Annotated in this window: 159 protein-coding genes, 1 other RNA gene, 1 pseudogene and 1 riboswitch (1 of these 162 cut by a window edge); of the genes and pseudogenes, 86 read left to right on the top strand and 75 right to left on the bottom strand. The window is 49.2% G+C overall.

What is annotated here, in order from left to right; all coding sequences use genetic code 11:
* The first annotated feature begins 632 nt into the window (after positions 1-632).
* Together MHN33_RS12705 and MHN33_RS12700 are read left to right on the top strand one after the other, a co-directional pair.
* Positions 633-1,247, top strand: coding sequence for a trimeric intracellular cation channel family protein (locus MHN33_RS12705; protein WP_054014247.1), 615 nt, complete (start codon positions 633-635; stop codon positions 1,245-1,247).
* A 14-nt stretch (positions 1,248-1,261) separates the two neighbouring features.
* Complete coding sequence (locus MHN33_RS12700; protein WP_275442795.1) at positions 1,262-2,212, top strand: YifB family Mg chelatase-like AAA ATPase; 951 nt, start codon at positions 1,262-1,264, stop codon at positions 2,210-2,212.
* 347 nt (positions 2,213-2,559) lie between these two features.
* Here MHN33_RS12700 and MHN33_RS12695 read toward each other — a convergent pair whose 3' ends face one another.
* The gene (locus MHN33_RS12695; RefSeq protein WP_239398344.1) at positions 2,560-3,405 is read right to left on the bottom strand and encodes an HAD family hydrolase; all 846 of its coding nucleotides are present in this window, start codon (positions 3,403-3,405) and stop codon (positions 2,560-2,562) included.
* Positions 3,398-5,008, bottom strand: coding sequence for a metallophosphoesterase (locus tag MHN33_RS12690; protein ID WP_239398343.1), 1,611 nt, complete (start codon positions 5,006-5,008; stop codon positions 3,398-3,400). The genes MHN33_RS12695 and MHN33_RS12690 overlap by 8 nt, the downstream gene beginning before the upstream one ends.
* 1,039 nt (positions 5,009-6,047) lie before the next feature.
* Between MHN33_RS12690 and MHN33_RS12685 the strand changes: the two genes are divergently transcribed.
* Entirely contained in the window at positions 6,048-6,425 is a 378-nt protein-coding gene (locus tag MHN33_RS12685; protein WP_239398342.1) for a hypothetical protein, read from the top strand.
* A gap of 113 nt (positions 6,426-6,538) precedes the next feature.
* Here the strand turns inward: MHN33_RS12685 and MHN33_RS12680 are convergent, their stop codons facing one another.
* From MHN33_RS12680 to MHN33_RS12650, 7 genes are read right to left on the bottom strand one after another with little or no spacing between them, the layout of a single operon-like run.
* Positions 6,539-7,780, bottom strand: coding sequence for a His-Xaa-Ser system-associated MauG-like protein (locus tag MHN33_RS12680; RefSeq protein ID WP_239398341.1), 1,242 nt, complete (start codon positions 7,778-7,780; stop codon positions 6,539-6,541).
* 1 nt (position 7,781) lies between these two features.
* Positions 7,782-8,147 carry a TIGR03982 family His-Xaa-Ser system protein gene (locus MHN33_RS12675; RefSeq protein ID WP_239398340.1) on the bottom strand — a complete coding sequence of 122 codons (366 nt, stop codon included), beginning with the start codon at positions 8,145-8,147 and terminating at the stop codon, positions 7,782-7,784.
* On the bottom strand, positions 8,144-8,722 hold the full coding sequence (gene hxsA, locus MHN33_RS12670; RefSeq protein ID WP_239398339.1) for a His-Xaa-Ser repeat protein HxsA: 579 nt from the start codon (positions 8,720-8,722) through the stop codon (positions 8,144-8,146). The genes MHN33_RS12675 and hxsA overlap by 4 nt, the downstream gene beginning before the upstream one ends.
* Complete coding sequence (gene hxsC / locus MHN33_RS12665) at positions 8,719-9,825, bottom strand: His-Xaa-Ser system radical SAM maturase HxsC (RefSeq protein WP_239398338.1); 1,107 nt, start codon at positions 9,823-9,825, stop codon at positions 8,719-8,721. Before hxsC ends, hxsA begins: the two co-directional genes overlap by 4 nt.
* Positions 9,818-11,224 carry a His-Xaa-Ser system radical SAM maturase HxsB gene (hxsB, locus tag MHN33_RS12660; RefSeq protein WP_239398337.1) on the bottom strand — a complete coding sequence of 469 codons (1,407 nt, stop codon included), beginning with the start codon at positions 11,222-11,224 and terminating at the stop codon, positions 9,818-9,820. The genes hxsC and hxsB overlap by 8 nt, the downstream gene beginning before the upstream one ends.
* A gap of 1 nt (position 11,225) precedes the next feature.
* Positions 11,226-11,501: a His-Xaa-Ser system protein HxsD gene (hxsD, locus tag MHN33_RS12655; protein WP_239398336.1), complete on the bottom strand. Its 276-nt coding sequence runs from the start codon at positions 11,499-11,501 to the stop codon at positions 11,226-11,228.
* Positions 11,489-12,364 (bottom strand): endonuclease, encoded by an 876-nt coding sequence (locus MHN33_RS12650; RefSeq protein WP_239398335.1) that lies wholly within the window; start codon positions 12,362-12,364, stop codon positions 11,489-11,491. Before MHN33_RS12650 ends, hxsD begins: the two co-directional genes overlap by 13 nt.
* 275 nt (positions 12,365-12,639) lie before the next feature.
* On the opposite strand from MHN33_RS12650, the gene MHN33_RS12645 reads away from it, so the two are divergent.
* Together MHN33_RS12645 and MHN33_RS12640 are read left to right on the top strand one after the other, a co-directional pair.
* Positions 12,640-13,251: a hypothetical protein gene (locus MHN33_RS12645; RefSeq protein ID WP_239398334.1), complete on the top strand. Its 612-nt coding sequence runs from the start codon at positions 12,640-12,642 to the stop codon at positions 13,249-13,251.
* Between the two features lie 52 nt (positions 13,252-13,303).
* Complete coding sequence (locus MHN33_RS12640) at positions 13,304-15,133, top strand: hypothetical protein (protein ID WP_239398333.1); 1,830 nt, start codon at positions 13,304-13,306, stop codon at positions 15,131-15,133.
* On the opposite strand, the gene MHN33_RS12635 is transcribed toward MHN33_RS12640, so the two are convergent.
* The 4 genes from MHN33_RS12635 to MHN33_RS12620 are packed head-to-tail and all read right to left on the bottom strand — an operon-like array spanning position 15,078 to position 19,636.
* Complete coding sequence (locus MHN33_RS12635; RefSeq protein WP_239398332.1) at positions 15,078-16,253, bottom strand: TniQ family protein; 1,176 nt, start codon at positions 16,251-16,253, stop codon at positions 15,078-15,080. The genes MHN33_RS12640 and MHN33_RS12635 overlap by 56 nt on opposite strands.
* A complete protein-coding gene (locus MHN33_RS12630; protein ID WP_239398331.1) occupies positions 16,237-17,124 on the bottom strand; it encodes a TniB family NTP-binding protein in 888 nt (295 codons plus the stop codon). The genes MHN33_RS12635 and MHN33_RS12630 overlap by 17 nt, the downstream gene beginning before the upstream one ends.
* Positions 17,121-18,992 carry a Mu transposase C-terminal domain-containing protein gene (locus MHN33_RS12625; RefSeq protein ID WP_239398330.1) on the bottom strand — a complete coding sequence of 624 codons (1,872 nt, stop codon included), beginning with the start codon at positions 18,990-18,992 and terminating at the stop codon, positions 17,121-17,123. The genes MHN33_RS12630 and MHN33_RS12625 overlap by 4 nt, the downstream gene beginning before the upstream one ends.
* Positions 18,989-19,636 carry a TnsA endonuclease N-terminal domain-containing protein gene (locus MHN33_RS12620; protein WP_239398329.1) on the bottom strand — a complete coding sequence of 216 codons (648 nt, stop codon included), beginning with the start codon at positions 19,634-19,636 and terminating at the stop codon, positions 18,989-18,991. Before MHN33_RS12620 ends, MHN33_RS12625 begins: the two co-directional genes overlap by 4 nt.
* A gap of 137 nt (positions 19,637-19,773) precedes the next feature.
* Here MHN33_RS12620 and MHN33_RS12615 point away from each other — a divergent pair.
* A pseudogene (locus MHN33_RS12615) lies at positions 19,774-20,367 on the top strand (ATP-binding protein); the annotation flags it as partial.
* A gap of 8 nt (positions 20,368-20,375) precedes the next feature.
* On the opposite strand, the gene MHN33_RS12610 reads toward MHN33_RS12615, so the two are convergent.
* The 3 genes from MHN33_RS12610 to MHN33_RS12600 all read right to left on the bottom strand — a co-directional run bounded on the left by MHN33_RS12610 (position 20,376) and on the right by MHN33_RS12600 (position 25,042).
* Positions 20,376-21,080, bottom strand: a complete 705-nt coding sequence (locus MHN33_RS12610; protein ID WP_239398328.1) for a response regulator transcription factor — start codon at positions 21,078-21,080, stop codon at positions 20,376-20,378.
* A 210-nt stretch (positions 21,081-21,290) separates the two neighbouring features.
* Positions 21,291-23,744, bottom strand: coding sequence for a prolyl oligopeptidase family serine peptidase (locus tag MHN33_RS12605; RefSeq protein ID WP_239398327.1), 2,454 nt, complete (start codon positions 23,742-23,744; stop codon positions 21,291-21,293).
* 89 nt (positions 23,745-23,833) lie between these two features.
* A complete protein-coding gene (locus MHN33_RS12600) occupies positions 23,834-25,042 on the bottom strand; it encodes an EAL domain-containing response regulator (protein ID WP_130243954.1) in 1,209 nt (402 codons plus the stop codon).
* 173 nt (positions 25,043-25,215) lie between these two features.
* Between MHN33_RS12600 and MHN33_RS12595 the strand changes: the two genes are divergently transcribed.
* On the top strand, positions 25,216-26,229 hold the full coding sequence (locus MHN33_RS12595; protein ID WP_239398326.1) for a site-2 protease family protein: 1,014 nt from the start codon (positions 25,216-25,218) through the stop codon (positions 26,227-26,229).
* Between the two features lie 39 nt (positions 26,230-26,268).
* Here the strand turns inward: MHN33_RS12595 and MHN33_RS12590 are convergent, their stop codons facing one another.
* The gene (locus MHN33_RS12590) at positions 26,269-27,582 is read right to left on the bottom strand and encodes a TIGR00366 family protein (RefSeq protein WP_239398325.1); all 1,314 of its coding nucleotides are present in this window, start codon (positions 27,580-27,582) and stop codon (positions 26,269-26,271) included.
* Between the two features lie 237 nt (positions 27,583-27,819).
* Between MHN33_RS12590 and MHN33_RS12585 the strand changes: the two genes are divergently transcribed.
* Positions 27,820-28,044, top strand: a complete 225-nt coding sequence (locus MHN33_RS12585; RefSeq protein ID WP_239398324.1) for a hypothetical protein — start codon at positions 27,820-27,822, stop codon at positions 28,042-28,044.
* On the opposite strand, the gene MHN33_RS12580 is transcribed toward MHN33_RS12585, so the two are convergent.
* Entirely contained in the window at positions 28,036-28,941 is a 906-nt protein-coding gene (locus MHN33_RS12580; protein WP_239398323.1) for an AEC family transporter, read from the bottom strand. The two genes, MHN33_RS12585 and MHN33_RS12580, sit on opposite strands and share 9 nt — an antisense overlap.
* A 134-nt stretch (positions 28,942-29,075) precedes the next feature.
* Here MHN33_RS12580 and MHN33_RS12575 point away from each other — a divergent pair, with 134 nt between their 5' ends.
* Positions 29,076-29,450, top strand: a complete 375-nt coding sequence (locus MHN33_RS12575) for a YacL family protein (RefSeq protein WP_239398322.1) — start codon at positions 29,076-29,078, stop codon at positions 29,448-29,450.
* Here MHN33_RS12575 and MHN33_RS12570 read toward each other — a convergent pair.
* Positions 29,447-30,163: a 2OG-Fe(II) oxygenase gene (locus MHN33_RS12570; RefSeq protein ID WP_239398321.1), complete on the bottom strand. Its 717-nt coding sequence runs from the start codon at positions 30,161-30,163 to the stop codon at positions 29,447-29,449. The genes MHN33_RS12575 and MHN33_RS12570 overlap by 4 nt on opposite strands.
* 29 nt (positions 30,164-30,192) lie before the next feature.
* Here MHN33_RS12570 and MHN33_RS12565 point away from each other — a divergent pair, with 29 nt between their 5' ends.
* Complete coding sequence (locus MHN33_RS12565) at positions 30,193-30,588, top strand: thioesterase family protein (RefSeq protein WP_239398320.1); 396 nt, start codon at positions 30,193-30,195, stop codon at positions 30,586-30,588.
* A gap of 11 nt (positions 30,589-30,599) precedes the next feature.
* Here the strand turns inward: MHN33_RS12565 and MHN33_RS12560 are convergent, their stop codons facing one another.
* Positions 30,600-31,685 carry a hypothetical protein gene (locus MHN33_RS12560; protein WP_239398319.1) on the bottom strand — a complete coding sequence of 362 codons (1,086 nt, stop codon included), beginning with the start codon at positions 31,683-31,685 and terminating at the stop codon, positions 30,600-30,602.
* Between the two features lie 68 nt (positions 31,686-31,753).
* Complete coding sequence (gene uvrA, locus MHN33_RS12555; protein WP_239398318.1) at positions 31,754-34,573, bottom strand: excinuclease ABC subunit UvrA; 2,820 nt, start codon at positions 34,571-34,573, stop codon at positions 31,754-31,756.
* Between the two features lie 124 nt (positions 34,574-34,697).
* On the opposite strand from uvrA, the gene MHN33_RS12550 reads away from it, so the two are divergent.
* From MHN33_RS12550 to ssb, 3 genes are all read left to right on the top strand, one after another.
* Positions 34,698-35,450: a transporter substrate-binding domain-containing protein gene (locus MHN33_RS12550; protein WP_275442794.1), complete on the top strand. Its 753-nt coding sequence runs from the start codon at positions 34,698-34,700 to the stop codon at positions 35,448-35,450.
* Positions 35,451-35,547: 97 nt separating this feature from the next.
* The gene (locus MHN33_RS12545; RefSeq protein WP_239398316.1) at positions 35,548-36,915 is read left to right on the top strand and encodes an MFS transporter; all 1,368 of its coding nucleotides are present in this window, start codon (positions 35,548-35,550) and stop codon (positions 36,913-36,915) included.
* Positions 36,916-36,942: 27 nt separating this feature from the next.
* Entirely contained in the window at positions 36,943-37,638 is a 696-nt protein-coding gene (gene ssb / locus MHN33_RS12540) for a single-stranded DNA-binding protein (protein ID WP_239398315.1), read from the top strand.
* 180 nt (positions 37,639-37,818) lie between these two features.
* On the opposite strand, the gene MHN33_RS12535 is transcribed toward ssb, so the two are convergent.
* The 3 genes from MHN33_RS12535 to MHN33_RS12525 are packed head-to-tail and all read right to left on the bottom strand — an operon-like array spanning position 37,819 to position 40,161.
* Positions 37,819-39,096, bottom strand: coding sequence for a serine hydrolase (locus tag MHN33_RS12535; protein ID WP_239398314.1), 1,278 nt, complete (start codon positions 39,094-39,096; stop codon positions 37,819-37,821).
* Positions 39,080-39,814, bottom strand: a complete 735-nt coding sequence (locus MHN33_RS12530; RefSeq protein ID WP_239398313.1) for a permease prefix domain 2-containing transporter — start codon at positions 39,812-39,814, stop codon at positions 39,080-39,082. The genes MHN33_RS12535 and MHN33_RS12530 overlap by 17 nt, the downstream gene beginning before the upstream one ends.
* Before the next feature lie 2 nt (positions 39,815-39,816).
* Positions 39,817-40,161, bottom strand: a complete 345-nt coding sequence (locus tag MHN33_RS12525; protein WP_239398312.1) for a helix-turn-helix transcriptional regulator — start codon at positions 40,159-40,161, stop codon at positions 39,817-39,819.
* Between the two features lie 319 nt (positions 40,162-40,480).
* On the opposite strand from MHN33_RS12525, the gene MHN33_RS12520 reads away from it, so the two are divergent.
* Positions 40,481-42,124 carry an EAL domain-containing protein gene (locus tag MHN33_RS12520; protein ID WP_239398311.1) on the top strand — a complete coding sequence of 548 codons (1,644 nt, stop codon included), beginning with the start codon at positions 40,481-40,483 and terminating at the stop codon, positions 42,122-42,124.
* A gap of 22 nt (positions 42,125-42,146) precedes the next feature.
* Here MHN33_RS12520 and MHN33_RS12515 read toward each other — a convergent pair whose 3' ends face one another.
* Positions 42,147-43,049 carry a pyridoxal-phosphate dependent enzyme gene (locus tag MHN33_RS12515; protein ID WP_239398310.1) on the bottom strand — a complete coding sequence of 301 codons (903 nt, stop codon included), beginning with the start codon at positions 43,047-43,049 and terminating at the stop codon, positions 42,147-42,149.
* A gap of 211 nt (positions 43,050-43,260) precedes the next feature.
* On the opposite strand from MHN33_RS12515, the gene MHN33_RS12510 reads away from it, so the two are divergent.
* The 9 genes from MHN33_RS12510 to tldD all read left to right on the top strand — a co-directional run bounded on the left by MHN33_RS12510 (position 43,261) and on the right by tldD (position 56,112).
* On the top strand, positions 43,261-45,285 hold the full coding sequence (locus tag MHN33_RS12510; RefSeq protein WP_239398309.1) for a formylglycine-generating enzyme family protein: 2,025 nt from the start codon (positions 43,261-43,263) through the stop codon (positions 45,283-45,285).
* A gap of 139 nt (positions 45,286-45,424) precedes the next feature.
* Complete coding sequence (locus MHN33_RS12505) at positions 45,425-46,468, top strand: rod shape-determining protein (protein ID WP_054014269.1); 1,044 nt, start codon at positions 45,425-45,427, stop codon at positions 46,466-46,468.
* Complete coding sequence (gene mreC, locus MHN33_RS12500; RefSeq protein WP_239398308.1) at positions 46,468-47,307, top strand: rod shape-determining protein MreC; 840 nt, start codon at positions 46,468-46,470, stop codon at positions 47,305-47,307. The genes MHN33_RS12505 and mreC overlap by 1 nt, the downstream gene beginning before the upstream one ends.
* On the top strand, positions 47,304-47,780 hold the full coding sequence (gene mreD / locus MHN33_RS12495) for a rod shape-determining protein MreD (protein WP_125558565.1): 477 nt from the start codon (positions 47,304-47,306) through the stop codon (positions 47,778-47,780). Before mreC ends, mreD begins: the two co-directional genes overlap by 4 nt.
* Positions 47,780-48,358, top strand: coding sequence for a Maf family protein (locus tag MHN33_RS12490; protein WP_239398307.1), 579 nt, complete (start codon positions 47,780-47,782; stop codon positions 48,356-48,358). Before mreD ends, MHN33_RS12490 begins: the two co-directional genes overlap by 1 nt.
* A complete protein-coding gene (gene rng, locus MHN33_RS12485; RefSeq protein WP_010386650.1) occupies positions 48,351-49,823 on the top strand; it encodes a ribonuclease G in 1,473 nt (490 codons plus the stop codon). Before MHN33_RS12490 ends, rng begins: the two co-directional genes overlap by 8 nt.
* A gap of 46 nt (positions 49,824-49,869) precedes the next feature.
* Entirely contained in the window at positions 49,870-53,844 is a 3,975-nt protein-coding gene (locus MHN33_RS12480; RefSeq protein WP_239398306.1) for a YhdP family protein, read from the top strand.
* Positions 53,841-54,665 (top strand): carbon-nitrogen hydrolase family protein, encoded by an 825-nt coding sequence (locus MHN33_RS12475; RefSeq protein WP_239398305.1) that lies wholly within the window; start codon positions 53,841-53,843, stop codon positions 54,663-54,665. The genes MHN33_RS12480 and MHN33_RS12475 overlap by 4 nt, the downstream gene beginning before the upstream one ends.
* A complete protein-coding gene (gene tldD / locus MHN33_RS12470) occupies positions 54,658-56,112 on the top strand; it encodes a metalloprotease TldD (RefSeq protein WP_239398304.1) in 1,455 nt (484 codons plus the stop codon). The genes MHN33_RS12475 and tldD overlap by 8 nt, the downstream gene beginning before the upstream one ends.
* A 76-nt stretch (positions 56,113-56,188) precedes the next feature.
* Here the strand turns inward: tldD and yjgA are convergent, their stop codons facing one another.
* Positions 56,189-56,710, bottom strand: a complete 522-nt coding sequence (yjgA, locus tag MHN33_RS12465) for a ribosome biogenesis factor YjgA (protein WP_239398303.1) — start codon at positions 56,708-56,710, stop codon at positions 56,189-56,191.
* Between the two features lie 191 nt (positions 56,711-56,901).
* Here yjgA and pmbA point away from each other — a divergent pair, with 191 nt between their 5' ends.
* Positions 56,902-58,248 (top strand): metalloprotease PmbA, encoded by a 1,347-nt coding sequence (gene pmbA, locus MHN33_RS12460; protein ID WP_239398302.1) that lies wholly within the window; start codon positions 56,902-56,904, stop codon positions 58,246-58,248.
* A 25-nt stretch (positions 58,249-58,273) separates the two neighbouring features.
* On the opposite strand, the gene mgtE is transcribed toward pmbA, so the two are convergent.
* From mgtE to MHN33_RS12400, 12 genes are all read right to left on the bottom strand, one after another.
* Positions 58,274-59,632, bottom strand: coding sequence for a magnesium transporter (mgtE, locus tag MHN33_RS12455; protein WP_239398301.1), 1,359 nt, complete (start codon positions 59,630-59,632; stop codon positions 58,274-58,276).
* Between the two features lie 178 nt (positions 59,633-59,810).
* A complete protein-coding gene (locus MHN33_RS12450; protein ID WP_239398300.1) occupies positions 59,811-60,089 on the bottom strand; it encodes an HPr family phosphocarrier protein in 279 nt (92 codons plus the stop codon).
* Positions 60,086-60,931, bottom strand: a complete 846-nt coding sequence (rapZ, locus tag MHN33_RS12445) for an RNase adapter RapZ (RefSeq protein ID WP_046005315.1) — start codon at positions 60,929-60,931, stop codon at positions 60,086-60,088. Before rapZ ends, MHN33_RS12450 begins: the two co-directional genes overlap by 4 nt.
* 12 nt (positions 60,932-60,943) lie before the next feature.
* Positions 60,944-61,399: a PTS sugar transporter subunit IIA gene (locus tag MHN33_RS12440; RefSeq protein WP_239398299.1), complete on the bottom strand. Its 456-nt coding sequence runs from the start codon at positions 61,397-61,399 to the stop codon at positions 60,944-60,946.
* Positions 61,400-61,401: 2 nt separating this feature from the next.
* On the bottom strand, positions 61,402-61,689 hold the full coding sequence (gene hpf / locus MHN33_RS12435) for a ribosome hibernation promoting factor (RefSeq protein ID WP_010386630.1): 288 nt from the start codon (positions 61,687-61,689) through the stop codon (positions 61,402-61,404).
* Between the two features lie 25 nt (positions 61,690-61,714).
* Positions 61,715-63,223 (bottom strand): RNA polymerase factor sigma-54, encoded by a 1,509-nt coding sequence (locus MHN33_RS12430; protein WP_239398298.1) that lies wholly within the window; start codon positions 63,221-63,223, stop codon positions 61,715-61,717.
* A 44-nt stretch (positions 63,224-63,267) separates the two neighbouring features.
* Entirely contained in the window at positions 63,268-63,993 is a 726-nt protein-coding gene (gene lptB, locus MHN33_RS12425) for an LPS export ABC transporter ATP-binding protein (RefSeq protein WP_239398297.1), read from the bottom strand.
* Positions 63,990-64,529: a lipopolysaccharide transport periplasmic protein LptA gene (gene lptA, locus MHN33_RS12420; protein WP_239398296.1), complete on the bottom strand. Its 540-nt coding sequence runs from the start codon at positions 64,527-64,529 to the stop codon at positions 63,990-63,992. Before lptA ends, lptB begins: the two co-directional genes overlap by 4 nt.
* Positions 64,519-65,073: an LPS export ABC transporter periplasmic protein LptC gene (gene lptC, locus MHN33_RS12415; protein ID WP_239398295.1), complete on the bottom strand. Its 555-nt coding sequence runs from the start codon at positions 65,071-65,073 to the stop codon at positions 64,519-64,521. The genes lptA and lptC overlap by 11 nt, the downstream gene beginning before the upstream one ends.
* Complete coding sequence (gene kdsC, locus MHN33_RS12410; RefSeq protein ID WP_239398294.1) at positions 65,070-65,621, bottom strand: 3-deoxy-manno-octulosonate-8-phosphatase KdsC; 552 nt, start codon at positions 65,619-65,621, stop codon at positions 65,070-65,072. Before kdsC ends, lptC begins: the two co-directional genes overlap by 4 nt.
* A complete protein-coding gene (locus tag MHN33_RS12405; RefSeq protein WP_239398293.1) occupies positions 65,622-66,593 on the bottom strand; it encodes a KpsF/GutQ family sugar-phosphate isomerase in 972 nt (323 codons plus the stop codon).
* A gap of 9 nt (positions 66,594-66,602) precedes the next feature.
* A complete protein-coding gene (locus MHN33_RS12400) occupies positions 66,603-67,562 on the bottom strand; it encodes a calcium/sodium antiporter (protein ID WP_239398292.1) in 960 nt (319 codons plus the stop codon).
* Between the two features lie 228 nt (positions 67,563-67,790).
* On the opposite strand from MHN33_RS12400, the gene MHN33_RS12395 reads away from it, so the two are divergent.
* Genes MHN33_RS12395 through murA form a run of 7 tightly spaced genes read left to right on the top strand, consistent with a single transcriptional unit; the run spans position 67,791 to position 72,451 of the window.
* On the top strand, positions 67,791-68,597 hold the full coding sequence (locus MHN33_RS12395; RefSeq protein WP_239398291.1) for an ATP-binding cassette domain-containing protein: 807 nt from the start codon (positions 67,791-67,793) through the stop codon (positions 68,595-68,597).
* Positions 68,594-69,373 (top strand): lipid asymmetry maintenance ABC transporter permease subunit MlaE, encoded by a 780-nt coding sequence (gene mlaE / locus MHN33_RS12390; RefSeq protein WP_239398290.1) that lies wholly within the window; start codon positions 68,594-68,596, stop codon positions 69,371-69,373. The genes MHN33_RS12395 and mlaE overlap by 4 nt, the downstream gene beginning before the upstream one ends.
* A gap of 14 nt (positions 69,374-69,387) precedes the next feature.
* Positions 69,388-69,933, top strand: coding sequence for an outer membrane lipid asymmetry maintenance protein MlaD (gene mlaD / locus MHN33_RS12385; RefSeq protein WP_239398289.1), 546 nt, complete (start codon positions 69,388-69,390; stop codon positions 69,931-69,933).
* 7 nt (positions 69,934-69,940) lie between these two features.
* Positions 69,941-70,624 carry an ABC transporter substrate-binding protein gene (locus MHN33_RS12380; protein WP_239398288.1) on the top strand — a complete coding sequence of 228 codons (684 nt, stop codon included), beginning with the start codon at positions 69,941-69,943 and terminating at the stop codon, positions 70,622-70,624.
* Positions 70,617-70,910 (top strand): STAS domain-containing protein, encoded by a 294-nt coding sequence (locus MHN33_RS12375; RefSeq protein WP_239398287.1) that lies wholly within the window; start codon positions 70,617-70,619, stop codon positions 70,908-70,910. The genes MHN33_RS12380 and MHN33_RS12375 overlap by 8 nt, the downstream gene beginning before the upstream one ends.
* A gap of 5 nt (positions 70,911-70,915) precedes the next feature.
* Entirely contained in the window at positions 70,916-71,173 is a 258-nt protein-coding gene (locus MHN33_RS12370) for a BolA family protein (RefSeq protein WP_239398286.1), read from the top strand.
* A gap of 12 nt (positions 71,174-71,185) precedes the next feature.
* Entirely contained in the window at positions 71,186-72,451 is a 1,266-nt protein-coding gene (gene murA, locus MHN33_RS12365) for a UDP-N-acetylglucosamine 1-carboxyvinyltransferase (RefSeq protein WP_239398285.1), read from the top strand.
* A gap of 67 nt (positions 72,452-72,518) precedes the next feature.
* On the opposite strand, the gene MHN33_RS12360 is transcribed toward murA, so the two are convergent.
* The 3 genes from MHN33_RS12360 to MHN33_RS12350 all read right to left on the bottom strand — a co-directional run bounded on the left by MHN33_RS12360 (position 72,519) and on the right by MHN33_RS12350 (position 75,678).
* Positions 72,519-73,601, bottom strand: a complete 1,083-nt coding sequence (locus MHN33_RS12360) for a trypsin-like peptidase domain-containing protein (protein ID WP_125716828.1) — start codon at positions 73,599-73,601, stop codon at positions 72,519-72,521.
* Positions 73,602-73,761: 160 nt separating this feature from the next.
* Complete coding sequence (locus MHN33_RS12355; RefSeq protein WP_239398284.1) at positions 73,762-75,114, bottom strand: DegQ family serine endoprotease; 1,353 nt, start codon at positions 75,112-75,114, stop codon at positions 73,762-73,764.
* Positions 75,115-75,225: 111 nt separating this feature from the next.
* Positions 75,226-75,678 (bottom strand): DUF1043 family protein, encoded by a 453-nt coding sequence (locus MHN33_RS12350; protein ID WP_239398283.1) that lies wholly within the window; start codon positions 75,676-75,678, stop codon positions 75,226-75,228.
* Positions 75,679-75,816: 138 nt separating this feature from the next.
* Between MHN33_RS12350 and zapE the strand changes: the two genes are divergently transcribed.
* The 8 genes from zapE (at position 75,817) to MHN33_RS12310 (ending at position 82,317) form a co-directional block, all read left to right on the top strand.
* The gene (gene zapE, locus MHN33_RS12345) at positions 75,817-76,911 is read left to right on the top strand and encodes a cell division protein ZapE (protein ID WP_239398346.1); all 1,095 of its coding nucleotides are present in this window, start codon (positions 75,817-75,819) and stop codon (positions 76,909-76,911) included.
* A gap of 259 nt (positions 76,912-77,170) precedes the next feature.
* Positions 77,171-77,599, top strand: a complete 429-nt coding sequence (gene rplM / locus MHN33_RS12340; protein ID WP_010386604.1) for a 50S ribosomal protein L13 — start codon at positions 77,171-77,173, stop codon at positions 77,597-77,599.
* 12 nt (positions 77,600-77,611) lie between these two features.
* Positions 77,612-78,001, top strand: coding sequence for a 30S ribosomal protein S9 (gene rpsI, locus MHN33_RS12335; RefSeq protein WP_239398282.1), 390 nt, complete (start codon positions 77,612-77,614; stop codon positions 77,999-78,001).
* A 502-nt stretch (positions 78,002-78,503) separates the two neighbouring features.
* Positions 78,504-79,094, top strand: a complete 591-nt coding sequence (gene petA, locus MHN33_RS12330) for a ubiquinol-cytochrome c reductase iron-sulfur subunit (RefSeq protein WP_239398281.1) — start codon at positions 78,504-78,506, stop codon at positions 79,092-79,094.
* Complete coding sequence (locus MHN33_RS12325; protein WP_239398280.1) at positions 79,094-80,386, top strand: cytochrome b N-terminal domain-containing protein; 1,293 nt, start codon at positions 79,094-79,096, stop codon at positions 80,384-80,386. The genes petA and MHN33_RS12325 overlap by 1 nt, the downstream gene beginning before the upstream one ends.
* Entirely contained in the window at positions 80,383-81,120 is a 738-nt protein-coding gene (locus tag MHN33_RS12320) for a cytochrome c1 (protein WP_239398279.1), read from the top strand. Before MHN33_RS12325 ends, MHN33_RS12320 begins: the two co-directional genes overlap by 4 nt.
* Positions 81,121-81,247: 127 nt before the next feature.
* Complete coding sequence (sspA, locus tag MHN33_RS12315; RefSeq protein ID WP_239398278.1) at positions 81,248-81,874, top strand: stringent starvation protein SspA; 627 nt, start codon at positions 81,248-81,250, stop codon at positions 81,872-81,874.
* The gene (locus tag MHN33_RS12310; protein WP_239398277.1) at positions 81,874-82,317 is read left to right on the top strand and encodes a ClpXP protease specificity-enhancing factor; all 444 of its coding nucleotides are present in this window, start codon (positions 81,874-81,876) and stop codon (positions 82,315-82,317) included. The genes sspA and MHN33_RS12310 overlap by 1 nt, the downstream gene beginning before the upstream one ends.
* A gap of 66 nt (positions 82,318-82,383) precedes the next feature.
* On the opposite strand, the gene dolP is transcribed toward MHN33_RS12310, so the two are convergent.
* From dolP to MHN33_RS12290, 4 genes are read right to left on the bottom strand one after another with little or no spacing between them, the layout of a single operon-like run.
* Positions 82,384-82,950, bottom strand: coding sequence for a division/outer membrane stress-associated lipid-binding lipoprotein (dolP, locus tag MHN33_RS12305; RefSeq protein ID WP_239398276.1), 567 nt, complete (start codon positions 82,948-82,950; stop codon positions 82,384-82,386).
* Positions 82,951-82,953: 3 nt separating this feature from the next.
* Positions 82,954-83,538, bottom strand: a complete 585-nt coding sequence (locus MHN33_RS12300; protein ID WP_046005342.1) for an SIS domain-containing protein — start codon at positions 83,536-83,538, stop codon at positions 82,954-82,956.
* A gap of 1 nt (position 83,539) precedes the next feature.
* Positions 83,540-83,905 carry a YraN family protein gene (locus tag MHN33_RS12295; RefSeq protein ID WP_239398275.1) on the bottom strand — a complete coding sequence of 122 codons (366 nt, stop codon included), beginning with the start codon at positions 83,903-83,905 and terminating at the stop codon, positions 83,540-83,542.
* A 3-nt stretch (positions 83,906-83,908) separates the two neighbouring features.
* Entirely contained in the window at positions 83,909-85,801 is a 1,893-nt protein-coding gene (locus MHN33_RS12290) for a penicillin-binding protein activator (RefSeq protein ID WP_239398274.1), read from the bottom strand.
* 63 nt (positions 85,802-85,864) lie between these two features.
* Between MHN33_RS12290 and rsmI the strand changes: the two genes are divergently transcribed.
* Complete coding sequence (gene rsmI / locus MHN33_RS12285) at positions 85,865-86,728, top strand: 16S rRNA (cytidine(1402)-2'-O)-methyltransferase (RefSeq protein WP_239398273.1); 864 nt, start codon at positions 85,865-85,867, stop codon at positions 86,726-86,728.
* 59 nt (positions 86,729-86,787) lie between these two features.
* Positions 86,788-87,158, top strand: an RNA gene (rnpB, locus tag MHN33_RS12280) — RNase P RNA component class A.
* A gap of 93 nt (positions 87,159-87,251) precedes the next feature.
* Here rnpB and MHN33_RS12275 read toward each other — a convergent pair.
* Positions 87,252-89,393 (bottom strand): winged helix-turn-helix domain-containing protein, encoded by a 2,142-nt coding sequence (locus tag MHN33_RS12275; protein WP_239398272.1) that lies wholly within the window; start codon positions 89,391-89,393, stop codon positions 87,252-87,254.
* 126 nt (positions 89,394-89,519) lie between these two features.
* Here MHN33_RS12275 and MHN33_RS12270 point away from each other — a divergent pair, with 126 nt between their 5' ends.
* Positions 89,520-91,061: a serine hydrolase domain-containing protein gene (locus MHN33_RS12270; protein ID WP_239398271.1), complete on the top strand. Its 1,542-nt coding sequence runs from the start codon at positions 89,520-89,522 to the stop codon at positions 91,059-91,061.
* Between the two features lie 333 nt (positions 91,062-91,394).
* Here the strand turns inward: MHN33_RS12270 and MHN33_RS12265 are convergent, their stop codons facing one another.
* Positions 91,395-93,509: a winged helix-turn-helix domain-containing protein gene (locus tag MHN33_RS12265; RefSeq protein ID WP_239398270.1), complete on the bottom strand. Its 2,115-nt coding sequence runs from the start codon at positions 93,507-93,509 to the stop codon at positions 91,395-91,397.
* Positions 93,510-93,701: 192 nt separating this feature from the next.
* On the opposite strand from MHN33_RS12265, the gene MHN33_RS12260 reads away from it, so the two are divergent.
* The 7 genes from MHN33_RS12260 to MHN33_RS12230 all read left to right on the top strand — a co-directional run bounded on the left by MHN33_RS12260 (position 93,702) and on the right by MHN33_RS12230 (position 100,521).
* Positions 93,702-94,595: a hypothetical protein gene (locus tag MHN33_RS12260; RefSeq protein ID WP_239398269.1), complete on the top strand. Its 894-nt coding sequence runs from the start codon at positions 93,702-93,704 to the stop codon at positions 94,593-94,595.
* A gap of 111 nt (positions 94,596-94,706) precedes the next feature.
* Positions 94,707-95,216: a hypothetical protein gene (locus MHN33_RS12255; RefSeq protein ID WP_239398268.1), complete on the top strand. Its 510-nt coding sequence runs from the start codon at positions 94,707-94,709 to the stop codon at positions 95,214-95,216.
* Complete coding sequence (locus MHN33_RS12250) at positions 95,209-95,436, top strand: helix-turn-helix transcriptional regulator (RefSeq protein WP_239398267.1); 228 nt, start codon at positions 95,209-95,211, stop codon at positions 95,434-95,436. Before MHN33_RS12255 ends, MHN33_RS12250 begins: the two co-directional genes overlap by 8 nt.
* Before the next feature lie 112 nt (positions 95,437-95,548).
* Positions 95,549-96,010, top strand: coding sequence for a hypothetical protein (locus MHN33_RS12245; protein ID WP_239398266.1), 462 nt, complete (start codon positions 95,549-95,551; stop codon positions 96,008-96,010).
* Between the two features lie 281 nt (positions 96,011-96,291).
* The gene (locus MHN33_RS12240; RefSeq protein ID WP_239398265.1) at positions 96,292-99,150 is read left to right on the top strand and encodes a sialidase family protein; all 2,859 of its coding nucleotides are present in this window, start codon (positions 96,292-96,294) and stop codon (positions 99,148-99,150) included.
* A 240-nt stretch (positions 99,151-99,390) separates the two neighbouring features.
* A complete protein-coding gene (locus MHN33_RS12235) occupies positions 99,391-100,257 on the top strand; it encodes a hypothetical protein (protein ID WP_239398264.1) in 867 nt (288 codons plus the stop codon).
* Positions 100,258-100,368: 111 nt separating this feature from the next.
* Positions 100,369-100,521: a hypothetical protein gene (locus MHN33_RS12230; RefSeq protein WP_171045418.1), complete on the top strand. Its 153-nt coding sequence runs from the start codon at positions 100,369-100,371 to the stop codon at positions 100,519-100,521.
* Between the two features lie 68 nt (positions 100,522-100,589).
* On the opposite strand, the gene MHN33_RS12225 is transcribed toward MHN33_RS12230, so the two are convergent.
* Both MHN33_RS12225 and MHN33_RS12220 read right to left on the bottom strand, forming a co-directional pair.
* Positions 100,590-100,922 carry an antibiotic biosynthesis monooxygenase gene (locus MHN33_RS12225; RefSeq protein WP_239398263.1) on the bottom strand — a complete coding sequence of 111 codons (333 nt, stop codon included), beginning with the start codon at positions 100,920-100,922 and terminating at the stop codon, positions 100,590-100,592.
* On the bottom strand, positions 100,912-101,133 hold the full coding sequence (locus MHN33_RS12220) for a DUF2798 domain-containing protein (RefSeq protein ID WP_239398262.1): 222 nt from the start codon (positions 101,131-101,133) through the stop codon (positions 100,912-100,914). Before MHN33_RS12220 ends, MHN33_RS12225 begins: the two co-directional genes overlap by 11 nt.
* 87 nt (positions 101,134-101,220) lie before the next feature.
* Between MHN33_RS12220 and MHN33_RS12215 the strand changes: the two genes are divergently transcribed.
* Complete coding sequence (locus MHN33_RS12215; RefSeq protein ID WP_239398261.1) at positions 101,221-102,075, top strand: LysR family transcriptional regulator; 855 nt, start codon at positions 101,221-101,223, stop codon at positions 102,073-102,075.
* 161 nt (positions 102,076-102,236) lie between these two features.
* On the opposite strand, the gene MHN33_RS12210 is transcribed toward MHN33_RS12215, so the two are convergent.
* On the bottom strand, positions 102,237-103,268 hold the full coding sequence (locus MHN33_RS12210; RefSeq protein WP_239398260.1) for a hypothetical protein: 1,032 nt from the start codon (positions 103,266-103,268) through the stop codon (positions 102,237-102,239).
* Between the two features lie 282 nt (positions 103,269-103,550).
* Here MHN33_RS12210 and MHN33_RS12205 point away from each other — a divergent pair, with 282 nt between their 5' ends.
* From MHN33_RS12205 to mutM, 3 genes are all read left to right on the top strand, one after another.
* Complete coding sequence (locus tag MHN33_RS12205) at positions 103,551-105,194, top strand: methyl-accepting chemotaxis protein (RefSeq protein WP_239398259.1); 1,644 nt, start codon at positions 103,551-103,553, stop codon at positions 105,192-105,194.
* Positions 105,195-105,275: 81 nt separating this feature from the next.
* Positions 105,276-105,764 carry a hypothetical protein gene (locus MHN33_RS12200; RefSeq protein ID WP_239398258.1) on the top strand — a complete coding sequence of 163 codons (489 nt, stop codon included), beginning with the start codon at positions 105,276-105,278 and terminating at the stop codon, positions 105,762-105,764.
* Complete coding sequence (mutM, locus tag MHN33_RS12195; protein WP_239398257.1) at positions 105,764-106,573, top strand: bifunctional DNA-formamidopyrimidine glycosylase/DNA-(apurinic or apyrimidinic site) lyase; 810 nt, start codon at positions 105,764-105,766, stop codon at positions 106,571-106,573. Before MHN33_RS12200 ends, mutM begins: the two co-directional genes overlap by 1 nt.
* Here mutM and MHN33_RS12190 read toward each other — a convergent pair.
* On the bottom strand, positions 106,570-107,700 hold the full coding sequence (locus MHN33_RS12190) for a M20 family metallopeptidase (protein ID WP_239398256.1): 1,131 nt from the start codon (positions 107,698-107,700) through the stop codon (positions 106,570-106,572). The two genes, mutM and MHN33_RS12190, sit on opposite strands and share 4 nt — an antisense overlap.
* A gap of 188 nt (positions 107,701-107,888) precedes the next feature.
* On the opposite strand from MHN33_RS12190, the gene MHN33_RS12185 reads away from it, so the two are divergent.
* The 5 genes from MHN33_RS12185 (at position 107,889) to MHN33_RS12165 (ending at position 115,766) form a co-directional block, all read left to right on the top strand.
* On the top strand, positions 107,889-108,836 hold the full coding sequence (locus MHN33_RS12185; protein WP_239398255.1) for an ATP-grasp domain-containing protein: 948 nt from the start codon (positions 107,889-107,891) through the stop codon (positions 108,834-108,836).
* Between the two features lie 58 nt (positions 108,837-108,894).
* A complete protein-coding gene (locus MHN33_RS12180) occupies positions 108,895-110,289 on the top strand; it encodes a hypothetical protein (RefSeq protein WP_239398254.1) in 1,395 nt (464 codons plus the stop codon).
* Positions 110,290-110,363: 74 nt separating this feature from the next.
* Positions 110,364-112,955: a M14 family zinc carboxypeptidase gene (locus MHN33_RS12175; protein ID WP_239398253.1), complete on the top strand. Its 2,592-nt coding sequence runs from the start codon at positions 110,364-110,366 to the stop codon at positions 112,953-112,955.
* An 82-nt stretch (positions 112,956-113,037) separates the two neighbouring features.
* A complete protein-coding gene (locus MHN33_RS12170; protein WP_239398252.1) occupies positions 113,038-115,512 on the top strand; it encodes a cation:proton antiporter in 2,475 nt (824 codons plus the stop codon).
* An 80-nt stretch (positions 115,513-115,592) separates the two neighbouring features.
* Complete coding sequence (locus MHN33_RS12165; RefSeq protein ID WP_239398251.1) at positions 115,593-115,766, top strand: hypothetical protein; 174 nt, start codon at positions 115,593-115,595, stop codon at positions 115,764-115,766.
* Between the two features lie 63 nt (positions 115,767-115,829).
* Here the strand turns inward: MHN33_RS12165 and MHN33_RS12160 are convergent, their stop codons facing one another.
* From MHN33_RS12160 to MHN33_RS12150, 3 genes are read right to left on the bottom strand one after another with little or no spacing between them, the layout of a single operon-like run.
* On the bottom strand, positions 115,830-116,327 hold the full coding sequence (locus MHN33_RS12160; protein WP_239398250.1) for a DUF3299 domain-containing protein: 498 nt from the start codon (positions 116,325-116,327) through the stop codon (positions 115,830-115,832).
* Between the two features lie 10 nt (positions 116,328-116,337).
* On the bottom strand, positions 116,338-117,756 hold the full coding sequence (locus MHN33_RS12155) for an ABC transporter permease (protein ID WP_239398249.1): 1,419 nt from the start codon (positions 117,754-117,756) through the stop codon (positions 116,338-116,340).
* Positions 117,747-118,439: an ABC transporter ATP-binding protein gene (locus tag MHN33_RS12150; RefSeq protein ID WP_239398248.1), complete on the bottom strand. Its 693-nt coding sequence runs from the start codon at positions 118,437-118,439 to the stop codon at positions 117,747-117,749. The genes MHN33_RS12155 and MHN33_RS12150 overlap by 10 nt, the downstream gene beginning before the upstream one ends.
* A 195-nt stretch (positions 118,440-118,634) precedes the next feature.
* Between MHN33_RS12150 and MHN33_RS12145 the strand changes: the two genes are divergently transcribed.
* The 6 genes from MHN33_RS12145 (at position 118,635) to MHN33_RS12120 (ending at position 125,296) form a co-directional block, all read left to right on the top strand.
* Positions 118,635-119,738: a phosphoribosylaminoimidazolesuccinocarboxamide synthase gene (locus MHN33_RS12145; protein ID WP_239398247.1), complete on the top strand. Its 1,104-nt coding sequence runs from the start codon at positions 118,635-118,637 to the stop codon at positions 119,736-119,738.
* A gap of 130 nt (positions 119,739-119,868) precedes the next feature.
* Positions 119,869-120,588, top strand: a complete 720-nt coding sequence (locus MHN33_RS12140) for a methylamine utilization protein (protein ID WP_239398246.1) — start codon at positions 119,869-119,871, stop codon at positions 120,586-120,588.
* The gene (locus tag MHN33_RS12135) at positions 120,578-122,893 is read left to right on the top strand and encodes an EAL domain-containing protein (protein WP_239398245.1); all 2,316 of its coding nucleotides are present in this window, start codon (positions 120,578-120,580) and stop codon (positions 122,891-122,893) included. Before MHN33_RS12140 ends, MHN33_RS12135 begins: the two co-directional genes overlap by 11 nt.
* A gap of 1 nt (position 122,894) precedes the next feature.
* A complete protein-coding gene (locus MHN33_RS12130) occupies positions 122,895-123,722 on the top strand; it encodes a DUF3034 family protein (protein WP_239398244.1) in 828 nt (275 codons plus the stop codon).
* 54 nt (positions 123,723-123,776) lie between these two features.
* A complete protein-coding gene (locus MHN33_RS12125) occupies positions 123,777-124,184 on the top strand; it encodes a group 1 truncated hemoglobin (RefSeq protein WP_239398345.1) in 408 nt (135 codons plus the stop codon).
* A gap of 467 nt (positions 124,185-124,651) precedes the next feature.
* Positions 124,652-125,296: a hypothetical protein gene (locus MHN33_RS12120; RefSeq protein WP_010383366.1), complete on the top strand. Its 645-nt coding sequence runs from the start codon at positions 124,652-124,654 to the stop codon at positions 125,294-125,296.
* A gap of 73 nt (positions 125,297-125,369) precedes the next feature.
* Here the strand turns inward: MHN33_RS12120 and MHN33_RS12115 are convergent, their stop codons facing one another.
* Positions 125,370-126,179, bottom strand: coding sequence for an FkbM family methyltransferase (locus MHN33_RS12115; protein ID WP_239398243.1), 810 nt, complete (start codon positions 126,177-126,179; stop codon positions 125,370-125,372).
* A gap of 143 nt (positions 126,180-126,322) precedes the next feature.
* Positions 126,323-127,327, bottom strand: coding sequence for a glycosyltransferase family 9 protein (locus MHN33_RS12110; protein WP_239398242.1), 1,005 nt, complete (start codon positions 127,325-127,327; stop codon positions 126,323-126,325).
* A gap of 95 nt (positions 127,328-127,422) precedes the next feature.
* Here MHN33_RS12110 and MHN33_RS12105 point away from each other — a divergent pair, with 95 nt between their 5' ends.
* A complete protein-coding gene (locus tag MHN33_RS12105) occupies positions 127,423-128,259 on the top strand; it encodes a sulfurtransferase (protein WP_239398241.1) in 837 nt (278 codons plus the stop codon).
* Here MHN33_RS12105 and MHN33_RS12100 read toward each other — a convergent pair.
* Positions 128,256-129,437 carry an ROK family transcriptional regulator gene (locus MHN33_RS12100; RefSeq protein ID WP_239398240.1) on the bottom strand — a complete coding sequence of 394 codons (1,182 nt, stop codon included), beginning with the start codon at positions 129,435-129,437 and terminating at the stop codon, positions 128,256-128,258. The genes MHN33_RS12105 and MHN33_RS12100 overlap by 4 nt on opposite strands.
* A gap of 295 nt (positions 129,438-129,732) precedes the next feature.
* Here MHN33_RS12100 and MHN33_RS12095 point away from each other — a divergent pair, with 295 nt between their 5' ends.
* The 6 genes from MHN33_RS12095 to MHN33_RS12070 all read left to right on the top strand — a co-directional run bounded on the left by MHN33_RS12095 (position 129,733) and on the right by MHN33_RS12070 (position 139,802).
* Complete coding sequence (locus MHN33_RS12095) at positions 129,733-130,818, top strand: substrate-binding domain-containing protein (protein ID WP_239398239.1); 1,086 nt, start codon at positions 129,733-129,735, stop codon at positions 130,816-130,818.
* A gap of 8 nt (positions 130,819-130,826) precedes the next feature.
* Positions 130,827-131,795 carry an ABC transporter permease gene (locus MHN33_RS12090; protein WP_239398238.1) on the top strand — a complete coding sequence of 323 codons (969 nt, stop codon included), beginning with the start codon at positions 130,827-130,829 and terminating at the stop codon, positions 131,793-131,795.
* Entirely contained in the window at positions 131,788-132,561 is a 774-nt protein-coding gene (locus MHN33_RS12085) for an ATP-binding cassette domain-containing protein (RefSeq protein WP_239398237.1), read from the top strand. Before MHN33_RS12090 ends, MHN33_RS12085 begins: the two co-directional genes overlap by 8 nt.
* Before the next feature lie 154 nt (positions 132,562-132,715).
* Positions 132,716-134,314, top strand: a complete 1,599-nt coding sequence (locus tag MHN33_RS12080; RefSeq protein ID WP_239398236.1) for a glycoside hydrolase family 3 protein — start codon at positions 132,716-132,718, stop codon at positions 134,312-134,314.
* Between the two features lie 166 nt (positions 134,315-134,480).
* Positions 134,481-137,084 carry a TonB-dependent receptor gene (locus MHN33_RS12075; RefSeq protein WP_239398235.1) on the top strand — a complete coding sequence of 868 codons (2,604 nt, stop codon included), beginning with the start codon at positions 134,481-134,483 and terminating at the stop codon, positions 137,082-137,084.
* Positions 137,085-137,627: 543 nt separating this feature from the next.
* The gene (locus MHN33_RS12070) at positions 137,628-139,802 is read left to right on the top strand and encodes a carbohydrate-binding protein (protein WP_239398234.1); all 2,175 of its coding nucleotides are present in this window, start codon (positions 137,628-137,630) and stop codon (positions 139,800-139,802) included.
* Between the two features lie 308 nt (positions 139,803-140,110).
* Here the strand turns inward: MHN33_RS12070 and MHN33_RS12065 are convergent, their stop codons facing one another.
* Positions 140,111-141,079, bottom strand: coding sequence for a class 1 fructose-bisphosphatase (locus tag MHN33_RS12065; RefSeq protein ID WP_239398233.1), 969 nt, complete (start codon positions 141,077-141,079; stop codon positions 140,111-140,113).
* Positions 141,080-141,238: 159 nt separating this feature from the next.
* Between MHN33_RS12065 and MHN33_RS12060 the strand changes: the two genes are divergently transcribed.
* Positions 141,239-143,665, top strand: coding sequence for a zinc-dependent metalloprotease (locus tag MHN33_RS12060; protein WP_239398232.1), 2,427 nt, complete (start codon positions 141,239-141,241; stop codon positions 143,663-143,665).
* 58 nt (positions 143,666-143,723) lie between these two features.
* On the opposite strand, the gene MHN33_RS12055 is transcribed toward MHN33_RS12060, so the two are convergent.
* The 7 genes from MHN33_RS12055 to argE form a co-directional block, all read right to left on the bottom strand.
* Positions 143,724-144,701: a heme-binding protein gene (locus MHN33_RS12055; RefSeq protein ID WP_239398231.1), complete on the bottom strand. Its 978-nt coding sequence runs from the start codon at positions 144,699-144,701 to the stop codon at positions 143,724-143,726.
* Between the two features lie 126 nt (positions 144,702-144,827).
* A complete protein-coding gene (locus MHN33_RS12050) occupies positions 144,828-146,381 on the bottom strand; it encodes an alkaline phosphatase family protein (RefSeq protein WP_239398230.1) in 1,554 nt (517 codons plus the stop codon).
* Between the two features lie 5 nt (positions 146,382-146,386).
* Positions 146,387-148,366, bottom strand: coding sequence for an alkaline phosphatase family protein (locus MHN33_RS12045; protein ID WP_239398229.1), 1,980 nt, complete (start codon positions 148,364-148,366; stop codon positions 146,387-146,389).
* 1 nt (position 148,367) lies between these two features.
* Positions 148,368-149,456 carry a ferritin-like protein gene (locus MHN33_RS12040; protein ID WP_239398228.1) on the bottom strand — a complete coding sequence of 363 codons (1,089 nt, stop codon included), beginning with the start codon at positions 149,454-149,456 and terminating at the stop codon, positions 148,368-148,370.
* A gap of 13 nt (positions 149,457-149,469) precedes the next feature.
* Positions 149,470-151,305 carry a GMC family oxidoreductase gene (locus tag MHN33_RS12035; protein WP_239398227.1) on the bottom strand — a complete coding sequence of 612 codons (1,836 nt, stop codon included), beginning with the start codon at positions 151,303-151,305 and terminating at the stop codon, positions 149,470-149,472.
* 9 nt (positions 151,306-151,314) lie between these two features.
* Positions 151,315-151,803, bottom strand: a complete 489-nt coding sequence (locus MHN33_RS12030; protein ID WP_239398226.1) for a hypothetical protein — start codon at positions 151,801-151,803, stop codon at positions 151,315-151,317.
* A 392-nt stretch (positions 151,804-152,195) separates the two neighbouring features.
* Positions 152,196-153,359: an acetylornithine deacetylase gene (gene argE / locus MHN33_RS12025; RefSeq protein WP_239398225.1), complete on the bottom strand. Its 1,164-nt coding sequence runs from the start codon at positions 153,357-153,359 to the stop codon at positions 152,196-152,198.
* Between the two features lie 174 nt (positions 153,360-153,533).
* On the opposite strand from argE, the gene argC reads away from it, so the two are divergent.
* Genes argC through argH form a run of 5 tightly spaced genes read left to right on the top strand, consistent with a single transcriptional unit; the run spans position 153,534 to position 159,395 of the window.
* The gene (gene argC, locus MHN33_RS12020; RefSeq protein WP_239398224.1) at positions 153,534-154,544 is read left to right on the top strand and encodes an N-acetyl-gamma-glutamyl-phosphate reductase; all 1,011 of its coding nucleotides are present in this window, start codon (positions 153,534-153,536) and stop codon (positions 154,542-154,544) included.
* A 3-nt stretch (positions 154,545-154,547) separates the two neighbouring features.
* A complete protein-coding gene (gene argB / locus MHN33_RS12015) occupies positions 154,548-155,330 on the top strand; it encodes an acetylglutamate kinase (protein ID WP_239398223.1) in 783 nt (260 codons plus the stop codon).
* 8 nt (positions 155,331-155,338) lie between these two features.
* Positions 155,339-156,259 carry an ornithine carbamoyltransferase gene (locus tag MHN33_RS12010; RefSeq protein WP_239398222.1) on the top strand — a complete coding sequence of 307 codons (921 nt, stop codon included), beginning with the start codon at positions 155,339-155,341 and terminating at the stop codon, positions 156,257-156,259.
* 31 nt (positions 156,260-156,290) lie between these two features.
* Positions 156,291-157,505 carry an argininosuccinate synthase gene (locus tag MHN33_RS12005; protein ID WP_125778660.1) on the top strand — a complete coding sequence of 405 codons (1,215 nt, stop codon included), beginning with the start codon at positions 156,291-156,293 and terminating at the stop codon, positions 157,503-157,505.
* Positions 157,506-157,529: 24 nt separating this feature from the next.
* Positions 157,530-159,395: an argininosuccinate lyase gene (gene argH / locus MHN33_RS12000; RefSeq protein ID WP_239398221.1), complete on the top strand. Its 1,866-nt coding sequence runs from the start codon at positions 157,530-157,532 to the stop codon at positions 159,393-159,395.
* Positions 159,396-159,441: 46 nt separating this feature from the next.
* Here argH and MHN33_RS11995 read toward each other — a convergent pair whose 3' ends face one another.
* Entirely contained in the window at positions 159,442-160,806 is a 1,365-nt protein-coding gene (locus MHN33_RS11995; RefSeq protein ID WP_239398220.1) for a capsule assembly Wzi family protein, read from the bottom strand.
* The gene (coaD, locus tag MHN33_RS11990; protein WP_239398219.1) at positions 160,803-161,285 is read right to left on the bottom strand and encodes a pantetheine-phosphate adenylyltransferase; all 483 of its coding nucleotides are present in this window, start codon (positions 161,283-161,285) and stop codon (positions 160,803-160,805) included. The genes MHN33_RS11995 and coaD overlap by 4 nt, the downstream gene beginning before the upstream one ends.
* Before the next feature lie 176 nt (positions 161,286-161,461).
* Between coaD and MHN33_RS11985 the strand changes: the two genes are divergently transcribed.
* Both MHN33_RS11985 and thiI read left to right on the top strand, forming a co-directional pair.
* The gene (locus tag MHN33_RS11985) at positions 161,462-162,118 is read left to right on the top strand and encodes a TetR/AcrR family transcriptional regulator (RefSeq protein WP_239398218.1); all 657 of its coding nucleotides are present in this window, start codon (positions 161,462-161,464) and stop codon (positions 162,116-162,118) included.
* Between the two features lie 126 nt (positions 162,119-162,244).
* Positions 162,245-163,702, top strand: a complete 1,458-nt coding sequence (gene thiI / locus MHN33_RS11980; protein WP_239398217.1) for a tRNA uracil 4-sulfurtransferase ThiI — start codon at positions 162,245-162,247, stop codon at positions 163,700-163,702.
* A gap of 43 nt (positions 163,703-163,745) precedes the next feature.
* Here the strand turns inward: thiI and MHN33_RS11975 are convergent, their stop codons facing one another.
* Positions 163,746-164,669 (bottom strand): 2-dehydropantoate 2-reductase, encoded by a 924-nt coding sequence (locus MHN33_RS11975; protein ID WP_239398216.1) that lies wholly within the window; start codon positions 164,667-164,669, stop codon positions 163,746-163,748.
* Complete coding sequence (locus tag MHN33_RS11970) at positions 164,662-165,015, bottom strand: VanZ family protein (RefSeq protein ID WP_239398215.1); 354 nt, start codon at positions 165,013-165,015, stop codon at positions 164,662-164,664. Before MHN33_RS11970 ends, MHN33_RS11975 begins: the two co-directional genes overlap by 8 nt.
* Before the next feature lie 169 nt (positions 165,016-165,184).
* Here MHN33_RS11970 and MHN33_RS11965 point away from each other — a divergent pair, with 169 nt between their 5' ends.
* Both MHN33_RS11965 and MHN33_RS11960 read left to right on the top strand, forming a co-directional pair.
* Positions 165,185-165,667, top strand: a complete 483-nt coding sequence (locus MHN33_RS11965; protein ID WP_239398214.1) for a YajQ family cyclic di-GMP-binding protein — start codon at positions 165,185-165,187, stop codon at positions 165,665-165,667.
* Positions 165,668-165,769: 102 nt separating this feature from the next.
* Positions 165,770-165,957: riboswitch (cobalamin riboswitch) on the top strand.
* A 37-nt stretch (positions 165,958-165,994) separates the two neighbouring features.
* A complete protein-coding gene (locus MHN33_RS11960; RefSeq protein WP_239398213.1) occupies positions 165,995-167,866 on the top strand; it encodes a TonB-dependent receptor in 1,872 nt (623 codons plus the stop codon).
* Between the two features lie 55 nt (positions 167,867-167,921).
* Here the strand turns inward: MHN33_RS11960 and msrA are convergent, their stop codons facing one another.
* From msrA to MHN33_RS11945, 3 genes are read right to left on the bottom strand one after another with little or no spacing between them, the layout of a single operon-like run.
* Positions 167,922-168,452 carry a peptide-methionine (S)-S-oxide reductase MsrA gene (msrA, locus tag MHN33_RS11955; RefSeq protein ID WP_239398212.1) on the bottom strand — a complete coding sequence of 177 codons (531 nt, stop codon included), beginning with the start codon at positions 168,450-168,452 and terminating at the stop codon, positions 167,922-167,924.
* A gap of 2 nt (positions 168,453-168,454) precedes the next feature.
* Positions 168,455-171,565 (bottom strand): efflux RND transporter permease subunit, encoded by a 3,111-nt coding sequence (locus tag MHN33_RS11950; RefSeq protein ID WP_239398211.1) that lies wholly within the window; start codon positions 171,563-171,565, stop codon positions 168,455-168,457.
* 3 nt (positions 171,566-171,568) lie between these two features.
* Positions 171,569-172,618 carry an efflux RND transporter periplasmic adaptor subunit gene (locus MHN33_RS11945; protein ID WP_239398210.1) on the bottom strand — a complete coding sequence of 350 codons (1,050 nt, stop codon included), beginning with the start codon at positions 172,616-172,618 and terminating at the stop codon, positions 171,569-171,571.
* A 245-nt stretch (positions 172,619-172,863) separates the two neighbouring features.
* Between MHN33_RS11945 and MHN33_RS11940 the strand changes: the two genes are divergently transcribed.
* From MHN33_RS11940 to MHN33_RS11920, 5 genes are all read left to right on the top strand, one after another.
* A complete protein-coding gene (locus MHN33_RS11940; protein WP_239398209.1) occupies positions 172,864-173,580 on the top strand; it encodes a DUF2982 domain-containing protein in 717 nt (238 codons plus the stop codon).
* Between the two features lie 12 nt (positions 173,581-173,592).
* Positions 173,593-173,925, top strand: coding sequence for a hypothetical protein (locus MHN33_RS11935; protein WP_239398208.1), 333 nt, complete (start codon positions 173,593-173,595; stop codon positions 173,923-173,925).
* Positions 173,926-174,067: 142 nt separating this feature from the next.
* Positions 174,068-175,753, top strand: a complete 1,686-nt coding sequence (locus MHN33_RS11930; protein WP_239398207.1) for a DUF1566 domain-containing protein — start codon at positions 174,068-174,070, stop codon at positions 175,751-175,753.
* Positions 175,753-176,292, top strand: coding sequence for a DUF1566 domain-containing protein (locus tag MHN33_RS11925; protein WP_239398206.1), 540 nt, complete (start codon positions 175,753-175,755; stop codon positions 176,290-176,292). The genes MHN33_RS11930 and MHN33_RS11925 overlap by 1 nt, the downstream gene beginning before the upstream one ends.
* 177 nt (positions 176,293-176,469) lie before the next feature.
* Positions 176,470-177,195, top strand: coding sequence for a YggN family protein (locus tag MHN33_RS11920; RefSeq protein ID WP_239398205.1), 726 nt, complete (start codon positions 176,470-176,472; stop codon positions 177,193-177,195).
* Here MHN33_RS11920 and MHN33_RS11915 read toward each other — a convergent pair.
* The 3 genes in view from MHN33_RS11915 to MHN33_RS11905 are tightly spaced (at most 9 nt apart) and all read right to left on the bottom strand, a layout consistent with a single transcriptional unit that may run on beyond the window.
* On the bottom strand, positions 177,158-178,024 hold the full coding sequence (locus MHN33_RS11915) for an amidohydrolase family protein (protein ID WP_239398204.1): 867 nt from the start codon (positions 178,022-178,024) through the stop codon (positions 177,158-177,160). The two genes, MHN33_RS11920 and MHN33_RS11915, sit on opposite strands and share 38 nt — an antisense overlap.
* On the bottom strand, positions 178,021-178,749 hold the full coding sequence (locus tag MHN33_RS11910; protein ID WP_239398203.1) for an SDR family oxidoreductase: 729 nt from the start codon (positions 178,747-178,749) through the stop codon (positions 178,021-178,023). Before MHN33_RS11910 ends, MHN33_RS11915 begins: the two co-directional genes overlap by 4 nt.
* A gap of 9 nt (positions 178,750-178,758) precedes the next feature.
* Positions 178,759-178,965: the final stretch of a peptidylprolyl isomerase gene (locus tag MHN33_RS11905; protein WP_239398202.1), read on the bottom strand. It continues 288 nt past the right edge of the window; only the last 207 of its 495 coding nucleotides appear in the window; the start codon falls outside the window, past its right edge — the gene reads right to left on this strand; its stop codon occupies positions 178,759-178,761.

The raw sequence follows: 178,965 nt of genomic DNA, 5'->3' as shown, positions 1-178,965 counted from the left end.
CCACCTGACTCCATGCCGAACTCAGTAGTGAAACGAAATAGCGCCGATGATAGTGTGGGGTTTCCCATGTGAAAGTAGGACATTGCCAAGCACCTATTTAAAGAAAGCCCGATTCGAGAGAGTCGGGCTTTTTTGCTTTTGGAGTAATTTACAAAAGTTGTAGACAGAGCGGTGTTGTCTATTCATCCATGAAGCCGGGTCCCATCGCGCATCCTTGCGCTCATCTCAATGAGCTGCGAAGCGTTGCTTCGGTCTCATTTCGTCCATGTGAAAGTAGGACATTGCCAAGCGCCTAATTAGAGGTCGACGAAAGACATTCATCCATGAATATCATCGACATTCGTACCTCCTGTACATCAAAGCCCGATTCGAAAGAGTCGGGCTTTTTTGCGTTTGGGTTAATCATATCATCGCTAACTGAACAACCTTTGGACACACTTCCCTGTGGAGGGCTCCCGGCTCGGCGTCCATGCCTCGCGTTCATTGCGCTGCGAAGCGGTGCTTCGGTCGCAATTCACCCTTACGCAAAGTAAATGTACTCGCGATGCTCGCTGTCATTGTATTTTGCACTACTATTTTATTAGCCGAAACTGAGCTAGTATCCAAACATCTAAAGAAATAACTCTAAAACAATGTCTGAGCTATATCACTGGTTTGATTTATTAGGCGTCATGGTATTTGCCATATCAGGTACTTTGATTGCGTATAGTAAACATATGGATGGGTTTGGTGTCGTGGTGCTCGCAACCGTCACTGGTATTGGAGGAGGAACCATACGCGATGTGATCCTCGATGTGCCCGTATTCTGGTTACACGATTCAAGCTACTTTATCGCCATTTTTTCTGCCGTTGCGGTGAGCATATGGACACTTAACAGGCAAAAGCAGATCCCTACTCAATACCTGCAAATAGCGGATGCATTCGGGCTGGCGTTCTTTGCTGTAATGGGGGTCCAGAAAGCTTTGAATATTGGTATGCCGGACACAACGGCTGTGATCATGGGCGTTTTGACTGGCTGTTTTGGTGGCGTGATCAGAGATGTACTGGCGAGAGAAATTCCGCTCTTGCTCAAGGGAGAGCTGTACGCCATCACCTGTATTTTAGGTGGGATCGTTTATACTCAGTTAATCGACTTTAATTTATCGACAGAAGTCGTCATGTTGCTGGCAATGGCCACGACTCTGTTTGCCCGACTGGCAGCTATGCGTTGGCATATTGTATTGCATGTTTTTAATTACAAAGACTAACCAAAGGACAAGGAATGTCACTAGCAAGAATACTCACACGTGCCCAGGTTGGCATTGAATCTCCCGTCGTCATGGTAGAAGTGCACCTGAGCAATGGACTGCCAAGCTTCAATATAGTGGGCCTGCCGGAAACATCAGTGAAAGAGTCTAAGGAGCGAGTGCGTTCTGCGCTGCACAATTCCAACTTTGTATTTCCCGAGCAGCGTATTACGGTGAACCTCGCTCCGGCAGATCTGCCAAAGCAGGGTGGGCGCTATGATCTGGCAATTGCCATTGGTATTCTGGTGGCCTCGGGCCAGCTTAATGAGCAGGCAACACAAGGGTGTGAATTTTATGGCGAACTTGCGCTCAATGGCGAGATAAGGGGGGTTACCGCGATTATCCCGGTGGTCATGGCCGCTAAAAATGAGCAGCATAAATGCTATATTCCCGAACAAAATGCAGGTATGGCCCAGCTGGTTGAATATCCGCAATGCATTGCAGCAAATACGCTGCATGCCCTGTGGTTGGATTTGAGCGGTCAGACATCGTTACCTTTGATTGACAACGTCTGCATGCAGCCGTCAGACACATCCAACCGTCTTTTCATGGATATGAGTGATGTAAAAGGTCAGCCAATGGCCAAGCGGGCACTCGAAATCGCGGCGGCCGGTGGTCACAATATTTTGTTTCTTGGTCCTCCAGGCACAGGTAAGTCGATGCTGGCGCAGCGAATGCCGGGAATTATGCCAAAGATGAGCATTGAGCAGGCGCTGCAGACAGCGGCAGTCTACTCGTTGACGGGAAAGCAGCTGGGTCTCGATACCTGGCGTAGCAGGCCATTCAGGGCGCCTCATCATACCTGCTCTGCCGTTGCGTTAGTAGGTGGTTCATCCAACCCCAGACCGGGTGAGATTTCCCTCGCACATAATGGCATACTGTTCCTGGACGAGTTACCAGAGTATGTAAGAAATCACTTTGAATGATAATGAGTCACTTAACTTGATAATCAATTTAACTTAGAGATTTTATAATTTTCTTCAGAAACCTATCACCTTTGACAAAACGGTTTGGTGGGCATATTTATCGTAGCTATGGAGAAGCAGTCTTGTCTTTATATCAGTTCGATTCACTACAACAAGTACGTGAAATCATAGGTGAGTGGCTAGAAACTTACAATTATGAAAGGCTCCCACTATGTGCTGGAAGATAATACTCCCACTGATTACCTTGGGGTGGCATAACTCTACCAATGGGCTGTACTAAGTTGGGTTGACATACTAATAAAGGGCTACGAGCGTGATAGCCCTTATAGTGTATGGGAAGTAAGTATTTAGAGGTTGAAAATTTTTTGTAGCCCACAGAAAGACGACACTTCAAACATGGGAGTTTCTTTTGAGTACATTGCTTTCAAATCTTCTTCAATTTTCACGTCTTCATCTGTCCAGTGAGTGATGCTAACCAATAATTTCCAGTTTGCGCTTTGGAAGTCCTTTCCGTATTTTGCCCAAACTGAGTTAACACCCGCTGCATTAGCCATAGACATGTCTTTTACTATTGAATCCCCAATGTAGTATGCGTTACTTGGAGGTACTCCTTCTCTCCCGCATATGTCTAGCACAAGTTGGGGGTTGGGCTTCCTTTCTTCTTCAGGTAACTTTACAACCCACTCTGCATCACGAGGGTCAATTATTGGTTTGCTTTGATCTGGATGAGAAGAAGAGTTTGAACCAATTGTGTAAAGGTGATTTAGATACTTATCTAGACCTAACTTTTTAGCTCTGTAGACAGCATTGACTTCATACGACTCAGTATGCCCAACAACTATTACCCCTTGTTCTCGGAGCTTTGCTAAAGTTTCAGTAACACCATTATACAGCTTCAGAGTTTCGTTCCTCTTTTCAGAAAAACAGCTGAAGGCTGGGGCTAGCTCCCTTTTTAGAACGTCTTTGTCAGTAGTACCAAAGTGGTCTGTGATTGATCTAACCTCCAACGCAGCAAAGGGTCTCTCTGAACTATTGTACTTTTGATGGGTTTCCTTGAAGTCTCGAAGCAACACGTTTTTTTCTATGCCTGTCAATTCAACAATAGAGTCAACCATGGCTTCAAATGATTGTGAAAAAAAGGATACCCAGTCATAAAGCGTATTGTCTAAATCAGTTATTAGTAATCTAGGCATTGTAGTCGAACTCCAGTTTATATTCTTCTGTTAAAGTAGCATCTTGTGGACTGATTTTACCGTAATAGAAGGTAATTTTTTCGTGCCCGAACTCTATTCTACATGTCCAATTACCTTTTGATTCACCAGTATGATCCTCGCAAACACCACTGCTGCCTAGTGAGAGTATATGAAGTTTGTTGGTTGGGTTACTTGCTTGTTCCGCGGGTTTGTGGGTGTGTAAAGCTCGCTCAATTGTGCAGAAAAAATTCTGGTGCATATGGCCATGAAGCAAAAAATCAAATTTGTGCTTAGTGAGCCAGCGTGAGAGTCTCTCAGCATCTAAGACCGTAGAGTATTTGGCGTTATGATAGGCTCTTTGCGATAGTGATACGGGCATTAAGTGGTGGTGCATCACGCAAATGCGAGTTACATTTCTTGATTTACCTTTGGCAAACTCCATTTCTTGTTCGACTGTTTCTAGTTGTTCTTGGCCTATGTAGCCATGTCCTTGAAAAGAATCTCTAGTTTGCTGGAGAGTAACACTATTTAGCAAAATGATTTCGACAGGAATGGAGTTGTTAAGTAGCAGTTTCCTACCAGAGCTCATGGATTCATTTGGCTTTATATCAAAGTACTTTGCGTAAAAATCACTGTATGCGGCACGAGACGCTTGATAGTTCTTCTTAATTGTATCTTCATCTTTCTTATTACCATTATTTTCTTCTTCATAAAATGATAAATCGTGGTTCCCTGGACAAATCGAGAACCAGGATTTATCTAAATTGTTTACACTGGTTAGATGATCGATAAAGTCACCTACAAGTTCGAACTCTTCTTGAGCTCCTGTCCAAGTTAGATCCCCTGAGATTAGCAACGAAGCAATGTTTTTTTTCCGTTCAAAATATGCAGATTGTATTGTTTGCGCAAGGGTCTTTTCTGCAGCATTGTTATCTTTCAGAGGATATGCGTGAAATTTACTATTTGTGAAATGTGGATCTGAAAGCCATAATAAACTGTCTCTACTAGTTACTTTGTATGACTTGTCAAAGTGTCTTGGTTGAAGTTCTGTCATACTTTTTAGGCGGATTTCGTTGGTCCTATCATCATGCTGCCTGTCTCTGATTCTCCATATGGTACGGTTTTGTTCTGCTAGTTCTTCTGAAGATGCAATGATTTTATTGTCATAGATTTCGTAATGGGATTCTTCTATGAACAGGTCACACATAGATTCGTAGGATTTGCTCTGAATTATCTCAGAAGACTCAACTTCTACAATATCATTAAATTTAAACCAAATAAGGTGCTGGTTTTCCACGTAGTAACTGGGGGTGTGATCTGCGTCTGGAGTTGATACTTCATTACCCACTTGAGCATGAATGTCTGCCAAGCTGGCTTTGTAGAATGTCTGTTGTGCGCTATCAAAAAGATAAACGTGCTTATTTTCACCATCATCTTTGAGGCCTAAGTCAGTTATAGTATCAAAGGGTAATTTCTCGTGGCCTTTGTTCCACCACCCCCACCATGCGTATCCTTTTTCTTTAATAAGTTCTGAGTGCCTGTTGATTGTTTCGCCTTTCGGGCAAGACAGATCACGAAAGCGTAATAGAAGAGTAGAGTTCATTCGTGTTCACTTTGGTTGTTGGATTTTTAATTAGGCTCGCGTGGAGCAGTATGTGTATGATTCTATATGAATTTAATCAAATATACATACGTACTCTTCACTATAGATAGGCTATATAGTCTTAATCTGTAGTGAAGGAAAAGCTTTTGCTAAGCAAACCAGAAATTTTTAATACCTGAGCAAATCCACGAAATGCTAATTGAGATAATTCCGTATGATACTCTGCTAAAGAGTGATTCAGACTAATTAGTTTGAATTACTATTTTGGTTGGTTAAAACAACTATGATTGCCAGGAGTCTGGTTAACAAAGTTGAACTATTGATGTGATTAGTGCAGTAATAACTTGGTTTGGCCCGTTTTACCTGGTAGCCAAAGGTGAGAAAAGCTTACTGTTGGTTGATTTCTTTGAGGGCCTTTAGAACATGGGGGTTCTTAGTGAGTCTATGTTAACTGTTAAGTGAAATCGCTAGTTTTCAAGATAGTCTATAAATTCACTTTAAAAATTGAAAAAATTTTAAAAAAAGTCAAAACGCCGCAAATCATCACAAATTGTAGTATTTTACCAAATCCTCGGTTGACCCTTAGGAAGGTCACAAAAGGGCCTTGTGAGTCCATATGAGTCACATTTGACATGTTTCTATGGTGTTTTGTTAGTGTCTTGCAAGAGAATATAGTGGTATACCTGAGTACATAGTGGAACTAAGTTCTACCCTTGACGCATAATACAAATTTGAATACTATCCCTATGAATCTCACTTGGCAGTCAGATTCAAAAGTGTTTCTTCGTTGCATATATGTCAACGGTCAGCGCAGAGGCTTGATAACCCTCTGCGCTTGAAATTATAAAAATTCAATATTTTCATTACCCTACTATTTTAAAATGGTGGGGTTTTTGTGTTTGACTTTTTTGTTTTGACGTTCTAACATGGGTTGTCTTCCTGAAAACCTCAGGTTAGATCTATGTTCGGGTCTTATCAGCTTTGAACATAGTGTTACTTTATCAGTTATGAATTTATTCATATAAGGAACATTGCATTTATGCAAGAACAAGAAAATCACTTTATCGTGACTGCCAATCTTACCTCTGACGTAAAACTATCTAGTGTCGCAAGACTTTCAGAAAGTGAATTGAACAAAGTTCTTATTGGTTTTGGAAAAACCAAGATGAGAAGAGCCATCGAATATGTGGCTATGCATCCAGGAGAGCTTACACATATCGTTCGAAGTCAATCAGGGTGTAGTAACATTTCTGAGGCTTTTCGCAATGCCAACAAGCGCTTGCTTAATGTCGGGCTAATGGTTGTATGTCAGCCTCAGAAGGGTAAAGGTAGAACTCAAGATGTGCACCACTGGTATTTAATCCATGCTCCTCTGGTTAAAGTCAAGGTACAGCACGCTAGTAACGACCCTCGTTAGTAGTTGAGAGCTATAAAGCGCTCGTTTGGGCGCTTTTTCATCCCCAGAATTATCCAAGTGCTTTTTTAAGGACTATGTGAATCGCTTTAAGGCCAGATGCTTTAAGCGCGCTGCTAGATTGCAGTTAAAAATTGGAGTAGTTTATCCACTTCGTCTTTAGTTAACATGCCTGTATGTGACAGCAAAGGACTACGGGTACTAAGCAGTCTGCCGTAGTTATACTTTTCGTTGTCAGCCCACTGATATCCACTGAGAAATATTATTGGGTTAAGGTGAAACTCTACTATTTCGGAGAGGGTTTGAAAAACCCCATTGTGACCATAAGGCGCAGTCTCAGAAACCTTAAGTAATGAAGGGGTCTTAAATTTGTATCGATCAGAGACATTTAACGATATTTCTGATCGCCCCAAGTCCTGGCCTAACATACTGACCCCAACTGTACCTTGAGGAACAGCCAGTGAGTGAAAAGAAAAATCAGAGAATAAGTCTCCTGAATGGCAGGTTGCGCAGCGCCCTTTTCCATAGAACAGAAACGCACCTTCCTTCTCTTGCGAAGTGAGAGTCGATTTGTCACCTTTGATGTAATTTGACCACCTGGTACTGACGCAGTTTTCGTTTCTTATGATAAATGCGGCAATAGCATTGCCTAAGTCAGATAATTGAAACGTACTTTCAGTTATTTTATTTTGTGCGAGAAGAGCTTTGAATTTTTGCCATTCTCCACTAGGTCTTGATACTAGCTTTTCTCGGATCGCATATGTTGCAGCGTGGAATCTCTCACCATGATACTTTGAGTCGATTTGAGAAACATACGATTTAGAGTCCTTATCGTGTTTTAAGCCAAGGAACTCATCCCGAGCCAGGAGTGGTAAAGTCGCAGATACCGCCAGAAGAGAATGGTAGCCTAGTTTTTTGCCATCGCCTACGGGCGTTACCCAATCTTGACCCTGGCTTTGAACTTTACCATCCCAAAAATATGCTTGATAATCTGCGAAACCTCTTCCCATTAAAGTAAACGAGTTTCTGGGGACTAAGATCCCGTGCCCATGCTTGAACCGTTCCATACCTTCGCCACTACCACCAACGCCAACAGACACTGACAGGCCATCAGTTCGAGCTTTTGACTCAATATGACATGTAGAACACGATGTATCGTTATTTCCGCTCAATAAGGTACTTTCAAAAACAAACTTACCTAACTCTGAGAGTGATGGCTCATGACTTTGCACGTTGGAGCAGTCCAAGCCTCGCAGATTGTATGCCTCAATAACCTTTGCAAGTTTAAAATCAATATCAGTAGCTGCTTTAGGTGCACTGCTCAACATGACAAGCAGAAAGTAGGGTAATAACTTCATACTATCTCTCCGTAAACTTGTGCTGCTCTGCAATTTCGGACGCTGGCCTCTGGTGTAATTCCAGAGCTTTTAAACCAAGCTCCGATAATGCATATTCTGACACACCGTACTTGAGCATGTGTTTCTGGAGCAGGTCATATTCGTGGCAGTCCAAAAGTTGAATGTTTGATGATGCTGACAAGCGAGTGTTACCCGTTTGCTCTATATACCAGTTACTGTCCATTGCCTGGGCGCAAGCTTTTGAGTAGGACATGAAGTCATTCTTGTTCATTTGAAGAACGACAGTTGGAACGAGTAACTCTTTGAAAATGTATGCGAGTACACCGACTACGACAGACAGTTTGAAAGTGATATCAAGCCACTTCATCGAATAAGTATCCCCAATGCGTTCAAGGTTGCCACGTCCAGGGTCTCACTCTGCTTCAGTCCATTTACACGTCTATAGGAGTTAAGAGCCTCACGGGTTTGAGGACCCATAATTCCGTCTAGTTCACCTTTATAATAGCCGAGTGCGTTCAATGTTAACTGGACTCTCAGAATGATATTTTGAAGCTTTTCTTTATCCTGTTTTACACGCTCCAAGCGAATAGCATCTTGCGATTTTGGAATTGTAGACTCAGGCCTGGTGGGTTGGCTTAGCGGCTCTGATTGTTGATTTGATCTGCTAGGAGGGGGTGATGATTTCTTTGGCACTGAATACCCCCCACCTGCTGAAGAGCGGTGTGAAGAGTGGCTCCTATGTGATGAGTGACTTCTGTGGCTTCTATGGCTTGCGATGAAGTCTGGCAGTTCGAAGTCGTTTAGTGGTGCCGTAACTATGTCATCCAGAAACTTAAAGTTCGCAGGTAAGCTGATATTTAGGCCTGCGTTGCCGCTATCAGCTTGAGTGGTTAGTGCGGTAAATCCAGCGAACATACTGACAATATTTTTTAGCTTTTTCATATTATCCTCATAGTTGGGTTAGTCCATTTGTGTTTCTGTGACACAAAGAAGCCTCCACAATCACTCTTTAGGCTGCAACTTAGACATTCCTCTTCATAGATGGCTTTCCAGTCACTTATAGACTTGCAAGCATATTGCCTGAGGTGTTGTGGTAGGTGACAAAGCGGGTAGTTGAACAGCCTTATAGGGATTTTATAGCGGTGTTGTAACTTGAGTGTTTGTTCCAACATTTTAACGTATTGATATGGTGGTATATAAAGTTCGTCCCAGTGCCTTTTTGCCCACCCCTCCTGCTCTAGGTTCATAATTGATATACTTGAAATACTGCTTATGCTTTCAAGGGCAAGCTTGACGATACTTGAGAGCTGCTCAACATTCCTCTTCGTTGGGATAACCCTTATTTCTATCGGCAGGCCATGGTTGCCTGCATTTATAAGCCCGTCGATTGTTTCTGACCAAGCACCAGGCTCCCCGACAAGATCATCATGAATTGCGCTATTGGTGCCGTACAATGGGATCCCACAAATCAAATCACGATTATGAAGTGCGTCCTTAAACTCTTTTACAAACGAAAGATCATGAAATGCTCTTCCATTAGTAAGTAGGTGTAACGGCGTATGACAATCTGCTCGTTTCAATGTATCTAAAAATTGAAGAAATAGCGCTCTATTTAACAGAGGCTCGCCACCAGTAATGCCGACAAAGTCTTGGCTGTTGAAAGCAATTAGTGCTTGGGCTGCAAAAGCAAACAGAATGCTGTCATCTCTGGTTTTCGGCGGCTGAGAGCAGAACTTACACAAATTGTCACATTGCTCTGTTACCAGGACTGTGTTTGAGTTAGCGGTTTGGCTTAGAATAACTCGACCGTTACCCTTACCATCAAGTAATAGTATGTCGCCATGAGCGGTATACCGGTCGGCTGTATTCGATTCAATGACAGGTGCTTTCTTTGGAATCTCGGTGGTACCATAGGGTACGACATGCACTCTAGGTAAAAAGCTCTTGCCTGCACTTGCTTCGTGGCTTTTTACAATCTGTGCTGGTCCGAAAAGTCCAACTAGTGATTCATTGAAAAATGAATCAGTCCGGAGTACTTCACTCATATTCAAGCCACTTCTCAAATACTGAATTGTTGATAGGGTTGTCCATCAGCTCAATCACCAGATCGAACACTCTTTTATGAAGGTCACAAAATGCCGATTCAGATTTATTGCCAATAGGCTCACCTTGTTCTTGCAAATGGTATATAGGATCCGAACCGCACGCTGTTTGGTAGACACATTCATTGCAGCCTGGTATGTCGAAATTGAAGGAGCTCGACAGTAAGTCATGTGAAAAGTGAGTATCAAGTGTCGCTGATGGCTGTTTTACGTTTCCTAAAATGAGTTGATTGCCGCCATGACGTCTAAATATCATACGAGCTTCATCACTACCGAATATATTGCCAGTGTAGTCGATAATTAGACTCTGTTTGGCATAGCCTGCTGGAGACATCAGATCTACATAACCGCCTTGAGCAGCATTGATAAGCCTCTTGTAGTGAATAAAAAAGAAATGCTCAATTATCACGCTTCCAGAGTGATATTCATCAACTAGGCGTAGAATGAGGCTCCTTAGAAAGTCTACAAACTCTTTATTTGATAGCACACTCGTAGCTCTGTTAGCAGCAAAGCCAAATGGACTTACTGGCCGAACAAATAAGTCTTGTAACCCCAAGTTAAGGTGAACATCAACTAAATCATTGTGATAGTCTTTCCCCTCCTTAGTAATAGTGGTTACACTCCCTACACGGCCACCCCCAAGTACTTGTGAGATTTTGTTTACACTATCTCTCATCAACTCGAAAGAATTTTTGGTGATCAGTTTTCGGTGTTTGTTATGTGCATAGTGACCTGCATCTATAGATGTTGAGAATCCGATTTTCCTATTTTTAGCAAAATCCAGGAAATCGTCATTGAGTAACGACAAGCTACTTGCAATGATTATACTGAAATTTTGACTACCTACAGCCTTCTCAAATTGTGTGTAAAACTCTTTGATGAAGTTCTCTGCTAGTAATGGTTCCCCTCCCTGAAATTCAATTTTGTACGGAGGTTTTTCTACCCGTTTAATAAATTCAATGATCTGCGGAATAGTGGTGGAAGGTAAGTCAAAGCCTGTTTCGTTTTGATTTGCACGACTTACTTGGCAATATGTACAGCTATGGTCACAGCGAAGCGTCGGTACAATCATTATTAGTCTTTGCCCTAAAAGGTCTTTTCTCAAAAGTTGGGCATATGCAGCAGTGGTTAATTTAACTTTCGACTCGAAATCGCGCTCACTTGCAATAAAAGACCCCTCTTCTAAGTGGTGCCGTAGTGCGGCTGGAGCATACCCGTCGACTACCTGATTTAATACTTCTTTTGATTCGAGTAGCATGTAGTTGTTTGTCAAATTGGATATAACAACTTGCTTATTGTCGAGCTCTCGAAAATTTAGGGGAAGTAAGCGGTATTCTTGCATACTAATCAACCAACCCAGAAAGAGCTTTTGCAATAATTGCTGACTTTAAACCGTGTAAATTTAGGTCAAGCTTTTCCCTTAAAATATAATCATTTAAGTGTCTCTCGAACAAAGGAACAAACTGGGAAGTGTCACTATTGCCGTTTGAATCAAAATGAATGTGCCAATTATTTTCATCTTGGGTGAGGTAACTCTTTGCTTCTTCAGGCATCCAGTAGAGTGCTTGTCTTAGCGGGAGTTCGTTAACTTCTGTTTTTAGGTAGCTTAATTTTGGCATTTATGACCCCAAATGCTTTGAGCCCATGAAGGATTATCAATAAAGGGATTTCTGTTTCCCTGCACGGCCATTACTTTGTCATTTCTAAGCTCTTCAAACCGACTGACAGGGAACTCATTGTTCCATGAAATTAATGTGCATAGATCACCTATCCAGGGAGACGACTCTTTAGCATTTTTATCTTTAAGAGTAAGGTCTGGCATATTTTCATCTTCGTTTGAATCGACAGATTCGTAACGGACTGCCATATAAAACAACATACGAGCTACCTGTCCTTTAGCTCTATCTGAAGGTTCAAACGATTGATTAGCACGGTCGATTTTTATTGATGTTTTGGAGGTACTCCCGTTCGCTAATTTATCTAAGACGTAGGTACCGCCAAGGTCATAGCCATAATTATTATGGGCTCCATTGATATTTCTATCTGCTGGTCTGAGGTGATGTAAATCTGTGTAACCGATTTGAGATTTCTTAGAAAAGCCTCTGGACTTTGGCCACACATGCTCTCTATCCCATGAATCATGCTTGCCTTTCCCTCTATTTGCTTGCAAATAGCTTCGAGTCTCATCCAGGTACAGTAGCTGCACTTCACCACACTTAGAGTCAGTAATTGGGCAAGCACTGTCTGTAATCAGCAGAGCTTCCCACACATCCATATTTTCACCATCAAACCAATTGTCATTTTGTCTGTGTGTGTAAGGTAAAACTCGGTGGTTATCAATGATGTCGTGTAGCGCTTTTTTCAGTGCTAATCCATCGAGCCCGTTTGCCTCGTCGTAGTACCCCTGTGGGACATGGGCGTGACTCATAAAACTAAGTATTAAAGCAAAGTGTATATAGCACTTAAGTGCAACGGTCCGCATCTTACTATCCTTAGAGTTTGGTATAACAAAGAGGTTATATTTTATTCCATTTCAATTCAACTTCTAGAATTTGTTTTACTCAATAAATGATAGTGATAGGTTCACTATCATATAACGTCATTTATTCTTGATCATTTCATGAGTTTCTGTCTAAATACTCATACAAATGGTTTTGCAAGCCGTGTTCCTCACAATAAAAATTGCTACTTTAATACTGCTTTCTATTTTGTTTGTTTGATTTCAGCGGTGAGGGCTGAGAAAGGAAAGGACAACGTATGAAGATAGAAGCCTTGAGACTTGCATCTAACATGGCGCTCACGCGCTTAGATAATCGATGGTCATTGAAAGATCGAATTAAGCTTGTAGCTAAGCAATTAAAGGAAGCTCATACCCGAGCACATAAGCCTGAAAGGGGACATCGGTTTTATCTACACTCTGCTGCAGAAGCCTTGGGTTTCAAGGACTGGAGAGAAGTAGACAGGATCGTTGCAAATAATCCTTCCAGTATCTCTGATCCACACAGCTTGACTAAAATCAGCCACCTATATCGAGATTCAAAATACTACTTTTTCAGTTTTAAGAGTGATTGTGAACTTTATTTCTTTTCCCATTGGCATGATTGGGATAAAGATGGCTTTGAGCTACGGAAGCCAGTACCGGTTAATGAAGCTCTTGTCATGAATATTATGAAAACTGAATTTAAAACAAAGGTTTATGTTATAAATAGCTTTCATGACTTGTTTCATTGGCGATATGAGTGGCGAGGAAGTGCTTTGATAAATGAGCACCTTCTAGCACATTTTTGTGATGAAGTGCTACACCCGCAAGTTGCGCAAAATTTTGGTCAAGTAAAAACAAATGCTAACTGGAGGTACCTTGGTCATTAGGTGCAATCGAACAAAATTATTTGAGTTCCAGCATGGAGAGGTGCCTGATTCATTGATCAAGCACTCAACTATACTAGGGTTCAGCCGCCTTGACATTACAGGGCTATCAAATGAAAGAATTGATGTAAGTGCCCTGATATGCCCAGTTATAGATAACCAACGGCGTATAGATCTAACGCACCGAGTTAATCTCAATATAAATAATTTAGGTTTTCTTTCTTCAAGAATGCAAATACGTAATGGCGTTTTGATCGGCAGAAGAATCATGAATCAGCATAAGCTACGGATCAACTTACCTGAGAACTATAGGCCTGATATTTTAAGTCTAAAGGAATTGCCTTTAGATACATCAGCCTACCCTGAACTGTTCGAAAAAAAGTTTCCTGATTTTTTTGATATGCCATTTGTTGTCACAAAGGGTATTAGTTTAGAAACAGGGCAGAGTGTCAAAATTGCAATATCATGTGCTGAGTTATTAAGGTTTTACTACCCTCATACAGCATTGGTTGAGGCTGCTTTTTCTGGCAATTCAGCTTCTAAAGTTTTGTACAACCCCGACGTTCTGTTGCATAAGAATTACCGCCCTTTTGTTCAGTTAAGAAAGAAAATCCCAGATATATGCGCACCTTTTGTTGCCCGAGTCCGACATTCTCGGCATGCAGAAGATGTGTTTGACCGAATATTCACCGACTCAATTTATAGTGTCCCACTGAATTCAAGCAAGGAAAGGCACTTAAAAGTTTACCCTCCAGTTGCTGGGACAATGGACTGGAATGCTGAGGTGGCTCAAGTCGCACCAAATTTCTATATAATTAATAGTCTTTTACAATGTGGGGGGGACTTCCCATTTACAGATTTGCTTTTTGGTCGGGATAATGATGGCCGGACGGTTAAGGGGAGGCCAACACCAAAGAAAATTAATTACATACCGAGATTTACTCCTAGATTAGAGCATAATGAAGGAAGTGATGAGCAGGTCAAGAAGTTGATTACTTCATTGACGCGCGGGTATGAGGCGCAAATTGAAACTTTGACAGTAGAGTTCGATTTTGAGGGCGATACTCCACAACATAATATGCTGAAAAATAAAAGCCTTAAGAAAATCGAAAAAGTTTCTCTACAAGACCCTGAAACGATGAATGTTCAGGTGTTCTCTGGGGAAGTCGCCATTAAGGGGATCGCTGGTGCTGGCTTTATAAATAATGAAAACCGTGAGAGGTTTGCAAAAGCTGAAATATCGACAGGTACTATTCGAAAAAGCAATGTTGATAATGAAAAGCGCAGTGTTAGCTTTCAAGATGGGTTCGACGTTTTTCAGGATGCTGCAAACGAATTATCGAGCATCTATAACCTTAACTGGAGAAAGGCATCGGAATGGAACCTTCCTACCAAAAGCAGTTTCTATCTAAATGCATTTCTTCCGGCTGAAGTTAGCGATAGAGAGTTTCTGATTCTAAGCAAAAAAGGTTTTTCTTCCAAAGATCATGATAAAAAATTCCTAAACTCCAGAAAGTTTGTCATTGCAGAGCTTTCCTTTGAGGGGAGGTATATTTATTTAGTTGATTTTGAAAAGAGGTTGATTAAGAAGAGAAATGAAGACTTATATCGATATGAAAACACTTCTGTTTTACTGTTTTTTAGCTCAGATGGAAAAGTACTAAGCGATGATCAGATTAAGTTAACGATTCTCGACTTTGCTGATTCCAGGTCCAGTTGGGCTGATAAAAGGACGAAATTTAGGCTTAATCATGAAAATGATGCTGTTCAGTTTGCAGATAAGCTTGAGCGAAAAGCTGGAAGTGCTTTTAGAAAACTAGAATATGAAACTACTTTGGCCAATGAAAAACAGAGTGCTCGTAGTCAGACGTGTATAGAGACATGATTATTCTATCTCTGTTTGAGGTGCGGTGACAGGACCGATCAAGCCCAAGAACCTCAGCAATATTTGAATAACTTACTAAATAGCTAAACTTTTTCAAAAAGCTGGCTGCTGAGAAAAACTCTTCGTCACTGGTCCAAGCTTTGAATCGTTTAACCTTCATATCAAGTGTATTGTACAACCAAAAAGGTACGTATGGTTCATTGATTTTAAAGGTAGATTGATTCAAATTTAGAGCGCTGCATATCTCTATAAATCGATCTGGCCAGTGTTTCAGCAGTTGCGATGTGGCTGAAAGTACTTCGATTCTCGTTGCTATTGGTAAGTGCACAAATGCTATTTTATTGTCATTTCCTATAGGCCCTTCAATCCCAAAATATTCTCTTGCTTTGTTGGCCGTTTTACTTCGAAAAAACAGCTTCATTATTAGCCGTACACCCGCTACAAATAAAGGCATCATCACCTTGTTATTTTTAGAAAGCTTGACCCAGCCATTTGAGATCCCTGATTCGACCAAGTGGGCCAGATATAGCGTGTCACCACATGGCTGGCAGAAGTTTTGGTACTGGCTAGAAAGAGAATGCAGGCAGTTGTGGCATATAGATAAACTTTGTTCATGATAGGGAAGTTGATGGAAGTTTATAGGAGAACTGCAATATGGACAGCGGTCCATCATATTGAGGTTATGCCTAGTACATACAGGCAGCAGGCTTACTCTCCAGTGATTTCTGAAATAGGCTACTCTATCTTCACTAAGACAAGCTGGGCAGAATTGGATCCAGTTGTGGCGGAATATTCTTGATACACAGATAGCCGGTAAGAAATAGCTTCTCGCGTATAGTGAGTTCAGCTCAAGATAATGGCGCCTGGCAAAGTTAACAGAATACAACCTGGAGATACTTGCAACAGAGATGTTTGTTTTTTCCGCAAGTATTACTTCGGGGCGTAATGTTGATGCTCCATTGACACATCCCCCCCAAATATCCATACCTCCTAAAACAACTTGAGTAAAGTGGGTCGCCTCGCACAAATTAGCAAATGCCAAGCGAGTTACCCAAGACAGGAAGTGCTCATCACCAAAAGGACGTGGCCGAGCGGGGAGTTGCCTATCTGTTGTTACCACCGGTAAGTCGCCTTCTTTCCGGGGTGACCCAATCGATACTGCGGAGTGTATCCAAAGTTATTTCTTCTTTGCCACTTGTTATGGCCGCTATGGCTGCACGGTTTAGAATTTCGTTTATTTCACCAATCCACCCTGAGCTCATAGAATATATTTCAGTGGCTAGCTGCTGGGACTGCAGATCGGAAGGTTTCTTAAGTGGGATAACTTGCTCGAATGTCGCAAGCAATCGTCTGAACTCAGTGTTTAATTTCCACTGTGGTAAAACGTAAGGTTCAAACCGATTTGCCAGCTGACCATCGGAAACAATTGCAGTGTGAGCTTCCATCGTGCCAGCTCCTACGATTACAACTTCTGTTTTGTTACCGATATACTTTAATGTATCTAGCAATTGAGCTTTCTTGAGTTTTGTTGTGTTCATCAGCACATGGAGTTCATCGATTATTAGCATTCTGACGCCAAAGCGTTCAAATGCATCAAATACTTTCCGGGCTTTAATTTCTTTTTTATAGCTCTCTCTGTAAGGAATATGGATTGCCTGTAGAATCAGGGAATAGATAACATCGGGGCTCGGGTCCGATGGTATTTCTATACAGACAACTGGTATTAGAAAGCGCTCTGATGTTCGTTGCTCATAAGGAGGGTGTGACTTCATGAAACGCTTGAGTAAAAATGATTTCCCGTTGTTTGTATCTGATTTAATCAGTAGGTTGGGCATCCTATGTGTTTTTGGGTGGTTCAAAAGATCTTCCATCTTATCCAAGATGTCATTTGCTGCTGTGTAGCCAATCCATTTTTTCTTTTGTAGTGCTGTAATACGGTCTTTATCTGATAATTTCAGATATTGTGCGGTGATATGTTCCAAATGATTCATAATTCTGTATCCAAGTCTATGTATTTAAAAGGGGTGACAGGTTCCCAACTTTCATGGTCTTCACCCTTGGTATGAATCGAGGTGTCATTTTGACTTGGGGGGAGGTGCTCGATTGCTTTTGGGGCTTGAACTTTCCTTTGTCTTAAGCGGCGAGCAGAAGTCGTTTCTTTGGAGGCTGATTCTTCAATAGCTTTCAATTCTCTTTGTGCCTCTATAAGTGCTTGCTCATCAATTGACTCTTTTCCTTTTTTCTTTAAGTGAGCAGTTAACTTTGCTAGTTCAAATCGAGTCATATTGGGAGCGTCACGGTGAATTCGTGGTATCTCTAAGTACTCATGTGTATCTGGATCCAAAAAGTATACATACTGAATTTGATGGAGCTCGTATTTAACAAAAAACTTATTGTCATCGGTAGGCGCGTCAACACCTATCCAGCGCGCAATAGATGGGTGGTAATAGTGAATATTATCAATAGCAATGCCATATCGTTGCACAGTACGCTTTTTGAATGGCAAAAAGTCCAGATATAGCCTTCGCTCATCTTCAATAACATCAGGTAGACCATGCATAGGCATTTCGTCACCAAAGAAAAGCCCTTCTTCCCATTTTGCCATGGGTGACATGTTCAAGTCTGAATGAAGTCGCATGTGGTAGTATTTCGTTATGTACACTGTCAGCCAGCGATGGAATTCATCAAAAGTGAAAACAGCACGCCCTTCGGAATCATATTCACCTCTGTCTTCTGGGTTAGTGAAGGTCGTGCCCTTGAGGTTCGAAAGATCTGTTTTTACAGTTCTCATTAGGCGCTCTACATGACCGCCAAAGTCAGGACGTCCCAGCGGCCTCCAGTTGAGAGCAATAGAATATTCTTTGCAGGCTCGATCAAGGGATTTACTCCTAAAGTCAGGGCCATTGTCGGCATGAACCGTTCGCATTAAACCCCAGCAGGGCCAGCTTGCTTCTACTCCAATGTTCATTAACCACTTTTCTTTGCGGCAAATGCTTTGGGTGAGGCAGAGCCCTACTGAGGTAGCACTGGGAGCCTCAAGTGAAAGGTAAAAGCCAGTAATCATTCGACTAAAAATATCGATTGCAAAAGTAACCCAGGGGCGTCCTATGGGTTGACGGTCTCTGTCATCAACAAGTATTACATTTGGCTTTGTGTGATCTATCTGTGTACAGTCTAAGGGAAATTTGCCCGCGGGGAATGTACCCGTAGCTGATGTGTGTTTCTCTCTATGTGTTTGCTTACCATATCTTTTTAACGCAATTGCAGGAGGCGCAATTTTGTTAATCCTTCTTGTAAATGAGGCTTTGGAGCATGGGGTGATACCTGCTTTCTTACAGTCATAAACAAAGTCGTCGTATGCTTGCCTAATATTTGGTCGTTCCGGCTGCAAAAAGTCTCGGTGGATACACATGTCAATGATGAGATCCAGTTCTTTGGATAGCTTGGAGCTGCCTTTATCCTGTCGACGTTTGTTTATTAAAGAGGAAAGCTGGCCAGACTCTCTATATTTTCTTAACCATCGATATAAGGTTGCCTGAGAAGTGTTTGATGTTTTTGCGACTTTCTGGACATCACTTTCGCTACATTCAGGTCCCAGATCTAGTAAAGGTTGAATTATATTTAGCCTGGCAGTTGCACAATCCCATTCTTTATCAGTTAGCTCCGACAGATCAATTTTGGGTTCAGGATTTGTATTTTCATTGGTAGCCAGTGATATTTCAGCGACAGGTATTTTGTCAAGCTCACCAGTGCTCGTATTCAGACCGAGAATGTATTCCAAGTTTATTAACCGGGTTATGCGATGTGATTGCCCGCGCCAAATAACATTGGAGCCTACTTTGATAGGAATGGTATTCAAAATATATCTCCTAAACTTGGGTCTACATTTAATTGAGAATACATGGACAATGGTAAATCTAGATTTGTTAGAATATTTTTGTTGAAGATCAGCCTCCATAACACAGGGGCTGCTTCAGCCTGTTGCATTTTGTTGCTAAAACAAGCTACCAAGAGCTCTCGGGGCGTTGATGTTCCAAGTAAGCCTAATGTAGAAAGAAGAGTTTCACTCATACTGCTTTCAACTGGAGACACTGTACGATTAAAGTGTGAGAGAAACTCAAGGTTTTTTAGATATGGCGTTCTAATTTCAACATCGGTCATTATCTTGAACTTGATGCCATTTTGTTTACCGTACTTAATTGCGGCTTTGAATTTGGGTTTGAGTTTTTCCCAATTTTTTTCTAGTTCATTTCGGTACTTTATTTCAAAGAGAACTCTAGAGCCATCGGAGTATTGGACCAAAACATCAGGAGTGTATTTGAGGGCGCCATACTTAATAGTAAGTGGCTGTTCTTCATAAGTAACTACGTCACCATTATGTTCAAGTAACAGTATGAAATCTCTTTCTAATGAGGATTCTGCATCAGCCATACGGCTGAGCTTCTCACTTGGAACCCTTGCTGTTAAGTTGCTGTATCCTGCTTTAACCTTTCTGACTGGCATAATCCATTCTCATCAAACGTGATTAAAAGTGAGTTGCTATCAATTATTTTGAGTGAAATTATCAATTTAACTGAATCAAGCTGGCTCGCACTAGTTGATAACTATAATCACACTATCAAATAAAATGATGCTTGTCAGAGTACGAACGTAAGGTATTAGACTCACTGAGAGAGCCGATGGAGACGGGACTGGTGACTATTTCTCGCGCCGCGCAGCAGGTTGACTTTCCAGCTTGCTTTCAGCTTATAGCTGCACTGAACCCGAGTCCTACAGGCTGTCATACTGATAAACGGGCTTCGCCAGATCAGGTACTGAGATATTTAAGTAAAATATCAGGGCCTTTTGTCGACAGGATAGATTTACAGATTGAGTTGCCCAGGTTAAGTACGCAGGAATTACAATCAACCAGACAGGAAGTGACCAGTGAGGAGATCCGCAACCGAGTTGAGGCTGCCTTTGAGGTCGCTCTAAAGCGTCAGAGAAAGGCGAATGCCAGATTGACCACCCGAGAAATAGAAACGTATTGTGTCCTTACCTCCGATGTGGCACAGCTACTTGCCAGAGCAACGGAGAAGCTCAACCTGTCTCCGCGCTCTTATCATCGCATTATTAAGGTCGCCAGAACCATTGCTGATTTAGCTCATCGTCCGGATATTACGGTACCTGATCTGAAAGAAGCGCTGAGTTATCGGGCCTTCGAGCGCTTGCTGGGGCAACTGACTTATAGCTAGGTCTTTGATTAGGTAGATAGCATATAGCCTTTGCCACGGACTGTGACGATGCGCTTTTGCTCCTTTTCGTCTCCAAGCTTTTTACGCAGCCTGCCGATAAGCACATCAACGGTTCTGTCGCTGGGACTCCAGTCGGGTTGACCGATCTCTTCCGAAATTTTGGCCCGAGAAGTCGCTTTACCTGCGTTTGCAATGAGACAGATAAGCACTTTGTGCTCGGCTTCAGTGAGCCTGGCTTCGTCGCCATGCGGATTAATCAGTGTGCGGTTATCCGGGTGCAGTTTAAAGTCTGCGTACTCGATAAACTCTTCGGATTCATCTTCGCCTTTAGTGCCTGCGATGCGCTTATACAGGGCTCGCATCCGTAGTTCCAGTTCAAGTAAATCTACAGGTTTGCAGACATAGTCGTCGGCGCCTTGTGCTAAACCGGCGATCCGATCTGCTTGTGTATCTCGGCTGGAGAGCATAATTACGCCGATGTCTGTGAGGGTATTGAGCTCTTTGGCTAAATTAAGACCATCTGTTGCGGGTAGCACTACATCTACGATGGCCATATCGAAGGGGATACCCTCATTCATTTTGTTATGAACGAGCTGCAATGCCTGTGCACCGGTGTTATCCAGCGTGAGCTGAAATTCAGTATCAGCAAAATGGTTTGCGATCCTTTTTGCCAGTAGGTCGTCATCTTCCACCAGAAGCACGTTAATGTTCATAGCACCGTAACTTTATCAATAAATCACTTATATATTAGCACTGAGAAAACTGGGCTGAGAAGGGTAAGTTGATTATTTTCAAATAAAAAACAATGCAAATAAACCTTTAGTATGAGGTCAGTAAGTGAATAAAAATGTGGTAATTCTGAAATATCATACAGTTGAATGGTTTTTTAAAAAAAAGGCAGCACCTAAGTGCTGCCAACGATATTACTTACCGTACAGGTGCTGCCACCACTGCGGTTGATCTTTCAAGTGCTTATCAAAGTAGGCAAGCATGGTATCCCACCACTGGAAGCGTCGGTCGCGGGCAAATATCTGATGATCCGCATCCTTAATTTCAATCAATTCAACATCCTGACCCAGCAGTTTCAGTGCCGTATACATAGTATGGCTTTCCCCTACCGGCACGTTGACATCGGCATCGCCGTGTAACAACAGGAGTGGAGTCGTGACCTTGTCGGCATGGAACACGGGGCTATGTTGTGAATATAGCTTGGGGTTATTCCAGGGGAAACTGTTTTTTGAGGCTTCACCTGAGTACAAGTAACCCCACCACCCCTGTCCCCAGTACGAGGTAATATTAGAGATACCAGCATGGGAAATAGAGGCACTGAAGATGTCTGTTTTTGTCGTCAGTAACATGGTCATAAAGCCTCCGTAGGATGCACCAAGATTACCGAGACGACCCTTATCGACAAACGGATATTCAGCCAAAAAAGCTTTGGTCCCTTTGATAATGTCATCGGCCGTTTGTTCGCCCCAGGCATTCACATGCTGAGCTGAGAATCGTTGACCAAAGCCAGTTGCGCCTGTGGGTTGCAACACATAAACAACATAGCCGTTTGCGGCCCACAGATTAAACGGATAACGCCCCGTAAAAGCTCTTGAAACCGGTGATGTACCGCCGTAATAATAGATCAATGCCGGGTACTGTTTGGATCTATCCAGGTTGTGAGGCAGGTATACGCGGCCCTTGATTTCTGTGCCCTGATTGTTGGTAAAGTTAAACTCCTCGAGCTTCGCAATCTCACTGTTGGCATATACAAGCGGCGCTGAATCCCACACCGTGCGAGCGTGGTTCTTACTTATACTGACCTGCTTGAGTTGCTGTGGTGCAGAGACTTGGGTGCCCGCCACTATCAGTTTAGGTCTACGGTTATCGGCAATGCTGAAGTGCTCAACCACATCCAAACCCACGCTCAAACGCGTGTAACGATCTTTGCTCAGATCATAGAGATACAGCGGCTGGCGGTCTTCCTCTTTCACTTTGGCAATCACATCTCCGTTACTGAGCACGTCGATACTGCCAATAGCAGGATCAAATTGCTTGCTCAGTGCTTTAGCGTTTGCGCCTTGGCTATCTAACCAATATAACTGACCGTCATAGTTGTTTGACAACTGATCTTTCTCAACCGCTCTGCCAAGGCCATTGTTAAAGTCCGGCCCTGCCAGTACATATACGCCCTGAGCGCCATATTTAGCTTCATTAAAAGTGCGGTATTGACCGATGACGTTATGAGAGCCATGTGTCAGGTTTAACTCAACCAACTCTGTGAGCATATGTGGTGGCGCAGCATAATCTTGCACTGTACGGCTGGTCAGAATGCGGTTGCTTTTAGCATCGTGGTCTTCGAGTGTGTGGCTTTGCTTACCTTCGGTAAGTGCCTGGATCAGGCCGGTTTTGATATCCAGCAGGTAGATCTGTGTGTTGGTCCGTGCGTATGACCAGCGATCTTCAAGGCCCTGGTAGTGTTTCACCAAAGATTTGTCTGCTGAGGGGGATTTAGACCAGCTAAATATCAGGCTGGTATCGTTAAAGTAGGCAAAGTCGCTTGCGCCTGCCAAATCTTCAGCGATAACCCGAGACCTGAGGTTATCAAGATCGAGTGTTTTGAGTTGGCCGTCTTGACTATAGACCAGCTGTGCCCCATCCTTGCGCCATGCCAGCGAGCCGGCGTTAACACCATCAAGGGTGAAAATAACCTTGTCATCCTCATTGTAAAGCGTGGTACTGGTCAGCGCCTGATTACCTCGGTTTGGCTGGTAGTGTTTTTGCGTGACAACATAGTGTTCAGCATCAGGAGAGTAAGAAATTGCGCTGATCACCGGCGCATCAAATAACTGCTTGGCAGATAAAGCGCGGGTAGACTTGCCAGTAAATAGCAGGCGGTCATGATCTGTTTTACCATTGAATGCCACCGAGACTTTTTTCCAGTTGGCAACTTGCTCAGCGACTATGATGACCTGATGATCGCCCGTGGGTAAATTCAGTGTTGAGGTCATTTTGTCAGAATGGCGTTCACCATTGACGAAAATATGCGCCTTTTCTATGCCATCCAGTACCAGCTCACCCTGAACGAAGCGGCTGACCGAGAACTCCATTTTCAGTGCCTGCAGTCCGCCCATGGTCAGTGCGTTTAGCTGCGACAGGGGCTGCCATTTGGCATCAACACCCAGCATAGACACGGTTTTCTCTGCACCGGATAAACTTGGGAGCAGATTGGCAATAATGGTTTGTTGATGTGCCGTATTATTGGGCTTAATTGTGCTGGCCTGGCCCAGTGGGCCAATAAACTGGATATCTTGCTTGTCTATTGGAGCGGCATTGAGTGAGGTGCTCAGGGCAGACAACAGCAGCAAAGCAGCCGATCTTAACTTCATAGTTTGCGCCTATTGTGGGTAAATTAGACGTATACTATAACATAGACTTTGTGCTTCTCACTTAAGCGTGAGACTAACACCGGAGCCCCTTATGGGTTTGAATTGATCATTCTCTGCCATGAATGGATCCAGCGAATAAACTCGGGCAGGGCTTTGGGCCGGCTGATCAGGTAACCCTGCATCAGCAAGCTGTACTTGTATTTCTCCAGGTATTGTAATTCTTCGATGCGCTCAATGCCTTCGGCGACAATATCCATTTGCTGGTTTTGCGCGATATCAATCAGGCTATCGACTAGCACCTGAGAAAAGCGATCAGACTCTATATAGGTGATCAGGGAGCGATCCAGTTTGATCTCGGTAAAGGGCAGGTTTTTAAGTTGCTGTAGGTTAGTAAATCCAGTGCCGAAGTCATCCAAAGACAAATCAAACCCCCGTAATCTCAGCCTGTTGATGGTTTCCAGTTGCAAACTGCTGACAATCGGCTGGTTTTCGGTGATCTCTATGATCACTTCTTTGGGTTCGAGGCGATTGAGTTCGAGGATCAGTGCCAGCTTATCGGGGCAGCCGCTGTCATTGAGCTGCACCGGTGACAGATTAAACGCGAGCTTAAATGGATAATTGAGTTCTGCTCTGAGTTTTTGAAACTCTTTGGTGGCTTTCTCAAACAACTGGAAGGTCACCAGATTGATTAAATCCAAGTCCTGAGCCACACCTATAAATCGGTGGGGTAGCAAGGTTTCGCCATGTTGATGAGAAACGATGCGCGCAAGCACCTCCACACTTTTGATCTTTTTACTGCCACGATGCACTTTAGGTTGATAAAAGGGCGTGATTTCACTGTTACTGATGGCATACAGCAATTGATCTTCCGTGACACAGGGCTCTTCCGTATCATCGTTACCAATAAAGCTGTCCAGTTTCTTCAGCAGCCTGTCTACATCATTGAGCTGCACTGGCTTAGCGATGTTGCCAATCAAGTGGGTATTATGTTGTCTTGCCAGGTTCGCAGCCAGGTCCATGACTCTGGCTTCCATCTCGGAAATAATAATGATTCCGCCAGGGTAGCGCAGCTCTCCCAGCTTGCGGATCAGCTCCATGCCATCCATGTCTGGCATGTTGAGGTCGGTAAAAACCGCGTCATATTGCAAGGGAGTTTGCCTGACCAGCTCCAGCGCCTGAGGCGCGCTGGCAACGGTGGTAACGTAGTCAACCTCCAGCTCTGCCAGTATGGCCTTCATCACCACCAGAATGGCTTGAGAGTCGTCAACCACGAGAATGTGTTTAGCCTGATGCTGCATAACGCTATCCTTAGTACGGAACCTATTTTCAAGTTTAGTACATAGGGTGTAGAACGCACATGACAGTGAGGTGGCTGGGCAAAATAATCACCACAGACATGAATAACAGGCTAGGTACTTGCCAATCAAAAGTGCGTATAATGGGCACACTGTATAGTTAACGACGAGTCAGTATGACCCGCATTGAATTTCCCTTAGCAGGCCATCAGGTGTCTGTGTTAGTGAACCGCCAGGAGATCCTTGAGGTTTATCAGGACCAGCAGCGGCTGGCACATGAGCCCATAGACGCACAGCAAGTTGCAGTGACGGTCGCCGGACAGCAGCTCCGGCTGGACCGCAGTCGGCTCGCGGAGGGGTTATTAGCCGTCGCGGTAAACGAAGAGCCGTGGCAATGGCTCGAAGTGCCGGTTGCACATAATGATAACAAGGGCAGCTGGTTCGGGCTTGCCGCTTTGGGCTTCAAGTTACTGAAAAGTGCGAATGTGGTTAAAGCGGCGCTGGCCGGCGCGTCACTGGCCGGTTATGCCTGGCTGTTTTCCTGGCAGTTTGCGGTCATGCTGCTGGCATGCCTGGTGATCCATGAATATGGCCATATCCGGGCAATGCGCTATTTTGGGTTAAAAACCAAAGGGATTTATCTTATTCCATTTGTCGGTGGCTTAGCGGTCAGTGAGGGCAAACTCACAACGCGTTGGCAAAATGTCATTATTTCTTTGATGGGACCGGCCTTTGGCTTGCTGGCCTCTGTGGCTGCGGTGGTCTTATATTATGCCTCCGGGCTGGAGATATTCGCAGGCGTGGCAGTGCTAAGCGCCTTGCTTAACCTGTTTAATATGTTGCCGATTTTACCCCTGGATGGGGGTCATGTACTCAAGAGTATCAGCTTTTCCATGCGCTCCTGGGTCGGTTTGCTGATCTGCCTGGCGGGGATCCTGCTGGGTGTACTGATCAGTTATATCTTCGGTCTGATGCTGCTGGTGTTTTTCCTGGTAATAGGCACGATAGACATTTTACTGGAATGGCGAGGTCGTCATCAGGCGCACCTGATCCCGCTGGATCGCTATGGACAAGTTGTCTCAACGGCACTTTATGTCGGTGTATGCGCGGGTTTGATTGGCGTTATGTGGCACTTCGCAGATGCTGATAGCGTATTGCTGAGTTTGCCCATTAAGGTGTTATCAAACTAGCCTTCGGCCGGTCAGCGTACTGACCGGCACGTTTGAGGTCTAAGCCAGAGTCAGCAACAGTGCAATCACAACGCCGCTGACGAGCAACTGAAGCAGGCAAAATCCCATGATGTCTTTTGCTTTTAAGCCGGCAATCGCCAGCACCGGCAGTGCCCAGAAAGGTTGAATAAGATTGGTCCAGGCGTCTCCCCAGGCCACAGCCATCGCAACACGTGCAATGTCGGCGCCCAGCTCCTGGGCCGCCGGGATCACAATCGGTGCTTGTACAGCCCATTGTCCGCCGCCAGAGGGGACAAAAATATTGACCAGGCCGGCGCTGAGAAAGCTCCATAATGGCAAGGTGGTGCTGCTACTTACCTCAACAAAACCGCTGGAGATCTGCTGCGCCAGTCCGGTTTTGACCATCACGGCCATGATCCCGGCATAAAAAGGAAACTGGATAGCAATACCTGCTCCTCCTTTTATCGCCTCCTGCAGGCTATGCAAAACGTTAGCAGGCGTGCGGTGTAACAGAATAGCCAAAAACAGAAACAGCGCGATGACGCTATTGAGATTAAGTGTGCCGTTGGCTGCCACAAAATAATAAAGCAGATAGCCACATCCGAGCAGGCCTACGGCGATACCAAGCAAAGCACTGTGCTCAAGTCGTTCTGCCGGGGTCAGTATCGCAGGACGACAGTGTGGCTCAGCGTGCGCCAGTTTGGCCGGATCAACCACGACCTGCGACTCGGTAGGTGGCAGCATAAAGCGGTTGAGCAGGGGCATGATCACCAGCAGCGCTCCCAAAATAAGCAGGTTAAAAGGGGCAAACAAGGTCTGGCTGGTGCTCAGAACGCCTATCTGAGCTTCAGCAAAATGTCCCGGGGTGGCAATGGTCAGGGGCACTGAACCGGCCAGTCCGCCATGCCAGACAATAAATCCCGAATAAGCACTGGCAACCAGCAGGCGATAATCCACCACAATCTGGCGAGCGAGTGCTTTGGCAAATAAAGCACCCACCACCAGGCCAAACCCCCAGTTCAACCAGCTGGCCAGCATTGCAACCAGGGTGACCAGTATGATCGCCTGAGCGGGTGTGCGCGCCAGGGTTGCCAGTTTATTCAGCGCCATTACACAGGGGCGTGTACTGGCTAACATATAGCCACAGACTAAGATTAATAGCATCTGCATGGCAAATTGCAGCAGGTTCCAGAACCCGTGTCCCCAGGCGGTGATGGCTTCAAGTGGCGATGCAGGTGTAAGCACGCTGGCCAGGGTAAGCACCAGCAGGGTCAGCAAACAGACAAAAACATAAGGGTCGGGTAAATAGCGTTCGACCAGTCGGCTGAGTGGCTGTGTGAGACGATTTAACATGACAAGTTCCCATTGAATGTGCGCGACAGTTCAGCCTCCAGCTTAGTGATTTAATTCGCTAAAAGTTAGTCAATTAAGCTATATTAACCGCTGAATGAACCGCGTGTATTTTATATTTTATTGATTTTAAAGTGTTTATAAATTTGGCACAAAACGTGTAATAGATAAATCATACGATTGAATTGACTGCGCGTCACTAGTCAAATGCGCAGTAGAAACTAAAAAAGAGAGGTCTTTATGGCAGGACAGGGTTCAGGAGGCAATGTAATTGCCGCGATATGTAATGTCTTTTTTCCGGGCTTAGGCCAATTAGTGCAGGGACGTTTACTTGCTGCACTTATCTTTGCGATCATCTGTGTTGGCGGATATGCACTATGGTGGCTGGTGGTACCAGCGATTCTGGCGGCGATCGTGCAATTGTGGTCGATCATTGATGCGGCCAAATACCGCTCATCAGACTGATAAAATAGCCAGCCACAAACTGAAAGAGATCACACTCAGCAGTGTGGATAATACCACACTGCCGGCGCTGATAGCCTGTTGTACCGCTAGCTGGCGTGCGACCAGGTAGGCATTGACCCCCAGCGGGGCTGCGCTCATCAGGGTCACGACCTGGCGTTGCAGCGGCTCAAGTGCCAACAGGGTTGCTGTCAGGTAAACGGACAAAGGTAATATCATCAGCTTCACTAAGCTTATCATCAATGCCGGAAACCACACCGGCCTAAATCCGTACTGCACGAGGCTGGCACCGAGCACAAACAGTGCGCCTGGAATAGCAGGCTGGGCAAACCAGTCCATACCTGACAGCAGTAACCTAGGTAGGCTCAGTGACATCAGGTTGGCGATCAGCCCCAGGCTGATGCTGAGCACGACCGGGTTCAGAAACAGCGGTTTGAGCCATTCAACTCCGCCATTTGCTTTTCGGGCCAACACAAAAGTCAGTGAAAACAATACTGCACTGTGCAGCGGGATGATCATAAACACCATAGCCGCAGCCTGCTCACCGAATGCGGCCAGAATGACCGGCAAACCCACCACCACGGTATTCGAGTAGGTGCTATTCAGTGCGCTAAGTGCTGCGTCGCCCATAGTAAGGTTAAAGCGAATTCGCATTAAGACGAGTACCATCAGGTACAGCACTACCACCGGCAGATAAAAGGCCAGCAGCAGAGAGGCTGATGCTACCTGCGACAGATCGGCACGCAACATACTTAAAAAAAGCAGTACGGGAATGGCGAGGTTAAAAATGTAAACCCGGATCCCATCCAGTTGTGCGGCGGAGATAAAACGGATCCGCGCAGCCACAAAGCCACAGGTGACGACGAAAATCAGTGGAAACAGGATATCAATGAATGTCACGGCTTACTCGTTGGTTGCGAAGGAAACGTTGTCAATGCCGGGCGTTATTATACGGGTTTATCTCGACTAAACAATGCAGTGCAGCGTGGTTAAGGTATACTTACAGGGTTGTATTAAATGAACTTGAAGTGACTATGGAGTATCAGTTTATTCGCGATCCTATCAGTGGATTTCGCGTCAAAATGTCAGCTGAACATGAGCTGGTGGGTCGTTGGTTGAATGATGAACTTGAGCATGCGGCATTGCCGGGATTACTGGCGCGGCTGAAGGAGATCAAAGCGAACCGGGATGAGTTTTGTCTGGAAGGGCGCGAGGTGCGCCTGATTGTGTCACACCAGGAAGCCCTGTTTGAAGCCCACGATTTATTTCATGAGCAAACGGAGGCGTTGTCTGCTTTTAGCGATGACGCGCTTGCCCTGGAAGAACATGGCCTGAGCGCTGGTTGTGGCTTCGAAGACTTCGAAGCCTTGTTGCTCGACTGGCAGGACTTTATCCGCCGTCGTCGTTAGCTGGTGGCCTGCTGAGGCGGGACACCATACAATTGCTCTGCCCGATTGAACAACACCCAGGATGTGAGGATATACTTGTCATTAGAACGAGGCATGTTGCCCCGGTGCGTGTGTGTAAAGTAGGCCGGCGCAATGACCATCGAGCCTTGTTTTGGCTTGATACGCTTGTCCTGATAATGAAACTCGGTTTCCCCGCCTTCCTCTACATCGTTGAGATAAAACATAAACAAGAGTACGCGGTGCAACGCTTCGTTGTGCTGTAGTTGCGGGTAAACCTCGCTGTGCCAGTACGGGTATCCGCCTTCGTTGGTTGGATAGCGCTGAGCCTGAATAGAGCCTAACCGGAATAATTGCTGGGTCAAAATAGGTAATTGTGGTTTACCCACTTCTTCAAAGTTATCAACGGTTAAATTAACTGGCTGGCCAGTTTTCGGGTGGAATACACTCAGCCCGAAGGCCCCAATCATCATGAAAAAGTGCTCTTCAATATAATCGAACAGGTATTTCGACGTGGTTTGTTGAATGTGTGTTAATTGCTGCGCATAATCCGGGTATTGATTTAAATAGAGATCCTGACTGACTTTCTTACTGAGGTCGACACCACCTGAGGTGGTTCCCTGAGCCAGGTGGGGGCTGTTATCAAAGGTCTGAATAAACTGCTGGCAAAACTCAGGACTCAGTGCATTTTCATAAATGCGAATAAAATCAGTCATGTTGATATCCAAAATTGGTTAGAATTATTATGTTGTCAGAAACTCTTATGCCGCGTTTCAGTGAAACGGATGTCCTCGGACACATCAACAATACCGCACTCCCGGTATGGTTTGAAGCGGCGCGCACGCCTATTTTCAAAATTTTTACACCGGATCTTAATCCACATCAATGGAAGCTGATTGTGGCCAAAGTGGAAGTGACTTTTAAAGGCGAGCTGTTTTACGGACAAGCGGTTGAGGTTAAAACAGCCATTGAAAAAATTGGCAACAGCTCTTTTGTGATCTTACAGCAAGCCTGGCAGCATGGGGAATGCTGCGCAGAAGGCCGCACTGTGATGGTGCGATATGACTTTGCAGCCAAAGCGCCACAGGTGCTGAGTGATGACGAAAAGCGTGCGCTCGCTGAGTACGCGCTAAACCAGTAAACATGCAATGATCACTGAGTTGCGGCAACGGGAGTGCGAAACTGATGTCCAATAGCCGCCGAAATACAGGGTTTAACAACAAATTCGTAGCGGGTCGGCTCGCCATCAATCTTAGTGATCTCTAACAGTTCGTAGTCGTTTAACTCGATGATCCGGGTACCCGGCGTTATTTCACAACGCGAGCGACTGTCCGATTCATACTCATAGATGAAATAAGTGAGTACATTTTGCAGGTGGCGCTCGTAGTTGTCGGCATTTTTTTCAAATGTGGATAGCTGCACCTTGATTTCATCAAGCTCAGCTTGTTTTTCTGCCAGTTTTGCTTGTGCCACATCATCAAGCCCTGAACCTGCAATGGCGTCAACATTCGCGCGCGCGATGACATTCTGAGATTCTTCTGGTACCGCAACATTGACCTTTATTGACTGACCGGTGAAGCCTTCGAAGATATGCTGTAAAAAGCTATTTACGCCTCGTGACATACCGGTTGAGGATATAAACACCGCCATTTGATAGAGCAAAAACAAGCCAAAGAAAAAGCGCACCAAGCCTGTGGTGACAGGATACTGGTAATCCGGGCTGTGCCACCATTTGTGCAAGCCAAAGGGCCTTAACAGCATCAGCACGAACAAATAAGCTGGCTGGATGAGCTGCAACAGGATCAGCAAAAGAATGCTGGTGGTGACAAACCAGGTCGGCACGGACAGCAGCATACTAAAGTTGTGGGAATAGGGCAGGTGATCGGCATTAACTCCGGTAATGTCATTGACCATGCCAGCCGCCTGGGCCAGTGCATAGTTGGCAATAAAGGCATAAAACAATAAGATCACGGCTTTGCCGGGCAAGCTTTCCCAGAGATGAATAAACCTGGGCCAGAACTCCCGGGTCATGGCTATCAGTGCCAGAAGTGATGCACCCAGGTAAAGAGGGCTGTCTTCAGGCGCCTCATTAAAAATGCCAAGCAGGCACAGTATGGTGGCCGAGCAATAACAGCGCTGTGCGACATTGAGTGCCTGCCAAAATGCCTGCCATTTTTTTTGCACCACGATCAGGGGGGTTAGTGCACTTTGCATACCCCCGGGTATTGCCAGTTTCATTATTATTATTCCGTTCTCTGACGTATTTAGAGAGAGTGGGGGAGTGGCTCCCCCTTTTGGTTGCTCCGTTATAGCATAGGCTTGAGGTATCGGCCAGTGTGAGACGCAGCGCAGTCTGCAACCTCTTCCGGTGTACCAGCGATCAGGATCTGGCCTCCGCCAGCGCCGCCTTCCGGACCCAGATCGACTATCCAGTCAGCGGTTTTGATGACATCCAGGTTGTGCTCTATCACCACCACCGTATTGCCATGGTCACGCAGGCGGTGCAGCACCACCAGAAGCTGTTGAATATCATGAAAGTGCAGGCCTGTGGTTGGCTCATCCAGAATGTACAGAGTTTTCCCCGTGTCTCGTTTGGACAGTTCGCGGGCAAGTTTGACCCGTTGCGCCTCACCCCCTGACAAGGTTGTGGCAGCCTGGCCCAGTCGAATGTACGACAGACCCACGTCCATCAGAGTTTGCAGTTTGCGTTTGATGGCCGGGATCTTATCAAAGAACTCGCGGGCATCTTCTACGGTCATTTCCAATACTTCGTGGATGTTTTTGCCTTTGTAAAGGACTTCAAGGGTTTCCCGGTTATAGCGCTTACCGGTACACACATCACAAGGTACATAGACATCGGGCAGGAAGTGCATTTCGACCTTGATCACCCCGTCGCCCTGACAGGCTTCACAGCGACCGCCTTTGACATTGAAACTAAAGCGACCAACTTTGTAACCCCGCGAGCGTGCTTCCTGAGTACCAGCGAACAATTCCCGGATCGCCGTGAAGATCCCGGTGTAGGTGGCTGGGTTAGAGCGCGGTGTGCGACCGATCGGGCTTTGGTCTATGTCGATCACTTTGTCGAAATGTTCCAGGCCCTCAATAGACTGATAAGGTGAGGGTTCAGCAACCGTTGCCCCATTGAGCTCTCTGTGCGCCAGCTTAAACAGCGTGTCGTTGATGAGTGTGGACTTGCCAGAGCCGGATACGCCGGTGACACAAGTCATCAGGCCAAATGGGATCCTGAGATTGACGTTTTTGAGATTGTTCCCGCTTGCACCATTCAGTGCCAGCCAATGTTCACCAGTCTGATGACGCTGTGCTGGGATGGCAATGGCTTGTTTACCACTGAGATACTGACCGGTCAGTGACTCCGGGTTGGCCATGATGTCTTCGCGACAGCCTTCGGCGACCACATGACCACCATGCACGCCGGCCCCGGGGCCGATATCGATAATGTGGTCCGCGGCGCGGATGGCATCTTCGTCATGCTCAACCACGATGACGGTATTACCGAGATCGCGCAGATGGGTGAGCGTACTGAGCAGGCGATCGTTATCCCTTTGATGCAGACCGATGGAGGGTTCGTCCAGCACGTACATCACCCCAACCAGGCCGGCACCAATCTGGCTGGCCAGCCGGATCCTTTGTGCTTCACCACCGGAAAGCGTATCGGCACTGCGCTCCAGTGACAGGTAATTTAGGCCAACATTGATCAAGAAGGACAGGCGATCGCGGATCTCTTTCAGTACTTTTTCTGCGATCTTGGCCTTCTGGCCACTGAGGGTCAGCGCACCGAAAAAGTCACAGGCTTCGCCGATACTCATGGTGGTGACAGATGGCAGGTTGGTAGTGCCGATAAAGACGTGACGCGCCTCTTCTCTCAGCCGGGAGCCTGCACATTTAGGACACGCCTGACTGGTCTGGTACTTGGCCAGCTCTTCACGCACGGAGGCCGACTCGGTTTCGCGATAACGGCGGTTCATGTTGTTCAGTACGCCTTCGAATTCATGATTACGGGTGATCAGATCGCCGCGATCATTGCGATAATTGAAGGCAATTTTGGTGCGCCCCGAGCCTTCCAGGACCACCTTTTGCGCATCCCTTGGCAGGTCTTTAAACGGTACTTCTAAATCAAAGCCATAATGTTCAGCCACCGAGCTGAGCATCTGATAATAATAAAAACTGCGTTTGTCCCAGCCCTTAATGGCACCACCGGACAGGCTTAGCTCTGGATTTTGCACAACCCGGCTGGGATCAAAGAACTGCCGTACGCCCAGGCCGTCACAACTCTGACAGGCACCGGCGGGGTTGTTGAAAGAGAACAGCCGAGGTTCCAGTTCAGTCATGGCATAGCCACAGGTCGGGCAGGCAAAGTTGGCGGAAAACACCAGCTCCTCATCCAGACTGTCGTCCATGGCGGCCACCACAGCGATACCATCGGCCAGTTCCAGCGCGGTCTCAAAAGACTCGGCCAGTCTTTGTTCCAGACCCTCTTTCACTTTAAACCGATCAACAACCACTTCTATCGTGTGCTTTTTGTGTAGTTCCAGCGTAGGAGGATCGGATAAATCGCATACCTCACCATCAATACGGGCGCGAATAAAACCCTGGCTGGCGAGCTGCTCCAGAAGCTTAACGTGCTCTCCTTTGCGGTTTTTCACCACCGGAGCCAGCAGCATCAGCTTACTGCCTTCGGGATGGGCCAGTACCGTATCGACCATCTGACTGATGGTTTGTGCTTTGAGGGGCAGATCATGCGTTGGGCAGCGCGGCTCACCAACACGGGCAAACAGTAAGCGCAGATAATCATAAATCTCGGTGATGGTCCCGACCGTTGAGCGCGGATTGTGAGAAGTCGACTTCTGCTCAATGGAAATCGCCGGCGAGAGCCCTTCGATGTGATCAACGTCAGGTTTTTCCATCAGCGACAGGAATTGTCTGGCATACGCCGAGAGCGATTCGACATAGCGGCGCTGTCCTTCGGCATATAAGGTATCGAATGCCAGCGATGATTTCCCCGACCCCGACAGACCGGTGATCACAATGAGCTTGTCGCGCGGTATTGTCAGAGAGATGTCTTTGAGGTTGTGCGTGCGTGCACCTCTAACTTCTATTTTATCCATGGTGGCCTTATTTGCTGTACAAACTTACAGTGTTTTTCTCAGACTCCAAGAGTACCCTATCCTGTCTGTAAAATTAAGTTATCTTAGCTAAACTTACGAGAAACCTTGAAACCGGGGATCACATTTGTACTGGTTTGCTTTTATTTGCGCGCTGTTTACGCCTCTCACCGCTGGGTGTGAGCTCGTAGTCCGGTTTGAAAATTACGCGGCGCAATCGCGTATGGACACTACATTAAAGTGGCATGGTCTGGATGTCGACTTTGCCAGAGCCCTGCTCGATGAAGCCGACTGTGGTTATCAGTTTATCAATGTGCCCTGGGGGCGTGCCTTGAAAATGCTGGCTGAAGGTGAACTTGATATGGTACTCAGTGTCACCCGTACACCCGAGCGGGAGCAGTTTGCCTACTTCATCGGGCCACAAAGAATGGAAACCATTGTATTTGCGATGAATCAGCTGCGCCCTTACCCGGTGCAAACCCTGGCTGATCTGTTTAAACTCCCGGTACCTGTTGCTATTCAGAAAGGGGCATTTTATGGCCAGGTATTTAATGAGTTATTGTTACGAGAGCAGACCAAAGCCGAGTCGCAACGTTTTATCTATGTGGCGGATAACCAACGTAAGTTGAGTTTGTTAAAGCATGGCAGGATCGCCGGTTTTCTGGAAGAAAAGTTTAATGTGCTGTATCAGTCGCAGCATAACCCTGACTTTGCTCAGATCACTATGAGTCCGTTGCTGGTGAATCGTGAGCCGGTTTATTATGCCGTGAGTAAACAGTCTGTGTCGGCAAAGGATATGCGGCAGCTGGTGGCGGCGTTTGAACGGTTACAGCATTCAGGCCGATTAAAGCTGATCCTGGCAAAGTATGGATTAGAGTAAACCCCGGTTTTTCTCACTAAAATCCGATCTGGTCGTCAACACCGGGTTACTTTTTTGCTAGACTAGCGCCTGTTTTTGTCTTAGCCAAATAAGTGTCATGTCGAAACAATCACTTAACTCTCTAGAAAAACGTGCAGCCATTTCACTGGCAAGTGTCTTTGCCTTTCGGATGCTGGGGCTGTTTATGCTGATGCCGGTGCTGGCAATCTACGGCCAGTCACTCCGGGATGTGTCGCCGCTGTGGATTGGTCTGGCAATCGGTGCTTACGGGCTGACACAGGCGCTGCTGCAAATACCCATGGGCTGGCTGTCTGATAAATTTGGTCGCAAACCCGTTATTGTTGCCGGATTAATTATGTTTGCAGTTGGCTCTGTGATAGCGGCACTGGCTGAATCGATTTATTGGGTCACGGCCGGACGTGCCCTGCAGGGGATGGGGGCGATTGCCAGCGCTTTGCTGGCGCTGGCTTCCGATCTGAGTCGGGATGAGCAAAGACCCAAAGTAATGGCGGTCATTGGCATGTGTATTGGTCTGAGCTTTGCTGTTGCTATGTTGTTGGGCCCTATGGTTGCCGCGGCGTTTGGCATTGCGGGTATCTTCTGGCTGACGGCAGCACTGGCGATAGTGGGGATTGGGATAGTGATGTTTATCGTCCCCAGTGCTGTAAACCGGGCGCCCAAAGGAGACACGGTGGCCAGCATGGCTGACATTCGTAAATTGGTGCGTCATCCGCAGCTGGTAAGACTGGATCTTGGGGTGTTGCTGCTACACTTAACATTGACGACGTTATTTGTTGCGCTACCGGGCCAGCTCATTGCTGACGGCCTGGCGGCACAGGACCACTGGCAATTGTATATTCCCGTTTTATTGCTCGCGTTTGTACTGATGGCGCCGCTGATGATAGTGGCTATTCGCAAACAAAAAGAGAAGCAGGTATTTCTGGCGTCTATTGCCCTGCTGGTGCTGAGCACCCTGGCCTTGATCCCTGCTGCAAATTCGCTGGTCGGCATCGCGGTGGCGATGACCGTATATTTTATTGCGTTTAATTTTTTGGAAGCCACGATGCCTGCTTTGGTATCGCGCATCGCACCTGCGACCCAAAAGGGGTCGGCGATGGGGGTCTTCTCTTCCTCTCAGTTTTTTGGGGCTTTTGCCGGTGGTGTGACGGGGGGTTATCTTGCCCAGCATTTTAATCCTCAAACTGTGTTTGCTGCGGCCGCGGCAATTGGGGTAATATGGCTATTTATTGCATGGCGTATGCAAATCCCGGTGCGAAGTAAAACCCTCAGTTTTGTGACTGAGGTTGATGAGCCTGAAAAAGCCGATGAATTGGCAGATCAGCTGGTCGCATTACCCGGGGTGATCGAAGCGACCGTTGTCAGTGAAGAAAATCGTACCTACTTGAAAGTAAACGATAAAGAATTTGATTTAAACCAAGCAAAGCAAGCCCTGGGCTTGCGCTAGCTTGCAATAGTGTGAGGAGAGGGTGCCATGGCACGCGGTGTAAACAAAGTTATTTTGGTTGGTAATTTAGGCCAAGATCCTGAAGTACGTTATATGCCTAACGGAAACGGCGTAGCGAACATCAGTATTGCAACGACCGACAGTTGGAAAGATAAAAACACAGGTCAGTTGCAGGAGCGCACTGAATGGCACCGTGTAGTGCTATTCGGTAAGCTGGCAGAAGTCGCAGGCGAGTACCTGCGTAAAGGATCACAAGTCTATATCGAAGGTCGCTTGCAGACACGTAAGTGGACAGATCAAGGTGGACAGGAGCGTTATACCACAGAGATCGTTGTAGACATGGGTGGCCAGATGCAAATGCTGGGCGGCCGTGGTGAACAAGGTGGCGGCCAGTACCAGGGTGGACAGCAGGGTGGTCAAAACTATGGCCAGTCTAACCAGTCTAATTATGGCAACCAGGGTGGTCAGTCTCAGTATGGACAACAGCAGCAGGGCGGTTTTGCACCTCAGCAAGCACAACAGCCTCAGCAAAACCAACAACAAGGCGGCGGTTTTGGTGGTGGTCAGTCTATGGGTCAGCAACCACAGCATAGCGCACCTTCGCAAGGTGGCTTCGCGCCTCAGCAAGGCAATGCTGGTGGCAATGCGAACAATAATGCAAGCGGCAGTGCCAGTAACCCGATGGAAGCCCCCATCGACTTTGATGATGATATTCCGTTCTAATCAAAGATAAAAATATAAGTGTTGAAAAACAGCCTAAAAAGCCGCTATTTAGCGGCTTTTTAGGCTAATAGAAAATGAACGGTAAGAATAGCGCGCATAAGTGTGCATTTTAATTTGAAGTTGTCTTCTGATCGCTAACAGTCCCAAATTTTCTTGAAAAATGGGCTGCCATTTGTGACGCTAGTTGACAAATGCAGGCAAAATCCGCTCAGCTACAATTTGCTGTGTTGCATGGTCAACGTGATGCGCTGTTATTGCAATAATTAAGTCTAATTCTTCAATCAAAATGATGTATATTCCACCCCCGCCTTGCGCAGAGACACTCGAATATTTTTGATCCTTGTATTGAAGGTCTGAACTCCACCAATAGTAACCATAACCCTGATTAGAGACGTCTTTGCCATCACCGAAAATTTCATCATCTCCTGTGGTGATAAGTTTACTTGTGGATCGGGTCATAAAATCACGGTTAATTATTTGCTTGTCTTTCCATTTGCCTTTGTTTGCCGCGAGTATGCCCATTTTGATCATATCCCTCGATGTTAAGCTCGACCTCCATATCGACTCGGGTAATCCACTCGGTGCCGTTTTCCAGTGAAAATTGGTAATGTCTAATTGTCCCAATAGCTCTTTCTCAATGAATTTTTCAATATTGCCGGGTATAACCGCCTCGATTACCTGCATAATCAGCTGAGGACCAATATCGTAATAAAAGCTTTTCGATTCGGGCGTTATGGCTGCACTGTTTTCAAAAAGAAATTGAATTTCTTTTTGCCCTTTGACTAATGGAGGATTCTCCATCATAGACTTGCGGGTTGCATCGCTGATACGAAGACCGGTTGTCATGGTTAAAGCCTGGTGTAAGGTAATCTGGCTTGCACCATCAACAAACTTTGAAGCGTCCAGCTTGTTCAGAAAGCCTGCCACGGGCTTATCTAAATCATCCATGCTGAGGTAACCCAACTGAATGGCACGACCAAGCAACATGCCTGTATAAGCTTTAGTAACGGATGATTGGGGGTGTGATAAATCTACGCGGCCTCTGAGGTAATATGACTCAAACAACAGCTTGCCCTTATGGTGAATTAGAAGGCTGTCAAAATTACCGTGCTGTTTTTTGGCAAGTTCGTCAGCCAGTGCAAGGATATTGGCTTTTTTACCGCCGTCAATGCCCAACTCACCAACCGCTAAGCCATCGCTTCTTGGAGCTGGCTTAACATCAATGAAAGCTTGTGGTAGTACCGAGATATCCCAAAACTCACGATTTATTTCAGGTTGCCTCCAGTGTCGTATTATTGCTTCCTCATCGCTGGCCGTTGGTGCCGTTTTATTTACTGGCTTTAAATGTACTTCATTACCCATGCTTGCAAAGCTACAGACAATAAAAGGCAGTAGCAGTTTGTATTTCACGCGCGGCATAACTTCTCCATATAGTTCTATTTTATTGATGAATTTCAAGATGAACTGCTTTTAACTGCATTAATTTGCGATGGATAATGTAACTTACTGGGGGCAGCTGATATAGCAGGCAAAGAATCCCGGTCGCAACAATGGGCCCTATTTGCCTTGCTTCAAAGCTATGATTTGCAATATGCATGATGCTCCATATGTAAGGAATGAAAGCAAGTGAATAACCACATACAGCGAGTTTTGTTATGGAAGCTTGCTGTTCTTTATATAAATAGAGGAGCATTGCGATACTGAAGAATGAGATGAGTAAAGACTCGAAATGGATAAACATCCCCCATTCAGCCAGCGCTAATATGTCCCAGAAGTTGTGCCAAAAATGTGTACTAAATAGTGCCGTATGAATTTTCCCTTGTAACAGTTCATCCCAAAACGTGTCAGAAATAGAGGTTGGGTCGCTCAATATGGACAGCAACACAATTAAACCTGCGGTCATAATGAACATGATAAGTGGTAAGTAAAAATTCAATCGCCCCAACATTTCAACAGAAACCAACTTCTTCTGCAGATAAATTCTGCTTGTTTCAAGAGCCTGTTGCCAATACCACAGATTTGCGCGTTTAATATTTTGCTTTGCCAGTAAATTAAACTCTTCTTCGAGGTCACCCAGAACGCTTTCTGCCAGTCGATTAGGGAGCAATATAGAGAGAACTTTATTCGCCAAAGCTGGCGGTTTGATATCGGGTTCCTTGTCAGAGTAGAGGCTCATAGCTACCCCTTCTGGCATAAAGAATGTCGAATAGAGAGCCCTTGCCACAACGTGTCCATGGCCTGTCTGGCACGATTAAGGGCACTGTGGCCTTTTGCAGTCACTTTGAAATAGCGTTTTGCTCGCCCGCCTCGCTGAGCCGTGGCTTCACCCAGCCGAGATTCCACCATTCCCTTACGTTCTAATCGCTCAAGTGTTGAATAAAGCGCGCCAATGGCAACATCGCGATTCACTTGTTCTGCCAATAGTTGCCTAATCGCTGCACCATAAGCTGCATTTTCAAGGTGAAGTAATGCAAGCATCGTCATTTGTTCGAATTCACCTAAGAATTTATCTTTTTCAGACATAGCATTAAGCCTTTAAAGTTTTTTTCTTTTTTACTACAAAATAGGAATTTAATGCAAGGTATTATTACTACAATGTAGTTTTATTTTGAGTTGCATGGTCTACTGAAGCGATAACTTAGGTTTGTGTGAAAGACAGAGAAATAGCACGAATAGGATATATGAGAGTTAGTAAGCGCTCAGATTGATGGATTAAAATGTCATCGTTATAACGCTGGTGGTGATGCGTCTATGAGCCTGCAGAGGAATCTGCGTCTACAACTTGAGTTTTAGCGGGACTTGAACAAAACTTGAAACAGGATTCCAAGGCTTGTGTAGTGGTATGCGTCGATTTTTTAGGTCAGGCAATGAAGTTTATTCCGGGTGGGGGGCGCGCGCGGTGGGCTTGATTGTCTGGCTATTAGTCAACGGTGCACTGTGGCAGTTTACGCATGCACAGATCGTACAACAAGCGGGTCAGTTACAAAATCATTTCAGCCAGTTAGGTACATCGGTGAGCGCCGAACGCTCAGGAGAATTTACGACGCTGATCCAGCACTATGGTTTTGCAGACGAAGTGCAGACAGCCAACGCCTGGCTCTGGTTGATAGACAGCGTCCCCTTTCAGTTTTCCAATGTTGAACTGTATTTGTCACCAGCTCCAATTCTACAAGATTGTTTACCTGTTGTGTTATTTATAAACTTATTGGTCCTCGCGGCAGGCTATTTACTTTTCAGATGGATGAGAAACCTATCTCGTACTGGGCTTTCTGTTGCTCAAGCTCAGGCTGTTACTTCGGCGCTGGCAACTGATACGCAAGCTAAAGCCCACGCTGTAGAAGCAAACCGTAAAGTGTCTGTGTTTGCGATGCTCAAGTGGCGCCAGGCACTGCCCGAGGAGCTGGATCCACAAAGTCACTTTAGTGTTACACTGGCGCGATGTTTTTCAAAGTATGAACGGTGTTCTTGCAAATATTTGTCGTCTGGTGCACTGGTGATGACGCTGGCACCGGTTGATAAAGTGGATGTTGATGCACTGGCACGTCGGATCCATGAGGTGGTTTATCAGGCTTTGTTGTCTTTTCGTCCGGATCTGTCACGCAGTGCGGTGAAGTGTGGTGTATGTTTTTATGCCAAGGGGGCGGATCAGGCCATGGTGTATCAGGTGGTGCGTTCGGCACTGAGTATAGCGCAAAGTAACGTCTGGCAACATGTACATATTATGCCGCTGAATCATACCTTGAGCACGAGCTTGCGGCGGGCTGAAAGTGAGATTATTGATGATATAAAGGCTGGGCGCTTTATGTTGTTCTTTCAGCCGCTCTTTGGTTTTGCGCAACAGGATGTTATCCAAAGTGAAGCGCTGTTACGGGTGCGTCATCGATCTTTGGGATTAATGTCTGCCGGACAGTTTATTCACAAAATTCATCAGGCTGAACATCTCATGCTGTTGGATAAAACCATGGTACGCCACGCGCTTAATGCCCTAGCGAAAGAACCGGCCGGTTTTTCTGTCAGTGTTAATTTACATGTGCTCAATTGGAGCAATGTGGACTTCATTGATTGGCTGCGTGAACAGGTCCGGGCATCGGGTCGTGCGGGCGATATTGCGTTTGAACTGACGTTAGGGGATTTCTATCAGCATGAAGTATATGCAGGTCAGGTACTGACGACTTTATCTGAGTTAGGTTGTCGGTTTGTCTTGGACCATGTTAATGCGTCTGTAAATCTAGAGGCGTTACGAGGCTTTGGTAAAGTAACTGCGCTTAAACTAGCATTTGAGCTTATCCATGAAGTGCATCATTCGGCCAAGCGGCGCAGTGTGGTACGTCAGGTTGTGGCGCAGGCCAAAGAGCTGGGCGTACCTGTTTACGCCGTGGGTGTAGAAACCAAAGAAGAATTTGAATGTATCACTAAATTGGGTGTTGATGGTGCACAGGGATACTATTTCAGCGCGCCTCTACTTCAGTTGGAACAGAGCCTGTAACACCGTGCGTATCTTATGTCGGTCAAATGAGCTGACGATAACGCAGTCCATCTAAGCCCTGTAATCCGCCACTGTGGATCGCAATGATCTGGCTTCCGCGTGGAAAATACCCCTGCACAATTAATTGCCAGATGGCGAACATCAGCTTACCTGTGTAAATGGGCTCTAAGGGCAAGGCATGCTCCTGGCGCATGCGTTGGCAAAATTGCCACAGTGGCGCGGAGAATTTGCCATATCCGCCATCGTGATAGTCATGTAAGAGCTGCCAGTTAGAGCGCGTTGCTGCGCGTGGGTTTAACCTTAATACCTCATCGTGCAGATATTGCGCGCCTTTTAGTACCGTAACCCCCAATAACTGGCACTCGTCGTCTAAGCCTTCAATCATACCGGCCAGCGTACCGCCGCTGCCCACAGCGCAGCAGACATAATCACTCGATGGCAGGCTCTGAGCCAATTCTTTGCATCCGCCAAGGGCGTGTTGATTGCTGCCGCCCTCGGGAATAATAAAAGTATCAGGAAAGCGCGTTTGTAACTGTTGCAGGTAATCCGTTTCATTGCGCTGCCGATACTCCAGGCGAGAGACTGGGTGCAATGTCATACCGCAGGCTTTAGCGAAGCGGATTGTGGGACTGTTTAAATCCAGTTGTGGCCCACGGATAATGGCGTTTCCCTGAATACCAAACTGTTTACAGGCCATCGCTGTGGCATAGAGGTGATTGGAAAAGGGTCCTGCAAATGTGAGTAAAGCCGATTTATTTTCTTGTGCCATTGCTGTGAGGTTGTATTTCAGCTTGCGCCACTTATTGCCCTGAATTGTCGGATGGAGCAGATCGTCGCGTTTAACGTGCAGTGAAACGCCCGCGGCGTCGAGTTCCGGCGCGCGGATCTTGTGTAACGGAGACTCAGGAAAATCAAGCTTGTCCATCTTAGGTTCAGTCTGTGTAGTTTAGTGTCTCATACCCGCTATTATTTCATGAAAATCTTGGTAGAACACTGGTAAGGAAGTGGCTAATAGTTGTAAACTCAGATATTAATTGTGCTAGGCTTGTGTTTTGCTTCTTAAGTACATAGCATTAAGCGCTAAATTATAAAAAATAACAAAGACCAAACAACTGCCGCTGTTGGGAATGGAATTTATGCAAATTGCTCCTTTATCTCTTTTTGTCTCTGCGACCCTTTTAACTTTAAGTGTGTCGGCGCAAGATACTGCAACTGTGACTGCCATTGAATCTGAGCGCACTGAAAAGCAAGCTGAATTAGATAACTACACTCAGGTACTCGACAAACACCTGAGTGAAGAAACACGCTTACAGGCGCAGCTAGATCTGCTGCGACAGCGTTCTGCGGAGCTGGATAAAGAAAAAAACCAGGCGCTTGATGCAATGAATGATATCTACCGGCGTTTGATTGATGATCCCTCTTTGGATATCTCAGCGGCACAAAGCAGATATCAGCAGGCAGTTGCGGAGCATAAGCAGAATAAAGAAGACATTGTGATGCAGTTGGCGGCGATCGCATCACACCGTAAAGACATTGAACAAATCCGCGTCACCAAACATACCTTAGTTAATACCATTGCCAGTCTGAATGACCAACTTGGCACCGCCCGGATAGAGCGTTTGCGTAATGAGTTCAGCCGTGAAGGTACGCTTGAGGTGGATCACACCATTAATTGTAAGCGCACAGAAACGCTGGCTGCATGTGAGCAGCGTGGTCAGCAGCTGGGTCTGCAAAAGGCCACCAAACATTTCATCGACCAAATTTTTGCCAATCTGACAGAGCAGCGTGTGGTGGAGCCAAAGCGCCATCTTGCGGGCGCGCAGGTGCAGGTTGTCAGCAGCCATGTGGTGGGGAGCGCGTTTAGCGGACAGGGTAACTATAGCGTCAACCTGAGTGTGACGATGCGCGGCGATGTGAATAACAGTCGTTTATGTAGTTTGCTTAATCTGGATAATCGTTACTGTAGTGAGTACGGATCACCGTTGGCACTGGGTTATCAGGCCAGCTACCCGACTACATTCAGTGATGAGCAACTAACATTTTCAAATGAATTGTCAAAAAGTGCTCCTGTGGTCAGTGTGGCAAGAATGTCTGCGGCCCCGGATATCTCGACAGAAGTTGCACCTCAGCCGCCAAAAAATCGTGAAATCGAACTGACATTGCGTTCTAACGTGTATGACGACGAAGTATTTATTAATGGTGTCAGTTATGGCTCGACTAAGCTGGTGGTGAACCTGCCGACTGGTATGCATGACATTGAGGTACGTAAACTCGGGTATGAGCCATATAAGGCCAGTCTAAATTTGCGACGAGCACGGACTCTAAACGCCCGGTTGGTAAAAAAGCCTGAGTCGATTGCTGCACCGACACCAAAAAGCGAGCAAACTCAACCTACACAACAAGCCAGCGCTTCGCAGCCCGTTAAAGTGGTGAGCCCTGATCGGTTCGTCAATGAAACGGTGATCATTCCTGCTGGTAGCTTTAAGATGGGCGATCTGACGGGAAATGGTCTGGCTAATGAGCGGCCTGTGGTAGAAAAAGTACTCAGTCATTCCTATGTGATGCAAAGTAAAGAAGTGACGGTTGCCGAGTTTCGTCGTTTTATCGATAGTTCTCAATACGTGACCGAAGCCGAGAAAGGTAAAGGCTGCGCGCATTACAAAAACGGTGAACCCGTCTGGGAGATGGATTATAACTGGCGCTCACCTGGCTATGAGCAGGGTGAAGATTTTCCGGTTGTCTGTGTGTCATATGAAGATGCCAAAGCCTATTCGAACTGGTTGTCTGGCGATCAGGGGATGCAGTATCGCCTGCCTAATGAAGTCGAGTGGGAGTATGCTGCTCGTGGTGATACTACCTCAGAATACCCCTGGGGCAACGAAATTGGTCGCAATCAGGCAAACTGTGGCTGGTGTGGCAGTGAGTGGTCAAATAAAAGCCCGGCTCCAGTCGGGCAATTCTCAGCCAATGCTTATGGACTATACGACACCGTTGGAAACGTCTGGGAATGGACGCAAAAGCGCGCTTCACAGGATGATGTAACCGTGCGTGGTGGCGCCTGGAACTTTGCCCCGAGCCTGGCGCGCGTTTCTACGCGGTTGGCTCTGGCACCAGATTTCCGGGCCAATTACATTGGTTTTAGATTAGTAAGAGAACGCTAAGGCTGTCTAAGCATGCCGGTGAGGCAGTGTTATTCATGCTTATGTAGCTGTGTCACAGACACAGAGTGAAAAATTTCAACGCAGTGGCTTGGTCCACTGTATGGTTTGCAAAAAGAATTCTTAAAGGTTACCCAGCCTCATGTTTAAAAAACTACGTGGACTATTTTCAAACGACCTGTCGATCGACTTAGGTACGGCCAACACCCTGATTTATGTAAAAGAAGAAGGGATCGTGTTGAACGAGCCTTCCGTTGTAGCGATCCGTCAGGAGCGCGCGGGTGGACCAAAGAGCGTTGCTTCTGTGGGCACAGCTGCAAAGCAAATGCTTGGCCGGACACCAGGCAATATTAAAGCCATCAGGCCAATGAAAGACGGTGTAATAGCTGACTTTTATGTGACCGAAAAAATGTTGCAGCATTTTATAAAGCAGGTTCACAATAATAACTTTATGCGCCCGAGCCCGCGTGTGCTGATCTGCGTGCCGTGTGGTGCAACTCAAGTAGAAAAGCGTGCTATTCGCGAATCTGCGATGGGGGCAGGTGCCCGGGAAGTGTACCTGATTGAAGAACCAATGGCGGCGGCTATTGGTGCTGGCTTGCCTGTGTCTGAAGCAACCGGTTCTATGGTGGTGGACATCGGTGGCGGGACCACAGAAGTGGCTATTATCTCACTGAACGGTGTGGTGTACTCGTCATCTGTACGGATTGGTGGTGACAAATTTGATGAAGCCATTATCAATTATGTGCGTCGTAACTTTGGCAGCCTGATTGGTGAAGCGACGGCTGAGCACATCAAACACGAAATTGGCTCTGCCTTTAAGAGCGAAACACCGGTTGAGATTGAAGTGCGTGGTCGTAACCTGGCTGAAGGGGTGCCGCGTTCATTTACCCTGAATTCCCACGAAATTCTCGAAGCCCTACAAGAGCCGCTGATGGGTATTGTCAGTGCAGTGATGGTCGCGCTGGAACAGTCTCCGCCTGAGCTGGCATCAGATATTTCAGCGCATGGTATGGTGCTGACTGGTGGTGGCGCATTACTTAAAGACCTTGACCGCCTGTTAATGGAAGAAACCGGGATCCCGGTGGTGGTTGCGGAAGATCCACTAACTTGTGTAGCCCGTGGTGGCGGTAAGGCCCTGGAAATGATAGATATGCACGGTGGTGACGTATTTAGTTACGACTGATGAACCTGCTATTCGGACGTACCATTTCTCTACAACTGCGACTTACGGTCGCAGTTGTGCTTAGCGTACTGCTGATCCTGGGTGATCGCTACACCTCTGGCGGTACGCTGGTGCGGACCAGCCTCAATACCTTAGTGAGTCCGCTGCTCTATGTGGCGAATGTGCCCTATGAAGTGTTTTCCTTGGGTGCCAAAAGCCTGGATACCCGCGACAGGCTGTTCCAGGAAAACGAAGCATTACGAAAAAAGCAACTGCTGCAAAGCGAACAGCTTCAGCAGTACCAATTCCTGCTGCGTGAAAACCAACAATTGCGCGCATTGCTTGGTGCCTCTTCTCGGCAGCAAAGAGCTCGCCTGATTGCCGAAGTCTTGTCGGTGCGTTCCAGCCGTTACAGTCACCAGGTGGTGGTTAACCGCGGTGCCATTGATGGGGTGCTGGAAGGGCAGCCGGTTATCGATGAAATGGGTATTGTCGGGCAGCTTACTCAGGTGGGCAGTACCACATCCCGGGTACTTTTAATGACCGACACCACGCATGCCACACCGGTACGTATTCTGAGAAATGATGTACGTACTGTGGTGGAAGGGACAGGCAAAATTAACCTGGTACAACTACAGCATGTGCCCCATAGTCTGGATATTCGTCTCGGTGATATTCTCGTCACCTCAGGTCTGGGTGGAACTTTTCCTGAAGGGTATCCGGTTGCCGTGGTGACAGAAATCGACCGTGATGAGGGGCTGCCTTTCTCTAAGGTGTATGCCGAGCCGGTCGCTCAATTGGATCGTATTCGATTACTCGTGATCCTGGGCAAGGTCGCCAGTAAGGAGCCTGATGCATGAACCGAAGTTATGCGCTGGTCGCCCTGAGTTTGTTTATTGCGTTAATTATGGCGCTGATGCCGCTGCCTTTTTCCATTGAACCATTTCGTCCTGACTGGGTCCTACTGGTATTAATGTACTGGTCCATTGCCTTGCCTCACAGGGTGAATATTGGTTGGGCATGGTGCACGGGACTAATTATGGATCTGGCAACGGGCTCTCCGTTGGGCGTGAATTCACTGACCTATTCTATCTGTTTATACATTACGACGAGTAATTTTCAGAAGATCAGAAATTTTTCAATCTGGCAGCAGGCGGTCCTCATTGGCTTGTTTTTAGCTTTGTACCATCTACTGCAGTTTTGGCTGAATCATTTCCTGCTAGACATTTATTTTAACCCCAGATATTTATGGCCAGCCTTGGTGGGTATGCTTTGCTGGCCCTGGGTTTTCCTGTTATTACGTAAGTATCGCAGGCATTTTAGGATCCGCTAATGACATCAACACTCTATTTAGCTTCAGCATCACCACGCAGGCGTGAGCTGCTGGCTCAACTCGGCTATACCTATTCGCAATTTTCGGTGGATGCAGATGAAAGCCAACTGCCCGACGAGGTACCACTGGCCTATGTAGAGCGTCTGGCGCGTCTGAAAGCGACCAGCGGCGTGGCGATGGGCTACCAGGATGCCCCGGTGCTGGGCAGTGATACAATCGTGGTTCTTGAGCAGCAGGCACTGGGTAAGCCCAAGGATAAACAAGATTTTGTCACTATGATGCAGGCCTTGTCAGGTAAAACACATCAGGTGATGACAGCGATTGCCGTGGCAGATACAAAGCGTGTACTGAGCCAGACTGTGATAACAGATGTTACATTTAAACCCTTGAGTGATCAGGAAATTGAGCAATACTGGCACAGTGGCGAGCCGCAAGACAAGGCGGGAGGCTATGGTATTCAGGGACTGGGAGGGCGGTTTGTTACTCAGTTAAAGGGTAGCTATTTTGCCGTCGTCGGCTTACCTTTATACGAGACGGATGAACTGATTAAAGCATTTATGGCGGGTGTAGATGAGTAGTGAGTTATTGATCAATGTGACCCCCAGCGAAAGCCGGGTTGCACTCATTGAAAACGGTGTTCTGCAAGAAGTGCAGGTAGAGCGGGTCGGCAATTTGGGGATTGTCGGCAATATATATCTGGGTAAGATAAGCCGGGTTCTGCCGGGCATGCAGGCTGCCTTCGTTGACATAGGACTTGAAAAAGCCGCATTTTTGCATGCTTCAGACATAGTCAATAGCGCGTCTATTGAAGAAGGTGTTGACGATCAGCCCATCAAGAAGGTGCAGGATATTCGCGAGCTGGTTAAACAGGGCCAGTTTATTATGGTGCAGGTGGTGAAAGATCCGATCGGTACCAAAGGGGCACGACTGACAACAGATATCACCATTCCGTCACGTTATCTGGTGTTTATGCCGGACGCCACCCATGTGGGTGTCAGTCAGCGAATTGAAACCGAAGAAGAGCGTAGTCGGTTGAAAAAAATTGTAGCTCAATACAACGATGAAAATGGCGGTTTTATTGTGCGCACAGCGGCTGAGGGGGCGGCAGAAGCAGAACTGCAGCACGATGCCGAGTTCCTCAAGAAGCTGTGGCAAAAAATCATCAAGCGCCGTCAGAAAACCAGCAAAGCCAGCATCCTCCACGAAGACTTGACCCTGGCATTTCGTACTCTCAGAGATTATGTCGGTGAAGACATGGAGCGTATCCGGGTTGATTCCAAATTGACTTATCAGCAACTCAAGGACTTTACTGAGGAGTTTGTGCCCCAGTTGTCGCAAACGCTTGAGTACTATCCCGGGGAACGGCCAATCTTCGATCTGTTTGATGTCGAAATCGAGATTCAAAAAGCACTACATCGTAAGGTAGAACTGAAATCTGGTGGCTATCTTATCTTTGATCAGACCGAAGCCATGACCACCGTGGATGTTAACACCGGTGCTTTTGTTGGCCATCGTAATCTGGAAGAGACGATTTTTAATACCAATGTGGAGGCCACATCGGCCATTGCACGACAGCTCAGGCTGCGGAATCTCGGCGGGATCATCATCATCGACTTTATCGATATGATCTCGGATGAACACAAGCGTCGGGTGCTACATTCACTTGAGACGGCACTGGCGAAAGATCGCGCTAAGGCCAATATCAATGGTTTGTCGGCGCTTGGCTTGGTTGAAATGACCCGCAAGCGGACCCGCGAGAGCCTCGAACATATTTTGTGTGATGTTTGTCCTGCCTGCTCTGGCCGTGGTTCACTCAAAACGGTTGAAACCGTATGCTACGAGATTTTACGCGAAATTGTGCGCGTAAATCGTGCTTATGATGCGGATAAATTCATGGTTTACGCGTCGCCGGCGGTCAGCGAAGCGCTGGTGAACGACGAGTATCATAACCTGGCAGAGCTGGAACTGTTTATTGGTAAACAGGTCAGTATTCAGACTGAGAGCCTGTACAGCCAGGAGCAGTTTGATGTTGTCATGATGTAGTGACATGATGCAGGTTAAGGCGGTTTGCTTTTTTTGTGTGCGAAAAATGTGGCAGGTTTTTGCTGTCACACTGGTGTTGCTTGCCGTGTTGGTATCCCTGGTCAAGTACAGCCTGCCTTATGCTAATGAGTATAAACAAGATATAGAAGCGCTGGTTTTACAGCAGCTGGGCGTAGAGCTAAACATTGGCAGCATTAGTGCCAGCTGGCAGGGAAATGGCCCGGCTTTGGTGCTACGTGATGTCAATTTTGAAGACAACGTGCGCTCACCGATTTCTCTGCACATCGCACAAACCAGTCTGCAGCTAAACCTTGTCGAATCTGTCCGACAATGGCGACTGGTGTCTAACTATTTTGTGTTAGATGGGTTCGATGCCACCATAGATGTCAAAGCCATGGCGCAAAGCATGGAAGGAGGCAGTGGCGAGTTTGAGCAACAAGCGCTGATCGAAGAGCTGTTTCTCGGCGATACCGGGCATTTTGCTGTGCAAAATAGTCAGGTTACTTTACTGATTGCAGATGATAAGTCACACACCTTGCTGGTGCCAGATTTGATTTGGCAAAACAGTGCCGATATGCATCATGGCGAGGGGCAGATTTCTTTCCCCGGGTTGTCAGAAGGGCAGCTGAATGCACGTTTTCGTTTTCATGGTCAGCAACTCAATGCCATGGCTGGCGACATCTTCATAGATGCGCAGCAGGTTGAGGTAATGAGCTGGCTACAGGCTTATCTTGACCCTCAATACACGGATGTCAGCGCCAGTGTTAATTTGCAGCTCTGGGCGCGGCTGGAACAGGGTAAGCTGGGAGATGTTGTGCTCGACTGGCTACCCAGTGATATCAGCTGGCAACAGGCACAAACGAGCAAAAAACTGGCTGTGCAGAGTGGCACTTTGCATTTGCAGCCAGCACAAAGCGGCTGGGCGCTGGGTAGCTCCGAGTTGCAGCTATCCCAAAATGGACAACCCCTTGCTCCTCTGAGCCTCCAGGGGCAATTTAGTGAGACTGAGCGTACTGTGTGGATGCAAGGCCTGGACCTTGCGTATGTGACTCAATTGCTCTCACTCACGCACTTCGACTGGGCAAAGCATGTTAAGGCCTTATCTCCAGGTGGTCAGGTAACGGCGGCCAGAGTGTCAATGGGAAGCGATACCCCGATGTCTCTGTGGCTTGCAATACAGGACGCCGACTGGCGTCAGCGTGGTGGCATTCCGGGCTTCTCCGGGCTCAATGCTGAATTAACACTGACATCAGAGCGTGGTGTGCTGAGTCTCAGTGCGCAAGACCAGATGCTGCAGGTAGAAGAGCAGTTTATCGCCCCGATTGCCGTCAATGAACTGAACGGAGACATTCACTTTTATCGTGATGAAGCGCATACGTGGCATATGTTGTCAGACAATCTGTGGCTCAGTAATGAGGATTTAAGTGTTGCACTGGAAATGCACTTACACTTACTTGAAGAGCCGGTGCTGGATTTATATGCCGATGTATTTGGTGGCGATGCCAATATCGCCGGGCGTTACTTTCCGCTGCAGTTGATGAATAAAAATCTGGTCAGTTACTTGAGTAATGGCATCCAGGGTGGCCGGCTCCGGCATACTCAGGTGCTGTTGTCCGGACCGTTGGCAGAATTCCCTTTCCGAGCGCAGCATGGCCGGTTTGAAGTGCTGGCCCGGATCGATCAGGCTCAGTTTGCTTTTGCGCCGGACTGGGCGGCCCTGCATAACGGCGATGTGACATTACATTTTGCCGATGAGCGTATGGACATCACAGTCAATGGCGGCGAGCTGCTCAATCAAACGTTAAGCCGCGGTGTTGTGGTGAGTCTGGCTGATCTTGAGCAAACCGATCTGTTGACCGTCAACATAGCGCACACCACAGAGGCCAGTACGCTAGCTCCTTTTTTCAGCGCCACCCCGATTGCCGATCCATTGGCGGATATTTTACAGGTGGCGCAAGTACAGGGGGATGTCACAGGCAATGTGGACTTGTTGATCGATTTGACTTCGCTGGATGTCAACGTCATGGGGGCGGTTGAGTTCAATGACAATGCGCTTTATCTGGAACAGCCGGGGATGGCACTCGATAAACTCAGCGGCACGCTTAAATTTATCGATGATAACATTGAGCTGGATAATACCCGGGCACTGTGGCGTGGGATGCCCTTGCTGTTTAGTTTATCTGGGCAGGGAGACAGTGCGCGCTATCAGCTTGAGATAGATACACGTCTCAGTGCAGCCAGTGACAAACTTATGCCACTGACCCTGGGGCTGATGGATGGCTTTATCGAGGGCAAAGCCCTGCTGGCAGGGCATTTAACGCTCGACTTTACGGCGCAAGGGTTCAGTTATGATGCGAACTTTACATCGGACTTGCTTGGCACCCGCGTTGACCTGCCAGCGCCAGTTGGCAAGCTTGCTGACGAGCGTGTGCAGTTAACAGCACAGGTACGTGGCGATGATATTTCCAATTTGATCAGTGTGGCACTCGGTGAGCAGCTTTATTTCGATGGCATTCTGGACAATAACAGTGGTTTGATTGAACGTGCACAGCTTATCTTTGCAGAGCATAACCGCGCATTAAGCCAGCCTGGGTTTAACATTGTTATCTCTCAGCCTCAACTTACTCTGGCCCCCTGGTTACCTTTTATTGACCGCATTATAGAGCAGGTAGCGCAGCCCTCAGAACAGCCAGCTATATTGCCTGCCTTTGGCGAATTGAGCGCTCAGGTCGCCCAATTCAATGCACTTGATATGGGGTTTAATGACTTTGAACTGAGCCTGCGACCTTATGCTGGCGGATTGTTGGCGCGTCTGAACGCGAAAGAGTTAAGAGCGCAAGTACAGTTCCCAGAAAGCAAAGCAGGGCAACCGATCCAGATCCAGGCTGACTACCTGAGACTCAATTTGCTTGAGCCGGCTGGCGATGACGCTGTGGACGAAGCCGCTGAAACTGCAAAAACGACAGCCGAGCCAGACGCCTCTGAGCAATGGCTGACGACGGTTCCGGCCATTGAATTTAACTGTGATGATTGCCGCATTGCCCAGTACCAGCTCGACAGGGTTAATCTGGCTTTGCAGGGGGATGGTGAAGCCTTACAAGTACCCAGACTACGAGTGGACAAAGGTGACCATGTGCTAAAAGGCAGTGGCCGCTGGCACGAAGGTCGCTCGCAGTTTAACGGCACGCTAGAGAGTCGCGACTTTGGTCAGCTCATGGAAGAATTTGATATTACCTCCAGTGTTCAGGATTCAAACGCAGATATTGAATTTGCGCTGAGCTGGGCCAAGGCGCCTTACGAGTTTGATGTTGCCAGCCTGGATGGCTCGGTGAAGTGGCAACTGGGTGAGGGGCACCTGGCGGAGATCAGCGATCAGGGGGCCAGGGTGTTTTCTCTGCTGAGTCTGGATTCGCTGGTTCGTAAGCTCAAACTGGATTTCCGCGATGTATTTGCCAAAGGTTTTTTCTACAACCGAATCGAAGGCACCTTTGTACTCAACAAAGGGGTTGTGTATACCCAGGACACGCAGCTGGATGGTGTACCAGCCGATTTATCGGTCAAAGGATATGCTGATCTCAACAGTAAAGCCATTGATTACGAGTTGTCGGTGGCGCCGCAGGTCACGTCGAGTCTGCCCGTGATTGTCGGCTGGATGGTCAACCCGGTGACCGGGTTGGCAGCTCTGGCGCTGGATAAGGTGATCCACTCCGCGCGGGTCATTTCTGAGATTAAATTCAAAGTGACCGGCACCATGGATGAGCCGGTGGTGACCGAGCTGGATCGTAAGAGCCGTGAAGTGGAGTTACCCAAACCGCCGCAAGCACAACCGACTGAGCCTGGACTGCCAGCAGATCCGCAGGGCAATGAGCACGTACAACCACAATCGGGTGTAGCATTACCAGATTCAGAGAATCAAGAGCAAGGTACAGCGTCGCCCCAAGCGGACAAGCAGCCTGAGTCTGAACAAGCTGAGGGGCCACTTGACCCGGCTTCCGAGTCAAAATCAGAGGAAAAGCCATGAAAAACGGCCATATCTACGCTGTGCAAATGTGTTCAGGAACACAGCCTGAGGAAAACTTTGCACGGTTAAGCGCGTTACTCCGTGCACAGACGTTTACGTTGCCTGCTCTGGTATGCCTGCCCGAGTCATGGCTGGCCTTTTGTGAAACCCCGCAACAGACGCTGGCATATGCTGAACACAGTCAGCACTGGGTAGCACAGCTTCAACAGCTTTGCCGGGAGCTTGATATTTGGCTGGCAGCGGGCACCATCGCCATCAAAGAAGGTGAAAGCCGCTATTATGCAGCCAGTCTGCTGTTTAACAATGAAGGGGTTGAAGTTGCACGCTATAATAAGATCCATCTGTTTGATGCGGATGTGGCAGATAATGCCGGGCAATATCGGGAATCAACCCTGACCTGCGCTGGTGAGGACGTGGTCACCGTAGCCAGCCCTTTTGGTCGTCTTGGCATGAGTGTGTGTTATGACATACGTTTTCCCGGGCTTTATCAGGCGATGCGTGAGCAGGGCGCTGAGGTTTTACTGGTACCCAGTGCCTTCACGACTGTGACCGGAGAAGCACACTGGCAGCCCTTGTTACAGGCGCGGGCGATAGAGACACAATGCTATGTTGTGGCTGCGGCGCAGGTGGGACATCATGAGAATGGCCGACAAACTTATGGCCACAGCCTGATAGTGTCTCCGTGGGGCGCTTGTTTAGCAGAAGCCCCTGAGGGGGTTGGCGTGATCCATGCGCAACCAGACCTGACTGAGCTGCACGCCATCCGGCAGAAAATGCCTGTAGCGGCACATAACCGATTTAAGAGCGATTTTTATGAGTAATTTTGGTAGCGAGCACGTTGAACAACATTTACTGACCGACAGTGAGTTATCCCGGGAGCAGTTACAACGGACGCTGGCGTACATTCATCAGCACAAAGTGGATTATGCCGATTTGTATTTTCAGTCCAGCTATCATGAGACCTGGGTACTGGAAGACGGCTCTGTGAAAGAGGGCAGTTATAACATTGAACGCGGTGTTGGAGTGCGTGCTGTCAGTGGTGAGAAAACCGGTTTTAGTTACTCAGATGCCATTAACATTGAAGCGCTGAACCAGGCTGCGATGGCGGCCAGAAGCATTGCGCAGCAAGGCGAAGACAAACAGGTACAGGTGTTCAGCGATGTTAAAGCAGCTACTCAGTTCGAGGCAACCCAGCCATTACTGAGTATGAGCGACACTGAAAAAGTGGCGTTGTTACGGGAAGTCGAGGCTGCGATCCGGGAGCTGGCACCGGAAGCGGAGCAAGTTGTTAGTTCGATGTCTGCGGTATACGAGGAAGTCTTAGTTGCCGCCAGTGATGGCACCTTTGCAACCGATATCCGCCCCTTAGTGCGCTTGAACTGCTCCGTGTTACTGGCGAAAAATGGTCGCCGTGAGCGAGGCAGTGCCGGTGGTGGCGCGCGACTGGATTACCACTATTTCCGTGAGCTGGTCGATGGCAAACCGCGCTGGCAGCATTATGTTAGCAAAGCAGTTCATCAGGCCAAAGTGAACCTGGAAGCCGTAGATGCGCCGGCGGGTACTATGCCCGTGGTACTAGGCGCAGGCTGGCCGGGTGTTTTACTGCACGAAGCAGTCGGTCATGGTCTGGAAGGCGACTTTAACCGCAAAGGCGCTTCGGCATTTAGCGGGCGGGTTGGCGAGCAAGTCGCCTCCAGTCTGTGTACTGTGGTAGATGATGGCACTATGAGCAACCGCCGTGGCTCGCTGAATATTGACGATGAAGGCACACCAGCAGGTTATAACGTGCTGATCGAAAACGGCGTGCTAAAGGGCTATATGCAGGACAAGCTCAATGCCCGATTGATGGGGGTTGCACCAACCGGTAATGCCAGGCGGGAGTCCTATGCACACCTGCCGATGCCGAGAATGACCAACACTTACATGCTGCCGGGTGAACATAGTCAAAGTGAGATTATTGCGTCGGTCAAAAAAGGGATCTTTGCGCCTAACTTTGGTGGTGGTCAGGTGGATATTACGTCGGGTAAATTTGTATTCTCTGCTTCTGAGGCCTATCTCATTGAGGATGGTAAAGTGACGCAGCCGATCAAAGGCGCCACGCTGATTGGCAATGGCCCGGATGTGATGCAGAAAATCTCTATGGTTGGTAAAGATCTGGAACTGGATACCGGCGTTGGAGTATGTGGCAAAAATGGCCAGAGTGTGCCCGTTGGAGTCGGTCAGCCAAGCCTGAAAATAGATGAACTCACTGTAGGTGGGACCGCCTAGGCGGGACAGCTTAACCCGGTAACCCGCAGTATTGCACGACAAGCGTGCCATACTGCGGTACGGCTTACCTTTATGGCTATGGCAGGATCAGTTCCTTAAGTAACTGAAACAGCTCTTTGTAGCCTTTTCCTGGCTTCTCTGCCTGATGCTCTTTCTTAGCCTGGCGCACCAGTTGCCTGAGCTTCTGACGCTCCAGTGTCGGGTGTGCTTCAAGTAGGGCATTGATCTTCTCATCACCCTTGGCGATGAGTTCATCCCTTAGTTTTTCAACCTGATTGAGCAGTACTTCCGCCTGGTTATTTCTGTTCAGTAACAGATCCAGGCCTTGTTGCAACTCTGCCACATTACTTGTGGTACGCAATTGTTTGGCGACAAAGTTCAGGTGACGGCGATACGCATCGTGCTTACCGCGTAGCTTGTCTGCCAGTTCCATAGCGGCAACCAGCTCAGGGCTGAGAGGCAGCTTTTCTCTTTGCTTTTTGCCCAATTGCGCGATATCAACGCCCAGTTGGTGATATTGCTGTGCATCGCGTTTTAATTCGCTTTTGGAGACGTAGATGATCTCTTCTTCTGGCTCTTGGGTAGGTTTTTTAGCCATATTTAGTGCACTTACTTCAGTTACTCGTGTACAGATTATACCAGAAGTCAGAAAAAGCAGTCACGTATACATTAATACATAAAGACATAAGGCAGGCAGCTGTTGCCCGGCAGAATCTTTGCCTGAGTCACAGCGCATCGGCGCAGGCTGTGTTAGGATTATAGCAGTACTATGATTTGTGGAATAAAAACATGAGCCAGCAACAAGATCCCATCTGGACGCAGATTGATGAAGTAAAACAGGCAGTGTCTGATGTTCTGGACTATGCAAAGCAACTGGGGGCAACGTCAGCGGAAGCGTCGATGAGTCGTACCTCTGGTTTGTCTGTCAGCACCCGCATGGGGGAAGTTGAAACGATTGAATTTAATCAGGACGGTGGACTGGGTCTGAGCGTCTATGTAGGCCAACACAAGGGCTCTGCGTCGACGGCGGACTTGGGTCCACAGGCCTTACGCTCTGTGGTAGAAAAGGCGGTTGAAATTGCCAAGTTCACATCAGATGACCCCTGTAATGGGGTGGCTGACGCAGACTTAATGCCAACCGACGTGCCGGATTTAGATCTTTTTCATCCCTGGGCACTGACCCCGGAAGAAGGTGTAAAGCGCTGTTTAGAGGCGGAGCAGGCGGCATTAAATTTCGATCCACGCATCGTGAACTCGGATGGCGCCAGTGTGGCCAGCCACCAGGGTCTGCGCGTTTATGGCAACAGCCATGGTTTTCTGGCCGGATTTCCACGCACCCGACATACTTTGAGTACTATGGTCATTGGCGAAGAAAATGGGGTGATGCAGCGCGACAATGCCTACTCAATTACGCGTGTGCATACGCAGCTGAGAGATGCCGCCTTGGTGGGGATCGAGGCCGCGGAGTCGACGCTTGCCAAGCTCAACAGCCGTAAGCTGAATACTATGCGGGTGCCTGTGGTGTTCCGTGCAGATATTGCCAATAGCCTGTTCGGTCATCTGGTGTCTGCGATTGGCGGTGGTGCCTTGTATCGCAAGTCGAGCTTTTTGCTCGATAGTCTGGGCACTGGTGTATTTGACCCTTGTGTGTCTATCAAGGAGCAACCGCACCTGAGCCAGGCGCTGGCTTCTAGCCCGTTTGATGCGGAAGGTGTACGTACGGTTGAGCGCGATATCATCAAAGACGGTACGCTGGAAACTTATTTGTTACCCAGCTATGCAGCGAGACGTCTTGGTATGCGCAGCACAGGACATGCCGGTGGGATCCATAACTGGCTGGTGCAGGCCACAGAGCCGGATCTGGCGGCGCTGTTACGTACTATGGACCGTGGCTTACTGGTTACTGAACTGATGGGGCAGGGGGTGAATACAGTAACCGGTGATTATTCTCGTGGTGCGGCTGGTTTCTGGGTTGAAAACGGCGAGATCCAATATCCGGTCAGTGAGATCACCATTGCCGGTAACCTCAAAGAGATGTTCAGGTCAATCAAAGCCATCGGTGGAGATATCGAAACCCGTGGTGCTGTGCAAACTGGCTCGGTACTGATAGACAGTATGCAAATTGCCGGTCAGTAATCTACAGCACTGAGTGTCTGGCTGCTTAAACAAGCAGCCAGGTTGCGGTGCCCAGGAAGGCAAAAATACCGACAATGTCGGTGACTGTTGTCAGGACAACACTGCCAGCCAGTGCCGGATCTATGTTCATTTTTTTCAACATTAGCGGAATACTGGCTCCGGCGATCCCCGCGGCGACCAGGTTCATAAACATAGCAAAGGCAATCACACCACCCAGTACAAAATCCCACTGCCATAAAGCAATCACACCGGCAATCAGCAAGGACCATAACAGGCCATTCAAAGCGCCAATGGCCAGCTCTTTACCCAATAAGAAGCGCTGGTTGGTGGCGTTAACATGACCCAGGGCAATACCACGGATCACCAGTGTCAGGGTCTGACTCCCCGCAACCCCCCCCATGCTGGGCACTATGCCATTTAAGACCGCCAGGATTGGCAGAATATCTAAGGTCCCTTCAAAAAAGCTGGCAACAAATGCGGCCATCAGTGCCGTGAGCAGGTTGATCCCCAGCCAGATTGAGCGACGCCGGCTACTTTTCCACACCGGTGCGAAAGTATCTTCTTCATCATCAAGACCAGCCATACTCATCAGGCTATGCTCGGCATCTTCACGAATAACATCAACGATGTCATCGATGGTGATACGGCCCAGCAAGTGTGCGTTATCGTCGACCACAGGGGCCGAGATCCAGTTGTGCCGCTCAAACAGCTGAGCAACATCGCTTTCGTCCATCGAGATAGGAATGGTCTCTCGCTCTTCATTCATCAGTTCATGAACCAGCTTATCTGGCTGGCTGGTAAGGAGCATGCTGATGGAGAGCGCTCCCAAAAAGCAGTTGTCTTTATCTACGACATAGAGATCATCGGTGCCATCCGGCAGATCGCCCTTCAGGCGTAAGTAACGTAACACGACATCCAGTGATACATCCGGGCGAATGGTCACTGTATCCGTGTTCATCAGTGCACCGGCGGAGTGCTCCACATAAGACAGGGCTTGTGTGGCCCGGGCTCGGTCTTGAGAGTCCATAGCACCGATTACGTCCTGATAAACGGGATCCGGCAGACTCCTCAGGACCTCACCGAGATCATCGTCGTCCATGTCCTCTGTTGCAGCCGCAATGAGCTCAGGTTCCATCTTGGCAATGATGCTGAGCCTGACATCTTCAGACAGCTCTTCCAGTACATCACCCTGTATATCCGGGTCTACCAATTGCCAAAGCTGTGTTCTGACCTTGTGCGGGGAGGATTCAAGCAGCAGTGCGGTGTCGCAGGGCGGAATTTCGGCTAATGTGCGCCTGACTTGAACAAACTGACCACTGTTGAGGGCATTAGTAACTTGCTGCAATAGTTCCAGTGTGTAGTCTTGTTCAAAAACTTCAGGCATAGGCGTCCCAGATTGGATAGTCGACAATTAGCTTTATCATGCATGTATAGCGCATTGATTATAGGCGTATGATAATTATAGCTGTTTGAATATCAATTGGTATAACTAAAAAAGGGGAGATAATCGCAAGAGCGTGACAGTCTAATATTGCCGGGTTATAGGCCTTGTGTGGTAACGACTATTCGGATTCGTTAAATTTATCGGCTATCAGGTTACCTATGGCGTTCAGGGCACGTCTGGCGTCTGGCCCTTCGCAAACCACTTTCACCTCTTTACCCTGACTACTTTCAAGCAGTAGTAACGCCAGCACACTGTCTCCTTCGGCTTCTTTACTACCCTGGAACAAGGTGATATTGGCGTCAAACTGGGCTGAAAGCTCAGCCAGTACACTGGCTGCGCGGGCATGCAGTCCCAGTTTATTTTGGATTAGAAAAGTATCTTCAAAGCGTTGGGTCATTTTTCTTGTTCGCGGTGATGGATCTTCACATTGCTATGAGTACGGGCAAAGCGCTCACCCAAAGTCTGAGCGAGATAGACAGAGCGGTGTTGTCCGCCAGTGCAGCCAATCGAAATCGTCAGGTAACTGCGGTTGTTTCGCTCAAGGTGCGGTAGCCACGTTTGTACAAAGGTTTGTATTTGCCAGGTGAACTTTTGCACCAGGCTGTGGCTGGCCAGATAATCGATAACGGGTTTATCTAAACCTGTTAACGGTTTAAGTTCAGGCTCCCAGTGTGGATTGGGTAAAAAGCGGGCGTCAAAGACATAGTCCGCTTCTTTTGGAATGCCATGTTTGAAGCCAAAAGATTCAAAGGTAATGATTAACTGCTTATCTTTTTTACCCAGGATTTTCTCCCGGATGCGCTCAGCCAGTTGGTGGATACTCATATCTGTGGTATCTATGGTGATATTGGCGCGACGGATAAGCGGATCAAGCAGCTCTTTTTCTTTCTTAATCGCTTTGTCCAGCGACAGATCGGCTAATGACAGCGGGTGCAGACGGCGGGTTTCAGAAAAACGACGGATCAGAATTTGGTCTTCGCTATCCAGGTAGAAAATATTGGGCTCGGCAAATCCCGGCAGGTATTCCAGAATATCGTCGAGCTCTTGTTGATCTTTTGGCAGGTTGCGTACGTCGACGCTCACAGCAATTTTATCATAACTGTCCGACACACTGCGCACCAAGGCGGGCAACAGGTTGACCGGGATATTATCGGCGCAGTAGTAACCCAGGTCTTCCAGTACGCGAAGGGCGACTGATTTTCCTGAACCGGAACGGCCACTGACAATAATTAGCTGCACTGAAACTCTCCGTTAGTTGTCAAACTCTTCAATTATCGAAAATAACTCCTGATCATTGTGAGCTTGTCTAATACGTTTACAAAACACCTTGTTTTTAAGTTTATCAGCGATTGTTGCCAAGGTCTGCAAATGTTGTTGATTTTCTCCCTCGGGTACGATGAGTGCCACAAAAATGTCGACGGGTTGATTGTCGATGGCGTCAAAGGCAATGCCCTGTTGGTTTACAAGAAGCATAGCGACTACTTTATCTATGCCGGGAAGACGACCGTGTGGCAGTGCAATTCCCTTACCTATGCCGGTGCTGCCGAGTTTTTCTCGGCTTAGCAAAGCATCAAGGATATCATGGGGATTGCTGTCAGGAAGTTGGCTCTGAGCCAACTCACTGATGTATTCTAAAATGCGTTTTTTGCTATTAAAAAGGACCGCAGCTTTGCTGCAGTCCTGTGAAATCAATGAGCTTAGTTTCATGATTAGTGTCGAGTTAGCTTCTCTTTGTGCTTGATCACCTGACGATCAAGCTTGTCGATAAGTCCGTCTATTGCGGCATACATATCCCGGTGTTCGGTTGAGGCAAAGATCTCTCCCCCGTTCACATGTAATGTGGCTTCTGCTTTTTGGATCAGCTTTTCGACATCTAGGATAACATGCACATTATTGATGTGATCAAAGTGCCTTTCTAGCTTCGCAAACTTGTTTGTTACATAGTCTCTTAACGAATCGGTGATTTCTACATGTCGACCAGTTAAATTTAGTTGCATAAGCATTTTCCTTCTGTAGTTACGTCTAAATCAAGCTTTTACGCTGATTCGACGGTGGGATGGCCAAAGACTCTCGGTATTTGGCAATTGTACGTCTAGCCACTTTGATCCCTTGATCTGCCAATACATCCGCTATCTTGCTGTCACTCAATGGTTTCGCTGTGTTCTCTGCGGCAATTAGCTTTTTGATCAATGCTCTGATTGCAGTCGAAGAGCATTCTCCTCCGTTTTCAGTGCTGACATGGCTTGAGAAGAAATACTTCAACTCATAGATACCGCGTGGCGTGTGCATATACTTTTGCGTTGTTACACGAGAAATCGTGGATTCATGCATGTCGACCATTTCGGCTACATCATTCAGTACCATCGGTTTCATCGCCTCGGGGCCATGTTCAAAGAATGCCTGTTGTTGCTGCACAATGCAATTAGTAACTTTTAATAAAGTTTCGTTACGGCTTTCCAGGCTCTTGATGAACCATTTTGCCTCTTGCAGGTGCGAACGAATAAACTGACTGTCTGTACTCGACTTGACTGAGCGAGACATTGCGGCGTAGTGATCGTTCACTCTGATCTTTGGCATTGAATCCGGGTTTAGTTCAACAACCCAGCGGCCTTTTACTTTTTTCACTGACACATCCGGGATCACATAGTCAGCTTCTTCTTGCACTATACTGGCGGCAGGCTTCGGATTAAGGCTGTGGATCAGGGTCATCACCTCTTTCAGATCCGCTTCCTTGAGCTTGGTCTTTTTCATCAAAGTGCGATAATCCCGGCTGGCCAGTAAATCAATATGTTCGGTCAGGATCTCTTTGGTTTGAGCGAGCCAGGGCGTGTTGGGTTCAAATTGGTTGAGCTGGATACACAAGCATTCTTGCAGGCTGCGTGCCGCAATACCAACCGGGTCAAATAATTGCACGCGTTTCAGTACGGCTTCTACTTCATCCAGTTCGATATGCTCGTCATCGTTGTCCAGGTTCATGCTCTCGACAATGTCTTCGCAGCTGATAGTCAGCAGGCCGGCATCGTCAACGGCTTCTACAATCGCTAAAGCGATGGCTCTGTCGGTTGGGCTGAAGGGAGTGAGTTCCAGCTGCCAGATCAGATACTCTTGCAGTGTCTCAGTGGTTTTGCCCTGATAAATGGTTTCATCTTCCGGCATAGGACCTGAGCTACTTGCCGGTGCGGCACTGATGTACTCGTCCCAGGTAACATCCATAGCCAGATCATCGCTGACGGTATCTTTATTTAGCGCAGCATCGCTGTCTTGCTCATAATCGCTGACAGCCGAGTCTTCATAGCTGTCATTGTCATTCGATGCATGTTGTTCTAACTCGGAATCCGATTTGGACTGTGTTTCATTATCATGTGATTCAGACTCACCTTCTTCCACTTCCAACAAAGGGTTGCTATCAAGCGCTTCCTGGATTTCTTGTTGGAGATCTAGCGTACTCAACTGTAACAGGCGAATGGCCTGTTGCAGCTGTGGTGTCATTGTCAGTTGCTGCCCCATGCGCAGCTGTAGCGATTGCCTCATGTATCTCTAACAATCCTTTTTGTTATTTACTTCTAATCTTATAACTATAGCCTGAATTGCTCACCTAGGTAGACATCCCGTACGGTTTGATCGGCCAGAACATGCTCCGGGGTGCCTGCTGCTATCAGTTCACCATGTGACACTATATAAGCTTTCTCACAGACGTCCAGCGTTTCACGTACATTGTGGTCGGTGATCAGCACGCCTATGCCGCGGTTTTTTAAGTGTTCGATAATTTTCTTTATATCTAACACCGAAATGGGATCAACGCCAGCGAAAGGCTCATCCAATAAGATAAATTTTGGATCTGCCGCAAGGGCGCGTGCAATTTCTACCCGACGTCGCTCACCACCCGACAAAGCCATGCCCTGGCTCTCCCGGATATGTTGGATATTAAATTCATCTAACAACTCGTTAAGAATAACTTCTCGCTGTGCTTTATTGAGCTCCTTACGGGTTTCTAAAATGGCCATTAGGTTCTGGTAGACGGTCAGCTTACGAAAGATCGAAGACTCCTGTGGCAGGTAACCAATCCCCAGTCTGGCCCGGCTATGCATTGGCAGTAAGGTAATGTCTTGTTCGTCAATATGAATACTGCCCTTGTCACTGGGCACCAGGCCAACAATCATGTAAAAGGTGGTGGTTTTTCCCGCGCCATTGGGGCCGAGCAATCCAACAATGCTGCCAGCTTCAACGCTCAGTTCAACGTTCTTAACAACTTGCCTGCCTTTGTAGCTTTTGGCCAGTGCAGTGGCGGTTAATTTACTCACGGGTTACCCTTCTCTTGTGGTTGCTTGGTATTGTCTTTTTCGGGTAAAAGAATGGTTCTTACACGATTTTGTTCCTGTTCACCACGTTGTGCGCTGATCAACTTTTTTTCCATGTCGTAGACAATGGTCTGGGCGCTTATTTTTTGTCCTGCCTGACTGATTTCGGCACCGCCTTTAATCGTCAACATGCGGTTTGCGACGTCATAACGGACTTCTTTCGCCGTCGCTTTCAGCAGTGAGCCATCGGCCTGACGCTCCTGAAACACCGCCGGGCTGCCGGTGGCGACCAACAGTTGTTTATTTTTACCTAACTCCTCGCGGCGGTGTACTTCAAGACGGTCTGCCAGAATTTTACGATCGCCGTGTATGATTTCGACATTCTCTTCGAACACCCCAATGTTGGTTTGCAACTGGGCCAGCTGTGTCCCCGAACTGATAATGACCTGATCGGCAGGCGAGTTATCTGCATAAGTTGCAGGGTGAAACGCACTTAAGGTGCATAGTAAGATCAGGGAACAGGTTAATTTATTGCTCATAATAAATTGTTTCAGTGTGGTTGATGAGTTCAATGATTTCGGTATTTAGATCAGCAATTAAGCCTTTACCTGAAATCGTTAAGTTGGGTCCGGTAATTTCCACCGGGTGTTCAGAGCGCATGTGCTTTTCGTTGATGTCGACCTGCACATGATCGGCGTTGATGTGCATTATCATGGCATCGGCAGTCAGATTTGTAGCCTGCACCTGGCCTTCCAGGATCAATGTGTTATTTCCATACAGGGTGGCTTCATTAGCCTTCAGCTGCCAGTTTTGCTGATCGTTATGCAGCGTAAAGATGGGGGCGGTAAAATGGCTGAAACCAAGCTCCTGGTAAAGCTCCATTCTGTCAGCGGTGATTTGGTAGCTGAGTTGCCCATTTTCTGCATAACTGGTTTGTTTCAGGTCGATGGCAACATAATCGGGTTTAGCCAGCACCTCTTCTGAGCGCGAAGTGGCCTGCCCCGATTGCGTTAAATAAGGGTACCACAGCCACAACATGGTGAGGCTGAATACAACCAGCAATAAGACGCGAAGCACGGTCATACGCTGCTACCTTCATAGCCCAGCGATTTGCCCTGGCACAGAAGTAGTAAATCAGTGAGCTCACGCACAGCACCATAGCCACCTGGTAACAGGGTTCTGTAATCTGCCTCACGGATCACCATTGGATGAGCGTCTTGTACGGCAACAGACAGGCCGACCTTGAGCATGACTGGCAGGTCAGGTGCATCATCACCAATATAAGCAATTTCGTGATCTTTCAGTTGCAATGTGTCCTTCAACTGTGCATAGCCTTGCAACTTATCTTCCATCCCCTGATAGATATGTTTGACGTTGAGGCTAGTCATACGCTGCTGAACAATTTGTGAATGGCGCCCTGTGATCACTGCGACTTCAACGCCGCCATTGATCAGTGCTTTGATGCCAAAGCCGTCTTTGGTATTAAATGCCTTTAGCTCTTCTCCCTGATTGCCCAAATAGATGCGGCCATCGGAAAAAACACCATCGATATCGCAGATCAGCAGTTTAATCGCCTGTGCTTTACGGACAATGGCGTCGTCGATGGGCTGATAAAGGTCACAAAACAGCATTTATAATACTCCTGCTCGCAGTAAATCCTGCATATTTAACGCGCCGACTGGACAACCTTGCTCATCAATCACAATGAGTCCGTTGATGCGTTTTTTCTCCATGATATGCAACGCTTCAGCGGCTAACATATCTTGTGTTACGGTTGTGCAGTGCTTTGTCATAACAGATTCAATCGGGGTGCTATGTAGATCAAGCCGTTGTTCAATAATACGGCGTAAATCCCCGTCTGTGAACAAACCCTTTAGCTGCCCCCGAGCATCGACAATCGTAGTCATCCCCAGACCTTTGCCTGACATCTCAAACAAAGCGTCTGTAATGGTACAGCCCTGTGTTACAACAGGAACGGCTGAGCCTGTATGCATGACGTCTGCCAGCGTTAGCAGCAAGCGTTTACCTAAGCTGCCGCCCGGATGTGACAGGGCAAAATCGTCTGCTGTAAAGCCGCGGGCTTCGAGTAGGGCGACTGCCAGCGCGTCACCCATGACCAGGGTCGCTGTGGTGCTCGCTGTGGGTGCAAGCCCTAAAGGGCAGGCTTCTTTGGACACTTTGATACACAAGTGAATATCTGCCAGTTTTGCCATATTCGACTCGGGGTTGCCCGTCATGCTGATGATCTGTGCACCAATACGCTTTATTACCGGCACAATAGCCAGTACTTCGTGAGTTTCACCTGAGTTTGAGATGAGCAGAACCACGTCATCGGCGGTGATCATACCCAAATCGCCATGGCTGGCCTCTCCCGGATGAACAAAAAATGCAGGCGTCCCGGTACTGGCCAGTGTGGCTGCTATTTTATTGCCAATATGGCCGGATTTGCCCATCCCGATCACTATAATACGACCACGACACTGCAACATGAGTTCACAGGCTGCGGCAAATTTTGCATCTACATACTGGGCAATTTCGACAATGGCCTGTTGTTCGATTTCTAATACCTGCCTGGCAGAGCCAATAAAATTGTGCGTGCTCATGCTGAATCCTTAAATAATGAAGTACATATAACCGCAAAATGTGCCAAGAAGCAGTCCGCCTTCAACACGGTTGATCTGGCGACGGCCTTTCAGGCTGACACTCATCAGTACCAGGGCGGCAGTTGCGCCCAACATGACATAGATGTCCCGGCTTGCGATATTAGTGTCCAGCGTTGCTGGATTGAGGATCCCGGCAATAGACAAAACTGCCAGAATATTAAAAATGTTTGAGCCGATGATATTACCCAGTACCAGGTCGTCTTCATTTTTAAGAACGCCAGCCACACACGCGGCGAGTTCGGGTAAACTTGTCCCGATAGCGATAATTGTCAGGCCGATGAGCAGATCACTCATGCCAAAATACTTTGCAATGTCTACCGCTGACTCGACCAGATAGTCAGCACTGACTGGCAGCAGGATCATCCCGACGATTAACCAGAATATGGCCTTGCTCATCGGGACATCACTCGGTACTTCGTCGCAGGCTTCCGAAATCAGTGGGTCGTCCTGGTCGGTTTTGCCGGTTTTAGATATATAGATAAGGCCGCCGATAAAAACCATAAAGCCAATCAGCAATAACCAGCCTTCGAGTGCACTAAAGTGATTGTCGCTGATGATCAACCAGGCAGCCAGTGACACAACAACCAGCAGAGGCATTTCGCGTTTTAAAATGCCAGAGCCAACGCTAAGTGGGCGCAATAGCGCTGTGATGCCAAGTACCATCAGGATATTGGCAATGTTTGAGCCCACGGCATTGCCAACGGCAGTGTCTGTTTTGTCAACCAGTGCAGCCTGCGCAGCGACCATCATTTCAGGTGCTGAGGAGCCCATTGCAACGATAGTCAAACCCACAATTAACGTTGGTACCCCAAGGTTTTTGGCCAGCGCTGCTGCGCCATAGACGAAGCGATCGGCACTCCAAACCAGGGCAATGAATCCAAGAATGAGTATGACAAACGATAAAACCATGAAGTCTAAGCCAAGTTACTAAATTCAATGGCGCAGATAGTAACAAATAGCTTATCAAAAGTATAAATAAAGTCATCGCTTTTGGGTGAGTAAGATGGGCAGGCGGGCGTGCATTTCGCACAACAAATAGGGCGAATGAATTACAAAATTTTACCATTAAGGGTTTTCCATCTCACAGCAAAACAACGTATTATTCCACAATTGAAAAAGTATGATGTGGAGAGCGACTTGACGCAGTCAATAGTTGAAGTCAGGGAATTGACCTTTTCTCGTGGTGAAAGGACAATCTACAAAAACATGAGTTTCTCCGTTCCCAAAGGGAAAATTACGGCCATCATGGGGCCCAGTGGCATTGGTAAAACCACCATGTTGCGGCTGATCGGCGGTCAGCTCAAGCCCGATAGTGGTGAGATTCTCTTCTCTGGTGACAGTATTCCTTCTATGTCCCGCCAGGCATTGTATCAGGCACGTAAGCGCATGAGCATGTTGTTCCAAAGTGGGGCCCTATTTACGGATATGTCGGTGTTTGACAACATTGCTTTCCCGTTGCGCGAGCACACTAAGCTCAGTGAAGAATTGATTCGTCTGGTGGTGTTGATGAAGCTGCAAGCCGTTGGCTTACGTGGCGCCCGGGATTTGATGCCGTCTGAATTGTCGGGCGGGATGGCACGCCGTGCAGCGCTGGCCAGAGCCATTGCGCTTGACCCGGAACTGATTATGTATGATGAGCCGTTTGCAGGACAAGACCCTATCTCTATGGGGGTACTGGTGCGTTTGATTAAATCACTCAATGAAGTACTGGGGTTATCTTCATTGATTGTGACGCACGATGTCACTGAAGTGCTCAGTATTGCCGATCATGTGGTGATCATCGCCGAACAAGGGGTTATTGGCAGTGGCACACCGGAGCAAATGCTGGCTCACGAATCGCCATTGGTACAGCAGTTTTTGCAAGGCCATTCAGATGGACCCGTGCCATTTCATTTTGATGCTGCACCCTATGAAGATGAGCTATTGGCAGGAGGGAACCATTGATGGATTTTTTACAGCAAATAGGTCATAAGACGCTAAGCCGTTTTGCGTCGCTGGGCCGGGCAACCCGGATGTTACTGGGGGCGCTGTGCAGCATGCCCAATTTCAGAAAAGGCGGCCCTTTATTAATCAGGCAACTGTATATGGTTGGCCATCAGTCCTTGCTCATAATTATGGTATCAGGCCTGTTTATCGGCATGGTATTAGCTTTGCAGGGCTACACCGTACTGGTCGATTATGGCGCAGAAGACAGTCTGGGGCCGCTGGTTGCGCTGAGTTTGTTACGCGAGCTTGGGCCTGTAGTAACCGCCTTGTTGTTTGCTGGTCGGGCTGGTAGTGCACTGACAGCGGAAATAGGTCTGATGAAAGCCACAGAACAACTATCCAGCCTTGAAATGATGGCGATAGACCCATTAAAGCGCGTAATTTCACCACGTTTCTGGGCTGGGTTTATCAGTATGCCGTTGCTGGCGCTGATTTTCTCTGCCATTGCGATTCTCGGTGCACATCTGGTCGGCGTTGACTGGCTGGGGGTCGATTCGGGTAGCTTCTGGTCCATTATGCAATCTCAGGTGTCCTTTGAGCAGGATATTGTTAATGGTCTGATTAAAAGTTTTGTATTTGCGCTCATCGTGACCTGGATTGCGCTATACAAAGGATATGATTGTATCCCTACCTCTGAGGGGATCAGTAAAGCCACCACAGAAACGGTGGTTCATTCTTCTCTTGCTGTGCTGGGCTTCGATTTTGTTCTGACAGCAGTGATGTTTTCAAGTTAAGGGTTTGTAGAAACATGAATACACGGAAAATAGAAATACTTGTCGGCCTGTTCGTAGCCTTAGGTGTGGCCGCCTTTGTAATGCTTGCACTTAAAGTGGCCAATGCAGGGATCAGCGGAAATGGCGAAACCTACACCTTAGAAGCAAAGTTTGACAATATCGGGTCACTGAAAACCCGAGCTCCGATCAAAGTGGGCGGTGTGGTGATCGGTCGTGTCGAGGGGATCCGCATTCATCCACAAGAGTTCGTGCCGGTCGTCAGTATGAGCATTGACAGACATTATGAGTGTCAGTTCTCGGATACCACCTCTGTTTCTATCCTGACGTCAGGCATTCTGGGCGAGCAATATCTGGGTATTTCCCCGGTGATAGCCTCGAAATCTGCGAAACAGACCTGTCTGGGTGAAGAAGTGGTGAGTAATGATGAACTCGATCTGGGCGAATTATTTGGCGTTGAAAGCGCCGCACTGAAAGATGGTGACATGATCACAGATACTAAATCGGCGCTGGTTCTGGAAGAACTGATAGGCCAATTCCTGTTTAACCAAAGTAGCGAGTAATAATCATATGATGGCGAAAGTTTTGGGTTTATTCGCAAGTGTTTTTCTGATTGCACTGGCCAGCACAGTGTCGGCCAGTGAAGTGGACATGACCAACCCTTACACTATGGTGCAACAAGTTGCAGACAATACCTTTAAACGTGTGACCAAAGATCAGAAAAAAATTGAGCAGGACAAAGAGCATCTGCGGGTGATCGTTGAAGAAGAGTTATTGCCATATATCGACTACAAATACGCAGCTTATCGTGTGTTGGGTAGTCATATCCAGAAAGTCCGTAACATTGAAGACAAAGAAGAAAAACGCCAGGCAATAGAGCACATCCGCACTTTTATTGACGTCTTTAAGTCTTACCTGGTTGCGACCTATGCCGGTGTGTTCACGCAGTACACCGATCAGAAAGTCGAGTTTGAACCGGCGCGTGATGCCGAAGATGATAAAATTGCGATAGTCAAAACCAAGATCGTCGAAGCGGGTAAACCGGATATTAAGATCGATTTTAAAGTACGTCGTGACAGTAATGGCGAGTGGCGGGCCTTTGATATGATGGCAGAAGGAATTAGCCTGCTTGATGCGAAACAATCTGAGTTGCACGGTATTTTGCGTCAGCAGGGCATTGAGCGCGTGATCGAATTACTGGACAAGAAAAGCAAACTGCCAGTACAGTTTCGAGGTGATGACGGCAATGCCTAATCTGCAATTTACTAAACCCCAGGCCGACACGATAGCGGTCAGCGGCGAGCTGACGCGAGATAGCCTGACAAATGAATCGCTTCTTAACCAGTTGCTAGAAAATGCGCAGTCAGTCCTGTATTTTGACCTTTCTGAGGTATCCAGGGTTGACACCGCGGGCTTAGCTTGGTTAATTCACTCTTTAGGCAAATTAAAGCAGCAAGACGTACGTCTTGAGTTAAAAAACGTGCCTGACCAGCTACAAAATTTGATGGCGCTGGGTCAGGTCAGCAACCTATTTGAGTGAGTCCAATGGAAACAAACCAAGTCGAAGCTTTACTACAAAAAGCGCTGGAACTTGACGAAGTCAAAGTTAAATCAGAAGGCAGTCATTACGAAGTAATCGCAGTAGGCAGCTGCTTTGAAGACTTGCGCCGGGTTAAGCGCGAGCAAATGGTCTATGCCCCGCTGATGGAAGTGATTAAAGATGGCACTATCCACGCCGTCAGCATTAAAGCCTTTACGCCAACCGAGTGGCAACGCGAGCGCAAATTTATCTTACCTCAATAATCTGGAGCCACAATGGATCAGTTTGTTATCCAAGGTGGCACCACTTTAAACGGTGAAGTCACTATTTCCGGGGCTAAAAACGCAGCCCTGCCAATTCTGTTTGCGGCGATTCTGGCCGATGGAAAAAGCACATTCAGTAATGTACCCAGACTCAGGGATATAGGGACTACAGAAGCCTTACTGCGCACTTTAGGCGCTGAGGTAAGCTGGCGTGGTCAGTTGTTAGAGATTGACGGGGCCAAGGTTGATAAAGTGCTGGCGCCCTATGAGCTGGTTAAGCAAATGCGTGCGTCAGTGCTTGCTTTAGGTCCGCTGGTTGCACGCTTTGGTAAAGCGCAGGTGTCTTTACCGGGTGGCTGTGCCATCGGTGCGCGGCCCGTTGACTTGCACATCGCCGGACTTGAGAAGATGGGCGCGACCATCCGCGTTGAAAACGGCTATATCAATGCCCATGTCGAACGAGGAAAGCGGCTTCACGGGGCCGAAATTTTTATGGAGACCGTGTCTGTTGGTGCGACCGAAAACTTGTTAATGGCTGCGACCCTGGCGGAAGGTAAAACGGTGCTGGAAAACGCAGCGCGTGAGCCAGAAATCGTCAATCTCGCAGAGTGCCTGATTGCGATGGGGGCGAAGATTTCTGGTGCAGGCAGCAGCCGTATCGAAGTAGAAGGGGTCGAAGCTCTACATGGGTGTGAACACAAGATCCTGCCGGACAGAATTGAGACGGGTACCTTTTTGGTGGCAGCGGCAATGAGCCAGGGGGAAGTACTGTGTAAAAACACCGACTACCATAGCCTTGAGCCGGTACTGGATAAGCTGCGCGATGCCAATGCTTTGGTCGAAGTTTCACAGGACAGCATTTTTGTCAGCATGCGTGGCCGCGAGCTGCAGGGCGTTAATATTAAAACGATGCCACATCCTGGTTTTCCAACGGATATGCAGGCGCAGTTTACAGCACTGAATGTGGTGGCGAATGGCAGTGCGACCATTACCGAAACGATTTTTGAGAATCGCTTTATGCACGTACCTGAGCTGCAGCGTATGGGAGCCAATATTCGTCTTGAGGGAAATACCGCTTATTGTGGCGAGACTGAGTTTCTGTCTGGAGCCCAGGTGATGGCAACTGACTTACGGGCATCGGCCAGTCTGATCTTAACCGGCATTGTTGCCAGTGGTGAGACGGTGGTGGACCGCATTTACCATGTTGACCGGGGTTATCAGCGTATTGAGGATAAGCTCAGTAAGCTGGGCGCGAAGATCAAGCGCCGCCACAACTAAAAAAATCGACAATGAATAAAAAAGCGAGCTGAGCTCGCTTTTTTATTGCTTTAATCTCCTTGCCGGATTAGTAAATCGGCGTTTCCAGCTCGGCCACTTCCACCATAAAGGTCAGATGGCGGTCTCCCCGATACACCTCGAATTCGAGTTGAGTACCTGGTGCTGTGTTGCCTATCTTACGCAGGGTCTGCTGCGGGTTTTTCACGGGTTCACCGGCTACTTTGGTGACAATGTCATTTTCCTTCATGCCAGCTTGCCAGGCCGGACCCAGTGGGTCGAGGTCGCTGATCCGTAAGCCGACTATGGTGGTGTAAACATTGGTGACTTCCTGCCCGGTATTGTCGACCGGTGTGCCTCTGAATCCCAGATAGCCGCGGATCACCCGGCCATCTTTGATCAGTTTAGCCATCACGTCTTTGGCCAGGGAGTAGGGCACAGCAAACGAAATACCCTGGATATCAATATTGTATCGGGCTCTGAATTGGGCCGATGTAATCCCCACCAGATCGCCATTGGAGTTCACCAGTGCGCCGCCTGAGTTACCCATGTTCACGGCAGCATCCATTTGCAGCAGGCTATTATACTGGCTGTCTGTCAGGGTTTGCTTGCCTGTGGCACTAATGATCCCCTGCGTGATGGTTTGCCCCAGGTTCAGCGGGTTACCGATGGCCAGCACCACATCGCCCACCTGTGGGTTAAAGGCATCGTCTACTGGGATCACGGGGAGGTGTTCTGCCTTGATTTTTAACAGTGCCAGATCGGTGATGGTGTCATATCCCACCAACTGCACTTCGTTAAATAACCGACCATCCGGTAGCAGCACAATGATCTGATCGGCATTATTGACGACATGATAGTTCGTCAGGATATAGCCTTCACGGCTCATGATCACACCTGAGCCCAGCTCCTGAACCGTATTTTGTCGTTTGAATCTCGGTTGATTGCTAAAGCTTTCTGAAAAAATCGACACTACAGCCGGGGCCGCGCGGTTAACACCAGACGCAAAGCTCATATGCTGAGCGGTGTAATGGCTTTTCAGTTCGAGACGCAGGGCATTTTGACGCAACTCGGGTGTGAACCAGATAATAATCAATGCCAGGCCTAAGCCAATAAAGACGGGCGGGATAATGAGCTTGAGTAATTTAAACACGGTTATTTTTGTCTAGTTATCGGTGTAGAGTGTAATGATGGCATAATTGATACCAATCTGCATTAATGTGTGACTCATTGGTGTGATTAGATATAAAAACACAGCGACCATGGCCGCTGTGTTTTCGCTTGCTCAAATTAAATAATGTACCTGTTGCGGGTTACTGGATGAGGTAGAACACTGAGTCACGTCCGCGTTTGATACCCAGTACAATGTTGCCCTGAATGTCGTCAATCAGGCGCTTCATATCCCGCACCGAGGCAACACGCTGACGGTTGACCTGCATAATGACATCCCCTTCTTGCAGGCCGACCCGGGCGGCAGGTGAGCGCTCTTCAACAGAGACAACCACAATACCCTGGTTGCCATTACGTTCGCCGCTTTCAAGTACCGCACCTTGCAGACTGGGGTGAATACGATCGGCTTCAGCGCGCTGTTCGCTTTGGCCTTTTAGCTCGACACTAAGCGTACGGGTGTCTCCATCTCGATAGATCTCGATTTTAACTTTTTTCCCTTCGCCCAGCGTTGCAATCTTACCGCGCAGTTCCTCAAAGCTCTCGATCTTGTCGCCATTGAGCGCAATGATCACGTCATTGGCTTTTATGCCTGCTTCATCCGCCGCTGAGTCTTTCACCACTTCCTGCACAAAGGCACCCTGCTTGACATCGAAGCCCTGTGCTTTGGCCAGGCCAGCGTCCAGGGTACGGCCCCGGATCCCCAGTGAACCGCGGCGCACCTGGCCATATTCAATGATCTGGTCGACCAGGTTTTTCATCATGTTGGAGGGAATGGCAAATCCAATCCCGACGTTACCGCCCGAGGCGCCGAGGATAGCGGTGTTGATCCCGATAAGCTCCCCACGGAGGTTCACCAGTGCGCCACCTGAGTTACCCTGGTTTATGGCGGCATCAGTCTGGATAAAGTCCTCATAACCTTCGATGTTCAGGCCACTGCGGCCCAATGCGCTGACGATACCTGAGGTGACAGTGTGACTCAGACCAAACGGATTACCGATGGCGACTGAAAAGTCACCCACTCTGAGCTTGTCAGAGTCTGCGAGTTTTACTTCGGTGAGCGCTTCACCCTCAATTTGTAGTAGTGCAATATCAGATTCTTTGTCTGCACCAACCAGATCAGCTTTAAACTCCCGGCCATCTTTGAGGGTGACCACGATATTGTCTGCTTCGTCGATGACATGGTTATTGGTAACCACATACCCTTCGTCCGCATTAATGATGACGCCGGAGCCTAAGCCACTGAAAGGCCGTTTCTGAGAGCGTGGGGCTGGGTTACCAAAGAAGAAATCAAATGGATCAACGCGTCGGCGTACTTCTTTAGCACCAGAGACCTGAATACTGACCACCCCGGGGGTGACTTTTTCTAACATCGGAGCCAGGGTAGGCAGCTGCTGACCATCGACGGCAACAGGCAGACGTGCATGACTGGTTTCAGGTAATAAAAATAAGCTCGAAGAAAGTAGCGCTGCGGTAAGTAATGATAATTTCAGTTTCATAGTCGTGGAATTCTCCTGGAAACAGCGTTAGTCCGTTGGGCAAAGCGCAACCGCGCATCGCCCATTATTCAATTGCTATTTCTACAGACTATGGGGTCAAAAAAAAGTTCATCAAGAGGCTTTTAATTGCTCACTTTGTGACCCTTCTCCTTTAAACAGGCCGCTTTCTCCCTCAACATAATCACTCGGTGGTGCGTCATGGGTATGTTCGCTGGCGCGGCGCTTTTCATCACGCATGTGCAGTGAAGCATGCAGCTGTTCTGTGGTTTCTTTAGAAAAGAAAGGTTCACTTGGCAAAGGTTTTTCCTGACTAAGGAGTTGCTTACCTTCTTCAAAGTGGCGATTTAGCAGGGTGTAATTTTCCTCCAGCTTGGCCATCAGTTTTTTGCTGTCGGCCAGATGATCGCTGACATCCTGGCGATACTGCTCTAATGCATGTTGTGCTTCCTGCGCTTGTTGTTCCAGTTCATCATGCTTAAAGCGTTTTTTTGTCAGTAACGTGCCCGCGAAAAAGGCAGCGATTGCGACTATTACAAGGATCCCGAACCAGGCGATTGTCGTCATAAAGTACTCCTGTTGATGGTGCACCGGCGCACCAAATGCAAAAAAATAATCGACTTAGATAGCTTAAATATACGCTGAGTTTCGATGCGTGTTAATATAGCGGGTAAATAAAACTGCTCTTCGACAATAAAAAAGATGATGACGCCCTGGGAAAAGTACCAACAAGACTTACAGCGTGATGATTTTCACTATGACAGCGCACAGGAAAATGCCGTCAGGCACCTGCAAAGATTGTATGACGACCTGGTCAATCAGGTACCGGTCAAAAAAAGCCTGCTGGGTAGCCTGTTTGGCCTGAAGAAAACGCCTCAGCCCAAAGTCAAAGGTCTTTATTTCTGGGGGGGGGTAGGGCGTGGCAAAACCTATCTGGTTGATACATTTTATGAGGCTTTGCCCACGGAGCGTAAAATGCGGGTGCATTTCCACCGTTTTATGCATCGTGTGCACGATGAGCTGAAAAAACTCAAAGAAGTGAAAAATCCGCTGGAAGTTGTTGCGGATATTTTTAAGGCGGAAACCGACATCATCTGTTTCGATGAGTTCTTTGTCCAGGACATTACCGACGCCATGTTGCTAGGTGGTTTGATGGAAGCCTTATTTGAGCGCGGCATTGTGCTGGTCGCGACATCCAATATCATCCCGGATGAGCTCTATCGTAATGGTTTGCAGCGCGCGCGATTTTTACCTGCCATTGCACTGGTAAATGAAAACACGGATGTGGTCAATGTCGATTCGGGGATCGACTATCGTCTGCGTACCTTAGAGCAGGCCGAGATATTTCACAGCCCACTGGGTAAAGAAGCTGACGACAACCTGTTTGAATACTTCGACAAGCTCTCACCCGAGCCGGGTAAACTGGACGAACCAATTGAGATTGAAGGGCGCCTGATCCAGACCCGTAAAGTCTCTGACTGCATTGTGATGTTTGACTTTAGCGCGCTGTGCGAAACCGCCCGCTCTCAGGTCGATTACATGGAGATCAGTCGCTTGTATAACACGGTGATCTTATCTGATGTCAAGCAAATGGGGCAGAACAATGACGATGCGGCAAGGCGTTTTATTGCCCTGGTAGATGAATTCTACGAGCGTAATGTGACGCTTATCATCTCCGCAGAGGCACCGATCACCGAGCTGTATACCAATGGTACATTGAACTTTGAGTTTAAACGCTGTATCAGTCGTTTGCAGGAAATGCAGTCGCTGGAATACCTCGCCCGGGAGCACCTGGCATAACGCCTTAAAACTGGCGTTTCACACACATTTCAGAGAATGGCATGTTTTTTGTGGAAAAAACAGCCATCCCCTAGCATCGTGGCAAAACCCTTGCTATAATCCGCGGCCTGCCACGTTGCGTTACTATTGCCCTCGTCGGCTTAGCCACTGACTTGAGCGGCAAAAAAGTCTTAAACTCGAAGGGGTTAAAGCACCAAAAAGTAGAGCGGTAGTCATTCGGACTACCTGTGGTTTTAACTGAAAACTTTGGATTTTTATAATGAAAACGTTTGTTGCTAAACCAGAAACTGTAAAACGTGACTGGTACGTAGTTGACGCTGAAGGTAAAACTTTAGGTCGCATTGCTACTGAAATCGCTTCTCGCCTACGCGGTAAGCATAAAGCTGAGTACACTCCACATGTTGACACTGGTGATTACATCATCGTTATCAACGCTGAGAAAGTTACTGTAACTGGTAACAAAGCTCAGGACAAAATGTACTATGCACACTCTGGTTACCCAGGTGGCCTTAAATCTGTAAACTTCGAGAAGCTTCAAGCTAAAAAGCCTGAAATGATCATCGAAAAAGCAGTTAAAGGCATGTTACCTCGCGGTCCTCTGGGTCGTGAAATGTTCCGTAAACTGAAAGTTTACGCTGGTAACGAGCATAACCACGCGGCTCAACAGCCTCAGGTTCTAGACATTTAAGGAGCACTACTCATGGCAAATCAATACTACGGTACAGGTCGTCGTAAAAGTTCAAGTGCTCGCGTATTCCTACGCCCAGGCACTGGCAACATCGTAATTAATCAGCGTTCTATCGAAGAGTACTTCGGTCGTGAAACTTCTCGCATGGTTGTTCGTCAGCCACTAGAGCTAGTTGAAATGACAGAAAAGTTTGACCTATACATCACTGTTGCAGGTGGTGGTATGACTGGTCAAGCTGGTGCTATCCGTCACGGTATCACTCGTGCGCTAATGGAGTTTGACGAATCACTACGTCCAACTCTGCGTAAAGCTGGCTTTGTTACTCGCGATGCTCGTCAAGTTGAGCGTAAGAAAGTTGGTCTTAAGAAAGCACGTAAGAAGACTCAGTTCTCAAAACGTTAATTTATTACGTTTCAGAATTGCAAAAACCCAGCCTTGTGCTGGGTTTTTTGTTTCTTGCTCATTCAAAGCCCCCTGATTCTACGTGTCTACTTTCCTTCTTATTGCAATAAACAATCATCTGAACAGATTTATGGTCAAAAAAGTTCAGTAATTATAATAATTAGTTGAGTTTGGACGATATCTCAGCGCATTTTTTTGCTACAATTGCCGAGCAAGTAATGAGTCGCGAAAACACTGATTGAATTTTGATAGCCAGCCTTATCGGTTTGTCTGAGTCAGTGAAAGGCATCCTGTGACGTTTTACCAAAATAAATCGGTTTCATGCTCGAAGTAACCAATTCCTACTTTTCGATGGTTTATTCGGGCATGGCACTGTAATAACCTTGTTTTAATCAAGGGATTTATTTATGATCGCGTTTATTTTGTAGTTTCTTAAAATTAACCTGCTGTAACTAATGTTCTCAATATAGCAAGTGTTGGGAATCATATTGGAGATAAGTGGATGAGCAATGCGCCTGTAGACAACAGCCGACGTCGCTTTTTAACTATCGCTACCTCTGTTGTAGGTGGCGTTGGTGCGGCTGGAGCTGCTGTTCCTTTTATTGCGTCTTGGAACCCAAGTGAGCGAGCTAAATCTGCAGGTGCGCCTGTAGAAGTAGATATCAGCAAACTTGAGCCTGGACAATTAGTTCGTGTTGAGTGGCGAGGCAAACCTGTATGGGTTGTATATCGTACTCCTGCGATGTTGGATGAAATGAAAAAGCACGAAGGTAACCTTCGTGACCCTAACTCAGACGAGCCACAACAGCTTGACTTTGCAAAAAATTATCACCGCTCTACGCGTCCTGAGATTTTTATTGCGGTCGGAATTTGTACTCACCTGGGTTGTTCACCGTCATTCTTCAATGGTGGCTTCGGTGAAAAGATTGAAGGTACCGAACATGGTTTCTTCTGTCCTTGTCATGGTTCTAAGTTCGATATGGCTGGCCGAGTATTCCAGGGTGTACCAGCTCCACTGAACCTTGAAGTCCCACCTTATACCTTTATTGACGACACTACTATCCTAATCGGTGAAGTAGGAGGAGTTGCATAATGACTGCGAAGGTTGATAAGCCGGGCGCATTTGGCGCTGTGCTGAACTGGATTGACGATCGTATTCCAATGACGCGTGTCTGGAATATGCACATCGCGCAATACCCAGCACCTAAAAACTTTAACTTCTGGTACCTGTTTGGCTCACTGGCTATTCTGGTATTGGTTAACCAGATCCTGACGGGTATCTGGTTGACAATGAACTATGTTCCTTCAGGAGAAGGCGCATTTGCTTCAATTGAATACATCATGCGTGATGTAGAGTACGGTTGGTTGCTTCGTTACTTGCATTCGACGGGTGCGTCGGCGTTCTTCATCGTGGTTTATTTACACATGTTCCGTGGCATGATCTATGGCTCCTATCAGAAGCCGCGTGAACTGCTGTGGGTCTTCGGTATGCTGATTTTCCTGGCTCTGATGGCTGAAGCATTCATGGGCTACCTACTGCCTTGGGGTCAAATGTCATTCTGGGGTGCACAGGTAATCATTTCACTGTTTGGTGCCATTCCGGTCATTGGTGATGATCTGACACTGTGGATCCGTGGTGACTACGTAATCTCAGGTGCAACCCTGAACCGTTTCTTTGCATTGCACGTAATTGCATTGCCACTGGTGCTGGTTATTTTGGTATTCCTGCACATTGTTGCGCTACACGAAGTGGGTTCAAACAACCCAGACGGTATCGATATCAAGCGTAAGAAAGGCAGTGTAGCTGAAGAAGATAAGTCTAAATTTAAGTTCCATGAGTACTATACAAGTAAGAAAGATATCGTAGATGCGATCCCTTTCCACCCGTACTACACTGTTAAAGATATTCTGGGTGTTGTTGGTTTCTTAATCCTGTTCTGCTGGGTAGTATTCTTTGTACCTGAGATGAATGGTTTCTTCTTGGAAGCGCCTAACTTCGAGGCGGCGAATCCGCTGAAAACACCAGAACATATTTTCCCGGTTTGGTACTTTACTCCTTATTACGCCATTTTGCGTGCAATTCCTGACAAGCTGTTAGGGGTTATCGCGATGGGTGTTTCTATCGCAGTATTAGCACTACTGCCTTGGTTAGACCGTTGTAAGGTTCGTTCAATCCGTTATCGTAGTGGTATCCACAAGCTGAACATTGCTCAGTTCGTCGTTACCTTCTTCATCCTAGGTTGGGCTGGTGCAACGCCACAAACTGTGACTTCAACGATTCTGTCACAGATTTGTACCGTAACGTACTTCATGTTCTTTGTACTGCTGTTTGTGTACTCGAAGAATGAAAATACTAAGCCACTGCCTACGAGGTTGACTAAATGATGAAAAAGCTACTAATTGGTTTATTCGCATTGCTGCCTACCTTTGCAATGGCAGCGGGTCCTTCGGTTCCTTTACTTGAAGCGAACCATGATCTGACTGACAATGCGTCCTTGCAGCGTGGTGCTAAGTTGTTCATGAACTACTGCTTGGGTTGTCACCAGATGCAGTATCAGCGTTATGAGACTACTTTCCGTGACATCGGTATTCCGGTTGAGATTGGTAAAGACACTCTGATTTTTGATGATTCAAAAGTGGGTGGTCACATTCGCAATGCGATGGACATTGATGACGCAGCAAAATGGTTTGGTGCTGCGCCGCCAGACCTGACTTTGGTTGCCCGTGTGCGTGGCGCTGACTGGGTATATACTTACCTAAAGTCGTTCTACGTTGACGAAAGCCGTCCGTTTGGTGTTAACAACTCAGTGTTTCCGCTGGTTGGTATGCCACACGCATTGCAGGAGTTACAAGGCGTGCCGACTGCTGAGTTTGAAGAAGTGGAAGAGCATGGCGTAAAAGTTCAGAAAGTGAAAAGCATCACAACAGACGGCTCAGGTGAGCTGAGCGCGGATGAATATGATCAGGCCGTTCGTGACCTGACTAACTTCCTGGCTTATGTTGGTGAACCTTCACGCCTTCAATCAGAAGCTATGGGTATTAAAGTACTGGGCTTCCTGATTATCTTCTTCATTCTGGCATTCTTGCTGAAGAAAGAATACTGGAGAGATGTCCATTAATCTGGACACTTTCCAGCAATTGATGCAATAGGGGCTTTGGCCCCTATTGCTGTTTTTATCGATTTTATTACATAAAATTGGTATGAAAGTGATGTTATTACTTTGTCATTAATTTATGGAGGTAGGCATGGCCGTTGCTGCCAATAAGCGCCCTGTTATGACTCTTTTCTCCGGTGCAAACTGTATGTACAGCCATCAGGTTCGTATCGTATTGGCCGAGAAAGGGGTAAGTGTCGATATTCATCTGGCCGAAAAGGACAACTTGCCAGAGGCACTGCATGAGATTAACCCTTATGGTACAGTTCCCACTCTGATAGACAGAGAGCTCGGTTTGTATCAGGCAAATATCATAATGGAATACCTAGATGAGCGTTTCCCTCATCCTCCATTAATGCCAGTCTACCCTGTTATGCGTGGTCGCAGCCGTCTGATGATGCACCGTATCGAAACTGACTGGTACAGCCTGGCAGAAAAAGTTGCGCAGGGCGGAGCAGATGCCGATCAGGCACGCAAAGAGCTGACAGAAGCGTTACTTGCGATTGCGCCAATTTTCAGTGAAGCGCCTTACTTCATGAGTGAAGAGTTTAGCCTGGTTGATTGTTATCTGGCACCACTGCTGTGGCGTTTACCACAACTTGGTATTGACTTATCAGGTGCGGGTGCAAAAGAGCTGAAAGAATACATGCTGCGTTTATTTGAGCGTGATTCATTCCAGGCTTCACTGACTGAAGCTGAGCGTGAGATCCGCAGCTAATGACTTCGAATCGCCCCTACCTATTACGTGCTTTCTACGACTGGATTGTCGATAATCAGTGCACACCACATATTGTGGTCGATGCTGAGTATCCGGCAGTTGAAGTACCACGTCAGTTTGTTCAGCAGGGGCAGATAGTGCTGAATGTTAGCCCCTCAGCAGCAGCTAACTTTTTAATGGACAATGACGCACTGAGCTTCAATGCGCGTTTTTCTGGTCAGCCAATGCAGGTGTATGTCCCCATTGGTGCAGTGCTGGCGATTTATGCGCGTGAAAATGGCGAAGGTACAATCTTCTCTGAGCCGGATCACCCACAGGACGATGAGCACTTAGAAGAGCCAGCTCAAACCGAGGTGATTGAGGAGCCTGCTGAAACCCCTTCAGCAGACAAAGAAACGCCTGAAAAAGCGAAGAAAGCCTCTCACCTGAGAGTGATAAAGTAGCACGTCAGACAACAAAAAAACCTGCCCACTGGCAGGTTTTTTATCTCTCTTTATTAACTTTAACTATTACAAGATTTCAAAAGCTTTAACGACTTTCAGCACACCGTGTACATTACGGGCGATATCAACCGCTCGTTCGGCTTCATCCTGATTGACCAGGCCCATCAGAAAGACTTCACTGTTCTCTGTTACCACTTTAATATTGCCACCATCAATGTGGTCATCGGCAATCAACTTAGTTTTAACTTTGGTGGTTAGCCAGCTGTCGTTGGTCTGTGTGGTAATGCCAATGTTGCTGCCGATCCGCAACTGGTTATAAATACGTTTAATGCCCTGAACGCCCTTGAGGGTGTTGTGAGCTTGCTGTTTCATTTCGACAGTACTGACCTGGCCGACCATCAGTAGGTGGCCGTTGACACTGACCAGACTGATATTGGCGTGATTAGCCAGCGCAGGAATACGCTTGAGTGCCAGTGTGCCTTTGATTTCGATATTGTTATCGTCAATTTGTGAGCCCAAAGTCCGTCTGTCATTGGCCGATGTGACGGCACCAGCGGTACCGGCCACCACCGCGGCAGCACAGCCCTGGATCAGTAATACGGAGCAAAGTATCAGTGCAGGTCGTTTTAACATCTTTTATGCGTCCTGTGGAAAGAGAATATTGTCAATGAGCTGGCTCAGGCAGTGGACAGTAAACAGGTGGGTTTCCAGAATGCGACTGGCCCGTTTGCTGGGCACGCGTATCTCTACGTCATTCGGGCCTAATAACCCTGTCAGTTCGCCACCATCATCACCAATCAATGCAATGACATTGAGATCACTGGTCAGCGCCGCTTCAACCGCACTGATCACACTCTTTTCGTGTCCGTCGATGGCCACAACAAAGAGCAAGTCATTTTGATTGGAAATCGCGCGTACCTGGCGGGCGAAGTAATCTGCACCCTGGCTCTCGTCGCCATTGCTGAGGTTGATTTGCGTCTGACTCAGGGTGAGTGCAGGCAGGCAAGGGCGCTCTGTTTCAAAGTAGTTCACCAGCAGGTTACTGAAATGCTCTGCAATCATGTGACAGCTAGGCACACCGCAGCAGATCAGTTTATTGCCGTTGATCAGACATTGCGCAATGGCATAAGCCGTCGATTCTAGGACTTCAGGCAGTGCTTCACCTGCGGCAATTTGTGCTTGAATACTTTCGGTAAAGATCTCTTTTATTGATTCTTGCATACTAAGTAATATTTCTAATCCATTGGATATCTGGGTTTTTATCGCCTTGAATTGCCACAAAGTCGATCCGTACAGGGACATTGTGCAATGCAGATTGTTGCAGATAATTATATATACTGCGACGCAATTTTTGTAACTTACTTTGACTCAATGCCTGTATTGCGCCACCGAAGCCTCCGCCACGACGAAATTTTACCTCGACAAACACCCAGGTTTCACCTTCTTTCATGATCAAGTCTATTTCACCATAGCGACAAAGATAGTTGCGAGTGATGGCTTTAAGACCTTGTTTCTTGAGATAAGTTTCAGCAAGCTCCTCATAGTGCTGACCTTTTTCCCTGCTGTGATTGAACAGTTTGCTGAACATCGTCTACTGCTGTGCCTGATAATCTTCATACAGCTGTTTCATAAACAGCGGCGTAGGCGGGCGCTGATCCAGACTGACCAGGCGGATCTGATTTTTGTGATACTGCGCCCAGCTCAGTTGGCGGTTAATACGATTGGCGTCTTTGATGGTGAGTGCGCCAGTCAGGCCATCAAACTCCTTACCCGGTATTTTACTTAGCTGTTTTATTTCCGGGATCAGATTCAGCGCATCATAAGCCATGGCAAACAGGCGCTGTTCAATGTCTGACTGCTCAGGCCAAAGCTGGCTGTGTTGCTCGCGCAAGCTTTGCGATTTGACTGCGCCCGGCAGCATCCAGGGTACCTCGGTGAAAAACAGCCCCTCAAGATCCCCTTTGTCTGTTTTATCTATCTGTTTGCTGTAACTGCGTGAGCTGGCATAGAGCGGTATACGATCGGCAAAGGTGCTGACATTGACATCTAAATACGGTTTGAGTAGGCGGGTTTCAATGGCATCACCTAAAATATAGATGGCATCTATATCGCGGCGTGAGCGCGTTTCACTTTCCAGTTCGCGTCTGAACATGCGTTTTATGGTCGCGATCCGTTGTTTTGAGCTGTCTACTTCAAGCAGCTGGCCAACCACTTCGGCCATGTTTTCACTGTCAGAGTAAAAGCCCACTTCAGGCCGGGTTTCGCTGTAACGCTGCCACTGGGTCTCAAAGTGGTTGATAAGGCGTTTACCGGAAGCCGTATCTGGGGCCAGCAGCATAGGTTTTTGATACCCCTTCGCCAGGAAATGCACCATTGCCTGCTCAACTTCATGCTCGGGGTCTAACGCAAAGTAATAGTGGTTTGGATTACCCAGTGCAGCGGGCGTATCCAGGGTATTTAAAAACAGCGTCGGCGCGGTCGTTAAATATGTACTGGCAGTGAGTTTTTCTACATTGCTTTTAAGTAGCGGGCCAATCACAAACTCGGCCTGGCTTTGCTGAAGTTCTCGGTCTATTTGTGCTACATCCAGGGTTTCGTCGATGAAAAAGATCTCTTCAACCCGATTGGCGTCCATTGCCGCCAGAAAGCCGTTTTTAAGGGCTCTGCCCAGGCGCTCACTGCTGCCAGAGGTGGGCAACAGCACAGCAATACGGGTCACATCATACGGCGCGAGATCCAGTGTGGTTTTCACTTCCGTCGGGATAATTTTACTGCCCGGGTGACTGGTATAGCGGCGCTGCCAGTTATTCAGCGCCTGATGAAGCTGCACCGTCGAGCCTAAGTAAATCTGATGGTATTTGGCCAGTTTAACCCAGCCTTGCTGGATCACTGTGCCGCGATCAAAGCGTTCCAGTGCATATGAAGACAATTGTTGTAGTGCCTGCCAGATATCCTGATTCAAACCGGCAATAAGTAATTGGTGTTTGTTGGCCAGATCCGCACTTTTAAAGTAATGTACCAGGGCTTTTTTTGGTAGCTGCTGGGCGGCATACACACTGCCCATCAGATACTGATGCCAGGCCTGATGTTCTGGCAGTTTTAATTTGCTTTCTAAGGTTTGCAGTAAGGCCAGTGCGCTACTAAATTTCTGCTGTTGTTGTCGGGCCAATGCGGTATACAGTTTGTTTTGTACGTGATCGACACTGGCCTTGCTTTCAAGTTCGCTACAGACCTGCTCCAGAATGGGCCAGTTTTGCTCGTCAATGGCGGCTTGTCTTGCCAGATACAGCAACTGAATTTTACTCGCGCCCTGTTTGCTACCAGCCTTATTGAACAGACCTTGCGCATCCAGTTGTTCAGCCGGTGCGGTTGAGGCTGTGGCCAATGTCTGTTTGTCTTGCGTTGAAGCGGTTTTAGGGGTTGTGCCACAGGCCGATAACCCTGACAATACCGCAATCACTAGACTTATATTTTTCAGTCGCACTCGCAAACCTTTACTCATACCTTATGTTTGTGGATATCTTACTGACTGACCCTGGAGAGCTCAATGACAAATGCCGAAATCTCAGACAAAATTGGCACCCTGTATATCGTTGCCACACCCATAGGCAATTTAGAAGACATCAGTGAACGTGCGCTGAAAGTACTGGCAGAGGTCGATTTAGTGGCTGCCGAGGACACCCGTCACACAGGTAAATTATTGAGCCACTTCAGCATAAAAGCAAAAACCTTTGCGTTGCACGACCACAACGAAAAACAAAAGGCGCAGCAGATCCTGGACTGGCTGAAGCAGGGCATGGACATCGCGCTGGTATCCGACGCTGGCACGCCGCTGATCAGCGACCCAGGCTACGCGGTGGTGAACTTATGTCGTGAAGCGGGCGCTCAGGTAACCCCTGTGCCAGGTGCGTGTGCCGCAATTGCGGCGGTAAGCTGCTCAGGTTTGCCAACCGACCGCTTTCAGTTTGTGGGTTTTACACCGGCTAAAAGTCAGGCTCGCCAGAGCTTCTTTAAAGAGGCACATGAGTCTGGCATCACCAGTATTATGTACGAAAGCACGCACCGTATCATGGCCAGTCTGGCTGACTTGCAAACGGCACTGGGCGAGCAACAGCGCGTAGTGTTCGCCAAAGAGCTGACCAAAACCTATGAAACCTTTTTCAGCGGACCTGTCTGTGAGCTGATCGCGTTTCTTGAAAACGAACCCGAACGCCAGCGGGGTGAGCTGGTGCTGATGCTGCCCGGTAAAACCCAGGTTAGCAGCGAAATGACGCCAGAGGCCAAACAGCTGATCGGTTTGCTGGAAGGTGAAATGCCGTTGAAAAAAGCCTGTGGCATTGCTGCCGAGTACTTCGGATTGAAGAAAAACGCCCTGTATAAAGCGATTATTGCTGAGCGTGAAGGGGAATAATCTTAAGTAACGCAAATTAATGCTGCGTTTTACACTAAAGGTGCGTATAATCCCCCGCCTGAGTCAGCCGGATAATCGCTGCCTGTGACGAAAATGATCAGGGGGAGGAAAGTCCGGGCTCCATTGGGCAGGGTGCCAGCTAACGGCTGGGGGGCGTGAGCCTACGACAAGTGCAGCAGAGAGAAGACCGCCTAAGTTCTTCGGAACCGGTAAGGGTGAAAGGGTGCGGTAAGAGCGCACCGGGCCACTGGTAACAGTTGGTTGCAAGGTAAACTCCACCCGGAGCAAGACCAAATAGGGTTCCTTATGGTGTGGCCCGCATCGGAACCGGGTAGGTTGCTCGAGCTTGGGAGCGATCCCAAGCCTAGACGAATGATTATCGATCTCCCTCGGGAGAGAACAGAACCCGGCTTACAGGCTGACTCACCCTCTTTAAGTAACCACTTGATTTACTTTGTAAATCAAGTGGTTTTCTATAACTCTTACCCATCACACCGTAAAACACGAGCCTTTGCTCAGTCGGTTATTTTACTGACAGTGTTACGATATCTTTTTCACTTTCGAATGTGTTAAATACCATCAGGCCTTGCCTGAAGTCAGAAATATCCATTTCTTTATCAGTTAACTCAGTGATCAAGTTTGCCGTTTGCGTATTGAAGGCAAAATACCATATGTCTCTGCCGTTGCTCTTCGTGTTGCCATTCACAACGAGATACAGGCCTGCATCGGTAGAAAAGTGTTGAGTTATGTGTCTGTCGTCAGGGGCCTGCCATAATACCTGCCCTTCACCATTGTATAATCGCCCCTGATAAATGGACATCGATTGGCCTAAACTAGTTAATACGCCAACGTGTTTATCAGGGAAATATTGAGGGGTCTGCGTTTTATTCTTCACATCATAGGTGAACCATTTGGGAGATTTACCATTGTTATCCCTGATAAATAGGGTATGGCGATCTTGATGCCAGGCTTCTGGTTGGCCGACTAACGTATCTAAATGGTTTATTTTATTTGTCTCTAAATTGACAATAAAGACCCGATCATTTCGAGCGCTTGCCAGCTTATCACCCTTTGGACTCCACACCGGTTTTGATAACGCCAGATATTGCTCCTGATTAGCATATATAAGATGGTCGCCCCCCGTATCTAAGTGCTTAACAAACATCTGGCTGTGGCCATTTTTATTGGAAATATAGGCAAGCTTGTTACCATCTGGCGATAAAACGCCTTGCCAGCTATGTGCACTAGTATCTGTCCAAAAAGCAGACTCTGCGTTTCGCAGGTCGCGCCAGCCAATGTTGCCTGTGAGTGTTGCCTGTGTGTAGATCAGTTTCTGTCCATCAGGACTAAAACCGGGAAAATGTAAAAATGCATAGTTTTCAAAGGTAATCGGCAACAGGTGTGCTGAAGCATCTAATTGAAATAAGGATTTTCCGTCACTTAATAGATGGGCACTGACGTTCGGGTTGGTATCAATGAAATACCAGTTTTGGTCTAATGAGGCGAATAAAGTGAAACTGCGATCAGGTAGTGAAAGGTTCCAGATTTGTGAGGTGTGTTGCGCATTAAAGCCTAAAACTGCGATGCCCTTTTTATCCAGTGAACGAGAAATGCGATAAGGGGTAAAGTTGTCATGGCTAGTCAGTAATTGCTCAACTGTACCGTTTTGTATGGTGCCTGAATAGAGGCTAGTTTTTCCCGCAACTTTTCCTAAAAAATATATATTTTTTGTATCTGAATAAAATGCTGAGATGCTGGTGACTTCAGGGACACTAAAAAGCGTTTCGCTTTGGTTTAGCTCATATTTTTTGTTAAAAATTAAATCTCTAAACTCAACTCCCTTGCTTGTTTTAATAGCAATAAGTATCTCGGTTTGGTTGTTTGGCTTGGCTTCTATCCCGGTTTTAGGCTTTACCTCAAAAAATAAAATACTGTCCTTGCTTGATAACAACAATTGTTCTGCATTTGTTTGCAACGATTTTAACCACAACTGACTAGGGCCATTGTCAGAATGACGAATAAACACGATTTGTTGATTACCATCTATGTATCTGGCGTAGGTTTCGTTGTCATTGCTGGCTGTTAGCGGCCGGAAATGGCTCACTTGCCATACTTTAGGTGAGTCAAAAGGTGTCTTTGTTGGGGTCTGAGAAAATAGACCCAGTGCAACTGCCGAAAGTAACAGTAACGATAGAGCGCTAACAAGCATGGTTCGGCCAGTTTTGCTTGTAGTCGAAATAAGCGGCAAAACATCAGGATGAGTCGGTGTTGCTTCAGCTGATGATGGGGTTGTAGTCATCTGGGCTTGCAAAATATAACCGCGCTTAGGATGGGTTTTTATCAGCGATTTAGAGTCATCTTGTAAGCACTTTCTCAGTATCGCGATACAACGCCGGATAGAGCTGGGGTTATAAATTGACCGTGGCCACACTTGTTCAAAGATCTGCTCAGGGGTTACCACGTTATTAATCTGACGGCACAAAACCAGTAATACTTCCATGACCTTAGGTTCAACTGAATAAAGCTGGCCTCCGAGATTGATTTCACCTTTTTGAGGGCAAATTTGCGCATCATTGATGAAGAATATCTCGTTGCTTGAATGTTGATGAGCTGAAATTTCCGTGATTCTACCCTCTGTGGTTTTTTCTAGTAATTTGATATTCATTAATAAATTCAACCCTTAAGCTTTTCTTAATGCAATCCGAACGGTTTTTCCATCGCCATTTAAGCACTGCCCGGTAATGCTGGGGCTCAGATAAATCAATTAACCCACTGTTAAAAGGATAAAAATGTGAACCTACATCCTACCAAAAAACAAATTTTGTTCGCAGAAACTGTTCGCTCTTTTTTGTGTCACTACATAAACAGTTCGAGTGTAATTAGGCATTTGTTAACATCATGCGTACTGCTTTCCACGGTCTTATTTTACAGCCAACCAAGTCTCGCCAAGCCGGCAGAAAATACAGAGGAATTGATCCATGAATTTATTCGAGTGATGAATGACAAGCAACAGACATCCGTTGTTAAATTTGTTGATCATCATCTGGCACAATCGAGTATTGAGGCATTTGGTGGAGAAGGCCGAACGCGTTACATAGGTTATATTACCGGTGAACGGCAATTTCATGGGTTTCTCGAGCTCGATACCATTAAACAGTTATCTCCGCGCAATGGTACTGAGCGATTTCGGATAAGAGTTAAGTCGAGAAACACCGAGTTGTGGTACAACTTAACCATGACAATGCCACAACAATCACCAAACAAACTGGCCAATTTTTATCTGCAACCCACGTCACACCCTAGTGAAGAAAATAGCAAAATATCGAAAACGGAACTGATTAGCCAGGTACGTCACTATATTAATCGTCTTACTGCTCAGGGGTTGTTTTCAGGGGCAATACTTATCGCTGATACTGATACCGTGCTCTACCAAGACGCAAAAGGCTTTACCAATCTCGAACGGACAGCCAAAAACAATGTAGACACTAAGTTTAACCTGGCATCAATGAATAAAATGTTTACCGCGGTGGGGATATTACAGCTGGTTGAGCAGCAGAAAATGAGCTTGGATGATAAGTTAATCAAGTTTATTGACCGGGCAATGTTCCCTGCTGGAGAGTTTGATCAAATAACCGTACGCCAACTGTTAAGCCATACCGCCGGATTAGGTTGGTCACAAGCACCAGATACAGAGCCAAGCTCAGGCAGTGCCGAAAGGAAAGTTACAAAAAACTTTAAACACCTGACCTTAGCTGCAACACCTGGCAGTCAATTCAGGTACAGTAACGATGGCATGGTTTTGTTGGGAGAAATCATGGAAAAGGTCAGTGGTAAAAGTTATTACCGCTATATTCGAGAGCACATCTATCAACCTGCTGGTATGAGTCACTCTGATAGTTACGATCCCAAGCAGGCAATAGAAAATAGGGCCATTGGTTATTATTACGATGCAGAGCAACAAAAAAACCTAAGCAATCTCGAATTTATGGGGACTCGTGGCGGCGCAGCTGGCGGCGGGTTTTCAACGGTTGTTGACTTACATAAATTTTCGCAAGCGCTGACGCAATATAAGCTTCTGTCTAAAGCCTTGACCCAGACGGCATACAGCGCGAAGCCTGAATTACATTCACCGGGCTATGGCTATGGTTTTTCAACTCAAGGTGAACAAGGGAATAGAATTATCGGCCACTCGGGAGATTCGATAGGCGTAAGCTCTCGATTGAGTATTTATTTAGACCAAGGTATTACACTGGCTATTTTGTGTAATAAAAACTTTGTTAGTGAGCCTGTGGTTTGGAAAGTGAATCAACTGGTAAAGCGTTTAAATAAGTGACGAATAACAGATTCTGTGCAACTGCTATTCAGTTCCAGCGTTTAGCAGGTCAAGCACTGGAACTTATTCCTTTATCCCATATCTATTCATATCGCTTTGCAGGTAAGCAAACTATTTAGCTTTGCTGCTATTGAAAAACCGTTTGCTGTTTGTATCTTCACGACATGAATTGTGAGGCGTACGCCAAAGTGCTGCGGTGCCACTTTACCGCAGTGGCTGGGACCGAGTCATCGTAATGATCAGCGTTCGCTGAGCGAACAGGAACAGCTGGCAGAGCCTTAAAAAGCGTGTTGTTTAAAGGGCAGATGGCGGACTGCCCTTTTGAATTGCTGCTCAGTCCCCCAGCAGCAATTCCACCACTTCTTTTCGGGATGTAAGCTGCTTGATCAACAAGATCTGCTCATCATTGACGGCCGAAATACGGACAATATCATTTGCCACTGTAGTTAATATCTCAAAATCACCACTGTGCAGATCGTAAGACCACAATTGTGCGCTTTCATTGATCCCGTACAGGATATTGCCAAAGGCCGTAAAGCGCCGCTCGCTGCCCTGATCCAGAAGTGGCTCAATCAGCTCGTCTTCAACTGGGCCGGAGCGCCAGAAGCGATCCATATGATCAGTATATATCAAAGTGCCATTGGAGGTTTTCAGGGCCCAGGTTACCTCATGGTCGTTCAGAACACGTATGGCTGAGTTTGTCAGGTCCAGCTCAGCAAACGTGAGCACACCATTTATTTTGAGCTGGGCAAGTGCCGTCTGAGCGCGGCTGTCCCAGTAAAACAATTGCTCTATCGGGTGCGCCAGAGTAATGGCGTGTGCAGTGCCATCCAGCGAGAACTTCACCAGCGCTTTGTCGGCATTGGTTAACAGCTCAGTGCCATCGGCTGACCAGTGGGTTTCGTATAAGAAGGTATCCATCGGGAAGTTGCTGAGCTGGCGGGGCACTTGCCCGTCACTGAGCCAGATCTGCATTTGTCCGGAACGTGCCGAGTTAAAGGCGAGCAGGTCACCGCCCGGCTGAAATATTGCATTACTTTCTTCTTTGGTGGAGCGTTCAAAGATCATCGCCTGCGACGTTTGCAGTGAGGCATCATGTCCAAAGGGGAGTGAGAGGATGTCACTGTCATATTGCCCCTTGATCACCAGCATACGGTTACCGTCGGGATGAAACACCGGAGAGCCCATGGGTTCGTCAACCGGCAGGGTCACCGGGCTGACTTGCCCCTGATAGGTGAGGGTATATAACTGGCGTCCGGTACTGAAGGCCAGCTGGTTTTCATAGGGTGAAAAGTTGGGATAGATGGGCCTGAACCGGGCTATGGTATTGGGGTAGTGAATGCGGTGACTGGATACCTGTGTGCCATCGGGCCTGAGCATATCAAGATAGTAGTGCTCACCCTCACCAAGGCGCACAACCGCCAGCAGGCCGTCTTTACGGGAATAATCATAGCTGATGATATCGCCGTCGCTGACCTCATACAGGGGGGCACTGGTGTTATCCGTCATTGAGTAGCGGATCAGTTTCCAGCGCTCGTTTGTTTTTTGTAGCAGTGCGATATGCTCGCTGTCCAGCCACTGTGGCTCTCTGATCTGTGAGTTCTTGCACTCCAGTACACGGGCAGGTGTTTGCGGAGTTTGCAGCGCTTTATTGAAATCCAGTGTCATCAGGTGATAACAGAGTTTCTGGGTGACGGGTTGCACACAAGTTGAGGTCTGTACGAATGCCAGCATTTTGCCATCGGGCGAAAACTGGTGTTGTCCGTTAATATCCAGATTGTTCGTCAGGCGAAACTCCTGCTGGGTGTCGATGCGTTTTGCCCAGATATTATTGCGGCACAGTTCAGTAGAATAACGGTGGAAAACGATATATTCGCCGTCGGGAGAGTAAACCCCGGCCACTTCGAGGTTATCGGTGGCCGTCAGAGGGCGAAATTCGCTGATTGTCAACTGTTCGCTTGAACTTGGCTCAAATAACACCGAAGCTGCAAGGCCAACAATAAAAAAGGCGGCCGCAAACAGGGCAAACCCAAATTGCGCGCGGGAGCGTATCTGAGTTGGTGCTGGTGCGTGGCCTGGTTCTGGCTGCGTGGCTGCTTTGTGCTGTGCAGGTGTCGCGCTTTGCGGCTGGGTCTGCCAGCGTACTTCACATTCCAGGCTGTAGCCCTGCTTGGCATGGGTCTTGATAATGTGCTGTTCTTTGCCATCATCACCCAGTGCTTTTCTTAGCTGAGCAATGCAGCGCTGCAAAGTATTAGGCGAGACGATGGTATCGGGCCAAACCTTGTCGAGCAAAGTGTCCTGACTAATGACATGCCCTTGTTGTTGTGCCAGCGCAGTCAGTACCGACAATGCTTTGGGCGCTAGAGTGATAACCTCATTTCCATCGGTGATTTGGTTACGTGATAAGTCTACGTAAAACTCACCTATCCAGTATTGCTGTGTCATAGTGTTCCTAATGCGCCATGCGCTCCCCGCACCTGTATCAAAATCACACGCTAATTTCAATTTAACTATTTGATAGTAATGCTTTTTGTAATTTTCAGAATAAAGTCAGCGAGAAGTCATCGTCAGGCCCGGATTTTTTACTCTACACCGGTATTTTGATGGCTCTGCTTACTCGCTTATTGGGAGAATAATATGATGAAGCCTGAATTACCAAAGTTACTTTTGTCTGTTGTGGGTCTGTTTGTATGTAGCAATGGCAACACTCAGCCTGTGTTGGCTGAGTTAAACGGCCCTTACCTGGGCCAGGAGCCGCCCGGATTAACTCCAAAAGTGTTTGCTCCGGGACTCGTGTCTACGCCCGACTGGGGAGATGCGATGCATTTCGCGCCAGATAAAGAAGTGCTCTATGTGTCCCGGTGGCGGGTGAACAACGGACAGCGCGAAACAGCGTCTGTGACATTTAAAAGAATCGCTGAGGGTTGGCAGAAAATCGTGACTGATCAAACTGGTCGTGCTGCTTATTACAGCCCGGATGGTCAAGCGGTGTTTTACGGTAAGCAATACAAAACGCGCACCCCGAGCGGGTGGTCTGACATGAAAAAGCTCGGCTCTGCATTTGATGATATTCCTATGATGGGCCTTAAAATGTCGCTCAGGGGCACCCTGGTGTTGGATGAATTTACCCGCGACGGTAGTGGCGTACTGAGGTACTCGAAATGGGCCAAAGGTGAATGGCAGGCGCCACAGGCATTCAGCAAGGCAATCAATACCGGCAAGTGGAATGCCCATCCCTTTATTGCACCTGATGAGTCTTATGTTATGTGGGATGGGGAGCGGGAGCAGGGGTTTGGCAGTTCAGATCTGTATATCAGCTTTCGTCAGCGTGATGGCTCCTGGGGCGAGGCGATCAATCTGGGTGAGCGGATCAACACGGCCGCCGAGGAAGGAGGACCCCAGGTGACGCCAGATGGGAAATATCTGTTTTTCAACAGAATGGTCAAGTCAGAAGGGGAAGCAAGCAAAGCTCAGTCAGACTTGTTCTGGGTCGATGCAAAAATAATCGACGATCTCAGACCCGTTTACTGAGTGTTAAGCTGTCATGTATTTACGACTTGAAGTAAAAGATGTTTGACATTGGTTAGAATTTCAACCAGTATAAAGTAAAATATTTTTTACTTTAAGTTAAGGAAGGTATTCATGACAGGTAATGAAAAACTGAAAGCGTTAAAGGCATTGCTCGACTCGCTGAGTTTTCGGGATCTGACTTTGACCTTAGATCTGTTGGTGACCGGTGCTGTGGTCTATTTCTACGCCTCCAGCCTGATGATGGCCGGTGCGCAGCAGCTCGCCAGTGGTGTCTGGATATCTCAATTGCTCATCAAAGTTGTGGGTGTCTCGATTGCTTTGTCAATTGTCAGTCAGCTACTGCTGGAGCTGGTCAGTGATGGTGATGTGGATAAGCCCATGGATGAAAGAGAAAAACAGGTATCGCTGGTGGGCAATAAATATGCGTTATGGACGCTTCAGGCGGGGATCTGTTTTGCGATCGGCCAGTATGCACTGGAGCAAAATGGTCTGGGTGTCGCTGAGCGTACGGCATTGCCGTTTTTCACGTTGCATATCATGGTTGGCGCCTTTTTATTAGCGGAATTGGTTAATTACGCAACTCAGCTGATCAGAAACCGCATGGTGACACGTTATGGCTGAGTGCACTATCAAAAATCAAATCAGAACACTGAGATTTATGGCGGGTGAGATGACCCAAAAGGAATTGGCAGAGCGCGTTGGCGTGACCCGGCAAACCATCATGGCAATTGAGGCGGCAAAATACTCACCGTCACTGGAGGTGGCATTTAAGATTGCCCGGGTATTTGGTGAGCCCCTGGAAGCGGTCTTTCAGTATACGGGAAATGATACTGGAATATGAGTCTGGCACTTTATTTGCTTTTAATTGTTGAAACATAAAGACCATTGGCGGGCCTGCTGGGTTTGTCGCAGAGTAACCCGTGCTGATCTTAGTGAATGGAAGGACATCATCAATGCACGCAATTAATGCAAATACAGGCGCCAGTGCTGCCAGCCAGGTCTACGCAACGCGTACTGGCTACAATCATGAAAAGCAAACCGCTAATACAGCAACAGCCAGCTCAGCAAGTGATAGCGTCACACTCAGTGACAAAGCCCGGCAAGCAGAAAACCAGTGGCAAGTACTTGCAGCCAAGTATGACGTACACAATATATCGGCAGGTGAAATGCGCAGCTTGTCCAGAGAGCTATTCGAGGGTGGGTTTATTGGCACAGGTGAAATGATGGTAATAGGGGCACCTACTTCAATGAATGAACAATCGCTCAAAAAACACGATTTGCTGAGTGATATGCGTCATACCTACCAGTTGTCGTCTGCCATGGGTGGTCATAGTAGAGAGTCTGGCGAGCTGTATCTGAAATCTATCGACGTGCTCGAAAGACTGAGTAAAACCAGAGTTGCGCCCGTTGCTTGACTCAATGTTTTTTTAACAGTGTACAGTCCACCTTTTCACGTGCCAGTTGATACGCCAACAATCAAACACAGAGTTTGAAAACTTATTTCTTCAGCCTTTTACGTTGCCTCTTCTGTGAAAGGGGGCGGGCCTCAGGTAGCTGCGATAGTTGCACTGGGGTACAAAAGTATAAACGCACAGTTTAACGCATATACAGCGCTATTTAGTATCTGATAAGGTGACTAATGACCTGCTGAGCAGGTCGTCACAACAGGATAGAAAATAACTTAAAAGGAGTGTATATGAGTGAAAAAACAACAGTGCGTTGGCTGGGCGGCGCCGCTTTATCGGTCATAGCTGTCGCCGTGGTATATAACGGTGATCAGCCATCTATCAACGATATAACCCCAAAGATACAAGTCCATGATAAAAACATGCGTGAACCCGATAAGTCGATGCAAAGCCTGATCCGCGTAAATCCTGTGCATCAGGTCGACATACAGGCGCAATATGACAAGGCGTTTCGACAAGTCCAGGCACATAGAGCACAGGAGCAGTCGGACACTCAATGGCAAAACCTGGGCCCTGACATGGTCGGTGGTCGCACCCGGACCCTGGTATTTCATCCGCAGAACCCCGATGTCTTATTTACAGCCGGGATTTCCGGGGGAATATGGAAATCTGTGGATGCGGGTGAAAACTGGCTGCCGGTTGCCAGTGACCTGCCCAGTATGGCGATAGGTACATTAGTCTTTGACCCCACCGACAGTAACCGCCTGTTTGCAGGCAGTGGTGAAGGAGTCTACGTTGGTCGCGGTTTTACAAACAGCATTGGGTTTGCCGGTGACGGGATCATGACATCTGAAGACGGGGGAGAGACCTGGTATCAGCTGGAAAGCACCAACAACAATGTCAATTTCCAGTATGTGAACAAGCTACATTTTGGGGCAAAAGGTCGTTTGTATGCGGTGACGAACACCGGAATTTGGCTGTCTGATGACAAAGGTGAGCGCTGGCAACTGGCACTGGATCAAAGCGAGGTAGTGGGTGGCTGTCTGGAGCTGGCGGTTAGTCCATTAAGTGACGAGCAGGATCACGTCCTGGTCAGCTGTGGCAACTTTGACGAGGGCGGTGCAGTCTATTTGAGTCAGGATTCAGGGCAGAGCTGGCAGGCGGTGATTGCTGAGCCTAATCAGGGACGGACGACGCTGGCCTTTGCACCATCAGATCCAAACACGGTCTATGCACTGGCTGCTTTCAATGCGCGAGGAGAGATACCCCATGCGCTGCAGGGCCTGTATAAATCAGTCGATGGGGGTAAAAACTGGGCGCTGGTTACTGGTCCGCAACACGAAGATATTCTGGGCCGGTATGTGCTTTCTAATCCGAATACACTGAATTGCGACGACCCACAACGGAGTTTCATTTATGGTCAGGGCTGGTTTGACAATACGCTGACCATAGATCCCACCGATGCAGACGTGATCTGGGTTGGTGCGGTTGAGTTGATGCGATCCGAAGATGGGGGTCAGAACTGGCAACAGGTGTCGTTTTATTATCGTGACGCGGATGTTCCTCATGTGGATCACCATGGGCTTTATTTTCACCCCAATTATGATGGTATCAATGAAACCCGGTTATATAACGTTAACGACGGTGGTATTGCTCAGACCAGCAACCCCTCTGCGCCGGGTCTGAGTGCTTGTGCTGAACAGGCCGCTGAGATCTCCTGGCGCTCTTTGAACTCAGGTTACAACGTAACCCAGTTTTATCACGGCGATGTGTCGGAGGATGGCAGTCGGTTAGTCGGTGGCGCTCAGGACAACGGTAGCTGGATATATACGCCAGATATGGGGTGGCAGGACGTTGGACCAGGTGATGGCGGTTATGCGTTTTTTATTGATGAAGCGCGCACGCTGATGTCCAGTCAGAATGGCACCGTATTCCTGCGTGAGAACGGTGAAAACCGGTATTTACAAAAAGCAGACTATGAAAGTGGACTGTTCATCGCGCCGTATGTGGTCGATCCGAATTATCCTCAGCGTGTCTGGCTGGGCGGGCAAAGTTTATGGCGTCTGAATGAGCTATCCGATGGCCTGTTTGAACGTGCATCAGAACGATTTACCGAGGAATATCGCAGGGGCATAACCGCGCTGGCGGTTAAACCGGGGGACAGCAATACGGTCGTTTATGCACAGACGGACGGAGCATTGAAGCGCCTGACGAATGCGTTGAGCGCAGACAGCACGACCATAGGGCAAGATATCAGTTTCTCTGACACCGCCTATGTGCGCGAATTGCACTATAGCATACACAATCAGACGCATATGTATGCAGTTGCCTCGACGTTCGGTGAAAAGCACATCTGGAAAAGTGAGGATGAAGGAAGCAGCTGGCGTGCACTCGATGGCGAAGGGGAGGGGGCGTTCCCGGATTTACCGGTACATACTCTGGTAGAGCTCAAGGAAGATCCGGATGCTTTGTTTATCGGCACCGATTATGGCGTGTATTACACGGGGAATGGCGGCGAACGCTGGCAGCCCTTCATTCATGGCCTGCCCAATGTGGCGGTATACCGCATGGTGTTAAGGCGTATTGAGCACATCAACTATCTCTATGCATTCACATATGGTCGCGGTGTATATCGTATCGCGCTGGACGTGCCAAACTTGGCGCCCCAATGGCGTCACCAGCCCGAAGCGCTCAGTGTCATGCAGGACGAGTCCATAACGATAGAGCTGACCGAGCTGGTGGTTGACTTGAATGGGGATGACTATCAATTTAGTGCCGCAGCGTTACCCCAAGGCTTCGAACTGACGCCATGGGGTACTCTGAGCGGGCAGTTTTCGCAACCGGGCGAGTTCAAGATGAATATTGAAGTCAGTGATGGTCAGCTAAATCAACTGCTTGAGTTGGAATTTGATGTTGAAGCATCCGACGATGGCTCAGGTGATGGCTCAGGTGATGGCTCAGGTGATGGCTCAGGTGATGGCTCAGGTGATGGCTCAGGTGATGGCTCAGGCGATGGCTCAGGCGATGGCTCAGGTGATGATGCGAATGCCGCCAAACCGGGTGGCAGTAGTGGTATGCTTAGCACGCTGCTGGCCATGATTGGAGGCGCACTCTGGTTGCGCAGAAGAAAAACGGTTCACGTATCCTAATCTGATAGTCCGCTGCTATTGGCACATTAAGTGTTTAGCATGAATTGAGATCAAGCCACCTCTGGCGGGTGGCTTTTATCTGAGTCTCCTCAATAAATAAGTTGGTATCAGTCTGATTTTTATGCTTTTTAATAATTCATAAAGATATCAGTCAAACATCATGTAATGTCCGGCCCGTTCGTTAAGCTTGTTGTATTCCAGTTCCAAAATAACATAACGGTTTAGTCCGGGAGTGTAACAATGAAACCTATATTAATGTGCTTTATGACGTGCTTTATCTTAATGGTGAGTCCAGTCAGTCAGGCCAGCCGGATCTCCGATACGTTAATCGGCCCTTATCTGGGGCAAAAAAAACCGGGTGTTGTTCCACAGGTATTTGCTCCGGGGGTCGTTTCTACCAGGCACAGAGATTACAATGCCTTCTTTTCGCCCGACATGACGGAGTTTTATTTTACTCGCAGAGATAACGATACGGGTCACTGGACCTTAATGTCATACATCCAGCAAAACAACCAATGGCATGAACAGGTGGTTGGCCCACGGGTAGGACGTCCGTTTCTGGCTCCGGACGGAAAAACCATGCATCTTGGAAAATATTATATGACACGCACAGCCTGTGGCTGGGGGTCATTGCAGGTGTTAGGCCCGATGTTTGATCGTGATGATTGGGGGATTATGCGTCTGACTTCATCCCGCAAAGGCACTTATATTCTGGACGATTACAAAAGTGGGGATGTCATCCGTGTCTCAGAAATGGTCAATGGCCAGCGGCAGCCTCCAGTCGCGCTGGGTCCCGAGGTGAATACCGGCAAGTACAATGCACATCCGTTTATAGCCTCTGATGATTCTTACATTATTTGGGACGGTCAGCGCGAAGAGGGGTATGGAGACAGTGATCTGTACATTAGTTTTCGACAAAAAGACGGCCGCTGGGGCGAGGCCATCAACCTGGGAGACACCGTGAATACGTCAGGCCGGGAAGCCTCTGCGAGTGTTACGCCTGATGGTAAGTATCTATTCTTTAACCGCGATGCCGAATCCGCAGAAGGGGATATCTATTGGGTAGACGCACAGGTGATTGAGCGACTGAGGCCAGTTCAAGAATAGGCTGTGCGCGTATGGCGTATCTTGTTGTACTTTTTTTGTACCAATCAGAGGTGTTCTGTGTTAAACCTAATTGGCCACTTTAGGCATTCATATTTCGATTAAGGAAAGATTATGAAACTGAAATTAAATAAAAAAGCAGTAAAAACACTTCAGGACCATGGTTTAAACAAAGATCAGACCAAAGCAATTGCAGGAGCAGGTAATCAGGCAAGTGTCGATATTTGCTGGACACACCCGGCCTATGCGGCCTGTAGAATGCATTAAGCGCTCATTGTGTGTTAATTCAATAAACTGAGATAGATGCCCACATTTTGCGGGCATTTTCGTGTATCTTAAACGTCGATCTGAGTCATGAAGTGGATTTCAACGGGCGTTGCCAGTGCCTGTTCATAAAGTTGATATACTTTTTGGGTATATGGCTGAACATGGTGGAAATCAAAGTCATCGCGTCGTGAAAACCTTTCTATGAGTATAAGCTGCGATTGCGCTTGGTTTTCGTAGAGCTCAAAACGCTGGCAGCCTGGTTCACGTCGGGTCACTTCGATAATCGCCTCAATTGCAGTTTTACAATCTTGGTAGTAATCGGTCTTTGGATTAATATAGGCGACCAGATTGACGGCGTCATTGTGTAAGGGCGAGTCGTTACATGTGTTGTCATTTGTCATTAAAGACCTCCATAATACAGCGTGTGAGTGTTTGAATAGGGCTGCTTAGCAAGTACGCCGTTATCAGTGCCACAGGCCAGGCGTGTATAAATGCGCTTAACCAGTTCGGCACAAACCCAGCGTCAATTCCCAGATTTAAGTACGTGACCCAGCCTGATACCAATGCAGACAGGCACAATGAAAAGAGGGTCGTAAATATTAATTTTTGCATCTTGGCTCCTTGGTTACCCACCCATCATATCTGCCGCCGCAAAAAGCGGAATATCAGAAACCGAAAGTTAAGATTAAGGAAATCCCTATGCTTGATGATCTCTTACTCTTTGTTGAAGTTGCTCGGCGAGGTAGTTTTGCCAAAGCGGCAGAGGCGTTAGCACTCAGTGCCCCTACGTTGTCGAAACGCCTCGCCGCCTTAGAGGCCAGGCTTGGTTACAGCCTGATGATCCGCTCTGCGCGGGGCGTGTTGCTGACATCTCACGGGCATGCGGTTTATGATAAGGTCGCGGCGCAACTGTTAGCACTGGACGCTGAATGCACTGAATTGCTCAACCCGCAGATTAGAGTGTTTCACTTATTATGTCCGCAGAATTTGATCAATGGCCCTCTGTATTCTGTGGTTGAGTCTTTTCAGCGGACTTACCCAGATCTGACCCTTCATATTGAGCCAGATAACAGCAATGTGTTGCTGAGCCAGAAGCGATTTGACGTGATCATCCGAGTCGGTACTCTGCAAGACTCCAGCTGTTTTCATTCCCGGGTTGGCCAGATTGGGGTCAAATGTGTGGTATCAGCTCAGGCCGGCGAGGTCAGCACTTTGTTTATGCCATTTAAAGCGGAGCAAATACCAGACTCAGCATCCTGGCAAGCACTGTTGGCGCATTTTGATCAGGCTTCATACGTGGGAGACATTACCCTGGCAAGGCAAATGGTCTCATCCGGGTTAGGAGCGGCGATATTACCTATGACTGAGGTAGCTGAGCTGAATACATCGTTTTGCTATGTGGGAGAGTGGCAGCATATGCGCCCGGTTTACGCTTTATGGGCAAATGACCAGAAACCACCAGCCATGGCACAGGCTTTCATCGATTTGCTGCGCCAGGCGTGTCAAAGTTCGAGTGTACTTCAGGGGAACCTGGCTGATGTGGTAAGCGAGTAGGTTTTATATTGCCCTGCAAAAAGAGAAAACGCGCACTTAGAGTGCGCGTTTATCAGTGCCGTCGCGAAGGGGATTGTTTGGTGCACTGTACTGCGACCCTTCATTCAGTAAAACGATTGGTCTGGTTATTCGGATCACTCGTTTTTCATTTTTTATCAAATTTACAGATAAAGTCCAAAGCGGGCATCCCCCTTTTCGCGGTAGGTAATTTGGCTATCTGTCTCACCTTGCACCGCCAGATAGCAGCGACCATAAGCCTCTGGTACCTGATAATTTAGCACTGGCAATTTGTTGAAGTGCTGATAACCATTTTGGCAGTATAAAGCCACGGTGTTCAGGTTGCCGTTTTCCGCGCTTAGTGAAAATATGTTACGGTTAAGAGTATGACGCCAGGTGCGTAACTCTGTTAACTTGGCGGTCACAGTGATGACCGGGTTTTCGTCGATCTGCGCAAGCAATTGCGTCTTAAATTCAGTGACGGTTTGTTTAGACAACTGCTTGTTTTTTATGTACCGCATCTGGAGCAGGGTATTCAATGCATTACCATATTGCTTTTGATAGACCTCCAGGTTCATCAGGCTTTGCATCGACATCAATGCCATATCTGGTGTCAGTAAATGGTGCAGCTGCACCGCTTCCCTGAGATGATATTCATAATGGTGCCAGTCCCCGACATTGTAATAGTACGCGCTCAGTAACCAGGCTGTGTATGCTTGCTCAGTGAGGTTTTTGGTGTGGTCCTCCACCAGACTATCCAGCGCGGGTTTGGCCTTGGCCATTTGATTACTGACCACCAGGCGTTTTGCTTCATCAAAGTACTTGCTATATACCGTGGAGACATTGTTGTTGGTATACTGCCTGAACAGCTTATTAAACCTCAGTGGAAGTTGTCTGGCTGAGGCAATTGCATTTTCACCCAGACGCGCCGGTTGGTAGGTATGCATTTTGAGGATTGATTTAGCTCTGTGGACGGGCCTGGGTGCTGAGGCTTCAACCAGCACATGTGTGGCTTTTCCGTTCGGGTCTACCATGTAGTCGGCAAAAGCCCAGTGTTCCCGTCGACTGCCCTCTATAGCCTCTGATGGGTGTATTGAATTGTCGTTCGCAATGAGTTTGGTTGGCACAAATTGCGCCTCAGCGAATACGGGCGAGGAGAGTAGGCCTGTGATCAGGCAAAGTAGTGCTTTTTTCATTGTGAGTATTCCCGTTTCTGGCTCCGACAACCATATCAGAGCATTGCGCCTAACTAAGTAGGTCAGGCGGAGTGCAAATTATACATTGCTCATCCGTATGAGATAAGGGTAGTTCACGCATGAATCCCTATTAGAGTTCCAGCGTGAGCGGGTTTTTGTGCGTATTTGCACACAGCAACCAACTGTTTTATCAATCATGGTGATTCGTTTTATCTACTTTACAGCTTGCTATCCTGCGACTAACTTTGAACTTTCAGTATGTTGCTATCATGGAGGCACGCTATGGTGCAGTGGTTAATGGGGTTAACGGTTAAAAGCCGATTGGTGGTCGGGTTTGGTATTGCGCTGGCATTATTGGTCGTGATGACCATTATTGGCAGTAATCGGGTGACCTTTATTGATCAGACATTAACCGAGATCACCGACGTTAACTCGGTCAAGCAACGTTATGCCATTAATTTTCGGGGTAGTGTACATGACAGAGCGATAGCTATTCGAGATGTCGCGATTGCCAGAAGCCCGTCCGAAATTGCTGAATATGAACGTGAAATAGAGCAACTTGCACGTTTCTATCAGGACTCCGATGCTAAAATGACGCAAATGATCAACTCAGGTGGTCATTTTAGCGCTCAGGAGCGTGAGATACTCACCCGGATTAAACGGATAGAAGCGAAAACACTGCCCCTGATCCGCACCATACTGAGTAATAAAAAATCAGCTCAGAGCGTTGATGCTCTGGTACTGGATGAAGCGCGTCCGGCCTTTATCAGCTGGCTTAACGTGATCAATGAATTTATTGACTATCAGGAACAGCAAAACCAAACACTGACCCCGGCTGCGCGCGATGCCGCAGGTGGGTTTTCTCAGCTGATGCTGTGGTTTACCTTTATTGCCGTGGCAATCAGTGTACTGGTGGGCTGGGCCATAGAGCGTAGTTTCCAGCGCTCACTGGGGGGCGAACCTCAGGATGCCGCGGCGGCTGTAACGCGGATTGCGGGGGGCGACCTCACCGTTCAGGTTGACACCAACTATCCGGATAGCATGCTGGATTCCGTATGCAGGATGTCTGGTGAATTAACCCGGATCGTCACCAGTATCAAAGAGGTGTCTGAGCAGCTATCTGTGCAGGCCAGTACCGTGACGGGAGCGTCCGGTGAGATATATGATGCTGCACAACATCAGGCTGAGGCCACCAGTAATACCGCCAGAATGCTCGACTCATTACGAGAAAATATGATGCGGGTGAGTGATATCGCCAGGCAAACGGAAGAAAACTCAACGCAAACTGTCAGCTTTGCTGATCAGGGACGCCAGGCAATTCGTAATACCGCAGAGGCGATGGATACCATAGCGCAAACGGTGGATGGCACGGTGTCGCAAATTCAAAAACTGGCGGAGCAGACTAAGCAGATCGGCGGCATCGCCAACGTGATCAGCGGGATCTCAGAACAGACCAACCTGCTGGCGCTGAATGCGGCTATTGAAGCCGCACGGGCCGGAGAGTCCGGGCGCGGCTTTGCAGTGGTGGCAGACGAAGTGCGGCAACTGGCACGCAGAACTTTTGAAGCCACAGATCAGATTGAAACCATGATCCGGGAAGTACAAAGTGAAACCTCTGCAACCGTGGCGGCCATGGAAAAAACCCAGCCCCAGGTTGAACATGGCCGGACGCTGACATTTGAAGCCACTGAGCTGCTGGAGCAAATAGATACCCAGGCACAAAACTCCCTGTCTCAGGTGGGAGAAGTCGTTAACGTAGCGCAGCAGCAGGCGTCGGCCATCAATGAGGTGGCCTCGAACATGGAAGAGATCACCGAAGCCGCTCAGGATGCCATGAGTGCGCTGAATGACAACAAGCAGGCCACCAGGAAACTGTCGGAAATGTCCGGCGTATTGAGTAAAAATATTGGCTTCTTTCGCATCTGAGTGTACTTAACACCCAGTGCGGGATATGATTTATGCCTCATTAACCCGCTGTATTACGGGTAAACAAGCACTGGAGCAGTTATGCGTTTGAGCCGTAAGGCCTGGAACAATGTAGTGATCTTCTCTATGTTGATCATGATCTTTTTTCTTAACGGTATTCATCAGAAAATCAATCCGCCGACAGAAGAGCTGGGCAGTATGCCGCTTTTTGAGCAACAAAGTTTTGTGCTGGCACTGGGGTTTCCCGGTTATAAGATTGAGCGCATTGGCACCTCCTGGCGGCTCAGTGCCGATAAGGATGCCGCCTGGCAGGCGCAACCCGCTGAATTGGAAGCGTTGATCACCCGGTGGCAGGAAAGTGAGCTGACCCTGACTGAAAACCCCGGCTTGCCGGGCAGTGCTGCGCTGAGTGTTGCCCAGTTCTGGCTGGCAGGCAGTGAACTGCCGGTGAGTTTTCAGCTGTATCAGCAACAGCAAAGCTATTATCTTTTTGCCAGACAATCACAGCGTTGGTTTAGTGTGGACAAAACACAGGCACAACAGTTATTTGCCCCTATTGAGTTGAAATAATGCCAGAATTACCCGAAGTAGAAGTGAGCCGTTTAGGCATCGAACCCCATATCAAGCATCAAAATGTCAGCAAAGTGATTGTGCATCAGCGTCAGTTACGCTGGCCGGTCCCAGAGCAGATCAGCCTGTTAGAAGGGCAGGTTATCAGTGCCGTGAAACGGCGGGCAAAATATTTGCTGCTGGAAAGTCCGCAGGGTACGGCCATCTTACACCTGGGCATGTCGGGCAACCTGCGCGTTGTGGCGCAGGATACGCCACTCAAAAAGCATGACCACATAGAATTTCATTTTGCCAACGGGCTGGCATTGCGTCTCAACGATCCCCGCCGTTTTGGTGCCTGCCTGTGGCAAGGGGTCACTGAGGAGCACAGCGTATTTGCAAAACTGGGGCCGGAGCCGCTCACGGAGGCGTTTACCGCCGAGCACTTATATGCAGCCAGTCGCGGTAAAAAGGTGGCAATCAAACAGTTTATTATGGACAATCAGGTGGTTGTCGGGGTCGGTAATATCTATGCTAATGAGTCCTTGTTTAAAGCCGGGATCCACCCCAAACGGGAAGCGGGGAAAGTCTCGTTACAGCGTTATCAGCGCCTGACGCCAATCATCAAAGAGACGCTGGCAAGTGCCATTAAACAGGGGGGGACTACCCTCAAAGACTTTGCACAAAGTGACGGTAAGCCGGGCTACTTTGCCCAGGAGCTGCTGGTCTATGGGCGTAAAGGCGAACCCTGTGTCAGCTGTGAGACCACGCTGAAAGAGATCCGCCTGGGTCAGCGCAGCACCGTCTACTGTCCTCAGTGTCAGCGTTAGTCGCTGCCGCTAAGTGCAGGCAGGGGCTCGGCCTGATAGCACAGACTAGCCAGGATCTGGGTGACCTGAGCAATGCGCAGTGCAAAACTGGACTTGAGTGCCCGCTCGTGAATGGTGTGGTCCCCGTCACCATAGGGGCCAAAGCCATCTAACGTTGGTGTACCGGTGGCAGCGGCCGTGTTGGCATCGGATACCCCACCGCGATGTTCCACTGGCAGCTCATAGCCCAGGATCTCATTGATCTCACTCAGTAAAGCCGATTGTTTGTCTGTCGGGGCCATAACGCCACGTTGCAGACCCCCTTCTAATTTGACCGACACCCCAGTCACTTCAATGGCCAGACAGATGTTCTCTATACCTTCGAGTAAACGCTGCTGCTCAGAGGCTTTGGTAAAGCGTGCTTCTACTACCATAGTGGCCGAAGGGGAAATGGTGTTGGCACCAATGCCGCCCTGGATTTTGCCCACATTGACGGTGCTGCCCCGTTTCAGGTCGGTCAGGGCCGACATTTCCATCAGCATGTTTGCCAGTGCAAAGTTCGCATCAATCCCATCCCGGTAATGGTTGCCGGCATGGGCCGCTTTACCTGTGATAGTAATGGTATAGGTAGCAATGCCTTTGCGGGCCACCACCAGTTCGTGATTTTTACCGGCGGCTTCAAACACCAGGCAGGCATCATACTGTTTGGCGATTTTAGTGGTCAGTGCTTTGCTGTCGTCGCTGCCAATTTCTTCATCGCTGACCAGCAGCCAGTCAATGTTATGGAGCTTGCCATAGGTGCGCTTGAGCTGACGCAATGCATTCAGTGCAACCCAGTTGCCGCCTTTCATATCGCACACGCCAGGACCATAAACGCACTCTTCATCCTGACTGAATTCGACAAAGGTGTCGGGGGGATAGACGGTATCCAGATGGCCCAGTAAAAGGATCTGTTTACCAGCCCCTCTGGGCGCACGCAGCAGCAAATGATCGCCAATATGTTCTCTTTGATAACGGGTGAGCGTATAGCCCAGCGGCGCTGCCAGTTCAATCATCTGTTCGCCGTGCTCATCCACACCAGCTTTATGTTTACTGTAAGAATTACAACGAATTAAAGACGCGAGTTCATTAAAGTCCAGACTATCCATAACAGGTCCCTGCGGTAATTTTGGCCCATCGTGGCGATTTTCGATGACAGTGGGGTGACGGAATTATGAACAGTTTTTGGATCCTGATAGGTACAGAAAAACGATCAAAAATCTGTCACACAGTGCCCTGTAAAATAGCCTTCCTGACCAAATCTTATGCACCTGTTCAAGGACCAAGGAGACACTTTATGACACGCTCAGTCACGGCACCGCACGTTGGCATCTGGATGTACGAAAATGGGGGAGGGCGCGAGATAGAGCAGCGCCTGGTTCATGCGCTGGCAGAGCGCGGGATCCAGACCAGTACCGGGCTCAACTTGCGCGATGCCCGGGCAAAGGACGGCCAGATCAGCTGTAACGGCGTGGTGATGGAGCAGCTGGATGCGTTTTTAAGTTACAACGCGGGTCAGCAAACTCAGTTTCAGGTGTATCTCTATCAGGCGCTGAGCCAGGCCATTCCAACGCTGAATAATTACGACGCGTTTGCACTGGCGGAAGATAAATTTCGCACGTCGCATTTGTTGAACAGCCAGGGGATCTGCACGGCGGATTATCGTTTGTGCCACAAAAACGACATGGACGGGTTAAAGCAGGCACTGCGGGATTTTGGTGGCAAGCTGATCTACAAACCCACCGATGGCTGGGGTGGTGTTGGCATTGTCAAAATCGACAGTGAACAGGCGCTGGACATGCTGCTGCCGTTTTTGAGCCGCACCGACTTGCGTTATTTCTACGTTGAGCGCTTTATTGACTACGACAACACCGATTACCGCATTGATGTGGTGGATGGCAAGTTTGTTGGTTGCTATGGCCGCAAGGCCCCGAAGGATGACTGGAAAACCAATATCACCAGTGGCGGTTCGGTGTTTGTTCGCGAGCCCGACAACGAAGTGGTTGAGCTGGCGCTGCGCGCTGCCAGTACCTTAGGTCTGGAAATTGCGGGTGTGGATCTGATCTATGACCGCGAGCGTGAGGAGTATGTGGTGCTGGAAGTCAACACCATTCCGGCCTTTGCCACGCCAGAACAAGAAGCGCTGGGGATCAATTTTAACCAGGCCAAGATCGATGCCATGGTGGAGCTGATCGAGCGCACTGCAACGCAACACAATGCGCTGCACACGCACAAAGTGGCCTGATGGCCAGAGCACAGAGTTATTTTACCAACCCATTAATTTTGCCAAGGTGGCCCGAGCAATGACTGCAAAACCCAAACTCCCAAAGATTGGACTTCTCTATCTGGATTACGTCTTACGCTTTTTTGACAAATCCAACTTCAAAGGTTGGCCAGACAAAATCGAAACTGTGGTATATCACTGGGGCAATGACAAAGCGCGTTTTATTGCCGAAGTGAAGCGCAAGCAAATCGATGTGCTGATCGGTAATATTCCCGCGACGGCCTACGAAACGTTTCGTGAAATCGCGCGTGCCTTGCCGCATGTGCGTTTTTTGCCCTCGCTGGACAGCCAGTTCTCTAACAAGTCAAAAGAGAACGTGACCCATTTTTGCCGCAAATACAAACTGCCGGCACCACATACCGAAATCTTCTATGTCCCGGAAAAAGCCAAACGCTACCTCAGTCAGGCCAGTTATCCGAAGATCATTAAGCGCTCTTATGGCCCGTCCAACTATGGCGGCTACTTTGTCCACAAAGTGGACAATTACGACGAAGCGATGGCGCTGCTGGCGGAGAAAAAATACTACCCGGCCTATGTACAAGATTTTGTGCCTATGGAAGCAGACATTCGTGTCATGCTGGTGGGTCATAAGCCAGTGTGTGCGTTCTGGCGTCGTCCCCCGGAAGGGGAGTGGCTGACCAACACCAGCCAGGGGGGCAGTATGGACTATCAGGCGGTACCTAAGTCGGTCCTGAAGCTGGCGACTGCCGCGTCGAAAGCGGCCAATGCAGAATACTGGGCCTGCGACATTGCACTGGGCAAAGATGGCAAGCTCAGGATCCTGGAATGTGCCACCGCCTTTGCGGCGTTTCCGTATATTCGTGACTGGATCGGTCAGTATCTGATGTGGTTACTGTCGGACGGCCATTTCCGTAAGCCGAGCATCCCGCTGTATAACTGGGAAGAGCTGGGCAAAATCGATTCACGCTTGCTGCGCACTATGCGCCACATTGGTTTTTCCAGTTACACACCGAGTCAGGACTGCGGCGAGACTTTCCACGGCATGGATGAACAACAGTTTCCAATTCTCGATACCCAGCATCAACGCATCGAAGAGTGGCCAAGCGAGATCTGGAACCTGCAGGATAACTTCGTGCTGCAGGCTAAATCGGCACAGGCCAAAGCCCTGCAACCCATTCCGGGCAGCGATGAGCAGGCGGGCATGGAGCTAAACAGCTATCCGGCTCCGATGTTTGATGAGGCGCAGATCCGGGAGATCCTGGCTCAGGTGAAAGGCATTGGCGACAAGATGATCGATGAGATCATGTCGACGTTTGGTGCACACGGCGTCGTTGAAGCCCTGAATACTGAGCCGCAGCAACTGTGTGTGGTGAAAAACCTGAAGGACAAGAAACTGGAAAAGATTGTGGCACACTGGCAACAAGTGATGCCGCCTGGAATGACTACACATTAGTGTTTCTTGCTGTACCGGATCAGGCCATCTGATCCGGGTTATAGCTTATCGTTTTCTGCAACTGAGCAACCGCTATGAAAATCCAATATGCGTCCTATCAGGACACCATAGAGTTCCTGCAAAGCGCCATGAGCGCGCATCCCCATTTGATCCGTTTACAAAGTATTGGTGAGACCTGGGAAGGCCGACCAATCATGCTGGTGACCATTTCCCTGGATGTGACCTACGCTGATGATAAACCAGCGCTACTGTATACCGGCTCGATTCATGCCAGAGAGTGGATAGGCAATGAACTGGCAGTGAAGTTTGTTCAGTATGTGATTGATAATTATCGCTTTAACCCTAAGCTGCAACATGCGTTGACCCGCAATACTCTGTATATGGTGCCGTGTCTGAACCCTGATGGCTTTGAGTACTCTCGTAACCACTTTTCATTTTGGCGCAAGAACCGACGCAACAACGGCGATGGTACTTTTGGGGTGGACCTGAACCGTAACTTTGATGCCAAGTTTATGCGCAATCAGAATACCGGCTCGAATACCTATGGCGGTCCTCATGCCTTTTCTGAACCGGAAACCTGTGCCATTCGCGATTTTGTGGAAAGTCACGAGAATATTCGCATTGCACTGGATTATCACTCCCAGGGTAACGTCTTTTTCCCTGCTCATAAGTTTAATCATGAAGTGGAGATCGAAGGCACCGATCTGAATGTGTTATGCGCTAACATGAACCACGAGATTAAAAAGGTCACGGGTCGTCAGTATGGGATCCACCGTGGCAAGCCGCCCGCTCAGCTGATCCACGGCAGTGGCCGCGAGTATTATTATCGTAAAGGGATCATCGCCACTGTGGTGGAGGTGGGCACGCGTAACATTCCGGATTATATGAAAAATATGTCCGAGAGTGTGGCCGAGAATATACCGGCCGTGCAATATGCGCTGAGTGAGGCGATCAATTACTCACCATTGGCACCTAAGCGGGTTGAAGGCTTCACCATTAAATCCGTGTCCCATGACAGTGTAGAGCTGGAGTGGCAGTATGAGGACAGGGACGACATTTATTTTGAAGTCTATCGCAGTCAGCACAACAAAAATCCGTGCGGTGAAGAAACCCTGGTGGCTATCACTAAAACTTTAGGGTTTACAGATAGTCAGCTACGTAGCGGGCACAGTTATTTTTACAACATTCGTGCTGTCGATAAGGTCACTAAAATTAAATCGTCATTCAGTCCCGAGCTGAGGCTAAAAACCCGCCTGGGCCGGACTGAAAGCGCCCGCACTTTGTTTCCTTCGCGCGAGTCTGTGGGCTATTTATCGCAGAACAATCAGGCTAAAAACAAAGAGCACTTTGGTTATAATTCCATGTTTATTGGCGTCGATAAAAAGCGTGGGATCAGCATGGGCGTGGTGCAGTTTGATCTCAGTAGTATCGTGGAGGGCTCGCAGATCTTAAGCGCCCAGTTTTTTATTTATCCGATGAACCGGGTAGCCGCCAAAATTGAAAAGTATGGCGAGTGGTCTGTGGCTATTCTCGATGCAGATCAGCTTGAGGACATCTATGACTACAATACCATTGCTGATGCTAAGCCTTTGCATACGTTGGGACAAACCATAGAGTCCGATAAACTGACTCAGGGGATCTGGCTGAAATGGCTGTTTAATGGCGTTGAGCGCAGCTTACTGGCCAAACTGTTAAAGCAAAAGCGTTTGCTGCTACGTTTACAGGGACCAAAGAAATTACCTTTGGGCAAAGACTCTCAGGTGATGCAATTCGATATAGGCTACGGTTCATTTGGCAGTGGTCTGCATTACCGGCCTAACCTGGAGCTGGTTTATCAGTTACCTGAACAGCAGCTCGCCCTGAGCCCGCTGTCCTGTAATACCATATACAAAGATAAGGTAGTGGCCGATAAGCTGGCGTCGGGATTCGATGCTGAAGGCGACATAGTATACGGCCAGATGTCGTTTGATCTGAATGTGGACTTGCCGGTGGATCGTACGGTCTTCACCAATGCCTGCCTCACCGTACGCTGTTGTAATTCCATAGCCTCGGCACGGGATGTGCGCTTTACTATTGAGCTGGTGGAACTCAGGGATGTGGATTATCAGCATGTTAAACAGCGTCAGAAGATAGAGTATATCGGCTATGAGGTGAGTAATGAGCAACTCAGGGAGCGCGCCGAGCATCACTTTATCTTTGACAGCTACAGCTTGCAGGAACTGGAGCGTTTGCATCAGGCACAGACCCCATTCTACTTTATCATCCGAGCCACGGCGGAGTCGCAGGCCACAGATGCACTGGTGAACTGGACCAACTGTCAGGATCAGCAGCCAGCACAGCTGAAGATTGATTATATCGAGCGCCGCAAACATCCGGTGGCGGCACCCCATAATCTGCAAACCCAGGTCGAAAACGGCGTGGTCAAGCTGACCTGGGAAAATGAAGAAGACGAAGATCTGGTAGGCTTTTTTGTGGTGCGCAACCGTTTCCATCCGCCGCGCTCGCCCTTTGATGGGGTGAAGCTTTACGGGGGACGGGATAACTATACGTTGGACAACTTCGGCACGCCGGATATTGCTAAGTATTACGCGGTGTTTAGCTATGATGATGTGCCGAATTACTCGCAGCCGGTAACCATATATTATCCGGGCAAAGCCGAGCGCTGAGTTTTTTATCCATAAACTAACAGGGCCAGCCTGGTTGAACTAAGCTTACTCCATTGTGAGCGCGGCGATTAAGGTGGCTGGTATGCAGTTTGAATCTGGCATTCTGGTCCTGGTATTTTTGATCCTGGCCCTGTTTATTGGTGCACTGACCCGTCATGCCCTGAAAAATACCCAGATCCCTTACACTGTGGCATTGCTGGTGATAGGGATCTGCATTGGCCTGGCGCAGCGGGGTGAGGTTTTTGGCGGCGACATACAGGTGGTGGGCGATACCCTGACGCTGGTGGCCGACATCGATCCACACCTGTTCCTCTTCCTGTTTTTACCGACCCTGATCTTTGAAAGTGCCTTTGCTATGGAAGTGCATTTATTCCGGCGCATGTTTACTCAAATCGCCATTCTGGCGGTGCCAGGTCTGATGCTGGCCATCTGGCTGACGGCCGAGTTACTGCATTTGAGCGTACCTGAACACTGGCAGTGGAGCTGGGCCATGTGCCTGATGTTTGGTGCCCTGATCAGTGCCACCGATCCGGTGGCCGTGGTGGCCTTGCTGAAGGAAGTCAGTTCGCGTAAGCGCCTCGAAACCCTGATTGAGGGCGAGTCTTTGCTTAACGATGGTACCGCCATTGTGTTTTTCAGTTTGTTTTATGTCTGGGTACTGGCCAGCAGTGCAGGGGAAGGAGCCATGATGGCCTCACCTGTACAGGCGGTTGGCCAGTTTGCCGGGGTCGTGCTGGTGGGGCTGGCGATAGGCCTGGTACTGGGTGGGTTGTGTATTATGTGGATCGATCGGGTATTTAACGATCCCATGATAGAGATCACCCTCACCATTGCGGCGGCGTATTCGGCTTTTTTCATTTCCGAGTCGTTTCATGTGTCCGGGGTGGTAGCTGTGGTGACCCTGGCGCTGGTGCTGGCGAGTGTCGGGCGCACTCGCATAAGCCCGGAGGTCGCCGGGTTTTTACACCACTTCTGGGAAATGATGGCGCATATTGCCAATACTTGTATTTTCCTGTTAGTGGGGATCCTGGTGGCCATTCGGGTGCCACTGGACGATCTTCAGGCGTGGCAGACGCTGGGCATTCTGTATGTGGGGATCATGCTGATCCGGGCCACTTCTATCACTGTATTTACCCCGCTGCTGAGCCGCATAGGCGTTGGCATTACATTTGAGAAAGCCAGCGTGTTGTGCTGGGGCGGCCTGCGCGGGGCGGTCTCGTTGGCGCTGGCATTGACGGTGGCTGCAAGCGAGGCGATCCCCAAGGAGATCAGCGATCGCATGCTGTTTTTGTGTGCCGGCATTGTGGTACTAACGATATTAATTAACGGGGGCACCATGGGCATGTTGCTGAAGTTTCTGCGTCTAGATAGCCTGCCCCCGGCCAAACAGGCTACCGTCGACAAAGCCAATCAGCAGGTGGCCAATACCCTGCAAACCCTGTTGCCAACCATGATGGACAGCCCGTTTTTACGCGGTGCTGACTGGCAGCAGGTGAAAGCCCAGGTCAAACTGGGAGCAATGGCACAGTCAGACACGGCAACACCGATAGACAAAGATGACCTCAATACCGCTTTTTTACGCCGCCTGCTTGAAACCGAGCGCAAACATTACTGGACGCAGTTTGAACAAGGCACGCTGGGTAAACGGGCAACCAACTTGCTGGTTGAAGCTGTGGAGCAGGCACTGGATGGCAGCCCCTGTATCGGGCAGCGTGATACCCTGTTTGCGACCTGGCAGGTGCCCGGCTGGCTGGAGCGACTGCGCGGTATCGCCTGGCTGGAGCGGGCACTGCTGAGGTTGTATTTTGAACGTCTGGTCGTGGGTTACGATGTGGCACGGGGGTTTATTCAGGCTCAGGAGGCACTGGAAAGTCATATCGATACGTTGTCGCCAAACGCGCAGATAGCAGGCCAGGTTCGTCAGCAGGTGCAGGACAACATCACTCAGACCATAGCGCGCATCAATGAACTTCAGGAGACGTTTCCGGATATCGTTCAGGCATTGCAATCACAGGCGGCTACCCGATTGCTGCTAAACCGTGAGCGTGCGGTGATCAACGAGCAACTGAAGCTGGCGGTGCTCGATAAACCCGAAGCCGGCCGCTTACTGGAAGATGTTGAAAAGCGCATGGCCGCATTACAAAAAGCCTCGATTTTTCGTCAGACGGAAGCGGCACAGCTGGACCAGCAGATACCCTGGTTACATGGCGCCACACAATCAACCCGAGAACAAATCAGTGCCTGTCAGGAGCGCGGTATATATGATGCGGGACAGGTGTTGATCCGCCAGGGTAAGTCGCTGAATAAATTGGGGGTGGTGTACCGGGGCAGTGTGCGGGAAGTGGCTGCAGGCGCGCATGGCCACAGCCAGGTTGTCGTCAGGGGGCCGGGCGAGGCACTGGGAATAACCGCCTTACTGACAGGCATTTCGGCGCTGGATTATCTGGCCGAAACCCCCTGCGAAGTCATGTGGATCCCGGCCGAAAAACTGAAAACACTGATGCAGGAAGACCCGGCCTTGATGCGCATTTTTTGCCAGCAGCTGGCCGATGTGTAGCTTTGCATTTGGTCGAAATGTATGCAACTGTAGTGAGGTGCTAAAGGCACATATTTCAAACAACAATAAGGAAATAAACCATGAAACTACAGTTAAATAAAAAATCGATAAAGCAGTTAGATTGCCAGTCTCGTGCTCTGGACGGGGCGCAGACGCCACAGGTTGCGGGTGGCGTGCGCTATACCGAACGGGATGCCTGTAATACAGCAGCCGTTTTCTGTGATACTTACCATTTCAGAAGCTGCCTGTGCTAAGGCCTGTCGTATAAGTGCCATGTGGCTCACCCCTGAGCCACATTCAGATAAATCACCCGGTGTTTATAATTCAAACGGTGCGACGCCAACCGCGTCCATTTGATAACCGGTTTGTGCGAGGTCACCTTTCCAGGTTGCAACTTTCATAGTCCCCGTGACAGTAATGGCATCATACAGGCTGTCGATGGGCACACCGTTCTTGATTTTAACATGGACAATTTGATTGGGTGGTGGGGGGGGCACGTGAATACAGGCACCAAAGTAAGGGACCAGCAGAAATTCCGTGATCACTTCGCTGTCGCCTTCCAGTGGTACCACAAATCCGGGTAAACTCACTTGCTTACCATCCAGGCTTTTGACCACCGGTGCATCCAAGTCCGGCTGCACCCAGTTTTGCTGGTCGCCATCATGACTGGCTGCGGCGTCCTGATTGCTGAGCTGAACATGGCCCTGAGGGATCAGATCTTCCCAGAAAATCTCTTTAGGGGGCTCAGCCTGCACTTGTACTGAAAAGAGCAATAGCGCAGTACATAGCCAGAAAAAAGTGCGTAATGGTGTCATTCAAAACCTCTTATAGCTTAATGCTCATGCCATCGCTGAGCGAATAGAAATAGGCCCGGGTTGCAGGCAATATGCCCATCAAAGTACCGGCCGCCATGATAACGCCGATCAACATCAGTTCATAGTGACTGAGCAGTGAAATGCTCAGGCTGATCCCAAACTGACTTTGCAGTGTGCCCTGCGCTAGAGCGATAAGCGCGTAAAACAGGGCAATACCCAGTGCGCAACCCGCAGCTGTAATTAAAATGGCTTCACTGCTCATCAGGGTAAAAATATGCCGTGGTCGCGCGCCCACAGAGCGCAGAATGGCCAACTCACGGCGGCGCTGATTGAGCGTGGCCAGTAAGGTTGTGAGCATACCCAAAAGACTGATCAGCACCACAACGCCTGAGAACAGCAACAGGATTTTTTCTACCAGGCCCAGCATGCGCCACAGCTCACGCAGCGTGACACCGGGCATAATCGCAAGTAGTGGCTCGGCTTTGTAATGGTTGATATTACGGCGGATCTGCAAGGTGTACAGTGGCGAGTCCAGCCCCATTAAAAATGCCGTGATCTGTTTTGGCTCGCCAATCAAGTCACCATGCAGGTCTGCGGGTGCCGGCACAGCAACTGCGATGGTGTCGGGCTTGTCATGACCGTGGTCATGCTCATCTGCATGGTCGTGGTCATGGCTGTCATTGTGCTTGTGCTCATCAGCATGGCCGTGGTCATGACTGTGATTGTGTTCATGCGCATCATCTTGCTCAGCTGACAGTTTTGGTTTACCTATCATGCGCGGCGCTGATTTAGGCTGGTTATGCATGGCCTCGATGGCTGCCAGTGGCACATGCACGGTTTTATCCACCGGCGTGCCGGTTGGCGCCAGGATCCCCACTATGGTCATCGGGTTTTCGTCATGATGGTGGAAGCTGGTATTGCCCATACCGTGTGAGATCACGATTTGCTGGCCAAGCTGGTAATGCATTGTTTGGGCGACCTCGCTGCCCAGTACGACTTCCTGTGCATTGACAAACGCGCGACCCGCGGCAAAGGCCAGTGGTTGCTTTTTGCCATAGCGAAAGTGTGCAAAGTAGGTGCTGTCGGTACCCAGCACCGCATGGCCCTTGTGGCTGTCGCCTAAGCTGATGGGGATGGCCCAGTTTACACCGCGTTGCGCCTTGATATCCTGATAGCTGTCCCAGCTGACGCTGTTGTTGGCATGACCGATGCGAAATACGCTGGAAAGCAAAAGCTGAATATCACCGCTGCGTGCGCCGACGATCAGATCGGTGCCCGACACGGTATTGCTGAAACTGCTTTTGGCTTCCTGGCGTACCCGCTCAATGGTCAGCAGTAGCATCACACTGATGGCTATGGTAAACAAGGTCAGCAGCACACTGGCCTTGCGATTGAACATACTTTTGGTTGCTAACGTGATCAACTGCATTGAGCTACCTCGTTAATGTCGGTCAGGCTCAGATGTTTATCAAACATAGCGGCCAGGCTACTGTCATGGCTGACGAATAAAATGGTTGCGCCATATTGGCTGGCTTCTTTGAACAACAGTTCGATAAAGGCGTTACGGTTATCAGCATCCAGTGCAGAGGTCGGCTCATCGGCAATGATCAACTCCGGCTGACCAATAAAGGCCCGGGCTGCGGCAACCCGCTGTTGCTGACCAATACTCAGCTGAGCTACAGAACGCGCCATAATGCTGGTATCCAGGCCAAGCTCCTGTAACAGCTGTTCGGCCTGCTGGATCAGTGTTTTACCTGATGCTTTAATGCGTTCACTGCGACTGCGGGAGAAGTGACAACCCAGCATGACGTTTTCTACCGGGCTTAGATAGGGCAGCAAGTTAAAGTTCTGGAATATAGTACCAATGTGATCGGCCCGGAATTTGTCTCTGGCGGCATCGCTAAGCTGTGCCAGATCGCTGTCAAGCAGGCGGATGCAGCCAGACTCGGGTTTGTTTACGCCGCTCAAAAGCCCCAACAGGGTTGATTTACCGCTGCCGCTTGGGCCATGTAAAAATACCCGCTCACCGGGAGCAACTTCCAGTTTGGGTATGTTGAGTGTGGCATCTGTCTGGCCGGGCCAGCGAAATATCAGGTCGTTAATTTCTAGCATAGTCTCACATCAATGGCGGATCACGCCCGCATCATAAAATACTTGTGCCCCAAGCTAAACCTGCCTGCGGCATATCGCCGATCAGTGCGGTAAAGCAATTGTGATTTAGCGGCTGCTCGACTATCATACACCGCTCTAACCCCCTCTGTATTTTGCGTCCTTTAGCAAGACGCAGCCGTTCTCTATGGAGATACAATGAGTAGCTACAAAGTTCTAGACGTCAATGACGATCTACCCATTCGCACCAAAGGTGCTGTGCACAGTGGTAAAGTACGTTCAGTTTATTGGTTAACCGACCAGGACAGCGCCCGCTTGATCGAAGAAAAAGGCTATGACGTCCCGGTCGGGACTGAGCTGGCGATCATGGTGATCTCGGATCGCATCTCCGCATTTGATTGCATCTGGCAGGGCGAAAATGGCCTCAATGGTGTGCCGGGTAAAGGTATCGCACTGAACAGTGTGGCCGCCCATTGGTTTAAATTGTTCGATGAAGCCGGCCTGGCCGGCAACCACATCGTGGATATTCCACATCCTTACGTGTGGATTGTACGTAAAGCCAGTACTGTGCGGGTGGAAGCCATTGCCCGTCAGTACATTACTGGCAGCATGTGGCGCGATTACAGCAAAGGCGTGCGCGAGTTCTGTGGGATCAATCTGCCCGAAGGCCTCAACGCGCATCAGAAGCTGGATGAAGTATTGATCACCCCGTCAACCAAAGGGATCATTCGTGGTTTAGCAGATGTGCCTGAAGTGGATGATGTGAACATCACCCGCCGCAATATCACGGATAATCTGGATGCATTTAACTTTAAATCCGAAGCCGATGTAGCACGTTATGAGCAGCTACTGAGCGAAGGCTTTGCTTTGATCTCTCAGGAGCTGGCTCAGCTGGACCAGATCTTTGTTGATACCAAATTTGAATTTGGTTATGTCGAAGACAAAGATGGCACAGAGCGCCTGATCTATATTGATGAAGTGGGCACGCCTGATTCATCGCGGATCTGGGATGGCCCGGCCTACCGGGACGGCAAAATCGTGGAGAACTCGAAAGAAGGTTTCCGCCAGCTGTTGATCAACAATGTGCCCGACAGCGACGTCTTGCTGAACAAAGATCGCATGAATGAGCGTGAGCAGCTGGCAACCAGCTACAAATTACCAGAGCAGGTGATGATGTCGGTGTCTGATACTTATGTGGGCATTGCCAGTAAAATCGTCGGTAAGCAGTTAGCCATTCCTCAAAATCCGCGTGACGAAGTGATTGCCGTGCTGGATAAAGAGTATGGCCTGATCAACGCCTGAGTGGCACTGGCTGAGTAATAAAAAAGCGGCGGACTGCCGCTTTTTTATGGTCTTGAGTTTTATCCCGACGCTGTCATTTTCGGTTAGTCCTTGCTTTTCTTTTCAGGGTCACTTTTACTTAAGGGTATGCATGAAACTCAGGCACACAACCATGGCGCTCTGCGGGCATAACCCGGTAAGGATCACACTTTGCCGTCTGACTCAGTTCAGACGTGCTGTCAGCTATTTCTGTGTGATATTGCTCTGGGGGTTTGTAAGTTCTTCGTACGGGTCCGGTAACGGTTACCCCCTTCAGTTTGTGGATCAACACGGCACCCCATTGGCTGATGTCGTTGTGGAAGTGACTGTGCCAGTGCATGTGCAGCCGACGTCCGGCATCGCCATTATGGATCAGGTTAATAAACAGTTTCAGCCCAGATTACTCGCCATTACGCAGGGCCAGGCGGTGAGCTTTCCTAACAGCGATGATATTCGTCATCATGTTTATTCCTTCTCCGATACAAAGCGTTTCGAGCTAAAATTGTATGCAGGTACACCCATTCAACCGATACGATTTGAACAACCCGGCGTCGTTGTTCTAGGATGTAATATTCATGATTCGATGGTGGGTTATATCTATGTTTCTCAATCAAAAGATGTGCTTATCAGTAATCAGCAGGGCATTGTAGAGATACCCGCTTACGCAAAGCAAGTGGCAATCTGGCATGCCCTACAAAGTCAGGAAATCGACACGCGCAGGATAGTGACGGTGACACAATTACAACAATCCGGGTCTGCTACTATAGAAATACAGGCACCGGCACCCAGAAACACATTCTCGGAGATGTTTAAGGAGCATCATGGGCACTAGTTTTAAAAATCGCATTATTGCATTGTGCGTCGGGTTAGTGCTGCTAACAGCCGTAGCCAGTTTGGCCAGCTTTTGGTGGTCTACCAGCCAGTTTAATGAGCGCAAGGTACAGCAGGATATTCAGACGGCACAAAATGTCTATCAGCAATATCTCAGTGCCAAAGAACGCTTGCTGGTCACTGCAGCCACGGTACTGACACAGGATTTTGGGTTTAAACAGGCCGTTGCAACCCGGGATGCCCCCACCATTGAAAGTGTGTTGTTTAATCACAGCCAACGCATCGATGCCGATCTGATGTTGTTGCTCGACGTGCGCGGTCAGCTGATCTCCGCCAATCAGGCCGAAATTGAGCTGGCCGAAGACTTACGCCCGCTGCTCAGAGAGCTATTAAACCACACCGAACAATCGGCTTTTGTCAGCCTCGACAAGCAACTCTATCAGGCCATTATTTTGCCCGTGAAGGCACCACGTACCATTGCCTTTGCAATTGTCGGTTTTGCCGTTGATAAAGAAGTTGCCGGCCAGCTACGTGAACTGACCGGCATGGAAATGAGCTTTATCGGTCATGGTGAACAGATTAAGGCCAGCTCTTTGCGTCTGCCCGAGTCTCATGACCTGTTTGCTTATCTGCACGAACAAAAAATAACGCGCTGGCTGAGTGAGTTCCCGGTATATATCAATGCAGAAGTTGCATTGCCTGCGCTCAGTTCTTCGCCAGTCAGCCTGGTGTTGAGTGCCGATATGACCAAAGACTATCAAGCATTTGATCAGCTGGTGCTGAGCATTATTTTGTCGTCGTGCCTGACCATGTTGTTTGGATTTGTTGCCAGTGGCTTTTTGGCCCGCAACCTGGCCACCCCTTTGCAACAGCTGACGGTGATGGCACGCCGTTTTGCACTGGGTGATTATGAGGCAACCGTACACGAGTCTCGACCTACCAAAGAGATCTGCCAGCTGGTAGATGCCTTTCATGAAATGGGTGACGATATCCAGGCACGGGAAAAGCAAATTCGCTATCAGGCCAGCCACGATGGTCTGACCCGCTTTTATAACCGGGCAGCGGCGATGGAGAAACTCACTCGCTTGTTGCAAGATGGCCGGGTGTATTACCTGCTGGTGGTCGATATTAAAGGCCTCAGACACATTAACGATAAACTGGGACCTCGCGTAGGAGACAGTTGTATTCAGGCCGTCGCACAGCGCATCGAACAGATAGGTGCCAGTTTTGAAGGGCTGAATGCCCGCCTGGGTGGCGATGAGTTTTTAACGGTGCTGGCAGCCAAAGAAGACAGCTCCATGGAGGGCTGTGTCTCTGGATTTCTGAGTGCGCTTAACCAGCCTTATCAGGTGCAAAAACTGGAGATCAATCTGCGTTTTAGCGTTGGGGTGGTGCACTACCCTGAGCAGGCCGACGATCCGGAAGATCTCGTGAGGCGGGCACTGATCGCGGCCGATAATGCTGCACAGCAGGGCAATAACTCAGTTTACTTCTATCAGACTGGTGAAGATGAAGCGTATCTGGAGCGTTTGCTGATCATTGATGAACTCAAGGCCGCGTTGCAAAGTGATGATGGCCAGCTGTTTATGACTTATCAGCCTAAACTGAACATGCACAGCCAACAGGTCGATAAGGTTGAGTCGCTGATCCGCTGGCAGCGGCGTAGCGGAGAATGGGTGTCGCCCGAATTTTTTATTGATCTGGCGGAGCAGTCTGGCCTGATTGTCGAACTGACTCAATGGGTACTCAAAACCGTGGTGGCACAGGTAGCCAACTGGGTAGAGCAGGGGATCACCATGAAAGCGGCTATCAATGTGTCGGCCCAGGATATTGCCGATCCCGACTTTGTGCCGCATCTGGAGGCTATGTTAGACCGCTACCAGATTTCCCCTTCGCTGATCACCATAGAGCTGACAGAGCGGGACATGATCGAAAATGAAGAAAAAGGCATCGCCGCGCTAAAAGTGCTCAAAGAAATTGGGGTACATATATCTCTGGACGATTACGGGGTAGGACAAACTTCACTGGGGCGGTTAAAAATGCTGCCCATAGATGAGCTTAAGCTGGATAAAGTGTTTATTCTCAAACTCGCTGAAACTCATCAGGATCAATGCATTGTACGCTCCACCATCAGTCTGGGCCATCAGCTCGGTTTCTCTGTAGTGGCCGAAGGCGTTGAAGATAAAGCCTCACTGGAACTGCTCAAAGAAATGGGTTGCGATTACGCCCAGGGTTATTACCTGAGTAAGCCGTTGAAGGCGGAATTACTGACTCAATGGCTTGGCCAGTACCATGAAGCGGGCTAACATGTGGCGACTCGCTTTAACCTGCTGTGCCTTGTGTATCAGTACATCAGGCATAGCCGGATCAGGTAAGTTACTCGCCACTCCCGGCGTGTCTCAGGTTGAAGGGAGTGCGGGTGGGGGCATCGTGCCCTGGGCGCAACTGGCGGGCTATGCCAGCGAAGCGCAGTGGAGTCTTGGTGGCTTTTGTAGTCGCGCCAGCGTCGATGATTATCGCCTCGATGTGTGTGGTATTCAGGCCAACCTGTTTGACCGTGTTGAGCTGAGTTATGCCGAACAAACCTTTGCCGTACCGGCACTCAATACCGATATTGAACAGTCGGTAAGCGGCGTTAAAGTGCGCCTTTATGGGGATATTGTTTACAGTGTCTGGCCACAGCTGAGTTTTGGCTTACAGCATAAGTCACTCAAGGACGATGCCGTTGCCAATTTACTGGGCGCTGAAGATGGCAGCGGCACCGATATCTACTTTGCTGCCAGCAAGTTGCATCTGGGGGCCCTTGGCGGCTTCAATGCATTTTGGAATATCACGGCGCGCCATACCGAGGCCAATCAGTTAGGTCTGCTGGGCTATGGGGGTCAGCAGGGTAGCGAACGCATTTATCTTGAAGCCAGTACGGCCATTTTTCTTAGTCAGAGCCTGGCTTTGGGCTACGAATATCGTGAAAAGCCCGACAATCTTGGATTGGGCGAACAACCGTGGCAGGATGTATTTGTGGCCTGGTTTATCAATAAGCAGGTCAATATCACTGCAGCCTGGCTGGATCTGGGCAGTATTGCCGGTCAGCCGGATCAAACAGGCTGGTATGTGTCTGTTACAGGTTATTTTTAAGGGAGCGCGGGGGTGAAGAGACTAACACGCAATGCCAGTCGCCCGTTATATGGCCTGATTTTATTGTTGGCCAGCATAGGATTCAGTGGCTGTCAGTCCGCCAGCCAGCCCACTTTGTATCAACAGATAGGCGGCCAGGCCGGACTGGAACGTCTGGTGGATTTGTTTATTAATCAGATAGGCCGTGATAAAGCCATTTTACCTTATTTTGCCAAAGCCAATGTGAGTCACTTCCGTCAGGGCTTTATCACCCACCTGTGCGATACCCTCGACGGACCCTGCGACTATCAGGGTGACTCTATGGTACAGATCCACACTGGCATGCAGATCACTGAAGCCGACTTTAACCGTGTGGTTGAGTTGTTGATCAACGCTATGACCGAAGCGGGCATTGCCCACACCACGCAAAACCAGATCCTGGCCAGGCTAGCGCCACTGCGTGGTGAGGTGATTAAGATCTGAGTGTACCTCTCTTTGTGCTTACCAGAATCTGGGGTATCCGTAAAATAGCGCTAAAAGTGCTATGCCAAACCCTGTCTTACTTCGTTGTTACAACGCGCACAGCGTAGATAAAAGGTGTTCATCATCCACTTAAGAACTGTATGCCATGAGTGTGTTGTGGATTTTAGTTTTTACACTGAATCTTTCTCCATCTTTGTTTCGACGTTTAAACTGACTTTTAAATTTTGTTTGAAGCAATGAATTAAGCCGAAAATGACGGTTTTTGGAATAATAGAGGGGAGCTTGTTTCTGATTTTTACTCTTTTATTTTTATTATTTTATTTTGGTTATTATTTCAATTTTCATTGTTTTTTTATTTGTTTTTATATGTTTTATTTTTGTTTTAAAATTGCCTTTACTTTGTAAATTTTGATTTGTAGAGTTGGCCTGCACTATTTAGTGCCTTAACGAAATAAAAGGATATTAATATGAATCTTAAAAAAGTAGCTGTGTCTTTGTTGATTGGATGTGGATTTGCAATGACTGCCACAGCACAACCTGCTGAAGAATTTGTGACTGTAAGCAACGGCTCAAAATATAATTTTAGAATTGGTTTACAGGCATTGGATGACGCTGGCAGAGATCCGGGCAGGGTTGAATATACTAAATACTTATCTGCTGGTTCAAATGTACAATCTGAGTGGGCAGTTGACAGAGACGCCTATGATCCTGATGCGTTAAAACTTCACCTTTCCATACTGAATCATCTTCCCTCGGATCGAGATTTCCGTATTGCTATTCAGGCTGCAGACCGCGGTGGCCGTGGAGATTTTGGTTACTGGCAATATACGCCCTGGGCGAGTGAAGGTGGCGGTTGGTCAGGCATGGCATTTGATACTGACCGGTTTGACCCGGATGCATTCCGTATTCGAATCGAAACGCGTACCTGGAGTGGTAGCCACTCATTCAGTGATTTTCGTATCGGTCTGAGAGTATCTGACCGTGGAGGTCGTGAAGTGGGTAATGCGACTTACACACCTTGGGCTTCGTATGGTGGTGGCTGGACTGGCCTGGCTACGGACAACGATGCATATGATTTTGATGGTTTTGAAGTAAATTTGGAAGTGCGCTAAACCTGAGTACTTCAAAGTAGATAATATTAGCTCAACAATAATATTATAAGTTATTGTTGAGCTTTTTGATTTTTTATTCAAAGGCAATATTATAATCCGGTTTTTTCGGGTTGTTTGGGAAGTCCAGCCCCTCTACCGGGTAGCTGTGTTGAGAAGGCGCTGGATCTGACATCAGACTTTTATTGATAAAGGTGATTTCCACCGTCTCAGGAAAATCAATCGCATCGATGTATTTGCCGTAGTTGTTACCATGAATATGTACGACATGGAAATACTCAGACATCGCTGTAATAAAATCATTGAACTGCGTCGTTTTTGTATCCAGATGATGAAACTCGGCAGCAACCACATTGATCCGGTCGGCATGCTTACACAGGTCATCAATCACCTGATACTCAGCCCCTTCAATATCCATCTTCAGGAAAACGGTGTCTTTTGTATCTCCACAGTGCTTCATGATTAACTCATCCAGGCTGATATCCAGCTGGCCTGAAGTCTTGCTGACACGGCGTTGTAAATGGCTGTTTTTGCCACGGAAGAAACTGTAAAAGAACACGCAGTTTAATAAACGTGTCCAGTATTTTTGGCGCTTATCATGGCGAAACAGCAGGGTATTGAGCAGAGATTTGATGCTATTTTGCAGGGTTTTTCGAACAATAAAGTTAAGCCCGACGGTATAATCCACGCCGACGACCCGACAGTCTGGGTTGAGTGCCTGGAACTCCTTGTCAAACCGCCAGTCATCATTGATTCCTAATGAGAGCAAGACGTCAGTGTCTCTAATATAGGTTTTAGGGACAATATAGCCCCCGTCGAATTGGTTTCCCATTCGGATAAGGTTCGGACAATGCTTTGGGAGCAGCGCGCGCTTATTAATTGACATGTGTCTATTCCAGTTATTTCCTTTTCTACAAACAGGATAGTAGCGGCTATCTATCTGGCAGACAAGCACAAAGACAGTAGTGAGAAAAGTACTGTCTGATTAAGTGCTACAAATTGAGTGAGGGATATCTGGTGTCATGGGGGTCACTTGAGTAACAGGTTGTATTGCTCCGCAAGATATTGTGGCTCAATGGCACAAATAATTTCAGATTCCCTCAGACTCTTTGACTGGCTTGTGATGTTGTGGCACAGCGGTGTTAAAGGCGCGACCAGTGAAAAGGGCGACGTGCCCAGACCAGACAATGCCAGCGTTGGCACCTGGCATGCAGCTGCGATATGCATCGGGCCGGAATCTATGGTGATCATGACATCCATGGCGGCAATGGTGTCGACTAATTCACCCAAAGATGTTTTGCCTGCCAGGTTGGTGGCCTGAACCCCCTCAGCATCCAACAGTTGTTTGAGTTCTTCCATATCTTGCTGCTCGGATGGATCCCCAAGCAAATAAAACAGGGTGCTGCTTTGCTGATGTATTTTTAATAGTGCCTGCGCCGCCAACTTGGCAGGGTAATGGCGGGAGCCTTTGTTTTTACCACCAATATAAACACCGGTCGTGCGTGACTTAGTCTGTGTGAGCGAACGTGTGTTTGCTTTGAGTCGGGGTAAGGCAAACTGAGCGAACGGCTTGCCATGAACGTCGTTCACCAGACGGCAATAGCGAAAAATATAGTGGTGGCATTGATTAACCTTGAGCGGATGTGACAACAGCGGGGTGCGGCCGTTCTGGGCATATCCGGCTACGTAGCGGATCCTGGCCAGTTTACAGAGGACGGCATCGGTGAGTGAGCCGCGAAACAGTACTGCCATGGAGCAGCGAAAAGCCCTGAGCGTTCTGGCAAAGCCAAACAGGCTGACTCGCTTATCTGCTTGGTGCCTTGTATCATCAAGCAATTCAAAGTCATATCCGTGCGCTCTTTCGAGTACTTCGCGCATATAAGGGCGCACCAGCAGATAGATCTTTTTTCCCGGATACAATTCATTGAGCAGCGCGATGGCTGGCAAGGTATTGATGGCATCGCCAATATAGCGGGGCAGAACCACTAAGATGGGGCCACTCACTTGGTGAGGATCTATGGCTGTTACGGACATGGATTTTCTTGTTTTGGGCACTAAAGCATCCTAGTATAACCAAAGCTTATGAACAAAATCATCTCTGTACCTCAATTTCAGCAAAAGTTAATATTATGAAAAACATTAAAAGTTGTCACTGGTTACTGAGCAACCTCAATCACGCAGTGGTGCTGGATTGCGGCATGCTTAAAGTCGGCACGCAGGGCGTCTATCATCCACCGGGGATCATTGCTGGCGCAAAACGATTTAATATTGGTCAGACGTTTAGTGATCCTGATGGCAGATTTCCCAGCACGATGTGCAGTGCCGAACAATTTCAGCAAGCGGCAAGACGACTGGGGATCAACCAGCGGGATACCGTGATTGTTTATGATAACTTTGGCTTGTTCAGCGCGGCCCGTGCCTGGTGGATGTTTAAGGCCATGGGGTTTGAGCAGGTTTACGTGTTGGATGGGGGGCTGGTCAAATGGCTGGAGCTGGGCTTGCCACTTGCACCTGAGTATACGCATACGAGTGAGTCCGGCGATTTTGTTGCCCAACCTCAGTATGGCTATTTTATCGATAAAGCGGCGGTGTTAGCAGCAATAGACGACCCCAGGGTTTTATTACTGGATGCCCGCAGCCCGGCAAGATTTAGCGGTCAGGAAAGTGAGCCCAGAGCGGGGATGCGTAGCGGGCATATTCCAGGCAGTGCCAATGTCCATTATGCCAGTGTACTGGATAGCAGTGGGTTGCTAAAGCCTAAGGCGCAGTTGCGGGCACTACTGAGCGAAGCGGGTGTCACCAGTCAGGCCTTGCAGTTTAGTTGTGGGTCCGGGATCACCGCCTGTATTCTGGCCATGATTGCCGATGAATGCGGGTATTCCCCTCTATCTGTTTATGATGCTTCCTGGAGCGAATGGGGGCAAGACCCGGACGTGCCGATTGCGACACTTGCCCCACAAAGTTAATAAACCAGTTCCTGAAGCTCACTGGGCTGGTTAAGGGCCGGTAAGTATAAGGTCTGCATGTTCTTTGCACTGAGTGCACTGTGCAGTGGCAAGGTTGCAATGCCCTTGAGGGCGATATTGGCAACGTCGGGGGTTTTGACCAGCCGCACGACCTGGCGCTCGCCAAACTGGGCTATTGATGGAATAAATGGACGTAGTTCAGAGGTCAGCTTATCCAGCAGCCAGTCATTAATATCTCCCCCTAAAATGATGGTCTGGGTATTCAGCAGGGACTCGATGCTATGAATGGCGATCCGCATCGGCTCGGCAGCCTGCTCAAGCCAGCGCGCGATCACCGGGTGCTCCTGCAACTGGTGATGCAGCTCTTCTGTGCTGCAACCCGGGCGCCCCAGACTGTGTTTAAGTACACTGAGCGATGCAAAGTCGTTGAGTCGTCCCAGCTCTGCGGTGTCATCGTCGGTTTCGGGGGTAACGAATAGCTCGCCCAGAGCTCCGGTCAGACCATTCTGACCGAGCAAGATCCGTCGGTCATATACCACCGCCGATTCCACCTGATTTCCCAGGTGCACATAGACAAAGCTGTCCAGCAGCCGCGCTTCACCAAACAGCATTTGATAACTGGCGCAGGCGGATGCCGTGGTTTCCAGTGCAACGGGCACGCCCAGAGTATCTGCCAGTTGTTGCTGCAGCTGACGGTTATGGGCAAAAATCTCGACCCCTTTGAGGTGGCTCAATTGGACTGACAAGCCGCAACCCAGCACCTGAGAGACACTCAGGTTAGCGACGGTTAGCAAGGTGTCTATCAGGTATTGGGTTTTATCGAGTAAAACATCACTGGTATCTAGCCGGGTATGCAAGCGGTTGAGCAGTTCGCCATTGAGGTAAAATAAGCCAACCTCCAGCTCATGGTCGACAATACGCACTGCCAGCGTATAGGCGGCCTTTTTATTTAGCACCAGCATTTTTGACGGTTTGCCCGCACCTTCGGATTTCTTGATACCCGTTTCTTCCACCAGCTGAACGCTCAGCAGTTCTTCGACCATATTGGTAATGGTCTGTTTGGTCAGCTGGGTATTGCGGGCAATCTCAACACGGGAGATTGGCCCCTGCGTGACAATCTGAGAGAGTACAAGACGCAAATTTATTGATTTATTCTGTTTTGCGTTGGAGCCTTTCAATGTGTTCGCCTTACTATTTGAATCTGAATTGGGGGCTTTATGATGATATCACCCCAGTCAATGTGCCGTATGTACCTGCTTACACAACACATTATCCCTGAACTAAGCCGATCATCTTACTCGATCATGAGACTAAACCGAATAAAAAATAATTAGTCAAACTAATTGACATAAATCCTTTGTTGGCTGAATATGACTATAAATACAACAAAACTGATCCTAAATGCCAGTATAAAAGTGGCGGCTAGGGTACTCGCAAGTGCGAATTTTAATAAATCAACAGCAGGATCTACCTATGTCTACAGGAACTCAGATGAAGGGTCATCGCCGTCGGGCGTGGCTGAGCGGGATATTTGCCGCTGCTGCGCTCTGTGCAACGTCGATGAGCTGGGCGGCACAAAGTATCGACTGGAGCAAAGCCGCAAAATCCAGTGATATCCACCTGACCAAGCAGCAAAGTGAGGCGATTAAATCAAAAGGTTTGACTGCTGCGCTGGTCTGGCACGGCGCCAGTCCCTGGGTTGCTGCGGTATCACGTGGGGCACGTGACGAATTTGAAAAGTTAGGCATTAAAGTGGTGGCAGCAACCGACGCTCAGTTCGATCCCGCTAAACAAGTGGCGGATCTGGAGAACATTGCGGCATTGAACCCCGATATCATTTTGTCGCTGAGTGTTGACGGTGTCAGCACCAGGCAAAGTTATGCCAAAGCAATAGAACGGGGCGCTAAACTGGTGTTGCTCAGTAACCCCATTCCCGGCTTTGAACAGGGTAAAGACTTTGTTGGTATTGTGACCGATGACATGTTTGGCATGGGTAAGGCGGCGGCCGATCTGACAGCGAAGGCGCTGGATAACACAGGTAAGGTTGGCATGATCTACCATGACGCCAGCTATTTTATCACCAATAATCGTGACAATGCTTACCGCAAAGGGCTAAAAGCCTATCCTGAACTCAACGTCATTATCGAAAAGGGTTTTATCAAAGAGCACGAGACCAGCAATGTGGCAGCAGCCATGGTATTACAGCACCCCGAGCTGGAGGCCATTTATGTTTCCTGGGATGCTGCGGCAGAAGGCGTGGTTGAAGCGCTACGCTCATTGGGTCGGCGTGATATTAAAGTGATCACCCATGATCTGGGTGTCAACAATCTACTGGATATGGCGATGGGTGGCAACGTCTATGGCACGATTTCAGACAGACCTTTTGATATTGGGCAAACCATGGCCCGGCTGGGCGCAGCCTCAACGCTGGGCTTGCCGGCACCACATTTTACCCTGGTGCCGTTTGATACTGTTAAACGAGACAATATTGCTGAGATCTGGCAGCGCGCGTTCCAGTCGCCCTTGCCCAGACTCCTGAATTTAGCGTTAAAACAATAAGGAATACCATGAGCGTTAATCAACTACCTTTGCAGCAACTCAAGTTGCTGGCAGTGAAACGAGAGTTTTTTATCTACTATATATTCCTTGCAGTGATGCTGATTTTTGCAGTCGCACTGCATGATACGGGCTTTTTTAGCCTGACCAATTTTATGAATATTGTGCGCCAGACTGCGCCCATTACCGTCATGGCGGTAGGACTGACTTTTGCGCTGGCAGTGGGCCACATCGATCTGTCGATTGGCTCTGTGGTGGCATTATCGGCGCTGGTCGGGGCATTATTGCTGCAACATGTGGGGATCCCGCTGGCGGTATTAGGTGCACTCAGTGTGGGTCTGATAGTTGGCCTGATCAATGGCCTGCTGATCGAACGGTTACAGGTGTCCTCATTATTGATCACATTAGGAACTATGGGTGTGATCACCGGCTTATCGCGCCAGCTGACTAATCTGGAGTCTGTGCCAATCATAGATCAAACCTTTACCGCGTTTTTTGGCGCTGGTGAGCTACTGGGCATTCCTTCTTTATTTATCTGGACTCTGGTGATTGCTGCGCTGGGCTACGTGGTCCTGACTAAGCTCGCATTTGGTAAGCACTTACTTGCAGTCGGCGGCAGTCCGAAAGCGGCTCTGGCTATGGGCATTAAAGTTACTCAGATCCGTATTTATGCGCTGGTTATCTCCTCCATGGCTGCGGCACTGGCGGGACTGTTGTATGCCGGCCGTCTGCACGGGGCGCGTTATACCCTGGGCGAGGCCGACCTGCTGACGGTTATCGCAGCCGTGGCGATTGGCGGCACCAGCCTGTTTGGTGGCCGCGCCTGTATCATCGGTGCCATTCTGGGTTCCTGGTTAATGGGCATGATCAACAACGGCCTGATTTTGTCTGGCTTTTCCACAAATGAACAAATGATAGCCCGCGGCGCGATCCTGATTGTGGCAGTGGCAATTGGTGTCAAGGAGTTGAAAAATGGTTAGAAGTGCATTAGATCAAATCGCCCTCGAAGTCAGGGATGTACATAAGCGTTTTGGTGGTGTTCATGCCCTTAAAGGGGTCAGTTTCACCATTAATAAAGGCGAAGTTGTGGGATTACTGGGCGACAATGGCGCCGGTAAATCAACACTGGTTCGTTGTATCTCAGGGATCCACCCGCCCGATGAAGGTGCAGTGCTGGTTAATGGTCAGCCGGTGCATATCGACTCCCCGCTGGCGGCGCGCGAGGCCGGCATAGAAACCGTGTTTCAGGACTTAGCCATGGTGCCCGAGTTCGATATCACAGAAAACCTCTTTCTTAACCGGGAGATCCTGCATAAGAACCCAGTCTTGCGCCGACTCGGCTGGCTGGATAAAAAAGCCATGGAGAAACGGGCGAAGAAAGCGCTGAACCGGCTGAACAGTCGTATCCCGAGCTATCAGGAACAGATCCATCGTTTGTCTGGTGGTCAGCGTCAGGCGGTGGCCATTGCCCGCGCAGTGAACTGGGGTGCCGATATTGTGATTATGGATGAGCCGACGGCGGCCCTGGGGGTCGAGCAAAGTGCCCAGGTCAATGAATTGATCAATGTGATCAGCTCGCAGGGCGTTGCGGTGCTGCTGATCAGCCACAATATGCAGCATGTGGTCGAAACCTGCGACCGTGCTGTGGTGTTATATCAGGGCCAATCAGTAGCAGATGTGTCGGTCAGCGATGTGACTAAAGAAGATCTGGTTGGATTGATCACCGGGGCGAAATCCGCTGCATAACGGATTTAGTCCTGCTCCTTAGATAGTCAGTAAGCTGGCTATCTCAGGCTCAGTTTCACCCGAGGGGGCCGAACAGGCACCTCATTACCTGAACGAATTATAAATCGGCGCCATGGCGCCGAGGGCTTAGTTTTGCCAAAAATCAGAGGGCAGTATGGATATTGAAAAGAAAGTAGCACAGCTTATCGACACACTCTCAGTCGAAGAAAAAGTCGGACAGCTGTTTGTCTTGGCATTTGCAGGAGAAGATCGTGACTACGCAAAGGCCTTGGTCAAGGAGCGCTATATTGGTGGGTTTTATATTACCGATGATAATGCCGCGAATCCAACCAGTGCGGCGCAATTAGCCCGCGAGTTACAACATGAAGCTTCGCTCAGAGCCTGTGATGCCCCATTATTGCTGGCCGTTGATCAGGAAGGTGCCTGGGGGATCCTGACCCGGTATACCGATCTGGGACCCGGCAACCTGGGTCTGGGCAAAGCCGACAACACGGCGCTCACCGCAGACATGTATCAGGTTTTTGCAGAGCAGATGCAGGAAGTCGGCTACAATACCTTGCTGTCGCCCTGTGCCGATGTTAATGCCAATCCGGATAATCCCATCATTGGCTTACGGGCCTTTGGTGAGCAGAGTCATCACGTTGCCCGGCATGTTGCAGCGGCGGTACGTGGTGTGCAGCGCAATGGCAGCCTGAGCTGCGCAAAACACTTCCCGGGCCATGGCGACACCCACAGCGATTCCCACCAGACTTTGCCGGTAGTCGACAAATCATTACAGCAATTAATGCGTGAAGATCTGCTGCCTTTCAGAGCCGCGATTGAATCAGGTGTTCCCTTGATCATGACCAGCCATATTTGCTACCCGCAGATCGACCCCGATTATCCGGCAACTTTATCTGCGACCATTTTGCAGGGCGTACTGCGTCAACAGCTGGGATTTGAGGGACTGATAATCACCGACAGCATGAATATGTGGTCAATGCGCAAGAACTACGCGCCCGCAGAGGCGGCCATTCTGGCACTACAGGCGGGGGCCAATCTGGTGATGCTCAGTGAAGAACACTACGAAAACAGTACGACACCCTATAAGGCCATTCAGGCACAAACCATAGAGGGGGTGATTGAAGCCGTCAGGCTTGGCAACCTGAGTGAATCCGTGATTGACGCCCGATTACAACAGGTACTGGCATTTAAATATCAACATTTTGCCGCATTGCCACAAACCGCGCCCAGTGTGTTGGAAAGCGCCAATGAACTGGCGCGTGAGGCGGCAGTGGCGGCCATTCGGGTAGTGCGTAACGAGCGCCAGCAATGGCCACTCGAAGGCCGTGCATTTACGCTGGCATTTGCCGCAGATCCCAAAGGGTACGACAGCATAGTCAACAGCCGGGGAATAGGTCCGAACGATCCCAACTCGGCGCGGGATGTGATCCTTGAGACACTGGCTGAGCGCGGACGGGAATATCGGCTGTGGCAGCATGAGCAGCTGATGGCAGCGTTACAGGCACCCACCGAACCGCTGGCTGAGCCTTTAGTGTTGATCACTGAAGATTATCCCTTACCTGGCGAAAGCTTCGATGTGGTGGCGCAGCAGCAACGTGTCCAGCAGGCACTCCAAAAGTGGCCTGACAAGGTCATTGTCATTGCTATGCGCTCCGACTACGAAATATCGCAATATACTGATTTATTGACTTATGTTTGTGCTTACTCAAGCAGAGCCGTGAGTGCCCGGGCGATTGCGGAACAACTTTAAAAAGATCAGATAAACGAAATAATAAGTGCTTGACAATTAGTCAAAATGATTTAATAAATACTTAGTACATCAATTTTACTAATAAAAAATGACAGTTTGATAATAACACAAGCCAGTCGACTCACTGGGAATGAACGGCTTGGGAAACGGCAAAGGGGAGAAGAGCATGAAAAATCAGGGCTCAAAGGTAAAAACCAGGTATCTGAACAGTTATCTGAAGTCCAGTTATATAGCGGCCTGCGTGGCAACGGCGTTGTCGGGTATGTCATTTGGTGCTGCGGCTGAAGAACAGGATGGTGCGAATCAGGCAATCGAAACCATTGAAGTCAGAGGGATCCGACGCAGCCTCACTGAGGCACTTAACACGAAACGCTTCGCGAATTCCGTTGTCGACTCTATCTCGGCGGAAGATATAGGTAAGTTCCCGGATAAAAACATCGGTGATGCGATGCAGCGTATTCCGGGGGTGACTGTGGTCAGAACCTTTGGTGAGGTAAGTGGTGTTACCGTACGTGGTACTGCCCCGGAGCATAGTATGGTGCTGCTAAATGGCCAGAACGTCGCCAGTGTTGGCTGGTTTGATCTGGGGGGTATGAACCGAAGCTTTAACTTTGAGATGCTCGCATCAGAGCAAATCTCCGGGATGGATGTTTATAAATCGGTTGAATCAGACATCAACGAAGGCGCCATGGGTGGCACGGTTAACCTCAAGACCCGTAAGCCGCTCGATATGGATTCAGGCACTGTGTTTGCGTCGGTGGAAAATGCCTATCACAGCAACGCCGAAGACTGGTCACCGGCATACTCAGGTTTGGCAAGCTGGAAAAATGACCAGGAAAACTTTGGTATCCTTGTCGCATACTCCAATGAAGAGTCGAAAGTATATCGTGAAACCTTATCCACCTTCGGGCCACCTGGCGCATCTGAGCTGGAAGACAGCGCAGGTATTTTAAGAAAGACCTCGTGCTGTGCTTCATCGATTATATTCGACGAAGACAGAGAGCGCAGCAGTAGTCAGATAAGTGTTCAGTATGCACCCAGCGATGCCCTAACCTTAAGCCTGGACTACAATCTGTTTGAACTGGAAAATGACCATGTTAACTCGGCGATGTTTGCCATCATGAGTTCAGGTACGCTCCAGAGCGACACGGTCACCGTTAATGAACAAGGCATAGTGACCGGTGCGACTGTGACGGCCTCAGGCCCGGGTGGTGCGCCATTGTTTAATAACAGCGTATTGCGCACGCCCAATATGCAGTCGGATGTGCTTAACTTTACGGCTAATTATCAGGCCGACACCTGGTCGGCAGACTTTGTCCTGGGTCAGTCGACCGCTGAGGGTCGCATTGGCCAGACGAGTACCTGGTGGGGTGACATTACCGAGCGTGCTAACTCAGGTTTTTCTTACAGTGTCGATGGTCCGCTGGAGCTACAACCGGTGAATTCTGATTACCTGAGCAGCCACGATAATTTAGAGTTATTCCACGAATTTACTTATATCAATTATGAACGCGACAATGAAATAGACTATATTCAGGCCGACTTTACTTTTGAACTGGACTCGCCGGTGATCACTTCTATCCAGACGGGTATCAAGTTCCAGGAGCAAGTCTTTTCTTACCACGAAAATAACCAGGATCTGAGTGTGGATGCTATCCGTGAAGGCGGTGAGCGATTGACGCTGGGCAATTTCAATGGCGGATTTGTGTCAGGTCTGCACAGTGCAGAAGGGCGCGCCGGTAGCCTCTCTACTTTCCCGATTGCGACACGTGGCTTGTGGGATTATGCGCGTAGTAATGCGCCAGGTACCATTACCGTCAAAGATGCATTTTCAATTGAAGAAGACATTGCGGCGGCCTATGTGAAAGCCAATTTCTCGGGTGAAGGATTCCGCGGTAATTTAGGTCTGCGGGTGGTGGAAACCGACATTCTCTCTAAAGGTGAAATCAATGGAGTGAAAGGAGAGGTGGATAAAACCTACACCAATTATCTGCCAAGCCTGAATTTAGCCATCGACCTGAGTGAGGACATGATCTTCCGTTTTGCCGCCGGTTCAACCGTATCACGTCCAGATTATGACGATATGAAAGTCGCGGATATCATTTCAGAGAGCTTTAAAACGGCGAACGTCGGCAGCCCGGATCTGGACCCTTATAAGTCAGATCAATACGACATGGGGGTTGAGTGGTACTTTAACCCGTCGTCCGTGCTAGGTGCGACCTTGTTTGTGAAAAACATCAGTGACTACATCGAGCAAACGACCGCTGCTGAGTTTTATCCAGGGTGTGGTGAAGGGTGTCTGGTAACGCGTTCACGTAACGTGGGCACGGCCGATGTACGCGGTATTGAATTGCAATATCAGCATGCATTCGAAAATGGGTTTGGGGTGCAGGCAAACTACACCTATACCGACAGCAGCCGCACTGACTCGACCGGTAAGGAAATGCCGATAGAGGAAGTATCGCAAAACTCCTACAACCTGTCGGGTTACTACGAAAATGACCTGTTCAGCGTGCGTCTGGCGTACAACTACCGTGACAACTGGGTCAGGCAGCTCAACGGCAGTGGCCTGGATAGCCTGAACGATGCCTATGATCAGGTAGATGCCTCTGTGGTTTGGCACGTGACAGACAACATTGATGTGTCACTGGAAGCGGTGAACCTGCTCAATGAAGCCCTGGTACTGAGACAACCAACAGCGGGCAATATTGTCCATGCTGTGGATGAGTTTGGTACCCGTTACTTTGTCGGTGCCAGCATTCGCTTCTAGTACTGACAGCCTGCACGGTCGCCCGTACCGTGTGATGACAGAATAAAGGAAGTACCCGCTTCCTTTAGGCCGGTTTGGTTTTAACTGGTCAATCCGCGCGTGACCTGGCAAGGAAGGTTGCCCAGGTGCGCGGATAAGGGTGCTAGCATGAGTTGCCCTGGCAAACATTGTTTGGGTCAGTGCTGTGCACTCACACTTCTACTCGATTAAGGCAGGTTTGCCCGGCTTGCCTTATTTCTATGCTTTCTTGTACTCACTTTATCGTGAAAACTTATTGCAATAAATTTTGTAAAAACATTTGACTTATTATTTTGTGAGCGCTAGCTTGTATGTTAGTTGAGCAAATAGAAATGCCTGTTTTGTGTGTGATGCAAGATAGGTTAGCTCACTACCTCAGTGATATGAACCCGGTATGGATAATTAATGCGGGTTTATTGGTAGGTGGCTTCGGGTTGGGCTGCGGTTGTTCATTAAAATTGTTGCTCTGATCGGGTTGGTATTGCTGGGTTTGTTTCGATTAAAAAAATAATGAGGAAACACCTAATGAAATTAAAAATGACAGGATGTGCAGTGGCCGTAATATTAAGTTGTTCTGCGTCGGCGGGAACCGGCGTACAGGACTTTCTGGACAGCTTAAGAAACTTCGAATCGGGGATTAACCCTGCGCTTGCAGATTTTTACCTGGAGAACCTCGATAACCCGGTTTATAAGTATGCCAAAGTGTCGGCACCGGGACGCATGATCCGGGATTGTTCAACAGGCAGCATGATCCCGGAACCTACCACCATTAATCAGTTCTTCACTAAGCTGGGCATTGATGGCTTTTACAATGCGCAGACTCCGAATGATCCCGAAATGTTTAAGAAGATGCAGTATAACTCCATGAACGCCTGGGGGTTTGTGGGATATCAGCTGGGTGAAGCCGTGCTGATCGATGCGGGCTACTATAGTCCGAAAGTGGTGACGGTTGATGGCACTGAGTACGACAGCTTTTATGTGTTTGTGGAAGACAGCACCTGGATCGGCTGTAAAACCGAGGCGCTGGTGGAAATTGTCGGCTCTGGTGGTAACAAAATTCAGGCCACCGACGTTAACCGCTGGGAAGGTACCTTTGTGGGCAAAAACGGCGTGAACTCATTTGCCGACCTGCTGATCCCGGATAATCAGGAACTGGTGATGCGTGATGCCATGCGCTTTAACTATGGCGTGATGACCCAGCTACTGACAGCGGCCAACATGACCTGGGAGCAGGCGCTGGCTAAGAGTTGGCCGGACAAAGATGATAACGGCAATCCAATCACGGTACAGGCAACCATGTCGGGCCTGCTGGCTGCGGCGCACCTGCGTGGTGCATGGGGAACAGCGCGCCTGCTGACCAAAGATGAGATCACCTGTGATGAACTGGGCACCTGTATCACTAAGTACGTTCATAAATTTGGTGGTTACAATACTATCTTCGACACCCCGGCGGACGATGTGATTGAGGGCTCAAAATACGATGAAAAACTCTCGGCAGGCTGGGGTAACGATTTAGTACTGCCAGGTGGCGGCGTGGATGTTATCGAGCTGCATGAGCAAAGTGGCTCTGTGACCACAGTACGCGACTTCACTGTAGGTGAAGATCGCATTATTCTGCGTGACTGGCAGGCGAGCGCTCCGCTGAGTAACCTGACTGTGTCGGATGTCCCAGCGGGTGCTGAACTGGCATTTGCCGGTCAGCGTGTGGTACTCGAAGGGGTATCGGCTGCGGCTGTGAACGTGAACACTGAAGCGGTGATTGCCCAGTCGGATATTTATGAAATTGCCTGGTCAGGTAAGCAAACAGTGAATGGCTTTAACCCTTCGCTTGATAAAATTCGTGGTACAGCCGGGATTGGTTTTAAACACCTCAAAGCCTACGAGACAGACACCGCTTTAGTCGTGGGTGTTCAGGCCAAAGATGGCGGCATCTACAGCTCGATTGAGCTGGTGGGCCTGACGATTGCCGATCTGACACCTGAGATGTTCGATAACGTAACTGGTGGCTACGATCGCCTGGGCTTTATCGTGCCGCTGAACAGCCAGAACTGGGGCTGGAATATGACACTGACAGTGAACAGTTTTGATCCGGCCAAAACCGTGATCAGCATGCCACTGTTCAACTACAGCTTCTCCATGCTGATCCTGACGCAGGAAGGGGCAGATACGGTGATCACACTGGATGAGACGGCATCAAAAGGCGATCAGAAGCGTCTGGTACTGAAGAACACCGATGTGAACAGCCTCAGTGCGGCCAACTTCGATTACGTATCGGGTAACTTTGTCGATGTGGTCATTGATGTACCGGTATTCTATGACATCACAGCCACGGTTGTGGGCACGGGCGGCAGCATTTCACCAGCCCCGGATGCAAGCGGTGTGATCAGCGCCAAAGGCAACACCGACTTCACACTGACGTTTGTGCCAGACAGCGGTTACCGTGTGGCGACATTGAAAGTCGATGGGGTGAGCGTGACAGCGCAGTCAAGTTACACCTTCACGGCACTGTCTGCTGCACACAGCGTGCAGGTCACCTTTGAACCAGGCAATTCTTGCCCGGCTCCCTGGAATGAAACTCAGGTGTACACCGGCGGGGATCAGGTTACCTTTGGTGGTAAAACCTATGAAGCGAAGTGGTGGACGCAGGGCAATAACCCCGCCTCACTGGGTCCGTGGAAAGAAATTGCCAATTGTCAGTAACAGCATGCTGATAAAATGACACTCACTAAAAAGCCATGGCCGTTTGCGCGTGCCATGGCTTTTTGTTGTACAAAAGGTTTGGCCTGAAAACGGGGAAGGGATTCGTGTGGTCAGATGCTACCCAATTGAGCGCAAGGAAATGATGAACTTTGAGGTTTGGATCGGTTTTTTAGCGGTCGTCTGCTAATGTCGGCGGCGGGCGTCATGGCGATGCTAAAGCGGGTGTAGTCGCCGCTATGAATGACAGGGAGATAAAAACGCCATGGTGAAATCACCATGGCGCTCAAAGTCTCAACTAAGTGAAAAGCTTACTTATGATACCCAAGACACGCTTCGACTTCGTTTTTCGAGCCTAAGATCACCGCCACGCGCTGGTGGATATGCTCAGGGTCGATATCCAGAATACGTTGCTCGCCGGTGTGGGCCAGACCGCCGGCTTGCTCTACCAGCATCGCCATTGGGTTGGCTTCGTACATCAGGCGCAGCTTGTATGGCTTTTCCGGGTTTTTGGTGTCGGCCGGGTAAGTAAACAGGCCACCGCGACATAGCACGCGGTGTACATCACCTACCATGGCAGCAATCCAGCGCATGTTGAAGTTTTTACCGCGCGGGCCGGTGTCACCTGCCAGCAGGTCGTTGATATAGTTTTGCATGGCCGGTTGCCAGTGACGCTGGTTTGAGGCGTTGATGGCAAACTCTTTGGTGTCGGCCGGGATTTTGGCAAATTCTTCAGTCAGCAGGAAACTGCCGTGGGTTTTATCCAGCGTGAAGATGCGGGTGCCTTTACCTGTGGTCAGCGCCAGCGTGGTGCACGGTCCGTACAGCACGTAGCCTGCGGCAATTTGCTTGTGACCGGGCTGCATAAAGATAGCTGGATCGGCCGGATCGGCGTCTTCTGGTGCTTCCATGATAGAGAAGATGGTGCCAACCAGCGAGTTGATATCGGTATTCGATGAGCCATCCAGCGGGTCGAATGCGACAATAAATTTGGCATCCGGGTTACCTGCTACCGTGCCTTCCTCTTCTTCCGAGGCAATGGCTTTCACATAGCCAGACTCCAGCAGAATGTCTTTAAGTAGTTGGTTAGACAGTACGTCGAGTTTCTTCTGAGTTTCGCCCTGAATGTTTTCATCCAGCGTTGAGCCCAGCACGCCTGACAGCGCGCCCTGACCGACGCGGAAAGAGATTTCTTTACAGGCAGCCAGAATGGTTCGGATCAGTGAAACCAGTTCACGGGAACAGCCGTCTTCAATTAACACCGGTGGAAGTCTACGCATAAATATTTGTCCTGATAACGGTTATGTTGCAGCCCTGATAAAGTGAGAGCGCAGGCCACAAACAGCGCTGAATTTTGTCCTAAATAACTGTATTTTGTATACGATTTAATATACAAAAGGGGGACCAGTCATCTAACCTCAAACAACAAAGATAAGAAAATGCGAAAAACACGCTTTGCTCCTCACATGTTCTCGGCTTTGCTATTGGCTATGATACCCCAAGCGCACGCCGCAATTAAGTCTATTGATGAATTTACTGACAAACTCAACCATTTTCCCGGGTTCTATGCGTTCTACAGCGACCCCTCCAGCGGTAAGATCTATCTGGATGTCGACAAGCTCTCACAGCCGTTTTTGTTGCAGCACAGCCTGCCGTATGGCGTCGGCTCTAACGACATTGGTCTGGACCGTGGTCAGCTGGGCAGCACGTATCTGGCGCAGTTCGAGCGCTTTGGTGACAAGGTGATGCTGCGCGCACTGAATACCTATTTTCGTGCCAGTGCCGATAACCCGGCGGAGCAGCAAAGCGTGAAAGAGGCCTTTGCCTCAAGCATTTTAAACGGCTTTAAGGTGGTGGCCGAAGATGACGACAGCGTACTGATTGACTACACACCTTACCTGTTATCGGATGTGCATGGCGTATCTCGCACGCTGGCGGCGCGCAAGCAGGGCAGTTACAGCCTGGACGCCAGCCGCAGCGCGACCTACATGCCGCGCTCTAAAGCCTTTATGAAAAATACCGAGCTGGAAGCGGTGCTGACTTTTAAGGGCAGCAAGCCCGGTGAGTATGTAAAACAGGCGACGGCGAACCCCTATGCAGTGACGGTCCACCAGCACCATTCGCTGATAGAGCTGCCGGATGATAACTATCAGCCCCGCGCATTTCATCCGCAGTCGGGCTACTGGAACATAGAGCATAAAGATTACTCGGCGCCGCTGAGCGAGTCTATGTACGTGCGCTATATCCCGCGTCATCGTTTAAATAAAAAGGACCCGACGGCAAAAGTGTCAGAGCCGGTTGAGCCGATTGTGTATTATCTGGATCCGGGTGTACCTGAGCCGGTGAAAACGGCTTTACTGGATGGCGCGCGCTGGTGGGATCAGGCCTTTGAGGCCGCCGGCTATAAAAATGCCTTCCAGGTCAAAGTGCTGCCGGAAAACGCCGATCCTATGGATATTCGCTACAATGTGATCCAGTGGGTACACCGTGCTACCCGCGGCTGGTCGTATGGTGCATCGGTGATTGATCCGCGCAGCGGCGAGATCATCAAAGGTCATGTGACGCTGGGCTCGTTGCGGGTGCGCCAGGATATTCTGATAGCCGAAGCCTTAGCCGCGCCATTTGTTAAAGGCGATGAAGTGACGGAGCGTCTGCATGCCATGGCGCTGGACCGTATTCGTCAGCTCAGTGCCCACGAAATTGGCCACACGCTGGGGATTGCCCATAACTTCTCGGCGTCGGTAAAAGACCGCGCCTCAGTGATGGATTATCCGCACCCGCTGGTGGGCATGAACGATCAGGGCGAACTGGATATCAGCAAAGGCTATGCTAGCGGCATGGGCGAATGGGATACCCAAGTGATCAAATACGGTTACAGCGATTTCACTGCGGTAGATGAGGCCCAGGCACTGGCCGAGATTCTTGCTGAGAACAAGCGCAAGGGGCTGGAGTTCATCTCGGATGCCGATGCCCGCCCGAAAGGTGGCGCCCACCCGACTGCCCACCTGTGGGATAACGGTGGCGATCCGGCTGCGGAGCTGATCCGGGTGCTGGATATTCGTCAAAAGGCGCTGGCCCGCTTTGGCCTGAATAACATCAAAACCGGAGAAGCTTTATCTCAGCTGGAAGAAAAGCTGGTGCCGCTGTATTTGTTCCACCGTTATCAGGTGGAATCGGCGGTGAAACTGATTGGCGGCGTAGACTATGACTACGAAGTGCGGGGCGAGCAGACACCAAAAGGGGCACAGGTAGTTGGTAAAGTTAAGCAGCAGGCGGCACTGTCGGCCCTGTTGGAGACCTTATCGCCTGAGCAACTGATGATCCCAGAGTCGGTCCTGGCACTGATCCCGCCCAAAGCGTATGGCGAGTATAAGACCCGGGAGAGCGTGAAAGGTCGCACGGGTCTGACGCTGGATGCCATGGCGCTGCCGGAAGTGGCGGCGCAGCATACTCTGAGCTTGTTGCTTAACCCTGAGCGATTAAATCGTCTGGCACAGCAGCAGGCCCGCAATCGCGCGCACCTGAGCAGTGACGAGATATTGAATACCCTCTATCAGCATGTGTTCCAGCCCAACGCACAGCCGGGCATGGCGACTAAGCTTGCGCAGCGGGTGCAGTTTTTAACGGCTTTCCGTCTGGCAACGCTTAGCAGCAGCGACAAGCTGGCACCGGAAGTGCAGGCGCAGTTGCGTTATTACCTCAACCAGCTGGTGGAGCAGTACAGCGACGATTCTTTGTTTGGTGGCAGCAGTAAAGCGGATGTGTTCGAAACCTACCTGGCAGCGCAGGTGGCACAGTATCTGAAAAGCGGGAAGTGGCCCGAGGGCTTTAAAGTTTTATCGATGCCGCCGGGCTCACCCATCTAATCTCGTGTATGCGAAAAACCGGACACATGATAGTCCGGTTTTTTTATGCCCGCTTAGTTTAGACTTTTTTGACTAAGGTGTTGGTGGTGATATGCGGGAAGGTGACGGACTGGCCCTGAATGGGGATCTCCATGGTGATATTTTGCGAGTACTGCAATTGGGTAAAGTTGTCACTGCCATCGAGTGATTCCAGCCAGTAACTGATGGCGTAACGGCTGACGTTGGCGTGTTGTTGCTCAAAACCAATGTTGGTGACCGGAATACCTGAGTGGGCGGTATCCACTTCCAGCAAAATAAATTTCTTGGGCGGCGATACTTCCAGCGCATTGGTCAGTGGCTGATTGGGGTTCAGGGTAAAGTCCGGATTCAGGTTACCGACACTTTGGGTGCTGTACTGATCGGTGCTGACATCATGAGGCAGACCCATGGGCAAGACATCGCTCTTGCTTAGCATCGGAATGGTTGGCACGCCCGTGCCCGGCTGGAAATGGCCACTGGCGAGGATCGAGTTACCATGTGGCACCGACATTTGCTTGATAAAGTTATAGGTTTGTGTAGGTGGTACACTGTTGGGCACGGTTTCGGTACCCAGGCCAGGTTCTTCTCCATTGCCATAGGGGCCAAGCAGCTGCTTCTGATCGCTCAGAAACAGTAATGAGCCATTTTCGGCATGCACCAGCTGATCTTTGGCCGGACCATCGGCAAAGTACACGCGCTGCTCATAAAACAGGGTATTGGCAACCTGAGTGCCTAAACCACCGCGGTTGGGTGCTGTGCCATGAATGGCTGAAAAGGTCAACTCCTCATAATAGGCAAAGTTTTTCAGAATATAGCTGGCTTCCTGGGGCAATGGCATCAGGCAGTACGAAAACGGTTTGTCTGTGCCACCCATACCAGAATTACCCAGTGGCTGATTAGTCCAGGTGCCTATCAGGTATTGCAGCGGACCAAGCTCAGTGGTCGGGGCGGGTGGATTATCCTGTGCCGGATCGATCAGCAGGGGCTGAGAAAGATCGGGGGGCGTTACATCAGTCATGGTGGTGTCCTCATTAATTGCTACTGGCACTTTGGGGCTTATCCCGCATGCCATAGGCTGATCCCTTCAGTGACTGCACGAAGGCAACGGGATCCCTGGCTGCCTTCGTCTGGGTGTTATGCCGGATTATTTATTGCGGTGATAGTCATCCCGATCGTAGTGTGTGGCGTTGTACTCGCTGTAATAGCGATGATAGCGCTCGCGCGCGTAGCGCTTGGCGTCCTCGCGGTTGTTGAAGTGCGGTGTCTCACGGTTGTGGTAATCGCCATCCAGCGGCAACATGGCCACCAGCTCTGCTTCGACTTTTTGCAGATGATCGGCCTGCGGTTGCCAGTCGCTGCCCTGCTGGTGTTGTGTCTGGCCCTCCAGCGGTGGCTGACTTTCACTGTGTGGTGCGCTGATCCCTTCGAGCGGATCGTCACTGCGTGGGGTGCTCAGGCTCAATACATTGCCAATATCCGGTGCGGCCGCATCCCGATCCGTTAACGGGGACAGACCAAAGCGCTGTTCCAGCGTTGCAAGGATCGAGGTGTGATCCAGCGCTGTGGGCGCTGGGCTATTGGCGTTTAAATCTGTGTCAGGTTCGCTGATCCTAAATACCGTGCCGGCGGGAATTCTCGGCGAGACCAGTACGGTAGGCACCCGGACGCCAAAGCGCTGGAAATTAAAGCCATCGTTGTCCGGGCAGTCCTTGGGCTGCGCGGCGTTTTCCGGTGGCGGCACATGATCATAGCAACCCCCATGTTCATCATATGTGATGATCAGCAGTGTCTTGTCCCAGCCGGGTGACTGGCGTAGTGCCTCATAAATGGCCTGTAAATATTGTTCGCCTTTTGCAACATCGTAATTGGGGTGCTGGCTGTTGCCATCCGAGCCCCACTCCGGCGCTAAAAAACTATAGTGTGGCAAAGTGCCACTGGTGGCGGCCTGGGTGAAATCCTGGAAATTGCCAAACTGACCATGCTCTGGCGACTTGGGGAGGGCTGCCAGAGACTGACGGGTCAGAATGGCATCATTCTCATAACCAAACAGCCCCCAACTGAGCCCGGCGTCTTCAAAGCGATTGTAAATACTGGTGGCATTGTAGACCTTATCGTGATCATTGAGTCGCCCCAGGCTGGTGGCCATTTGCACAAAGGCCCGGTTGGGCAGTGTCTCGGTGGGCACCGAGCAGTACCAGTGATCGCACACGGCATAGCCTTTGGCGAGGCCACTGAGCACGGGCAGCAGTTCGGGTGTGTACATGCCCATGATGTCGGCGGCTTTGGTGCCCTCGACAATCTGCCAGCTGCCTGGTTTCTGCGCATTGTCTTTGCGCTGCCAGCTCAGAGTATAGGCAAAGTCTTTCACGAAGCCCTGATTGCTGGCGACTGTTCCTGCAGGCGGCGTGTGGTGATCGCCAAATAACTGACTGTTGGTGTTGTAATAACCTTCGCCCGGATCGGTGCCGGGCCAGAAGTAAGGGTGTTGATCAGCGGGGATCTTAAATACGCTGATCAGATCGCCGTTTTCATCCGGGTTGGTTTCTGTGCCGGTCAGGCCCTCAAAAGCATGGCCCAGAGGTGAGCGGTTACCTTCGTCTGTGTATAAAAATCCCAGCATATGGTCGAAAGAGCGGTTTTCCAGCATCACCACCACAAAATGGTCGATTTTATTGAGTTGATTGTCGCTTGATTGCATAAGTGTCATTCCCAGGTTGTGTGACGGGCTGTTGATTTATAGGAGGCACAATGAGCACGTAATTGTTGCTCGTGGCTGTGCAGATAGAAGCACCAAAGCTGATCGCGGTACCGCGTGGCGCATAGCGGGCTGGTGGGATCCCGGTGGGCATTGTTAAGTGGCAGCTGTTCACTCCAGCCGGCCTCGGCCATGGTGCCATAGCCATTGCTGGTGGTATCAGCTTTACCCGGATCGTAAGACACGGCCAGCTGACTGGTGAGCACGCCGGGAATTGAGAAACAGGCACTCAGGAGTTGCTGACTGTTAGGGGCATTGTGGAACAAATGCAATACGCCATCGAATATGGCGGCGGCCAGCTGACCCTCACTTTGGTAACTGTGCTCTTGTGGCTCCGGCTCGTCGGGCGTGAGTTTACTCGGTGCCTGAGAAAAATGGCCAATGCCAAAGCCGTTAGCCGACCACTGATGGCTCACGGCATTGTCCTGAGGACCAGCATAGGCGCTGTTGCTGACATCGGTGACATTAAACTCGGCACTGTTGTAGCTCAGGCAGGCCAGTGCATTGGTGCTGCCTTCACGGTAAATCAACAAGGTATTGCTGCCCAGTGAGGCCAGCGTAAACGCCCCTTGTGGCTTGCACACCAATGTTTGTGGCTGACTTTGCCACTGTTGCCGGGCATAACGCTGAGCCTGCATAGTGCCTTGCTGGTCGCGATACACCAACAGCAGCTCGTGACTTTGCGGCAACACCGTCAGTGCAAGGGCCGATACACAGTCATCGCTGGGCGCCGCCAGGGATTGCCAGCCCTGATTAGCCGTCAGCGTTTGCAACGTGACTCGCAGGTCCAGGTCGCGATAGCCCAGCACCAGGGTAGTGTCCTGCGCGCTCAGTTGCAGCTGATCTTTACAGTCTTCGTGCATCAGTAAGGGCTCAGACCAGGCATGGCCATCAAAGCTGGTGCAATACAGGTGGCCGGGTCTGTCATCCCGGATATAAAACAGGTAGAGCAACTTACCGAGGCTGGCGGTTTGCAGCTCACTGGCATGCTCAATGTGGGGCACACAGGCTGCGGGTTGCCAGTGCAGTGTCTCATCCCACAAAAAGCGGAAATAGTTGGCATGCTCGTCGTTTTTACCCAGCGTGCCGAGCGAGAAATTTTCCTCTATGGTGCGCAGCAAGGAATAATGATTGTAACCTTCATGCTGCTGCGACGGCGTCAGGGTATCACCCAGTAATACCGTATAAATCTGATTGGGCCCGTCGTAGTAATACTTGTACTTCTGGCTGGTGTCGTAATCTGATTCAAAATCGGCTTCGTCATAGGTGACGACCACCAGCGTATTATCGGGCAGCTTGCTGTCTGGGCCGGGGAAGTTAATCGTTGCAAAAAACGCCTTCAGCCAGTCGGCCTGCTGATCCACCAATACCGGTGCGCGCTCACCCTTGAGGTCATTGTCTTTGCTGCCAAGCAAATAATGCCCGTCGTGCCACATATTGGGGGTAAACCAGGCAAACTCGGGCAGGGTATCGTTGAGCAGGTCCTGATAAAACTGTGTTTCGTTACCAATTTTTTGCCAGCGAGTTTCGCTGTCGAGAATGCGGGAAAAGGATGAAAAAGGGTCGTGCTTGAGCACATAGGGGTAGCTGTTTACGGGCGTGAAATTGGTTGCTTTCCAGGGCGTCCAGCCCGCTACATAGCTTTCCATGTAGGCGCGCCAGTCCAGGTTTTGAGCTGAGTCTTCAATCAGGTCAACCAGGGTGCGCTGGGGCAAACGCGGCGGTACTTCATCGTCGGTCACATTGCACAGCTCACCTGCCAGAGATGCAATATAGTTGGTCTGCGACGGGTGCATCACGCCAAAACTATTGGTCAGCTCAATGCCCCGTGCGGCCAGGTTGCGCATGTACGGATTATTCATCACGTAGCCGCGATACTGGTTTTCAAACATGATCACAATAATATGATCGAAGCGTCTTGTGGCCATATCAGCATCCTCCCGGGCGGTCTTTGGCGGCAATATAGCGCCAGGTGGGTGTGGCATGTCGCCCGCTGTGATCGGGCAGTGGCACCCGCATCATGCTTTGGGCTTTTTCCTTGAGCCCGAACATAGTACCAACGGCGGCAACCAGTAAGTCTGGCTGGCCATTAAAGGCCAGGTGAAGCTGGTCCAGCAGCAGGCTCAGGGTCAGATTAAACTCAGCGTCGAGCCGGGCAATGGCTGGGTAAGGCTGATAGTGTTCTGGTTGTGGGTTTTTCACCACGTTATAAACCTGATGATAATCAATCGGAATAGCCGGACCGGTCGGCCCTGAGTTGGGGGTGTCGCCCTGGACATAGCGATACCCCAGCAGCAGTTCATTAAAGCGGTAGTAATGGGACAACTCTCTGGGTTGCATAAATAACTGGTGGTCGCCGCTGCCTATGCCCGTGGTGTCACCCAGCGGAAAGGGCTGATCCGGATCCCAACATTCATCTGGTACCCCTTCGCCCTGCGCTATGATGGCATTGAGGGCAAAGTTGGCGGAGGCCAGGTCCGTCACTGGGGTGATCTCTCCGCCGCCGCCATAGTAATACTTATGCGCGATTTGCTTGTCGTGGCAGTCGGCGGGGAACAGCTCCGGACCGTAGCGTTCGTGCAGCGTCTGCAAGCCGTTTTCAATACCGGCATAGAATTCGCCTATGGTGATATCCCCCTCTTTTGCCAACGCGGCGGGCATTTCAATGTTGAGGAAATTTTGCAGTGCCTCAGGGCTGAACTTTTGCAGATCTGCCTCAAACCAGGTTTCTCCGTCAGGTAGCTTAGTCGGAAAGGTAGGTAGAAACTCCGGACTGTTAATGGCCGGACTGCCTCCGGTGGCGATCAGCAGGTTCGCAGCATTGGTCAGATGGAACATCTCCTCCATCACAACCGAGCGGATCACTGTATAGGCACACTGGTTGGTCCCTTCCTCAATGGAATACAAGGCGGTGAGGTAGACTGGCAAGGTGGAGAATTCCAGTTCAATGGCCAGTTGCAGGTCGTAGTGCAGCTGTTCGAGCGTTTCTATCGGACGTTTTTGCAGTTTATGATACATGGCAGATCCCTCATTAATACTGGTCGAGTGCGTTTAACACGTTGTCAGCGGCCCAGAAGGTCAGTGCTGCCATGGTTAAAGTCGGATTACTGGTCGCAATGGTGGGCATATTGCCGCAGCCAACCAGGTAGAGATTGGGGTGATCCCAGCTGCGTTGTTCGCGGTTTACCACTGAGGTGTTCGGATCGTCGCCCATCAGATGCGTGCCAACCAGGTGCCCGGCACCGTTGTAGACATACCCTTTGCCCTGATACTGCACATAGCCCGGATCGCTGGTTTTATATTTGGTAAAAGGTTCGACGCCAAGGCGCTGGAAAATGGCATCTGAGACTTCTTTGGCCTGTGCCATACCGGCACGGGTGTAGTCGGTGACCTTGTAATGGATCACCGGTCGGTAGTTGCCCAGCTGGTCCCGGTATTGATCGTCTATAGTGACGCGATTATCGGGGTCGGGGAGTTGCTCTACCAAAAAGCCAAAGCGGAACATGCGCGGGTACTCTTCGGCGATTTTGTGACGCAGGGCCGGGCCAAATAAGTTTTGCTCATCGATGAGCTCAGGCACAGTGGCAATCGGCGCGCCTTCTGGCCAGCTCCAGCCCCAGTTACCTATCTCAATACGAAAAGCGGCTTGTTCGGCACGAAATGCCCCGCCGCGTAGTGAGGGGATCCCGGACGTTGAGCCCGGGCCCCGGAATGCGCCGATTTTGCAGGGCATCAGGCCCCAGGTCAGCATAGTTGGGTGGTCCATCAGGTTGCGACCGACCTGATCGCTGGAATTCGCCACATCGGAGGCCAGCAATAGCTTGGCATTTTCGACGGCGTGGGCGGCCAGCACCACCACTTTGCCTTTGACCGCTTTATCGTCATAAGCCGCGGATTTAGTAGAGTGATAGCGTTTGTAATGGACCTTGGAGATGTGCTGTGTTTTGTGGTCCACCTCCAGGTTGTAGGCGACCGCCTGGGTTTCTATGGTTACATTGCCGGTGTTTTTGGCTTGCTCCAGCGTTTTCAGGGCTGAGTACTTGGCCTGAATAGGACAGATTGGCACACAGTTAGAGTTGCCCGCGCAGCGCTGACCCAGATCCGGGTTACCCACTGCCCCCACAGGGCGATAATCACCCCGCGGCATGCCGTTGCGCCCTTGTGGGGTTGCCACCACATCAATGGGGTAGGGCTGGTTGTCAATTTCAACTTGCATGCCCTGAAGTCCTTTGGCCAGATACTGATCTAAAAAGCTCTGCGGAATTTGCTCCATCGGGTAATCGTAAGTTGCTTCAAACGGCAGTTGTACGCTGGGGTTATCAATCTGCTGATAGGTCTGCACATCGGCATTGGCCGAGACCCCAATATGTTGTTCCGCTATTTCGTACCAGGGCTGTAATTCCTGATAGCTGATTGGCCAGTCACGGCCACGGCCAAAGCGCGTTTTCAGCTCAAAGTCTTCGGGCAGCATGCGCAGGCAGGTGCCCAGCCAGTGCAAAGTGGTGCCGCCTTCACTGCGGGTGTAGGTACTGGCAAACGGGTCCGGACCATACTGGACAAAATATCCATGATCACTGACGGGCTTATCAAGCGGTGGTTTTTGAATGTCTGTCACCAAAGGTTGCGGGGCGTTGGGGTTGTTGGGGTAGGGGGCGTTGGGGATCTTGGCCATGGCAGTGAAAAAACGCTGCATATAAGATTCATAGCCTTTTTCTTTGCCCTGATCGAAAAAACGCCCGTCAGTCCCCGTGCCAGCTTCCAGGATCAGCACTTTTTTGCCTTGCTCACCCAGCTGCTTGGCCATAATGGCGCCTGCAATGCCGGCCCCGACGATGACCACGTCGTACTCTTTATCATGATGTGTCATGTTGATTTCCTAATCCAGGTTGAGAGGTTTGGCTGACTGGCCGGGCAAGGCCCAGGTGCCATAGCCGGGTTGTTTGGCCCCCATAGGGTGACTGCCCAGGGCATTCCACACCAGGCCCTGAATATAGGCATTGCTGGAAATGACATAGTCTTCAACGGGCTTTTTGTCAGCGCTGAAATCGTCAACCCCATACAGGGCATTCCAGTCGGCAGGCAGTTGATACCAGATAGAGAGGTACCACATCTTGGTGATGTTTCTGGCAACCGGTCCAAGTTTGGCGCAGTTCCAGATACGGTCGTAAAATTGTGCCTGATTAGATTCACATTCGAGCGAACCAATCTCCTCAGCCCGGTGATAGAGCTCCTGTATCACGTCCTGACGAACCCATTGGCTGAGTGTCTTGCAGTAAGTAGGACCTACGCCCGTGCCCTGCAACTCGACCTCGTCGTAGCCGGTCAGTGTGGCACTGAGGCGATAAAAATCGGTCAGTCTGTACATAAGTTTGCCCCTGATAAAGTGATGAGAAAAATTTTCGAGCGGCACACATCAGCGGAAGGCGAGAAACAAGGTGGATAGTCGGTTGTTTTCCGGGCAAGTAACGGCGCATGGTACTGCGGATACCATGACAACAGATATGAGAAAGTGGTTCGCACATTTTTTGCCCCTTCCTTGTCAGTAGAGCGATACTGCGGCATCCATGCTGACAATCGATGGCCCGAACGGCCCTGATGTGCCTGTTGGGCACATCAATCACGATAAAAGCGAGCTAAAACGCGCTTGACGGGGCGCGCTCAGGCTGACTTTCACCGATCATGTATTACATCTGTTCAGGTATAGCGGCTGGTTGCGATTTGTGCAAATTACACGCAATTACATCAGGCGCGGGTAACTTATACAAAGCACTGTTGCTTGATCAGCTCCGTCAGGATCTGCTGACTGGGTTTGATCTTTTCCATCGCCAAATATTCATCGGGCTGGTGTGCCTGGGCAATTGAGCCGGGTCCCATTACGATGGTCTCGCAACCGAGCTGCTGTAAAAAGGGTGCCTCTGTACAATAATTTACGGCCACGGCTTTTTGACCTGAAATTTTTTCAGCCAGCGTCACCAGTGCGCAATCCCGGGTGCCATGAAAATCGGGAATGGGGTCATGCAAGTCAAGCACCGACACGCTGTCGGGATAACGCGCATTGATCGGGGCAACGGCCTGCAGCAACAAGGCTTGTAGCTCAGCAATGCTGAGCCCAGGCAGGGGGCGCAGATCAATATGCAACTCACAGCAGCCACAAATTCGGTTGGCGTTATCACCGCCGTGAATATGACCTAAATTCAAGGTCGGGTACGGAATTGCAAAATCCTCAAGTGAATATTTATTCTTTAAATCTTCTTTTAACTGTAACAGATTAGTAATCACCTGCTGCATGATCTCGATGGCATTTAGGCCGCGGTCCGGATCGGAGCTGTGCCCGGAGCGCCCTGTTATCCGAATCGCCGAAGACATATGCCCTTTGTGGGTGTAAACCGGCACCATATCGGTGGGCTCACCTATGATACAGCGCTCTGGCTTGAGGTTACTGTGGCGTGCAATTTCCTGTGCACCGGCCATGGTTATCTCTTCATCTGCGGTGGCCAGGATCATGATTGGGGCGCTCTGTTTAAGGTCTTCCAGCTCCTCCAGTGCTTTCAATACAAAGGCAAAAAAACCTTTCATATCAATACTTCCCAAGCCATATAAGCGGTTGTCTTGTTCGCTGAGGGTAAAGGGGTCAAAGTTCCAGCGGCTGTCATCAAAGGGCACGGTGTCTGTGTGTCCGGCCAGCATCAGGCCACCGCTGTGCTCTGCCATGCCCGGTGGGCACCGTCTGGCGAGTAAGTTGAACTTGCCCGGCGCGGCATGCAGTTCGGTGATTTCGGTACTAAAGCCCAGCTGCTCACACCACTGTGCAAGCAGTTCAATGACCGCCCGGTTGCTTTGATTGAGACTGGCATCGAGTGCGCTGACAGAAGGGCGCGCTATCAGTTCGCGGTACATGGTTTTAAAGTCGGGTAGAGTCATGACGTTTATCCTAAAAATATTTATTCAAACCTGTTGCATAAAAATCTATATGTATGTAAGGTGAATATCAATTCATTTTTTTAGCATAAATATAGAGGGTGCAACAATGCGACGATAAGCTCATCAATAGCAAATATAAGGTCTTTGTGTTCACTTTAGTTTAAAGAGTTATCGATGTTTAACGTAGCAATTGTTGGCGCCAGCGGATATAGCGGCGCAGAGCTGGCCAGCTTAGTGGCCCGTCACCCGGGTTTGAATCTCAGTGGCTGTTATGTGTCAGCGCACAGCCTGGATAAAGGGAAGTGTCTGAGCGAGTTATATCCTGAACATACAGGTTTACTTGATGTCTCCCTGCTTCCTTTGACGAATGAGGCGTTTGCAGACATAGCCGACAGCGATGTCGACTATGTCTGCCTTTGTACCGACCATAAGGTAAGCGTAGAGCTGGCCCAAACCTTTCTGAACATGGGCAAAAAAGTTTTCGACTTGTCCGGGGCCTACCGGCTTAAAAACAGCGCAGATTACGAACAATACTATGGCTTTAGCCACCCTTACTCGCAGTGGCTCGATAAGGCGCAGTATGGCTTGGTCGAGTGGTACGGCGATTCCCTGAGCGAAGCTCAGCTGGTGGCGGTGCCCGGGTGCTATCCAACCGCTGCGCTAAATGCGCTTAAGCCGCTAAAACAGGCCGACTTACTTAGTGACAGCACCATTATTATCAATGCCGTGTCGGGTGTCACCGGTGCGGGCCGCAAAGCCAGCCTGAACACCCACTTTTGCGAAGTGTCTCTGGCGCCTTATGGGCTGTTTAATCATCGTCATACCCCGGAAATTGAACGCTACCTCGCGCACCCTGTGCTGTTTACGCCACATCTGGGTAATTTCCCGCGGGGAATTCTGGAAACCATTTATGTCTCACTCAAACCGGATGTCTCTGAGCACCAGGTTGCAGAGGCCTATCAGGTGCTGGCAGACGAACCGCTGATCCGCCTCAAAGGGGCCAGCATGCCGTCAATAAAAGGAGTGGCAAACCGTGCCTTTGTCGATATTGGCTGGCAGCAACAGGGGCAGCAACTGATTGTCACAGTGGCGATAGACAATTTACTCAAAGGGGCGGCAGGGCAGGCGCTGCAGTGCATGAATCTGGCCAGTCGGTATCCCCATGAGCAAGGGTTAGTGGGGTAAACCATGACAGATAAAAAAATCTGGGTGATCAAACTTGGTGGTGCGGTGCTTAATTCAGAGCAGGCCGCCCATGACTTATTCAGTGCACTGAATGCGCGTGCACAACAAGGCCATACACAAGGTTTTGTGGTGGTACATGGCGGAGGCGCGCTCGTGGATAGCTGGCTTAATGACGCCGGGTTTGCCACTGCTAAACACCAGGGGTTGCGGATCAGCCCTAAAGCGCAAATGCCTTATATTGTGGGCGCACTGGCCGGGTGTGCCAACAAGCAATTAATGGCCCAGGCTATCACGGCGGGGTTAAGACCGGTTGGGCTCAGTTTGTATGAAGCGGGCCTGATGACCAGGCAAAAACTCAAGGCCCTGGGGCAGGTTGGCACCTGTGAGCCGCAGGGCGACAGTTTGCTACCCGGGCTGCTGGCAGACGGACGAACCCCATTGGTGAGCTCGATTGGCATAAGCGCAGATGGCGCACTGTTTAACGTCAATGCCGACGAAGCGGCCGCAGCGCTGGCACATCAGCTGGGCGCTGAACTGATTTTTATGACCGATGTAGAGGCGGTATTAGATGGCGCAGGTCAGCCGCTGGCGCAATTAGATAGCGCCCAGATAGAACAACTGATAGCACAAAAGGTGATTGTGGGCGGGATGGAGGTCAAAGTTAAGACCAGTCTTCACGCTGCCCGACATTTACGACGCGGGGTGTATATCTCGAGCTGGCAAAAGCCAGCTAACCTGCTTGCCCTGCTAGAGGGGCAACATGTCGGAACCCAAATTTTACCTTAGGAAGCTTTATGTCGAGTCATTTTATTACTGGTCTGGAATTTAATAAAAGCCAGGCACTTAAACTGCTTGCCCTTGCAAGCGATATGAAACAACAGCCGCAGGAATTTGCCCACGCACTGGCGGGAAAATCTGTGGTCACGCTATTCGAAAAACCCAGCCTCAGAACCCGTTTGTCGTTTGATATTGGCATTAACAAGCTGGGCGGTCATGCGGTCTATCTGGACCAGCAAAACGGTGCCATGGGCAGTCGTGAATCTGTACAGGACTTTGCGCTCAATATTGCCACCTGGGCCGATGCGTTGGTGGCGCGGGTTTCTTCTCACCACACCCTGGAGGTGCTGGCTGAGCACTCATCAATTCCGGTGGTGAACAGCTTGTGCGATCTCTATCACCCCTGTCAGGCATTGGCCGATTTTCTGACCCTGCAGGAGGTGTTTGGCGACGTCAGCCAGATCAAACTGGCTTATCTGGGTGAGGGCAACAATGTCTGTCAGTCTTTATTGCTGCTGGCGGCAACACTGGGGGCCGACTTTGTGGCTGTGTGCCCGAAAGGCCATTCGCCCGATGCACAGATCGTTAAGCAGGCGGAGCAAATCGCGGCGGTTAATGGGGCATCTGTGCTGATCAGCGACCGCATTGAAGCCGCGGCCGGTGCCAACGCCCTGTACACAGATACCTGGGTCTCAATGGGCAGCGACACGTCACTGGAGCAGGCAAAAACCACCTTTATGCCCTATCAGCTCAATCAGGCATTACTCGAACAAACCGGGGCCAGCACCGTGCTGCATTGCCAGCCTGCGCACCGGGGCTATGAGATCACCTCAGAGGTGATGGACGGCCCTAAAGCGCGGATCCTGCAACAGGCAGAAAACCGTATGCATGCGCAAAACGCCCTGTTACTGGCGCTTATGAATAAACAAATCGTCTGAGCCAATAGAATTAAGTATTAAGGTAAACATCATGAAAAAGATTAAAAAAGTTGTTCTGGCATACTCAGGTGGTCTGGATACGTCGGCCATTGTGCCCTGGTTAAAAGAAAATTACGGCTGTGAAGTGGTCGCCTTTGTTGCCGATGTCGGTCAGGGTGAAGAAGAGCTTCAGGGCGTCGAAGAAAAAGCCCTGGCGTCAGGTGCCAGCGAATGTCATATCGTCGATTTAAAGGCCGAGCTGGTGAGTGATTACATTTATCCAACCTTGCAAAGTGGCGCGATCTACGAAGGCACTTATCTGTTGGGGACTTCCATGGCGCGGCCAATTATCGCCAAAGCGCAGGTTGAGATAGCGCGCAAAGTAGGCGCGGATGCGCTATCCCATGGCTGTACCGGCAAAGGAAATGATCAGGTGCGTTTCGAATCTTGCTTTGCCGCGCTGGCGCCGGACCTTGAGGTCATCGCGCCATGGCGGGAGTGGTCGCTGTCGAGCCGGGAATCCTTGCTGGATTATCTGGCCGAGCGCAACATTCCTTGCGCCGCCTCTGCTACCAAAATCTACAGCCGTGATGCCAATGCGTGGCATATTTCTCACGAAGGCGGCGAGCTGGAAGATCCCTGGAATCAGCCCAGCGAGCAGGTCTGGACCTGGACGGTTTCACCTGAGCAGGCGCCCGATGAAGCCGAACTGGTCAGTGTACAGATTGAGGCCGGTCAGGTGGTGGCAGTGAATGGTCAAAACCTCAGTCCTTATCACTGCCTGCTGACGCTCAATGAAATTGCCGCTAAACATGGTGTGGGCCGCATTGATATCGTTGAAAACCGTTTGGTGGGTATGAAGTCGCGCGGCTGTTACGAAACCCCGGGGGGCACTGTGATGGTGGCAGCACTTCAGGCCATTGATGAGCTGGTACTGGACAAGGCCAGCCGTAAATGGAAAGAAACCGTGGCCAATGAGTTTGCGCACCTGGTGTACGACGGACGCTGGTTCACCCCGTTAAAAGATTCTTTGCTGGCGGCCGCCCAGTCACTGGCGCAGGTGGCCAGCGGTGAGGTGGTGCTGAAACTGTATAAAGGTCAGGTCAGTGCGGTACAAAAGCGCTCGGTGAACAGCTTATATAGCGAAGCGTTTGCGACGTTCGGTGAGGACGATGTGTACGATCAGTCTCATGCCGAAGGCTTTATCCGCCTGTTCTCTTTGTCCAGTCGTATTGCGGCATTGAACAAGCAAAAGTCGGTTAAATAACGGTGATCAGAGGAGTAAAGTAACATGGCACTGTGGGGTGGACGCTTTTCGTCTGGGCCGGATGCGGCCTTTAAACAATTTAATGATTCCTTGCCGTTTGACTATCAGCTGGCTGAGCAGGATATTGTTGGCTCGATAGCCTGGGCGGGTGCGCTCAAACAAGTGCAGGTCTTGAGCGCTGATGAACATGCCGAGCTGGTGGCAGCTTTGCAGGCGTTACTGGACGAGGCCAGTGCTGATCCGCATGCCATTGCGACGGCAGGGTATGAAGACATTCACTCCTATGTGGAAGCCCGTCTTATCGACAAAGTGGGCGATCTGGGCAAAAAGCTCCACACCGGACGCAGCCGTAACGATCAGGTGGCCACCGATTTTCGGTTATGGTGCCGTGACACGGCTGGCACCCTGCTCGAAGCGCTTGGGGCGCTTAAAGCGGCTTTTGTTGCGCTGGCAGAGCGTGAGCTGGGCACCATTTTGCCGGGCTATACCCACCTGCAACGGGCACAGCCTGTGTTGTTCAGCCACTGGTGCATGGCCTATGTGGAGATGCTGGAACGTGACACCTCGCGCCTGCAGGATGCCGTGACACGCTTGAATGAATGCCCGCTTGGCAGTGGCGCACTGGCGGGGACTGCCTACAATATCGACAGAGAGCAGCTGGCTGCGGAACTGAACTTTCGCTGCGCCACCCGCAATAGCCTGGATGCCGTGTCGGACCGGGATTTTGTGCTGGAATTACTGAGCTGTGCGTCTATTTCCATGTTGCATTTGTCGCGCCTTGCCGAGGACATGATTTTTTATAACTCCGGAGAGGCGGGCTTTATTGAGCTGGGCGACAATGTCACATCCGGCTCGTCTTTAATGCCACAAAAGAAAAACCCCGATGCGCTGGAGCTGATCCGGGGTAAAACCGGCCGTGTGTTTGGGGCTTTCAGCGCCATGATGATGACGTTAAAAGCACTGCCGCTGGCCTACAACAAAGACATGCAAGAAGACAAAGAAGGCGTATTTGACGCCATGCCAACCTGGCTGGCGGCGCTGCATATGGCTCAGTCCTGCATTGAAAGTGTGAGAGTAAATGGCGATAAAACCAAGCATGCGGCGCAGGGCGGGCATGCCAATGCCACTGAGCTGGCCGATTACCTGGTTGCTAAAGGCATCCCGTTTCGTGAAGGGCATCACATCGTCGGTCAGCTGGTACAGCTGGCCCTGAGTGAGCAAAAAAATCTGGAAGATCTCAGCCTGGCGCAATTTCAGTCGGTCTGTGCACAGATAGAGCAGGATGTTTACCCGGTATTACAACTGGATGCCTGCATTGCAGCACGCAGTGCGAAAGGCGGCACTTCAGTGGCGCAGGTGTCAGCGGCCATAGGAGCGGCGAAAAAAAAACAGCAAATCACGGTACGTGACGCCACCTTAAACGATGTTGAAGCCATTGCTGGGTTGATCCAGTACTGGGCCAAAGTTGGAGAAAACCTGCCGCGGGCCAAAAGCGATATGATCCACAGTATCAATGAGTTTGCTGTGACTGAGGTTGATGGCAAGGTCACCGGCTGTGCGTCGCTGTATATTTATGACACGGGGCTGGCCGAGATCCGCTCACTCGGGGTCGATCCGTCGGTGCAGGTGAAAGGCCAGGGGCAGTTGCTGGTCTCGCATTTGCTGGATAAAGCCAGGCGACTGGCGTTAAAGCGGGTGATCGTGCTGACCCGGGTGCCCGGCTTTTTCGACAAACAAGGCTTTAGCGGCTGCAACAAGGACAGCTTGCCGGAAAAAGTCATGAAAGATTGTGAATTGTGCCTGCGTAAAAATAACTGTGATGAAGTGGCGATGGAGTTTATGTTGCAGGCTGCTGAGCCCGCACGTATTCCCTGTCAGTTTGTGGCCTGAATCCACAGTGATAAGCTAAAGCGCCAACTAAGGCGCTTTAGCTTATTTAGAAGCGGTATTCCCAGCTAACTGAGGCGGATGTTTCGTTATTTGAGTCAGTCGCGCCTTTATCACGCCAGTATGCCAGATCCAGTTTGAGCAAGCCGTTAAACAAGCCCTGCTGATAACCCACCTGCAGTAAATCCCGGTCGATATCCAGGGTGCTAAACTCAAGCCGTTTTAGTTTGGCGTAACCCCCGTAACCCCCCATACCGTAGTAGTTGGCGCCCAAGCTCAGCGACTTTGCCTGTGGGCCCATATGGGCACCCAGCCAGCGTCCTCGCTCAAGATAGTCTGCACCTTTGCCTGTGGTCTCAAAATGGCACTGGAAACTGGCCTGTTGTGCCTGACAGTCGGCTTCTGTATCACTGTACTCAAGATAAGATTTGATACGATACTCCATCGTGCCCCAGAAGGCCTCTGCACCTAAGGTGAAACCACTGTTTTCTGGCAATGCCCCCTGGTCGTTCTCACCACTGAGCTCGCCATAAAAGGCAACAGGGATCCCCGCAATGCGCGAGGCGTACTTGACATCCACGCTGCTAAGACGCTGTTGTGCCCGGGTTTCATCCTGTTGATCAGTGTGATAAACAAAATCACTGGCAGTGGTGGCATACGCCAGCTCCAGCCCGGCTAGCGGGGAGGCCGATACTCTGATCCCCCAGAAGTCTTTTTCGTTGTCGACGGCCAAGTGCGGGCGCTGTTTTGCCGCGATGGCGGTGACCTGCCAGGGGCCGATAAAAGACAAAAAGCTGGGACCACTGTAATTGGTATTGGCCCGGCTGATGCGCAGCGCCTTCATGGGGGCCGCGTGATTGGAGAGCATGAGGGCATTCTCGTTGCCCGGACCCCACCAGTAATCAAGCCGCTCTGCGCTAAACGCCCAGTCACCCAGCAACACCGCCAGGTGGCTACCGTGGTGATTGACATATTTTCCGTCCTGCGAGTTGTCCGTATAGTTGACCTGCACTCGGGCACTGACATGGCTGCCGGTGATCTGCCCATAGCTGCGAATACCGCTGCGAGAGCGGGTTTGCTGACCAAATCCAGCGGGTGTGGTCTGCTCATCACTGTAATGTGCCTCTATGCCAGAGCGCACGTTCTGCCTGGCCTGATCCAAAGCATGGTTGACATGTCGCAGGGCAAACTGCACATCGTCGGGCAGCGCGCTGGCGTCTGCTTTGGCCAGATCACCCACCAGACCATTCCACATCAGGGGGTATTGATTAACCGGACGCTGGATAACGCCGGCACTGACCAGCAGGTCGATGGAGTGTTTAAGATTGCTCTGCTGAGCATCAACCCAGGGAGAGGCAAATGCTTGGGCCGATGCCAGCACCAGGCTGCCGAACATAAAAAATGGGGTCTTCATCCGTGTAATTTTTCCTCTAGGGCTTTGGCTACCAATGGGCTGACAAATTCACTGACATTACCGTGATGCAAGGCTACTTCTTTGACCAAAGTAGAAGAAATGAAAGAGTTTTTCTCGGACGGGGTCAGAAATACGCTTTCCAGCTCTGGAAACAGGCGGCGATTCATGTTGGCCAGCTGAAATTCATAATCGAAATCGGAAACCGCCCGGATCCCGCGGATCAGCACATTGGCTTGTTGTTGCTTAGCCAAGTCGACCAACAGCCCGGTGAAACCAATCACTTTGACATTGCTATGTGCCGCCAGTACTTCTTTAGCCAGAGCAACACGTTCATCCAAAGTAAAGCAGGGCTTTTTGTTAGGGTTATGCGCGATGGCTAGAATGACAGTATCGAACATCTTGGCCGCGCGTTTGATTAAATCGGCATGCCCGTTGGTGAGCGGGTCAAAGGTACCCGGATATAAAGCGGTTACTTGCATGTTGAGATCAGAACAATTCAAATTTGCCCTATATTATCAAGCTTGCGGCACAATATCACTGGTCTGATTTCAAAATGAAAATTTAATGTTATTCCCATTTAGTGCTATTTTCACTGTGCGTTATAACCGAAAGGTCAATATTGCCTCATTAATTACGTGTTATCAGAGAACCGAATATGAACACCAAGGAAAAAATTATTCGTACCAGCATTGCTTTGTTTAACTTACATGGCGAGCGAACAATCACCACCAATCACATTGCGTCCAACATGGGGATCAGTCCAGGTAACCTGTATTACCACTTTAAAAATAAAGAAGACATCATCCGCAATATTTTTGCTCTGTACAGCGAGCACCTCAGCACTCACTTTAAACCGTTAGCCGCTCATGACGAGCCGGTTGAGCAGCTTACTCAGTACCTTGATTCGTTATTTGAGTTGATGTGGCGATACCATTTTTTCTACGACAATCTGAATGATATTCTGGCGCGTGACGATGTCCTTAAAAAAGATTACATTGCGTTTCAGGCACGACTGTTTGACCAGGTAAAAGCCGTTGTTATCGGGTTACGTGAGGCTGAAGTGATTGCTATCAGTAATGACGACGCCAATGAGCTGGCGCATATGCTGAAAATGGTGGTGAGCTTTTGGACACCGTATGTTAAAGCGCGCAGAATGACAGGCGTACTTGAACAACAAGATATCTATAATGGTATTGTAAAGGTATTAATGTTGTTCAAACCCTATGCTACCTCACTCAGCCGGGACAAAATTGAACAATTACAGCAGCACTATCAGGCCATGGCAGATGCCGCATTGCCCAGCATAGCCTGACCCCGCACACCAGAAAAAGCTGGTTATCCTCTGTATATTTCCTAGTCTTTAATAAGTCTGCTATAATCGCGCGCCCGTTACCGGCGCGCCAATTGCGCATTCATGTCCAAACCAAGAGTGACTTCTATGTTTAAATTTATCGTCAAATTGCACCCCGAAATCGTGATCAAAAGTAAATCGGTTCGCAAACGTTTTACTATGGTACTCGAGCGAAACATTAAACTGGTGCTGAGCCGCTTTGATGAAAAAGTGACGGTAAAGAACAACTGGGACAACATCACTGTGGTGACGCAAAGCGAAGATCCGAAGATCCGTAAAGCATTTATCAGTGGTCTGGGTCGTATTCCGGGTATAGTTCAGTTTCTGGAAGTACAGGAAACCACGTTTGAAACCCTGGACGACATTTATCAAAAAGCCCTGCCGCTGGTGGGCCCGCAAATCGAAAACAAAACGTTCTGCGTGCGCGTTAAACGCCAGGGTGATCATGATTTTACCTCCAGTGATGTGGAAAGGTATGTCGGCGGTGGTCTGAATCAGCATGTGCCGGGAGCCCGGGTACAGTTACGCAAGCCAGATGTCACGGTCAAGATTGAAGTAAAAGGTGACCGCGCTTATATCGTCACAACCAAGCACTTAGGTATGGGTGGCTTCCCACTGCCAACTCAAGAAGATGTGCTGTCCTTAATGTCGGGCGGGTTTGACTCGGGCGTGGCCAGCTACCAGATGATCCGCAAAGGCGCGAGAACACACTTCCTGTTCTTCAACCTGGGGGGAGCAGCGCACGAGATTGGGGTTAAACAGGTGAGCCATTATATTTGGAAGCAATACAGCTCAACCCACAAAGTGCGGTTTATCACGGTTGATTTCGAGCCTGTGGTTGCTGAGATTCTGGAAAACATCGAAAGTAGTCAGATGGGCGTCGTGCTTAAGCGAATGATGATGCGAGCCGGGTCGGCCGTTGCTGAGCGTTTTGGTATTCAGGCTCTGGTAACCGGTGAGTGTATTGGTCAGGTGTCCAGTCAGACGCTGGCGAACCTCAATGTGATTGACCGTGTGACGGAAACGCTGATCCTGCGCCCTCTGATCCAATATGATAAAGAAGAGATCATTCGTATTGCACGCCAGATTGGCACCTGTGAAATGGCGGAGTCGATGCCAGAATACTGCGGTGTGATCTCGAAAAAACCGACGGTCAAAGCTAAGCTGGAAAAAATCGAAGCGGAAGAAAGTAAGTTCGACTTTGATGTACTGGATACTGTGGTTGAAAATGCCGTTGTCAAAGACATCCGCGAGATAGAAGCCGAGGCAAAAGAAGAAGTCAAAGAAGCAGAAAATGTCAGCGACCTGCCAGCGGGTGCCGTGGTAGTCGATATTCGCTCCCCGGAAGAAGAAGATGCTGAGCCGCTTGAGCTGGATGGGATTGAAGTGATCCATTTGCCGTTTTTCCGCCTGGCCACTAAGTTTGGTGACTTGCCACAGGACAAAGACTACTACCTGTTCTGCAATAAAGGTGTGATGAGCCAGTTACAGGCATTGATCCTGCACGAAAACGGCTTTGCGAACGTCAGAGTATATCGTCCATAGCACAACCCTCACTTCTAACCGTGGCTGAGCAAAGCGTTGATGCTCAGCCCAATTCTGCTTTGTTCTCTGCCGGGTGCAACGCTCGTATACTGGTTAATAATTTCATATTGTGCGGCACGGATAGTCCATATTGCTTTGCCTGCTCAACAATATAGCCACACATCGCGTCTACCTCAGTACGTCTTTGATGTTTCACATCCTGTGCCATAGACGAAAAGTTGTCAGCGGTAAGCGTCATAACCTGATACGCCCGTTGCAGCTCTTCATGTAGTTTCAGAGGCACACCCATGTGGTTGGCAACGGTACACGCTTCACTGAGTACTCCCAAAATTTCCGACGCATAACAGGGGGCGCGCAGGCGACCATTTTTCTGTCCGGCCAGGGCACTGAGTGGATTAATGGCCAGGTTAACGCACAGCTTTTGCCAGCGTAGTAGCTGAATATCGTCGGACAACTGTGCGGGGGTAAAGTGAGGCTTAATCAGCGTATCAAACAATGATGACACTCGCTGTTGAGCGATTGAATTACAGGGGCCAAAGACGCTTAAACCCGGGCCGGTGAATGCGACGGTGTGAGCGTTAGGTTTCCAGCCTCCCATACTGGTGGACAGAAAAAAGAGTCCCTGCTGAGCAGATAATTCAGCCCTAACTGGCTCAAGTGCCTGTATCCCGTTATGGCTGAAAATAACGTTGGCATCCGGACTAAGGTGTGGTTTGAGCGTCGCAAATGCGGCACTGAGTTGATACGATTTGACGGGCACGATGCACAAAGCAATGCGGGTGTTCCGTTTTGCCAGCTCCTGCCAGCTCAGGCATTTGACCGCGAGAGGACGAGTACATTCGGCATGTTGAGCAAAAACGGTCTGTGTTGGCGACCTAGTGATCAGGGTAACGGAATGGGTTTTTGCCAGTCGCTCGGCCAGTAATAAACCGACGGCCCCTTTGCCGACAATGAATACTTCAGGCATAGGGCTTTCCGGTTTTACGGCAGTAAACCCAGTAGAGCAAAAAATAGCTGACGGCGCCCGCAAGATCCGCAACAAAGTCTCCCCAGGATGCCTGACGATAGGGAAGTGTGTCTTGCATCCACTCAATACCGGCACCGTAGAGTGTCAGTAGTAGCAGGTGAAACCAAACCTTAAATCGAAATGCATGGTGAGAGAAAAACGCCAGCACGAAAAATACCCCAAAATGGGCGATCTTGTCGGCGTGTTCAAATCTAACAACTTGATTGGTTTGGATCTCTTTGGCAAACAAAAAAGTGCAAACGGCCAGAGAGAGTAATAACAGGCATTGATAAAGTCGGCGTGCCACAAATACTTCCAAATCACTAGGGTTGAGAGGGCCAGTATATCATCGAAATCTGAAAATGGGATGAAGCAGAGTCATTCTGTTCCGGATCTATAAACGATTGCACAGAGGAGAGTCGCGCCACAGCTTTTGGATTGCTATAATCCGGAAAAACATTATCCAGGAGCTAGATATGCCTTCTTTTGACATTGTGTCTGAAATTGATATGACTGAGGCGAGAAACACCGTCGATAACGCTGATCGTGAGCTGAGCACGCGTTTTGACTTCCGTGGCGTAGAGGCGTCATTTGAGCTGAAAGATGAAGCGATCACACTGAAAAGTGAATCTGAGCAGCAAGTGATGCAATTGTTCGACATGCTGGTAGGTAAGGCGGCCAAGCGTGGTCTGGACGTTGCCAGCTTTGAGCTAAAAGATGTTGAAAAGTCGGGTAAGTACGTATCACGTAAAGTGATGCTGAAACAAGGGATCGACAAAGACATGGCAAAGAAAGTGGTTAAGGCTATTAAAGACTCTAAGATCAAGGTACAAGCGTCTATTCAGGGCGATACTGTTCGTGTGACAGGGAAGAAACGTGATGATCTACAGGAAGCCATGCAGCTGATCCGCGGCGCTGAGCTGGGTCAGCCTTTCCAGTTTAAAAACTTCCGGGATTAAATCCTGCCGAAGTAACCCCCTTCTTTTATTTAGCATGCTGAGGCCCAATATGGTTTTTAGCATGCTAGACGTCCGTTGCTTTTTGTCCTCAGATCCCCGACAATAACGCCAACTTTTCAGGGTGTCAGATCAGGAGCCTGGAGTCTCCTAAAGATTTGAATAATCGGGAAGCTGGTGCATGTCACAGGAACAGGCATTAATCCGGCACTGCCCCCGCAACGGTGAGCCTGCCACAACCTACTGGTTGTGGCAGGTAAGTCCGGAAACCGGCCCTGAAGCACACTCAATAGTTGTAATTCACGCGGTGGGCGTGGATCAGGGGAACTCATGTTTAAAAAATCTACCTTAACCATGGCCATGCTGGCTGTGTTGCCTTTCTCTGTGCTGTCTGCGCAAGATATTGAACATATTACGATTACAGCGAACAAGTTTGAACAAGCCAGTATTGATACATTGACCTCTGTGGCAGTGGTTGAGCGTGCTGAAATTGAACGGGCTAATGTAAGGGACGTGCCGACTCTGCTCAATAACCTGGCTGGCATAGATGTGGTGCGCAGTGGCGGTTATGGTCAAAAAGCCAGCGTTTTTGTGCGTGGTGCTGCCACTAAGTATACCTTAGTACTGGTTGACGGCGTGCGGATCAGTGATGCCAATTCAGGTGATGTGTCTTTTACTAACTTACCGGTCAACAGCATCGAGCGCATTGAAGTACTCAAAGGTGCACGCGCAGCCATATACGGCTCAGACGCGGTGGCCGGGGTGATCAACATTATTACCCGTGAACAGAAGGGCCATCAACTGGCACTGACTTCGGGCAGCCGCAACTATGGTGGTGCTCAGTTGGCTGGCCAATTTGAGGCAGATAAGCTGACAGTGAATTATCATTTTGGTTATGAAACCACAGATGGTTATGACGTGACGGCCAAAGATCCAGCAGCGCCAAGCACCAAAGAGCACGACAGTGATGCTTACGACAACACCAATATGGGCGTAAAACTGGGTTACGACCTGGCGCAGTACGGGCAACTTGCTCTATACGCACAGCGCAGTGAAGGAGAAGCGGATTACGACTCTTCATATGGCAATGATGCCTACAAGTTTGATAATTACACCACTAAGCTGGCCTGGCAGAAGCAATCGGATGTATTGATCCAGGAAGCTTCAATCAGCCTTGCGCAGGAGGAGAATACGCAGTTCCTGTCTGTTAAGCCTGAAAACGGAGCTCCACCGCCCGAGGATGTTTACAGTACTAAACGGGATGAGTTTGAGTATCGCGCTCGTTACAAAATGACACCATCACTGCAACTGATGGGCGGCGTGAGTCGCTTAAATGAAGACTTGTCTTCATCAAGTGCACAGTTCTCGATTGCTGAACGTGATAACACCGCCTTATTTGCCGCAGCTTTTTATGATCACAAGCGCTGGTTGCTGAATACGGTTGTACGCAGCGATGATTATGAGCATCATGGTCGCGCGAATACATACACCGCAGATGTGGGTTTCAGAGCTTCCGATATCGTGACTTTCCGGGTCAACCATGGGACTGCATTTCGCGCGCCCAGCCTGACCAATGCCTTTGTCAAAGACAGTCCCTGGTATCTGCCTAATACAGAGATAAAACCAGAAGAGGGCACTTATAATGAAGTGGGTGTCACGGTGGAGAGCACGAATGTACGTTATGATGTGGCCATTTTTGACAATCGTATCGACAACCTGATCAGCAATGAGTTTGACGCGCAAACTAATAAATACATTCCCGCCAATGTGGGGCGTGCGCACATGAAAGGGATTGAGCTCAGTGCGCAATTCTCGGCGCTGGGTCTGGAGCATGCAGCCAACCTAACATTACTGGACGCCAGAGACAAAGAAAAGCGGGAAGATTTGCCTCGTCGTCCGGGTACTGCCTTTAACTATGTACTGTCTAAGCAGTGGGACAAGTTGGATGTGAGACTGGCGATGCAATATCGAGATAAGCGTCCGTCGATCAGTTACTTTGATACCGACTTACCGTCTTATACCGTCTTTAATCTGAGTGCTAATTATCAGTTACTTGAGCCGATTGCGCTGACTCTGAGACTGGAAAATCTCACCGATAAAGAATACTTCAATTCGGTTGCCAGTAAAACGCTCGACGGCACTTTGTTACCTTATGAGCCGCCAGGCCGACAAATCTATGTGGGTAGTCGCATTACCTTCTAGATTGCAGGGGATATAAAAGGAGGCTGAGCCTCCTTTTTTATCTTAAGCGCTGAATTCATGTGTCGAGATGATCGGCAAACTTCTCAGCGAATGCGGCTAATTTGGGCGCTATCATCACGCTGCAGTAGCCTTGATTGGGGTTGCTGGTGTAGTAATCCTGATGATACTGTTCAGCAGGGTAAAAGTGCGTATGAGCCGTCACTTCGGTCACTATCGGTGCACTCAGGGTGGGGGCTAACGCATCAATATGTTGGTGCGTCAATGAGCGTTGTTCATCGCCATGGTAAAACACTACGCTGCGATACTGAGTACCAATGTCGTTGCCCTGACGGTTCAGCTGGGTGGGATCATGCAGCGCAAAAAACATCTCGAGTAGCATTGAGAAGTCGACCTGTTGGCTGTCAAAGGTAAGCTGAACCACTTCGGCATGGCCACTTTGACCGGTACAGATCTGCTCATAAGTCGGGTTATCAGTGTGGCCGCCGGCATAACCAGAGGCCACTTGCGTGACGCCTTTGACTCTGCGAAAGGCGGCGTCGATACACCAAAAACAGCCGCCACCAAAAGTGGCAATTTGCTGGCTCATTATTAAATCTCCCGTTCCTGTTGTGTTTGCGGGTGGGCATCGTGCTGCTCAAGCAACTTGTCGCTGGTTGCCTGAGGTGACTGCGTACGCTTTGCGAGCATGGCGTAGGCGCAGGGGATTACAAACAGCGTCAAAATGGTTGCGACACTGACCCCGGCAAACACCACCACCCCTATTACCATACGGCTCTCTGAGCCTGGACCCGAGGCCAGAACCAGAGGAATGGCACTCATTACCGTCGTCAGCGAGGTCATGATAATGGGTCTGAGTCGCTGTACCGCAGCATCGATAATGGCCTGCTCAAATGCCACGCCCTTGTCCCTGAGCTGGTTAGCAAACTCAACGATCAAGATGCCGTTTTTGGCACTGAGGCCGATCAACATGACTATTCCGATCTGACTGTAGATATTCAGCGAGCTGTCGGTGGCATACAGGCCAAACATGGCGCCGACCAGGCCAAGTGGCACGGTCAGCATGATCACCAGTGGGTGAACAAAGCTCTCAAATTGGGCCGCCAATACCAAAAATGTTACTGTCAGGGCCAGAATAAACACATAGGTCATGGCCGACGCGCCTTCGTAAAATAGCTGAGATTCGCCTTTATAGTCGATGGCACCGTCAATGTCATTTTCTTCCGCTGCAACCTGGTTAAGGAAATCCAGCGCCTGTTCCAGCGTATAGCCCGGCGCCAGGTTGGCTGTGATGGTGATCGCCCGCATTCGATTGTAGCGATTTAAACGCGACGCAGTGGCTTCTTCGCGAATGGTGATAAGGCTGTCCAGCGGCACCAATTGATCACTGCGTGAGGTGACATAAATATCGGCGATGTCGTGTGGTGCACTGAAATCGGCTTTGGTGCCTTTGAGGATCACATCATACTCTTCACCGCGATCAATGAAGGTCGTCACACGGCGCTGGCCCAGCATGGTTTCTAGGGTGCGGCCAATGTCGCTGACAGACACACCGAGATCGGCGGCCTTGAGCTTATCTATGCTGATCAAAAATTGCGGGAAGGTTTCTTTATAATCATGGTCGAGCCTGACCAGTCCCTGATTGGCGCGGGCACGGGTTAAAATGCGATCCCGCCAGTCGACTAATTCGTCGTAGTCATTACCTTGCAGAACGAATTCGATAGGACGGGACTGGCCGCCTCCGCCGATTCCACGGCGCATGATGGCAAAGGCACGTACATCGGTCACTTCTCGCATTTGACCACTGATCTCGCCCATGACTTCCCAGGTTGAACGTTTACGTTCATCCCAGTCCGGCATACCTATAATGGCGACACCACCCCGACCACCCCAGCCAGGTACCCGCACCAGCACCCGGCTCAGTTCTTCTTTTTCGACGTAAGGTAGCAGACGTTGCTCAATCTCAGCCATATTAGCCGCGTTATTTTCATAGCTGGCTCCCTCTGGGCCATTCATCATAATAAAGAAGGTGCCCCGGTCTTCTTTGGGGGTCAGCTCTGAGGGAATTTGCTGGAACAGCGCGTAGCTGGCGAAGCCAGCCAGCAAGAGGGTTAGCAGCAAGCTGTAGCGTCGAGTGATGTTGTCGCTAATCACATTACGATAGGCAGATTCCAGACGACCAAACTGACGCTCCATCCACTGAGAAAATTGACTCTCTTTGTTGCTGGCTTTCAGCACTTTAGAGCACAGTGCAGGTGACAGGGTCAGTGCTGTAATGCTGGAGAAGATCACCGCTGCACTGACGGCCAGTGCAAACTCAGTAAACAAAGCGCCAATGCGGCCTTCCATAAACACCAGAGGCACAAAAACGGCAACCAGTACTAATGTGGTGGCGATGATGGCAAAGCCGACCTCGCGTGCGCCCCGATAGGCGGCGAGCAGACGCGGTTCCCCCAGTTCGATGCGGCGATGAATGTTTTCAAGCATGACAATGGCATCATCCACGACCAGACCGATAGCAAGGACCAGTGCCAGCAGGGTAAGCAAGTTAATGGAATACCCCATGGCGAATAAAAAGGTAAAAGTGGCAATCAGCGCAATCGGCACGGTGATGGCCGGGATCAGAGTGGCACGGATGTTACCGAGGAACAAGAAAATCACCAGTACCACCAGCCCCATGGCAATACCCAGGGTGCGGTACACTTCTACGATCGACTCGCGAATAAATATGGATGAATCATAGCTATCCTGAATGGTGGTGCCATCTGGCAGATTACGCTTGATTTTTTCCAGCTCTTTGCGTGCATTGTCGACCACATCCAGGGTGTTGGCTTTAGCTTGCTTAACAATACCCAGGCCTATCATGTTTTTGCCATTGCCGCGGAAGGTACTTTCCACATCGGCCGCTTCCAGACGTACATCGGCAACCTCGCCCAGGCGCACCAGATAACCCTGTGCACCGCGCTTGATAACCAGGTTATTGAAATCTTGCTGGGTTTTGTAGCTGCGTGCAATACGCACGGCAAAGTCCCGATCTAATGATTCAATTTCACCGGCCGGCAGCTCGACATTTTCGTTACGCAGTACCTGCTCAATGTCGCTGGCAGTAATGTCACGCGCAGCCATAGCGCGGCGATCCAGCCAGATCTTCATGGCATATTTGCGCTCGCCACCGATACGAACGTTTGATACACCATCAACCACTGCCAGTCTGTCGACGATAAAGCGCTGGGCGTAATCCGATAGTTGCAGGGTGTCCATGGTTTCACTGTTCAATACAAACCAGGCTATCGGGCTTTCATCACTGTTTGATTTAGACACCTCAGGTGGGCGAACTTGTTCTGGAAGTCGGTCCAGTGCCCGCGATACCCGCTCTCGCACGTCGTTGGCAGCGGCGTCGATATTACGATCAATGTTGAATTCTATGGTGATGTTAGAACGCCCGTTACGACTTGATGAGGTGATACTTTTGATCCCTTCAATGCCCGAAATACGATTTTCCAGCACCTGCGTGATTTTGGTCTCAACCACTTCGGCAGACGCACCAGTGTAATCGGTACTGACGCTGACGATTGGGGTTTCAATGTCGGGATATTCACGCAGCGGTAGCATGGTAAACGCAACCAAACCAAAGGTTAGTAGCAAGAGATTGATAACAATAGCAAAAACGGGCCGCTTTACGGCTGTATCGGTGATCCGCACAATCTACCCCTTAACCACAACGGCACTGCCGTTACGAATTTTGGTGGTGCCTTCGGTGATCACTTGCTGACCCACAGACAGTCCATCGACGGCAACCCAGCCCTGGAAGCGAGACAATACGTTCACCTGCTGTTGTTTTGCCTTACCTTCATTGATGGTGTAGATGAAATGTTTATCCTGTCTTGGGATCAGGCTTTTCTCCGGCACCATGAGGGCATTTAGCTCACCCAAAAAGAGTGAAACGTGCAAAAGCATACCGGGTCTGAGCAGGTCTTGTGGGTTGTCGAAGCTTGCTGTGACACGAACGCTGCGGGTGGCGTCATCAATACGTGGATCGATATGGGTGATGATGCCATCAAACGTTTGATCCGGATACGCATCGCTGGAGACCGAGGCACGCATTTTGAGCTGAAGTTGTGCGAGGTACTTTTCAGGCACCTGAAAGTCTACCTTGATGATACTGATGTCATCCAGCGTGGCCAATACACTGTTATTATCAACAAAGCTGCCAACTGACACCAGGCGCTGACCGAGTATGCCATCGAACGGCGCGTAAATGGCCATTTCGGCAAGTTTGGTGCGTGCCGTTTGCAACTGGATCTCCAGCGCATCAACAACAGCGTGCTGGCTATCCAGCTGAGAGCGTGCGGCAGATTGGGTTTTGGCCAGTTCTGTCAGGCGTTTAAGCTGGCGTTGTTGTTCTTTGAGATTGACTTCTAATTCTTGTACCGCCAGCTGCTCTTTAAGATCTTGTAGCTGGGCGAGTTTATCACCCCGTTTGACTCTGTCACCATCATCAAAGTACAAGCTGCTCACATAGTCACTTTGTGCACTGGTGATATTCAGGGCATGATTGGCACGGGCTGATCCTATCGCGTTAATGGTGATAGCTCGGCTTTGTTTTTCTATGGTGACCGCAGCGACTTGGGTCGGCGCGCCGGAAAATGTCTTACTGTTACCATTGCTGGCAGGTAAATAGAGATAGCCGCAAAGTGCAATAAGCACTAAAATTATAAAAGGAAAGAGGGCTTTACCCGATTGACTGGCGCGCATAATTGATTCTCGTTGACTGCGGGGCTTTAGTGTACAAAAATTCCAAATAGAGCAAATCGTCGAACGTCCTGTATATTTGTGCGTTAACCGAAAAGTGAGTAAACAGGTGCATTAAATGTTGAAGTTTGTACCCAAAAATTAAGGCATTATGAAAAAGCTTAAGCCATGCCCAAGATGTTTGAAAATACGTAAAATGGTGTTCTGGGGGATCATTATGTACGGTTTTTATTTGTGGTTTTATAGTTATGCTTGAACCGGTCAGACTGCGTGCGTCAGCCAATCGCCACAGCATAGAGTTTATGCTGGTTGGTGCAATAGCGCTGATGGTCATCATGGTGTTTGTCACCTTACGGGCAACGCCCATTTCGTTACTTGAAATTGCACTGGCGAGTGCCGCGATTGTTGCGATTATGCTGGGCTTTCTGAAAAGCCAGCAACCTTATTATAGTATTGAAATGACCCCCGAGCAGCTGGTTTACCATCACCAGTTTGGTGAATTGCTCTTAGAGCATGACAATTTTCACTCCAGTGGGGTGCCAAGTGTCACTCAAGGAGTTGAAACGCTTGAGTTAAATGTTGTAGGTATTAAACTAAAGGATATTGATGTATTTTTATCCCATCTGACTCCCAGGTTAGCTGGAAAATTACTGATAGAACAGCGGAATATTTTTTTACAAGCTGTTAAAATACATTGTAGTAGTGGCAATTGCCCATCAGAATGGTTGATAGAAGAGGCGAGTTACACCTCACCGAATGGTCAGCCTTACTCTGGATTAATGGCGATGTTCGCAAATCGGATGCAGAACTTTAAGACATTGACAGGCTACGACTTAATGTTGCCTGCCAATGTACTCGACAGGGATATCTGGCAATTTGCCACTGTCATGAATCGTTGGAAGTTAACACCCGAAGAGGTGGTCAAAAACTTGCATAGTGAGTTGGCTGCCTCAGCAATGAAGTAACAGGATAAATACATGAGCTTTGATAAAGCTTTTATTAAAAGTGGTCGTAACACCATTATCCATAAAGAAAAAAAGCTCGATTTAGTGATCGTGAATGGAGAAAATCACCCAAAAATCAAGGTGACTCCTACGGGGTTGGTACCGTTTAAAGAGGAACTGCCAAGAAACCGTCGCGAAGCAAAAGAGCGTTACTTAGAGGTAGTTCACGTGGCCAGCGTGGATGTGTTCGGTGAAGTAAAGAGGCTGTTGTTTATTCAGGCGCTTGATGGGCGCGAATACAAGGTAGATTACAGTAAAGTAGGCACAAAGTTATTTGTTCGGATCCACCAGGATAGTTACCTCTAAACTTTTCACAATTCATCACACCCGCACGCCGGACAGGGATAAGCCTTGTCTGCCGTGCTCAATCCCCTGGCAAAATCACAACTAGTTTGTTGGCAGTCAATACTGTACTGCACAACGAATAAGTAACTTTTTAGGAGTTACCATGCTGAAGAAATCAGTACTGGCTCTGGGCCTTGCGAGTGTGTTGAGTGCTTGTGGCGGCGGCTCTGATGGTGATGAGAGCCCGACTATCAGTGTTAGTGTTAATGCCGGCCCGGACATCCGGGTGAATGAAAAAAGCGAATTTACGCTTAAACCCCTGGGCTCGCCATCTGGTGGGGTTTTTAGCTGGCAAGTGATATCGGGACCTGAGGTTGAGGGCTTTCCGCAAGAAGGCGAGGAGCTGGCAGTAACGGCACCGGATGTTAAGGGTGACAGCAAGATTGAACTTAAGGTTAGCTATACGGCGCCTGATGGTTCGTCGGCCAGTGATACGCTGATCGTCAATGTAATTTCTGTTAACTTGTTACCCAGTGCCAAAATATCGCAAATAGCACCTGAAGAAGGGACCGCCAAATATGCAGATACCATCACTCTGTCTGCGGCCGAGTCCAGTGATAACGATGAGAATGGCAGTATCGTTGCCTACCAGTGGAAGATGCTAGATGGACCAGCCACGGTAACGGCGCAGCGCACCGATCAGGTGACACTGAGCTTTGTGCACCCTTTATTGGAATCCGCCGATACAATCGAGTGGCAGCTGACGGTCACTGATGATGAAGGTGCCAGCGCAACGTCAACAAAACAACTCTCTTTGGTTGCCAATGATCAACTGGTGCTGGCCAATGCCGGCACCGATCAGCAAGTTCAGGAGCTGGACACGGTTACCCTTGATGCCAGCAGCAGTGTGACCGTTGATGGTCAGTTTGCCTGCCTGTGGGAACAGGTGAGCAATGGCAGTGCCGTTACACTGGCAGATGAACAGGCGTGTAAAACCACCTTTATGGCGCCGTTAAAAAGTGGCAATCAAGCCACTTCAATCGACTTTAAAGTGACAGTGACCGACAGTGCACAGCGTACCGGTTCGGACTCGGTGAATATCGAAATTTTGCCCAAACCGCTTGGCAAGCTGAATGATACTGGCACTACTAAATGCTACAACAACAGCTCGGAGATAAGCTGTGGTAATAGCGATTTTCCCGGGCAAGACGCGGAACTGGGGCGGGATGCGGTTGTACAATTTTTACCCAAAAGTGGTCAGGGTAATCAAGCGTTTGACTTTACTAAGTTCAGTGAGGAATTTGAACCGCTGACGGTGGATGCGACAGACTTTAGCTGTGTACTGGATAACGTGACCGGCCTGATCTGGGAAGTCAAAGAAGCGACGGCGGGAGTATTACCTAATACCAGCACACGCAATGCGCAAAATCATTACACCTGGTATCTTATAGAAGGCGCGAATGTCGATCCGGGAGCGCCCAACTCGACCTGTCCGCAGAATACCCATTGTGGCGTGCAAGCATTAATCGACGCGGTCAATGCGGCCAGTTTCTGTGGCGGCAATAACTGGCGCTTACCAACCTATATGGAGCTGGCTAACTTGCTGGATCATAACAGCAATGGAGACTATTTACTCGACCCTGATTATTTTCCTAATGTACCGGCAGAGGCATTGCTGGGACATCAGTATTACTGGACCACGCAAACCAGTGTTGACGGAACCGATGGTAAAGACGCGAATTTGGTCAGGGCGCTGGTCATTGATATGAAAACGGGCAATGACGTCACACGCAACAAATCGCAGACTGCCTATGTCAGGCTGGTCCGCCGTTATGGGGAGGATGACTAATGAACACTGTGACTCTATTCATCGTTGCACTGGGTGCTTTGAGTGTTAGCGCTGTGGTCAATGCGTCGCAAATTTGTGCTTCATCGGGGCCGGTGCCCGATACGACGCCCGAGGATCAGTTTGTCGTTAACTCAGATGGCACTGTCTGCGACAAGCAAACCAACCTGATGTGGCAGCGCTGCACATTTGGTCAGGTATACAATAGCGACAAGGACAGCTGCGACAACGTAGCGCAGGAACTGAGCTGGCAACAGGCACTGCAAACTGCCAATGCTCAGGAGTTTGCCGGCTACAGTGACTGGCATTTGCCCAATGTAAAGGAGTTGGCCAGTATCGTTGAGCACCGCTGTGTGAAACCATCCATCAATGAGACTATCTTTTTTGCTACGCTGGAAAAAAACTACTGGTCCAGCACCACGGTAGAAGGGACGCCATCGAATGCCTGGCTGTTTTCTTTTGGCGATGGCAAAGTCAGTAATGTATTTAACAAAAGTTCCCAGGCGTATGTCAGACTCGCACGCTATGCGTTCTGTGAATAACATTAACGTATGAACTGATCAGGTTTACTGCTGTTAGGCGCAAAAATTGGCCAGTCCCGCCGCAAACGGGTGGGTTGGCCTCATTAAATTTGCTACGCTCACTCTATCTTAAGGTGGAGGTAGCACGTGTTCTGTGTACGCATAATACAATTCCTTTTACTATCCGTGTTGTGGCTGATGGCAGCCCCCCTTCAGGCTGCCGGAAAATGTGATGTTGAGCTGGGCCATGGCCTGATCATCACAGACTCGGTGATCCGGATTGTCGACAAGAACCAGACCCGGGTTCAGATTAACAATGATAATCAACTATTGATAAAGGGTAAGTGGATCCAGTTGAGTGATCAGGATACCCAATTATTGAATGAGTATGCACTTGGGATCCGTGATACGGTTCCTGAGTTGGTTAACCTGGCAACGGATGGCGTGAACCTGGGGTTGAGTGCCATAGAGCAGGTGGTTGAGGGAATGTCAGATAACGACCCAGAGGTGCTAAAAACTCAGTTGCAATATGTAGAACGGGCTTTGATGGACAAGTTTAAGCGCGGTGAAGACTTCTATTTCATTGCCCCGCAGTCACTGTCAAAAATAGATGACTTTTTTACTAAGGAGATCAGTGAGCGGATCCATTCTGCGGTGCACGGCTCTCTGGGTGCCATTCTGGTGTCGGTGGGTGATGCATTTAAAGCCCGGGAAGGTAATATCGAAGACCGTTTCAGCGATATGGGTCAGCGCATGGAGATCATCTCTCGTGAAATAGATAAATCGCTGAAAAAGAAGGCCTATCAGCTGGAAGAAAAAGCCGATGAATACTGCGAGTGTCTCAATGCGCTGGATAAAACCGAAACCCGACTGCAAAGCATTGTGCCTAGTCTGGCGGCATACGACTTGGTTCAGATCCGTTAAACCCATACCAGTCTTTGGCATTGGCATAACTGAGCCGGTGCCACAGTGGTGCATCTTCGCGGCACAGTGACAGATATTGCTGCCATATTGCTTCATAGCTATGCTGGATCAGGCATACCGGGTGGTTGGAGGCAAACATCACTCGCTTACGACCAAATAAGGCCAGCAGGCGATTGAGCTGTGTCTGCAAGGGCTGCGGGTGGTCCAGCAACTCATGCCCAGAAAATTTGATGGCGCAATTTGGTTGTGCTGCCAGCATGGCCGCATTGTCCTGCCAGTCATCATGCTGACCTACCAGACCGCTATGGTTGAGCATAATTCGCAACTGCGGCAGCTGCTGCGTGATGTGACACAGGTGCTTCACAATATTATGCTGCGACAGCTCAAATTGGGCTTCAAAATGTAAGCCACACTCACTGAGGTAAGCCAAGTTCTCGGTGACCTGAGGGCTTTGCAGGCGAGTGGCATCCTGACCTTCGGTAATGTCGCGAATGGCAACCAGGCTGGGATGGCGCAGTGCATCTAACTGAGCGCGGAATTGTGCAGCCGGCGCATCAATTTGGGCGTAGCTCACTGCTTTGTAACGCGAAGCTGGTAATATCTCTGCCAGCCATGTCAGTTCACGTCGGGGCTGGTCATTATCAAATCCCGCTTCAATATGTACGCACCCTTCAAGGGTAAAGCCGCTCTGATCCAGCAGCGCATCGGGCAAATGGTCCTGACGGATCTGCTCGAGATTAGGCCAGGCTGGCGGGTTGTGCTTCAGCCAGTGATATTGACCCTTTTGCAGCGAAAAAAAATGAAGGTGAGGGTCGATAATCTTGTTCATCGTGCTGTATACCCGCCATCTATGGTTTGCAAACTGCCGGTAATAAAGCTGGCGTCGGGACCCAGTAAAAATGTGACCAGAGCGGCCACTTCATCTGCCCGGCCGAGCCGACCCAAAGGTTGTAATGCTGCTTCTTCAGTGACAATGGCATGTTTATCTGCACCGCTTTTTTCACAGTAGCGGTCGATAGCCTGATGAAACAGGGGGGTTTCTATGGTCCCTGGACATACAGCGTTGGCGCGAATGTTGTAACTGGCATAATCCAAAGCGGTGGTTTTGGCCATTGATGCGAGCGCGGTTTTTGTCAGGTTATAGGCAAAGGAGTTGGGTTTACCAACCAGCGCCTGATCGGATGAAATCAAGACAATACTGCCATCGCGTTGTGTTTTCATCGTTGGTAATACTGCCTGGATGGCACTGTATGCGCCTTTGACGTTCAGGGCAAAAAGCTGGTCCAGGGTGTCTTCATCGGTGTCCTCTATGGTGGCACTGAGGTGCTTTCCTGCATTGGACACCAGCGCATCAATACGCCCTGTGGTGGCAAGGATGTCAGCGATGGTGCTGCGCACTGCATCGACGTCGCTGACATCACAGTGACGATACTCACCCTGTGGTGCGTTTTGAAGGTCCAGATTAAAAACCTGATAATCCTGATTGAGCAGACGTTCGACAATGGCTTTACCAATGCCGACGCTGCCACCGGTTACAATGGCAACTTTTTGCATGTGTATTCCTTAATGGTTGTGACCGCAACCGCCTTCAGCATGAACGTGGCCGTGTGCCACTTCATCCGCCGTCGCTTCGCGTACAGACAGGATCTCGATGTCGAAGGTCAGTGTTTTACCTGCAAATGGATGATTTAAATCGCAATCGGCATTGAAACGGCCCACTTTGATAATTTGCACCTGATGACGGCCCTGGTTAGATTCAACGATGGCGGT

It is taken from the genome of Pseudoalteromonas sp. OOF1S-7, from assembly GCF_022347765.1.
Lineage (GTDB): Bacteria > Pseudomonadota > Gammaproteobacteria > Enterobacterales > Alteromonadaceae > Pseudoalteromonas.
The sequence above is the reverse complement of the archived record's forward strand: the minus strand, read 5'-3'. Positions and strand labels throughout refer to the sequence as shown.

Coding starts and splice junctions, on each gene's coding strand:
- mgtE (WP_239398301.1), bottom strand. CDS start 59,632: ATGCCTGAAGTTTTTGAACAAGACTACACACTGGAACTATTGCAGCAA.
- MHN33_RS12035 (WP_239398227.1), bottom strand. CDS start 151,305: ATGACACATCATGATAAAGAGTACGACGTGGTCATCGTCGGGGCCGGC.
- MHN33_RS12450 (WP_239398300.1), bottom strand. CDS start 60,089: ATGACCCAACGCTTTGAAGATACTTTTCTAATCCAAAATAAACTGGGA.
- MHN33_RS11940 (WP_239398209.1), top strand. CDS start 172,864: ATGCTTGAACCGGTCAGACTGCGTGCGTCAGCCAATCGCCACAGCATA.
- MHN33_RS11960 (WP_239398213.1), top strand. CDS start 165,995: ATGTTTAAAAAATCTACCTTAACCATGGCCATGCTGGCTGTGTTGCCT.
- MHN33_RS12040 (WP_239398228.1), bottom strand. CDS start 149,456: ATGTATCATAAACTGCAAAAACGTCCGATAGAAACGCTCGAACAGCTG.
- MHN33_RS12170 (WP_239398252.1), top strand. CDS start 113,038: ATGCAGTTTGAATCTGGCATTCTGGTCCTGGTATTTTTGATCCTGGCC.
- MHN33_RS12190 (WP_239398256.1), bottom strand. CDS start 107,700: ATGGATAGTCTGGACTTTAATGAACTCGCGTCTTTAATTCGTTGTAAT.
- MHN33_RS12610 (WP_239398328.1), bottom strand. CDS start 21,080: ATGAACATTAACGTGCTTCTGGTGGAAGATGACGACCTACTGGCAAAA.
- MHN33_RS12045 (WP_239398229.1), bottom strand. CDS start 148,366: ATGGCCACAAGACGCTTCGATCATATTATTGTGATCATGTTTGAAAAC.
- MHN33_RS11945 (WP_239398210.1), bottom strand. CDS start 172,618: ATGCGCGCCAGTCAATCGGGTAAAGCCCTCTTTCCTTTTATAATTTTA.
- MHN33_RS12260 (WP_239398269.1), top strand. CDS start 93,702: ATGATGAAGCCTGAATTACCAAAGTTACTTTTGTCTGTTGTGGGTCTG.
- zapE (WP_239398346.1), top strand. CDS start 75,817: ATGACGCCCTGGGAAAAGTACCAACAAGACTTACAGCGTGATGATTTT.
- MHN33_RS12675 (WP_239398340.1), bottom strand. CDS start 8,147: ATGAAGTGGCTTGATATCACTTTCAAACTGTCTGTCGTAGTCGGTGTA.
- MHN33_RS12440 (WP_239398299.1), bottom strand. CDS start 61,399: ATGAAACTAAGCTCATTGATTTCACAGGACTGCAGCAAAGCTGCGGTC.
- MHN33_RS12490 (WP_239398307.1), top strand. CDS start 47,780: ATGACATCAACACTCTATTTAGCTTCAGCATCACCACGCAGGCGTGAG.
- MHN33_RS12695 (WP_239398344.1), bottom strand. CDS start 3,405: ATGCCTAGATTACTAATAACTGATTTAGACAATACGCTTTATGACTGG.
- pmbA (WP_239398302.1), top strand. CDS start 56,902: ATGAGCCAGCAACAAGATCCCATCTGGACGCAGATTGATGAAGTAAAA.
- MHN33_RS12235 (WP_239398264.1), top strand. CDS start 99,391: ATGAAACCTATATTAATGTGCTTTATGACGTGCTTTATCTTAATGGTG.
- MHN33_RS12200 (WP_239398258.1), top strand. CDS start 105,276: ATGCGTTTGAGCCGTAAGGCCTGGAACAATGTAGTGATCTTCTCTATG.
- MHN33_RS12350 (WP_239398283.1), bottom strand. CDS start 75,678: ATGACGACAATCGCCTGGTTCGGGATCCTTGTAATAGTCGCAATCGCT.
- MHN33_RS12685 (WP_239398342.1), top strand. CDS start 6,048: ATGCAAGAACAAGAAAATCACTTTATCGTGACTGCCAATCTTACCTCT.
- MHN33_RS12545 (WP_239398316.1), top strand. CDS start 35,548: ATGTCGAAACAATCACTTAACTCTCTAGAAAAACGTGCAGCCATTTCA.
- MHN33_RS12240 (WP_239398265.1), top strand. CDS start 96,292: ATGAGTGAAAAAACAACAGTGCGTTGGCTGGGCGGCGCCGCTTTATCG.
- MHN33_RS12165 (WP_239398251.1), top strand. CDS start 115,593: ATGAAACTACAGTTAAATAAAAAATCGATAAAGCAGTTAGATTGCCAG.
- msrA (WP_239398212.1), bottom strand. CDS start 168,452: ATGAGCCAGCAAATTGCCACTTTTGGTGGCGGCTGTTTTTGGTGTATC.
- MHN33_RS12375 (WP_239398287.1), top strand. CDS start 70,617: ATGCCTAATCTGCAATTTACTAAACCCCAGGCCGACACGATAGCGGTC.
- MHN33_RS12300 (WP_046005342.1), bottom strand. CDS start 83,538: ATGCAAGAATCAATAAAAGAGATCTTTACCGAAAGTATTCAAGCACAA.
- rplM (WP_010386604.1), top strand. CDS start 77,171: ATGAAAACGTTTGTTGCTAAACCAGAAACTGTAAAACGTGACTGGTAC.
- hxsC (WP_239398338.1), bottom strand. CDS start 9,825: ATGAGTGAAGTACTCCGGACTGATTCATTTTTCAATGAATCACTAGTT.
- MHN33_RS12530 (WP_239398313.1), bottom strand. CDS start 39,814: ATGAGCCTCTACTCTGACAAGGAACCCGATATCAAACCGCCAGCTTTG.
- MHN33_RS11965 (WP_239398214.1), top strand. CDS start 165,185: ATGCCTTCTTTTGACATTGTGTCTGAAATTGATATGACTGAGGCGAGA.
- MHN33_RS12150 (WP_239398248.1), bottom strand. CDS start 118,439: ATGCTAGAAATTAACGACCTGATATTTCGCTGGCCCGGCCAGACAGAT.
- MHN33_RS12230 (WP_171045418.1), top strand. CDS start 100,369: ATGAAACTGAAATTAAATAAAAAAGCAGTAAAAACACTTCAGGACCAT.
- MHN33_RS12215 (WP_239398261.1), top strand. CDS start 101,221: ATGCTTGATGATCTCTTACTCTTTGTTGAAGTTGCTCGGCGAGGTAGT.
- uvrA (WP_239398318.1), bottom strand. CDS start 34,573: ATGGATAAAATAGAAGTTAGAGGTGCACGCACGCACAACCTCAAAGAC.
- MHN33_RS12060 (WP_239398232.1), top strand. CDS start 141,239: ATGCGAAAAACACGCTTTGCTCCTCACATGTTCTCGGCTTTGCTATTG.
- sspA (WP_239398278.1), top strand. CDS start 81,248: ATGGCCGTTGCTGCCAATAAGCGCCCTGTTATGACTCTTTTCTCCGGT.
- mutM (WP_239398257.1), top strand. CDS start 105,764: ATGCCAGAATTACCCGAAGTAGAAGTGAGCCGTTTAGGCATCGAACCC.
- MHN33_RS12295 (WP_239398275.1), bottom strand. CDS start 83,905: ATGTTCAGCAAACTGTTCAATCACAGCAGGGAAAAAGGTCAGCACTAT.
- MHN33_RS12620 (WP_239398329.1), bottom strand. CDS start 19,636: ATGCCAGTCAGAAAGGTTAAAGCAGGATACAGCAACTTAACAGCAAGG.
- MHN33_RS12370 (WP_239398286.1), top strand. CDS start 70,916: ATGGAAACAAACCAAGTCGAAGCTTTACTACAAAAAGCGCTGGAACTT.
- MHN33_RS12140 (WP_239398246.1), top strand. CDS start 119,869: ATGAAACTCAGGCACACAACCATGGCGCTCTGCGGGCATAACCCGGTA.
- MHN33_RS12400 (WP_239398292.1), bottom strand. CDS start 67,562: ATGGTTTTATCGTTTGTCATACTCATTCTTGGATTCATTGCCCTGGTT.
- MHN33_RS11985 (WP_239398218.1), top strand. CDS start 161,462: ATGAACACCAAGGAAAAAATTATTCGTACCAGCATTGCTTTGTTTAAC.
- MHN33_RS12175 (WP_239398253.1), top strand. CDS start 110,364: ATGAAAATCCAATATGCGTCCTATCAGGACACCATAGAGTTCCTGCAA.
- MHN33_RS12565 (WP_239398320.1), top strand. CDS start 30,193: ATGTTGTCAGAAACTCTTATGCCGCGTTTCAGTGAAACGGATGTCCTC.
- MHN33_RS12180 (WP_239398254.1), top strand. CDS start 108,895: ATGACTGCAAAACCCAAACTCCCAAAGATTGGACTTCTCTATCTGGAT.
- tldD (WP_239398304.1), top strand. CDS start 54,658: ATGAGTAATTTTGGTAGCGAGCACGTTGAACAACATTTACTGACCGAC.
- hxsA (WP_239398339.1), bottom strand. CDS start 8,722: ATGAAAAAGCTAAAAAATATTGTCAGTATGTTCGCTGGATTTACCGCA.
- hpf (WP_010386630.1), bottom strand. CDS start 61,689: ATGCAACTAAATTTAACTGGTCGACATGTAGAAATCACCGATTCGTTA.
- mreD (WP_125558565.1), top strand. CDS start 47,304: ATGAACCGAAGTTATGCGCTGGTCGCCCTGAGTTTGTTTATTGCGTTA.
- MHN33_RS12110 (WP_239398242.1), bottom strand. CDS start 127,327: ATGTCCGTAACAGCCATAGATCCTCACCAAGTGAGTGGCCCCATCTTA.
- MHN33_RS12480 (WP_239398306.1), top strand. CDS start 49,870: ATGTGGCAGGTTTTTGCTGTCACACTGGTGTTGCTTGCCGTGTTGGTA.
- MHN33_RS12220 (WP_239398262.1), bottom strand. CDS start 101,133: ATGCAAAAATTAATATTTACGACCCTCTTTTCATTGTGCCTGTCTGCA.
- MHN33_RS12005 (WP_125778660.1), top strand. CDS start 156,291: ATGAAAAAGATTAAAAAAGTTGTTCTGGCATACTCAGGTGGTCTGGAT.
- MHN33_RS12135 (WP_239398245.1), top strand. CDS start 120,578: ATGGGCACTAGTTTTAAAAATCGCATTATTGCATTGTGCGTCGGGTTA.
- MHN33_RS12115 (WP_239398243.1), bottom strand. CDS start 126,179: ATGTCAATTAATAAGCGCGCGCTGCTCCCAAAGCATTGTCCGAACCTT.
- MHN33_RS12475 (WP_239398305.1), top strand. CDS start 53,841: ATGAAAAACGGCCATATCTACGCTGTGCAAATGTGTTCAGGAACACAG.
- MHN33_RS12515 (WP_239398310.1), bottom strand. CDS start 43,049: ATGGACAAGCTTGATTTTCCTGAGTCTCCGTTACACAAGATCCGCGCG.
- MHN33_RS12155 (WP_239398249.1), bottom strand. CDS start 117,756: ATGCAGTTGATCACGTTAGCAACCAAAAGTATGTTCAATCGCAAGGCC.
- hxsB (WP_239398337.1), bottom strand. CDS start 11,224: ATGCAAGAATACCGCTTACTTCCCCTAAATTTTCGAGAGCTCGACAAT.
- rpsI (WP_239398282.1), top strand. CDS start 77,612: ATGGCAAATCAATACTACGGTACAGGTCGTCGTAAAAGTTCAAGTGCT.
- MHN33_RS12310 (WP_239398277.1), top strand. CDS start 81,874: ATGACTTCGAATCGCCCCTACCTATTACGTGCTTTCTACGACTGGATT.
- MHN33_RS12430 (WP_239398298.1), bottom strand. CDS start 63,223: ATGAGGCAATCGCTACAGCTGCGCATGGGGCAGCAACTGACAATGACA.
- MHN33_RS12405 (WP_239398293.1), bottom strand. CDS start 66,593: ATGAGCACGCACAATTTTATTGGCTCTGCCAGGCAGGTATTAGAAATC.
- MHN33_RS12145 (WP_239398247.1), top strand. CDS start 118,635: ATGAGTAGCTACAAAGTTCTAGACGTCAATGACGATCTACCCATTCGC.
- MHN33_RS12560 (WP_239398319.1), bottom strand. CDS start 31,685: ATGAAACTGGCAATACCCGGGGGTATGCAAAGTGCACTAACCCCCCTG.
- MHN33_RS12265 (WP_239398270.1), bottom strand. CDS start 93,509: ATGACACAGCAATACTGGATAGGTGAGTTTTACGTAGACTTATCACGT.
- MHN33_RS12595 (WP_239398326.1), top strand. CDS start 25,216: ATGACCCGCATTGAATTTCCCTTAGCAGGCCATCAGGTGTCTGTGTTA.
- MHN33_RS12510 (WP_239398309.1), top strand. CDS start 43,261: ATGCAAATTGCTCCTTTATCTCTTTTTGTCTCTGCGACCCTTTTAACT.
- MHN33_RS11930 (WP_239398207.1), top strand. CDS start 174,068: ATGCTGAAGAAATCAGTACTGGCTCTGGGCCTTGCGAGTGTGTTGAGT.
- MHN33_RS12030 (WP_239398226.1), bottom strand. CDS start 151,803: ATGTACAGACTGACCGATTTTTATCGCCTCAGTGCCACACTGACCGGC.
- thiI (WP_239398217.1), top strand. CDS start 162,245: ATGTTTAAATTTATCGTCAAATTGCACCCCGAAATCGTGATCAAAAGT.
- MHN33_RS12250 (WP_239398267.1), top strand. CDS start 95,209: ATGGCTGAGTGCACTATCAAAAATCAAATCAGAACACTGAGATTTATG.
- MHN33_RS12320 (WP_239398279.1), top strand. CDS start 80,383: ATGATGAAAAAGCTACTAATTGGTTTATTCGCATTGCTGCCTACCTTT.
- lptA (WP_239398296.1), bottom strand. CDS start 64,529: ATGAGCAATAAATTAACCTGTTCCCTGATCTTACTATGCACCTTAAGT.
- MHN33_RS12070 (WP_239398234.1), top strand. CDS start 137,628: ATGAAATTAAAAATGACAGGATGTGCAGTGGCCGTAATATTAAGTTGT.
- MHN33_RS12010 (WP_239398222.1), top strand. CDS start 155,339: ATGTCGAGTCATTTTATTACTGGTCTGGAATTTAATAAAAGCCAGGCA.
- MHN33_RS12255 (WP_239398268.1), top strand. CDS start 94,707: ATGACAGGTAATGAAAAACTGAAAGCGTTAAAGGCATTGCTCGACTCG.
- MHN33_RS12585 (WP_239398324.1), top strand. CDS start 27,820: ATGGCAGGACAGGGTTCAGGAGGCAATGTAATTGCCGCGATATGTAAT.
- MHN33_RS12525 (WP_239398312.1), bottom strand. CDS start 40,161: ATGTCTGAAAAAGATAAATTCTTAGGTGAATTCGAACAAATGACGATG.
- MHN33_RS12120 (WP_010383366.1), top strand. CDS start 124,652: ATGAATCTTAAAAAAGTAGCTGTGTCTTTGTTGATTGGATGTGGATTT.
- rsmI (WP_239398273.1), top strand. CDS start 85,865: ATGACAAATGCCGAAATCTCAGACAAAATTGGCACCCTGTATATCGTT.
- MHN33_RS12225 (WP_239398263.1), bottom strand. CDS start 100,922: ATGACAAATGACAACACATGTAACGACTCGCCCTTACACAATGACGCC.
- hxsD (WP_239398336.1), bottom strand. CDS start 11,501: ATGCCAAAATTAAGCTACCTAAAAACAGAAGTTAACGAACTCCCGCTA.
- MHN33_RS12355 (WP_239398284.1), bottom strand. CDS start 75,114: ATGAAACTGAAATTATCATTACTTACCGCAGCGCTACTTTCTTCGAGC.
- dolP (WP_239398276.1), bottom strand. CDS start 82,950: ATGTTAAAACGACCTGCACTGATACTTTGCTCCGTATTACTGATCCAG.
- kdsC (WP_239398294.1), bottom strand. CDS start 65,621: ATGCTGTTTTGTGACCTTTATCAGCCCATCGACGACGCCATTGTCCGT.
- MHN33_RS12520 (WP_239398311.1), top strand. CDS start 40,481: ATGCGTCGATTTTTTAGGTCAGGCAATGAAGTTTATTCCGGGTGGGGG.
- MHN33_RS12600 (WP_130243954.1), bottom strand. CDS start 25,042: ATGCAGCATCAGGCTAAACACATTCTCGTGGTTGACGACTCTCAAGCC.
- coaD (WP_239398219.1), bottom strand. CDS start 161,285: ATGCAAGTAACCGCTTTATATCCGGGTACCTTTGACCCGCTCACCAAC.
- MHN33_RS11925 (WP_239398206.1), top strand. CDS start 175,753: ATGAACACTGTGACTCTATTCATCGTTGCACTGGGTGCTTTGAGTGTT.
- MHN33_RS11915 (WP_239398204.1), bottom strand. CDS start 178,024: ATGAACAAGATTATCGACCCTCACCTTCATTTTTTTTCGCTGCAAAAG.
- mreC (WP_239398308.1), top strand. CDS start 46,468: ATGAACCTGCTATTCGGACGTACCATTTCTCTACAACTGCGACTTACG.
- MHN33_RS12095 (WP_239398239.1), top strand. CDS start 129,733: ATGTCTACAGGAACTCAGATGAAGGGTCATCGCCGTCGGGCGTGGCTG.
- MHN33_RS12700 (WP_275442795.1), top strand. CDS start 1,262: ATGTCACTAGCAAGAATACTCACACGTGCCCAGGTTGGCATTGAATCT.
- MHN33_RS12210 (WP_239398260.1), bottom strand. CDS start 103,268: ATGAAAAAAGCACTACTTTGCCTGATCACAGGCCTACTCTCCTCGCCC.
- MHN33_RS12085 (WP_239398237.1), top strand. CDS start 131,788: ATGGTTAGAAGTGCATTAGATCAAATCGCCCTCGAAGTCAGGGATGTA.
- MHN33_RS11910 (WP_239398203.1), bottom strand. CDS start 178,749: ATGCAAAAAGTTGCCATTGTAACCGGTGGCAGCGTCGGCATTGGTAAA.
- MHN33_RS12080 (WP_239398236.1), top strand. CDS start 132,716: ATGGATATTGAAAAGAAAGTAGCACAGCTTATCGACACACTCTCAGTC.
- MHN33_RS12705 (WP_054014247.1), top strand. CDS start 633: ATGTCTGAGCTATATCACTGGTTTGATTTATTAGGCGTCATGGTATTT.
- MHN33_RS12380 (WP_239398288.1), top strand. CDS start 69,941: ATGATGGCGAAAGTTTTGGGTTTATTCGCAAGTGTTTTTCTGATTGCA.
- MHN33_RS12205 (WP_239398259.1), top strand. CDS start 103,551: ATGGTGCAGTGGTTAATGGGGTTAACGGTTAAAAGCCGATTGGTGGTC.
- MHN33_RS12105 (WP_239398241.1), top strand. CDS start 127,423: ATGAAAAACATTAAAAGTTGTCACTGGTTACTGAGCAACCTCAATCAC.
- MHN33_RS12090 (WP_239398238.1), top strand. CDS start 130,827: ATGAGCGTTAATCAACTACCTTTGCAGCAACTCAAGTTGCTGGCAGTG.
- MHN33_RS12275 (WP_239398272.1), bottom strand. CDS start 89,393: ATGAATATCAAATTACTAGAAAAAACCACAGAGGGTAGAATCACGGAA.
- MHN33_RS12575 (WP_239398322.1), top strand. CDS start 29,076: ATGGAGTATCAGTTTATTCGCGATCCTATCAGTGGATTTCGCGTCAAA.
- MHN33_RS12130 (WP_239398244.1), top strand. CDS start 122,895: ATGTGGCGACTCGCTTTAACCTGCTGTGCCTTGTGTATCAGTACATCA.
- MHN33_RS12630 (WP_239398331.1), bottom strand. CDS start 17,124: ATGAATCATTTGGAACATATCACCGCACAATATCTGAAATTATCAGAT.
- MHN33_RS12605 (WP_239398327.1), bottom strand. CDS start 23,744: ATGAAGTTAAGATCGGCTGCTTTGCTGCTGTTGTCTGCCCTGAGCACC.
- MHN33_RS12050 (WP_239398230.1), bottom strand. CDS start 146,381: ATGCAATCAAGCGACAATCAACTCAATAAAATCGACCATTTTGTGGTG.
- MHN33_RS12160 (WP_239398250.1), bottom strand. CDS start 116,327: ATGACACCATTACGCACTTTTTTCTGGCTATGTACTGCGCTATTGCTC.
- MHN33_RS12075 (WP_239398235.1), top strand. CDS start 134,481: ATGAAAAATCAGGGCTCAAAGGTAAAAACCAGGTATCTGAACAGTTAT.
- petA (WP_239398281.1), top strand. CDS start 78,504: ATGAGCAATGCGCCTGTAGACAACAGCCGACGTCGCTTTTTAACTATC.
- MHN33_RS11995 (WP_239398220.1), bottom strand. CDS start 160,806: ATGAAGACCCCATTTTTTATGTTCGGCAGCCTGGTGCTGGCATCGGCC.
- MHN33_RS12590 (WP_239398325.1), bottom strand. CDS start 27,582: ATGTTAAATCGTCTCACACAGCCACTCAGCCGACTGGTCGAACGCTAT.
- argH (WP_239398221.1), top strand. CDS start 157,530: ATGGCACTGTGGGGTGGACGCTTTTCGTCTGGGCCGGATGCGGCCTTT.
- MHN33_RS11975 (WP_239398216.1), bottom strand. CDS start 164,669: ATGCCTGAAGTATTCATTGTCGGCAAAGGGGCCGTCGGTTTATTACTG.
- MHN33_RS12570 (WP_239398321.1), bottom strand. CDS start 30,163: ATGACTGATTTTATTCGCATTTATGAAAATGCACTGAGTCCTGAGTTT.
- MHN33_RS12505 (WP_054014269.1), top strand. CDS start 45,425: ATGTTTAAAAAACTACGTGGACTATTTTCAAACGACCTGTCGATCGAC.
- murA (WP_239398285.1), top strand. CDS start 71,186: ATGGATCAGTTTGTTATCCAAGGTGGCACCACTTTAAACGGTGAAGTC.
- argB (WP_239398223.1), top strand. CDS start 154,548: ATGACAGATAAAAAAATCTGGGTGATCAAACTTGGTGGTGCGGTGCTT.
- yjgA (WP_239398303.1), bottom strand. CDS start 56,710: ATGGCTAAAAAACCTACCCAAGAGCCAGAAGAAGAGATCATCTACGTC.
- rng (WP_010386650.1), top strand. CDS start 48,351: ATGAGTAGTGAGTTATTGATCAATGTGACCCCCAGCGAAAGCCGGGTT.
- MHN33_RS12185 (WP_239398255.1), top strand. CDS start 107,889: ATGACACGCTCAGTCACGGCACCGCACGTTGGCATCTGGATGTACGAA.
- MHN33_RS12065 (WP_239398233.1), bottom strand. CDS start 141,079: ATGCGTAGACTTCCACCGGTGTTAATTGAAGACGGCTGTTCCCGTGAA.
- MHN33_RS12245 (WP_239398266.1), top strand. CDS start 95,549: ATGCACGCAATTAATGCAAATACAGGCGCCAGTGCTGCCAGCCAGGTC.
- argC (WP_239398224.1), top strand. CDS start 153,534: ATGTTTAACGTAGCAATTGTTGGCGCCAGCGGATATAGCGGCGCAGAG.
- mlaD (WP_239398289.1), top strand. CDS start 69,388: ATGAATACACGGAAAATAGAAATACTTGTCGGCCTGTTCGTAGCCTTA.
- MHN33_RS12645 (WP_239398334.1), top strand. CDS start 12,640: ATGAAGATAGAAGCCTTGAGACTTGCATCTAACATGGCGCTCACGCGC.
- MHN33_RS11920 (WP_239398205.1), top strand. CDS start 176,470: ATGGCAGCCCCCCTTCAGGCTGCCGGAAAATGTGATGTTGAGCTGGGC.
- argE (WP_239398225.1), bottom strand. CDS start 153,359: ATGACTCTACCCGACTTTAAAACCATGTACCGCGAACTGATAGCGCGC.
- MHN33_RS12690 (WP_239398343.1), bottom strand. CDS start 5,008: ATGAACTCTACTCTTCTATTACGCTTTCGTGATCTGTCTTGCCCGAAA.
- MHN33_RS12325 (WP_239398280.1), top strand. CDS start 79,094: ATGACTGCGAAGGTTGATAAGCCGGGCGCATTTGGCGCTGTGCTGAAC.
- lptC (WP_239398295.1), bottom strand. CDS start 65,073: ATGACCGTGCTTCGCGTCTTATTGCTGGTTGTATTCAGCCTCACCATG.
- MHN33_RS12055 (WP_239398231.1), bottom strand. CDS start 144,701: ATGACTGATGTAACGCCCCCCGATCTTTCTCAGCCCCTGCTGATCGAT.
- MHN33_RS12680 (WP_239398341.1), bottom strand. CDS start 7,780: ATGAAGTTATTACCCTACTTTCTGCTTGTCATGTTGAGCAGTGCACCT.
- MHN33_RS12650 (WP_239398335.1), bottom strand. CDS start 12,364: ATGCGGACCGTTGCACTTAAGTGCTATATACACTTTGCTTTAATACTT.
- MHN33_RS11935 (WP_239398208.1), top strand. CDS start 173,593: ATGAGCTTTGATAAAGCTTTTATTAAAAGTGGTCGTAACACCATTATC.
- ssb (WP_239398315.1), top strand. CDS start 36,943: ATGGCACGCGGTGTAAACAAAGTTATTTTGGTTGGTAATTTAGGCCAA.